Source organism: Nocardia vermiculata NBRC 100427 (assembly GCF_001613265.1).
Classification (GTDB): Bacteria; Actinomycetota; Actinomycetes; order Mycobacteriales; family Mycobacteriaceae; genus Nocardia; species Nocardia vermiculata.
On the sequence record NZ_BDCA01000008.1, the window covers coordinates 1 to 230,686 of the forward strand.

208 protein-coding genes and 1 pseudogene (1 of these 209 cut by a window edge) are annotated in these 230,686 nt (G+C 67.5%); 133 read left to right on the forward strand and 76 right to left on the reverse strand.

The annotated features are described in order from the left end of the window. The first annotated feature begins 342 nt into the window (after positions 1–342). The 3 genes from NV2_RS11895 to NV2_RS11905 all read left to right on the forward strand — a co-directional run bounded on the left by NV2_RS11895 (position 343) and on the right by NV2_RS11905 (position 4,896). Positions 343–1,521, forward strand: a complete 1,179-nt coding sequence (locus NV2_RS11895; RefSeq protein ID WP_084474423.1) for an AMP-binding protein — start codon at positions 343–345, stop codon at positions 1,519–1,521. A gap of 237 nt (positions 1,522–1,758) precedes the next feature. Further along, positions 1,759–3,867: an acyltransferase family protein gene (locus NV2_RS11900; protein ID WP_067872505.1), complete on the forward strand. Its 2,109-nt coding sequence runs from the start codon at positions 1,759–1,761 to the stop codon at positions 3,865–3,867. 90 nt (positions 3,868–3,957) lie between these two features. Further along, on the forward strand, positions 3,958–4,896 hold the full coding sequence (locus tag NV2_RS11905; protein ID WP_067872021.1) for an alpha/beta hydrolase family protein: 939 nt from the start codon (positions 3,958–3,960) through the stop codon (positions 4,894–4,896). Here the strand turns inward: NV2_RS11905 and NV2_RS11910 are convergent. Continuing rightward, complete coding sequence (locus tag NV2_RS11910; protein ID WP_157102869.1) at positions 4,883–5,566, reverse strand: hypothetical protein; 684 nt, start codon at positions 5,564–5,566, stop codon at positions 4,883–4,885. The two genes, NV2_RS11905 and NV2_RS11910, sit on opposite strands and share 14 nt — an antisense overlap. Before the next feature lie 100 nt (positions 5,567–5,666). Further along, positions 5,667–5,891, reverse strand: a complete 225-nt coding sequence (locus tag NV2_RS11915; protein WP_067872023.1) for a hypothetical protein — start codon at positions 5,889–5,891, stop codon at positions 5,667–5,669. Between the two features lie 194 nt (positions 5,892–6,085). Here NV2_RS11915 and NV2_RS11920 point away from each other — a divergent pair, with 194 nt between their 5' ends. From NV2_RS11920 to NV2_RS11970, 11 genes are all read left to right on the forward strand, one after another. Beyond that, positions 6,086–6,970, forward strand: a complete 885-nt coding sequence (locus NV2_RS11920; protein WP_067872509.1) for a universal stress protein — start codon at positions 6,086–6,088, stop codon at positions 6,968–6,970. A gap of 37 nt (positions 6,971–7,007) precedes the next feature. Next, the gene (locus NV2_RS31720; RefSeq protein ID WP_168436120.1) at positions 7,008–7,148 is read left to right on the forward strand and encodes a DUF8730 family Cys-rich protein; all 141 of its coding nucleotides are present in this window, start codon (positions 7,008–7,010) and stop codon (positions 7,146–7,148) included. 587 nt (positions 7,149–7,735) lie between these two features. Then, positions 7,736–9,940: a SulP family inorganic anion transporter gene (locus NV2_RS11925; protein ID WP_067872024.1), complete on the forward strand. Its 2,205-nt coding sequence runs from the start codon at positions 7,736–7,738 to the stop codon at positions 9,938–9,940. A gap of 249 nt (positions 9,941–10,189) precedes the next feature. Then, positions 10,190–12,448, forward strand: coding sequence for a SulP family inorganic anion transporter (locus tag NV2_RS11930; RefSeq protein WP_067872512.1), 2,259 nt, complete (start codon positions 10,190–10,192; stop codon positions 12,446–12,448). 275 nt (positions 12,449–12,723) lie between these two features. Continuing rightward, the gene (locus NV2_RS11940; RefSeq protein WP_245662561.1) at positions 12,724–13,407 is read left to right on the forward strand and encodes a (2Fe-2S)-binding protein; all 684 of its coding nucleotides are present in this window, start codon (positions 12,724–12,726) and stop codon (positions 13,405–13,407) included. 243 nt (positions 13,408–13,650) lie between these two features. Next, a complete protein-coding gene (gene thrS / locus NV2_RS11945) occupies positions 13,651–15,708 on the forward strand; it encodes a threonine--tRNA ligase (protein WP_067872029.1) in 2,058 nt (685 codons plus the stop codon). Continuing rightward, positions 15,705–16,337, forward strand: a complete 633-nt coding sequence (locus NV2_RS11950; RefSeq protein WP_084474426.1) for an ATP adenylyltransferase — start codon at positions 15,705–15,707, stop codon at positions 16,335–16,337. The genes thrS and NV2_RS11950 overlap by 4 nt, the downstream gene beginning before the upstream one ends. A gap of 1 nt (position 16,338) precedes the next feature. Continuing rightward, a complete protein-coding gene (pgsA, locus tag NV2_RS11955) occupies positions 16,339–17,010 on the forward strand; it encodes a phosphatidylinositol phosphate synthase (RefSeq protein WP_067872032.1) in 672 nt (223 codons plus the stop codon). Continuing rightward, positions 16,997–18,016, forward strand: coding sequence for a phosphatidylinositol mannoside acyltransferase (locus NV2_RS11960; RefSeq protein WP_067872035.1), 1,020 nt, complete (start codon positions 16,997–16,999; stop codon positions 18,014–18,016). The genes pgsA and NV2_RS11960 overlap by 14 nt, the downstream gene beginning before the upstream one ends. Beyond that, positions 18,013–19,137, forward strand: a complete 1,125-nt coding sequence (locus NV2_RS11965; protein ID WP_067872038.1) for a glycosyltransferase family 4 protein — start codon at positions 18,013–18,015, stop codon at positions 19,135–19,137. The genes NV2_RS11960 and NV2_RS11965 overlap by 4 nt, the downstream gene beginning before the upstream one ends. After that, positions 19,137–20,180, forward strand: coding sequence for an NUDIX hydrolase (locus NV2_RS11970; RefSeq protein ID WP_067872521.1), 1,044 nt, complete (start codon positions 19,137–19,139; stop codon positions 20,178–20,180). Before NV2_RS11965 ends, NV2_RS11970 begins: the two co-directional genes overlap by 1 nt. 12 nt (positions 20,181–20,192) lie before the next feature. Here NV2_RS11970 and NV2_RS11975 read toward each other — a convergent pair whose 3' ends face one another. From NV2_RS11975 to NV2_RS11985, 3 genes are read right to left on the reverse strand one after another with little or no spacing between them, the layout of a single operon-like run. Continuing rightward, entirely contained in the window at positions 20,193–20,375 is a 183-nt protein-coding gene (locus tag NV2_RS11975) for a rubredoxin (protein ID WP_067872041.1), read from the reverse strand. A 1-nt stretch (position 20,376) separates the two neighbouring features. Then, on the reverse strand, positions 20,377–20,550 hold the full coding sequence (locus tag NV2_RS11980; RefSeq protein ID WP_067872044.1) for a rubredoxin: 174 nt from the start codon (positions 20,548–20,550) through the stop codon (positions 20,377–20,379). Next, positions 20,550–21,767, reverse strand: coding sequence for an alkane 1-monooxygenase (locus NV2_RS11985; protein ID WP_067872047.1), 1,218 nt, complete (start codon positions 21,765–21,767; stop codon positions 20,550–20,552). Before NV2_RS11985 ends, NV2_RS11980 begins: the two co-directional genes overlap by 1 nt. 164 nt (positions 21,768–21,931) lie before the next feature. On the opposite strand from NV2_RS11985, the gene NV2_RS11990 reads away from it, so the two are divergent. Further along, complete coding sequence (locus NV2_RS11990; protein ID WP_245662563.1) at positions 21,932–22,546, forward strand: TetR family transcriptional regulator; 615 nt, start codon at positions 21,932–21,934, stop codon at positions 22,544–22,546. A 502-nt stretch (positions 22,547–23,048) separates the two neighbouring features. Continuing rightward, on the forward strand, positions 23,049–23,951 hold the full coding sequence (gene pdxS, locus NV2_RS11995; RefSeq protein ID WP_067872050.1) for a pyridoxal 5'-phosphate synthase lyase subunit PdxS: 903 nt from the start codon (positions 23,049–23,051) through the stop codon (positions 23,949–23,951). 100 nt (positions 23,952–24,051) lie between these two features. Here pdxS and NV2_RS12000 read toward each other — a convergent pair whose 3' ends face one another. Then, positions 24,052–24,474: a VOC family protein gene (locus NV2_RS12000; RefSeq protein WP_067872526.1), complete on the reverse strand. Its 423-nt coding sequence runs from the start codon at positions 24,472–24,474 to the stop codon at positions 24,052–24,054. 91 nt (positions 24,475–24,565) lie between these two features. Here NV2_RS12000 and NV2_RS12005 point away from each other — a divergent pair, with 91 nt between their 5' ends. Both NV2_RS12005 and NV2_RS12010 read left to right on the forward strand, forming a co-directional pair. Beyond that, the gene (locus tag NV2_RS12005; protein ID WP_067872053.1) at positions 24,566–25,567 is read left to right on the forward strand and encodes a helix-turn-helix transcriptional regulator; all 1,002 of its coding nucleotides are present in this window, start codon (positions 24,566–24,568) and stop codon (positions 25,565–25,567) included. A 239-nt stretch (positions 25,568–25,806) separates the two neighbouring features. Then, on the forward strand, positions 25,807–26,793 hold the full coding sequence (locus NV2_RS12010; protein WP_067872529.1) for a LysR family transcriptional regulator: 987 nt from the start codon (positions 25,807–25,809) through the stop codon (positions 26,791–26,793). 21 nt (positions 26,794–26,814) lie between these two features. On the opposite strand, the gene NV2_RS12015 is transcribed toward NV2_RS12010, so the two are convergent. Continuing rightward, positions 26,815–27,426, reverse strand: coding sequence for a nucleoside/nucleotide kinase family protein (locus NV2_RS12015; protein ID WP_067872056.1), 612 nt, complete (start codon positions 27,424–27,426; stop codon positions 26,815–26,817). 267 nt (positions 27,427–27,693) lie between these two features. On the opposite strand from NV2_RS12015, the gene NV2_RS12020 reads away from it, so the two are divergent. From NV2_RS12020 to NV2_RS12085, 14 genes are all read left to right on the forward strand, one after another. Next, complete coding sequence (locus NV2_RS12020) at positions 27,694–29,130, forward strand: MFS transporter (RefSeq protein WP_084474432.1); 1,437 nt, start codon at positions 27,694–27,696, stop codon at positions 29,128–29,130. 48 nt (positions 29,131–29,178) lie between these two features. Next, on the forward strand, positions 29,179–29,997 hold the full coding sequence (locus tag NV2_RS12025) for an acyl-CoA thioesterase (RefSeq protein WP_067872058.1): 819 nt from the start codon (positions 29,179–29,181) through the stop codon (positions 29,995–29,997). 79 nt (positions 29,998–30,076) lie between these two features. Beyond that, positions 30,077–30,739: a pyridoxal 5'-phosphate synthase glutaminase subunit PdxT gene (gene pdxT, locus NV2_RS12030; protein WP_084474497.1), complete on the forward strand. Its 663-nt coding sequence runs from the start codon at positions 30,077–30,079 to the stop codon at positions 30,737–30,739. 157 nt (positions 30,740–30,896) lie between these two features. Continuing rightward, the gene (locus NV2_RS12035; protein WP_067872064.1) at positions 30,897–31,649 is read left to right on the forward strand and encodes a YebC/PmpR family DNA-binding transcriptional regulator; all 753 of its coding nucleotides are present in this window, start codon (positions 30,897–30,899) and stop codon (positions 31,647–31,649) included. A gap of 101 nt (positions 31,650–31,750) precedes the next feature. Then, the gene (locus NV2_RS12040; protein WP_067872535.1) at positions 31,751–32,269 is read left to right on the forward strand and encodes an O-acetyl-ADP-ribose deacetylase; all 519 of its coding nucleotides are present in this window, start codon (positions 31,751–31,753) and stop codon (positions 32,267–32,269) included. Positions 32,270–32,364: 95 nt separating this feature from the next. Next, entirely contained in the window at positions 32,365–32,934 is a 570-nt protein-coding gene (ruvC, locus tag NV2_RS12045) for a crossover junction endodeoxyribonuclease RuvC (RefSeq protein ID WP_067872538.1), read from the forward strand. Continuing rightward, positions 32,931–33,536 (forward strand): Holliday junction branch migration protein RuvA, encoded by a 606-nt coding sequence (gene ruvA / locus NV2_RS12050; RefSeq protein ID WP_067872067.1) that lies wholly within the window; start codon positions 32,931–32,933, stop codon positions 33,534–33,536. The genes ruvC and ruvA overlap by 4 nt, the downstream gene beginning before the upstream one ends. A gap of 5 nt (positions 33,537–33,541) precedes the next feature. Next, positions 33,542–34,642, forward strand: coding sequence for a Holliday junction branch migration DNA helicase RuvB (gene ruvB, locus NV2_RS12055; protein WP_067872069.1), 1,101 nt, complete (start codon positions 33,542–33,544; stop codon positions 34,640–34,642). A 99-nt stretch (positions 34,643–34,741) separates the two neighbouring features. Beyond that, positions 34,742–36,235 (forward strand): flavin-containing monooxygenase, encoded by a 1,494-nt coding sequence (locus NV2_RS12060; RefSeq protein WP_067872072.1) that lies wholly within the window; start codon positions 34,742–34,744, stop codon positions 36,233–36,235. Between the two features lie 125 nt (positions 36,236–36,360). Next, positions 36,361–36,759, forward strand: a complete 399-nt coding sequence (yajC, locus tag NV2_RS12065) for a preprotein translocase subunit YajC (protein WP_067872075.1) — start codon at positions 36,361–36,363, stop codon at positions 36,757–36,759. 127 nt (positions 36,760–36,886) lie between these two features. Beyond that, positions 36,887–38,761, forward strand: coding sequence for a protein translocase subunit SecD (secD, locus tag NV2_RS12070; RefSeq protein WP_067872078.1), 1,875 nt, complete (start codon positions 36,887–36,889; stop codon positions 38,759–38,761). Further along, the gene (gene secF, locus NV2_RS12075; protein WP_067872081.1) at positions 38,758–39,981 is read left to right on the forward strand and encodes a protein translocase subunit SecF; all 1,224 of its coding nucleotides are present in this window, start codon (positions 38,758–38,760) and stop codon (positions 39,979–39,981) included. The genes secD and secF overlap by 4 nt, the downstream gene beginning before the upstream one ends. Beyond that, positions 39,981–41,717, forward strand: a complete 1,737-nt coding sequence (locus NV2_RS12080) for an ABC transporter substrate-binding protein (RefSeq protein WP_067872084.1) — start codon at positions 39,981–39,983, stop codon at positions 41,715–41,717. Before secF ends, NV2_RS12080 begins: the two co-directional genes overlap by 1 nt. A gap of 74 nt (positions 41,718–41,791) precedes the next feature. Then, entirely contained in the window at positions 41,792–42,349 is a 558-nt protein-coding gene (locus NV2_RS12085; protein WP_373863559.1) for an adenine phosphoribosyltransferase, read from the forward strand. Between the two features lie 6 nt (positions 42,350–42,355). Here the strand turns inward: NV2_RS12085 and NV2_RS12090 are convergent, their stop codons facing one another. Then, positions 42,356–42,661 (reverse strand): hypothetical protein, encoded by a 306-nt coding sequence (locus NV2_RS12090; protein ID WP_067872089.1) that lies wholly within the window; start codon positions 42,659–42,661, stop codon positions 42,356–42,358. A 148-nt stretch (positions 42,662–42,809) separates the two neighbouring features. Here NV2_RS12090 and NV2_RS12095 point away from each other — a divergent pair, with 148 nt between their 5' ends. From NV2_RS12095 to NV2_RS12105, 3 genes are all read left to right on the forward strand, one after another. Next, positions 42,810–43,256, forward strand: a complete 447-nt coding sequence (locus NV2_RS12095; RefSeq protein WP_067872541.1) for a nitroreductase/quinone reductase family protein — start codon at positions 42,810–42,812, stop codon at positions 43,254–43,256. A 196-nt stretch (positions 43,257–43,452) separates the two neighbouring features. Further along, positions 43,453–45,039 (forward strand): ATP-binding cassette domain-containing protein, encoded by a 1,587-nt coding sequence (locus NV2_RS12100; protein ID WP_067872092.1) that lies wholly within the window; start codon positions 43,453–43,455, stop codon positions 45,037–45,039. A 262-nt stretch (positions 45,040–45,301) separates the two neighbouring features. Then, positions 45,302–47,593, forward strand: a complete 2,292-nt coding sequence (locus NV2_RS12105) for a RelA/SpoT family protein (protein WP_245662574.1) — start codon at positions 45,302–45,304, stop codon at positions 47,591–47,593. Here the strand turns inward: NV2_RS12105 and NV2_RS12110 are convergent. Continuing rightward, complete coding sequence (locus tag NV2_RS12110; protein ID WP_067872098.1) at positions 47,569–48,453, reverse strand: DMT family transporter; 885 nt, start codon at positions 48,451–48,453, stop codon at positions 47,569–47,571. The genes NV2_RS12105 and NV2_RS12110 overlap by 25 nt on opposite strands. A gap of 825 nt (positions 48,454–49,278) precedes the next feature. On the opposite strand from NV2_RS12110, the gene NV2_RS12120 reads away from it, so the two are divergent. The 14 genes from NV2_RS12120 (at position 49,279) to NV2_RS12185 (ending at position 64,744) form a co-directional block, all read left to right on the forward strand. Continuing rightward, entirely contained in the window at positions 49,279–50,529 is a 1,251-nt protein-coding gene (locus NV2_RS12120) for a DUF8176 domain-containing protein (protein WP_067872105.1), read from the forward strand. A 16-nt stretch (positions 50,530–50,545) separates the two neighbouring features. After that, positions 50,546–51,418 (forward strand): hypothetical protein, encoded by an 873-nt coding sequence (locus tag NV2_RS12125; protein ID WP_067872108.1) that lies wholly within the window; start codon positions 50,546–50,548, stop codon positions 51,416–51,418. Then, positions 51,415–52,059 carry a hypothetical protein gene (locus NV2_RS12130; protein ID WP_067872110.1) on the forward strand — a complete coding sequence of 215 codons (645 nt, stop codon included), beginning with the start codon at positions 51,415–51,417 and terminating at the stop codon, positions 52,057–52,059. Before NV2_RS12125 ends, NV2_RS12130 begins: the two co-directional genes overlap by 4 nt. 115 nt (positions 52,060–52,174) lie before the next feature. Continuing rightward, positions 52,175–52,471 (forward strand): hypothetical protein, encoded by a 297-nt coding sequence (locus NV2_RS12135; protein ID WP_067872113.1) that lies wholly within the window; start codon positions 52,175–52,177, stop codon positions 52,469–52,471. Continuing rightward, positions 52,468–52,731, forward strand: a complete 264-nt coding sequence (locus NV2_RS12140; RefSeq protein ID WP_307613560.1) for a hypothetical protein — start codon at positions 52,468–52,470, stop codon at positions 52,729–52,731. The genes NV2_RS12135 and NV2_RS12140 overlap by 4 nt, the downstream gene beginning before the upstream one ends. 101 nt (positions 52,732–52,832) lie before the next feature. Further along, positions 52,833–53,684: a DUF8175 domain-containg protein gene (locus tag NV2_RS12145; RefSeq protein WP_067872119.1), complete on the forward strand. Its 852-nt coding sequence runs from the start codon at positions 52,833–52,835 to the stop codon at positions 53,682–53,684. An 80-nt stretch (positions 53,685–53,764) separates the two neighbouring features. Further along, positions 53,765–55,237, forward strand: a complete 1,473-nt coding sequence (locus NV2_RS12150) for a hypothetical protein (protein WP_067872544.1) — start codon at positions 53,765–53,767, stop codon at positions 55,235–55,237. After that, the gene (locus NV2_RS12155) at positions 55,234–56,721 is read left to right on the forward strand and encodes an SCO6880 family protein (protein WP_067872122.1); all 1,488 of its coding nucleotides are present in this window, start codon (positions 55,234–55,236) and stop codon (positions 56,719–56,721) included. The genes NV2_RS12150 and NV2_RS12155 overlap by 4 nt, the downstream gene beginning before the upstream one ends. 69 nt (positions 56,722–56,790) lie before the next feature. Continuing rightward, the gene (locus tag NV2_RS32215; RefSeq protein WP_245662564.1) at positions 56,791–59,799 is read left to right on the forward strand and encodes a hypothetical protein; all 3,009 of its coding nucleotides are present in this window, start codon (positions 56,791–56,793) and stop codon (positions 59,797–59,799) included. Further along, a complete protein-coding gene (locus tag NV2_RS12165; protein ID WP_210749243.1) occupies positions 59,799–60,104 on the forward strand; it encodes a transposase in 306 nt (101 codons plus the stop codon). Before NV2_RS32215 ends, NV2_RS12165 begins: the two co-directional genes overlap by 1 nt. A gap of 10 nt (positions 60,105–60,114) precedes the next feature. Further along, positions 60,115–61,812, forward strand: coding sequence for a peptidoglycan DD-metalloendopeptidase family protein (locus NV2_RS12170; RefSeq protein ID WP_067872126.1), 1,698 nt, complete (start codon positions 60,115–60,117; stop codon positions 61,810–61,812). A gap of 125 nt (positions 61,813–61,937) precedes the next feature. Next, on the forward strand, positions 61,938–62,474 hold the full coding sequence (locus NV2_RS12175) for a hypothetical protein (RefSeq protein ID WP_245662565.1): 537 nt from the start codon (positions 61,938–61,940) through the stop codon (positions 62,472–62,474). A 36-nt stretch (positions 62,475–62,510) separates the two neighbouring features. After that, the gene (locus tag NV2_RS12180) at positions 62,511–64,346 is read left to right on the forward strand and encodes a type IV secretory system conjugative DNA transfer family protein (protein ID WP_067872128.1); all 1,836 of its coding nucleotides are present in this window, start codon (positions 62,511–62,513) and stop codon (positions 64,344–64,346) included. Then, entirely contained in the window at positions 64,343–64,744 is a 402-nt protein-coding gene (locus NV2_RS12185; RefSeq protein ID WP_245662566.1) for a DUF4913 domain-containing protein, read from the forward strand. Before NV2_RS12180 ends, NV2_RS12185 begins: the two co-directional genes overlap by 4 nt. 63 nt (positions 64,745–64,807) lie before the next feature. Here NV2_RS12185 and NV2_RS12190 read toward each other — a convergent pair whose 3' ends face one another. Continuing rightward, entirely contained in the window at positions 64,808–65,383 is a 576-nt protein-coding gene (locus tag NV2_RS12190; protein ID WP_067872133.1) for a hypothetical protein, read from the reverse strand. Positions 65,384–65,565: 182 nt separating this feature from the next. Then, complete coding sequence (locus tag NV2_RS12195) at positions 65,566–66,423, reverse strand: peptidylprolyl isomerase (RefSeq protein WP_067872136.1); 858 nt, start codon at positions 66,421–66,423, stop codon at positions 65,566–65,568. A gap of 164 nt (positions 66,424–66,587) precedes the next feature. On the opposite strand from NV2_RS12195, the gene hisS reads away from it, so the two are divergent. The 4 genes from hisS to NV2_RS12215 all read left to right on the forward strand — a co-directional run bounded on the left by hisS (position 66,588) and on the right by NV2_RS12215 (position 70,144). Beyond that, positions 66,588–67,865 carry a histidine--tRNA ligase gene (gene hisS / locus NV2_RS12200; RefSeq protein WP_067872139.1) on the forward strand — a complete coding sequence of 426 codons (1,278 nt, stop codon included), beginning with the start codon at positions 66,588–66,590 and terminating at the stop codon, positions 67,863–67,865. Positions 67,866–67,879: 14 nt separating this feature from the next. After that, entirely contained in the window at positions 67,880–68,566 is a 687-nt protein-coding gene (locus NV2_RS12205) for a hypothetical protein (RefSeq protein ID WP_067872142.1), read from the forward strand. A gap of 184 nt (positions 68,567–68,750) precedes the next feature. Beyond that, complete coding sequence (locus NV2_RS12210) at positions 68,751–69,758, forward strand: malate dehydrogenase (protein ID WP_067872145.1); 1,008 nt, start codon at positions 68,751–68,753, stop codon at positions 69,756–69,758. A 206-nt stretch (positions 69,759–69,964) separates the two neighbouring features. Continuing rightward, positions 69,965–70,144, forward strand: a complete 180-nt coding sequence (locus NV2_RS12215; protein WP_067872148.1) for a hypothetical protein — start codon at positions 69,965–69,967, stop codon at positions 70,142–70,144. A gap of 113 nt (positions 70,145–70,257) precedes the next feature. On the opposite strand, the gene NV2_RS12220 is transcribed toward NV2_RS12215, so the two are convergent. From NV2_RS12220 to NV2_RS12230, 3 genes are all read right to left on the reverse strand, one after another. After that, positions 70,258–71,127, reverse strand: a complete 870-nt coding sequence (locus NV2_RS12220; RefSeq protein WP_067872151.1) for a TIGR03619 family F420-dependent LLM class oxidoreductase — start codon at positions 71,125–71,127, stop codon at positions 70,258–70,260. A 251-nt stretch (positions 71,128–71,378) separates the two neighbouring features. Continuing rightward, positions 71,379–73,064 carry a hypothetical protein gene (locus NV2_RS12225; RefSeq protein WP_067872154.1) on the reverse strand — a complete coding sequence of 562 codons (1,686 nt, stop codon included), beginning with the start codon at positions 73,062–73,064 and terminating at the stop codon, positions 71,379–71,381. 3 nt (positions 73,065–73,067) lie between these two features. Continuing rightward, positions 73,068–73,391, reverse strand: a complete 324-nt coding sequence (locus NV2_RS12230) for a type VII secretion target (RefSeq protein WP_067872157.1) — start codon at positions 73,389–73,391, stop codon at positions 73,068–73,070. A 164-nt stretch (positions 73,392–73,555) separates the two neighbouring features. On the opposite strand from NV2_RS12230, the gene NV2_RS12235 reads away from it, so the two are divergent. The 3 genes from NV2_RS12235 (at position 73,556) to NV2_RS12245 (ending at position 77,832) form a co-directional block, all read left to right on the forward strand. Beyond that, positions 73,556–74,548 carry an NAD-dependent epimerase/dehydratase family protein gene (locus tag NV2_RS12235; protein WP_067872160.1) on the forward strand — a complete coding sequence of 331 codons (993 nt, stop codon included), beginning with the start codon at positions 73,556–73,558 and terminating at the stop codon, positions 74,546–74,548. A gap of 255 nt (positions 74,549–74,803) precedes the next feature. Beyond that, positions 74,804–76,756, forward strand: coding sequence for a 2-oxoacid:acceptor oxidoreductase subunit alpha (locus NV2_RS12240; RefSeq protein WP_067872162.1), 1,953 nt, complete (start codon positions 74,804–74,806; stop codon positions 76,754–76,756). Continuing rightward, positions 76,753–77,832 (forward strand): 2-oxoacid:ferredoxin oxidoreductase subunit beta, encoded by a 1,080-nt coding sequence (locus NV2_RS12245; RefSeq protein ID WP_067872165.1) that lies wholly within the window; start codon positions 76,753–76,755, stop codon positions 77,830–77,832. The genes NV2_RS12240 and NV2_RS12245 overlap by 4 nt, the downstream gene beginning before the upstream one ends. 78 nt (positions 77,833–77,910) lie before the next feature. On the opposite strand, the gene NV2_RS12250 is transcribed toward NV2_RS12245, so the two are convergent. Next, the gene (locus NV2_RS12250; RefSeq protein WP_157102870.1) at positions 77,911–78,378 is read right to left on the reverse strand and encodes a hypothetical protein; all 468 of its coding nucleotides are present in this window, start codon (positions 78,376–78,378) and stop codon (positions 77,911–77,913) included. 162 nt (positions 78,379–78,540) lie between these two features. Then, positions 78,541–79,434, reverse strand: a complete 894-nt coding sequence (gene ypfJ / locus NV2_RS12255; protein WP_067872171.1) for a KPN_02809 family neutral zinc metallopeptidase — start codon at positions 79,432–79,434, stop codon at positions 78,541–78,543. Positions 79,435–79,659: 225 nt separating this feature from the next. Here ypfJ and aspS point away from each other — a divergent pair, with 225 nt between their 5' ends. Both aspS and NV2_RS12265 read left to right on the forward strand, forming a co-directional pair. Next, positions 79,660–81,450 carry an aspartate--tRNA ligase gene (aspS, locus tag NV2_RS12260; protein ID WP_067872174.1) on the forward strand — a complete coding sequence of 597 codons (1,791 nt, stop codon included), beginning with the start codon at positions 79,660–79,662 and terminating at the stop codon, positions 81,448–81,450. 127 nt (positions 81,451–81,577) lie between these two features. Continuing rightward, on the forward strand, positions 81,578–82,552 hold the full coding sequence (locus NV2_RS12265; protein WP_067872177.1) for a DUF389 domain-containing protein: 975 nt from the start codon (positions 81,578–81,580) through the stop codon (positions 82,550–82,552). A gap of 8 nt (positions 82,553–82,560) precedes the next feature. Here NV2_RS12265 and NV2_RS32220 read toward each other — a convergent pair whose 3' ends face one another. After that, positions 82,561–83,253 (reverse strand): DUF2189 domain-containing protein, encoded by a 693-nt coding sequence (locus tag NV2_RS32220; RefSeq protein WP_245662577.1) that lies wholly within the window; start codon positions 83,251–83,253, stop codon positions 82,561–82,563. Positions 83,254–83,960: 707 nt separating this feature from the next. Here NV2_RS32220 and NV2_RS12275 point away from each other — a divergent pair. The 7 genes from NV2_RS12275 (at position 83,961) to NV2_RS12305 (ending at position 93,003) form a co-directional block, all read left to right on the forward strand. Beyond that, on the forward strand, positions 83,961–85,130 hold the full coding sequence (locus NV2_RS12275; RefSeq protein WP_067872180.1) for a phosphotransferase family protein: 1,170 nt from the start codon (positions 83,961–83,963) through the stop codon (positions 85,128–85,130). A 49-nt stretch (positions 85,131–85,179) separates the two neighbouring features. Beyond that, positions 85,180–86,523 (forward strand): replication-associated recombination protein A, encoded by a 1,344-nt coding sequence (locus tag NV2_RS12280; RefSeq protein WP_067872183.1) that lies wholly within the window; start codon positions 85,180–85,182, stop codon positions 86,521–86,523. A 65-nt stretch (positions 86,524–86,588) separates the two neighbouring features. Then, on the forward strand, positions 86,589–89,255 hold the full coding sequence (alaS, locus tag NV2_RS12285) for an alanine--tRNA ligase (protein ID WP_067872186.1): 2,667 nt from the start codon (positions 86,589–86,591) through the stop codon (positions 89,253–89,255). Continuing rightward, positions 89,255–89,866, forward strand: coding sequence for a Holliday junction resolvase RuvX (gene ruvX, locus NV2_RS12290; RefSeq protein ID WP_084474438.1), 612 nt, complete (start codon positions 89,255–89,257; stop codon positions 89,864–89,866). Before alaS ends, ruvX begins: the two co-directional genes overlap by 1 nt. Continuing rightward, positions 89,859–91,658 carry an endolytic transglycosylase MltG gene (locus NV2_RS12295; RefSeq protein WP_067872189.1) on the forward strand — a complete coding sequence of 600 codons (1,800 nt, stop codon included), beginning with the start codon at positions 89,859–89,861 and terminating at the stop codon, positions 91,656–91,658. Before ruvX ends, NV2_RS12295 begins: the two co-directional genes overlap by 8 nt. Further along, complete coding sequence (locus tag NV2_RS12300; RefSeq protein ID WP_067872192.1) at positions 91,648–92,472, forward strand: shikimate dehydrogenase; 825 nt, start codon at positions 91,648–91,650, stop codon at positions 92,470–92,472. Before NV2_RS12295 ends, NV2_RS12300 begins: the two co-directional genes overlap by 11 nt. Positions 92,473–92,520: 48 nt before the next feature. After that, positions 92,521–93,003 (forward strand): B-4DMT family transporter, encoded by a 483-nt coding sequence (locus NV2_RS12305; RefSeq protein ID WP_168436121.1) that lies wholly within the window; start codon positions 92,521–92,523, stop codon positions 93,001–93,003. A 65-nt stretch (positions 93,004–93,068) separates the two neighbouring features. Here NV2_RS12305 and aroB read toward each other — a convergent pair whose 3' ends face one another. The 4 genes and pseudogenes from aroB to NV2_RS12325 all read right to left on the reverse strand — a co-directional run bounded on the left by aroB (position 93,069) and on the right by NV2_RS12325 (position 97,288). Next, positions 93,069–94,208, reverse strand: coding sequence for a 3-dehydroquinate synthase (gene aroB, locus NV2_RS12310; RefSeq protein WP_067872197.1), 1,140 nt, complete (start codon positions 94,206–94,208; stop codon positions 93,069–93,071). A gap of 707 nt (positions 94,209–94,915) precedes the next feature. Continuing rightward, positions 94,916–95,434: pseudogene (locus NV2_RS32225) on the reverse strand (shikimate kinase); the annotation flags it as partial. A 53-nt stretch (positions 95,435–95,487) separates the two neighbouring features. Further along, positions 95,488–96,708: a chorismate synthase gene (aroC, locus tag NV2_RS12320; protein ID WP_084474441.1), complete on the reverse strand. Its 1,221-nt coding sequence runs from the start codon at positions 96,706–96,708 to the stop codon at positions 95,488–95,490. Between the two features lie 67 nt (positions 96,709–96,775). Then, a complete protein-coding gene (locus NV2_RS12325; RefSeq protein ID WP_067872202.1) occupies positions 96,776–97,288 on the reverse strand; it encodes a prepilin peptidase in 513 nt (170 codons plus the stop codon). 123 nt (positions 97,289–97,411) lie between these two features. On the opposite strand from NV2_RS12325, the gene NV2_RS12330 reads away from it, so the two are divergent. The 4 genes from NV2_RS12330 to NV2_RS12345 all read left to right on the forward strand — a co-directional run bounded on the left by NV2_RS12330 (position 97,412) and on the right by NV2_RS12345 (position 100,071). After that, positions 97,412–98,629, forward strand: a complete 1,218-nt coding sequence (locus NV2_RS12330) for a M24 family metallopeptidase (protein ID WP_373863555.1) — start codon at positions 97,412–97,414, stop codon at positions 98,627–98,629. Positions 98,630–98,713: 84 nt separating this feature from the next. Continuing rightward, a complete protein-coding gene (gene efp / locus NV2_RS12335) occupies positions 98,714–99,277 on the forward strand; it encodes an elongation factor P (RefSeq protein WP_067872208.1) in 564 nt (187 codons plus the stop codon). Positions 99,278–99,313: 36 nt separating this feature from the next. Then, positions 99,314–99,814, forward strand: a complete 501-nt coding sequence (gene nusB / locus NV2_RS12340) for a transcription antitermination factor NusB (RefSeq protein ID WP_084474509.1) — start codon at positions 99,314–99,316, stop codon at positions 99,812–99,814. Continuing rightward, complete coding sequence (locus NV2_RS12345) at positions 99,811–100,071, forward strand: YciI family protein (protein ID WP_067872214.1); 261 nt, start codon at positions 99,811–99,813, stop codon at positions 100,069–100,071. The genes nusB and NV2_RS12345 overlap by 4 nt, the downstream gene beginning before the upstream one ends. Here NV2_RS12345 and NV2_RS12350 read toward each other — a convergent pair. After that, on the reverse strand, positions 100,061–101,038 hold the full coding sequence (locus tag NV2_RS12350) for a quinone oxidoreductase family protein (protein WP_245662567.1): 978 nt from the start codon (positions 101,036–101,038) through the stop codon (positions 100,061–100,063). The two genes, NV2_RS12345 and NV2_RS12350, sit on opposite strands and share 11 nt — an antisense overlap. 100 nt (positions 101,039–101,138) lie before the next feature. Between NV2_RS12350 and NV2_RS12355 the strand changes: the two genes are divergently transcribed. Then, the gene (locus NV2_RS12355) at positions 101,139–101,717 is read left to right on the forward strand and encodes a TetR/AcrR family transcriptional regulator (RefSeq protein ID WP_067872559.1); all 579 of its coding nucleotides are present in this window, start codon (positions 101,139–101,141) and stop codon (positions 101,715–101,717) included. A gap of 69 nt (positions 101,718–101,786) precedes the next feature. On the opposite strand, the gene NV2_RS12360 is transcribed toward NV2_RS12355, so the two are convergent. Further along, entirely contained in the window at positions 101,787–103,034 is a 1,248-nt protein-coding gene (locus tag NV2_RS12360) for an ArsB/NhaD family transporter (RefSeq protein WP_084474447.1), read from the reverse strand. Between the two features lie 54 nt (positions 103,035–103,088). After that, the gene (locus tag NV2_RS12365; RefSeq protein ID WP_067872220.1) at positions 103,089–104,234 is read right to left on the reverse strand and encodes a serpin family protein; all 1,146 of its coding nucleotides are present in this window, start codon (positions 104,232–104,234) and stop codon (positions 103,089–103,091) included. Between the two features lie 376 nt (positions 104,235–104,610). On the opposite strand from NV2_RS12365, the gene NV2_RS12370 reads away from it, so the two are divergent. Then, on the forward strand, positions 104,611–105,156 hold the full coding sequence (locus NV2_RS12370; protein ID WP_067872223.1) for a DUF4334 domain-containing protein: 546 nt from the start codon (positions 104,611–104,613) through the stop codon (positions 105,154–105,156). A gap of 1 nt (position 105,157) precedes the next feature. Here NV2_RS12370 and NV2_RS12375 read toward each other — a convergent pair whose 3' ends face one another. Together NV2_RS12375 and NV2_RS12380 are read right to left on the reverse strand one after the other, a co-directional pair. After that, positions 105,158–105,799: an alpha-ketoglutarate-dependent dioxygenase AlkB gene (locus NV2_RS12375; RefSeq protein WP_067872566.1), complete on the reverse strand. Its 642-nt coding sequence runs from the start codon at positions 105,797–105,799 to the stop codon at positions 105,158–105,160. Between the two features lie 56 nt (positions 105,800–105,855). Continuing rightward, a complete protein-coding gene (locus tag NV2_RS12380; RefSeq protein WP_067872225.1) occupies positions 105,856–106,734 on the reverse strand; it encodes an alpha/beta fold hydrolase in 879 nt (292 codons plus the stop codon). Between the two features lie 228 nt (positions 106,735–106,962). Here NV2_RS12380 and pyrR point away from each other — a divergent pair, with 228 nt between their 5' ends. The 15 genes from pyrR (at position 106,963) to NV2_RS12450 (ending at position 123,312) form a co-directional block, all read left to right on the forward strand. After that, positions 106,963–107,625 (forward strand): bifunctional pyr operon transcriptional regulator/uracil phosphoribosyltransferase PyrR, encoded by a 663-nt coding sequence (gene pyrR, locus NV2_RS12385; protein ID WP_174550584.1) that lies wholly within the window; start codon positions 106,963–106,965, stop codon positions 107,623–107,625. Then, entirely contained in the window at positions 107,622–108,587 is a 966-nt protein-coding gene (locus tag NV2_RS12390; protein WP_067872227.1) for an aspartate carbamoyltransferase catalytic subunit, read from the forward strand. Before pyrR ends, NV2_RS12390 begins: the two co-directional genes overlap by 4 nt. Before the next feature lie 34 nt (positions 108,588–108,621). Further along, a complete protein-coding gene (locus tag NV2_RS12395) occupies positions 108,622–109,965 on the forward strand; it encodes a dihydroorotase (RefSeq protein ID WP_067872230.1) in 1,344 nt (447 codons plus the stop codon). Next, complete coding sequence (locus NV2_RS12400; RefSeq protein WP_067872233.1) at positions 109,965–110,486, forward strand: PH-like domain-containing protein; 522 nt, start codon at positions 109,965–109,967, stop codon at positions 110,484–110,486. Before NV2_RS12395 ends, NV2_RS12400 begins: the two co-directional genes overlap by 1 nt. Next, on the forward strand, positions 110,483–110,620 hold the full coding sequence (locus NV2_RS31415) for a hypothetical protein (protein WP_157102871.1): 138 nt from the start codon (positions 110,483–110,485) through the stop codon (positions 110,618–110,620). Before NV2_RS12400 ends, NV2_RS31415 begins: the two co-directional genes overlap by 4 nt. Then, on the forward strand, positions 110,617–111,738 hold the full coding sequence (carA, locus tag NV2_RS12405) for a glutamine-hydrolyzing carbamoyl-phosphate synthase small subunit (RefSeq protein WP_067872236.1): 1,122 nt from the start codon (positions 110,617–110,619) through the stop codon (positions 111,736–111,738). Before NV2_RS31415 ends, carA begins: the two co-directional genes overlap by 4 nt. Next, positions 111,738–115,070: a carbamoyl-phosphate synthase large subunit gene (gene carB / locus NV2_RS12410; RefSeq protein WP_067872239.1), complete on the forward strand. Its 3,333-nt coding sequence runs from the start codon at positions 111,738–111,740 to the stop codon at positions 115,068–115,070. Before carA ends, carB begins: the two co-directional genes overlap by 1 nt. A gap of 100 nt (positions 115,071–115,170) precedes the next feature. After that, positions 115,171–115,497 (forward strand): hypothetical protein, encoded by a 327-nt coding sequence (locus tag NV2_RS12415; protein WP_067872242.1) that lies wholly within the window; start codon positions 115,171–115,173, stop codon positions 115,495–115,497. Then, on the forward strand, positions 115,494–116,318 hold the full coding sequence (pyrF, locus tag NV2_RS12420; protein WP_067872245.1) for an orotidine-5'-phosphate decarboxylase: 825 nt from the start codon (positions 115,494–115,496) through the stop codon (positions 116,316–116,318). Before NV2_RS12415 ends, pyrF begins: the two co-directional genes overlap by 4 nt. 519 nt (positions 116,319–116,837) lie before the next feature. Continuing rightward, positions 116,838–117,158 (forward strand): integration host factor, actinobacterial type, encoded by a 321-nt coding sequence (gene mihF / locus NV2_RS12425; protein ID WP_030513994.1) that lies wholly within the window; start codon positions 116,838–116,840, stop codon positions 117,156–117,158. Positions 117,159–117,165: 7 nt separating this feature from the next. Further along, positions 117,166–117,747, forward strand: coding sequence for a guanylate kinase (gene gmk, locus NV2_RS12430; protein ID WP_067872248.1), 582 nt, complete (start codon positions 117,166–117,168; stop codon positions 117,745–117,747). A gap of 64 nt (positions 117,748–117,811) precedes the next feature. Continuing rightward, positions 117,812–118,087, forward strand: a complete 276-nt coding sequence (gene rpoZ, locus NV2_RS12435) for a DNA-directed RNA polymerase subunit omega (RefSeq protein WP_025350704.1) — start codon at positions 117,812–117,814, stop codon at positions 118,085–118,087. 81 nt (positions 118,088–118,168) lie between these two features. Further along, entirely contained in the window at positions 118,169–119,386 is a 1,218-nt protein-coding gene (coaBC, locus tag NV2_RS12440; protein WP_067872251.1) for a bifunctional phosphopantothenoylcysteine decarboxylase/phosphopantothenate--cysteine ligase CoaBC, read from the forward strand. A 201-nt stretch (positions 119,387–119,587) separates the two neighbouring features. Beyond that, positions 119,588–120,802: a methionine adenosyltransferase gene (metK, locus tag NV2_RS12445; RefSeq protein ID WP_067872254.1), complete on the forward strand. Its 1,215-nt coding sequence runs from the start codon at positions 119,588–119,590 to the stop codon at positions 120,800–120,802. Positions 120,803–121,110: 308 nt separating this feature from the next. Further along, a complete protein-coding gene (locus NV2_RS12450; protein ID WP_373863560.1) occupies positions 121,111–123,312 on the forward strand; it encodes a primosomal protein N' in 2,202 nt (733 codons plus the stop codon). On the opposite strand, the gene NV2_RS12455 is transcribed toward NV2_RS12450, so the two are convergent. After that, positions 123,309–124,169 (reverse strand): SDR family oxidoreductase, encoded by an 861-nt coding sequence (locus NV2_RS12455; RefSeq protein ID WP_067872256.1) that lies wholly within the window; start codon positions 124,167–124,169, stop codon positions 123,309–123,311. The two genes, NV2_RS12450 and NV2_RS12455, sit on opposite strands and share 4 nt — an antisense overlap. Positions 124,170–124,244: 75 nt before the next feature. Between NV2_RS12455 and NV2_RS12460 the strand changes: the two genes are divergently transcribed. The 6 genes from NV2_RS12460 (at position 124,245) to NV2_RS12485 (ending at position 130,091) form a co-directional block, all read left to right on the forward strand. Then, on the forward strand, positions 124,245–124,823 hold the full coding sequence (locus NV2_RS12460; protein WP_245662568.1) for a TetR/AcrR family transcriptional regulator: 579 nt from the start codon (positions 124,245–124,247) through the stop codon (positions 124,821–124,823). Between the two features lie 144 nt (positions 124,824–124,967). After that, the gene (locus tag NV2_RS12465) at positions 124,968–125,618 is read left to right on the forward strand and encodes a PadR family transcriptional regulator (protein ID WP_373863561.1); all 651 of its coding nucleotides are present in this window, start codon (positions 124,968–124,970) and stop codon (positions 125,616–125,618) included. A gap of 56 nt (positions 125,619–125,674) precedes the next feature. Then, entirely contained in the window at positions 125,675–126,688 is a 1,014-nt protein-coding gene (locus NV2_RS12470) for an esterase/lipase family protein (protein ID WP_084474454.1), read from the forward strand. A gap of 68 nt (positions 126,689–126,756) precedes the next feature. Then, complete coding sequence (gene def / locus NV2_RS12475; protein ID WP_067872259.1) at positions 126,757–127,317, forward strand: peptide deformylase; 561 nt, start codon at positions 126,757–126,759, stop codon at positions 127,315–127,317. After that, entirely contained in the window at positions 127,318–128,241 is a 924-nt protein-coding gene (gene fmt, locus NV2_RS12480) for a methionyl-tRNA formyltransferase (RefSeq protein WP_067872262.1), read from the forward strand. A gap of 539 nt (positions 128,242–128,780) precedes the next feature. After that, positions 128,781–130,091, forward strand: a complete 1,311-nt coding sequence (locus NV2_RS12485; RefSeq protein ID WP_067872579.1) for an RsmB/NOP family class I SAM-dependent RNA methyltransferase — start codon at positions 128,781–128,783, stop codon at positions 130,089–130,091. A gap of 42 nt (positions 130,092–130,133) precedes the next feature. Here NV2_RS12485 and NV2_RS12490 read toward each other — a convergent pair whose 3' ends face one another. Further along, positions 130,134–131,138, reverse strand: a complete 1,005-nt coding sequence (locus NV2_RS12490; protein ID WP_067872580.1) for a YeiH family protein — start codon at positions 131,136–131,138, stop codon at positions 130,134–130,136. A 289-nt stretch (positions 131,139–131,427) separates the two neighbouring features. On the opposite strand from NV2_RS12490, the gene NV2_RS12495 reads away from it, so the two are divergent. Beyond that, on the forward strand, positions 131,428–132,345 hold the full coding sequence (locus tag NV2_RS12495) for a LysR family transcriptional regulator (RefSeq protein ID WP_067872266.1): 918 nt from the start codon (positions 131,428–131,430) through the stop codon (positions 132,343–132,345). Between the two features lie 32 nt (positions 132,346–132,377). Here the strand turns inward: NV2_RS12495 and NV2_RS12500 are convergent, their stop codons facing one another. After that, positions 132,378–133,358: an RNA polymerase sigma factor SigF gene (locus tag NV2_RS12500; protein WP_373863556.1), complete on the reverse strand. Its 981-nt coding sequence runs from the start codon at positions 133,356–133,358 to the stop codon at positions 132,378–132,380. Next, positions 133,358–133,771 carry an ATP-binding protein gene (locus NV2_RS12505; RefSeq protein ID WP_210749244.1) on the reverse strand — a complete coding sequence of 138 codons (414 nt, stop codon included), beginning with the start codon at positions 133,769–133,771 and terminating at the stop codon, positions 133,358–133,360. Before NV2_RS12505 ends, NV2_RS12500 begins: the two co-directional genes overlap by 1 nt. 132 nt (positions 133,772–133,903) lie before the next feature. Here NV2_RS12505 and rpe point away from each other — a divergent pair, with 132 nt between their 5' ends. After that, positions 133,904–134,569: a ribulose-phosphate 3-epimerase gene (gene rpe / locus NV2_RS12510; RefSeq protein WP_067872273.1), complete on the forward strand. Its 666-nt coding sequence runs from the start codon at positions 133,904–133,906 to the stop codon at positions 134,567–134,569. Here the strand turns inward: rpe and NV2_RS12515 are convergent. Continuing rightward, positions 134,538–135,011: a hypothetical protein gene (locus tag NV2_RS12515; protein WP_210749245.1), complete on the reverse strand. Its 474-nt coding sequence runs from the start codon at positions 135,009–135,011 to the stop codon at positions 134,538–134,540. The two genes, rpe and NV2_RS12515, sit on opposite strands and share 32 nt — an antisense overlap. A gap of 535 nt (positions 135,012–135,546) precedes the next feature. Between NV2_RS12515 and NV2_RS12520 the strand changes: the two genes are divergently transcribed. The 4 genes from NV2_RS12520 (at position 135,547) to NV2_RS12535 (ending at position 138,652) form a co-directional block, all read left to right on the forward strand. After that, positions 135,547–136,167 carry a riboflavin synthase gene (locus NV2_RS12520; RefSeq protein ID WP_067872279.1) on the forward strand — a complete coding sequence of 207 codons (621 nt, stop codon included), beginning with the start codon at positions 135,547–135,549 and terminating at the stop codon, positions 136,165–136,167. Positions 136,168–136,248: 81 nt separating this feature from the next. Next, positions 136,249–137,499 carry a bifunctional 3,4-dihydroxy-2-butanone-4-phosphate synthase/GTP cyclohydrolase II gene (locus tag NV2_RS12525; RefSeq protein ID WP_067872282.1) on the forward strand — a complete coding sequence of 417 codons (1,251 nt, stop codon included), beginning with the start codon at positions 136,249–136,251 and terminating at the stop codon, positions 137,497–137,499. A 65-nt stretch (positions 137,500–137,564) separates the two neighbouring features. Further along, entirely contained in the window at positions 137,565–138,044 is a 480-nt protein-coding gene (gene ribH, locus NV2_RS12530; protein WP_067872285.1) for a 6,7-dimethyl-8-ribityllumazine synthase, read from the forward strand. 5 nt (positions 138,045–138,049) lie between these two features. After that, positions 138,050–138,652, forward strand: coding sequence for a PH domain-containing protein (locus tag NV2_RS12535; RefSeq protein ID WP_084474460.1), 603 nt, complete (start codon positions 138,050–138,052; stop codon positions 138,650–138,652). Between the two features lie 34 nt (positions 138,653–138,686). Here NV2_RS12535 and ggt read toward each other — a convergent pair whose 3' ends face one another. After that, positions 138,687–140,627: a gamma-glutamyltransferase gene (gene ggt / locus NV2_RS12540; protein ID WP_157102873.1), complete on the reverse strand. Its 1,941-nt coding sequence runs from the start codon at positions 140,625–140,627 to the stop codon at positions 138,687–138,689. Positions 140,628–140,730: 103 nt separating this feature from the next. Here ggt and NV2_RS12545 point away from each other — a divergent pair, with 103 nt between their 5' ends. Continuing rightward, a complete protein-coding gene (locus NV2_RS12545; RefSeq protein WP_067872290.1) occupies positions 140,731–142,209 on the forward strand; it encodes an amino acid permease in 1,479 nt (492 codons plus the stop codon). Positions 142,210–142,276: 67 nt separating this feature from the next. Here the strand turns inward: NV2_RS12545 and NV2_RS12550 are convergent, their stop codons facing one another. Next, positions 142,277–142,693: a DUF3291 domain-containing protein gene (locus tag NV2_RS12550; RefSeq protein ID WP_067872294.1), complete on the reverse strand. Its 417-nt coding sequence runs from the start codon at positions 142,691–142,693 to the stop codon at positions 142,277–142,279. A gap of 132 nt (positions 142,694–142,825) precedes the next feature. Next, positions 142,826–143,629, reverse strand: coding sequence for an ABC transporter ATP-binding protein (locus NV2_RS12555; RefSeq protein ID WP_067872586.1), 804 nt, complete (start codon positions 143,627–143,629; stop codon positions 142,826–142,828). Between the two features lie 173 nt (positions 143,630–143,802). On the opposite strand from NV2_RS12555, the gene NV2_RS12560 reads away from it, so the two are divergent. Beyond that, positions 143,803–144,381 carry a hypothetical protein gene (locus tag NV2_RS12560; protein ID WP_067872297.1) on the forward strand — a complete coding sequence of 193 codons (579 nt, stop codon included), beginning with the start codon at positions 143,803–143,805 and terminating at the stop codon, positions 144,379–144,381. Between the two features lie 22 nt (positions 144,382–144,403). On the opposite strand, the gene NV2_RS12565 is transcribed toward NV2_RS12560, so the two are convergent. After that, entirely contained in the window at positions 144,404–146,122 is a 1,719-nt protein-coding gene (locus tag NV2_RS12565) for an FAD-binding dehydrogenase (protein WP_084474463.1), read from the reverse strand. Between the two features lie 90 nt (positions 146,123–146,212). Here NV2_RS12565 and NV2_RS12570 point away from each other — a divergent pair, with 90 nt between their 5' ends. Continuing rightward, entirely contained in the window at positions 146,213–147,499 is a 1,287-nt protein-coding gene (locus NV2_RS12570; protein WP_067872300.1) for a winged helix-turn-helix domain-containing protein, read from the forward strand. Here NV2_RS12570 and NV2_RS12575 read toward each other — a convergent pair. Next, entirely contained in the window at positions 147,474–148,517 is a 1,044-nt protein-coding gene (locus NV2_RS12575) for a bile acid:sodium symporter family protein (RefSeq protein WP_084474466.1), read from the reverse strand. The two genes, NV2_RS12570 and NV2_RS12575, sit on opposite strands and share 26 nt — an antisense overlap. 71 nt (positions 148,518–148,588) lie before the next feature. Between NV2_RS12575 and NV2_RS12580 the strand changes: the two genes are divergently transcribed. The 8 genes from NV2_RS12580 (at position 148,589) to tpiA (ending at position 157,906) form a co-directional block, all read left to right on the forward strand. Beyond that, on the forward strand, positions 148,589–149,443 hold the full coding sequence (locus NV2_RS12580; protein WP_067872304.1) for a LysR family transcriptional regulator: 855 nt from the start codon (positions 148,589–148,591) through the stop codon (positions 149,441–149,443). A 78-nt stretch (positions 149,444–149,521) separates the two neighbouring features. Beyond that, positions 149,522–151,654, forward strand: a complete 2,133-nt coding sequence (uvrC, locus tag NV2_RS12585; RefSeq protein ID WP_067872307.1) for an excinuclease ABC subunit UvrC — start codon at positions 149,522–149,524, stop codon at positions 151,652–151,654. A gap of 102 nt (positions 151,655–151,756) precedes the next feature. Next, a complete protein-coding gene (gene rapZ, locus NV2_RS12590; protein ID WP_067872310.1) occupies positions 151,757–152,692 on the forward strand; it encodes an RNase adapter RapZ in 936 nt (311 codons plus the stop codon). Then, entirely contained in the window at positions 152,689–153,744 is a 1,056-nt protein-coding gene (locus NV2_RS12595) for a gluconeogenesis factor YvcK family protein (RefSeq protein WP_067872313.1), read from the forward strand. Before rapZ ends, NV2_RS12595 begins: the two co-directional genes overlap by 4 nt. Further along, the gene (whiA, locus tag NV2_RS12600) at positions 153,735–154,718 is read left to right on the forward strand and encodes a DNA-binding protein WhiA (RefSeq protein WP_067872315.1); all 984 of its coding nucleotides are present in this window, start codon (positions 153,735–153,737) and stop codon (positions 154,716–154,718) included. Before NV2_RS12595 ends, whiA begins: the two co-directional genes overlap by 10 nt. A gap of 155 nt (positions 154,719–154,873) precedes the next feature. Then, positions 154,874–155,893, forward strand: a complete 1,020-nt coding sequence (gap, locus tag NV2_RS12605) for a type I glyceraldehyde-3-phosphate dehydrogenase (RefSeq protein ID WP_067872318.1) — start codon at positions 154,874–154,876, stop codon at positions 155,891–155,893. 5 nt (positions 155,894–155,898) lie between these two features. Continuing rightward, positions 155,899–157,119 carry a phosphoglycerate kinase gene (locus NV2_RS12610; RefSeq protein WP_067872321.1) on the forward strand — a complete coding sequence of 407 codons (1,221 nt, stop codon included), beginning with the start codon at positions 155,899–155,901 and terminating at the stop codon, positions 157,117–157,119. A 1-nt stretch (position 157,120) separates the two neighbouring features. After that, positions 157,121–157,906, forward strand: coding sequence for a triose-phosphate isomerase (gene tpiA / locus NV2_RS12615; RefSeq protein ID WP_067872324.1), 786 nt, complete (start codon positions 157,121–157,123; stop codon positions 157,904–157,906). Between the two features lie 98 nt (positions 157,907–158,004). Here tpiA and NV2_RS12620 read toward each other — a convergent pair whose 3' ends face one another. Continuing rightward, on the reverse strand, positions 158,005–158,847 hold the full coding sequence (locus NV2_RS12620; RefSeq protein ID WP_067872327.1) for an SAM-dependent methyltransferase: 843 nt from the start codon (positions 158,845–158,847) through the stop codon (positions 158,005–158,007). 110 nt (positions 158,848–158,957) lie between these two features. On the opposite strand from NV2_RS12620, the gene NV2_RS12625 reads away from it, so the two are divergent. Beyond that, a complete protein-coding gene (locus tag NV2_RS12625; protein WP_067872593.1) occupies positions 158,958–160,148 on the forward strand; it encodes a cytochrome P450 in 1,191 nt (396 codons plus the stop codon). 6 nt (positions 160,149–160,154) lie between these two features. On the opposite strand, the gene NV2_RS12630 is transcribed toward NV2_RS12625, so the two are convergent. The 13 genes from NV2_RS12630 to NV2_RS12690 all read right to left on the reverse strand — a co-directional run bounded on the left by NV2_RS12630 (position 160,155) and on the right by NV2_RS12690 (position 178,203). After that, positions 160,155–162,380 carry a thiamine pyrophosphate-dependent enzyme gene (locus NV2_RS12630; protein ID WP_373863558.1) on the reverse strand — a complete coding sequence of 742 codons (2,226 nt, stop codon included), beginning with the start codon at positions 162,378–162,380 and terminating at the stop codon, positions 160,155–160,157. A gap of 60 nt (positions 162,381–162,440) precedes the next feature. Next, on the reverse strand, positions 162,441–163,109 hold the full coding sequence (locus NV2_RS12635; protein ID WP_067872330.1) for a CE1759 family FMN reductase: 669 nt from the start codon (positions 163,107–163,109) through the stop codon (positions 162,441–162,443). A 34-nt stretch (positions 163,110–163,143) separates the two neighbouring features. After that, positions 163,144–164,283: an LLM class flavin-dependent oxidoreductase gene (locus NV2_RS12640; RefSeq protein WP_067872332.1), complete on the reverse strand. Its 1,140-nt coding sequence runs from the start codon at positions 164,281–164,283 to the stop codon at positions 163,144–163,146. A gap of 149 nt (positions 164,284–164,432) precedes the next feature. Further along, a complete protein-coding gene (gene atzF, locus NV2_RS12645; protein ID WP_067872597.1) occupies positions 164,433–166,136 on the reverse strand; it encodes an allophanate hydrolase in 1,704 nt (567 codons plus the stop codon). A gap of 146 nt (positions 166,137–166,282) precedes the next feature. Beyond that, complete coding sequence (uca, locus tag NV2_RS12650; RefSeq protein ID WP_245662570.1) at positions 166,283–169,942, reverse strand: urea carboxylase; 3,660 nt, start codon at positions 169,940–169,942, stop codon at positions 166,283–166,285. Positions 169,943–169,993: 51 nt separating this feature from the next. Beyond that, positions 169,994–170,695 carry a GntR family transcriptional regulator gene (locus NV2_RS12655; RefSeq protein WP_281198535.1) on the reverse strand — a complete coding sequence of 234 codons (702 nt, stop codon included), beginning with the start codon at positions 170,693–170,695 and terminating at the stop codon, positions 169,994–169,996. A gap of 10 nt (positions 170,696–170,705) precedes the next feature. Further along, positions 170,706–171,398, reverse strand: a complete 693-nt coding sequence (urtE, locus tag NV2_RS12660; RefSeq protein WP_067872609.1) for an urea ABC transporter ATP-binding subunit UrtE — start codon at positions 171,396–171,398, stop codon at positions 170,706–170,708. Between the two features lie 5 nt (positions 171,399–171,403). Continuing rightward, the gene (urtD, locus tag NV2_RS12665; protein ID WP_067872335.1) at positions 171,404–172,210 is read right to left on the reverse strand and encodes an urea ABC transporter ATP-binding protein UrtD; all 807 of its coding nucleotides are present in this window, start codon (positions 172,208–172,210) and stop codon (positions 171,404–171,406) included. Beyond that, on the reverse strand, positions 172,207–173,325 hold the full coding sequence (urtC, locus tag NV2_RS12670) for an urea ABC transporter permease subunit UrtC (RefSeq protein WP_067872337.1): 1,119 nt from the start codon (positions 173,323–173,325) through the stop codon (positions 172,207–172,209). The genes urtD and urtC overlap by 4 nt, the downstream gene beginning before the upstream one ends. After that, a complete protein-coding gene (gene urtB / locus NV2_RS12675; RefSeq protein ID WP_067872606.1) occupies positions 173,322–174,209 on the reverse strand; it encodes an urea ABC transporter permease subunit UrtB in 888 nt (295 codons plus the stop codon). Before urtB ends, urtC begins: the two co-directional genes overlap by 4 nt. 5 nt (positions 174,210–174,214) lie before the next feature. Next, the gene (gene urtA / locus NV2_RS12680) at positions 174,215–175,444 is read right to left on the reverse strand and encodes an urea ABC transporter substrate-binding protein (RefSeq protein WP_067872611.1); all 1,230 of its coding nucleotides are present in this window, start codon (positions 175,442–175,444) and stop codon (positions 174,215–174,217) included. A gap of 281 nt (positions 175,445–175,725) precedes the next feature. Next, positions 175,726–177,507, reverse strand: a complete 1,782-nt coding sequence (locus NV2_RS12685; protein ID WP_084474476.1) for a molybdopterin-dependent oxidoreductase — start codon at positions 177,505–177,507, stop codon at positions 175,726–175,728. A gap of 249 nt (positions 177,508–177,756) precedes the next feature. Next, entirely contained in the window at positions 177,757–178,203 is a 447-nt protein-coding gene (locus NV2_RS12690) for a Dabb family protein (RefSeq protein ID WP_067872340.1), read from the reverse strand. Between the two features lie 238 nt (positions 178,204–178,441). Here NV2_RS12690 and NV2_RS12695 point away from each other — a divergent pair, with 238 nt between their 5' ends. After that, positions 178,442–179,131: a DUF8020 domain-containing protein gene (locus NV2_RS12695; protein WP_067872342.1), complete on the forward strand. Its 690-nt coding sequence runs from the start codon at positions 178,442–178,444 to the stop codon at positions 179,129–179,131. A gap of 85 nt (positions 179,132–179,216) precedes the next feature. Beyond that, positions 179,217–180,008, forward strand: a complete 792-nt coding sequence (locus NV2_RS12700) for an SDR family oxidoreductase (protein ID WP_067872345.1) — start codon at positions 179,217–179,219, stop codon at positions 180,006–180,008. A 20-nt stretch (positions 180,009–180,028) separates the two neighbouring features. Here NV2_RS12700 and NV2_RS12705 read toward each other — a convergent pair whose 3' ends face one another. Genes NV2_RS12705 through NV2_RS12715 form a run of 3 tightly spaced genes read right to left on the reverse strand, consistent with a single transcriptional unit; the run spans position 180,029 to position 182,535 of the window. Continuing rightward, a complete protein-coding gene (locus tag NV2_RS12705) occupies positions 180,029–180,877 on the reverse strand; it encodes a mycofactocin-coupled SDR family oxidoreductase (protein ID WP_067872618.1) in 849 nt (282 codons plus the stop codon). Between the two features lie 24 nt (positions 180,878–180,901). Beyond that, entirely contained in the window at positions 180,902–181,735 is an 834-nt protein-coding gene (locus NV2_RS12710) for a mycofactocin-coupled SDR family oxidoreductase (RefSeq protein WP_067872348.1), read from the reverse strand. After that, the gene (locus NV2_RS12715) at positions 181,735–182,535 is read right to left on the reverse strand and encodes a mycofactocin-coupled SDR family oxidoreductase (protein ID WP_067872351.1); all 801 of its coding nucleotides are present in this window, start codon (positions 182,533–182,535) and stop codon (positions 181,735–181,737) included. Before NV2_RS12715 ends, NV2_RS12710 begins: the two co-directional genes overlap by 1 nt. A 152-nt stretch (positions 182,536–182,687) precedes the next feature. On the opposite strand from NV2_RS12715, the gene NV2_RS12720 reads away from it, so the two are divergent. After that, the gene (locus tag NV2_RS12720) at positions 182,688–183,500 is read left to right on the forward strand and encodes an SDR family NAD(P)-dependent oxidoreductase (protein ID WP_067872354.1); all 813 of its coding nucleotides are present in this window, start codon (positions 182,688–182,690) and stop codon (positions 183,498–183,500) included. Between the two features lie 28 nt (positions 183,501–183,528). Here NV2_RS12720 and NV2_RS12725 read toward each other — a convergent pair whose 3' ends face one another. The 10 genes from NV2_RS12725 to NV2_RS12770 all read right to left on the reverse strand — a co-directional run bounded on the left by NV2_RS12725 (position 183,529) and on the right by NV2_RS12770 (position 192,249). Then, positions 183,529–184,575, reverse strand: coding sequence for a phosphotransferase family protein (locus NV2_RS12725; RefSeq protein WP_067872357.1), 1,047 nt, complete (start codon positions 184,573–184,575; stop codon positions 183,529–183,531). Between the two features lie 31 nt (positions 184,576–184,606). Beyond that, positions 184,607–185,806, reverse strand: a complete 1,200-nt coding sequence (locus NV2_RS12730; RefSeq protein ID WP_067872360.1) for an acyl-CoA dehydrogenase family protein — start codon at positions 185,804–185,806, stop codon at positions 184,607–184,609. A 29-nt stretch (positions 185,807–185,835) separates the two neighbouring features. Continuing rightward, a complete protein-coding gene (locus NV2_RS12735) occupies positions 185,836–186,810 on the reverse strand; it encodes an NADPH:quinone oxidoreductase family protein (protein WP_067872362.1) in 975 nt (324 codons plus the stop codon). Further along, positions 186,807–187,244 (reverse strand): MaoC/PaaZ C-terminal domain-containing protein, encoded by a 438-nt coding sequence (locus NV2_RS12740; RefSeq protein WP_210749248.1) that lies wholly within the window; start codon positions 187,242–187,244, stop codon positions 186,807–186,809. Before NV2_RS12740 ends, NV2_RS12735 begins: the two co-directional genes overlap by 4 nt. Continuing rightward, on the reverse strand, positions 187,241–187,690 hold the full coding sequence (locus NV2_RS12745) for an FAS1-like dehydratase domain-containing protein (RefSeq protein ID WP_067872368.1): 450 nt from the start codon (positions 187,688–187,690) through the stop codon (positions 187,241–187,243). Before NV2_RS12745 ends, NV2_RS12740 begins: the two co-directional genes overlap by 4 nt. A gap of 45 nt (positions 187,691–187,735) precedes the next feature. Continuing rightward, a complete protein-coding gene (locus NV2_RS12750) occupies positions 187,736–188,611 on the reverse strand; it encodes an SDR family oxidoreductase (protein ID WP_067872372.1) in 876 nt (291 codons plus the stop codon). A 39-nt stretch (positions 188,612–188,650) separates the two neighbouring features. Continuing rightward, complete coding sequence (locus tag NV2_RS12755) at positions 188,651–189,730, reverse strand: NAD(P)H-dependent flavin oxidoreductase (RefSeq protein WP_067872376.1); 1,080 nt, start codon at positions 189,728–189,730, stop codon at positions 188,651–188,653. After that, entirely contained in the window at positions 189,727–190,485 is a 759-nt protein-coding gene (locus NV2_RS12760; protein WP_067872379.1) for a CoA-transferase subunit beta, read from the reverse strand. The genes NV2_RS12755 and NV2_RS12760 overlap by 4 nt, the downstream gene beginning before the upstream one ends. Then, complete coding sequence (locus NV2_RS12765) at positions 190,482–191,345, reverse strand: CoA transferase subunit A (protein ID WP_067872382.1); 864 nt, start codon at positions 191,343–191,345, stop codon at positions 190,482–190,484. Before NV2_RS12765 ends, NV2_RS12760 begins: the two co-directional genes overlap by 4 nt. A gap of 73 nt (positions 191,346–191,418) precedes the next feature. Beyond that, positions 191,419–192,249 (reverse strand): sugar phosphate isomerase/epimerase family protein, encoded by an 831-nt coding sequence (locus tag NV2_RS12770; RefSeq protein WP_245662571.1) that lies wholly within the window; start codon positions 192,247–192,249, stop codon positions 191,419–191,421. Between the two features lie 171 nt (positions 192,250–192,420). Here NV2_RS12770 and NV2_RS12775 point away from each other — a divergent pair, with 171 nt between their 5' ends. From NV2_RS12775 to NV2_RS12790, 4 genes are all read left to right on the forward strand, one after another. Further along, positions 192,421–193,005 carry a TetR/AcrR family transcriptional regulator gene (locus NV2_RS12775; RefSeq protein ID WP_067872384.1) on the forward strand — a complete coding sequence of 195 codons (585 nt, stop codon included), beginning with the start codon at positions 192,421–192,423 and terminating at the stop codon, positions 193,003–193,005. A gap of 3 nt (positions 193,006–193,008) precedes the next feature. Next, complete coding sequence (locus NV2_RS12780; protein ID WP_067872387.1) at positions 193,009–193,539, forward strand: VOC family protein; 531 nt, start codon at positions 193,009–193,011, stop codon at positions 193,537–193,539. 172 nt (positions 193,540–193,711) lie between these two features. After that, positions 193,712–194,506: an SDR family NAD(P)-dependent oxidoreductase gene (locus NV2_RS12785; protein WP_067872390.1), complete on the forward strand. Its 795-nt coding sequence runs from the start codon at positions 193,712–193,714 to the stop codon at positions 194,504–194,506. A gap of 161 nt (positions 194,507–194,667) precedes the next feature. Then, positions 194,668–196,191: an MFS transporter gene (locus NV2_RS12790; protein WP_067872394.1), complete on the forward strand. Its 1,524-nt coding sequence runs from the start codon at positions 194,668–194,670 to the stop codon at positions 196,189–196,191. Here NV2_RS12790 and NV2_RS12795 read toward each other — a convergent pair. After that, the gene (locus NV2_RS12795) at positions 196,124–197,059 is read right to left on the reverse strand and encodes a formylglycine-generating enzyme family protein (protein WP_067872397.1); all 936 of its coding nucleotides are present in this window, start codon (positions 197,057–197,059) and stop codon (positions 196,124–196,126) included. The genes NV2_RS12790 and NV2_RS12795 overlap by 68 nt on opposite strands. A 398-nt stretch (positions 197,060–197,457) precedes the next feature. On the opposite strand from NV2_RS12795, the gene NV2_RS12805 reads away from it, so the two are divergent. The 3 genes from NV2_RS12805 to NV2_RS12815 all read left to right on the forward strand — a co-directional run bounded on the left by NV2_RS12805 (position 197,458) and on the right by NV2_RS12815 (position 201,162). Further along, positions 197,458–198,627, forward strand: coding sequence for an acyl-CoA dehydrogenase family protein (locus NV2_RS12805; protein WP_067872403.1), 1,170 nt, complete (start codon positions 197,458–197,460; stop codon positions 198,625–198,627). An 80-nt stretch (positions 198,628–198,707) separates the two neighbouring features. After that, a complete protein-coding gene (locus NV2_RS12810) occupies positions 198,708–199,517 on the forward strand; it encodes an IclR family transcriptional regulator (RefSeq protein WP_067872406.1) in 810 nt (269 codons plus the stop codon). 184 nt (positions 199,518–199,701) lie between these two features. Then, positions 199,702–201,162, forward strand: coding sequence for an MFS transporter (locus NV2_RS12815; RefSeq protein ID WP_067872409.1), 1,461 nt, complete (start codon positions 199,702–199,704; stop codon positions 201,160–201,162). 43 nt (positions 201,163–201,205) lie between these two features. On the opposite strand, the gene NV2_RS12820 is transcribed toward NV2_RS12815, so the two are convergent. Next, on the reverse strand, positions 201,206–201,817 hold the full coding sequence (locus NV2_RS12820) for a TetR/AcrR family transcriptional regulator (RefSeq protein WP_168436122.1): 612 nt from the start codon (positions 201,815–201,817) through the stop codon (positions 201,206–201,208). Positions 201,818–201,927: 110 nt separating this feature from the next. Between NV2_RS12820 and NV2_RS12825 the strand changes: the two genes are divergently transcribed. After that, positions 201,928–202,743, forward strand: a complete 816-nt coding sequence (locus NV2_RS12825) for a TauD/TfdA dioxygenase family protein (RefSeq protein WP_067872413.1) — start codon at positions 201,928–201,930, stop codon at positions 202,741–202,743. Between the two features lie 11 nt (positions 202,744–202,754). Here NV2_RS12825 and NV2_RS12830 read toward each other — a convergent pair whose 3' ends face one another. Beyond that, positions 202,755–205,004 carry an arylsulfatase gene (locus tag NV2_RS12830; protein ID WP_157102876.1) on the reverse strand — a complete coding sequence of 750 codons (2,250 nt, stop codon included), beginning with the start codon at positions 205,002–205,004 and terminating at the stop codon, positions 202,755–202,757. A gap of 382 nt (positions 205,005–205,386) precedes the next feature. Between NV2_RS12830 and NV2_RS12835 the strand changes: the two genes are divergently transcribed. Continuing rightward, the gene (locus tag NV2_RS12835; protein WP_067872419.1) at positions 205,387–206,346 is read left to right on the forward strand and encodes an aldo/keto reductase; all 960 of its coding nucleotides are present in this window, start codon (positions 205,387–205,389) and stop codon (positions 206,344–206,346) included. Positions 206,347–206,533: 187 nt separating this feature from the next. After that, positions 206,534–208,123 carry an ABC transporter substrate-binding protein gene (locus tag NV2_RS12840; protein WP_067872423.1) on the forward strand — a complete coding sequence of 530 codons (1,590 nt, stop codon included), beginning with the start codon at positions 206,534–206,536 and terminating at the stop codon, positions 208,121–208,123. Between the two features lie 112 nt (positions 208,124–208,235). Here NV2_RS12840 and NV2_RS12845 read toward each other — a convergent pair whose 3' ends face one another. From NV2_RS12845 to NV2_RS12875, 7 genes are all read right to left on the reverse strand, one after another. After that, positions 208,236–209,315, reverse strand: a complete 1,080-nt coding sequence (locus NV2_RS12845; RefSeq protein WP_067872425.1) for a TauD/TfdA family dioxygenase — start codon at positions 209,313–209,315, stop codon at positions 208,236–208,238. Positions 209,316–209,386: 71 nt separating this feature from the next. Then, positions 209,387–211,126 (reverse strand): N-acyl-D-amino-acid deacylase family protein, encoded by a 1,740-nt coding sequence (locus NV2_RS12850; protein ID WP_067872427.1) that lies wholly within the window; start codon positions 211,124–211,126, stop codon positions 209,387–209,389. Between the two features lie 310 nt (positions 211,127–211,436). Beyond that, positions 211,437–212,012: a TetR/AcrR family transcriptional regulator gene (locus NV2_RS12855; RefSeq protein WP_067872429.1), complete on the reverse strand. Its 576-nt coding sequence runs from the start codon at positions 212,010–212,012 to the stop codon at positions 211,437–211,439. 98 nt (positions 212,013–212,110) lie between these two features. Next, positions 212,111–213,595, reverse strand: coding sequence for an FAD-dependent oxidoreductase (locus tag NV2_RS12860; protein WP_245662572.1), 1,485 nt, complete (start codon positions 213,593–213,595; stop codon positions 212,111–212,113). Next, entirely contained in the window at positions 213,592–213,942 is a 351-nt protein-coding gene (locus NV2_RS12865; protein ID WP_067872433.1) for an EthD domain-containing protein, read from the reverse strand. The genes NV2_RS12860 and NV2_RS12865 overlap by 4 nt, the downstream gene beginning before the upstream one ends. A 6-nt stretch (positions 213,943–213,948) precedes the next feature. Further along, entirely contained in the window at positions 213,949–215,250 is a 1,302-nt protein-coding gene (locus tag NV2_RS12870) for an alkyl sulfatase dimerization domain-containing protein (protein WP_157102877.1), read from the reverse strand. Positions 215,251–215,255: 5 nt separating this feature from the next. Continuing rightward, the gene (locus NV2_RS12875; RefSeq protein ID WP_067872439.1) at positions 215,256–215,987 is read right to left on the reverse strand and encodes an SDR family NAD(P)-dependent oxidoreductase; all 732 of its coding nucleotides are present in this window, start codon (positions 215,985–215,987) and stop codon (positions 215,256–215,258) included. Positions 215,988–216,093: 106 nt separating this feature from the next. Between NV2_RS12875 and NV2_RS12880 the strand changes: the two genes are divergently transcribed. From NV2_RS12880 to NV2_RS12890, 3 genes are read left to right on the forward strand one after another with little or no spacing between them, the layout of a single operon-like run. Next, positions 216,094–216,720, forward strand: a complete 627-nt coding sequence (locus NV2_RS12880) for a TetR/AcrR family transcriptional regulator (RefSeq protein ID WP_067872442.1) — start codon at positions 216,094–216,096, stop codon at positions 216,718–216,720. Beyond that, a complete protein-coding gene (locus tag NV2_RS12885; RefSeq protein WP_067872444.1) occupies positions 216,707–217,111 on the forward strand; it encodes an SgcJ/EcaC family oxidoreductase in 405 nt (134 codons plus the stop codon). The genes NV2_RS12880 and NV2_RS12885 overlap by 14 nt, the downstream gene beginning before the upstream one ends. After that, a complete protein-coding gene (locus NV2_RS12890) occupies positions 217,108–218,358 on the forward strand; it encodes a sulfotransferase family protein (protein WP_067872447.1) in 1,251 nt (416 codons plus the stop codon). The genes NV2_RS12885 and NV2_RS12890 overlap by 4 nt, the downstream gene beginning before the upstream one ends. 25 nt (positions 218,359–218,383) lie before the next feature. On the opposite strand, the gene NV2_RS12895 is transcribed toward NV2_RS12890, so the two are convergent. The 3 genes from NV2_RS12895 to NV2_RS12905 are packed head-to-tail and all read right to left on the reverse strand — an operon-like array spanning position 218,384 to position 221,044. Continuing rightward, positions 218,384–219,271, reverse strand: a complete 888-nt coding sequence (locus NV2_RS12895) for a sugar phosphate isomerase/epimerase family protein (protein ID WP_157102878.1) — start codon at positions 219,269–219,271, stop codon at positions 218,384–218,386. Between the two features lie 4 nt (positions 219,272–219,275). Next, positions 219,276–220,025, reverse strand: a complete 750-nt coding sequence (locus NV2_RS12900) for an SDR family NAD(P)-dependent oxidoreductase (protein ID WP_067872453.1) — start codon at positions 220,023–220,025, stop codon at positions 219,276–219,278. Further along, positions 220,022–221,044, reverse strand: coding sequence for an LLM class flavin-dependent oxidoreductase (locus NV2_RS12905; protein ID WP_067872456.1), 1,023 nt, complete (start codon positions 221,042–221,044; stop codon positions 220,022–220,024). Before NV2_RS12905 ends, NV2_RS12900 begins: the two co-directional genes overlap by 4 nt. Before the next feature lie 202 nt (positions 221,045–221,246). Between NV2_RS12905 and NV2_RS31725 the strand changes: the two genes are divergently transcribed. The 7 genes from NV2_RS31725 to NV2_RS12940 form a co-directional block, all read left to right on the forward strand. Then, the gene (locus NV2_RS31725; RefSeq protein ID WP_067872459.1) at positions 221,247–221,621 is read left to right on the forward strand and encodes a nuclear transport factor 2 family protein; all 375 of its coding nucleotides are present in this window, start codon (positions 221,247–221,249) and stop codon (positions 221,619–221,621) included. 73 nt (positions 221,622–221,694) lie between these two features. Beyond that, positions 221,695–224,058, forward strand: a complete 2,364-nt coding sequence (locus NV2_RS12915) for an arylsulfatase (protein ID WP_067872462.1) — start codon at positions 221,695–221,697, stop codon at positions 224,056–224,058. Between the two features lie 58 nt (positions 224,059–224,116). Beyond that, on the forward strand, positions 224,117–226,459 hold the full coding sequence (locus NV2_RS12920; protein WP_067872465.1) for an arylsulfatase: 2,343 nt from the start codon (positions 224,117–224,119) through the stop codon (positions 226,457–226,459). Between the two features lie 113 nt (positions 226,460–226,572). After that, positions 226,573–228,153 carry an ABC transporter substrate-binding protein gene (locus tag NV2_RS12925; RefSeq protein ID WP_084474488.1) on the forward strand — a complete coding sequence of 527 codons (1,581 nt, stop codon included), beginning with the start codon at positions 226,573–226,575 and terminating at the stop codon, positions 228,151–228,153. 19 nt (positions 228,154–228,172) lie between these two features. Further along, entirely contained in the window at positions 228,173–229,423 is a 1,251-nt protein-coding gene (locus NV2_RS12930; RefSeq protein WP_067872470.1) for a sulfotransferase family protein, read from the forward strand. Further along, on the forward strand, positions 229,420–230,220 hold the full coding sequence (locus NV2_RS12935; protein WP_067872473.1) for an SDR family oxidoreductase: 801 nt from the start codon (positions 229,420–229,422) through the stop codon (positions 230,218–230,220). Before NV2_RS12930 ends, NV2_RS12935 begins: the two co-directional genes overlap by 4 nt. A 38-nt stretch (positions 230,221–230,258) precedes the next feature. After that, positions 230,259–230,686, forward strand: partial view of a sulfotransferase family protein gene (locus NV2_RS12940; protein WP_067872478.1) — the start only. Its footprint extends 745 nt past the window's final position; only the first 428 of its 1,173 coding nucleotides appear in the window; it begins with the start codon at positions 230,259–230,261; the stop codon falls past the right edge of the window.

Below are 230,686 nucleotides of genomic sequence, written 5' to 3' on the forward strand. Positions count from 1 at the left end.
GCCGGCGGGGCGCCGGTGCCGAGGCCGCTGGGCGGGTGCTGGTCCGGCCGGGTTCCGCGCCGCGGTTACGTGTCCTGCGTCGATGCGGTGATGGCGGTCGCGTCGGCGGATCAGTGATACGGCGTACACGCAGAATCACGAACATTCATCCGTGCAAATGTACTTGCATTCGTAATTGTCGCCGTGAAACACACGTGCAATGCGCCGGTTGCACATTGTTGGGGATATGGCTAATGTGTCCGCATCCTGGTTACGTACATGTGATGTGGTCCGGGTGCGAGCGTGTACTGCGGGGAGGAATGCGGTAGATATCGGACAAGGGGGAACAAAGATTGGTATTCGATGACAACGAATTCTGCATCGGTGAATTTTCGAGGATTTCGGGGTAGGGATATCGCGACCGGTGCCGGTAGGCCCGCGCTGCTGTTCAGCGCGGTCACCACCGCAATGCGGATGCGGCCGTACACGACCGTGTCGACCGCGCACGACAGCCGGACCTTCGGCGATCTACTCTCCGACGTGACCGACAAGGCTGCCCGCCTGGATGCGGTGTTGCGCCGCCCTCGTTCGAGAGTGCTTGTGGCACTGGGGAATTACCCCGGATATGTATCGACGATGCTGGCGTTGCTGGCACGCGGTGATATCCCGGTGCTCGCCAACCCGGCGCTACCGCTGGCGGCGATGCGCGCTCTGATCGAGGAATGCGGTATCGACGCCGTCATCGCCTCCGGACAGGCCGGCGGCATCCGCCTGGACGAGCGGTCGTGGGCGCAGCGCACCGATTTCGACGGCGATCGCCCCGCACTGCACCGTGATACCGAGCTGTGCCGCGTGGCCTCCGCGCCCTCACGGCGTCTGGTCTGCCTCGAGTACTCCGCCACGGCGGTGCTCAATGCGGCTACGGCATGGGTCGGTGCCAGCAAACTCCGCGAAGGCGACCGGACCCTGTGCTTCTCGGGGCTGTTCGGGCGCTTCGGATTTCATGCGGCGACCATACCGACCCTGATTGCGGGCGCCGATCTGGTGCTGCCCGACGGGACGCATGCACCCGGGAACATCCACCGGCATCTGGTCGCGGAAACGCCGACCGTGCTGGTCGCCGAACCCGCGGTGTACCAAGCGATGGTGCAGGGGGTCCGTGAGGACCTGCCGCCCGATGTCGCCGCGGCGCTGCGCGGGCTGCGGTTGCGCTTGTCGCCGCACTCGGTCGCCACCACCGTGGCCCAGCGGGTCCGGGCCGTCTCCGGGCCGATCACCATCTGCTACGGCCTCGACGAGACCGGTCCGGTCGCCTACGGCTTCGACGCTGCCGACGGTGGTTCGGGGGTGCATCTGTTGTCCGGGGTGCGGATGTCGTCGCGCTCCACCGACGGTGAGCAGTTCGCCCAGGTGCACACCAAATCCCAGGCGACGACCTATCTCAACGAGCCCGGTGAATTCGACCGATCCATCAGCGGCGACGGCAGCTATCTGAGCCGTAGCCTGGCAGGGCTTCCCAGCTCTGTGGTCGCTGCTTGTTGAACAGAAAAGGTGCCTGTCCGCGCGAATCCTAGCTGATGGCACCGGCTTTGCCCAGCTGAGTGGCGCGAAACCTTTATGCCATGCTAAGAGTCTCGTCGTGTTCTGGTCTGTTCGTGCTCATCCGCGCTGTCCCGTGTCATCGTCGGCACCGTGTTGCCGGCTGCGGCATCCGGCGTGCTGACCGGAGAGCCGAAGATGGTCACCGCAGACGGTGTGCTGAGCGGAGAAGCTGCGGGCATGGCTGTGTCCGCCGCGGCCGGACCGGACTCCACGAAGACCCGCGCCGCGCCGACTTCGCAGACCCGACCGGGGTACCGCAACGATCTCGACGGGCTGCGGGGCATTGCCATCGCCCTGGTCGTCGTGTTTCACATCTGGTTCGGCCGGGTGTCCGGCGGCGTCGACGTCTTTCTGGTGCTGTCCGGATTCTTCTTCACCGGGCTGCTGGTGCGGCGTGGCGAAAAGGGTGCGGTCGGTATCGGATTCACCGTGCGCCGCACCCTGCGGCGGCTGCTCCCGGCCATGGTGGTGGTGCTGGCGGCCGTCGTCGGCGCGACCGCATACTTCCGTCCCTACACACAGTGGGACGATGTCGCCGCGCAGGCCATGGCCTCGCTGCTGTACTACCAGAATTGGCAACTGGCGACGAGCTGGTCGGACTATCTGGCCGCCGACCCCTCGGTGAGCCCACTACAGCATCTGTGGTCGATGGCGGTCCAAGGCCAGTACTACCTGCTGTCTCTGCTCGTCGTGGCGGCGGTCGCGGCGATCCTGCGGCGCACCGGCCACAGCGCGCGATTGCGCCCGGTGCTGGGTGCACTGGTCGTGCCGGCCGCGGTGGCTTCACTGCTGTACGCGACCCACGGGGCGGCGACCCAGCAGGGCTGGAACTATTACGACAGCGGTGCCCGCCTGTGGGAGCTGCTCGCCGGTGCCGCACTGGCGCTGGTCGGCCCCGCCCTGACGCTGCCCCGGTGGCTGCGTGGGGTGACCGCGCTACTCGGCGTGGCCGGCGTGGTGGCCTGTGGCTGGTTGATCGTCAACGGTGCGAACGTCTATCCGGGACCGGCGGCGCTGCTGCCGGTGCTCGCCGCCGTCGCGGTGATCATCTCCTGCAACAACGTCGCCGCCGACGAGATGCCCTGGCCCAACCGGCTGCTGGCCTCGCGGACCGCGCAGTGGCTGGGCAATGTCGCCTATCCGCTGTACCTGTGGCACTGGCCGCTGCTCATCTTCTACCTCGCCGAAACCGGACGGCCCCATGCGGGATTGCGGGCCGGCGTCGCCGTCGTGGGGGTCTCGCTCGCGCTCGCCTGGGCCACCCACCGCCTGGTGGAGCAGCCGCTGCGCCTGGGGGCACGTAGCGCGGCGGAATTCGGCTCGTCGGTGGCCTATCGGCGCACCGCCGGGGTGGCGGTCGTACTGGTCGCGGTCGCGCTGGTCGCGACCACGACGACATGGCAGTTCGGGGTGGCCGAACGGCAGCCCGCCCCCGCGGAACACGGACTCGACCCCGTGCTCTACCCGGGGGCGGAGGCGCTGGCCGCGGGCGCGGCGACGCCGGCAGCACCGATGCGGCCCACCGTATTACAGGCGCCGGGCGAGCTACCGCCCCCGACCCGGGACGGCTGTATCGCGGATTGGAACACTCGCGACGTGGTCACCTGCACCTACGGTGACGCCACGGCGACCCGGACCATCGCCGTGGTCGGCAGCTCACACGCCGAGCACTGGCTTCCGGCCTTCCAGGACCTCGCTGCGCAGCATTCGTTCCGGATCCAGGTATATCTGAAGATGGGGTGTCCGCTGACCCTGTCACTCGATGCCCCCTATATGGGGCAGAACAACCCGGACTGCCGCGACTGGTCACAGGCTGCCATCGATCGGGTCGCCGCCGACCGCCCCGATTGGGTGTTCACGACGGGGACGCGGCCCGCACCGGAGGGCGGCGGCGACGAAACACCGCCGCAGTATCTGGACGTGTGGTCGGCCCTGGCCGAGCGGGGCCTCAACGTGATCGCCGTCCGCGACACCCCCTGGTTGAGCCGGGCCGGTGTCGCCTATGATGCCGCCGACTGCCTTGCCGGTGGGGGCACCGCGGTCGGATGCGGGATGCTGCGAGCCGATGCGCTCGATCCGGTGAACCCCGCGCTCGAACCCGCCTCGCGCTATCCCAACATCTTCCCGATCGATCTCACCGACGCCTTCTGCGATGCGACGGTCTGTCCGGTCGTGGTCGGAAACATCCTCGTGTATCACGACTCCCATCACTTGACCTCCAGCTATTCACATTCGCTGGCGGGTGCTCTGGGACGAGCGCTGCAACCCGTGCTTCACTGGTGGTAGCGCCGCACCTCATGTAACGCAGCACCATCGCGGCTCGAATATCGGTACGTTTGTAACGAGTGGCTCGAGCTGGGGAGGTGCCCGCGCGTCATGGGGGTTGTACAGAGTTTCACGCGGCGTTGGGCGATGGCCATGGCTGTGGTCCTGGCCGTCGCCGCCGGACTGATCGGGTTCGGCGCGGTGGATCCGGCCACGCCTACCGGCACCGCCGTGCCGATGGCTCCGATTCCGGGAGTAATCGCCGCGGCGGGCACACCGCTCCGGATCGCCTACGGCAGCGAGCCCGACACCGTCGGCGACCTGTATCTGCCGTCGCCGGGCCTGGTCTCCGGGTCGTCGGAACGGTACCCGGTCGTGGTGCTGATCCACGGTGGCGGCTGGTCGCAATACCGAAATCTCGGCCAATTCGAGCCGCAGGCCCGGCAATTGGCCGCCGCCGGTGTGGCGGTCTGGAATATCGAGTACCGCCGGCTCGGCGGTGCCGGAGGTTGGCCGGTGACCTTGACCGATGTCGCCGATGCCGTCCGCGCGCTGCCGACGGTCGTGCAACAGCGTGCCGGGGGCAGGCTGGACCTCGGGCGGATCCACATCGCCGGCCACTCCGCGGGCGGGCAACTCGCGGCGTGGGTCGGAGGCCGGGCCGCCGCCGGTCACGGACTGCCGCATATTCGTGGGCTGGTTCTGATGTCGGCGGTGCTGGACCTGCGTTACGCGGTCAACCACGGGCAGGACGGTTTCGCGCGCAGGCTGCTCGGTGGCCGCCCGGACGAGGTTCCCGATCGATACCAGTTCGCCTCGCCGATCGCGAATCTGCCCGCCGGAACGCACATCACCGCACTGCACGGCGGAGCAGATCCGGTGGTACCGGTCGGTCAGAGCAGCGCCTATGTCGAGGCGGCACGCGCAGCGGGGAACGCAGCCGAATTGCACGTCCTGCCCGGTGTCGGGCACGCGGAATTCACCGATGCCGGTTCACCGGCGTGGGCGGCGGCGCTCGCGGCAATCCTCGCTCAGGTCACGCTGGGGTAGTGGGGTCCGCGGCAGCGGCGCCGGGGGAGCCGGCGGTGTGGCTGTCGCCGTCCGGGTGCTCGGTCGGCGCGTCGTCGCGCGGTTCGGTGGACAGGGTGCCGGTGCCCGCGTTGGCGAGGGAGTCGAGTTCGGCGCGCAACCCGGCGACCTCGCCGGCCAGTTCGTCGCGCAGTTGTTCGCGTTCGGCGAGGCTCTCGCGCAACGAGTCGATCGTCTCGTTCATGAACGCGAGGCGGCGGTCGGCGCCCTCGAGATGCCATTCCAGGACCGACCGGCGATCGACATCGGTGCTGGACCGGCGCACCCACTCCACCAGGTAGTCGAGCCACTTCGGCTGCTTCGGCATGGGGGTGTCGTCGTCCCAGCCGCGGCGCAGAGCCGGCTTGGTGGACAGGACGTGTTCGTGGTCGCGACCGTCGACCGGGGCGATCAGCTGCACCGAACTCAATTTGCCGGCACTGGTCACCACGGCCTTGACCCGATAGCGCCCGGCCAGATGCATTCTGAGCTCCGCGGTACCGCGGCCGTCGGCGTCCATGGCGCCCAGCCACGGCCCCTCCGCAGCGCTCAGGATTGCTTCGAGGATGCCGATCTGGCCGACGCCGCGACGCAACCGGGTCGCGTGCTTGCGCAGCTCATCGGGGGTGGCGGTCATCTGATCCCAGTGCATACCCACGAACATAGTGGGCCGGGCTCGCGGGGTTCCCCACCTCCGGGGAAGTGGGGAACCGTTCGAACCGCCGTGCGGATGTCCGGAAACTACTCCGAAACTACTCTGAGGGTGCGGTGGCCTGCGCGCTTCCGCTGACCAGCGACTGGATCAGATCGGTGAGGGCGGTCGTGGAGGAACCGGTGCCGGAGGGATCGGGCTCACCGGGGGCCACCACCGGGGTCGCGGAGGCGGATGTATCCGCTGCCGCGGCAACACCCGCACCACTGCACAGGACGGCCGCGGTAGCGGCACCGATCAGGGTGAGGGTTCCGATTTTGCTCATTCGGATATTTTCCTATCGCATGATGTGAAATGTGGATGCGGCTGCCGCATGGACCAATTCACTACACCCGTCCCGGGAGCGACAGCCCCGAGTATCCGGGGCACGGCCGCGCCGTCGCCGGCCACCGCCGCGTCGCGCCTCGCTGTGGGCGTCGAATCCGGGTGGATCGCTACGATCGGGCTACCATCGAACGCATGAGCAACGAGCCGGGTATCGCCGACGCGCCGATCGTCGTCGCCGCGGACGGATCGTCGTCATCGCTGGCAGCCGTCGCCTGGGCCGCGCGGGATGCGGCGCTGTTCGGATGCCCGCTGCAGATCGTCCATTCGATCGCGATCCCGGCCGGGTTCGGTCCCGGGCTGGCGGCCGGAACCGCACAGCCGGACTGGCTACGCACCGACGGCGAGGAAATCCTGACGCGAGCGAGTGCGGTGGCCCGCGACGCCGGCGGGCCGGACCTCGAGATAGACGCCGAGCTCGGCCTGGAATTGATCATCGGTGACCTGCTGGTGCGGTCGCGCAGCGCGCGGCGGCTGGTGGCGGGTAGTCGCGGGCGCGGTGCGGTGCAGCGCGGGCTGCTGGGCTCGGTGGCCTCGGCTCTGGTGCATCATGCGGAGTGCCCCGTGGTGATCGTCAAGGCGGACTCCGCGACCGATGCGGCTCGGGCGGATCGTCCGGTCCTGCTCGGTGCGGACCGTTCGGCGCACAGTGAACCCGCGGTCGAGGCCGCTTTCGCCGAGGCGAATCGGCGCCGGGTGGAACTGGTGGCTCTGCACTCGTGGAGCGACACGACCAGCCTGGACATCTCGATGTTCGGCTGGGACACCATCGTCAAGGCCGAACACGGCATGCTCGCCGAACAGCTGATGCCGTGGCGGCAACGCTACCCGGAGGTCACGGTCACGCTGCAGGTCGTGCGGGACAACCCGGCGAAATCGCTACTGGAACACTCCGATTCGGCGCAACTGGTGGTCGTCGGCCACCGGGGCCGCGGTGGTTTCGCCGGCATGCTGCTCGGTTCGACCAGTGGGTCGCTGCTGCATTCCGTCGAATGTCCGATCATGGTGGTGCGCCGCTGACCGGCGGACCACCACCCGTTACGAGGAGAAACAACTCATGTGTGTCCCGACCCCTTGCTCCACCTGCGGTAAGACCACCTGGTCGGGCTGCGGTGCCCATATCGACGAGGTCCGTGCCGCGGTTCCGGCCGACCAGTGGTGCGCGGGCCATCCGGAGGCCACACCGAGCGCGCACTGAACACATCGCGTGCTGTCCTGCGCCGAGATCAGGCCCGGCGCGCGCTGAGGGCTTGTCGAGGGCTACCGCACCCGGTTGACCGGGCGCACTCCTGCCGAGGGTTTCTCACCGGGTTGCCCCGGCATGTCGATGCCGCAAGGGGATTCGGGTGCTCTGGCAAACCGTCGGCGTGCGCCGGCGAGTGCAGTAGCTCGTGCCAAGGCAGTGATGCGGTCTGCCGGGCTGTCATAGCTGTCTCGTACAAGTGACCAGTACGGCCGAGGTGGGCCAGGTGTGTCGTGGAGCGTGCGAAACGCCTGGCGTACAAGTGGTTTCGGTGGGAGCACCGCCATTCGGGCGAGATGTTCGGCGTCGGCCGCCGCCACTCGATAAGTGATGTAGTTCACATTTTGGTCGAGATTCCGACTTTTCCGGTGAAAACGCTTTCCAACAGCTTTGCGTTGTCTTTACTATTGGTAGCGTTGTGCCGCCGCGCCTGGTGAGTCCGGTTTCAGCGTGGCCGCAACGGTTTCGCGCTCTCTGCTTTCGATGCCAGCACATGTTCCACCGATGAACCGACCTCCCTCCGGGGTCGGCGAAGGAGAAATATGTCCACCGACACCGACACGGCCCGCCGCATACCCTTCGGGCTCGCGACCGTGCTCCGGCACGATGTTCCCGCCTCCGTGGTGGTCTTCCTTGTTGCTTTACCCCTGTCCATCGGTGTGGCCGTGGCGACGGGCGCCCCCGTGGCCGCCGGGCTGATCGCGGCGGTAGTCGGCGGCTTGGTGGCCGGCCTGTGCGGTGGTTCGGTACTGCAGGTCAGTGGTCCGACCGCCAGTCTCACTGTTGTCGTCGCCGAATCGATCCATCAGTTCGGCTGGGCTACAACCTGTTTCATCACCGTGCTGGCGGGTGCACTGCAGGTGGCCTTCGGGTTGAGCCGGATCGCGCGGGCTGCCCTGGCCATCGCCCCAGTGGTGGTCCATGCCATGCTCGCCGGAATCGGCATCGTGATCGCGCTACAGCAGGTGCACGTGCTGCTCGGCGGTGAGGCGCTGAGTTCGTCGTGGGAGAGCATGACCGAGCTGCCGCATCAGCTGACCGTGCTGCACGGTGGTGACGCGCTGGTCGGCGCGGTGGTGATCGTGGTGATGCTGGGTTGGCGCTATCTGCCGGGACGGATCCGGGCGGTGCCTGCACCACTGGCGGCGGTCGTGGCGGCGACCGCGCTGGCGATGGTGGTACCCACCAGTGTCGAGCGCATCACGCTGGACGGGTCGCTGTTCGACGCGATGGCGTTACCCACACTGCCGCAAGGGAATTGGAGCGCGGTGGTGTTGACTGCCGTCACCATCGCGCTGATCGCGAGCGTGGAGACGCTGCTGTCGGCGGTGGCGGTGGACCGGCTGCGGCCCGAGTACCGCACCGATCTCGATCGCGAGCTCCTCGGTCAGGGGGTGGCGAATGTGACCTCCGGCCTGCTCGGGGGCCTGCCCGTGGCGGCGGTGATCGTCCGCAGTATCACCAACGCCAAGGCGGGAGCGCGCACCAAGGCGGCCACGATGCTGGCCGGCGTCTGGGTGCTGGTGTTCTCGGTAGCGCTGGTGGCCGTGGTGCGTCAGATCCCCAAGGCGGCGCTCGCCGGGCTGTTGATCGTGATCGGCATCGGACTGGTGAAATTGGCGCATATCCGGCTCGCCCGCCGCGCCGGCGACCTGATCGTCTACGCCACCACGGTGTCGGTGGTCATCTTCGGGAATCTACTGCTGGGGATGGCAATCGGACTGGTTCTGTCGGTGGGTCTGCTGATCTGGCGGGTGGTGCGCGTGGTGATCGTGGCGGCGCCGACCGGCAACGGTACGGGGTGGCTGGTCGTCGTGGACGGTTCGGCCACCTTCCTCGCGCTGCCGCTGCTGACGGCGCGGTTGGCGAGGATTCCCGCCGGGGTGCCGGTGACGGTGGAACTGACGGTCGACTATATCGATCATGCCGTGTCCGATGCGTTGCACGAATGGGCGGACCGTCACGAAAGTCTCGGCGGCACTGTGTTGTTCGTCGAGATGGGTGCGGTCCGGATTGCCGATCTGACCAGTGGGCCACCGGCGCGCGGTCAGGTGCGGCGCATGCTCGACGATATTCTCGGACCGTGGCGCCACACCGCCCGCACGGATCGGATTGCGGCCGGTATCGCCGCGTATCACGGTGGTCATGCCCACATGATGCGCCCGCATCTGGACGAGCTGCGCCATACTCAGGATCCGCACTCGTTGTTCGTCACCTGCGCGGATTCGCGGATCGTGCCGAATGTGATCACCGCCAGCGGTCCTGGCGATCTGTTCACGGTGCGCAATATCGGCAACCTGATTCCGGTCGACGGGCGCGACACCTCGGTCGAGGCGGCGCTGATCTACGCGCTGGACAAACTCGACGTGCGCTCGATCGTGGTGTGCGGGCACTCGGGCTGCGGCGCCATGGAGGCACTGTGTCACGACCTGCACACCGGTCCGGGACTCGACCACTGGCTCGCTCACGGCCGACCGGCGCTCGAACGGTTTCGGGCCGGTCATCCGGTGGCGACCGCGGCCGCGGCGGCGGGCTTCGGGGAGGTCGATCAACTGGCCATGGTGAACGTCGCCGTGCAACTCGAGATATTGGCGAATCACCCGCTGGTGCGGGCCGGTATCGATGAGCGTGGCGTGGTGCTGTCGGGGTTGTTCTTCGATATCGGCACCGCCCGGGTCCTCACGATCGGTGTGAACGGAATCACCGGTGGTGACGGGGTGCCGCTGCCCGCGGGCACCCTGGTCTGAACGAGTTCCCAGCGGAGGTGAATGCGGGTCGGGGTGGAGGGTCGAGAATAGGGGTGTGACTGCAGTCACCCGGGTGGCAAATAGTGTCCGAGGCTAAAGAACCTTTTCTAAGTCTTTGCTTAGTCTTTACTATTACGGTTGCCCTTGCTTCCGGCTTGCTGTTGGACAACGGAGTCACGCAGCTGAATTCGATGCCTGGAGAACATGTTCGACCGACCGGCCCGTCACCTGGCCGGTGAAGGAGCAACCATGTCCACCGACACCGTCATCACGCCCAGACCCTCGGCCCCACCAGGCAGCGGGTGGCAAGACCGGATGAGATCGGTGCTTCGGCACGATCTGTCCGCATCCGTCGTCGTATTTCTCGTCGCGTTACCACTGTCGCTGGGAATCGCGGTCGCCACCGGCGCACCCGTCGCAGCAGGACTCATCGCCGCCGCCGTGGGCGGCATCGTCGTGGGGACCCTGGGGGGTTCGATACTTCAGGTCAGCGGACCGGCTGCCGGGCTGACCGTGGTCATGGCCGAAATCATCACCCAGTACGGCTGGAAGACCACCTGTTTCATCACCGTCTGTGCGGGCGTGCTGCAGATCGTGTTCGGCCTGAGCCGGATCGCGCGCGCCGCGCTGGCCATCGCACCCGTCGTGGTGCACGCCATGCTTGCCGGCATCGGTATCACCATCGCGCTGCAGCAGGTTCATGTCCTGCTCGGTGGCGATTCGGAGAGCAGTGCCTGGGCCAATATCGCCGGCCTGCCCGATCAGCTCCTGAACCTCAGCGGCATCGATGTGATCATCGGTGGCCTGGTCATCGCCATCATGCTGGGCTGGCGCTACATGCCCGCCAAGATCCGGGTGGTACCGGGCCCGCTGGTCGCGATCCTGGTCGCGACCGCGCTGTCGCTGGTCGTCCCCGCCGATCCCGCACGCATCACCATGAGTGGTTCGCTGTTCGACGCGATCGGCCTGCCGTCCCTGCCGCAGGGCGACTGGGCCGGGGTGGCCATGGCCGTGCTCACCGTTGCCCTGATCGCGAGTGTGGAAAGCCTGCTGTCCGCGGTGGCCGTGGACAAGATGCACTCCGGTAAGCGCACCGATTTCGACCGGGAACTGATGGCCCAGGGCACCGCGAACGTGACCTCCGGCCTGATCGGCGGCCTACCGGTCACGGGTGTGATCGTGCGCAGTGCGACCAACGTCGCGGCCGGTGCGCGTAGTCGTGCCTCGGCTCAGCTGCACGGTGTGTGGATCCTGCTGTTCTCGGTGGCCCTGGTCGGAGTGGTCGAACAGATCCCGAAGTCGGCGCTGGCCGGACTGCTCATCGTGATCGGCATCCAGCTGGTGAAGCTGGCGCATATCCGGATCGCGCGGCGGACCGGCGAACTCGTCATCTACGTGCTGACCGCAGCGTCGGTCGTCTTCTTGAATCTGCTCGAAGGCGTGCTGATCGGGCTGGCCGTGGCCTTCGCGCTCCTGTTGTGGCGGGTGGTGCGGGTATCGGTGAGCGTCGGGCCGGTGTCCGGCACGGACCGCTGGCTGCTCGCCATCGACGGCAGCTGCACCTTCCTGGCGTTGCCGACGTTGTCGCGCCGACTGGCAGAGGTACCCGCGGGGGTCGACGTCACGGTGGAACTCACCGTCGACTTCCTCGACCACTCCGCCTACGAGACCATCCACTCGTGGGCCCAGCAGCACGAAACCACCGGCGGCAGTGTCGAATTCATCGAGATCGGTACCGCCAGGATGGAGCACGCCGAGGTGGCGCCACCGCGGCGTGGTCGGCCGCGGCGGCTGCTGGACGAGGCACTCGGCCCGTGGCGCTCCGGCAGCGCCGAGACCCCCGGAAACGCCAATGCGGTGACCGCGGGTGTGGCCGCATATCACCGCAGCCATGCCCATGTGGTGCGGCCGCATCTGGACGAACTGCGCACCGGGCAGGATCCGGATTCGTTCTTCCTGACCTGCGCCGACTCGCGGATCGTGCCGAACGTGATCACCAACAGCGGCCCGGGTGACATGTTCACCATCCGCAACATCGGCAACCTGGTCCCGGCGCGGGGCACCGACGTTTCGGTCGACGCCGCACTGAGCTTCGCCCTGGAACAGTTGTCGGTGCGCAATGTGGTGGTGTGCGGGCACTCGAGTTGTGGCGCGATGAATGCCCTGCTGGCCGACTGCTCCGCCGGTCCCGATATCGACGACTGGTTGGCCCACGCCGGTCCCGCGCTGCAGCGCTACCGCGGCGGACATCCGGTGGCCGCGGCCGCGGAAGCCGCCGGCTACGGTGCCGCCGACCAGTTGAGCATGGTCAACGTGGCGGTGCAGATCGAGACGTTGAGTAACCATCCAGTGGTGTCGCGGGCGGTCGCCGAGCGTGGCGTGGTGTTGTCGGGCCTGTTCTTCGACATCGCCACCGCACGGGTCCTCGAGGTCACCGCGACCGAGATCGTCGAGATCACCGGCGCCGAGCGGCCCGGAATATCGGTACCGGATCCGGCCCACGCCTGATTCGGTTTCCGGTGCGCGAGTTCGGCGGCCCGACAGCCGAACTCGCGCACACCCTGCGGGCATTCCGGCCACCCGAGGTGAACTCCGGCGCGCCTGACCGATACGACGGTCACCGCCGATACGCTGTTCGCCGCACCCACGCGGTCGTCGGCCCCCCGATTGCCCGAGCCGCCGCGGCGGATCCGATGTGATCCGCCGCGGCGGTCCCGTGTGAGCGGCGCTTGCGGTCGCACCGAGGCGACGGGCGCGGGTGGGTGCCATGGTGGAAGTGACGCATGCGGTGGATCGATGTGGATCGGAGTCGGATGAACATGGTCGCGCAACCGGTGCAGCCGGGCGTACAGCCCGAAACGGTGGCCGGGACCCAGCTTGTCGAGCCTGCCTGGCTCTCGGAGCGGATCGCCGATATGGGCATCTCCTGGGGCACCGGCAACTCCCGGATCTCGGGCACCCTGTGGTGGTGTATGACCGCCTCGGCATTGGTGGATCCGATCGTCGAGGCCTACGCCACCGGCGTCGCGCCGCTCGACCCCACCCTCGAGCGGCTCCGATGCGAGATGCGTCCCGACGGTGGCATCGAACGCATCGTGGGGGCTCCCGTGGCCGGGAACGATCACACGGCGGGTGCGATGCTGCGGGAGACGCTGGACCGGGTGGTGCCGGTGCTGGCGCAGGTGACCGGGGCGGGCGCCGCGGCGCTGTGGGCGATCGTGGCCGATGCGATCGGTAACCGGGCGATCGACGCCGGTGCCCCCGCGGTGGCCGGTGTGCTCGCCGGGCAGGTGGGACAGCGCCTGCCGCGTCCCCGCTTCGTGGATATCGCATCGCGCACCTTCGTGCGCCGGATCTCCTGCTGCGTGGTGTTCGAGGTGCCCGGTTGCTCGATGTGCACCAGCTGTCCCAAACGTCCGGCCGCCGAACGCGAGCACTTGCTTGCCGAAGCGGCACGGCGCCGGTGAACACGCACCGCATTCGCCGGCAGGGGAGGATCGGATGGAGCCCGGGCCGTCGCGGCCGGACCATCGGCACGCGGGCGGTACTGTCCCGATAGCATAGGTCGCACCGGTCCCGAATCGCCGACCGGCCTGGAACGCGTTTCCAGAATGCGGGCCCGGCCCGCACCTGCGGGCATCAGTCCGCAGACAACGCCGCGGGCGAGTGTCCGGGGCGAGCACACCGACAGTTCTAAGGAGAGCGCAGCCGTGACCACCTCAGCCCGCACCACCCCCGCCGCCCTCGTCCGGGTGCCGGCCGGGACGACGGCGGGCGCCGCGGTGCGCGAAGCGGGCCTGCCCACCAAGGGCCCCGGCACCATCGTCGTCGTGCGCGACGACGAGGGCAATCTCAAGGATTTGTCGTGGCAGCCGGAGACCGATGTCGAGGTCGAGGCCGTGACCGCCGACTCCGAGGACGGGCGCAGCGTCATTCGCCACTCCGCCGCCCACGTACTGGCTCAGGCGGTGCAGCAGGAGTTCCCGGAGGCGAAGCTGGGCATCGGCCCGCCGGTCAAGGACGGCTTCTACTACGACTTCCAGGTCGAACGGCCCTTCACCCCCGAGGATCTCGCCAAGCTCGAGTCCCGGATGAAGAAGATCGTCAAGGGCGCGCAGCGCTTCTCCCGCCGCGTCGTCGAGGTCGAGGACGCCCGGGTCGAGTTGGCGAAGGAACCGTTCAAACTGGAGCTGATCTCCGACAAGTCCGGTATCGACGATCCGGAGATCATGGAGGTGGGCGGTAAAGAACTCACCATCTACGACAATCTGGATCCCCGTTCCGGGGAAAAGGTCTGGGGCGACCTGTGCCGGGGCCCGCACATTCCGACCACCAAATTCATTCCGGCATTCAAACTGACCCGGTCGTCGGCGGCCTACTGGCGCGGCGATCAGAGTCGTGAGGATCTGCAGCGCATCTACGGCACCGCATGGGAATCGTCGGAAGCGCTCGACGAGTACCTGCGCATCCTGGAAGAAGCCGAGAAGCGCGATCACCGCAAACTCGGGTTGGAACTGGATCTGTTCTCCTTCCCGGACGAGCTCGGCTCCGGACTGCCGGTTTTCCATCCCAAGGGTGGAATCATCCGCAAGGAACTCGAGGATTATTCGCGGCGTCGCCATATTGCCGCCGGCTACGAGTTCGTCAACACCCCGCACATCACCAAGGGCCACTTGTTCGAGGTCTCGGGCCATCTCGACTGGTATCGCGAGGGCATGTTCCCGGCCATGCATCTGGACGCGGAATACAACGATGACGGCACCGTGCGCAAGCCCGGCCAGGACTACTACGTCAAGCCGATGAACTGCCCGATGCACAATCTGATTTTCCGCTCCCGGGGCCGGTCCTATCGGGAGTTGCCGTTGCGACTGTTCGAATTCGGTTCGGTGTACCGCTACGAGAAGTCCGGTGTCGTGCACGGGCTCACCCGCGTGCGCGGAATGACCCAGGACGATGCGCACATCTACTGCACCAAACAGCAGATGCATGCCGAGCTGACGACCACCCTGCAATTCGTGCTGAGCCTGCTGCGCGATTACGGTCTCGACGATTTCTATCTGGAGCTGTCGACCAAGGATCCGCAGAAATTCGTCGGCTCCGACGAACTGTGGGAGGAGGCTACCGACACCCTGCGGAAGGTGGCGACCGATTCGGGCCTGGATCTGGTACCCGATCCCGGCGGCGCCGCGTTCTACGGGCCGAAGATCTCCGTTCAGGCCAAGGATGCGCTGGGACGCACCTGGCAGATGTCGACCATCCAGCTCGACTTCAACCTGCCCGAGCGGTTCGGCCTGGAATACACCGCCTCGGACGGCACCAAGCAGCGTCCGGTGATGATTCACCGCGCACTGTTCGGCTCCATCGAGCGGTTCTTCGGTGTGCTGACCGAACACTATGCGGGTGCCTTCCCGGCCTGGTTGGCGCCCGTGCAGGTGGTCGGCATTCCGGTGGCCGACGCCTTCACCGGCCACCTGGACGCGGTGGTCGAGCAATTGCACGCGCACGGGGTGCGCGCCGAGGTCGACCGTGGCGACGACCGCATGCAGAAGAAGATCTTCAACCACACCGCGCAGAAGGTGCCGTTCATGCTGCTGGCCGGCGAACGCGATGTGAACGCGGGCGCGGTGAGTTTCCGGTTCCGGGACGGCACCCAGGTCAACGGCGTACCCGTGGCCGATGCCGTGGCGACCATCGCCGACTGGATTTCCCGGCGCGACAATACTTCGCCGAGTGCGGAAGGATTCGAGGTCCGGACGGGTGGAGCATGACTGAAGGTGTGGTGGAAGAGGCTGTGACACAACAGGACCCGGGGACACAGCAGGATCCTGGACACATCGTCGACACGGGTGCCGGTGATCCGGACCGGCTGCAGCGGCTGTGGACGCCGTATCGGATGTCCTACATCACCGGTGCGGTGTCCGATCGCGACAGTAGCGACGACGGAACCACCTCGGCGGGGAAGAAGCATCCCTTCACCGAGATCCCGAAGATGTCGGACGAGGACGGTCTCGTGATCGCCCGCGGTGAATGGGTTTTCGCGGTACTCAACCTGTATCCGTACAACCCCGGCCACATGATGGTGGTGCCGTATCGGCGGGTGGCCGACCTCGAGGATCTGACCATCGAGGAGAGCACCGAACTGATGGCTTTCACCCAACGCGCGATCCGGGTGATGAAGCGGGTATCGCGTCCGGAAGGGTTCAACGTCGGACTCAATCTCGGTGGCGTGGCCGGTGGCTCGCTGGCCGATCACCTGCATCAGCACATCGTTCCGCGGTGGAGCGGGGACGCCAATTTCATCACCGTCGTCGGCGGAGTGAAGGTGATGCCGCAGCTGCTCCGCGAGACACGAGCACTGCTGGCCGGGGCGTGGCACGAGTCGAAGGAAGTCGAGTAGCGTGCTGAGCATCTTCGGTCGGGCCACCTTCGCCAAGGCGACCGCACCGCTGGGGCGGGCGCTGGTGAGCACCGGACTCACCCCCGACGCGATGACGCTGATCGGCACCACCGCCTCCATCGTGGCCGCGGTGACGCTGTTCCCGACCGATCACCTGTTCTGGGGCACGATGGTGATCTGGCTGTTCGTCATGTTCGACATGCTCGACGGTGCGATGGCCCGCGCCCGCGGTGGTGGCACGAAGTACGGCGCCGTGCTCGACGCCACCTGCGATCGGGTCGCCGACGGTGCCATCTTCGGTGCGCTGGCCTGGTGGTCGGTGTACCACGAGCACAGCAAACACCTGTTCGTGGCGTCGCTGGTGGTGCTGGTGACCTCGCAGGTGATCTCCTATGCCAAGGCTCGGGCCGAGGCCAGCGGGTTGTCGGCCGACGGCGGCATCATCGAACGGCCGGATCGGCTGGTCATCGTGCTGGTCGGTGCCGGATTCACCGGTATCGGTGGCTATTTCGGGGTCGAGTGGCTCACCTACGCGGTGTACGTCTCGATGTACATCCTGGCCGTATTGAGTATCGTCACCGTCTTCCAGCGGGTGCTCGCGGTGCGGAATTCGGCCGGGGCGCGCGACGTGATCGCGCCGGCGCCCGCGACCGGCACCGATGCAGCGAAGTGAGGGTGGTACTGGCGTGACGCAGTGGAAGGCGGCGTTGACCGATGCCGCGTACGCGGCGGGCTGGCGGCTGGTACGCGCTCTACCCGAAGCGACCGCGCGTCGCTGGTTCGACGCCGGGGGCGGCTGGGCGGCGCGGCGTGCCAATCGTGCGGTGCGCAGCGGCGGTGAGCCGGATCAACTGCGCCGCAATCTGGCCCGGGTGCTCGCGGTGGATCCACACGAGGTTCCGGACGAGTTGATCGTGGCCTCGATGCGTTCCTATGCCCGTTATTGGCGTGAGGCGTTCCGGCTGCCGACCCTCGACCACACGGCGTTGGCGGATTCACCGCTGATGCCCCCACCCGCGGGCCTGGAACATTTGGACGCGGCACTGGCCCGGGGGCGAGGCGCGATCTTCGTGCTGCCACATTCGGGCAATTGGGATATGGCCGGAATGTGGCTGGTGCAGCATTACGGCAGCTTCGCCACGGTCGCCGAACGGCTGCAGCCGGAGTCGCTGTTCGAACGCTTCGTGGCCTACCGGGAGAGTCTGGGGTTCGAGGTGTTTCCGCTCAGCGGCGGCGAGCAGCCTCCGTTCGGGCAGTTGGCGCAGCGGTTGCGGGACAACAAGGTGGTGTGTCTGATGGGGGAGCGTGACCTGACCGGTAAGGGGGTGCCGGTCGACTTCTTCGGCGAGCGCACCTGGATGCCTGCCGGTGCCGCGAAGCTGGCCGTCGACACCGGCGCGGCACTGCTGCCCGTACATGCCTGGTTCACCGTCGACGAACGAGGCCGGGAGGGCTGGGGTCTGAAAACCGGTGCACCGCTGGATGTCTCGCGCGGCGTGGCCGATGCGACACAGCAGCTCGCCGACTGCTTCGCGCGCAATATCGCCGAACATCCCGCGGATTGGCATATGCTGCAGCCGCTGTGGGAGGGCGACCTGTCCTCCCCGCGGCTCGATCGGATCGCCGCTGCTCAGGCGGCGCTCGCCCGGAGTGAGTCGGCGCGGGACACGACGTCATGAGAATCGGCATGGTCTGCCCGTACTCGTTCGACGTACCGGGTGGCGTGCAGTCGCATGTCGTGGAGCTGGCCGAGGTGCTCATCGAGCGAGGGCACAAGGTCAGCGTGCTCGCGCCGGCCGGTGAGGACGTCGACCTACCGGATTTCGTCGTCTCGGCCGGTAAGGCGGTCGCGATTCCGTACAACGGGTCGGTGGCCCGGCTGTCGTTCGGGCCCACCGCCTATACCCGGTTGCGCCGCTGGATCGCCGACAACGACTTCGATGTGCTGCACGTCCACGAGCCCAACGCACCGAGTATCTCGATGCTCGCGCTGAAGGTGGCCGAGGGGCCGATCGTGGCGACTTTTCACACCTCCACCACGCGGTCGCTGGTCCTGGCGACGTTCCAGGGGGTGCTGCGGCCGTATCACGAGAAGATCAGTGGGCGGATCGCGGTGTCGGAGTTGGCGCGGCGCTGGCAGGTGGAGGCCTTGGGCAGCGATGCGGTGGAGATCCCCAACGGCGTCGACGTTCCCGCGTTCGCCCACGCGCCCACCCTGCCCGGTTATCCGCGTACCGGTGGGACGGTGTTGTTCCTCGGCCGCTACGACGAACCCCGGAAGGGGATGGCCGTGCTGCTGGGTGCACTGCCGCAGCTGGTGGCCCACCATCCCGAGGTGCAGATCCTGATCGTCGGCCGCGGCGACGAGGACCGGCTGCGCCGGGAGGCGGGCCGGCATGCGGACCGGCTGCATTTCCTCGGCCAGGTGTCGGACGAGGAGAAGGCCTCGGCCATGCGCAGCGCCGACGTGTACTGCGCACCGAACCTGGGTGGCGAGAGTTTCGGCATCGTGCTGGTGGAGGCGATGGCGGCCGGAACCGCCGTGGTGGCCAGTGAGTTGGATGCCTTCCGGCGGGTATTGCGCGACGGGACCGCGGGCGTGCTGGTGCCGATCGGCGATTCCGCGGCGCTGGCCGCCGCGGTCGACGAACTGCTCACCGACCGTGCCCGGCGCGAGGATCTGGTTCGCACGGCCAACCAGGTTGTGGGCGAATATGATTGGCCGGTCGTGGCCGAACAGATTTTGCGGGTGTACGAGACGGTGACCGTCGGCGACATCCGGGTGAGGACCGCCGGATGATCACTTTCTCCGCGACGACCATTCTGGTCCTCGCGCTGATCGCGGCCATCGTCATCGCCCTGGGTGTGTGGGCGTACTCCACCGCGAACCGGCTCGATCGCCTGCACGTGCGCAGCGATCAGGCCCGTGACGCGCTCGAGGCGGCGCTGTCGCGGCGGGCGGTGGTGGCTCGCACGGTCGCGATCTCACTGGCCGGGCCGATCTCCGATACTGCTGCCGTGGACCAGGCGGGCCGGTTGACGGCACTGGCCGATCGGGCCGAGCGAGCGGACTGGAGCGACCGCGAAACGGTCGAGAATCAGCTGGCCGCCGCGCTGTCGGCGATCGACATCACCGCACTGCGGCCCCAGCTGGTGGCCGAGCTCGCCGATGCGGAGGCGCGGGTACTGATCGCGCGCCGCTTCCACAACGATGCGGTACGCGACACCCTGGCGCTGCGCACCCGGCGACCGGTGCGCATGTTGCACCTGGGTGGTACCGCACCGCTGCCCGGCTACTTCGAGATCGCGGAACGGGTGACCGCGGCGGCGACGACCGGGCTCGAGGTCGATACCGTCCGCACTTCGGCCCGGGTGGTCCTGCTCGACGAACAGGACCGGATCCTGCTGATGCGTGGCCACGACCCCCAGACCCCCGGCGCACCGTTCTGGTTCACCGTCGGTGGCGGGGTCGAGACAGGGGAGACGTTGCGGACCGCGGCCGTGCGGGAAGTCTGGGAGGAAACCGGACTCGCGCTCGATTCGACACTGCTGCGCGGTCCGATCTGGCGGCGGGTGGCGGTGTTCCCGTTCAACGGCGAACTGATTCGTTCCGAGGAGCTGTTCTACGTCGCCCGGGTCCGAGCGTTCGACCCCGCGGCGGCCGATCCGACGGTCTGGGAACGCCGCTGCGTCACCGCCTACCGCTGGTGCCTCCCGCCGGATATCGCCGAACTCGATCGGATCGGCGAAACGGTGTACCCGTACCATCTCGACACCCTGCTGGCCGAGGCGGTCACCGCTGCCGGTGCCGATGTCGATCCCGAGGTGCGATCGATCCGTTGACCCGGATACGGCTCACGCCCGGTCGATCTCGACCATGTAGAAGTCGGCCTTGGCCGCGCCGCAGTCCGGGCAGGACCAGTCGTCGGGGATATCGTCCCACCGGGTGCCCGGGGCGATACCGTCCTCGGGCCAGCCCAGTGCCTCGTCGTATTCGAAACCGCACTGAATGCATTGGAACAGCTTGTAATCGCTCATGTCAGCGTCCTTCCGGGACGAGTTCGAAGTCGAGCTTCTCGCGCACACCGCAGTCGGGACAGCACCAGTCGTCGGGAACTTCCGCCCAGGCCGTGCCGGCCGGAAAGCCTTCGCGCGGTGCGCCCGTCGTTTCGTCGTAGACGAAATCGCAGACGGGACAGGTGTATCGAGACATCAGTGCGCTCCGTATCGGGCGAGAATCCGGCTGCGCCGGGCCGGCTGGATATTGACGCGGGTGATATCGCCGGCATAGTGCGCCAGCACCCGGTGATCCATCACCCGCCGCCACAGCGGCGGGCAGTAGGCCACGGTGATCATGCTGGCGTACCCGCTGGGCAGGTTCGGCGCGCCGTCCATGCTGCGCAGGATCTGGTAGCGCCGGGTGGGGTTGGCGTGATGGTCGCTGTGGCGCTGCAGGTGGTACAGGAAGATATTGGTGACGATGTGGTCGGAGTTCCAGCTGTGCTCCGGGGTGCAGCGTTCGTAGCGGCCGGATTCGGTGCGCCGCCGCAGCAGGCCGTAATGCTCGAGATAGTTCACCGTCTCGAGCAGGGAGAACCCGTAGACCGCCTGTAGCACCAGGAACGGCAGCACGACCGGTCCGAACACCGCCACCAGAACACCCCACAGCACCACCGACATCAGCCAGGCGTTGAGCACGTCGTTGTGAATCGACCACGGCCGCTTACCCATTCGTTGCAGCCGAGTCTTCTCCAGTGACCACGACGAACGCAGGCCGCCCCATACACTGCGGGGCAGGAAGGTCCAGAAGGATTCACCGAACCGGGCGCTGGCGGGGTCGGCGGGGGTGGCGACGCGGACGTGGTGGCCGCGATTGTGCTCGATGTAGAAATGGCCGTAGCAGGTTTGGGCGAGGGTGATCTTCGACAGCCACCGCTCCAGGTGCTGCTTCTTGTGACCGAGTTCGTGGGCGGTGTTGATGCCGACACCACCCATGACACCGATGCTGAGCGCCAGCCCGATCTTCGACGCCAGTCCGAGCCCGCCGTCCATGCCCAGCCACGACAGGTCCGAGGCGCTCCACAGGTAGCACGCGAAGACCAGGCTGATCAGCTGGAACGGGATGTAGGCGTAGACGCAGTAGCGGTAGTAGCGGTCGGCCTCCAGCTGCGCCATCACCTCCTCCGGTGGATTCTGGCCGTCCGGGCCGAAGAAGCGATCCATGATCGGTAGCAGGACGTAGACCAGCAGGGGACCGATCCACCACCAGACGGGGGCGACGGGGTCCCACCCGAGCTGATGGAACGCCCACACCGCGACCGCGGCGATCAGCACTGCAGTGGGCGCAACCAGGCCGAACAGCCAGAAATAGCGTTTGCGGTCGCGCCACTGCGGCGTCGCTGCCGGCTCGCCGATTCGAGACGTGGTCACGGAGTTCTCCTCACTTGCGGCGAGCGGGTGCCCTGCCCGGGAGTCGCTGGGCGGGCCCTCACCTGCGAGTATTTACAGTTTGTAGGAAAGTGTCTCAATTGAAGACAGATGTCAGCGGATTGTCAATACCCGAACACTCTCGGCGACGATGTAGCATCGGCGTCATGGCTTCCGCGCCGAACTTCCACTCCGATATGCGCCGTCTGCTGCGCGAGCGCATCATCGGCGCCGCGCGCGAACTGGTGTGCACCGAAGGCTGGGGCGCGGTGAACATGTCCCGGGTCGCCAAGATGGTTGGTGTCAGCCGGCCGGTGCTCTACAAGGAGGTCGGCACCAAATCGGACCTGGCCGATCTGGTGATCGCCCACGAGGTGGACCTCTTTCTCGCCGGTATTGCCGAACAATTGTCCGTCCATCCCGGGGATCTGCTCGCGGGCCTGGATGCCGCGGTGGACTTCACCCTGCGCGCCGCGGCGGACAATGTGCTGCTGAAGGCCGTGCTGTCCGGGCGTTCGGCGCCCGACACCGCGCTGCTGCCCGCGTTGACGACCGAACCGGAACCGGTGCTCGGACGAGCGATCGTGGCGGTGACGGCGGCCGTGCGGGCGAGTTACGGCCTCCCGGCGGTATCCGACGAGGAGTTGAAGGCGGCACTGGAATCCGTTGTGCGCCTTGCTCTGAGTCATCTTTTCCAGCCCACCGGACCCACCGAACGGGCGCGGGAGCAGATTCGTGTGGTCACCTCCGGGCTGTTCACATCGCTGCCGATACCCGGTTGATCCCGCAGTTCTCGGCACACGGCCGCCGGTACTGTGCTGCCCGGTGCACGACCGCGTGTCACCGGTTGCGGCACGGTCGCAACTGCGCCGTCCTCCTCGCGCTGTGCCGTAGCTCACGATCGGTTAGGGTCGGAAACGGTTTGCCGCCTTCCGAATCCGGCGAACCGGTGTGTGGAGGTGAGGTACCGAATGCATATGTCCTATCTGCTGTACGACTTCCTGCTGCCGTATATGGGTGAGCAGGCCGCGACGTACTGGGCGCAGCTGTTCGTCGTCGACCCGATCTGAGCGTCCGGGCCGGGGTGCCGGTCGGTTCGGACCGGTACCCCGTAACGGCGGTGTTGCGGCGCCACCTCCGGTGCGTGCAGGATCGTGTCGCCGCTCACCAGTCCAGTGGTCCCGGACTGGCTATCAAGTGCCCTGATCGGGGCGCCTAGAATCGAGGGTGTTCGCATCGCTGTGATGCTGCTCGTACCGATCCCCGATTATCAGGAGTTTGCCCGTGACAACGCCCGACACCACCTCGACGACCGGTACCGCACGTGTGAAGCGCGGGATGGCCGAGATGCTCAAGGGCGGGGTGATCATGGATGTCGTCACCGCCGATCAGGCCAAGATCGCCGAAGATGCGGGTGCGGTCGCGGTGATGGCTCTCGAGCGTGTCCCCGCCGATATCCGCGCCCAGGGCGGCGTGGCACGCATGAGCGATCCGGACCTGATCGACGGCATCGTGAACGCCGTCTCCATTCCGGTCATGGCCAAGGCGCGTATCGGTCACTTCGTGGAGGCGCAGATTCTGCAGAGCCTCGGCGTCGACTACATCGACGAGTCCGAGGTGCTGACCCCCGCCGACTACGCCAATCACATCGATAAATGGCAGTTCACCGTGCCGTTCGTCTGCGGCGCCACCAACCTGGGTGAGGCGCTGCGCCGCATCACCGAGGGTGCGGCCATGATCCGCTCCAAGGGTGAGGCAGGCACCGGTGACGTCTCCAACGCCACCACCCATATGCGCAAGATCCGCGGCGAGATCCGTGCCCTGCAGGCGCTGCCCGCCGATGAGCTGTTCGTCGCGGCCAAGGAGCTGCAGGCGCCCTACGAGCTGGTTCGCGAGATCGCCGAAACCGGCAAGCTGCCGGTGGTGCTTTTCACCGCCGGTGGTATCGCCACCCCCGCCGACGCCGCCATGATGATGCAGCTCGGTGCCGAGGGTGTCTTCGTCGGCTCCGGCATCTTCAAGTCCGGCAACCCGGCCGAGCGTGCCGCCGCGATCGTGAAGGCCACCACCTTCCACGACGACCCGGACGTGCTGGCGAAGGTGTCGCGTGGTCTCGGTGAGGCCATGGTCGGCATCAATGTCGAGGAACTGCCGGAGCCGCACCGCCTCGCCGAACGCGGCTGGTGATCTGCACGCGGCAATCGCGCACGAACTGAATACCTGTGGCCGGGCCGCCCGATCGTCGGGCGGCCCGGCCGTCGTATGCCACCGGTGAGGGGCCGGTGCGTCAGCTGTGCGCGGCCGGTGCCCCGCGCCGTGCGACCTTCTCGACGGCCGCCGCGGTAACCGGGGTGAAGAAATTGACGAGGTTGCCGTCCGGGTCGCGGACCAGCAGCGATCGGTTACCCCACGGCATCGTGGTCGGCGCGGCGACCACGTCGGTATCGGTACCCGAGACGTCGCGATACAGCCGGTCGACGTCCTCGACGAGGAATTCGATGATCACGCTGTGGTTGTCCGCCGGGCGGGCGGACCCGGGCGCGAACAGCGCAACCGTGTGCTCACTGCCGATGGCCAGTGTCGCGGTGGGGGTGTCGAGTTCGGCGAAATCGGGAGTCGCCCACTGTGCCGCAATGCCCGTCACCTGCTCGTAGAACGCGACCGAACGCGTGATGTCGCCGGTGATGATGCGGGTCGAGACGAAGTTCATCTGCTTCTCCTTGCTGGTAGGAACGCTGTCCTTCGCAGCGTAGGAAAAATACCGGACAGAATCGGCCCGGTATTCGCGATAATGTCGGACCATGTCGCGTCCCGCCGGTCGTGTCCTGGCCCTCCTGGAGTTGTTGCAGTCGGGCGGTCTCCGGACCGTGGCCGAACTCGCCGAACGGCTCGGCGTCGACGAGCGCACGGTGCGGCGCTACGTGGATCATCTGATCGATCTCGACATCCCCGTCGAATCGGTGCGCGGGCGGTACGGCGGATACCGGCTCGCCTCCGGCTATCGCCTGCCTCCGCTGATGTTCACCGACGACGAAGCGGTGGCCGTCGTACTAGGCCTGCTGGCAGGCTCCGGGCTGGGCCTGGCCCCGGCCGATGCGACGGCCGCCGAGACCGCTGCGGCGAAGATCCGCCGGGTACTGCCCGCACGGGTCGCCGACCGCCTCGACGCCCTGGTGCACACACTGGATTTTCCTACCGCCGCAGGCGATTCCACCACACCGGACGCCGGGATCCTGCTCACCCTCGCCGATGCCGTGCGCTACCGGCGGCCCGTGGTCCTGCGGTACACCGACCGGCACGGCCGGCACAGTGAGCGCACCGTGCATCCGGAGGGAATCGTCGCCCACGCGGGCCAGTGGTACGTCACCGGAAACGATCCCGGACGCGGCGAGGACCGGACCTTCCGGCTCGATCGCATCGCCGACGCCAGAACCGGGCCCGGCTCGTTCCCGGCCTCGACCACGCCGGTGTCGGCGGATCACATGGTCGCGAATTTCGCTGCCGCCGAGTACCGCTACCGGGTGACGGTGCGGGTATTCGCTACCGTCGCGCGGATCCGCTCCCGGCTGCCGGCCACCGTCGCGATACTCGATGCCCCCGATGCGGTGGCGGATCCCGGGGTCGAGTGCTGGCGGCGGGTCGAGATACGGGCGGAGCAGCTCGACTGGCTGCCGCCGGTCCTGGCCGCCCTCGACCGCCCGTTCGTGGTCGACGGGCCGGAGGAATTGCGCGAGCAGGTGCTCGCCTTCGCCGACCGGCTCACCGCCTCCGCGGTCCGCCGTACTGCAAGGGCCGCCGAGTAGGTACTGCCGCCGGTTCGAATTCACGAGCCCGGGCGCGCCGCTACCCGTTGTCGCTGCCTGCCCAGGTATCACCGATGGTTGTGCAGGAAGGGAGTAGCGGGCTCGGGTGTGTCCATCGAATGCGCGCCCCTGCCCGGGGTGATCCCTGGCTCGGTGCCGGAACAGCAGGGTAATACCCTGTTTCCGCAAGCCGTAGGGGAGTGAGGGCGGCGGAGTATGCATGGAAGGTGCAACACCTGATGGTTGTCGATCGACACGGTGGCGTGGACCTCGACCCGGCTGCCGTGCGGGCCTTCGTCGCCGCGGCCGACGAGGGCCAGTTCAGTCATGCCGCCGCCGTCCTGGGGATCAGCCAGCAGGCGGTGTCCAAGCGGATCGCGAAATTGGAAGCGCAACTGAGTGTTCGGCTGTTCGAGCGGGTCCCGACGGGAACCGTTGCGACCGCCGCGGGCGCGCGCTTCCTCCCGCATGCCCGGTCCTTGCTGGCAGCGGCCGAAGCGGCGGTCGAGGCAGTACGCAATCCGCCGCGTCCGCTGCGTGTGGCCCTGCTCGGGGAGCGCGACGGCGCGATGGAACGGATGCGGTTCTATCTCGACCGGCACCGATCCGATACCGAAATCGTCATCTCGAATGTCTTCGTGACCTCGCGGGACATGGTCGTGCACGGTCGGGCCGACGCAGCCTTCGCTCGCGCCCACGGTGGACCGCGTGCGTTGCCTGCCACCATCGCGGCCGTGCCGGCCTATCTGGACCCGGCGCATCTGCTCGTCGGACGCGACCATCCGCTGGCAGGCCGGTCCGCGGTGACGCTCGCCGAGGTCGGTGCGCTGCAAGTGTGGATCCCGGGTGCGGGGGTGCCGTCGGAATGGGCCGGTTTCTATCGCGAACTGAGTGAGTTCTGCGGGGTCACCATCGACACCACGCCGCGGTCGAAGCCACCCGGGGCCGGACCCGACGGGATCGTGGCGGTGCTCGACCGGATCGCCGGCTCACCGGGACTGGCCACCATCAGCAGCGACAACTTCCGCAATCCGTGGCACCCGCATATCCGGAGGTTGCCGATCGTCGACCCGACGCCGGCGTACCCGCACGCGCTGCTGTGGTCGAAGCAGAACCCCCATCCCGGATTACCTCATCTGGTGGACCACTTCCGTTCCGATTACGACCCCCGGATCGCGGCGAACTGCTGGCTCCCGACAGCGGACCGCACCTTGTTCCGGGTGTGAAAGGCGCGGGCCGTGGCACTCTCACGCTGCGGTGCGCACTGCCGGACGCTCGGGATGATCCCACCGGACCTCGAAGTCCGCCGGCTGCGGGTGGTCGCGCTCGTGGTCCAGCAGCGCCGGTACCGTCCACTGCTCCTCTGAGCCGGTGCGCCGGCGCAATGCGGCCTCCGACAGGTGCAGGCGGACAGTGACATCGAAGTCCAGGCCCCGCCCGAGCAGCATCGGCCCGGCGACCACGACGACGGTGCCCGGACGCGCGGTGATCATCGCGGCACGCGCGGATCTGTCGCCGGCCTCGTCCCACAGTGCAGGCAGCCACCGGCCGGGACCGCGCAATGCCTGCAGCACTTCGCGATCCAGCGCCGCATAGTCGAACCATCCGGCGCGGTAGGCCATCTCGTCCCGCCCGAACTCCAGTCGAACCGATGCGGGGCGGACGAAGTCGTGCAGCCACACCACGGCACCGGGCCGCCCGCGCAACCGAATCAGCTCGGCGAGGTGCTCGGCCGGCCGGAGGGGCTCGGCGGCGTCGGCGCCGTCGACGGCGACCACCACCGGCCCGGCGGACCGCAGCGCCGCGGCGGCGATCAGTTCGATCAGCCCGGCCACGGTGATCGGCATGAAAGCGGGCATCGGACCATCATGCCGGGCGGCGCGCCGGATCGTGGCGAGGGGCGACGGTAGGGATGCCGAGTACCCAACGACCTGTGTCGTGGGCCGGCTGCGGCCGGGTTCGGCAGCAGCGGCGGTGGGTAATCGCGGAGAGTCGTTGACCGGCCGGGAGCGCGATCGCCTAGCCTGAGCGGGGAAGCGGAAAATTTGCCGGTCGGACGCCCCGTCGTCCGGCAAGTGGGTTCGAAACCCACGATCGAGGTGAGTTGCGACTCGAGGAGGTTGTCCGTGGCGGTACTGATCCCGCGTGAGCGCCCCAGGCGGTGGAAGCTCGACGACATCGTCGTCACCGATCCACCGATCATCCGGCGGGCGATCGGCGCGGCGAGTATCGGCAACATCACCGAGTGGTACGACTTCGGTGTCTACGCCTACTTCGAGCCCACCATCAAGGACGTTTTCTTCTCCCACCTGGGAGATACCGCGGGAACCATCGCCACCTTCGGCCTGTTCGCGGTCGCTTTCCTGGTGCGGCCGTTCGGTGGGATGTTCTTCGGTCCGCTGGCCGACCGCATCGGCCGTAACAAGGTTCTGGCCACCACCATGATCCTGATGGCGGCCGGAACCTTTGCCATCGGATGTATTCCGGATCAGAACGCGATCGGCATCTGGGCGCCGATGTTGTTGCTGTGTGCGCGATTGCTGCAAGGTTTCTCGACCGGCGGCGAGTACGGCAACGCGATGACCTTCATCGCGGAGTACGCGCCGGACCGGCGCCGCGGATTCCTGGGCAGCTGGCTGGAATTCGGCACCTTCACCGGATATCTGCTCGGCGCGCTGGTCGTCACCCTGGCCGACGCCACCCTCACCAACGAGCAACTGCTGTCGTGGGGCTGGCGATTGCCGTTCTTCGTCGCGCTGCCGCTGGGTGCGGTCGGCGTCTACCTGCGGATGCGGCTGGCCGACACCCCGGCCTTCGCTGCTCTGGAAAAGGAGTCGGAGGACCGGGAGAAGGCGAACAAGACCGGCGACGAGGCCAAGATCCTGGCCAAACTGTGGCCTTACGTGCTGGTCTGCATGGGCCTGGTCGTGGTCTGGAACGTCACCAACTACATGCTCACCTCCTACATGCCGACCTACGTCACCGAAACGGTGCCCGACAGCACCGGCGGCGGGGTGTCGTCCTCGACCTCGCAGTGGTTGCAGATCGCGGTGATGGCGGTGGCCTTGTTGTGTATTCCGGCGATCGGCCTGATCTCGGACCGGGTCGGGCGAAAACCGATCATCTGGACGGGCATCGTCGCACTGGTGGCGCTGGCGTTCCCGATGGTGCTGCTGGTCCGCACCGACAATGCGTTCACCGTCTTCCTCGGCTTGCTGATCATGGGTTTGACCCTCATCTGCTTCAGCGCCACGATGCCGTCCACCCTGCCCTCGCTGTTCCCGACCAAGGTGCGCGGCGCCGGACTGTCGGTGGCGTTCAACGTCGCTATCTCGCTGTTCGCGGGCACCACGTCTGTGGTGGTCGGTGCGCTCGTCGGTGTCACCGGGGACCTGAACTGGCCGGCGTACTACCTGATCATCGCGGGTGTGGTCGGCGCGGTCGCGGTCTACTTCCTGGCCGAGCCCAACGGCCGCCACATGTGGGGGTCGGCGCCCGCGGTCCGTACCGAGGAAGAAGCCGAGAAGCTGGTCGGCTCGCAGGGGTCCGTCGGGACCGGGTGATCCTCGATCGCTTAGCCTGAGCTGGTCGGATTCCGGGAAGGACGGTACATGGCCACCATCGAGGAAGCGCTGGAGATCGAGCGGCTGGAGCGGGATATTTTCCGCGGTGCCATCACGAAGTCTCAGCTGCCGCGTACTTTCGGTGGGCAGGTCGCAGGGCAGGCGCTGGTCTCGGCGGTGCGCACGGTGGAACCTCGCTACGAGGTCCATTCGCTGCACGGCTACTTCCTCCGGCCCGGAAATCCGGCCGAGCGGACGGTCTACCTGGTCGAGCGCATCCGTGACGGCCGCTCGTTCTGCACCCGCCGGGTGACCGGTGTGCAGGACGGTGAGGCGATCTTCACCATGTCGGCCTCCTTCCACGTCGGCGACGAGGGGCCCGAACATCAGGACGTGATGCCCGATGTTCCGCTGCCGGAGGATATTCCGGACGAACTCAGCACGATGAGCTCGGAACAGATCTGGCTGATGCGGGAATGGGAACACTGGGACATCCGGCTCGTCCCACAGGATCAGGTGAGCCGGCGCGACGGGCTGGCGTCACAGCAACAGGTGTGGTTCCGCTACCGCAACCCGCTGCCCGACGATCCGCTGTTCCACGTCTGCACCCTCGCCTATATGAGCGATATGACGCTGCTCGGCTCGTCGAAGGTCACCCACCACGACGAACCCACCCAGGACGCGTCGCTCGACCACGCGATGTGGTTCCTGCGCCCGTTCCGCGCCGACGAATGGCTGCTCTACGACCAGAATTCGCCCTCGGCGAGCTTCGGGCGCGCGCTCACCAGCGGTCGCATCTTCAACCAGCGTGGTGAGTTCGTGGCGCAGGTCGTCCAGGAGGGGCTGATCCGGAAGCTGCGGGACTGACCCCGATCCGGGGTGAGCGGTGCCACAACCGCGGTGGCCGAACGGCGGCGTGGTGCCGCACGGCTCGTATGCTCATCGCGTGAGACCGACCATTGGCGTGCTGGCCCTGCAAGGTGACGTGCGTGAGCACTTCCACGCCCTGTCCGCGTGCGATGCCGAGCCGGTGAGTGTGCGGCGGGCGGCGGAGCTGGATTCCGTCGATGGCCTGGTGTTGCCCGGCGGGGAGTCGACCGCGATCAGCAAGCTGCTCGAGATCTTCGAACTGCTGGAACCGCTGCGGGCGCGACTGCGGGCGGGAATGCCCGCCTTCGGTTCCTGCGCTGGGATGATCCTGCTGGCCTCGGAGGTCCTCGACACCCGCCCCGACGCGCAGTCGTTGTCCGGCATCGATATGACGGTGCGGCGCAACGCGTTCGGTCGTCAGGTCCACTCCTTCGAGACCGATCTGGACTTCGCCGGGCTCGACGACCCGCTGCGGGCCGTGTTCATCCGGGCTCCGTGGGTCGAACGGGTGGGCCCGGACGTGGAGGTGCTGGCGCGGGTGCCGCATACACCGCGGCCCGGCACCGTGGTGGACGCCGATCCGTCCGCGGGAGATCCGCAGGAGGCCGCGGGCCGGGTGGTCGCGGTGCGTCAGGGGCGGGTGATCGCCACCTCGTTCCATCCGGAAGTGACCGGTGATCTGCGGGTCCACCGCATGTTCGTCGACTCGGTCCGCGAATCCGTCGCCGCGGGAGCATAAGGCCCGGCCGCAGGCATCGCGCCGTCCGGGCGAGGCCGGGGCGACCCGACCTTTCGATGTGGGGATCGAGCCGGGCAGTAGACTGCGGTGCGATCGCCGGAACGCAGATCTCGGATCTGGCCGGGCCTCGAGCACATCGACCTTAAGGAAGTAGGGAATGAGCGGCCACTCCAAATGGGCCACCACCAAGCACAAGAAGGCCGTGATCGATGCCAAGCGCGGCAAGATGTTCGCCAAACTGATCAAGAACATCGAAGTCGCGGCGCGCACCGGCGGTGGTGACCCTGGCGGAAACCCGACTCTCTACGACGCCATCCAGAAGGCGAAGAAGTCGTCGGTTCCCAATGACAACATCGAACGCGCCCGCAAGCGCGGTGGCGGCGAGGAAGCCGGCGGCGCCGACTGGCAGAACATCACCTATGAGGGATACGGCCCCAACGGTGTGGCGGTGCTGATCGAATGTCTCACCGACAATCGCAACCGTGCGGCCGGTGAGGTACGGGTCGCGATGACCCGTAACGGTGGCAATATGGCCGATCCCGGTTCGGTGGCCTACCTGTTCCATCGCAAGGGCATCGTCACCCTGGAGAAGAACGGGCTGAGCGAGGACGACGTGCTGATGGCGGTCCTCGATGCCGGCGCCGAGGAGGTCAGCGATCTCGGCGACGCATTCGAGGTGATCAGCGATCCCAGCGATCTGATCGCGGTGCGTACCGCCCTGCAGGACGCCGGAATCGACTACGACTCCGCCGAATCCGGCTTCCAGCCCTCGGTGTCGGTCGCCGTCGACGCCGAGGCCGCCCGGAAGGTGTTCAAACTGGTCGACGCGCTCGAAGACAGCGACGACGTGCAGAACGTGTACACCAACATCGACCTGTCGGACGAGGTCCTCGCCGAACTCGACGACTGATTCACGACATCGCGGGCCGCGACCGGGTGACCGGTGGCGGCCCGCGGTCGTGTCCGGACGATGCTCCGATCCCGGGGCCGCTGCGGTGCACAATGGCACTCATGGCCGATATCGTGCTGATCGGCGGTGACATCACCGAGCAGAACGTGGACGCCGTGGTGAATGCCGCCAATTCCCGGCTGCTCGGCGGTGGCGGTGTGGACGGCGCGATCCACCGACGCGGTGGCCCGGCCGTGCTCGCGGCGTGTCGGGAGTTGCGCTCGACCATCCTGCCCGACGGGCTACCTACCGGCCAGGCCGTCGCCACCACGGCCGGTGACCTGCCCGCCCGCTGGGTGATCCACACGGTCGGCCCGGTCTGGTCCGCGAGCGAGGACCGTTCCGCCTTGCTGAGGTCCTGTTACCGGCGATCCCTGCGTGTGGCAGACGAATTGGGTGTCGCGACGATCGCTTTTCCGGCGGTGTCGACCGGAATCTACGGCTGGCCGCTGGACGACGGCGCCCGCCTCGCGCTCGATTCGGCGCGCACGACGGACTCCGCGGTGCGCGAAATTCGCTTCGTCCTGTTCGACGAGACCGCGTATCGCGCGTTCGACTCGGCGCTGCGCTCGGACCGATAGCCGGCCCGGGTCGGCGGTCCGTGTCGGATGCCGTGGAGGCCGGATGGTTCGTCTAGACTTCGAACAATTGTTCGCGAGTCGGGAGGGTGCGTTTCGTGCGGGTGATGGGTGTCGACCCGGGGCTCACCCGGTGTGGTCTGAGCATGGTCGACGGCGGGTTGGGGCGCCAGGTCACCGCCCTGGACGTGGATGTGGTGCGCACCCCGGCCGATATGGATCTGGCGCGGCGGCTGATGGGGGTCGCCGACGCGGCCGAGCACTGGATGGACACCCATCGCCCCGAAGCGGTGGCGATCGAGCGGGTGTTCTCCCAGCACAATGTGCGCACCGCGATGGGTACCGCGCAGGCGGGCGGCGTGATCGCCCTGGCCGCGGCGCGCCGCGGGATTCCGGTGGCGTTCCACACCCCCAGTGAGGTCAAGGCTGCGGTCACCGGGAACGGTTCGGCCGGTAAGGCTCAGGTCACCGCGATGGTGACCCGCATTCTGGGGCTGCAGACGGCTCCGAAACCCGCCGATGCGGCCGATGCGCTGGCGCTGGCGATCTGTCACTGCTGGCGGGCGCCGATGCTGGAGCGGATGGCGCAGGCCCAGGCCCGGGCGGAGCAGGCGAAGCGGAAATATGCCGAAAGGCTTGCCCAGCAACGAAAGGCGGTGTCGCGGTGATCGCGTCGGTGCGCGGCGAGGTGCTCGAGATCGGCCTCGATCACGCGGTTTTGGAAGCGGCGGGTGTCGGTTACCGGCTCAATGCCACCCCGGCCACGCTCGCCGGGCTCACCCGGGGCGAGGAGTCCCGCCTCTACACGGCGATGATCGTGCGCGAGGACTCCATGACGCTGTACGGATTCGCCGACACCGAGGCGCGTGAACTGTTCGGACTGTTGCAGACCGTCTCCGGTGTCGGACCTCGCCTGGCGATGGCGGTGCTGGCGGTACTCGAGCCCGAGGCGTTGCGAAAAGCGCTGGCCGAGAGCAATGTTGCGGCGTTGACCCGGGTGCCGGGAATCGGTAAGCGTGGTGCCGAACGGATGGTGGTCGAACTGCGCGACAAGGTGGACCAGGTTCCGGTCCAGTCCGCCCCACCCGGGGCCGGTCCGGCGCCGGTGCTCACGCCGGTGCGCGACCAGGTCGTGGAAGCGCTGGTCGGACTAGGTTTCCCGGCTAAGCAGGCCGAACCGGCGGTCGACGGTGTGCTGGCCGAGCAGCCGGAGCTGGGAACCTCGCAGGCATTGCGGGCCGCGCTGTCGATTCTCGGACGGAACAAGTGATACCGATGTACGACGAGGATCCCGAACACGCGGCCTCCGAGGAGGACGACTCCGCGGTCACGGCGAACTACCTGAAATCCGACGGTGATATCGAAGCGGGCCTGCGCCCGACCTCGCTGGACGACTTCATCGGTCAGTCCCGGGTGCGCGAACAGCTGACGCTGGTGCTGCGCGGCGCCACGCAGCGCGGTGGCACCCCCGACCACGTGCTGCTGTCGGGACCGCCGGGGCTGGGCAAGACCAGCATGGCGATGATCATCGCCACCGAACTCGGCACCGCCCTGCGGATCACCTCCGGGCCCGCGCTCGAGCGCGCCGGTGATCTGGCCGCGATGCTGAGCAATCTGGTCGAGGGGGATGTGCTGTTCATCGACGAGATCCATCGGATGGCCCGGCCCGCCGAGGAGATGCTTTATCTGGCGATGGAGGACTTCCGGGTCGACGTGGTGGTCGGCAAGGGGCCCGGCGCGACCTCGATTCCCCTGGATATCGCCCCGTTCACGCTGGTGGGCGCGACCACTCGGTCGGGTGCGCTGACCGGTCCGCTGCGCGATCGGTTCGGGTTCACCGGACATATGGACTTCTACGAGCCGACGGAGTTGCAGGCCATCCTGGAGCGTTCGGCCGCGATCCTCGGTGTGCAGATCGACACCGACGCGGCCGGCGAGATCGCCGGTCGTTCCCGGGGAACGCCACGTATCGCCAACCGCCTGCTGCGCCGGGTGCGTGACTATGCGGAGGTGCGGGCCGACGGTGTCGTGACCCGGGACATCGCCCGGGCCGCGCTGGCTGTCTACGACGTCGACGCGCTCGGGCTGGATCGGCTCGACCGGGCCGTGCTCGGAGCGTTGGTGCGCAGCTTCGGCGGCGGCCCGGTGGGAGTGTCGACGCTGGCGGTCGCGGTAGGGGAGGAGTCCACCACCGTCGAGGAGGTGTGTGAGCCGTTCCTGGTGCGCGCCGGGCTGGTGGCGCGCACACCGCGTGGACGGGTCGCCACGGCAGCGGCATGGGAGCATCTGGGGCTGGTCCCACCACCGGATCTGGTCTTCGGCTCCATCGAGGTGCGTGGCCGGGAGTCCGAACCCTCACTCGATCTGTTCGACTGACCGCGGACCTGCGGCCCGGTTCGTGCCCCTTGCCGAACGACCCGTGAGCACACAGAATAAGGGCTGTATCTGTTACGGGTGGTTACAGGGAGGTTCGGCGTGGCACCTCGGTACGACGCGGTGGTGGTCGGTGCGGGATTCGGCGGTATGGGCGCCGCGATAGCGCTGGACCGGCTCGGCCTGAGTAATTTCGTCATCCTCGAACGTGAGGACGGGCTGGGCGGCACCTGGCATGTCAACCATTACCCCGGGCTCGCCGTCGATATCGCGTCGGTGACCTACTCGTACTCCTTCGCTCCGAATCCGCACTGGTCACGACTGTTCGCGCCCGGTGCCGAACTGAAGCAGTACGCCGAACACATCGCCGATACCTACGATCTGCGTCGCCGGATGCGGTTCGGGCAGGTGGTCGACGGTGCCCGGTGGGACCCCGATCGGCAGCACTGGGTCGTTTCGGTGGCAGGGGGTGACACCGTGACCGCCCGCTACCTGCTCACCGCGACCGGATTCCTCTCCCAGCCCTACACACCGCCGTTCCCCGGGATCGACACCTTCGCGGGCCGGATCATCCACACCACCGCGTGGGACGACGAGGTCGACTTGACCGGGCGACGCGCGGCCGTCATCGGCACCGGGGCGACCGCGGTGCAGTTGATCCCGGAGGTGGCGAAGCAGGTATCGGAACTGACGGTGTTCCAGCGCACCCCGATCTGGGTCGTACCCAAGGTCGACGTTCCCATCCCTGCGCCGGTGCGCAAACTGTTCGAGGCCGTGCCGCTGGCCCAGCGCGCCGCCCGGCTGGTGAACACCAGTGCGCTCGAATTGCTGATGGTCGCCGGGGTGCTGCACTACCGGCAGGCCGAACTCGGCAACAAGGGCGCCGCCCTGCTGGCCAAGGCCCATCTTCGTGCGCAGGTGCACGACAAGGACATGCGGGACGCGCTGACACCGCATTACGACTTCGGGTGCAAGCGGCCGACCTTCTCCAACACCTACTTCGCGACGTTCAATCAATCGCACGTGCACCTGCAGACCCGGTCCATCGACCATGTCGAACCCGACGGCATCGTTACCGAGGACGGCCACAAGACCGAGATCGATACGCTGATCCTGGCGACCGGATTCAACCTGTGGGACGCCAACTTCCCGGCCATCGAGATCATCGGCCGCGACGGGGTGAACCTCGGAAAGTTCTGGCGCGACAACCGGTTCCAGGCCTACGAAGGCATCACGGTGCCGAAGTTCCCGAACTTCCTCAGCCTGAACAGCCCGTACTCCTACAGTGGCCTGTCCTACTTCACCACCATCGAGGCGCAGATGAAACATATGCAGCGGCTGCTGGGCGAGGTGCGCCGACGCGGTGAGCAGGTCTTCGAAGTGCGGGAGGAGGCCAATGCGCGGTTCCTGGATCGGGTGACCGAGAAACTCGGCTCGTCGGTCTTCTATGCCGGAGACTGCTCGACCGCGCGCAGCTACTACTTCAACCAGCACGGTGAGGCGGCGCTGCTGCGGCCCAACAGCACGATCAGCACCCACCGTGAAGCAGTGAAGTTCCCGCTCGACGACTACATCTACGGCGCTGCGGCGGCCTGATCGGCACCCGCGCCGCGGGCGTGTCGATGTGGCACACCCCACCGCGGGTGTGGCGATATTCCAGGTTGCTGGCAGACTGTCTGGGTAGAGCCCATCCGACCCACTACCTAGGACCGACTACAACGATGGCCAACCTCCTGTTTCCGCTGCTACTGGTAGTTCTGCTCGTGCCGATGTTCCTCGGCGTCCGCCGCCAGAAGCGCGAAGCGGAGAAGGTCACCCGGATGCAGGAAGGCGTGAAGGCCGGTGACCGGGTGATCACCACCTCGGGTCTGTACGGCACGGTGGTGGACCTGGACGACGACACCGTCGACCTCGAGATCGCCGAGGACGTCGTGACCACCTGGTTGCGCGCCGCGATTCGTGAGGTCCGTCCCGCCGACGACGACGCCGCCGAGGAGACCACCGACAGCGCGCCGGCATCCGGCACGACCGACTCCGCCGCCGAACTCGCGCCGGCGGAGGCCACGGCCTCGGTGGAAGAGTCCACCGAGGACACCGCAGCCCGGCTGCACAAAGACTGAATCGTTCCGCCGTCGCCGCACCGTCTTTCGCGGGCGCCGCGACGGCGGTGCGGCGTGCCCGGGTCCGCGCACACGCGGGTACGCCGTCAATCCGGCCGCTACCCTCACCGCCTAGGAGATAAGTACTGTGCCACCTTCCAAGGGAACGGGGCATCCGCTGCGGCTGCTCGGCGTCTATGCCGTGTTGCTCGTGGTCATCTATGCGCTGATGTTCTTCGCCGGTGATAAATCGCCGGCGGCGAAGCTGGGCATCGACCTGAAGGGTGGCACCCAGGTCACGCTGACTCCGCGTACACCCGACGGCGGCAAGCCCAGCAAGGACAGCCTCGAACAGGCACAGCAGATCATCGAATCGCGCGTCAACGGCCTCGGTGTGGCCGGTTCCGAGGTCGTGATCGACGGCAGCAACCTGGTGATCACGGTGCCGGGGCAGAACGGTCAGCAGGCGAAATCGCTGGCCACCACCGCCAAGCTGTCGATCCGTCCGGTGATCGGCCAGCCGTTGCCGGTGGGACCCGACGGTAAGGTCCAGCTGCCCTCCGGTGGTGCCGAGCCGGGCACGGCGCCGGCTCCCGGTGACACTCCCGCCGCGCCGGCCCCCGGACCAGGGGATCAGGCCCCGGCGCCGGGCGCCGGTGACGGCACCCAGTCCGCGCCGCCGGCGGGAACCGAGCAGGCGCCGTCGAATGCCACCCCGGGCAGCGATACCAGTACCTCCGGTGACAGTGCGACCACCGACGGCGCCACCTCTTCCGAGGACACGACCTCGGGTGATACCGAGTCGGGCACCACTGCGCAGAACCGGGTGTTCCCGGCGCAGGCGCCCACACCCGAACCGTCGCCGGCGCCGGGTACCTCGGAGCCGTCCACACCGCAGCCGTCGCTGACGCCGGAAGAACAGACCAAACAGGACATCGAACAGGCCAGGCAGCTGCGCCAGAGCGATGATCCGCAGCTGCAGCAGGCGGCGGTGCTGTCGCTGGACTGCAGTAAGCCCGACCCGCTCGCCGGTAACGACCAGGCCGACAAGCCGCTGGTGACCTGCTCCACCGACGGAACCGAGATCTACATGCTCGGACCGGAGCGCATCGCCGGTGAGAACATCAAGGATGCGAGCGCGGCGCTCAATCAGCAGTCGCAGTGGGCGGTGAACCTCGAGTTCAAGAACGGTGATCCGTGGGCCAAGCTGACCGGGGAGTACCTGCAGAAGCAGGTCGCCTTCACTCTGGACACCCGGGTGCTGAGTGCCCCCGTGGTCAACGAGGGCCCGCAGCTCGGCGGTACTACTCAGATCACCGGCAACTTCAACGCATCCTCGGCCAAGGAGCTCGCCAACTCGTTGAAGTACGGCTCCCTGCCGTTGTCGTTCGAGGTATCCGACGCCAGCACCGTGTCGGCGACGCTGGGTATCGCCTCGTTGCAGGCCGGCCTGATCGCCGGCGCGATCGGCCTGATCGCGGTACTGCTGTACTGCCTGCTCTACTACCGCATGCTCGGGTTCCTGGCAGGTTTCTCGCTGGTGGCATCCGGCTTCGCGGTGTACGGCATCATCGTGCTGCTGGGCCGGTGGATCGACTTCACCCTCGACCTGGCCGGCATCGCCGGTCTGATCATCGGTATCGGTATGACGGCGGACTCGTTCGTGGTGTTCTTCGAACGCATCAAGGACGAGATGCGTGAGGGACGAAGTTTCCGTTCCGCCGTGCCACGTGGTTGGGCCCGCGCCCAGCGCACCAACCTCTCGGGTAAGACGGTCAGCTTGATCGCGTCGGTGGTGCTCTACATCCTGGCCGCCGGCCAGGTGAAGGGCTTCGCCTTCACACTCGGCCTGACCACGGTGCTCGACGTGATCGTGCTCTACCTGGTCACCTCGCCGCTGATGATGATGGCCTCGCGCTCCCGGTTCTGGGCCAAGCCCTCGGTCAACGGGCTCGGTGCGGTCCAGCAGGTCGCGCGCGAACGCAAGGAAGCGAGCACGCTGGCAGGGACGGGAACACGATGAGCGACAATCGCAGTCAGGTGTTGGAGGAACCGATCGTGGACGAGCCGGCCCCCACCGCGCAGGCGCCGCGGCACGGATTTTTCGAGCGTCTCTACACCGGTACCGGTGGCTTCCAGATCGTCGGCCGCCGCAAGATGTACTACGTCGCTGCCGCGGTGCTGATCGTGGTCGCGGTACTCAGTATCGCGCTGCGTGGATTCACGCTCGGGATCGAATTCGCCGGTGGCACCAAGTTCGAGCTGCCCGCCGCCGCGGATGTGAGCACCTCCCAGGTCGAGCAGGTCTACTCCGAGGCGGTCGGCCACAGTCCCGCCGCGGTGCAGAAGGTCGGGACCGGCTCGGGCGCCTCGTTCCAGATCCGTTCGGAGACCCTGGAGCCGGGGCAGCAGGGCACCGTGGTGGATGCGCTGTTCACCAACTTCCACCCGAAGAATTCGCAGGGCGAGGTCAATCGCAACGCCATCAGCGTCAGTCAGATCAGTGAGACCTGGGGTGGTCAGATCACCCGGAAGGCCGTGATCGCGCTGGTGGTCTTCATCCTGTTGACGATGGTGTACATCGCCATCCGCTTCGAACGTGACATGTCGATCGCGGCCATCGCCTCGCTGCTGTTCAACCTGGTCGTCACCGCCGGCATCTACTCCATCGTGGGCTTCGAGGTGACTCCGGCGGCGGTGATCGGCCTGCTCACCGTGCTCGGTTACGTGCTCTACGACAATGTCGTGGTGTTCGACAAGGTGGAGGAGAATACCCGCGGGGTCCTCCATCTGACCCGGCGCACCTACGGTGAACAAGCGAATCTCGCGGCGAATCAGACCCTGATGCGCTCGATCAACACCACTGTCATCGGCATTCTGCCGATCATCGCGCTGCTGGTCGTGGCGGTGTGGTTGCTCGGTGTGGGCATGCTGAAGGACTTGGCCCTGGTGCAGTTGGTCGGCATGGTCGTCGGTGCCTACTCCTCGATCTTCTTCGCGGTGCCGCTGCTGGTGTCGATCAAGGAACGCTTCGGCCCGGTCGCCGCCCACACCCGCAAGGTGCTCGCCAAGCGTGAATCCGGTGGTAGCGGACGGTCGGGTGATGCGCCGGCGCGGCGTAGCGCCGTGTCCGCCGGACGGAGCTCCGGGGAGACCTCGGGTGCCCGGAGCCGGGACGGCGGTTCGGGAACACCGAGACCCGGCACCAGGCCCACCGGGAAGCGGCACAAGAGAAGGCACTGATGAGGCGAAGGGGGTCGGACCGGGTGCGGCGGACACTACGGCGAACGTTCTGTGCGGTCGCGGCCGGCGCGCTGCTCACCGGCGTGGTCGCGGGCTGTTCGAGTAAGAATCAGGTGCCGTCCATCGGCTACGCCGTCGACGCGATGCCCGTCACGTACAACGGCGGTTCCTCGGCCGGGGTGGCGGGCGGTTCCTCGGCCCTGTTCGCACGGGTGCTGACCGGCTTCTTCTACACCGGTCCGAACGGTCAACCGGTCGCCGACACCGATTTCGGCACCGCCAACGAGGTGGCCGGTGAGGCGCAGACCGTCCGCTACCGGCTCAGCCGTGACGGCGTCTATTCCGACGGGGTGGCCACCTCGTGCGACGATATGGTGCTCGAATGGGCCGCGCGCAGTGGGCGATTCACCAAGCCGGGACCGAACGGACCGGTCCCGCTGTTCGATGCCGCGTCCACTACCGGCTACTCCGACATCGAACGGGTGGAGTGCCAGCCCGGCTCCAAGGATGCGACCGTGGTGTTCCGCCCCGATCATCGGTTTCTGGAGTGGAAGACGCTGTTCAACGCCGGTGACCTGATGCCGGCACATATCGCGGCGAAGGCGGCGGGAGTGCCGAATGTGGTGGCCGCGGTGCAATCGGGCGACCAGGCCGCCATGGAACGGCTGGCGAAATTCTGGAATACCGGCTGGAACCTGAAGTCCGGTGAGCTCGATACCGATCTGTTGCCGTCGTCGGGGCCCTACCGCATCGATTCCTACAGCGACGGCGACGGCCTGGTGCTGGTGAAGAACGACGAGTGGTGGGGTAACAAGCCCGCCACCCCGCGAATCGTGGTGTGGCCCAAGACCGCTGATCTGAAGCAGAAGGTGTCCGACAATTCCGTCGAAGTTGTCGATGTGGGCGCCGGCTCGGTGCCGGAACTGGGCTTGGACGGCTTCACGGTGAATCAGATTCCCGGTCGCGGGGCCGAGCAACTGACGCTGTCCACCACAGGTGTGTTCGCGTCCGCACAGGCGCGGCGCGGATTCGCGCTGTGTGTGCCGCGGCAGGCGCTGTTCGACGAACTGGGTCACCCGGGTTACGACAACGAATCCGGGCTCGGCTCCGGACCCTTGAATTCCCGGACGACCCAAGCCGATTCGTTGTTCTATTCGGCGACGACCGGACCTGCCGACAAGTATCGCAACGGTGACCCGGCCGGTGCCCGGCAGGCCCTGGAGGCGGCGGGTGTCGCCTCCCCGACGATCCGCATCGGCTACCGCACACCCGACGACCGCCGAGCCCGCACGGTGACGATGATCGCGGACGCGTGTAAGGCGGCGGGTGTGAACGTCGTCGATGCCGGTAAGACCGATTTCTCGCCGACCGAATTGGGTGCCGGAACCGTGGATGCGGTGCTCGGCGGCACAGCCGCGGCCGTGGGCCCGTCGGGGTCGCTTCCTGGCATCGAGGCCACGGCCGCGCTGCGCACCGGTGAGGGCGTGAATTTCGGGCATTTCGGTAATGGGCGTTACGATGCGATCTCGGATCAGTTGGCAGCCGACGACACGTCGGCGACGGTGTCGAGTCTCGACAGTGAGGCAGAGAATCTGCTCTGGGACGAGATGCCGTCGATCCCGTTGTTCAATACGCCGCGCACGATCGCCTTCGGCAAGGGTATGGAGAACGGGGTCGCAAGCCCCACCAAGGCCGGTGCGGGCTGGAATATGGACCGCTGGGTGTTGCGGCGGTAACGGTGGTGGCGCGCCGGATGCAGTGGTGTCGGTGGCGTGGGATGAGGGAGTAGGTGTCGATGAGTAAGCACACGATGCTGGAGACGACGGAGTCTGCGGAGGAGAAGCTCGCGCGGACCGCCGATGTGGTGCGCACATTGACCCGCTGGCACGACGATTTTCCCTCGCCCGGTGTGCGTTTCGCGGACCTGACCCCCGTGTTCGCCGACGCCGAGGGGTTCCATGCGGTGATCGAATTCCTGGCCGCGTGTGCACCGGAGGCCGATCTGGTGGCCGGCGTGGACGCGCGCGGGTTCCTGCTCGGTGCCGGTGTGGCCGCCGCCCTCGGCACCGGTGTGGTAGCGGTGCGCAAGGGCGGCAAACTGCCACCACCGGTGCTCTCGCGGGAGTACACCCTCGAATACGGTTCGGCGGCGTTGGAGATCCCCGCTGACGGCATCGACCTGTCCGGTCGTCACGTGCTGCTCCTCGATGATGTTCTCGCCACCGGTGGCACCCTCGCCGCGGCGGCCGAACTCTTCCGATCCGCCGGCGCGACGATCGCCGCAGCGGCGGTCGTGCTGGAAATCGATGCGCTGGGTGGGCGTTCCCGGCAGGGCGACTATTCGCTCACCTCCATCGTCCGGGTCTGAGCAGCCTCACACCCGGGCCAGCAGCCGGGCCACGATTCCGGTCACCATGAGCCAGAACAGGGCAGCCAGGCCGTAGTTCACGATCATGTCCCAATCCGGCGACCCGGTGGCGAACAGTCCGGGGAAGAACAGCGCCAGTGGCTCGGCCAGCGATTTGATGAAGGTGAAGAACTTGTTGGCCGGGTCGGCGTCGAAGACCACCATCACGATGTAGACGATCTCGATCAGTGCCAGCACACTACCCGCGGTGCTGACCAGGGACGATACGCCACCACCGCGCCGATATGTTCTATAGGTTCTATCTCTGTCCATGACGGACGAATACCCGCCGCGTAGTGGTCGAACGCGTGTGGATCTGTCCAGGGGACTGAATTGTGAGCACTGCTCTTGACGGGTGTGTCTCTGTGTCTTAGGCTCGTATCAACGGAGAGAGCAGTGCTCGCAACAGTGAGGAATGATCATGGAAGCCACCACTCGTTACATCGGCCCTACCGGCTTGGACCCGCTGCTGGGGCGCATCATGAACACGCTGTCCGCACTGGGGGTGAGTGTGCAGGGGTCGCGCCTGCTGGCGGTGCGCGGGCGCACCTCCGGGCAGTGGCGGACGACGATGGTGAATGTCATGCGGGAACCCGGCGGCGCGCGGTATCTGGTAGCTCCGCGCGGTCACACCCAGTGGGTGCGCAACCTCCGGGTCGCCGGCGGCGGTGAGTTGCGGCTCGGCCGCAAGGTGGAAACATTCACCGCGGTCGAGGTGGTCGATGCCGACAAGGTGCCACTGCTGCGCAGCTATCTGAAGAAGTGGGGCTGGGAGGTAGGCCGGTTCTTCGACGGGGTCACCGCCGACTCCACCGACGCCGAACTCGCTGCGGTCGCGCCCGGCTTCCCGGTGTTTCGGATCGGCTGAGCGGTCACGGTTTCGGGTAGTCCCGGCTCCGGAGCGAGAGCTGGGTAACTCGATGATCTATTGTTCGACGGCCCGCTACCGGCTAGAATTGTCGGGTCTTGTTTCCGTTGATCGGAGTAGTGCCGTTGCTCATCTGAGGTAGTCGCCGTGTGGCCCGCGTCCGCGTGCCATGTCTGTCGCCCTCAGGAGCACGCCTATGTCTATCTCTGTCGTTTCACTGTCCGATCTCACCTTCGCCTGGCCGGATGGCACCCCCGTTTTCGAGGGCCTGGATGCTGTGCTCGGGCCGGGCCACATCGGACTGGTGGGAAGTAACGGTGCGGGCAAGTCCACCCTGCTGCAGTTGATCAGTAGCCGGCTGCGACCCACGCGAGGCTCGGTCACGGTGTCCGGTCGAATCGGGTATTTGCGTCAGGACCTCGGTCTGGCGGAGGGGCAGCGGGTGGATGCCGTGCTCGGTATCGACGAGGTCCGCGCGGCGCTGCATCGCATCGAATCCGGCACCGCAACCGACGCCGATTTCGACCGTGTCGGAACGCGGTGGGACGTGGAGGAAGCGGCGATCGCACTGCTGGGCCGGCTGGGCCTGCGCTATCTGGCCGGTGATGTTTCCCAGCTCGATCGGCGGCTGGACACGTTGTCCGGCGGGGAGACGGTACTGCTGGGCCTGGTTGCCGAACTGTTGCGGGAGCCCGATGTGCTGCTGCTCGACGAGCCCACCAACAACCTCGATGCCGTCGCGCGCGGGCGCCTCTACGATGTGGTCGACAGTTACGGCGGGACGGTGCTGACCGTGAGTCACGACCGTGAGCTGCTGCGCCGGGTCGACACCGTCGCCGAGCTCAGGCGGGGTGAAATCCGTTTGTTCGGGGGTAATTTCGACTCCTACGAGCAGATCGTCGACGCCGAGCAAGCCGCCGCACGCGCCGCGATCCGTGACGCCCGTAGCGATGTGCGCAAACAGTCGCGCGAACTGGTGGAGGCCCGGATCAAACTGGATCGCCGCCGGCGATACGGGCAGAAGATGTGGGACACCAAACGGGAACCGAAGATCGTGATGGGGGAGCGCAAACGTCGGGCGCAGGTCTCGGCGGGCAAACTGCGCAACAATCACATCGCGAAGGTCGACGACGCGAAAACCACCCTGGACCAGGCGCAGGAGCTGCTGCGCGACGATCGTGAGATCCGGGTCGACCTACCCGGAACAACGCTGTACCCCGGTCAGGAAGTACTCGAGATGACCGAGATGCGGTTGGTCAACGGTCCGGTGGTGACACTGCGGGTGAACGGCCCCGAACGCATCGCTCTCACCGGCCGCAACGGAGTGGGCAAGACGACGCTGCTGCACGCGGTGACCCGGCAGCCGCCGAAGGTGCCCTGGCGGCTGCTTCCGCAGCGGCTCGATCTCTTCGACGAACGGAGATCGGTGTTCGAGAACGTGTCCGCCGCCGCCCCGCATGCCGGAGCCGAGCGCATCCGGTCCCAGCTGGCGCGATTCCTGTTCCGCGGTAGCGTGGCCGATGTCGCCGCGGGCGCGCTGTCGGGTGGTGAACGGTTGCGGGCGGCGCTGGCGATGTTGCTGCTCGCCGAACCGGCGCCCAAGCTGCTGCTGCTCGACGAGCCGACCAATAATCTGGATCTGCCGAGTCTGCGGCACCTGACCGAGGCGCTGACCGGATACGAGGGAGCATTGATCGTGGTCAGCCACGATCCGCGCTTTCTGGACGACATCGGTGTCACCCGGTACGTGGAGTTGACCGCCGCTGGATCGGCCGACGCATAACAGGCTGCCCCGAGTAGCCTTTACCCCATTACAGTGGATGTTCTGGGGTGCTGTATCGCCTCGGTTAGGGTGTTTCGATCGAGGCGCGAGAGGTGGTGGCATGACTCAGCATCTGGAGAAGGCGAATGCCGGGAAGCCGGCAGCGGACAAGGATACCGCGCCTGCTCCCGGAAAGTCCCGGTCCGACGCCGCTGCGGCGCCGCGGCCACCGGCGCCGAGCACGACGAACAACGCTCAGCCCGAAACGCCCTCACCGCGCAATATGCCGATGCGGCAGCCGGGGGCACCGGCTGCGGTGCCGAGTTCCGCGTCCCGGCGGGTGCGGGCGCGGCTGGCCCGCCGGATGACCGGCCAGCGGGGGATCGCGGCGGTGAAGCCAGTGCTGGAGCCGCTGGCGACGGTGCATCGGGAGTTGTATCCGAAAGCGAACCTGCAGCTGCTGCAGCGCGCCTTCGATGTAGCCGACGAGAAGCACGCTCATCAGTTCCGCAAGTCCGGTGATCCGTACATCACCCACCCGCTGGCGGTGGCCAACATCCTCGCCGAGCTGGGGATGGACACCACCACGCTGGTAGCGGCGCTGCTGCACGACACGGTGGAAGACACCGGCTACTCGCTGGACGAGCTGACCGCGGATTTCGGATCCGAGGTCGCGCATCTGGTGGACGGTGTCACCAAGCTGGACAAGGTGAACCTCGGCGCGGCCGCGGAGGCCGAGACGATTCGCAAGATGATCATCGCGATGGCGCGGGATCCGCGGGTGCTGGTGATCAAGGTGGCCGACCGGCTGCACAACATGCGCACCATGCGGTTCCTGCCGCCGGAGAAGCAGGCGAAGAAGGCACGCGAAACGCTGGAGGTCATCGCACCGCTGGCGCACCGGCTCGGTATGGCGACCGTCAAATGGGAGCTGGAGGATCTGGCGTTCGCGATCCTGCATCCCAAGAAGTACGACGAGATCGTGCGGCTGGTGGCCGATCGTGCGCCGTCCCGCGACACCTATCTGGCGCGGGTGCGGGCCGAGATCGTGAACACGCTGGCCGCGAGCCGGATCAACGCGATCGTCGAGGGGCGCCCGAAGCACTACTGGTCGATCTACCAGAAGATGATCGTCAAGGGTAAGGATTTCGACGACATCCACGACCTGGTCGGCATCCGGATCCTGTGCGAGGAGGTGCGGGACTGCTATGCCGCGGTCGGTGTGGTGCACTCACTGTGGCAGCCGATGGCTGGCCGGTTCAAGGATTACATCGCCCAGCCGCGCTACGGCGTCTACCAGTCACTGCACACCACGGTGGTGGGGCCGGACGGTAAGCCGCTGGAGGTGCAGATCCGCACCCACGACATGCACCGGACCGCGGAGTTCGGTATCGCCGCACACTGGCGCTACAAGGAGACCAAGGGCAAGCATTCAGGCGATGTCGCCGAGGTCGACGATATGGCCTGGATGCGCCAGCTGCTGGACTGGCAGCGTGAGGCCGCGGACCCGGCCGAATTCCTGGAGTCGCTGCGCTTCGATCTGAAGTCGCCCGAGATCTTCGTGTTCACCCCCAAAGGGGATGTGGTCACGCTGCCGCAGAAGTCGACGCCGGTCGACTTCGCCTACGCCGTGCACACGGAGGTAGGGCATCGGTGTATCGGCGCGCGCGTCAACGGACGGCTGGTGGCGCTGGAGCGGCAGCTGGAGAACGGTGAGGTCGTCGAGATCTTCACCTCCAAGGCGCAGAACGCCGGTCCCAGTCGCGACTGGCAGAATTTCGTCGTCTCACCGCGTGCCAAGGCCAAGATCCGGCAGTGGTTCGCCAAGGAGCGTCGTGAGGAGGCCTTGGAGACCGGTAAGGAGCAGATCTCCAAGGAGGTGCGGCGTTCCGGTCTGCCGCTGCAGCGGCTGATGAGCGTGGATGCGATGTCGGCGCTGGCGCACGAGCTGCACTACGCCGATATCTCGGCCCTGTACGCGGCGGTGGGCGAGAATCAGGTCTCGGCGCACCATGTCGTGCAGCGTCTGATGGCGCAGCTCGGTGGTGTCGGCGATGTGGAAAACGAACTGGCCGAGCGCAGTACGCCGTCGAATCTTCCGGCGCGGCCGCGGACCATCGGAGACGCCGGGGTCGAGATCCCGGGTGCGCCGGGGACTGTCGCCAAGCTGGCCAAATGTTGTACGCCGGTACCGGGGGACGAGATCCTGGGATTCGTCACGCGCGGCGGCGCGGTGAGCGTACATCGGACCGACTGCACCAACGTCGATTCGCTGCGCGCGCAACAGGAACGGATCATCGAGGTCACCTGGGCACCCTCGCCGTCCTCGATATTCCTGGTGGCCATCCAGATCGAGGCACTCGACCGGGCCCGACTGTTGTCGGATGTGACCAAGGTGCTGGCCGACGAGAAGGTCAACATTCTGTCCGCGTCGGTGATGACCTCGGGGGATCGGGTGGCGATCAGTAAGTTCACTTTCGAGATGGGCGATCCCAAACACATGGGTCATCTGTTGAACGTGGTGCGCAACGTGGAGGGTGTCTACGACGTCTACCGGGTGACGTCGGCGGCCTGATCGTCCGGCTCGGCGGGAAGTTCGGCCTGCGCCCGGGAGAGCCGGACCGCCGCCACACACATCACCAGGACCGAGGCGATCACGAGAACGGTGCCGGCGGTGCCGGTGCGCAGTCTCTCGTCGAGCACGGTGAGCCCCAGGAATGCTGCGCCCAGCGGCTCGGCGACGGTGAACGCCGGCAGTGACGCCGACAGTGCGCCGATGTGATAGCCGCGCTGTTGCAGGTACAGCCCGATCATGCCCGAGGCAACGAGGGTGTACGGCTGCCAGCTGGTGAGGACCGCAGCCGCACCGTCGCCGAACAGTTCGACCACATGCTGGGTCAGCGCGGAGGCGACACCGAACAGAAGTCCCGCGGCAGCACCCAGCAACAATGCCCGCAACCCGGTAGCACGCAGCACGGCACTGACCACGACCGCCGCGGCGACCGCCGCGAGCACGAGGGTCAGCGGCCACATCCACTGGTTCCACGGGGCGTTGGAGACTCCCGTGGTCGGGTCGCCCACGATCAGGAAACAAGCCAGTGCCACCGACAGTGCGACGGCGTGGGCCCACATCACCGCGGTCACCGGGCGGCGGCTGTAGTGCGCGGCCAGAGGGAGCGCGAATACCAGGGCGGTGACCAGGATCGGCTGCACGACCAGTACCGATCCCAGTGCCAACGCGATGACCTGGAAGACGAATCCGCCGGCGTCGCCGACGATCCCCGCCCACCACCGCGGGCTACGCACCAGTTGGGCGAGTAGGGCGTCGCCCGCGGGAACCTCGGCGGCGGCACGTTGCTGTGCTACGGCCGAGACGGCGAACAGCACCGCACCGACGAATGCGCACACGACCGCGGCGACGGGAAAATTGCTCACCGGACCAGTGTGCCGTTGGTGTCCGAGTGTCGCTGCACCGGGGGACCGGCGTGGCGGCGGCGATGCCAGGCGCTGGAGCTGTGTCACAGCTACTGTTCGGCAACATATTTCGGACGGCGCTCCGGCGCGGTCTCGAAACGTGTTGGGGTGGGGGTGAATGCGTGATCGCCCGCCGGTTGCCGGTGGTCGGGTCCGAGCGGATGTAGGTCCGGTGTGGTCGGCTACGTCAGATTCTTCGTGCTGGTAGGAAGGGTGGCGGCGGGGCGCATCACAGGTACCGCGCGGTCCTGGGGGGACTGCGCGCGGAGCCGGATTCTGTTACCGTTTATTGCGTTTCGGGGCGTGCGCGATGTCGGCGGCAACTCGATTCCACATGATGATCGCCGGAAGGGTCGCAGCGGCATTCGACCCTCTTAACTGTTGCAGGCAGCTGGGCAAGGGGGTCGGATCATGCCGATCGTGCCGAAGCGCGCGGCGGCGACCGTACTGGTCGAACCGTGCCTTCTTCGTGGATTTCGTGTCTCCGCGTCCGTCTGTGCGTTCCCTGTGGCCTCCGTCTCGCACCGTTTCATCCTTGGTGACCTGCATACACGCGATACCGCCGGAATCGGGGGACCTGCGTGCGGCGCGTCGAGTTCACCGAATTCGTCCGGTACGGGACAATTTCCGTTCGGGAAGGGCCTCGGTGACGCCGCACCCGGTGGTGTGCCGCTGGTGAAGTCCCGTAGCAGTACCGCTCACAACAACTACTCGTTCTCCACGAACTGATCGCCGAGAGGGTCCGACGATGCTGCACGACGTGCCCGGCTCCGCGGGAATGAGGGAATGTTGAAGCCGTACAAAGAAGTCCAACGGTGGTATCCGGCGCTCGAGCCCGACCACGGCGCGCCGGCGCAGGTCCCCGGCGAATCCGACGCCGTGGACGACGAAGCCGACCCTGGCGCGCCGCGCTACCCGCACTACATTCGCGACACCGAACCGGAACCGTTCGAGATTCCCTTCGCCGACGAACCGGCCACCCGACGCAGTGAGTTCATCGGTGGATGGGCCGACTGGGTCGGGACGCACGCACCGGGTCCCGACGACGACTACCCGGATTCGGAGGGGGCGGTGGTGCCGTTCTCCCGCGACGACGAACCCGGCGACGGTCGCACCCGTGGTCGCCGCCGTGCTCGCTCGTCGGCGAACCGGCCTTCCGACGACGATGCGGAGGAATCTCACGGCCCCGGTGAGCAACGAGGTCCGGCGCGGTTCGGGAGCACCGCGGAGATCGACCGGGACGAGGACGGTTTCGAGGCCTCGGGGCGGGCACGCGCTCGCCGCGGCGAGATCCGGACCGTGGACCGGGGCGGCCGGCGTGGCAGACCGGACTCGGGGCCGATCCCGGCAGCACGAGAATTCGATCTCGACGAGGAGGTCGAATGGCGGGCACACGGTCCCGCGTCGCCGCCGTTGCGGGCCTACACCAGACCCGGCCGCACGCGCGTGGCGGTGATCGCGACGATCGCTGTGTTGTTGCTGGGGGTGGCGGGAGCGTGCGCCCTGTACCTGTTGCAGGGCAAGGACGACCGCGCCGGCGCCGCGCCCGGGGACGCGGGCGGTGCCGCTGTGGCAGCGTCCACCACTGTCGGCGACGGCGAGTCGCCGATGATGCGGCTCACCGCCGCGGGTGGTGACAGTTCCCGCGAGCGGGTCGCCCCGGCCGGTGGTCACTGCCCGACCGAGCGATTCGACCATGTGCTGCGAGGCGCCGAGGTGGGTGGTACGGGCTCCGGTCCCGACGCCATCATGCGGTTCCAGCACGCCTACTACGTGGAGCGGTCCGCCGCCCGCGCGCTGGAAGTGGTCGCGCCCGGCGCCGCGGTATCGCCGGAATCGGTGATCGCCCGGGGGATCGCCTCCGTGCCGCAGGGCACCGAGTATTGCGTGCGGGTGGTCACGATGGCTCCGGACAGGTATTCGGTGGAGGTGACCGAACGGCGGCCGGGTGCCGGACCCGCCACCTACGGCAGGCAGTTGGTGACCACCGCGGTGGTCGGCGGCCGCACCCTGATCACGGGCATTACGGCCGGGTAAGAGGAGAGCTGAGACGATGGGACAGGACTGGAGCCGATGGCTCGACGAGGCGTCCGACGCGGACGCGGAGCCGAGCGTGCGACCGCGTGGACGGGCGCCGGTGGTCCGGTTGCGCAAGGGGCGCAAGGACGGTGGTGACGGCGGTGCCGCACCTCGCCCGGTATTGGTCGTGGGTGGCTGCGGGGGAGCCGGAACCACCACGACCGCCTTGGGACTCGCAGGCGAACTGGGCGCCGATACGTCCGCCGTCGCGGTGGATGCGACCTGCGCGGGCAGCGATCTCGCGCTACGCGGGGCGGATGAACATCTGAGCCCGATCAGCCTGCAGCAGTGGTTGTACGGTCGCGGTGACGACGAACCGGCGCCGCTGAAGGAATGCGTGTCCCGGGCGAGTTCCGGAATCGGATTGCTGTGGCGCGACGCCTCGCCGCTGCGCCGCCGCGCGACCTACCTGACCGTGGCCCGCGCGGTGGCCGAGGCAGGACATACCCCCGTCTACGACGGTGGCAGCCCGATCGCCGCGCGCCAGTTGCGGCCGCTGCTCGAGGATGCGGAGATCGCTGTGGTGCTGGCGATTCCGGCGCGTGCCGATGCCGCCAATCGTTTGCGGGTGACGCTGGAGTGGCTCGACGACGAGTTCGGCGGGCATGCCGAGGGGCAGGGCGGCGGAATCGTCGGCGACACCACCGTGGTCGTCTCACATCAACTGCCGGGCAACGACTCTCGAGTCGCCGACCACCTCCGTGAGCACCTGACGGGATGGGTCCGCGATATCTGTGAGATTCCCTACGACGCCCACCTTGCGCACGGAGAACTGGTGCGCCACAACGAACTCGACGCGGAAACGCGGAGGGCCTATCGGCGGCTGCTGGGCGGGATGGCATCATGACCGCGGCCATGAAGGAACCTCGCCCCACCGAAAACCCGCCCACGGCAGGCGTTGTCGCCCCCGCGGAGTCCCGGCGCGCCCCGATGTGGGACCGGCCGGTGCCGGGTGCGGGACGGGCGCCGCTGGTGTGGTTGCTGGGGGTGCACGGCGGCGCCGGAGCCAGTACTCTCGCGCATGTGCTTGCGCCTGCGGCGGATTCGCACCGGCGCTGGCCCGGTGCATACGAACGCGAATCTCCCTTCGTGGTGCTGGTCGCCCGCGAGACCATCGCGGGGCTGACCCGCGCCCACGATCTGCTGCGCCAGCACCACGCCGGACTGGCGGGCCCGAGCGAGGTGCTGGGCCTGATCACCGTGGCCGCGCGCCCGGGCCGGATTCCGGCCGAGATCCGGCGTTACCGCGACGTGGTCGGCGCGCTGGCCGGAAACGTGTGGCAGATGCCCTGGATCGAGGAGTGGACGCTGGTCGAGCCGGATCAGCTGCCGGTGTGGTCGCCGGGTGACCCACCCCCGCAGCAGCGAAAACGCAAACTCGATCCGCTGCAAGAGGTTCCGCACGAGGTGGACGCGCTGGGAATGAGCATCGTCGACCTGGTCCGGGAAACAGTCGGTACCGGTTCACAGTCGCGGGAAAGGGAGTGACGATGTCCGACAATGGCTCCGGATCGCGAGGTGCGATCCCACCGACAGTTGTGCTCGACGGTGTACCTCCGGTACCCGGCCATGTATTCCGATCACCTATTGAGAAGGACGCTCGATGAGTACCATCCTGGCCGCTGTACACGACACGTACGGCGTTGTTCTCGCTCAGGTCGGGAATCCGACACCCGAGACACCGCCGGCCGCTGACAAGCTGATGAAGCTGGTCCGCTACTTCACCTGGTTCGTCCTGCTGTCCGGCATTCTGGGCATCACCTACGCCGGTGGCCGCTTCGCCTGGGAGAAGTGGACCGGCGGCAGCATGGAGTCGCCGAAGATGGTGGCCGGAGCCATGATCGGTGGCATCGTCGCGACCAGTGCGGGGACGATCATGAACGCCGTCATCGGATCGTGAGGGGCGCCGCGATGGTGCTGGCCTACAAACAGATGCCCGCGGACGTGATCGAACCGATCATGCACTTGATCAACTGGTTGCTGTGGTGCGTGCTGTTGCTGTGCCTGGCCTGGATGATCGTGTCCGCGGGCAGGCTGTGGTCGGCGATGCGCGACGACATGGCCGTCAACGATGCCTCGCACGGCATCGTGATGAGTCTGGTCGGCGCGATCGTCGCCAGTTCGGCCAGCGCGATCGCTTTGACCTTCCTGCCCAACTGATCCGGTGGCGGTTCTGCGCGTGCGATCCGGCAACATAACGGCGACAACGACATTCGGACAACGACATTCGACGGTGGCTCTCAGCGAAGGGAGGTGACGGCATGAGCGAGAAGAACAGCGAGAAGTACTCCGACGGTGAACGCAGCATCTCGTTCGGCGTCATCGTCTCCGCAGCGGTGATCGCGCTGATCGTGATCGTCGGTGTGTTCGTCTACGTCGGCCGCGACACCTCCTCCTCGTCAGCGCCCGGCGACGGGAAGGCGGGTTCGGCGCCCTCGCCGGTCGCGGGCTCGGGTGCGACGGGGTTCGCCGCGCCGGATGTGGATCTGTTCGGCCGTCGTGTCGATGTCCCGAACAATCCGGCGGGACAGCCGCTGCCGCAGGATCCGTCGCAGCGGCACACCTCGTCCGACGACGACTGGCTGACCGCGGCGCCTGCCGGAACCACCGAGCAGCGGGGCTGGCAACGGGTCTTCGGTGCGTCGGTGCCGTTCTCCACCAGTGACGGGCCGACTCGGATCGACGACAACGGTCTGGCCGTCGGTTATTCGCATACGCCACAGGGGGCGGCCGTGGCGGCGGCGCAGATCACCTACCGGCTCAACGCCCGGCCCGGCGACCGTGAGCTGTACGTCCGTCAGGTACGGGTGTCGGCCCAGCAGATCGCCGCCTACGACAAGGCACGCAGTGACGGCAAGCTTCCTGAACAGCAACCGGAACAGATCACGCGATACCTGGTGGCGCCCGATGCGTTCCAGATCGAGAACTACGCCGACGATATGGCGATCGTCCGGCTCGCGGCACGTGGTCCGGTCAACGACGGCAAGCAGGTGTGGGCGGCGATCCGATTGGTGATGGTGTGGCAGAACGGTGACTGGCGCCTCAAACCCACCGAAAGCAGATCGGCGCAGAGCGAATACGTCGACACCCTGCAGGGGTGGACCCGATGGTGAGTATCGCGATGCCCGGAAAGGTACGACAGTCAGCCGATGGTCCGGATCGCTTCCCTGCGACGCATCGAGGAGTGAATCTCATGATGAGGCGCATCGTCACGATTCTCGCGGTCATGTTCACCGTGATGGTCGCAACACCGACCGTGGCCTACGGGCAGACCTACGGATTCGACCAGACCTGCAACGACATCCATCAGAATCTGGACGGCCTGGGCCTGCCGGGCGTATCGCTCGGCGACGCCGCCTCGGCAGCCTGTAAGGCGGGCAACGCCGCCACCCATCCGGGTGATGCCGCGACCGCGGTCAAGGACAAGGCCTGGGACTCCACCTTCGGCAAGGTGGTCGACTCGCTCATGAACGGCCTGGGCGAGGCGCTGATGCTGGCGCTCACCTTCTGGATGAAGGTGCCCAACGAGCGCATCAGTGACGGCGGGGCGCTGTTCGACAAGATCAACGACTACACCTATCAAGCGCAGATACTGCTGCTCATCGTGTCGGTGATCCTGTCCGGCGCGAGATTGGCCGAGGCCAGACGTGGTGCGGCACTGAGTGAAGCGGCCGAATCCTTCCGGATGTTCGCCAGAGTGGTGTTCAGCTCCTGGATGCTCGGCGCGGTGGTCGTCGCGGGAACACAGGCCTCGGACAAGTTCTCCGAATGGGTGATCCAGGACGCGACCAACGGCAATGCCCGCAGCCTGGCCGAGTTGATGGTCAAAACATCGAAACTGCAGGCCTTCTCACCGGGGCTGGTGCTGATCATCGCGATCGTCGGTCTGCTGGGCGCACTGGCGCAGATCGTGCTGGCCATCGTGCGTCAAGGGTTGCTGGTGGTCGCGGCCGGCGTCCTGCCGCTGGCAGCGGCAGCGTCGGGTACCAGTACCGGTAGACAGGCATATCCGAAACTCATCGGCTGGATCATCGCGTTCATGCTGTGGAAACCCGTGGCCGCGATCGTCTACATGATCGCGTTCGTCACCGCCGGTGAGACCAACACCGACACCCCCACCGCCGGTCTCCCGGATGCCGATCAGGCGCAACGCATGCTGGTCGCGATCGTGCTGCTGTGCAGTGTCGCCTTCGTCCTTCCGGCGCTGATGCGGCTGGTGACCCCCGCGGTCGCGATCGTCGGCAGCGGCGGTTCCGGTCTGGCCGCAACCGGCGGTGTGCTGCTGGGCGCGGCAGCGCTCGGAGCGGTCGGTACGAAGGCCGTCGGCGCCCGTGGTTCGCAGGCAGCGGCGGGAGCGCCCGGGTATGTGAACCGGGGCGGTCGCGGCCCACGTCCACCGGGCGGGGCCGGCCGGGGAGGCAGCCCCAGACCCGTTCCACCACGCGGGCCGCGCGGCGGGGGCGGACAACAACCCCCCGCGAGTCCCCGCGCACCCGCCGGCTCGGGGGCGGTACCATCCGGCGCGTCGCGAGCGATGAACAACGTCGCGACCGCGCGGGCAGCCGGCGCCAAACTCAACCGCGCCGACGACGCCATGGGTGATGTCGCCGGTGACCGCTGGGCCAACCGCGCACCCGACCTCGGCAGGAGCACGATCCCGCGATGACGACCGAATCCTACGAGCACCGCTCGTACGGGCTGTGGCAGAAGCCCCGCAGCGCAGGCCTTTTCGGACTGCGCTGGGGCGAGACCGTACTCGGCTTCGTGGTGGTCATCACCGCCCTGCTGACGGCTCTGGTCGCCGGGCCGAAACCGGCATTGTTCATCGCGATCATCGGCGTGGTCGTAATGGTTCCCCTGGTGTGGCGCACGGGCGGCCGCTCCGGCTACGAGACGGGATTGATGATGTTCCATTGGTTGCGCGGCCGCAGCAAGGGCGAGCACGTCTACCGCGGCGGCCGGTTCTCCCGGATTCCCGGTGGCGTCGCTCGCCTGCCCGGGTTGATGGCTCCCTCACGGCTGTACGAGGGGATCGACGCGGGTGGCTACAGCTTCGGCATGGTCCACCTTCCGCAATTCGCCCAGTACACAGTGGTGTTGCGGGCCTGGCCACAGGGGCACGAAGCGGTCGACCAGCCCGTGATCGACCGCTGGGTGTCGGCGTGGGGAACCTTCCTCGCCTCGCTCGGGCAGACCTCGGACATCATCGCGGTGGTTCCGGTGATCGATACGGTGCCCGAAACCGGAAACCGCTTGCTCACCGAGGTTTCCACCATCACCCGACCGGACGCACCGGATCTGGCGCAGCAGGTGATGTACGAACTGGCCACCGAATTGCCGCAGGAGCGGGTGCAACTGTTGCCGCGTGTGGCTATCACGTTCAAGGCCACCACCGCCGAGCGTCGCAAGAATCCGGCCGAGGAGGCAGTCGAGATCGGCCGCCGGTTGCCCGGCATCTGCGCGGCCATGGCCGAGGCGGGCGTGCGAGCACAGCCGATGTCGGCGGACGAGATGATCTCGTTCATTCGCCGTAGCTACGATCCGGCCTCGCAGGCAGATCTGGAAGTGGCGGCCGGTGAGGCGGGCGGACACGGGCTCGACTGGGCCGACGCGGGCCCGATCTCGCACGAGGAACGCTGGGACCAGTTCATCCACGACGGCGGCCGTTCGGTCACCTGGGAGATGGATGCGGCACCCGAAGGTGCCGTGGACGAACGCGTGCTGCAGCGGTTGCTGGCGCCGAACCCGGAGGTGCCGCGCAAGCGGATCGCCATCGTGTACCGCCCGCACTCGGCGGCCGATGCGGCCGAAATCGTCGACGACGATTACAAGAACGCGCTGGTCGCTCAGCAGAGCGAACGGGGTGTGGTCTCCGCGTCGGCGACGCTGCGGGTCGGCGCCACCCAGCAGGCTCGCGAGGAGCAGGCTCGCGGGCACGGCGTGACTCGGTTCGGTGCGCTGGTCACCATCACCGAACCACTTCGGGGCGATCTGCCCCGGATCGAAGCGATTACCCGCGACCTGTCCACACAGGCCCGGTTGAAGATCCGGCGCTGCTACCGCTACCAGGCGGCGGCCTTCGCGGCCTCACTCGGCTGCGGGGTGATCCTGCCGGAACACGCGAGTATTCCCAAGGCATTGGCGGGGTGAGCGACGATGGCAGGTGAGCACGAGCCGCCGGTTCGGTACCGAGGACAACCACCGCGTTACAGCGAGCGAGTGGTGGACACGGCGAACCCGGCGTCGACCCGGTCGCGTGGCCGGGTCACCGACGACGAGTGGGGTGCCGAGGCGTACGCGCCCGGCCTGCCCCGTGCGGAATACGGTGGTGCACCTGCCGATTGGGATGACGTACCGCTGCGGCCGGAACGCCGTCGCGGACGCCGGGACGAAGCAGCGCGCCCGCGCCGCGAGGCGGAGGGAGCCGAGCACGGCACACCGCGCCAATCGCGCTCCGACCACCGGGCCGACGGGGCCCGACGGGGCCGTCCGAGCGGCGCGTCCGGAGCCGGAACCGACGAGCGCTCCGCCGAGCGGCGGGGCGAGTCCGAGACGCCACGCGGCAACACCGAGGGCAGGCGCCGCGGTACCGCCGAGGCCCGGAGCGCCGCGCCGGGTGACTCCCGTCGACGGCGCGACGCTTCCGGCGAACGGGGGCGGACCTCGAGTGACCACGACACCGAACGGCACGAGGCAGCCGCGGCGCGAGCCCGGCAGCGGGCGGCGACGAACTCGCCGCGCTCCGCGGGAGCGACCCGTACTCGCCGCGACCAGGAGATAGCTGCGCGGCCGACCGGTGGTGCGGTGCCGGAGGCAGGCGGCAGCGCCGCCACCGGGTCCCGGTCACGGCCGGTCGAGAGCGAAAAGCCTTCCGCGGGCGCGCGGCCCGTGCGTGACGGAGCGGGCGGGCGCCCGGTGCGTGACGGATCGGCACGGCCTCCGATTCCCGCATTGGACCCCGACGCCGGCCCCGCCGCTGCCGACACCGGCGTCGATACCGATGCGGCGCGCACACCTGCGGAGTCGTCCGACGGCGCGGCAGCCGCGACGAGTTCACCGGCTCCGGGCGCCGGCTCCGAGACCGGGTACGCCGGCATCGACGGTGCCGAGCACGACGTCCGCAGCGCGGGATTCGAGTCCGCGGACGGGCAGGGCGTCCCGGGCGAGACCGATTCGGATGGTCGTCGCAGTCAGCGCGCGGCCGAGCCCGCCCAGCGAACGGATCACGACGATGAGCACGAAACGTCTGCGGGCGAGTTGCCGGCCGGATTCGATCGGGTCGACCTGCAGACCGACGCGGCCCGTTCCGTGATGGGCGACGAACGTCCCACGCGGCGTGGTACCGAGCGTGACGGTGGCTCGGACGCCGCCAGATCCGCAGAGGCGAGCACCCCGCGTCGGTCCGGACGGGGACAACGCACCCTGCGTGACCGCAACGGCCGGCGCATGTCGTCCTACGATCAGCTGGGACGCACACCACGCCGGGACGAGAACGACGAGCGGCGTACCCGCCGGTCCAAGCCCGCGAAGCAGCGGAATCAGGGGCCGGCGCTGCTCGACGATGCGTCGCGGGCGCGGCTGGAAGCCGCAGCACGGGAGGGCACCGGTCTGCGGGCCGCATGGGCTACCTTCCGCATCCATACCGATGATCTCCGGCGGGTCAATGCCGCTGCGCGTACCGATGCCGTGGTGGAGGACGGATTCGACCGCGGCACCGCCCAACTGACCGATCGTGGCTACGTCGGGGAGGGCGGCGGCCGGATGAACGTGATCGGCCGCCCGGTCGAGTATCGGGCCACCACAGCCCAGGTGGCCGGACTGTGGCCGTGGTCGGTCGGTGCCGGTGCCCCGCTGATCGGCACGCCGCTCGGTTCGCATCTGCACACCGGCGCGCCGGTGTGCTTCGACCCGATGAACTGGTTCATGCGCGGTAGTTTCATCACCGCGCCGAGCCTGTTCGTCCTGGGGCTCAACGGTTTCGGTAAATCGTCGCTGGTGCGCCGCATCGTGCTCGGTGGCGTCGCGCAGGGCATCACCCCGCTGATCCTGGCCGATGTGAAACCCGACTATCGGCGGATGGTCGAGGTGGTCGGCGGTCAGGTCATCGACCTCGGCTACGGCCACGGGAAACTGAACCCGCTCGCCGGTGGTGTGCTCGGCTCGATCGTCCCGTTGCTCGGTGACCTGCCGGATCTGCGGCTGCAGGTGACTCAGGAACTGCGTGCCCGCCAGGTGACGTTGATCGCCGGTCTGGTGGAACTGGTGCGCGGCGCGCGGGTCCGCGACTACGAGGAGACGCTGATCTCGACCGCGCTGCGCATCCTGTACCGGGAGGGCAGCGGTTTCGCCCCCGAGTCGCCGCCGATCATGGAGGACCTGCTCGAGGTGGTGATCGCCGGTGGACAGGAACTGATGCTCGACGCCGGCGCCGACAATGCCGAGGAGTACCACGAAGCCACGAAGGGGCTGCGCCGGTCGTTGCGCGCGCTGACTCAGGGCCCGTTCGGGGCGGTCTTCAACGGCCAGACCACCACTCCGATCGACACGTCCTCGGTGGCGGTGTGCATCGACGTCTCCCACATCCCCACCGGAGACAAGAAGCTCAAGGCCGCCGTGATGCTGGCCTGCTGGGCCGACGGCTTCGCCTCGGTGGAAGCGGCGCACGTGCTCGCCGACGGAAAGCTGGGACCGCAGCGGTACTTCCAGGTCGTGATGGACGAGCTGTGGCAGGTGCTGGGCCTCGGTGATTTCATGGTCGATCGCGTCGACGAGCTCACCCGCCTGCAGCGCGGTATGGCGACCTCCCTGATCATGATCAGCCACACCATCAAGGACCTCCAGTCGCTGGGTTCCGAGGCGGCGATCGCCAAGGCGCTGGGATTCCTGGAGCGCGCCCGCGCCAAGATCTTCGGCGCCCTGCCGCCCGAGGAGATCAGCCGGCTGGACTCGACGATCCCGTTCACCTCCGCGGAGGAGGAGATGGTGACCAGTTGGTCGGCGCCGCAGGCCTTGACGGGGGAAGCACTCAAACCCGGCCAGGCCCGCCCGCCGGCACCCGGTACCGGAAAGTTCCTGCTCAAGATCGGCGAGGATCGCCGGCCCGGTATCCCGTTCCACATGGAGTTCACCCCCTCGGAACGGGAGAGCGGGATCCACGAAACGAACCAGCGTTTCAGCGAATTCACCGAATCCACGGCCCGCCGGGGCGACGAGGGGAGTGCCGCGTGATGCCGCACAGGTCATACCGGAGAGTGTCGCCGCAGGTGCGGCAGGCGGCGGTCGAGCAGGTCGTCGCGCTGACCGACAAGCTGCGCAGTGAATCGGAGGCCTGCCGCGTCGTCGCCGAGCAGATCGGTGTGCACACCAATTCGGTGCGCAACTGGGTGCGTGCGGCGGAGGGGGCGAGCCTGGAACGGATGGACGCGGTGGCGCTGCGCCGCAAGGTCGCGGTGCTGCAGCAACAGCTGGCCGCTGCTGCCGAGATGAACCGCACCCTCGTGGAGACATTGAACGAAACGCGCCGCGCGACATGACGGCTGCGCGGTGAATGCGAAGACTCTCACCGCCCTCGTCCTCGGCGGTGTCGTATCCCTGATGACCCTGGTGGTGGTGATCGTGCTGCCGGCCTCGGAGGACCCGTGTGCCGACGAGCCGGTGTCGCCGGGCCTTCCGGCCACCTCGGATGCGCCGTGGGCCGCCGCCGCGGAATCGGGATTCGCCACTGCGTCCCCCACGGCACTGAATACCGGTGCGACGGTAACGGGGACGCCCGGACCGGCCGACCGGCCCGCAGCGGGCAGTGATCCAACGGCTACGGGGGAGCCCTCGCTGGTCGCAGGGGTGGCACCGGTCCACCGGACCTGGCCCCTGCCGGCCGGATCATTCACGGTTTCGGACTATTTCGGCGCTCGCGACGGCGACCACCTGGGTGTCGACCTGGCCGCGCCGGACGGCACCGCGCTGTATGCCGTCGCGGACGGCGTGGTCGTCGCGGCCGGTCCCGCCTCGGGATTCGGCAACTGGATCGTCATCGATTCCGTCGATGTGAACGGCCGGCCCTTCTCCGCGGTCTACGGCCACGAGTGGGCGAGCGGCGTGAAGGTGCGGGTCGGGCAGCAGGTCCGGGCCGGGCAGGAGATCGGCGCGGTCGGGTCGGCCGGGGAATCCAGCGGTCCGCATCTGCATTTCGAGATCGTGCCGGGTGGCCGGATGACCGGGGGACATCAGATCGACCCGCTGCCGTGGCTCGACGGTGCGCTCACCCCCAGCGGTGACGGCGCCCGCCCGCATTCGGCGAATCCGCTGTGCAGTCGTGGCTTCGGTACCGCCGGTGGTGCGCTCGCCGACGGGAAGGTGCCGCCGGAACTCGAACTCTGGTACCGCCGTGCCGGATCGCTGTGCCCGGAGATCACCGCATCGGTTCTGGCCGCGCAGGGGCGTCAGGAGTCCGGGTTCCAGCGTGGTCTCACCTCACCCGCCGGCGCACAGGGCCTGGCGCAGTTCCTGCCCACTACCGCGCACGCCAGCGACCCCGACGACGGGAGGCCGTATCTGCTCGATGCCGACGGCAACGGGCAGGCGAGTCTGTGGGACGACGGCGACGCGATCATCGCCCAGGGAAGGTACATGTGTTCGATCGCCCACCAGATCCAGCGCTGGATGGGCGAGGGCAAGGTGCACGGCGACCTGGTGCCGCTGTCGCTGGCCGCCTACAACGCGGGTGAGGGTGCGGTGCTGGCCTCGGGCGGTATGCCGAATCAAGTGGCCGCGCACTTCTCCGAAACCCGGCCGTATGTCACCAACATTCTCGCGATGGAGGCCCAGTACCGGGCCCCGGGGTCGATGGGCCGCTTCGACCCCGAAAGCCGTTCCGGCGGTGACGGTGTTCTCGCAGCCGCCCAGCAGTGGATGGGGACACCCTATGTCTGGGGTGGCGGCGGTCCGGGCGGGCCCACCGGCGGCGGTCTCGACGGGCCGGGGCTCACGGCGGCGGCGGTTTTCGCGGCCTCGTCGGGCAAGACCGTGCTGCCGCAGACCGCCGAACAGCAGTGGGAAGCAGGGACCGAGGTGGCGCCGCGTAATGCACGGCCCGGCGATCTGGTGTTCTCCCACTTCGGGATTCGTGGACCGGCCGAGGTGGGGATCTACGCCGGTGACGGGCGGATGATCCACTCCGACGACCCGTCCGGAGTGAGTACGGCGCCCGTGCCCGGTGACGCCCGGCTACGGAGGGTGCTGTGAGAGCGCGAGATCGGGGACACGCCGAGTTCGACGCGTTGCCGGGAGTCGCGGAGCCCGCGCCGCGACCGATATCCTGGAGACAGTGCTCGGAAGGCCGGGCACCGGGCCGCAGACGGACGGCACGGGTGGTCTACGCGAACCTGGTGGTGATGCTGGTGGTAGGCGTCGCACTGCTGGCCGGTGGGTGCGCGAGCATATCCGAGCGCACCGACCCGGCGCCCGCCACCTCCACCCCGCGGCAACTCGAGGCGGCCCCCGCACCCGACCCTGCCACGCCCGAAGGGGTGGCGGTTGCGGCGTTGCGGGAGATCTTCACCTGGTATCCGGCCACCGAGACCCAGGGTGCTTCCCTGTCGCGGGCACGGAAGTGGCTGGGTCCCAGTCTGCTTCGCACACTCGACGCACCGGCGGGTGCGCAGACTCCGAATCCGACGCTGCGGTGGGCGCAGTGGGGACGTACGGGGGTGCACGTGGAAGCGTTCACCTTCGCTTCGGGGGAGAAGGCTCCACATACCGGCGGCTCCGGTCCGCAGCAGTTCAAGATCGGCATCGAGCAGACGGCCGTCCATCCGGACGGTACCCGCGATGCACTGCCACCCACGACGGTGATCGCCACCGTCGTCAGCACCCCGGACGGCTGGCGGCTCGATGGATTTCGCTGAGCCGTATCCGCACGACCGGTCACCTCAGGAGGCGAGATGGCGAAAAAGGTGAAGGACCCGGCCGATCCGGGACCCGACCTCTCCACGTGGATGATCTTCATCGGTTTCGGCGTGGTCGGAACCCTGTGGATCGCATTGCATCTCGGCAACAAGTTGTCGACCGATCCACAGGACGTGCCGCTCAATCCGATCGCGTGTATCGCCAAGATCGCACGGGGGCAACTGGACTGGCCGCGCCCCTCGACGGTGATCGTGCTGCTGGTCGTGCTGGTGACCGTCGGCATCGTGCTCGTGCGCCGGGAGTTGAAGAAACGCAAGGGCCGCGGGGTACTGCCCATCGACGCCCGCGCCCAGCACATGGGGTCCGGCGGATCGATCGCGGCGCTGACCGAGGCCGGTGTGCGGAGCAAGGCAGAACAGTTGGGGGTGCGGCTCGGATACGAGGATTCTCCCGGAGTGCCGATCGGAGTCGGGGTGGTCGACGGCACCATGCTCTTCGGCTCCTACGAAGATCTGCACCTCGACATCTGGGGGCCGCGCCAGGGCAAGACGACCTCCCGGGTGATTCCGGCGATTTTGTCGGCGGTCGGGCCGGTTCTGGTCACTTCCAACAAGCGCGACGTCGTCGACGCAACGCGAGATGTGCGGGAGGGCAAGGGCTCGCGGGCGTACGTGTTCGACCCGCAGGGGGTGGCGGGAGAACAGCACGCCACCTGGTACTGGGACCCGCTCGGGTGGGTGGATGCCCGGCGCGAGGGATGCGAGATGCGTGCGGCCCGGCTGGCGGGACACTTCGCCGATGCCGACGACGGTGGTGAGGGTACCCCGGACAGCTACTTCGACCCGGAAGCCGAGGACCTGCTGGCGGCGCTGTTCCTCGCCGCCGCCGTGGCGGACCGTCCCATCACCCAGGTATGGGAGTGGGTCACCGATCCGAGTAACAACGAACCGGTGCAGATGCTGCGCGCGGTCGGTCATCACCTCGTGGCATCCGGTCTGGCCCAGCAGTACAACACCGCCGAACGCGTTCGTGACAGCATCTTCGGTACCGCCAAGAAGATGGTGCGGTGTCTGAAGCTGTCGAATGTGCACCAGTGGGTCACCCCGGGCGGTGACCGCCACCAGTTCGACGAATGGGATTTCCTGGACCGGAATTCGACCCTGTACTGCCTGTCGCTCGAGGGACGCGGCTCGGCCGGGCCACTGGTCAGCGCATTGACCGAGGCGGTCGTCGATGTGGCGATGCGCAAGGCCACCCATCAGTACCTGGGCCGGCTCGATATTCCGCTGCTGGCCGTGCTCGACGAGGCGGCCAACATCGTGCGCTGGAAGGATCTGCCCAAGCAGTACAGCCACTTCGGCTCGCGCGGCATCGTGGTGATGACGGTGCTGCAGTCGTGGGCGCAGGGCGTGCGCTGCTGGGGGTTGCCCGGTATGGAGGCGCTCTGGGCGGCGGCCAACATCAAGGTGCTGGGGCCCGGAATCGACGATATGGGCTTCCTCGCCGCCCGCTCCGAGGTCATCGGTGAATTCGATTCGGTGTCGTCCTCGGTATCGGAATCCAAGGGCGGTAAGAGTTATTCGCGGTCGCTGGGCTCCTCGCGCACACTCACCGCGAACGCCCTGGCGACCTTGCCCCGGGGACGCGCGGTGGTGTTCTCCTCCGGATCGCCGGCGGTGCTGGTGCGGACCGTTCCGTGGTGGGAGGGGGAGTACGCTGCCGAGGTGCGCAAGTCGATCGAGCGGCATGATCCGCAGCGCCGCACCACGATCGGTGATCTGGTGGGCGACCGCGGCGCGTTCGATCGTGACGAGACGCCCGGGCATCCGCCCACGACGTACGGACAGCCGGAGGAGGTTCGCCCGCTGTGAACGACCAGCCCCAGTCTCAGCAAGGCATGATCTATGCGAATGTGGCCGAGTTCGTGGAGAACTACCTGAGTTTGGTCTACCGGCGCCAGGTCAGCGATCTCACGGACACGGTGTGGTGTCCGGAGTGGTGGAAGCATGCCGAGGCAGCCATGCGGCTCGAGGCCCTGTGGCGTGCCTGGGAGTATCTGCGCCAGGATGCCGAGACAGGTATGAGTGTGTGGTTCCTGGACCACGCGGATCCGCATATGGCCCGGCTGTTCGACCCACGGGGACCGTTCAAATACTGCAGTGTTCGCAACGGCCACAAGGATATGCTCGCGCCGCTGCCGCTGACCCCGCCCGATCAGGGCCTGTTCGCCACCCCCGACCCGCGCCGGGCCGGGACCCGCAACGGGTGACTCCGAAACGATTGTGCCGCCGTCCCGGAAGGGACGGCGGCACAATCGTTTCGGAGTGCTTCTTCAGCGGCGGCCGCGCTCGCGCTCGCGCTCACGTTCGCGCTCACGCATCCGATCGTGATGCTCGCGGGCGCGAGTGACGTGCGGCGGCACCTCCGGACGGGTGCGGACCGCAGCCTGCGGTGGTTGTGCCTGGCTGACATCCATGAGCATGCGCACCGCCGCGACGTCCGGCGCCACACCGACGCGGGACAGATGTGCGGCCAGCGCCTGGCGCCGTTCGGGCGAGTCGTACCGGCTGGTTTCCCGCTCGCGGGTCTGCTGCCGCTCGACGGTGCGGGTGGTGCGGGTGCGCACGAGATTGTCCGAACGGTCGAGCGAGATACCCCGTTCCAGGGCGGGCCGGTCGATCATGCGGGTCAGTTCGAGATTGCGTGGATCCTTCGCCTTGGCCTCGCGAGCCTCCCGCAGCATCCGCTCGCGGGTGTCCTTGACGCGTTCCTGGGTGACTTTGACCCGCGCTTCGGCCTCGCGTTGGCCGCGTTCGCGAGTGCGCAGCGCGACCAGGGTCGCGAGTTGCAACATTTGTCTCATCAAAGCCGCTGTTTCGCGGCCGATGTCGTCGAGTTCCTCGGCCATTGCCTGCTCCCCGATGTTGCAGTAAAGAACTAGGGACGATGGTGGTACTGCCTATCGCACCGCGTGCGGTGAACCGACGTTCCACGCGGATCGCATTCCGAGATTACCAGTGCAACGCAGGGCATCCTAACGTCGACACCGACGATGACCCACGCCCGCCGGGACGACGGGCGTGGGGCCGGTCAGCTCAGTTGCATCGAGCGGACGGTGACGCCGTCCTTCGGTTTGCCGTCGCCGGTCGACGGATCGACGAGACCGTCCTCGGCTACGGCGTCCAGGGTCTTCAGACCAGGATCGTCGATGGTGCCGAAAATCGTGTACTGCGGCGGCAACTGGGAGTCGCCGTAGACCAGGAAGAACTGGCTGCCGTTGGTGCCGGGGCCGCCGTTGGCCATCGCCACGACGCCACGGTCGTACCGCACCGGGGCCTTCTGCGCGGCCGGGTCGCCGGGCGCGAATTGGTCGGTCGGATATTCGTTGTCGAAGATGTAGCCGGGTCCGCCGGTGCCCTCACCGGTCGGATCACCACACTGCAGCACCTTCAGAGTGTCGCCGGTGGTGAGGCGATGACACGGTGTGTCGTCGTAGAACTTCTGCTGCACCAGGCTGACGAAATTGTTGACCGTGCAGGGGGATTTGCCGGCCTCGAGGGTGATGCCGATCGGCCCCTTGCTGGTATCGAGCTGCACCTTCGGGGATTCTGTGGTCGAGACCTCGGTCTGCTCCGGCTTGTGCACCGGTTTGGCCGCCTGCGGTGGGGAATCGGTGTAGGAGCAGCTCACGGTCGCCGGCTTCGGCGTGGCCTGCGGGGGTGGCGCGGCCTGCGGGGTGGACGACAGTGAGGCATCCGGTGTGTTCCCGGTGTCCTCGCCGCGGGTCAGGTAGTAGATGCCGACGCCGGCGGCGACGACCACGACCACACCGAGCGCCGATCCGGCGATCGCCAGCTGCTTACGCTTGCGTGCGCGCTCCGCCTGTCGGGCCAGCCGGCGTTCCAGCTTGCGTTTGGCCGCCGCTCGTCGCTGTTCGTTGGTCGGCACTACCCGGTCCTCCCGTGTCGGTTGCGTATCGGCATAAGAGTGTGCCATCACTTCCTGAGACGACCCCTAACTTCCCCGGGGAATCGGTACAATCGCCCAGCTCGGCAGGGCGGAGTGCAAACCGGTTGGACTTGCCGCGGGCGGGTGGGGGAAACTGATTCATTGTGACCAAGACCAGCAGCTTCACTGCCCCGAAAGGGATTCCCGATTACGTGCCGCCGGGCTCGGCGGAGTTCGTCGCCGTTCGAGACGGCCTGGTGCGTGCCGCGCGCCTGGCGGGGTACGGGCATGTGGAGCTGCCGATCTTCGAGGACACCGGCTTGTTCGCACGGGGGGTGGGCGAATCCACCGATGTGGTCAGCAAGGAGATGTACAGCTTCGCCGACCGCGGGGATCGCAGCGTGACTCTGCGGCCCGAGGGCACTGCCGGTGTGATGCGCGCGGTCATCGAACACGGCCTCGATCGCGGCCAGTTGCCCGCCAAACTGGTCTATTCGGGCCCCTTCTTCCGGTACGAGCGTCCCCAGGCCGGTCGATACCGACAGTTGCAGCAGGTCGGAGTGGAGGCCATCGGAGTCGACGATCCCGCGCTGGACGCCGAGGTCATCGCGATCGCCGACGCCGGGTTCCGGTCCCTCGGACTGGACGGTTTCCGGCTCGAGATCACCTCGCTCGGAGATGACACCTGCCGCCCGCAGTACCGCGAGCTGCTGCAGGAATTCCTGTTCGCGTTGCCGCTGGACGAGGACACCCGCCGCCGTGCCGAGATCAATCCGCTGCGGGTACTCGACGACAAGCGCAAGGAGGTTCGGGCCCTGACCGCCGATGCGCCACTGATGCTCGATCACCTCTCGGATTCGGCGAAGACACACTTCGAGCAGGTGCTCGGTCACCTCGATGCACTCGGAGTGCCGTACGTCGTGAACCCGCGCATGGTGCGTGGCTTGGACTACTACACCAAGACCACCTTCGAATTCGTGCACGACGGCCTGGGTGCGCAGTCGGGTATCGGTGGTGGCGGCCGGTACGACGGGCTGATGGCTCAGCTGGGCGGGCAGGCGCTGTCCGGTATCGGCTTCGGACTCGGCGTGGACCGCACCATGCTCGCCCTGCAGGCGGAAGGAAAGACGGCCGGCGACCCGGCCCGGGTCGACGTCTTCGGGGTGCCGATGGGGGAGGCCGCCATGGCGAAGCTGGTAGTGGTGGCCGCGCAACTGCGTGCCTCGGGGGTGCGGGTCGACCTCGCCTACGGTGGCCGCGGCGTCAAGGGCGCGATGAAGGCCGCCGATCGCTCCGGTGCGGCCTTCGCGCTGGTGCTCGGTGACCGCGACCTGGCCGACGAGCAGATCGGCCTGAAGGAGCTCGGAAGCGGCGAGCAGCGGCAGATCGCACTCGCAGAGGTCGTGTCGGAGGTTTCGGCCGCACTCGCGGCGCGCCGGTAGACAGGGCGCCGGAGATGTCTGATTCGTCGGCGCCGCAGCCGATCGGGCTGGATCTGGTCGCCCCGGAGCTGTACGCGCCGATGCTGCGCCGTCTCGCCTGGGCCGCGATCGCTGCCGGTGTGCTCGTCGGAGTGGTGGTTGCCCTGGTGGTCGGTGTGCGCGTGGGCGTGGCGATCGGCTGCGTTCTCGGTGTGCCCACCGCCGCCTATGCGCTGCTGGCGCGCCGGCGGCGGTTGTGGCTGACCGGAACCGTGCTCGAGGCCCGCACCGCCGTGCGCACGCGCCGGCTCGATATCGCCGCGGCGACCGGGGTCGAAATTCTGGTATTTCCGGGGCGGCTGAGCCGGATCGCACTGCGTGTGACCGCCGGTGGACGCCGGCAGGTCGTACCCCTGGCCATGTACACCGACGCCGGTGGCGGCCGTGAGCTGCATATTCTCGGGTTGCGGCGGCTGGCCGACGCGCTGTCGGTGGTGGACTCGGCGGCGGCGCTGTCGGTGTCCGGTCTGCTGGTCGGGCAGTTGCGTGCGGAGGCGCGCGATGCGGGACTGACGGAGCGGCCGCTGTACCGTGCGGTGCGATTGATCCGGACTCGTGAAGGCATTCAACCGGTCCGGCTCACCGATGCCGATATCGCGGCGCTGGCTACCGCGGATCCCGGGGCCACGGATACGGCCGACGGATCCGAAGATCCGCAATGATCGCCGACAGATGTGCCCGAAACCGTTGTCGCGCAAGGTGATACGCCCGATATGCGGCTTTTCCGGCGCCCGTGCGGGCGTACTTCTGTCTCCTTGCTCACGGTCGTCGTTCCCCGGCGGTGCGGATCTATAGGGTTGGGGCACCGAAGCCGACCGCTCGGGTACTCGTGAGCAAGGAGTTGTCGTGAGCACTACCGCCACCGCGCCCGTCACTGTCACCGTCACCGGCGCCGCGGGTCAGATCGCCTACGGATTGCTGTTCCGGATCGCCTCGGGTGCCATGCTCGGTCCCCGGACGCCCGTGCGGCTGCGGTTGCTGGAAATTCCGGCGGCGGTAGGTGCGGTCGAGGGGGTGGCGATGGAACTCGACGACGGGGCGTTTCCGCTACTGGAATCGATCGACATCAGTGACGACCCGTGGATCGGATTCGACGGCACCTCGATCGCCGTACTCGTCGGTGCCCGTCCGCGCAGTGCCGGAATGGAACGATCGGATCTGCTGGCGGCCAACGGGCCGATCTTCACCGACCAGGGCAGTGCGATCAACGCCAATGCCGCCGACGACGTGAAGGTCCTGGTGGTGGGGAATCCGGCCAATACCAATGCCTTCATCGCGATGAGCAACGCCCCGGACGTGCCTGCCGCGCGGTTCACCGCACTGACCAGGCTCGATCACAACCGCGCGATCGCCCAGGTCGCCGCCCGCGCCGACGTTCCGGCGGCATCGATCAGCAGGATGACGGTCTGGGGCAATCATTCCGCCACCCAGTACCCCGATATCGGTCACGCGCTGATCGGTGAGCGGGCGGCCGCCGACGTGATCGCGGACCCGGAGTGGGTCCGCGAGAGCTTCATCCCGACCGTCCAGCAGCGTGGCAGCGCGATCATCGCCGCCCGCGGCGCATCCTCTGCGGCCAGTGCGGCGAGCGCGGCCATCGACCACATCCACGACTGGGTGCGCGGCACGCCGTCCGGAGACTGGGTATCGATGGCGGTCCCCTCCCGCGGCCACTACGGGGTCCCCGAGGGGCTGATCAGTTCGTTCCCGGTCACCTGTGCGGACGGCGAATACACGGTCGTCCCCGGACTCGACATCGATGAGTTCTCGCGCGCACGCATCGATCTCAGCGTCGCCGAGCTGGCGGCCGAGCGCGATGCGGTGATCGAACTCGGCTTCGCCAAGCGCGGCTGACGCGCCCTCGCATCGGTGGGCACCGTGGTCGCCCGGCAACTTCGTGGAACATGATTCGGGCGGTCGGCAGGCGATCCCGTGACCGAACCGGTATCCGAACGATCGTGGGTTTGACGCTTTCGTGTCTGGAAATACTGGTGGGCGCGGCGAACACTGAGGATCGCAAGTCTTCAAGGATCGGAGACGTTCGAACGAAGGATTCCGCCATGCACACCATGAAGTTCCGTAAAGCAGCAGCCGCCGGCGCCATCGCAGTGGCCCTCGGGGCTGTCATCGCCCCCGCAGCCTCCGCCGCGACCCCATCCGGCACCGCTCCGACCGCGAGCGACGTCACCGGTTCCGTCGCGATCTGCATCCCCTTGGGCAGTGTTGTGTTCTGCATTTGAGCCGGTGCTACCGCACGTAGGTTCGCCGCGGGGCGGCGAACCTACGTGGTTGTCGGCAGGGGTGTCTGCGGCGGATGATGCCCGCCATCGACCACATCCGCCGGCGTTGCCGCTCACACCTTGGAGATGACGTTCTCCGCGTACTTCTCCATATGCGCGATCTTGTCGGCGAGCGGTTCGGTGTCCTCGCCCGCGACGTACGGATAGCGGAATCCGACGATCACGTCGGTGATGCCCTTGTCTTCGAGGCGTTTGATGCCGTCGACGGTGTAGGCGTCCATGGAGGCGGCGTGAATCTCGAACGGTGTGGATGCGTCACGTTCGGAGCGCAGTTCGTCGAGCCGGGCCAGCATTCGATCGAGTTCCTCCGGGGGTCCACCGGCGTGCATCCAGCCGTCACACAGCCGGACCGCGCGACGCAGGGCCGGATCACTGTGACCGCCGACGAGGATCGGGAGCCGCTCGGTCGCACCGGGAGTGATCTTGATCTTCGGGATGTCGTAGAACTCGCCGTGGTACTCGAAGTATTCGCCCCGGGACAGCCCACGGACGATCTCGATGCATTCGTCCATCCGCTTACCGCGCCGCTCGAACGGCACGCCCAGGATCTCGAAATCCTCGGGCCACGGGCTGATTCCCACTCCGAGCGAGAAGCGGTTGCCGCTCAGATAGGCCAGCGACGCAGCCTGTTTGGCCACCAGAACCGGAGGACGGATAGGAAGCTTGACCACGAACGGGGTGAAGCGCAGGGTCGTGGTGGCCGCGGCGAGTGCGGCGGAGAGCACGAATGCCTCGATGAACGGTTTGCCGTCGAGGAACTCTCGATTGCCGTCCGGCGTGTAGGGGTAGGTCGAATCGGATTCCGCCGGGTAGGCGACGCTGTCGGCGATGGACATGCTGTGGAATCCGGCGGCCTCCGCGGCTTGCGCCAACGGAACGTAGTGCGCCGGATCGGTCATCGCCTCCGCGTAGGTGAAACGCATCGGTGGTCCTCTCGGGTGTGGCCGATATGTGACTAGAGCAGGTTCTGTGAAGTAGAACAGATTCTAGTGTGGCCGTGATACTAGCCCCATAAATGGTGCGCTGTCCCGGATTCGTTCACTGAATGGACGCAGGAACACGTTCTAGTATCTGCTGCGGTGTCTGGTCCGGACGCGGGCGCGGGGGCCCGGAATGCCGGAACGCCCGGCGGATGTTCCGCCGGGCGTTCGAGCGGCTCGGACGCACCGCGTGGTCAGAGCTGGTCGTTCTCGTAATCGTTGATGATCTCGTCGTTGTGGGTCTGGCCGATGACCTCGGGGGCCGACTCGCCCAGCGGGCCGGTGAGATCGTTGTTGCCGGTCAGTCCCTGGTAGTTCTCCACGGTGCGGCCGCGTTCCTCGTCGGCATTGCGCTGGCCGGCGGCGCCGGGGGCGTGTCCGCCCATGAACCCGGACCCGGGGGTCCCGGCTCCCGGAGTGCCGGGCATACCGGGGCCGAACGGCATCCCCGGGATCGCGCCGGGACGCACTCCCGGCAGCGAGGAACCGACACCGGGCTTGCCCGGGGTCGCGCCACCGGACGACGAGGCGCCCCCGCCGCTGAGCATGCCGCCGAGACCGCCGGCCGGGCCGCCTCCGCCGCCGGTCATGGAACCGGGCGCGCCACCCCCGAACGAGCTGGCGTGAGTGGATGTCGCACCACCGAGGCCGGTACCGGCGAGTCCGTCCAGGCCGGCGGCCTGGGTATCGGCGCCCGAGAGCAGCCCCTGGGCCTGCTGCATGATCGGCTGGCCGATGCTTTCGGCCACCTGCTGTGCGGTGTTCGCGGCCTGTGGACCGTTGGCTCCGACGAGCTGCTGCACGACATTGCTCAATTGCCCGGTATAGCCGCCCAATTCGCCACGCGTGGCGTTGACGATTGTGACTGCCTCGCCCAGATGCTCGGTCGCGGTGGCGATCAATGTGGCCTGCGCGGGCGGAGTCATGATGACCGGTGCCAGTGCGGACGCCTGGGTCGCGAACGACTGCGCGACCTGAGTGAGGAGCACATTGCCGCGCTGGACGACCGCCGCTGCCTCATCGGTGAGCTTCGAGATGTCGAACCCGCGTTGACTGGCGTCCTGTCCGTGTGCCTGATTCTGCTGCCCGGTCGCCTGCGCGGTGTCGGCGGCCTGGCCCTGCCAGCTCGTGCCGACCGACTGCATCGCGCCCATGGCGGTCTGCATGGCGGTCTGGATCAGCTGGGAGGACTGGCTGAGCAGGTCGGCCGGATTGAGCGCGCCCATCACTCCCGTCCCGAAGCTCGACAGGAGGTCGCGGAAGGGCTGGAACAAGGCGTCCAGGCCGGGGACGCCCGGGATCGCCGTCCCGTTCATCAGCGCGGCGACCGGGTCGGCGGGTAATTCCGGCAGGGTGGGCATATTCGCGGTCAGGGCGGAGGTGATCGGCGCCGCGGCCTGCTGTACCGCGCCGGCTGCACCGCCGAGCGCGGCCGGCGCCTGATTCAGCGCCGCGTGAGCATTGCCGATGGCGTCCTGGGCGCCGGGGATACCACCGAGAACCCCCGCTGCCTGGTCCAATGCACCGTGTCCGGCGTCCAGTGCCGGCTGCGCGGCGCCGCCCAGCAGTGCGCTGCTCGCATCGGCGTCGTCGGGCACGCCGTGGCCGCCGCCGGGGAGATGTGGTGCGCCGGGTGCGGGGTTGCCGTCGTCGTCGAATTCCCGGCGCGAGGTTGCGAACTCCGGCGCCTGCGCGGGAGGGGTGTCGGCGGGCAACTGTGGCAGCGCGAGATCGGTGAGTGGACCCTGCTGCGTCGCCGCATCCAGTGCCGGTTCCGCAGTGGTCGCCGGTGCGACCGGGGACACCGGAGAGGCGGAAGCGGGCGGGGCGGCGGGGGCGGCGATGACACCGTCGTCGGTTCCCGGGCCGATGGTGTGCACGGATCAGCCCCCGATTCCGTTGCCGATGGCCCCGAGTACACCCGAGGCCGCGCTGTCGGTGTCACCGAGCACCGCCACGGTCCCGAATGCCGACTGGCCCAGGTGGTTACATTTCGCCGACAGATCGTTCACGTCGCTGCAGTGCAATGCCTGCGCCGCGGCGAACATGGCGAGGTAGTCCGCGCCGATGAGCCCGAATACCGGAGTCATCGCGGCCACATGGGTTGCGCTGTCCATGTTCGCGGCCCCCGCGATTTCGGCGGCAACGCCCTGCTGTGCTGTTCCGAATGCGGTGAGTGCGCCGTTGTCGGCGGTCAGATCGGCCATCTGAATTCTTCCCCCCAATCTGCTGTGTTCCACGGTCGTGCACGCCTTGCGATCGGGTGACCGAAGGCCTGGCAGGCCTCAATATAGCGGACCGTCCCGGCGCAATTCGAGTCCGACAAACAAGAACGTGTTGCAAATTAGAACGTGTTCTATATGCTCGTCGCATGAAGGTGGCAGTCACCGGCGCAGCCGGTTTCCTCGGCACGAATCTGCTTCGTGAACTGGTAGAGCGCGGTCACGAGGTGACCGCTGTCGACAGGGTGCGCCCGTCGGCCGCTGCGGCACCGGGGGTGAACTGGGTCAGTGGTGATGTGCTCGATCCGGCCTCGATGCGTTCGGCATTGGAAGGAGCCGAGGTCGTTTATCACCTCGTCGCCGTGATCACCCTGGAGCAGCGCAACGACCTGGCCTGGCGGGTGAACACCGAGGGCGTACGGGTGGTCGCCGAGGCGGCGCTCGCGGTCGGCGCCCGGCGCATGGTGCACGCCAGCTCGGTGCATGCGTTCGACCAGTACTCCTGTGGTGGCCGGATCGACGAGAACACCTCGCGTTCCGTCGACCCCGATATACCGGTTTACGATCGCTCCAAATATCAGGGCGAACTGGAGTTGCGCTCGGTGATCGAGCGCGGCCTCGACGCCGTGATCTGCAACCCCACCGGTGTGTACGGTCCGGTCGACCACTCCGATTCGCGCATCAACACCACATTGCGCGATGCGGCGCGCGGCCGGGTGCCGGTGATGATCGGTGGCGGCTTCGACCTGGTGGACGTGCGTGACGTCGCGATCGGCCTGATCCTGGCCGGTGAACACGGGCGTACCGGTGAGAACTACCTGCTGTCCGGATCGATGATCACGATGCTCGAGGCCACCCGGCTGGCTGCGGAGGCCAACGGCAAACGTGGACCGCTGTTCGCGATTCCGGCGAAGGTGATCTCCGGCGCGATGCCGGTGCTGGAGCCGGTCGGGAAGATGCTGGGCAGCGACCGCGTATCGCGCGCTGCGATGGGAGCACTGCTGGCCGCCCCCGAAATCGACGGATCCAAGGCCCGCACCGAACTGGGGTACCAGCCGCGGCCGACCGCGGAGACGGTTCGCGATCTGGTGGCGTTCTACAACGGGGAGCCGCTGCGCAGCGCGACCGGTAGCACCGTCTGAGCTCGAATGCGGGTGCCGTAATGGGATCTGCATCACATCGGAGTACTGTGCGTCAGTAGGGGTGATCCACCGCACCGGCCGGCCGCCACCCGGCCGGCCGGTGCGGTGGATCCGCCCCCGGGGAGGCGGGCCGTCAGCGGCCGAATCTCGTTGTGCCGTATGCCTGCCGGGTTGTTCGTTATACCTGTTGTCCGGCGGGGCGCGGAGTAACTTGGCGTGTGGTACCTCATCCCTACGAGGAAGTGATGCAGGCGCATGGTGTCGAAGCAGGGCACGGCCGGGCACACCGGCAGTGAGAAACTGGAGAAGGTCGTCATCCGCTTCGCCGGGGATTCCGGTGACGGGATGCAGCTGACCGGGGATCGATTCACTCACGAGGCGGCCGCTTTCGGCAACGACCTCGCCACTCAACCGAACTTTCCGGCCGAGATCCGCGCCCCACAGGGCACCTTACCCGGGGTCTCGTCGTTTCAGATTCAGATCGCCGACTACGACATTCTGACCGCGGGCGATCAGCCCGACGTTCTGGTCGCGATGAATCCGGCCGCGCTCAAGGCGAATATCGATGATCTGGCTCGCGGCGCGACAGTGATCGTCAACACCGACGAATTCACCAAACGCACACTGGCGAAGGTCGGTTACGACCGCGACCCGCTCACCGACGACAGTCTGGGCGATTTCGTCGTGCACCGGGTGCCCATGACATCGCTGACGCTGGCCGCCACCGAACCCGCCGGAGTGGGCAAGAAGGACGGCCAGCGCGCGAAGAACATGTTCGCGCTGGGGCTGTTGTCGTGGATGTACGGGCGGCCCATCGGCGGTACCGAGGCCTTCATGCGGGAGAAGTTCGCCGCCACGCCGGAAATCGGTGAGGCGAACGTACTCGCCTTCCGCGCCGGGTGGAACTACGGCGAAACGACCGAAACATTCGCCGTCACATACGAAGTGGCGCCCGCGGCGTTGCCGCCGGGGACATATCGGCAGATCACCGGCAATACCGCCCTCGCCTACGGCGTGATCACGGCCGGGCAATTGTCGGGGCTGGAAGTCTTCCTCGGCACCTATCCGATCACGCCCGCCTCGGACATCCTGCACGAACTGAGTAAACACAAACGGTTCGGGATCACCACCTTCCAGGCCGAGGACGAGATCGCCGGAATCGGAGCGGCCCTGGGTGCCTCGATCGGCGGAGCGCTCGGGGTCACCAGTACTTCCGGCCCCGGCCTGGCACTCAAGAGTGAGACCATCGGGCTGGCCGTGATGACCGAGCTCCCGCTGCTGATCATCGATGTGCAGCGCGGCGGACCGTCGACCGGTCTGCCGACCAAAACCGAGCAGGCCGACCTGCTGCAGGCGCTCTACGGTCGCAACGGCGAATCGCCGGTAGCGGTGCTGGCGCCGCGGTCACCTGCCGATTGCTTCACGACCGCTGTCGAGGCGGCGCGAATCGCGCTCACGTACCGGACACCGGTACTGCTGTTGTCGGACGGGTCGATCGCCAACGGCTCCGAGCCCTGGTCGATTCCACGGGTCGGCGACCTCGAACCGATCGATCCGGGATTCGAGGCTCCCGTCGAACAGGCTGCGTCGGATGCGTCACCGTTTCTTCCCTACGCCCGCGATCCGGAGACTCTCGCACGGCCGCTGGCCCGGCCGGGGACCGCGGGTCTCGCGCATCGCATCGGCGGGCTGGAGAAGGCCGACGGTACCGGCAACATCTCCTACGATCCGGCCAATCACGAACTCATGGTCCGGCTGCGTCAGGCCAAGATCGACGGCATCACGGTGCCCGATCTCGAGGTGGACGATCCCGACGGCACCGCCGAACTGCTGCTCATCGGATGGGGAAGTTCCTACGGACCGATCGGCGAGGCGTGCCGGCGCGCGCGCCGCCGCGGTGTCGCGGTCGCCCAGGCACATCTGCGCCATCTCAGTCCGCTGCCCGCGAATACCGGTGCGGTGCTGGGCCGTTACCGGCGAGTGGTGGCACCGGAGATGAACGGCGGCCAGCTGGCGATGCTGCTGCGCGCGAAGTATCTGGTCGATGTACAACCGTGGACGAAGGTGGCCGGTACGGCGTTCTCCGCCCAGGAACTCGTCGGCGTGATCGACGCCGCATTGGACGGATCCGTCGGCGAGCTGGAGCAGCACAAGGCTTTCGACGCCCGTGCCCGGGCGACCTACCGCACGACAGGGGGACACCGATGACCATCATCGACACATCACTGGTCGGAGCCGACCTCGGGCTCACCGGCGTGTCCGGGGTGCCGGGCGCCGAGGGCCCCCAGAAGGCCAAGGACTTCACCTCCGATCAGGAGGTGCGCTGGTGCCCGGGATGTGGTGACTACGTCATCCTCGCCACGGTGCGCGGATTCCTCGCCGAGCTCGGACTGCGGCGGGAGAATCTGATGTTCGTCTCCGGAATCGGCTGCTCGAGCCGGTTCCCGTACTACCTCGACGCCTACGGCATCCATTCCATCCACGGCCGCGCGCCGGCCATCGCCACCGGTCTGGCGGTCACCCGGCCGGATCTGTCGGTGTGGGTGGTGACCGGTGACGGGGACGCGCTCTCGATCGGCGGCAATCACCTCGTGCACGCGTTGCGCCGTAACGTCAACATGACGATCCTGCTGTTCAACAACCGGATCTACGGGCTCACCAAGGGGCAGTACTCGCCGACGTCGGAGCTGGGCAAGGTCACCAAGTCCACTCCGGTCGGATCGGTCGATCACCCGTTCAACACGCTGTCGGTGGCCCTGGGTGCGGAGGCGAGTTTCGCTGCGCGCGCGCTGGATTCCGACCGCGCCGGGCTCACCGAGGTGCTGCGCGCGGCGGCCGAGCACCGCGGCACCTCGTTCGTGGAGATCCTGCAGGACTGCCCGATCTTCAACGACGGCTCGTTCGATGCACTGCGCCGCGACAATGCGGAGTCACACCTGATCCGGTTGCGCCACGGCGAGCCGATCAGATTCGGTGCCGACGGTGAATACGCGGTGGTACGAGACGGTTTCGGGCTTGCGGTGGCCGCCACCGACGCGGTGGCCGCCGACGACATCGTGGTGCACGATGCGCAGTGCGAGCGATCCGAATACGCCTACGCGCTGTCCCGGTTGACCTCACACGACCTGTCTCACGTTCCGATCGGCATCTTCCGCGACGTGACCCGTCCCACCTACGACGACGGTGTCCGGGCGCAAACCGAGGCCGCCGCGCGGAGCGCACCGGTGGGCCCGGATGCCTTGCAACACCTGCTCGACGGTAAGGACACCTGGACGGTCGGCTGATCGCACTCCGGCGCCGGCCGCACGGGCCGGCGCCGGGCTCGGTGCGATGATCGTCGTGCCGCTGGTCGCCGCGCGGAGTCAGCGGTCGGCGTCGAAGGCGTCCACCAGCTTCTTGCGCAGCGCGTCGAAGCGTTGACGACCGTCCTTCTGCGCGTCGTTCAGACCGTCGGTGCCGCCCGGGGAGTACACCACCAGGTGCACGTCCTGATCGGGCGATTCACCGAGCACGTCCAGCAGAGTGGAGCCGCCGTTGCCGTTGCCGGGCATACCCAGATCCACCTCGGCGAGATCCTTCGCCGCCGCCGTCGCCTTCCGCACCGTGTCGAGCGGGACGTGGCCCTTGCGCTGCTCGGGTTTCCGGTCGGCAGGCCGCTTCGGATCGGCGGCATCCGGACTGTGTACCGCATGTCCGTCGGAGTAGACCAGCAGTGTGGGCTCGGATCCGGCACCGGCTTGTTCCCCACCGCGAATCGTCGTCAGCGCCACCACCAGGGTCGGAACGGGCTCATCAGCGACGGAGGGTACCGCGGCGCCGAAGAGTGCCACCGCACAGGACAGTCCGGCCACGACACCGCGCGCGCCCCGCACCCGCCGTCGCGCGCCGCCGAATTGCCGTCTCGCACCGTGAGGTCCCCACATGCTGCCCACTCCCGTCCTCGTTCCCGTTCTCCGATACCGCATTACCGCCGACCATTGTGGACCGCGGTGTCAGCGCAGCGCCGCGGGACGGTCCAGATCGGTGGCGGAGAACGTGTCGCACGCTCGGACCTGCCCGGTCCGGTAACCGGTCAGGAACCACTGCGTGCGCTGGCTCGACGAGCCGTGAGTCCAGCCCTCCGGATTCACCCGGCCGGTGGATGCCTGCTGGATCCGGTCGTCGCCGACCGCCTCCGCCGCGGACAGGGCATCGCTGATGTCGGCGTCGCTCAGCGGCGCGAGCAGGGGCGCGCTTCCGCCGGGGGCGGGAGTCTTGTCCGCATAACTGGCCCACAGCCCGGCGTAGCAGTCGGCCTGCAGCTCGAGCCGCACCGAACCGGACTCCGGCCCCTTCGGGTCGCGCTGCGCCCGGCCGCTGTCACCGAGCAGGTTCTGGATGTGATGACCGAATTCGTGTGCCACGACATACTCTTCGGCGAGTGGTCCGCCCGACGCGCCGAACTTGTCCCGAAGTTCCTGGAAGAAGCCGGTGTCGAAGTACGCGGTCCGGTCGGCCGGGCAGTAGAAGGGGCCCACCGCGCTGGTCGCGCTGCCGCAGCCGGTGTTCACCGATCCGGTGAACAGCGTCACCGGCGGCTCGGTGTACCGGGTGCGGGTCTGGCGTTGGAGCACACTGCCCCATACCCCGTCCAGGCTCTGCGAGGTGAGCACGACCCGGCACTGCGGATACCGGTTGGCGTCGGTGTTGATCTTGCACATCGAGGTATCGACGGCGCCCTGGGTGCCCGAGGTCTCTCCGCCGAGCAGATTGCCGGGATTGACCCCGAACAGGAGTGCGAGTACCAGCACGATCAGGCCGCCCCCGCCGCCGAGGGCGAGTTTGGGGCCCATGCCGCCGCTCGACACGCGGCTCGGATCGATGTCCGTGCCTTCGTTGAAGGTCATCGTCGCTGCTCCTGTGAACTCGAGTGAAGCCGTTCCGGGCTCGCCGGCCGGAACAGCTTGTACAGCTTGACATGAGCCGCGGCCGGTCGAACCGCGGAAGTCGGTGCGGCGCGCTCGCATGCGGCCGGGACGGATATCGGTTTCCGTCCGGGCATCGCCTCTCATTACCATGGGAGCGCACCTGGTCGTCCCGGCCGGGAGCATCGTGTCGTCGAAAGGATTCCCGTGCTGCGCACCCACTTGGCTGGTTCGCTGCGAAGCGAGCACGCCGGCCTGACCGTCACCCTGACCGGCTGGGTGGCCCGGCGGCGAGACCACGGTGGGGTGATCTTCATCGATCTGCGCGATGCGTCGGGCGTCGCGCAGGTCGTCTTCCGCGAGGGCGAGCCGGCCGAGCAGGCGCACAAACTGCGTGCGGAATACTGCGTCCAGGTCACCGGCGTGGTCGAGGGGCGCCCGGAGGGCAGTGCGAACCCGAACCTGCCGACCGGAGCCGTCGAGGTGAACGTCTCCGAACTGGTCGTTCTCAACGAGGCCGCGCCGTTGCCGTTCCAGCTCGACGAGCAGCCCGGCGAAGAGGCCCGGCTCAAGTACCGGTATCTGGACCTGCGCCGCGAGGGTCCTGCGCACGCCCTGCGGCTGCGCTCGAAGGTGAACGCCGCGGCGCGCGAGGTGCTCGACCAGCATGCCTTCGTCGAGGTGGAGACGCCCACGATGACTCGGTCCACCCCCGAAGGCGCGCGCGACTTCCTGGTGCCGGCCCGGTTGCAGCCCGGAAACTTCTACGCCCTGCCGCAGAGCCCGCAGTTGTTCAAGCAGCTGCTCATGGTCTCCGGTGTGGAGCGCTACTACCAGATCGCACGGTGCTACCGCGACGAGGACTTCCGCGCCGACCGCCAGCCGGAGTTCACTCAGCTCGACCTCGAGATGAGCTTCGTGACGCAGGAGGATGTGATCCTGCTGGCCGAGGACATTCTGGCCGCACTTTGGAAGCTGGTCGGGTACCGGATCCCCACCCCGATTCCGCACCTCACCTACGCCGAGGCGATGCGCCGCTACGGCAGCGACAAACCCGACCTGCGGTTCGGTATCGAAATCACCGAGTGCGCCGAGTATTTCAAGGACACTCCGTTCCGGGTCTTCCAGGCACCGTATGTCGGTGCCGTCGTGATGCCAGGGGGCGCGAGCCAGCCGCGGCGCCAGCTCGACGCCTGGCAGGAGTGGGCCAAACAGCGCGGTGCCAAGGGGTTGGCCTACATCCTGATCAACGAGGACGGTACCCTCGGCGGCCCGGTCGCCAAGAATTTGTCCGATGCCGAACGCGAAGGCCTGGCCGCACATGTCGGCGCCGCGCCGGGGGACTGCGTGTTCTTCGGTGCCGGTGAGGTGAAATCGAGCCGTGCGCTGCTGGGCGCCGCGCGTGGCGAGATCGCGCGCAAGTGCGGCCTGATCGACGACGACGCCTGGGCGTTCGTCTGGATCGTCGACGCCCCGATGTTCGAACCGGCGGCCGACGCCACCGCCAGCGGGGATGTGGCGCTGGGGCATTCGGCCTGGACCGCGGTGCATCACGCGTTCACCTCGCCGAAGCCGGAATCGGAGGACACCTTCGACACCGATCCGGGCTCCGCGCTGGCCTACGCCTACGACATCGTGTGCAACGGCAACGAGATCGGTGGCGGCAGTATCCGTATCCATCGCCGCGATGTGCAGGAGCGGGTATTCAAGGTGATGGGCATCAGCCACGACGAGGCGCAGGAGAAGTTCGGCTTCCTGCTGGATGCCTTCGCCTACGGTGCCCCGCCGCACGGCGGTATCGCCTTCGGCTGGGACCGTATCACCGCGCTGCTGGCCGGTGTGGAGTCGATCCGCGAGGTCATCGCCTTCCCGAAGTCCGGTGGTGGGGTGGACCCGCTGACCGACGCGCCCGCGCCGATCACGCCGCAGCAGCGTAAGGAAGCCGGGCTGGACGTGAAGCTCGACGAGAACGGCAAGCCGATTTCGCAGCGCGCCTGAGACCGCACCGGCGGCGGACATCCGGCTCGTACGGGTGTGGTTGCCGCCGCCGGTGGCGGTGTCCGGCTAATCTGCAGAGCGCCGGACCCGGCCGGGCCGGACGCTTGCCGAGAAACAGGGGGCCGGATTGCTGCACCTTCGGGTGATCTGCCCACCGGAATCGACGGATGCCGCCGTGACGGCGCTGCGGTCCTATCCGGGGGCCACGCTCATCACCGTCGACAGCGGCGCCGCCGTCGAACCACCGGGTGACCTGGTCCAGGCCGATATCGCCCGGGAGTCGGCCAACGATGTGCTGGAGGGGTTGTCCGGTCTCGGCATCCGTGATTACGGCGGAATCATGCTGTCCCCGGTGGAAACGGTGCTGTCGACACCGGCCGATCGCGCGGTCGAGGCGGCCCCGGGGGATCCGCAGGACGCGATCGTCTGGGCGGAACTGCTGAGCCAGACTCATGAGGAGTCCACCCTCAATCCCACTTTCCTGGCGTTCATCACCATCGCGTGCCTGCTGGCGGTGGTGGGCGTGGTCACCGACTCTCCGGTGACCGTGGTCGGCGCGATGGTGGTCGGTCCGGAATTCGGTCCGCTGGCGGCGGTCGCGGTCGCGGCGGTGCGCGCGGATTTCGGGCTCGCTCGGCGCTCGGCGCTGGCGCTGCTGGCCGGTTTCCCGGTGGCCATGGGGATCGCGACGCTGGCCTGCCTCGTCTGGGAGCGGTTCGGCTGGATCACGCTCGACCGGTTCCAGTCGCTGCACAATGTGGATTTCATCTACCAGGTCGGACCGTTTTCCCTGGTGGTGGCACTACTGGCCGGCGCAGCGGGCATGTTGTCGCTGGTGACGGCGAAATCGGCAGCGCTGGTCGGGGTGTTCATCTCGGTGACCACGATCCCGGCGGCCGGTTTCGCGGTGGTGGCGGCAACCGTCGGCGAGTGGCACAAAGCGTTCATGTCCATCGGGCAGCTCGGGCTCAATATGGCCGGCATCGTGACCGCCGGGATCATCGTGCTCTGGTTGCGGCCCGAGCAGCGGCATGCGCTCGGGCCGCCCCGCAGATCGAATGCGCTGTCGCGCTGGTGGTTCGGAGTCGGGAGAGGGGAGTAGCCGGTGGGTCAGGCGACGAGCCGGCCGGTCAGCACCCGGTAGGAGTAGGTGACGGCCATCGCGGTGAGCGGGCCCACCGCCAACAGCCCGATCCCGCACAGTGCGGTGGCGACGAGCGTGGCGCCCGCGACGGTCAGCGCCAGCAGCAGGGTCGGGGCGAAATTCGAGACCACCAGCTGCACACTCGATTTGATGGCCGTGAACGGGTCCAGATCCTGGTCGATCACGAAGTGCAGCGAGAACATGCACAGGTAGCCGACGATCAGTGCCGGAAGCACGCACAGTGCGGTCCCGATGCATACCGCGACGAAGACCAGTAGCGCGGTGATCAACACGTTGCCGGCATTGACGAAACCGAAGAACGACCCGAAATCCGGTGGCGTACCGTCGGCTTCGTAGAGGGCACCGCGAATCATCGCGGCCTGCAGCAGCCACACGATCACCGCGGCGACGAGCGCGGTGAGCAACACCGGGCCCATCGAATTCATCCCGGTGACATTGACGACGACGGTCACCAGTAGATAGGCGACGAAGCCGACGAGGGTGATCGCGACCCACGGAACCCAGTTGGCGCGGAAGTGTTCCCAGCCGAAGCCGAGTGCGCGTCCGACCTCCAGCCCGGGCGGGAGTGGGGCGCCCGGCGCGGCGCCGTACCCGGGCGCGGCGCCGTATTCCGGTGGTGCGCCGTATTCCGGTGGCATCGGCTCCTGTGGCGGTCCTCCGGGATACGGTGTGCCCCAGTTCTGATCGGTCCCGGGCGGCGGATACGAGCCCGGTGGCCCGTAGGTCGGGCCGGTTGTGCCCTGCGGCCCGGGCTGAGCGTAGATCGGACCGGGCGGCGGCTGTGTGGCCGGCGGCCCGTAGCCCGGCCCCGGGCCGCCCGGCGGCGGAGTCGGGGGTACGCCTGTGGGCGGTGCGACCGGGGGGATCCCGGCGGCCGGTGCCCCGGCCGGGGCGGCACCCGGAGGTGCTGACACGCCCGGTACCTGCGAATACTCCGGTGGTCCGGCGGGAGCGGGTGGTGCGGGTGCGTAGTGTTCGCCGCGAGCGGTCCCGGGGGGTACGGGTCCGTCCGTAACGTGCCCGGATCGGCTCTCCGGTCGCCGTTCACCACCTTCGCCGGTGTCGCCGGGTGCGGACTGCGGGGAGTCGGTCATCGTCGGACCTTTCGAATCACCTGGGTTCTGGTGCGCCACACTGCAGTTGAGATCACGACACAACCCGACGGGGCCGGGCGTGTCAAGCGAGCGGCCGCGTTGCCCGACCGGACGCTGCGCTCCGGCCGCCGGTGAGCGTAGTGAGCATCTCGTTTCGGCAGTGCACACCCGGCCGGGACACGCCGGGCAACGCGCGAAAGGTTGCCGAACCGGTCGCTGAAAGTGACCTGAAGCGGGTAACTTGGGATGCGATGACCGCACTATTGGCCGAACGCGCCGCCGAAGTCGTGGCCGCGGCACAACACTTGCTGACCAAGCGAATGGGTGCTGCGGTGAAGCTGAGCGACCCGATCGAACTCAGCGGTAGTGGGAGAACGACGGTGCTGCGCGTCCGCGTGGCAGAGAACTCCTTCTCCCTTCCCCGCACCCTGATCGTCAAGCAGGTCCGCGGCGCGGCGGAGGACCGCCGTATCGGCGGTCTGGCGCCCGGTGTGGCGAGTATCGACTCGGCATTCCTGCGTGAGGCGGTGTCGTATCAGTTCACCACCGCGCTGAGCAGCGAGCACCGGCCCGGTGCCTACCTGCTCGCCCACAGCCTGCCGGACCGGTTGCTCATTCTCAGCGATCTGGGCGAGAACATGTCGCTCACATCGGTGCTGCAGACCGGTGTCGAACCGGCGACCCGGAATTCGCAGATGGCGTTCGCGCAGGCGCTGGGCCGGATGCATGGGGCGACCGTGGGCCGGGAAGCGGACTTCGTCGCGCTGCTGCGGCGGGTGGAGGTCGGGCATCGCGTCGACGGCATCGCACAGCAGGCCGAGGCGGCGATCGGTGAGGTACCGAGGATGCTGGCCCGCGAGCTCGCCATCGAGGTCCCGGGTGAGATCGCCGAGCGCATCGTGCGCGGGAACCGGCTGTTCTCCGGGGGCCGTTTCCGGGCGTTCAGTCCGTCGGACCTGTGCCCGGACAATGTGATCCTCAACGACGAAGGCGCCCGGTTCCTGGACTACGAGTGGGGCGGCTACCGCGACGCGACGCTGGACATCGCCTACGCACTGGTCTCGTTCCCCGGTTGCCTGTGTGATTTCGAGCTGTCCCGGGAGCGGGCACAGCAGATGGTCGAGGCGTGGCGTTCCGAGGTGGTGGGAGTGTGGCCCGCGCTGGCCGACGACGACCTGCTGGCCGAGCGCATCCTCGAGGCCCGGTTGATCTGGGTGTGGTTGTCCACCTACTGGTTCCTGCCCGCCGACCACACCCGGATCGCCGCCGCACGCGAACACGGTTTGTCGGTGCCACGCTCGGCTGCGCTGATCAATCGCTGGGCCGCGCTGGCGGAGGATGCGCGTTGTGCCGGCGACGACAATCTCGGCGACTTCGCCGAACATGTGTCGGCGACGCTCGAGGAGCTCTGGTCCGGCTAGCCCGGGTCCACCGCACCTCGGTGTCGGTGCGGATGGGTACCGTCGAAGCGTGAGTGAAGGCTTGTTCGAGGCACCGGAGGTGGACGAACCGTCCGGGGAATCGGCAGCGCTCCCGCAGGCGGGCAGCATGTCACCGCTGGCGGTTCGTATGCGTCCCGCGAGCCTGGACGAGGTCATGGGGCAGCAGCATCTGCTCGGTCCCGGGTCGCCGTTGCGCCGGTTGATCGAAGGGTCCGGCGCGGCCTCGGTACTGCTCTACGGCCCGCCGGGCACCGGGAAGACCACCCTCGCCGCGCTCATTTCGCAGGCCACCGGTCGCCGGTTCGAGGCGTTGTCGGCATTGTCGGCCGGTGTCAAGGAGGTGCGCGCGGTCATCGACCTGGCGCGGCGCCGCCTGCTGGTGGGGGAGCAGACCGTGCTGTTCATCGACGAGGTACACCGGTTTTCCAAGACCCAGCAGGACGCATTGCTGGCCGCGGTCGAGAACCGGGTGGTGCTGCTGGTCGGGGCGACGACGGAGAATCCGTCGTTCTCGGTGGTATCGCCGTTGCTGTCGCGGTCGCTGGTGCTGCAACTGAAGTCGCTGTCGGATACCGATGTTCGTGCGGTACTGCGCCGGGCGATCGACGACGAGCGCGGCCTGAACGGCCGGTACACGGTCACCGATGCGGCACTCGATCACATCGTGCGGATCGCAGGTGGGGATGCCCGCCGGTCACTGACGGCGCTGGAGGCGTCCGCGGAGTCGTCGCTGGACGGCACCGTCGATGTGGATCTGGTGGAGGCCAGCGTCGACAAGGCCGCGGTGCGCTACGACCGCGCCGGAGATCAGCACTACGACGTGATCAGTGCCTTCATCAAATCGCTGCGTGGTTCCGACGTCGACGCGGCACTGCACTACCTGGCGCGCATGATCAGCGCCGGTGAGGATCCACGCTTCATCGCGCGGCGGCTGATGATCCAGGCCTCCGAGGACGTCGGCATGGCCGACCCCACCGCACTGCAGACCGCCGTCGCCGCGGCCCAGGTGGTGCAGCTGGTCGGTATGCCGGAGGCACAACTGGCGCTCACCCACGCCACCATCCATATCGCCACCGCGCCGAAGTCCGGCGCGGTCCCCGCCGCCATCGGCGCCGCGCTGAGCGACATCTCCGCCGGCAAGGCCGGTGCCGTCCCGCCGCATCTGCGCGACGGGCACTATGCGGGCGCGGCCAAGCTCGGGAACGCGCAAGGCTACCGGTATCCGCACGACCATCCGGACGGGGTGCTGACACAGCAGTATCCGCCCGACGAATTGACCGGCACCGACTACTACACGCCCACCGACCACGGTTACGAACGCGAAGTGGGCCCGCGGGTGACCAAATTGCGTCGCATCGTCCGCGGACGCTGAATGCCGCGGAACACACGCCCGACCGCTGAAAACCGGGTGGACTGCGCCCGGTAGGCTGAATATCCGTGCAGACCCACGAGATCCGACGGCGTTTCCTGGACCATTTCGTCCGTGCCGGCCACAGCGAGGTACCCAGTGCCTCGCTGATCCTGCCGGACCCCAACCTGCTGTTCGTCAATGCGGGCATGGTCCAGTTCAAGCCGTATTTCCTGGGCCAGGAGGCGCCGCCGTTCTCGCGCGCGACCAGCGTGCAGAAGTGTGTGCGCACCGGCGATATCGAAGAGGTGGGTGTCACCACCCGGCACAACACCTTCTTCCAGATGGCGGGCAACTTCTCCTTCGGTGACTACTTCAAGGAAGGTGCGATCACCTTCGCCTGGGAGCTGATCAGCAGGTCCCAGGAGGACGGTGGATTCGGCTTCGACCCCGAGCGGATCTGGGTGACCGCCTACGAGAGTGACCCCGAGGCCGCCGAGATCTGGCATCGTGTCGCCGGGATACCGACAGAGCGCATCCAGTTCCGCGACGGCAAGGACAACTACTGGGACATGGGCGTGCCCGGTCCCGGCGGGCCCTGTTCCGAGATCTACTACGACCGTGGCCCCGAATACGGTGCCGAGGGCGGGCCGGTCGCCGACGAGGACCGCTATCTCGAGATCTGGAATCTCGTGTTCATGCAGGACATCCGCGGTGAGAAGAGTCCCAAACTGGGCTTCGAACCGGTAGGGACGCTGCCGAAGAAGAATATCGACACCGGGATGGGTGTCGAGCGGGTGGCGATGCTGCTGCAGGGTGTGGACAACGTCTACGAAACCGATCTGCTGCGCCCGATCATCGGCAAGGCCGAGGAGCTCACCGGGAAGAGCTACGGCGTCGAACATGCCGACGATGTGCGCTTCCGGGTGATCGCCGATCATGCCCGCACCTCCGCGATGTTGATCGCCGACGGGGTCAATCCCGGCAACGACGGTCGCGGCTATGTGCTGCGACGGCTGCTGCGCCGCATCGTGCGCTCGGCCCGGCTGCTCGGCGCCGACCGGCCGGTGATCGGGGAGTTCATGAAGGTCGTCAGCGATCTGATGGCCCCGTCGTATCCGGAGCTGGCCACCGATTTCACCCGTATCGAAACGGTCGCGGTCGGCGAGGAAACCGCCTTCCTCAAGACGCTGAGCACCGGCTCGAAGCTGTTCGATGATGCGGTCACCGAGGTGAAGGCGACCGGTGGACGCACCCTCGCCGGCAGCGAGGCCTTCACCCTGCACGACACCTACGGTTTCCCGATCGACCTCACCTTGGAGATGGCCGCCGAGGCCGGACTCGAGGTCGACGAGGCCGGATTCCGCTCCCTGATGGCCGAGCAACGTCAGCGTGCCAAGGACGATGCCCAGGCGCGCAAACATGCGCACGCCGATCTGTCGATCTACAAGGAACTGGTCGACCGCGGGGCTACCGAATTCACCGGCTTCGACGAACTGGCAACCGAGGCGACCGTGCTCGCACTGATCGTCGACGGTGTGCGGGTACCCGTGGCCACCGCCGGGCAGCAGGTCGAGGTCGTCCTGGACCGCAGCCCGCTCTATGCGGAATCCGGTGGCCAGATCGCCGACCGGGGCTCGCTCACTGCTTCGGGCACCGAACTGCGGGTCGACGACGTGCAGAAGATCGCCAAGAAGCTGTGGGTGCACAAGACCACCGTCGAGCGCGGGCAGATCACCGAGGGTGATGCGGTGCTGGCCCAGGTCGATTCGGCCTGGCGACGCGGTGCCACCCAGGGCCATTCCGGCACACATATGGTGCATGCCGCGTTGCGACAGGTACTCGGCCCCAACGCGGTGCAGGCCGGTTCGCTGAACAAGCCCGGTTACCTGCGGTTCGACTTCAATTGGCAGGGCCAGCTGTCGGAGGGGCAGCGCTCCGATATCGAGGCGGTGTCCAACGACGCGGTGGGCTCGGACTTCCCGGTGAACACCTTCGTCACCGATCTGCCCAAGGCCAAGTCGATGGGCGCGCTGGCGCTGTTCGGGGAGAACTACGGCTCCGAGGTACGCGTGGTGGAAATCGGCGGGCCGTTCTCGATGGAGCTGTGCGGCGGAACCCACGTGGAGCACTCCTCCCAGATCGGGCCGATCACGCTGCTCGGCGAGTCGTCGGTCGGTTCCGGAGTGCGCCGGGTGGAGGCCTTCGTCGGTCTGGACTCCTACAAGTACCTGGCCAAGGAACGGGCTCTGCTCGCCGGTGTCGCCTCCTCGCTGAAGGTGCCCTCCGACGAGGTACCCGGACGCGTGGAACAGTTGGTGGAACGCTTGAAGACCGCCGAGAAGGAACTCGAGCGCACCAAGGCCGCCGCGGTGCTGGCGGAGGCCGGCAGCTATGTCGAACAGGCGCAGCGGGTGGGCCGGGTGCTGCTCGTCGCCGCGGCCGCACCGAAGGGTGTCGGCGCGGGCGATCTACGCACGCTGGCCACCGATATCCGGGGCCGCTTCGGCAGTGAGCCCGCCGTGGTGGTGTTGCTCGGCAATGTCGACGGCAAGGTGCCGTTCGTGGTCGCGGTGAACAAACCCGCACAGGAACTCGGTGTGCGGGCGGGCGATCTGGTCGGTAGCTTCGGCCCGAGCATCGCCGGTCGCGGCGGTGGGAAGCCGGAGATGGCGCAGGGCGCCGGCACCGACCCCGCCGGGATCGAGGCCGGCCTGTCCGGCGTGCGCGCACGGGTGGCCGAGATCGCCGCCTGATGGACAATTCCGAGAACTCGGAGCTCTCGGAACCGGAGCCGCCCTTATCGGGCGGGGCTCCGGGATCCGGGCCGGCGTCTTCTCCGGAACAGCTGCCCGTCGAGCGCCCCCGGGCCGATACCGATCCGGGCCGGGGGCGGCGCATCGGCATCGATGTGGGAACAGTGCGCATCGGTATCGCCGCGAGCGATCCGGACGGGATCCTGGCAACGCCGGTGGAGACCGTAGCGACGGTGAAGGGGAGTAAACGGGGCCCCGCGACCGATCTGATGCGGGTAGCCGAGATTGTGCGGGAATATGAGGCGGTCGAGGTGATCATCGGCCTGCCGCGCACGCTCCGTGGTGGTGGCGGCTCTTCCGCGCGAATGGCCATGCGGTTCGCTGATCGTTTGCGAAACCTGATTCCCGGTGTGCCGATACGACTTTCCGACGAACGTTTGACTACGGTGTCAGCTGCACGTGCATTGCGGGACAGCGGAGTTCGCTCGCGTGGCCGGCGGCAGGTGATCGACCAGGCCGCCGCCGTGTCGATCCTGCAGGGTTGGTTGGACGAACGGAGTGTGGTGTTGAACTCGGCCGGGGCAGACGAGGCCAGGTGGTCGGATGAGTGACCGCTGGACCCGGGCCGGGGAGCGCTCTCGTCAGCGTGCCGACGACCTGCAGCGGCGCTATCGGCGTGGTGGTGCGCATCGCAGTGCCACCGAGGACTGGGAAGACGAGGACGACACCGCCGTCATCCCACGATATGTCGACGACCAGCCGGACCCGCGCTACGTCGGTGACGACTACGACCCGGACTACGGCGCGGCGGACTACGACCCCCGCTATCAGGATCCGCGTTATCAGGATCCCGGCTACCGCGACGGCTACGCCGAACCCGAGTACGCCGAACCCGAGTATGCCGAGGCCGAGTACGTCGAAGCCACGGCCGAATTCGCGGCGCCCCCCGCCCGGCCGTCCCGCCGCAGCGGGCACCGCTACCTCGAACCCGAGGACGACCTCGACGAGCTCGCCGACGAGCCGATCGAAGACGACGAGCCGATCGAAGACGACGAGCCGATGGCGCCGCCGCCGGCGCGTCGCGGCACGCGCCCGGCGAGCAGCCGCGCGGCGAGTGCCGATACGGTGCGGCGAGCGCAGCGGAGCACGTCGCGGAAAGCACCGCAGCGGTCGTCTCGGAACTCCGCCGAGAAACCCGCTCGGTCCGGTGGTGGCCGGAAGCGGAGCTCGCGCGCGGCGTCGCGCAAGGCAGCCGAACGCCGCAAGCGCCGCCGGAACATGGTGGTCCTCGGCTGTGTGTTCATCGTTCTGATCGTGGTCGCCGGCGGTTATGCCGGCTACAAGTTCATCGGCTCGCTGGGCGGGCCGGAGGAATTCGACGGTCCGGCCGGTCCGCTGGCCGTGGTTCAGGTGCATCCCGGCGATACCGCGGGCGAGATCGCGCAGTCGATGTTCGACAAGGGAGTCGTAGCCAGTACCGGTGCCTTCTTCCAGGCGGCGATGCGCAATTCGGGTATCACCTCGGTCCAGCCGGGGTACTACGCCGTGCCGTCGCACAGCAAGGGCGAGGACGCCGTCACCGCGTTGCTGGGCAAGGAATCCCGGGTGGGCGCGGTGGTCGTGTCCGGTGGCCGCAGGCTGCACGATTCGACCGACGTCCACACCGGCGCTCGCAACGAGGGGATCTACCGCAAGATCGCCGATGCCAGCTGTGTCGGTACCGGTACCGACAAGAAATGTGTCACCTACGAACAGCTCGACGCCGCGGGTTCCGCCGCGGATCCGGCGGTGCTCGGAGTACCGGCGTGGGCGCTGGACGCGGTGCGCAAGGTTCCCGACCGCACACGCCAGCTCGAGGGCCTGATCGGTGCGGGCAGCTGGAACTTCGATCCCTCGGGGACACCCGAGCAGATTCTCGCCCAGCTGGTCAGTGAGAGCGCGGCCAGCTACGAGACGACCGGTTTGCTGCAGTCCGGGGCCACGAACAAGCTCGATCCCTACCAGTCCCTGGTTGCGGCATCGCTGGTCGAACGGGAGGCGCTGCCGGAGGATATGCCGAAGGTCGCGCGGGTGGTGCTGAACCGGCTGGACGTGGGACAGCCGCTGCAGCTGGACTCCACGGTCAACTACACCCTCGACCGCACCGAGGTCGCGACCACCGACGACGATCGTGCTCGCGAAACCCCGTGGAACACCTATGCGATGTCGGGTCTGCCCGCGACCCCGATCTCCTCGCCGTCACTGAAGGCACTGCGAGCGGTGGAGGAGCCGGCCCCGGGGCCGTGGCTGTACTTCGTCACCGTCGACATGCAGGGAACGACGCTGTTCACCGAGAGTTACCAGGAACATCTGCGCAATATCGAACGCGCCCAGGAGAGCGGAATCCTCGACAGTGGCCGATAACAGGATTCGGAAGGCCGCTGTGCTCGGCAGTCCTATCGCCCATTCCCGCTCGCCGCAGCTGCATCTGGCGGCCTACCGGGCGCTGGGACTGCCGTGGACATACGAACGTATCGAATGTACGGACGAGCAGTTGCCCGCCCTGGTCGACGGGCTCGACTCGGCTTGGGTGGGACTGTCGGTGACGATGCCGGGGAAGGTCGCCGCACTGCGGTACGCGGATCGGCGGACCGAACGTGCCGTACTCGTCGGGTCCGCCAATACGCTGGTCCGCACCGACGACGGCTGGCGCGCCGATTGCACCGATGTGGACGGTGTGCGGGGCGCGCTGCAGACCGGCGGCGCCGAATCGGTGCGCCGGGCGGTCGTGCTCGGTGCGGGCGGAACGGCCCGCCCGGCACTGCTGGCGCTGTCGGAGCTGGGGGCCGAATCGATCACCGTCGTGGCGCGCGATTCCGGTCGGGCGGCCTCGACCCTGGCGCTGTCGCGGCAGCTCGGTATGACCACCGAATTCACCGATTTCGACGCTGTGCGGGTGCGCGCGGCCTGCCACGCTGCCGATGCCGTCGTCAGTACCGTGCCGGCGGCGGGTGCGGCCGTGGTGGCCGATGCGGTCGCAGCGGCGCCGGTGGTGCTCGACGCGATCTACGATCCGTGGCCGACTCCGCTGGCGGTAGCCGTGCAGCGGGCGGGAAATACGGTGGTCAGCGGGCTGCAGATGTTGCTGAATCAGGCATACGGCCAGGTCGAACAGTTCACCGGCCGGACCGCGCCCCGGGCGGCGATGGCCGCCGCACTGGATTCGTCGGACTTGTAGAACCGGTTCCAGTTCGATGACATCACAACACAGGCTAAGGTGATCGACATGAATTCGTGGTTGTTGCGCGCCATCGTTCTCGGTGCGCTGACCGTCGTACTGCGGGCGCTGCTCGGTTTCGGCATGATCTACTGGCCGACGAACGGTTCCTGGATGCGCATCCTGTGCCTGGTGATCCTCTTGGTCGCCGGCGTGGCGTGGGGTCTGCTCGACGGTCGCAAGAATCGGCGGGCCAATCCGGACCCGGAACAGGGCGGTGCGGACCTCACCATGCGCTGGCTGAAAGCCGGTGTGGCGGGCGGCCTGGGCAGCGGTCTGGTCTCGTGGCTGGTGGATTTCGCGCCGAAGTTCGATCTCGGTGACAACGGGCTGTTGTTCGAGTTGACCGCTGGTGCGGCCTTCATCGTTCTGATGATCTTCATCCCGGCGATGATCGGGGTGGCGGTCGGCGGGTTCCTGGCCGGTCGGGAACGGCGGAAGTCCGACTCGTCGGATGCGTCGCTGCCGCCGGCCGCGGCGTCACCGGCCTGAATTCGTCGAAGGGTTCCGGCGTTGTCCGGGCCGCAGGGTGATCCCGCGGCCCGGATTTCGCATTTCTAGAGCAGGATTCCGCCGCCGGCGGGGCTGTCCTCGCGGGCGATCGTCGCATAGGCCGCGGCGAGCAACGACGGATCCGGTCCTTCCAGGCGGCCCGGCTTTGCCAGACCATCGAGCACGACGAACCGGATGATGCCCGAGCGGGTCTTCTTGTCGGTCTGCATACTCTCCAGCAGTTGCGGGAGCGCGTCGGCGTCGTAGGTGGTCGGGAGACCGACACTGTCGAGGACCGCGCGGTGACGGTCCGCGGTGGCATCGTCCAACCGTCCGGCCAGCCGGCCCAGTTCGGCGGCGAAGACCAGACCGACCGAGACGGCCGCACCGTGGCGCCACCGGTAGCGTTCGCGACGCTCGATGGCATGGCCGAGAGTGTGCCCGTAGTTGAGGATCTCGCGCAGGCTCGCCTCCTTGAGATCGGCGGCCACGACATCGGCTTTCACCTGGATCGCCCGGCGGACCAGTTCCGGCAGCACCTCACCGGTGGGATCGAGTGCGGCGCGCGGGTCGCGCTCGACGAGGTCGAGAATCACCGGGTCGGCGATGAATCCGGCCTTGATGATCTCCGCCATTCCGGCGATGATCTCGTTGGGGGGAACAGTCTCGAGGGTGACCAGATCTACCAGTACGGCCGCGGGTTCGTGAAAGCTGCCGACCAGATTCTTTCCGGCCTCGGTATTGATGCCGGTCTTACCGCCGACCGCAGCGTCGACCATCGCGAGCAGTGTGGTCGGAACATGGATGACCTTCACACCGCGCATCCAGGTTGCGGCGACGAAGCCGGCGAGGTCGGTGGCCGCGCCGCCACCGAGGCTGATCACGACGTCCTGGCGGGTGAGGCCGATACGGCCCAGCACCTCCCAGCAGAAACCGGCGACCGGAAGATCCTTACCGTCCTCGGCGTCGGGGATCTCGATGCGATGGGCGTCGATGGTTTCGCCCTGGGCGCCGATTTCTCGTTCGGCGAGGGCCTGACGCACGACTTCGGCGGTTTCGGTGAGTGGTGGCTGATGGAAGATGGCCACCGACCGCACACCGGGCTGCCGAGCGACCTCGTCGACCAGGTCACCCAGCAGTCCGCGGCCGATGATCACCGGATACGGATCGGCGGTGCGGACCTCGATGCGGGTGGGCTCACTCATGTGTGCTGCTCCGATTCCTGTAGTGCTCGTCGTAGCCGGGCGCGCCGGGCTCGGGCGCGCCGGGACCGCCCCGCACCCGGGGCGGATTCGTGCTCGTCCCGCTCTCCGGACAGCACCGGGGGAGCAGGATCGTCCGCGCCGGATATGGGTTCGGCCGCGGAAACGGTCGCCGACGATACCGTTGCCGGCGGGTTCTCGGCGAGCCGGCGGGCAGGGGCGCGTGCCCCGGTCGCAGTACTGCTGTCCGCCGCGGCCGTGGTGTTCGGGGCGGGTGGGCCTGCCGCGCGCGTGGCGCTGCGCCGCCCCCGTGCCGGGCGGGTGTTCGGGTCGGACTCGGCGTGCTGCCGGCCGGTTGGGGTAGTGGTGGCGCCGGCCGCCGCAGCATCGGTGGCCGACTCCGCGCCGGAGGCCGGTCGAGTGCGGGAATGACGGCGCCCACCACGACGGGACCGGCGGGCTCTGCGGCGCGGCTGTCCGGTGTCCGAACTGTTCGCCTCGGGGCCGGCCGGATCCGGTCGGGCGGCGGTGTCGTCGGGACGGGATGTGGTCGCACCGGATGTTTCCCCGGTGCCGTCCGGCTGCTGCGGAGTTTCCGGTGCCGGTCGGGCACGGCGCCGTCGGCTGCGCGAGCGCGCGCGGCGCGACGTGGACTTACCGGACTGCTGCGGATTCGTTTGCGGTGCCGGCGGTTCGGTGGGTTCGATGCCGAGTTTGGTGAGGACGGCACGCACGACCCGGCCGGGGCTGCGCCCGTCGGTACGAATGCGAATCGAGGCCACCTCCCGATACAGGGGGCGGCGTATCCGCATGAGCTCGCGGTATTTCGCGCCGGGGTCGTCACCGTTGAGCAACGGGCGGTTGGTCGAGGCTCCGGTGCGCCGTAAGCCTTCGGCGACACTGATTTCCAGGTAGATCACCGTGCGTCCGCGAAGCAGTTCGCGGGTTGCCTCCGAGAGCACGGCACCGCCACCGAGTGAGACGACCCCGTGTTCGTCGAGGACGGCGCGCCGCACCACCCGCTCCTCGATGCGCCGGAATTCCGGTTCGCCGTCGGTGGCGAATATCTCCGGGATACTGCGCCCGGTGTCCTCTTCGATACCGGCATCGGTGTCGTAGAGCGAGACGCCGAGCTCACGAGCGAGTTTGCGGCCGATGGTGGACTTGCCGGCCCCGGGGGGGCCGACCAGTATCACGCTGCGGGCGGCGGGGTCGGTGTGAACGGTCACGACGGCTGTCCCGGGCGCCCGACCCGGGCGGCGCCGCGCACGGGATCAGCCATTCATGCCTCCGAGGCGACGGTGCCCGGGATATGTGGGCGGGTCTGGACCTGCTGCTGATAGCCGCGCAGGTTCGCCACGGTTTCCGGCAGCGAATCGCCGCCGAACTTGTCCAGCACCGCCTGCGCGACGACCAGCGCGACCATGGACTCGGCAACGACGCCGGCAGCGGGGACGGCGCAGACATCGGAGCGCTGGTGGATAGCCGAGGCCTGGTCGCCGCTGGCCATGTCCACGGTCGACAAGGCACGCGGGACCGTCGAAATCGGTTTCATCGCGGCGCGGACGCGCAGCGCCTCGCCGTTGGTCATACCACCCTCGAGGCCGCCGGCGCGGTTGGTCGAACGCAGCACTCCGTCGGGACCGGGGCGCATCTCGTCATGAGCGGCACTGCCGCGGCGGCGGGCGGTTTCGAAACCGTCGCCGACCTCGACCCCCTTGATGGCCTGGATCCCCATCAGGGCGGCGGCGAGCCGGGCGTCGAGGCGCTGTTCACCGCTGACGAACGATCCGAGACCCACCGGCAGACCCGTGACGACCACCTCGACGACGCCGCCGAGGGTGTCGCCGTCCTTCTTGGCGGCCTCGATCTCGGCGATCATCGCGGTTTCACCTTCGGGATCGAAGGCACGTACCGGGCTGGAATCGACGGCCTCGAGGTCTACGGCGGTGGGGACGAATCCCGCACGAGCGGTCGCGGTGCCGATCGAGACGACATGGGAGACCACCTCGACACCGAGCGCCTGCCGCAGGAAATGGCGCGCCACCGTACCGGCCGCCACGCGGGCGGCGGTTTCCCGGGCGCTGGCCCGCTCGAGGACGTTGCGGGCATCGTCGAAGCCGTATTTGAGCATGCCCGAGTAGTCGGCGTGGCCGGGACGGGGGCGGGTCAGCGGGGCGTTACGGGCCAGGTCCGCCAGCTCCGCCTCGTCGACCGGATCGGCGGACATGACCTCGGTCCACTTCGGCCATTCGGAATTGGCGATCTCGATCGCCACGGGGCCACCCATGGTGCGGCCGTGCCGGATCCCGCCGATGACGGTGACCTTGTCGGCCTCGAACTTCATCCGGGCGCCGCGTCCGTACCCCAGCCGGCGGCGCGCGAGTTGCGCGGCGATATCGGCCGAGGTCACCTCGACACCGGCCACCATCCCCTCGACGATGGCGACAAGGGCGGGACCATGGGACTCTCCGGCAGTAATCCAGCGCAACACGTCTCCCATCTTTCCACGTCACGACCTCTACTAGGACATCGGCATCCGGGTGGTTACCGGTGGGCCGCTCCCGCGGTCACACCGTGGGCCACAGTGCCGCAACGGTAGCCAGGCACATCGCAGGCCCGTGTGGCACCGTGACCGGAGGTCCTCCGGTCCGGCGGCCGATCACGAGACCGGGGATGACGTGCCGGGTGCGCTCCGTGGCGCCGTGCGGCAGCAGACCGGTGAGTCGTGGGCCGAGCAGGGCGCCGGTCCCGGCGGCAGCGGTCAGTACCGGAGCGGCCAGCGCCGCCCACACCCAGCTGTGCGCACCACCGCATGCGGCCGCGGCGCCGGTGCCGAGCGCCAGTTTCACGTCGCCACCACCGCAAGCCGGCGGGCTGATCAGATGAACGGCGAGATAGGGCCCGGCGAGCAGTAGTGCCCCGGCCGCGGCGACCAGCCCGTGCCCCTCGACCGCGGCGAGCACGACGACGACCAGAGCGCCGGGCAGGGTGAGCGCATCGGGGAGCCGCCGGGTCCGGATATCGATGATGCTCAGCACCGCGCTCCAGATGATCAGCGCGAACAGGCCGGGTGCGTTCATGGCATCGATCGTCGCCCGGTGCCGGTGCCGGGCGCCGCCTGCCGGCACGAAATGTGGACAACCGCAACGGTTGTGAACAGGCGGCAGTTGGCATTGCCGTGACCGGGGAGCAGCGCGGCCCGGGTGCCCGGTGACCTGACGACGGCGCGACACCGTAGCGGTAGCGTGGGGCACATGTCTGCTGTTGACGGTTCCGGTCGCCCCGACCACGCGGCGCGCCGGGCAGGGTTACGAGACCTGCTGGTGGAGAACGGGCTCGATGCCCTGCTGGTCACCGATCTGGTGAACATTCGCTACCTGACCGGGTTCACCGGGTCGAATGCCGCCCTGCTGGTGCACTCCTGGGACGGCAGCCAGGTCGACGAGGAGCGGGCCGGGCAGCCCGCGGCGGAGGATCCGCCGGAGCGCACGGTCATCTGCACCGACGGCCGGTACATCACGCAGGTCGGGGAGCAGGTGCCGGATCTACGCGCGGAGATTGCGCGGGCCAGTGCCCGGCGGCTGGTCGAACTCGCCGGGGAATGGCAACTCGGCCGGGTCGGTTTCGAGAGCCATATCGTCACGGTGGACCAGCAGCGCGGCTTCGTCGAACAGGGCAGCGGGCTCGAATTCGTTCCCACCCCGGGCCTGGTCGAACAGCTACGCACCGTCAAGGACGAATACGAGATCGGACGGCTACGTGCCGCCTGTGCCGCGGCCGACTCCGCGTTGGCGACGTTGCTCGACCGTGGCGGTCTGCGTCCGGGACGCACCGAGCGTCAGGTGGCGCGGGAGTTGGAATGGCTCATGTTCGAACACGGCGCCGACGCGATCTCCTTCGAGACGATCGTCGCCGCGGGCGCCAATTCGGCGGTGCCGCACCATCGTCCGACGGGGGCCGTGCTGGCGGCCGGCGATTTCGTGAAACTCGATTTCGGCGCGACGGTGGACGGCTACCACTCCGATATGACCCGTACGATGGTCCTCGGCGAACCGTCGGATTGGCAGCGCGAGATCTACCAGCTCGTCTACGAGGCGCAGCGTGCCGGTCGTGAGGCGTTGGCGCCGGGAGTGGCCTATGCGGCGGTCGATGCGGCGGCGCGGTCGGTCATCGAAGCCGCCGGGTACGGAGATCTGTTCGTGCACGGCCTCGGGCACGGCGTCGGGCTGCAGATCCATGAAGCGCCTCCGGTAGCCAAATCGGCGACCGGTACACTGCTCGATGGCGTGGCGGTGACCGTCGAGCCAGGTGTGTATTTCCCCGGCCGCGGTGGAGTTCGCATCGAGGACACGCTCGTGGTTCGCGCGGGGGAGCCGGAGCTGCTCACCCACACCAGCAAAGACCTCACCGTGGTCGACTGACCTCGGTTGCCGAATTCGGTGGGCCCCGCACGGGCGCCGACCTGTACAGACGTCGAACAGTACTAACAAGGAGATCCGAGGACAGTGGCGGACACCAGCGACTTCAAGAACGGCCTCGTGCTGAAGATCGACGGTCAGCTTCAGCAGATCGTCGAATTCCAGCACGTCAAGCCGGGCAAAGGCCCCGCATTCGTGCGGACCAAGCTGAAGAACGTGCTGTCCGGCAAGGTGGTCGACAAGACGTTCAACGCCGGTGTGAAGGTCGAGACCGCCACCGTCGACCGTCGCGATATGACCTACCTGTACCACGACGGCTCGGACTACATCTTCATGGACAGCCAGACCTTCGATCAGATCGGCATTCCCGAACAGACCGTCGGCAAAGGCGCCGGGTTCCTGCTGGAGAACATGACCGTGCAGGTCGCCACGCACGAGGATGCGCCGCTGTACGTGGAACTTCCGGTCACCGTCGAGCTCGAGGTCACCCACACCGAGCCGGGGCTGCAGGGAGACCGCTCCAGTGCCGGCACCAAGCCCGCGACGGTGGAGACCGGTGCCGAGGTACAGGTGCCGCTGTTCATCAACGTCGGGGACAAGCTGAAGATCGATTCGCGCGACGGCGGCTATCTGGGCCGGGTAAACAGCTGATTCGCCGCCGACACTCCGAACGGGATAATGGTGATCGTGGCTGATCAGCCCGTGGACAAGAAGTCCACCCACAAGAAACTCGGTGCCCGGCACAAGGCCCGCCGCCGGGCCGTGGACCTGCTGTTCGAGGCGGAGGCCCGCGATATCGATCCGGCGGATCTGATCTCGGAACGCCTGGATCTGGTCGGTCGCGACGATCAGGTTGCGCCGGTCAACCCGTACACCCGGGTCCTGGTCGAAGGGGTGGCCGACGACCTCGATCGGGTCGACGGCACCATCGCGTCCTATCTGCAGGATTGGACGCTCGACCGCCTGCCCGCGGTGGATCGTGCGATTCTCCGGGTGGCGGTATGGGAACTGTTCCACGCCAACGAGGTTCCGCCCGTGGTCGCGGTGGACGAAGCGGTGGAGCTGGCGAAGGAACTGTCGACCGACGATTCGCCCGGCTTCATCAACGGGGTGCTGGGCCGGATCGTCTCGCTCGCCGATCAGGTGCGCGCTGCCGCGGCGGCGACCCGGCACGACAGCGGCGAATGATGGTCAAGTACCTGGTGCTCGCGATGCGCACGCCGTCCTGGTCGGATGCGGTGATCGAACCGCACCGGGAATGGCTGGCCGACGTGCGATCGCGAGGGCAGCTCGACTGCACCGGGCGATTCCCGGACGGCAGCGGCGGCGCCTACGTGGTACTGGCGGAGAGTCTCGCGGCGGCAAGGGATCTGGTGTTCACCGATCCGATCCACACCGCGGGGGCCTCGGAGCTGACGGTGTACGAGTGGGAGATCACCGGCTGAAGCCGGCGCTGTCGGTGGCAGTAGGCCGCAGCACGATGGTGCCCAATGTCGCCCGCTGGTCGACGAGCCGGTGCGCCTCGGTGGCCCGGTCCAGCGGGAGCACCCGATCGATCAGCACTGTCACCGCCCCGGTCGCCGCCAGCTCGAGGGCCCGCGCTCGCCGCTCGGCGACCGCGGCCAGCCAATCGGGTCCGGGGCATCCGGTGAAACTCAGGCCGCGCATGATCAGATCCATCGTCGTCACCTGCGCGGGAGCCCCGGACAGCCACCCGTAGCCGAGCATCCGGCCGCGCAGTGGAGTCATCACGTCGAGGAGCGCTGCCGCGCTCGGACCGCCGACGGCGTCGAACACGAGGTCGACCGTGTCGGTGCCGAGGAGGTCCCGCAGCCGCTGCGGCCAGTCCGGATCGCGATGATCGATCACCTCGTCCGCGCCGAGTTCGCGCGCCCGCTCCGTTTTGTCCTGCCCGCCGGCCGTGGCGATGACGGTGCCGGCGCCGTGACGGCGGGCGAGCTGGGTCAGATATCCGCCGACGCCGGTCGCCGCGGCCTCGACCAGTACCGTTTCGGCGCTGGATGCGGCGGCCGCATCCAGCAGGGTCAGCGCGACCGAGCAGCTCATCGCCACGGCGGCAGCATTCTCGGGATCGAGCCCGTCCGGTACCGGGACTGCGGAATCCGCGGGTGCGCAGACCCATTCGGCCCAGGTGCCCGTTCCGGCTACCAGCACGCGCTGTCCGCGCAAACGGGGGTCGGCGCCTGCGCCGACTTCGGCGACCACTCCGACCGCTTGGATGCCGAAGATCTGTGGCGAGGTCGCCGGCGCGGGGTAGACACCCGCGCGAATCAAGGTTTCCGGATAGAGCACCGGTACGGCCTCCGTGCGAAGCAGTATTTCGCCACGTTGTGGGCGTGGACGGGCCACGTCGCGAACCTGGAGCACCTCGGGCCCACCAGTCCCGGACATTACGATTGCCTGCATAGTAACCCCATAAGTTGACTGTAGGTCCAGTTGTTTCGGAAGAATATGGACCAAGGGTCAACTTTGTCAACGGAAAGTGGCGGTGATGGTCGTCGAGCAGCGAAAAGTCAGAGCAGACGCGGCGCGCAACCAGCGCGCGATCCTCGACGCGACCCGCGCGCTGCTGGCCGAATACGGCGCCGAGGCGGTAACCATGGATCGAGTGGCCGCGGCGGCAGGTGTCGGCAAGGGGACGGTCTTTCACCGCTTCGGTAGCCGTGCCGGCCTGCTGCACGCCATGATCGCCGAACCGGCCGAGACGCTGCTGGTGGCCATCACCGACGGCCCACCGCCGCTGGGACCCGGGGCGCCCGCCCCGGACCGGCTGCTGGCCTTCTTCGATGCGATGGCGGCGATGATGGCCGACAATGTCGAACTGATGACCGCTGCCTATCGCACCGTCGCACCGCACCCGCGCACTGCCGAGTTCCACGAGGCCTGGTATGCCCATATCGCCGGATTACTGGGCGAGGTGCGACCGGATCTCGATGCTGTCGCCGTCGGTCGACTGCTGCTGGGTCTGACCGCGAGCGAGTACGGCCGTGATCTGGTGCGAGCCGGGGAGGCCGGCCGCCTGCGCGACGCGGTGCGCGATGTGGTGCAGTCCGTCGTGAGAACTTCGTGATGAGACGCGCCCCCGCGACCCGCTTCCCGGGGGTGCGTCGGATCGAAAGGCGTGGTCCGCGTCGACGATTCAGCTCGTGAGGAGTAGGCCGCAGACGGCTCCGGCGACAGCGACGACCGCCAGGACGAGCCCCGTCCCGACGAAACGCCCCGGCGGCACCCGCACCGAGTGCATCCGGCAGAATTCGAGACACAGCAGGGTCGCCAGGGATGCCCAGGGGGTAACGATCGCTCCCGCGTTCGTGCCGATCAGTAACGCGAGCAACTGGTCTCGATGGCCGTCCGGGATCACCGCCTCACCGGCGGTGTACGCGGGCAGGTTGTTCGCGATATTCGACAGGCCCAGCCCGGCGCTGGCGGCACGGAAGGCGCCCTCGGCGCCGGGGTCGGTACCGATCAGCGCGGTTATCAGGTCGGAGAGCCCGAATCTGCTCACTGTCGGAAGCACGAGAAACAACCCGACCACGAAGACGAGTAGCTGCCACGGGATCAATGACAGTCGCAGGGCGCCGCGGTCGAATATCGCGAAACTCGCCACCGCGAGGACGGCGGCCGCCGCGGCGGCGAACCCGATGCGGTCACCGGCGAACGGGATCGCCACGATGAACGCCGCGCACGCCCCGCCGGTGGTGTAGAACAACGTGCGCTCGCGCCGGCCGTGCAGTCGAATCGGGGCGGGGGGAAGGTAGTGATCGTGATCGCGGTGCCGACGCCGCCAGTACCACCACCACAGGCATGCCATCGTGGTGGCGAGCGAGATCAGTTGGGGTAGCCACATTCTGGCCGCGAAACCGGTTGCGTGCAGTCCGATCCGATCGGCGGCCAGCAGATTGGTCAGGTTGGAGACCGGTAGCAGCAGACTCGCGGTATTCGCCAGCCACAGGGTGGTCATCGCGAGGGGGAGCGCGGGGATGCGGGTGGGCCCGGCCAGAGCCAGCAGTACCGGTGTCAGCAGTACCGCGGTGGTGTCGAGGTTGAGCACCATCGTGGTCAGTGCCGCGAAGCCGACGCAGCAGACGAACAGCGCCGGGTAGTTGCCGCGTCCCGCGATCGCGATCCGGTGGGCCAGTACATCGAAAACCTGGGCGCGCCGGGCGAGGTGGGCCAGCACGATCACGCTGCCCAGAAACAACAGCAGGGGGCCGATACGTCGCATATTGGCCTCGGCATCGGCGCGAGGCAGCCACCCGGTGACAACACACAGCACACCGACCACCAGAACAGCCACTCGGACCACGTTCAGCAGTCGCGGCGCTTCGGCTTCCTCCGGGCCCGTCGGCGGCTGTGCGCGCTCGGCATCTGCCGGGGAATCGGGCATGCGCTCATCATCGCACCGTGACAGGCCGCGACGGCACGGAGATCCGCCGGCCGGTCAGGCGCCGGGGGTGGCGACCCAACCGGCGACGACCACCGCGCCGGTGTCCCGGTGCACGGCCAGGAATCCGAACGGCCGGTCGAAGTCGACAGCGATCTCGCGGGCGTCGTGAGGTCGCGGTATACCGGTCGGTGCCATGAGGACGGAGGTGACAGCGGCGGCATGAAAGCCTTCGGCGGTGAACCGGGCTCGCACACCCTGCGCGGCGGCGGTCACCGTCAGTGGTACGGACGAGAGGCCGGGGAACATGTTCTCGCTCCCGGCGGTGCCGGCCGCCGACCGCAGTCCGAACAGGTCCGCCCGGTCCAGCAGATCGTGGGCGGACCGGATGTCGAAAGGCGGCAGGTGGATACGCAGCGCGTCCGCGACCGCCGTAACCTCGCGGACGGACAATCCCGGACCACGGTCGCCGAGGACCGGCGTGCGGATCTCGACCGAGCCGTCGAGGGCGTCCATGCCGGTCGCCAGCACCGCGCCCGGGCGAGCATCCTCCGTGCCGAGCAGGAGATGGACATCCAGATCCGAGACCCCGCGCACCACCGCCCGGGTCACCGGAGTGTCGTGGCCGAGCAGCGCCGCGTCGCGCAGTTCTCGGCTGTACCGCGACAGCGCCGGCCCACGGTACCCCCGCCATGGACCTGCCACCGGTTCGAGAACTCCGTCCTGGAAGGCGTCACGCCAGGTGGTGCGCGCGATGACCGCGGTGGCCAGGACGAGTGCGGTGGACTCACCGATCTCGGCCGGGAACCGGTCGACCAGTCCGTCGGTGTGCTCGCGGACCCAGTCGTCGAGGCCGTCCCGATCGCCGAGGGCGGAGACCGTATTCGACGGTAAGGAGCGGACCCATTCCTCGCGGAGCGGGAAGTTCGCGCCGGTCCATATCCCGAGCGCCGCGCGCACCGCATCGCTGTTCTCCAGCCGGCCGAGCAGTGTGAGGGCCGCATCGTGCGCGGTGTCGGTGGACCAGCCCGTCGCGGTGCGGAGTTCGCTGTGTACCGGGCCGGTTGCTACCGCGGTGAGGAGGGTGAGCAGCGGCCATACTCCGTACCCCGACACAGCGAAGTCGTCGGAACCCATTGTGGTGCACCATTTTCTGGTGAGACCGTTCGCTGCGGCGACATCGGGGGCGAGACCGGGTTGCATAGTCGGAGTCTACGGGTGCGGACCCCGCAAGTGAGCCGACGACAGCGCACCGCTACCGGTCGCGGGTGAGGTCGCCCAGCGCATTCGGTGATCCGGACAGTGCGGCTCCGAGTCGTACCCGGGGCGGTGCGCCCCCGCCGGGGTGTACGTGGGCGGCGGGGGCGCGCCCGGGCCTGGGCGGCCCGGGGGATCGGTGAGGACCGATCCACCGCTGAGTCTGCTACCTCGAGTGGGCTCGAGATATAGGTGGTAATGATGTGGCGTGTACCACTATGGCCGGAACTGTGCCTGCGTGACCGGAGGTGTTGGGGTGGTCGATGCCGGAGTATGGCAATGTGCGGCGGCACTATGACCGTCGTCGAGGAGGTTGGTTGAGATGCCGGATGCCGGGACGGTGCGGTTGGCCGAATTGAGCGCCGGTCGCGTCACTGCCGAGCAGGCATGGCAGTTGTACGACGGCCTGCCGGAGGTCACGGTCGCGGAGATCACCAGCGGGCGATGGACGGGATCGGAACTCGACACCGGTCATCCGTGGGCCGGGGTGCTCGTCGAATCCGGTTGGTACGGCAAGCAGTTCGACTCCGCCGACGAGGTTCAGCCCCTGCTGTTCGCTGGTCCGGACGGCGTCGTCTTCGCGGTGGATCCGCGTCGAGTTCCGCTGGCGCTGGCCGGCAGGTTGCCCACCTGGGGATTCCGTGCCGCCCGCCGGATGCTGCCGGGATTGCGCCCGCTGCTGCGCACCCGGACCGCTCGTGCGCGGCTGCGCGCAGTCGAATTCCGTGGCAAGACCAGCGCCGCGATGATCTACGACCACTTGCCGATCGTCGACATCTTCCGGCGGGTGGATGCCGACACCCTGCTCGGTGTGATGGACATGCGCGGACTGCCGGAACCGTACTTCTTCGTGCTGCGCCGAGCCTGAGTCAATGCACGCCGCGCGGGCGGAACTGGATGCTGATGCGCGGCCCCACCGGCCGTCGGGTCTTCGGCACCGCATGCTGCCACGTGCGCTGGCAGGCGCCACCCATGACGAGTAGGTCGCCGTGCCCGAGCTGGTATCGCAGGCTCGCACCGCCGCCGCGCGGGCGAAGCAGTAGCGCGCGCGGTGCGCCGACGGAGACGATCGCCACCATCGTGTCGTGTGTCGCGCCGCGGCCGAGGGTGTCACCGTGCCACGCCACGCTGTCTGCGCCGTCGCGGTAGTAGCACAACCCGGCCGTCTGGAAGGGCTCCCCGAGTTCCGGGCCGTAGTGATCGCTCAATGCGGTACACGCCCGGCGCAGCACGGGGTGCGGCCAGGGCTCGTCCGCGGCGTAGGACCGCAGCAGGCGCGGCACCGTCACCACCCGGTCGTACATCGGCCGGCGATCCGTGCGCCAGGGCACCTCGACTGCCAGCCGCTCGAACAGTTCGTCGGCACCGTGCAGCCAGCCCGGCAGCAGATCCACCCAGGCGTGTGCGCTGAGCCCGGTCCGACGTGCCGCTGTGAGGGGGCCGATGGTGATTTCCCCGGGCTCGGCCGCGCCGACACCGTCGAACAACGATCTCTGCAGTGGTGCGGACATATGTTCGAATGTACGTTCTTTCGAACATATGTTCAACAGTGCCCGGGGCGGCATGCTCAGCTCAGGTGGGCTCGCACGAAATCGACCACGGCGTCGGAGAATTCGTCGTTGACGTCGCTGGCGGCGGTATGTGCGGCACCGGTGATCTCGACGTATTCCATATGCGGGACCAGGGCGCGGAAATCGGCGACACCCTGTTCGCTGACCACGTCCGAGAGGCGGCCGCGGACGAGTAGGACCGGCATCTCCAGGTGGCGTGCCGCGTCCTCCAGGTCGCTGGTCTGGAGTTCGATGTCCTCGGGCCGGGCCGACATCATCGCCGGATCCCAGTGCCAGTACCAGCGTCCGTCCTCGCGCAGTCGCAGATTGCGCCGTAGTCCCTCAGGATTTCGTGGCCGGCTGCGGTGCGGTAGGTATTCGGCGACCGCGTCGGCGGCCTCCTCGAGTGAGGCGAAGCCCTCCGGGTGCCCGCCGAGGAAATTCATCACGCGTTCGACGCCCCTGTGTTCCGGCCGGGGCACCACATCGACGAGGACGAGTCCCGCGATGCGCTCGCGCCCGGGACGGGTGGTCGCCAGCAATGCCGTGAGCCCGCCCATGCTCGCACCCACCACGATCGCGGTCCGGTCCAGTTCGGCGAGTATGCCCAGCAGGTCGTCGGTCATCGCCACCCGGGAGTAGTCGCCGTCCGGTGCCCAGTCGCTCTCGCCGTGGCCGCGCGCGTCGAGCAGGATCGCGTGCATTCCCACCTTGGCCAGCGCCGCGCCCGATTCCTTCCAGGAGTGCCGGGTCTGGCCGCCGCCGTGCAGAAATACGGCGAGGGGGCCGTCTGGTGGCCCCCAGCTCTCGCCGGTCAGGGTGATGCCGTCGTGGCCGCGGAAGGTGCGCCGCCGTGGTTCGGTGAAGTCGGCTTCATTACTCACACCCTCGAGCATCCCATATCCGATTTACGCTGTATGAAACAGTTCCGTCCGCGGTTACCACAGCCGGATCGTCCTGGTGATACCGGAGTCGGCGATACGACTATGCGTCGGCATCTGCGCTGGTGGCGGCGCTCACACGGGTTACCCCGCGATTTGTCGCCGGTCCCGCCACTGCTAGGCTCGGGGATCGAAAAGACATCCTTTAACGGACCGTCCGGTGAGGCGGGGAAGGAGGTCGGCATGGCCGTGCCCGAAGAGCGCGGCGGCCGAATCGTGCCCGAGGATCGGGTCGCCAGGTCGAGTGCCGCAGGCGAGTATTCGCAGCGGCACGATCCCGAGTGGGTCCAGGCCGGTCGTGAGCTGCTGTCGGTGTCCGACGTCGGTCGCACGGTGGCGCGAATGGCGCATCAGATCATCGAGAAGACCGCACTCGATTCCGCTGACGCGGCACCCCGGGTAGTTCTGATCGGCATCCCGACCCGCGGCACCACCCTCGCTACCCGGCTCGCCGACCGGATCGAGGAGTTCTCCGGGGTGCGGCCCGCCCTCGGATCGCTCGATATCACGTTGTATCGCGACGATCTGCGCAACCGGCCACACCGCCCGCTGGAGCGTACTTCGGTGCCGGAGGGCGGAATCGACGATGCGCTGGTCGTGCTGGTCGACGACGTGCTGTTCTCCGGCCGCAGCGTGCGTTCGGCTCTGGACGGGCTCCGGGACCTGGGGCGTCCCCGGGCGGTGCAACTGGCGGTACTGGTCGACCGCGGCCACCGCGAACTGCCCATCCGTGCCGACTACGTCGGGAAGAACGTGCCGACCTCACGTAGTGAGGACGTGTCGGTGCTGCTGAGCGAACACGACGGCCGCGACGGCGTCTATCTACATCAAGGAGGCGAGCAGTGAGGCATCTGCTCTCGGTCACCGATCTCGACCGCGGCACCGCCACCGAACTGCTCGACGACGCACAGCGCTTCGAACAGGCACTGCTCGGCCGCGAGGTGCGTAAGCTGCCCACCCTGCGCGGGCGCACCGTGATGACGGTCTTCTTCGAGAACTCCACCCGCACCCGGGTCTCGTTCGAGGTCGCCGGTAAGTGGATGAGTGCCGATGTGATCAATGTCAGCGCCTCGAGCTCCTCGGTGTCGAAGGGCGAGTCGTTGCGCGACACCGCGCTCACTCTGCACGCCGCCGGCGCCGACGCGCTGATCGTGCGGCACCCGGCCTCCGGTGCGGCACATCAGATCGCCCGCTGGTTCGACGAACTGGATACCGGTGCGGGCGGCTACTCGGGGCCCGGCCCGGCGATCGTGAACGCCGGGGACGGGATGCACGAACATCCCACCCAGGCGCTGCTGGACGCGCTGACGCTGCGTCAGCGGCTGGGAGATCTGGCCGGTCGGCGGATTGTGATCGTCGGCGACATCCTGCACAGCCGGGTCGCCAGGTCCAACGCTTTCCTGCTCGACCTGCTCGGCGCCGAAGTGGTGCTCGTCGCCCCCCGCACCCTGCTGCCGGTGGGAGTCGAACAGTGGCCGGTACAGGTCTCGCATTCGCTGGACGCGGCACTTCCCGGCGCGGATGCGGTGATGATGCTGCGGGTGCAGGCCGAACGCATGAACGGTGGATTCTTCCCCTCGGTCCGGGAGTACTCGATCGCCTACGGGCTCAACGAACGACGCATGGCACTGCTCGACGACGATGTGGTGGTGCTGCACCCGGGGCCGATGCTGCGCGGCATGGAAATCGCGCCGTCGGTCGCCGATTCGCCGAAAACCGCGGTGCTGCAACAGGTCACCAACGGCGTGCACATGCGTATGGCGGTGCTCTTCCGGCTGCTGGTCGGTGCGGGGGAGGCAGTGGCGTGAATATCGGGACAGGTTTCGAGGAAGGTGCAGCCGCGTGAGTGATCTGGTCATCCGGGGTGCCCGGCCCTACGGTGCGGGTGAACCCGTCGATGTGCTGGTCCGCGACGGTGTGATCGTTGCGCTGGGTGCCGCGGCACGCGGCGGCGACGAGGTCGACGGTGTCACGATCGCCGAGGACGTACAGGTGATCGAGGCCGCCGGCCGCATCCTGCTGCCCGGCTTCGTCGATCTGCACACGCATCTGCGCGAGCCGGGACGCGAAGACACGGAAACCATCGAAAGCGGCTCGGCCGCAGCAGCTCTGGGTGGATACACCGCGGTGTTCGCGATGGCCAATACCGATCCGGTCGCCGATACCGCGGTGGTCACCGACCATGTGTGGCGGCGCGGCCGGGAGGTCGGGCTCGTCGACGTGCATCCGGTGGGTGCGGTGACCGTGGGGCTGGCCGGTAAGCAGCTGGCCGAGATGGGCACGATGGCGGCCGGAGTGGGCCGGGTGCGGATGTTCTCCGACGACGGGCACTGCGTCGACGACCCGCTGATCATGCGTCGTGCGCTCGAGTACGCGAAGTCGCTGGACGTGCTGATCGCTCAGCATGCGGAGGAACCGCGGCTGACCCGGGGAGCGGTCGCCCATGAAGGGCCGACCGCCGCCCGGCTCGGACTGGCGGGCTGGCCGCGTGCCGCCGAGGAATCGATCGTGGCGCGTGACGCCCTGCTGGCCCGCGATGCCGGTGCCCGCGTGCACATCTGTCACGCGTCGACTTCCGGCACCGTCGAACTGGTGAAATGGGCCAAGGCGCAAGGTATTTCGATCACCGCCGAGGTGACGCCGCATCATCTGCTGCTGGACGACTCGCGGCTCGAGACCTACGACGCGGTCAACAAGGTGAATCCACCGCTGCGCGAGGCCTCCGATGCCGAAGCGCTGCGTCGTGCGGTGGCCGACGGCGTGATCGACTGTATCGCCACCGACCACGCCCCCCACGCCGAACAGGACAAATGCTGCGAGTTCGCCGCTGCCCGACCCGGCATGCTGGGACTGGAGACCGCACTGTCGATCATCGTCGAAACATTGGTGACGCCCGGTCTGCTGGATTGGCGCGGTGTAGCGCGGGTGATGAGCGAGAATCCGGCCCGGATCGCGGGTCTCGATGATCAGGGTCGCCCGATCGCGGTCGGTGAACCGGCCAACCTGACGCTGGTCGATCCGGACACCTCGTGGACGGTGCGGGCGCCCGAGCTGGCCAGCATTTCCGGCAACACCCCCTTCGATGCGATGACCTTGCCTGCCCGGGTCGTCGCGACCGTGCTGCGCGGACGCGTCACCGCCCACGACGGGGTGGCGGCCACAGTGACACAGAGAGTGAGACTCTGATGGAAAGAACCCTGTGGGTCATCGGGCTCGTGGCGGTGTTCGCGCTGTTCGTGTGGCTGATGTACCGATCCTGGCGCAAGCGCGCCCGGCAGCAGGCGGCCTCGGTCGGGGATCTGCCGACCGTGCCGGCGGAACTGGGTGCGCAACTGCTCGAACCGACCACCGGTCTGTATACCGGGACCACGCTGGCCCCGAGCTGGCAGAACCGGATCGTGGTGGGCGATCTGGGCTTCCGCGCCACCGCCGAATTGACGCGGTTCGAGCGCGGGATCCTGCTGGAACGCGATGGTGCGGAGGTGATCTGGATTCCGCAGGAGTCCATCACCGCGGTGCGCACCGAGCGTGGCCACGCGGGCAAGGTGATGACCGACAATGGTGTGCTGGTCATTCGCTGGAAGCTACCGACGGGAACCGAGGTCGACACCGGTTTCCGTGGGGACGACAAAACGGTGTATCCGGCGTGGACAGCCCCCTCCGCGCCGGGACAACCGGGTGTGGCGACAGGAGGCGACACGGCATGAGCGGATCAGGGCCGGAGGCGGCAGCCTGCGTAACCACGCAGGCCCCCGCTCATGGCATCGAAGGACACGGCATGAGCGGCGTAACCGAACAGAGTGTGAAGGCGGAAATTCTGGTGAACGAGGTGAGCGCATGAGCGACCGCGCTGCGGTGATGGTGCTCGAGGACGGCCGGACTTTCCGTGGCCGGCAATTCGGTGCCGCAGGACAGACTCTGGGTGAGGCGGTGTTCTGTACCGCCATGACCGGCTATCAGGAAACCCTGACCGACCCCAGCTACCACCGCCAGATCGTGGTGGCCACGGCGCCGCAGATCGGCAACACCGGGTGGAACGACGAGGACGACGAGTCGAACCGGATCTGGGTTGCCGGATACGCGGTGCGCGACCCGGCGAAACGGGCTTCGAACTGGCGCGCGACGACCACGTTGCAGGACGAGCTGGAACGCCAGAATATCGTCGGCATCGCGGGAGTCGACACGCGAGCGCTGGTCCGCCACCTGCGCACGCGTGGGTCGATGAAGGCCGGCATCTTCAGCGGTGATGCCGCGGATGCGTCGGCGGACGAATTGCTGAGCCGGGTCACCGGACAGCAGTCGATGCTCGGTGCGGATCTGGCCGGCGAGGTATCCACGGACGAGATGTACACGATCGAACCTGCCGGTGAGCACCGCTTCACCGTGGTGGCAGTCGATCTGGGCATCAAGACCAATACCCCGCGGATGTTCGCCGAGCGTGGCATCCGGGTGCATGTGGTGCCCTCCGGCGTCACCCTGGACCGGATCCGCGAACTGCGGCCCGACGGTGTGTTCCTGTCCAACGGGCCCGGCGACCCGGCCACCCAGGACGATGCGGTCGAGCTCACCAAGGGGGTGCTCGGTGCGGGAATTCCGTTGTTCGGCATCTGCTTCGGTAACCAGATCCTCGGTCGTGCGCTGGGGCTGAGCACCTACAAGATGAAGTTCGGCCATCGCGGTATCAACGTGCCGGTCGTCGATCACGCCACCGGCGCGGTCTCGATCACCGCGCAGAATCACGGATTCGCCCTCGAGGGCGAGGCGGGGCAGCGCTTCGATACGCCGTTCGGCACCGCCGAGGTCAGCCATACCTGCGCCAACGACGGCACGGTGGAGGGGGTGCGCCTGCTGAACGGCCGCGCGTTCTCCGTGCAGTACCACCCCGAGGCCGCCGCGGGCCCGCACGATGCTGCCTACCTGTTCGACCGCTTCGCAGATTCGATGGAGAAGGAAGCCTGATGCCACGTCGTAACGATCTGCGCCACATTCTGGTGATCGGCTCGGGTCCGATCGTCATCGGCCAGGCCTGCGAGTTCGACTATTCCGGCACCCAGGCGTGCCGGGTGCTGCGGTCCGAGGGACTGCGGGTCTCGCTGGTGAACTCGAATCCGGCCACGATCATGACGGACCCGGAATTCGCCGACGCCACCTATGTCGAGCCGATCACGGCCGAATTCGTCGAGAAGGTCATCGCGTCCGAGCAGGCCAAGGGCACCCCGATCGATGCGGTTCTCGCGACACTGGGCGGGCAGACCGCGCTGAACACCGCGGTCGCACTGCACGAGGGCGGCATCCTGGAGAAGTACGGTGTCGAGCTGATCGGCGCCGACTTCGAGGCCATTCAGCGTGGTGAGGACCGGCAGAAGTTCAAGGACATCGTCGCGAAGGTCGGCGGGGAGTCCGCACGCTCCAAGGTCTGCTACACCATGGACGAGGTGCGCGAGACCGTCGACGAACTCGGCTTCCCGGTGGTCGTGCGCCCGTCGTTCACCATGGGCGGCCTCGGCTCGGGCATGGCCTACAACGACGAGGATCTCGATCGCATCGCCGGCGGCGGCCTGGCTGCGTCGCCGACCGCGAACGTCCTGATCGAGGAATCGATCCTCGGCTGGAAGGAGTACGAGCTCGAGCTGATGCGCGACGGCCGCGACAACGTGGTCATCGTCTGCTCGATCGAGAACGTCGACCCGATGGGCGTGCACACCGGTGACTCGGTGACCGTGGCTCCCGCGATGACGCTCACCGACCGCGAGTACCAGAAGATGCGCGATCTGGGCATTGCGATCCTGCGTGAGGTCGGTGTCGACACCGGTGGCTGCAATATCCAGTTCGCGGTGGACCCACGCGACGGTCGCCTGATCGTCATCGAGATGAATCCGCGCGTCTCGCGCTCATCGGCGTTGGCATCCAAGGCCACCGGCTTCCCGATCGCCAAGATCGCCGCGAAGCTGGCCATCGGGTACACCCTCGACGAGATCGTCAACGACATCACCAAGGAGACGCCGGCCTCGTTCGAGCCGACACTCGACTATGTGGTCGTCAAGGCACCGCGCTTCGCATTCGAGAAGTTCCCGGGTGCCGATCCGACCCTGACCACCACCATGAAGTCGGTGGGTGAGGCGATGAGCCTGGGTCGTAACTTCTCCGAGGCGCTGGGCAAGGTGCTGCGCTCGCTCGAGACCAAGGCGACCGGATTCTGGACCCAGCCCGACGGGCGCTGGACCGAGGTCGCCGAGATCCTCGCCGACCTGCGGGTCCCCACCGAGGGCCGGCTGTATCAGGTGGAGCGGGCACTGCGCCTGGGGGCGAGCATCGAAGAGGTGGCCGAGGCGTCGGGGATCGACCCGTGGTTCGTCGCCGAGATCGCCGGGCTGGTGGAGTTGCGCTCCGATATCGCCCAGGCGCCGGTGCTGGACGAGTCGCTACTGCGGTTCGCCAAGTACAACGGCCTGTCCGATCGACAGATCTCGGTTCTCCGACCGGAGCTGGCGGGTGAGGACGGGGTGCGCGAGCTGCGCCATCGGCTGGGCATCCGGCCGGTGTACAAGACCGTCGACACCTGTGCCGCGGAATTCGAGGCCAAGACTCCGTACCACTACTCGAGCTACGAACTGGATCCCGCCGCGGAGTCCGAGGTGGCTCCGCAACCGGATCGGGAGAAGGTGCTCATCCTCGGTTCCGGGCCCAACCGGATCGGGCAGGGCATCGAATTCGACTACTCCTGCGTGCATGCCGCGCAGACTCTGTCGCAGGCCGGGTACGAGACCGTCATGGTCAACTGCAACCCGGAGACCGTGTCGACCGACTACGACACCGCCGACCGCCTCTACTTCGAACCGCTGACCTTCGAGGACGTGCTCGAGGTGTACCACTCCGAATCGGAGTCGGGCCGGGTCGCGGGTGTGATCGTGCAGCTGGGCGGGCAGACTCCGTTGGGGCTGGCGCAGCGGCTCACCGACGCCGGTGTGCCGGTGGTCGGCACCTCCGCGGCGGCCATCGACCTCGCCGAGGATCGCGGTGAATTCGGGCACGTGCTGGTCGAGGCCGGTCTGCCCGCACCGAAGTACGGCACCGCGACCACCTTCGAACAGGCCCGCGATATCGCCGCCGGTATCGGTTATCCGGTGCTGGTCCGCCCGTCGTACGTGCTGGGCGGGCGCGGTATGGAGATCGTCTACGACGAGGCGTCGCTGGAGGGCTACATCTCCCGGGCCACCGAACTGAGCCCCGCGCATCCGGTGCTGGTGGACCGTTTCCTCGAAGATGCGATCGAGATCGACGTCGACGCGCTGTGTGACGGCGACGAGGTGTACCTCGGCGGGGTGATGGAACATATCGAGGAGGCCGGTATCCACTCCGGCGACTCGGCATGCGCTCTGCCCCCGATCACCTTGGGCCGCAGCGATATCGAGCAAGTGCGCCGCTCCACGGCGGCACTGGCCCGGGGGATCGGCGTGCGAGGCCTGCTCAATGTGCAGTACGCGCTGAAGGACGATGTGCTCTACGTCCTCGAAGCCAATCCGCGGGCGAGTCGCACGGTTCCGTTCGTCTCCAAGGCGACCGGTGTGCAGCTGGCGAAGGCCGCCGCGCGGGTCATGCTCGGTGCCACGATCGCCGAGCTGCGCAAGGAGGGCATGTTGCCCGCCGAGGGCGACGGCGGCCATGCGCCGATCGACGCCCCCGTCGCGGTGAAGGAAGCGGTGCTGCCGTTCTTCCGGTTCCGCCGCCCGGACGGCTCGGGCATCGACTCGCTGCTGTCGCCGGAGATGAAGTCCACCGGCGAGGTGATGGGCATCGACGCCGACTTCGGCACTGCCTTCGCCAAGAGTCAGTCCGCGGCCTACGGCTCCCTGCCGACCGAGGGCACGGTGTTCGTTTCGATCGCAAATCGTGACAAGCGGGCAATGGTGTTCCCGGTCAAGCGTCTGCACGATCTGGGCTTCCGGATCTTGGCCACCGAGGGGACGGCGGAGATGCTGCGGCGCAACGGTATTCCCTGCGAGCGGGTCCGCAAGCATTCCGACGTGGACCCTGCCAACACCAATCCGGGGCCCTCGATCGTCGACCAGATCAAGGACGGCGAGATCGACATCGTGTTCAACACGCCTTACGGTAATTCCGGGCCCCGCGTGGACGGATACGAGATTCGCACCGCCGCGGTGGGCGCCAATATTCCGTGCATCACGACGGTTCAGGGTGCGGCCGCGGCCGTACAGGGCATCGAAGCAACCATCAACGGCGGTATCGGGGTGCGGTCCCTGCAAGAGCTGCACGCCGTATTGCGCGGCTGACAAGGAGAGGGAGACGGTGGGAGCCATCGGTTTCGGCGCGGGAGTGCGGCCCCCTGGGGCCGGACGTGCGGGTGGTCGGCGGGGTCGCGGTTATGGAGCCGTGGCGTCCGCACCGCCCGGCGGCGGGGACATCCGCCGGATGCGCAATGTCGGCGGGTACTCCACCGTCGGCTTCCGGGCGCTTCCCCCGATCGGCCGGGAGCCGGTCGAGCAGGAGAAGTCCGAGGCGGACGTGTTGACGGACGCGATCCTGGCACGTGCCGACGAGGTGCTGGCCCAGGCCGACGAGATGCTGGCGGCCGCGGACGAGGAGGCGGGTGCGGCAACCACCGACGCCTACGCCGAGGCCGCCACTGCCGGGCCCGCCCCACAGGCCGGCGATGAGCCGGCCGGCGACGAACTGGCCGGGGCCGGGGCGAGCCGGTGACTCCCTTCGGGGTCGGCCTGGCCGCGGCGATGGCCGGGCTGGGGCCGTTGTGCGCGGGGATCGACCCGCATCCCCAGCTGTTGCGCGAGTGGGGCTTCAGCGAAGACGTCGAAGGACTGAAACGGTTCGCCGACATCTGTGTCGAGGTGTTCGCGGGCCGGGTCGCACTGGTGAAGCCGCAGGTGGCCTTCTTCGAGGAATACGGTTCCGGCGGAATCGTGGTCCTCGAGGACACCATCGCGGCACTCCGGTCGGCGGGCACCCTGGTATTGGCCGACGCCAAACGCGGCGATATCGGCTCGACGATGGCCGCCTACGCCCGTGCCTGGCTCGGTGACGGTCCGCTCGCCAGCGACGCGGTCACGGTGTCGCCGTATCTCGGTTTCGGATCGCTGACTCCTGCGCTGGACGCCGCGAGTGCGGCCGGCCGGGGTGTTTTCGTGCTGGCGGCCACCTCGAATCCGGAGGCCGCGGAACTGCAGCGGATCACCGCGGGTGACGGCCGTAGCGTGGCACAGCTGATGATCGACGCGGCGGCCGAGCGTAATGCGGGCCCGGAACCGGGATCGGTCGGTGTGGTGGTCGGCGCGACACTCACCGAACCGGTGGATCTGCGCAAGCTCAACGGTCCGGTGCTGATGCCGGGCGTCGGTGCGCAGGGCGGGGGGCCGGATTCGATCCGCGCCCTGGTCCCGCCCGAACAGTTCGCGGCCGTGGTACCCAATGTTTCGCGGGAGCTGTTGGGTGCCGGTCCCTCGGTCGCCGCGATGCGCACCAAGCTGCACAAGCTCGCCGACGAGTTCGCGTTTCTGCAAGCCTGAGGGCGTTGCCCGTCCGGCCACGACAACCCCCTGACGCCGTCGTACGGCGTCAGGGGGTTGTGCTCCTTGCGTGCCCGGGCATTTCCGGCTCAACGCGCCTTCCGGGGGGTGCTACGACCCTTTTGCGCACGTGTGCCCGCGGCTGGTGGTGCGGGAAGCGTTGGGCCGCACCGCGACACGCTGGGGCAAAAATGAGCGACACGCGGATAATTTTCAGAAAGTTCCAGGTCGCACGATTACAGGTCGGTTACGGCCGCATCGGGCCCGGCTGGTCTGTGCCGACCGAACCGGCGAAAACGGGAAAACCGCAGGCCACGGCCGTGCGCAGGATTTCGTCCGCGGCCTCGCGGTGGCAGACCGAATTCCGCGCACCGACCGGCCCGAGACCGGGCCCCGATGCCCGAATCGGGCGCTGACCTGGGGGGTGGGTTCGCAATCGACGGGCCGCGTGGGTACGGTCGCTGAGACCGTCGGGTTACCGGCGGGAGATTTAGCAATGAACGATGAGACGGAGGAACCGTGGCCCTTCCCCAGCTGACTGACGAGCAGCGCGCCGCTGCTTTGGAGAAGGCGGCTGCCGCTCGCCGCGCTCGGGCAGAGCTCAAGGAGCGCTTGAAGCGTGGCGGCACTGACCTGAAGACGGTCCTGAAGGATGCCGAGACCGATGAGGTGCTCGGCAAGATGAAGGTGTCGGCTCTGCTGGAAGCCCTGCCCAAGGTTGGCAAGGTCAAGGCGGCCGAGATCATGAGCGAGCTGGAGATCGCGCCGACCCGCCGCCTGCGGGGCCTGGGCGACCGGCAGCGCAAGGCGCTGCTGGCGAAGTTCGACTTCGAAGCCTGATCCGAGGGTGGTCGAACACACACAGAAGGGTCGGCTGGTAGTACTGGTCGGCCCCTCGGCCGTCGGCAAGTCCACAGTGGTCCGTTGCCTTCGGGAACGGCTGCCGGACCTGGTGTTCAGTGTGTCGGCCACCACCCGGGCCCCCCGGCCCGGGGAGGTCGACGGCCGGGACTACCGGTTCGTGACCCGCGCCGACTTCGACACCATGATCGAAGAAGGTGAACTGCTCGAATGGGCCGACATTCACGGCGGCCTGCAACGGTCGGGTACGCCGGCCGCACCGGTGAAGGCGGCACTGGCTGCCGGTAAGCCGGTTCTGGTGGAGGTGGACCTCGTCGGGGCACGCTCGGTCCGTGCGGCGATGCCCGAGGCCGTGCTGGTCTTTCTGGCCCCGCCCAGCTGGGAGGAACTGGTTGCCCGGCTGACCGGTCGTGGCACCGAATCTCCCGAGGTCATCGAGCGTCGGCTCGCCACCGCACGCGTCGAACTCGCCGCGTGTGACGAGTTCGACACAGTGATCGTGAACGACGATGTGACCACTGCCTGTGAGCAGTTGGTATCGTTGTTCGTTAGCACAAATTCGAGGTGAGTGCGGGCGATCCCGCGAACTCGGCTCGTCCCAGCACACCCATCGACCCGCAGGAGCCTCCTCAGTGAGCGACACCAAGACCGTGCCCGCCTACGACACCCCGGTCGGCCTCACCAACCCGCCGATCGACGAGCTGCTCGAGCGCACGTCGTCCAAGTACGCACTGGTCATCTACGCGGCCAAGCGCGCACGTCAGATCAACGACTACTACAACCAGCTCGGTGACGGCATCCTCGAGTACGTGGGCCCGCTGGTCGAGCCGGGTCTGCAGGAGAAGCCCCTGTCGGTGGCCATGCGTGAGATCCATTCCGATCTGCTCGAACATACCGAGGGCGAGTAACACCTCGGTCGTGGTATCAGCGACAGCGCCCGGGTGCCTGGTCGCCGCCCACCTCCACCGGATCGAAGAGGCTTGATTCAGATGCGAATCGTTGTCGGCGTGGGCGGCGGTATCGCCGCCTACAAGGCGTGCTCGTTGGTGCGCAAGTTCACCGAGTCCGGGCACACTGTCCGGGTCGTCCCCACCGAGGCTGCGCTGCAGTTCGTCGGCCGGGCCACCTTCGAGGCGCTGTCGGGCAATCCGGTGCACACCGGTGTTTTCGACGATGTGCCCGAGGTGCCCCACGTACGGATCGGCCAGGAAGCCGACCTGGTGGTCATCGCACCGGCGACTGCGGACCTGATGGCCCGCGCGGCGTCGGGCCGCGCCGACGATCTGCTGACTGCCACTCTGCTGACCGCACGATGTCCCGTACTCTTCGTCCCCGCCATGCACACCGAGATGTGGGAGCATCCGGCCACGATCGCGAATGTGGCCACTCTGCGTGCGCACGGGTCGACCGTGATGGATCCCGCATCGGGGCGGCTGACCGGCGCCGATACGGGTGCGGGACGGCTGCCCGAGCCCGAGGAGATCTTCGCGCTGGCCTCGCTGCTGGTCGAACGACCCGATGCGCTGCCCCGCGATCTGGAGAACCGTCGCGTCGTGGTGTCGGCGGGTGGCACGCGTGAACCGCTGGACCCGGTCCGCTTCCTCGGCAATCGCAGTTCCGGCAAACAGGGCTATGCGATGGCGCGGGTGGCCGCCCAGCGCGGTGCGCAGGTGACATTGATCGCCGGCAACACCATCGGTCTGGAACCGCCGGCCGGTGTCGAGGTCGTACATGTGACCACGGCCGAGCAGATGGGCACCGCGGTGGACAAACATTCCGCGGGCGCCGATGCGGTCGTGATGGCCGCCGCCGTCGCCGATTTCCGGCCGTCCAACGTCGCTGCCGCGAAAATCAAAAAGGGTGCGCACGAACCCAATTCGATCGAACTGACCAAGAATCGCGATATTCTCGCCGGCCTGGTGCAGGCGCGTCGTGACGGGCAGTTGAGCGGTCTCGCCATCGTCGGTTTCGCCGCCGAGACCGGGGACGAGCACGGCGACGTGCTGACTCATGCGCGTGCCAAGCTCGCCCGTAAGGGATGCGATCTGCTGGTGGTCAACGCGGTCGGCGAGGGTAAGGCCTTCGAGGTCGACAACAACGACGGCTGGCTGCTCGGTGCCGACGGTGCCGAGCAGGCGCTGGATCACGGTTCCAAGGCCTTGCTGGCGAGCCGGGTCCTCGATGCGCTGAGCCCGCTATTGCGTTGAACCGCAATCGTTTCAGCCCCGGCAGGCGGCGTAGTATCGCCGCCGTGACCGGTTCGTCACGCGGTAGCGGACAGGTTCCGGGGTGCTGTGCCCCACACGCGGAGACATTTGCAATAGTCTGAGGCAAGGGTTGTGCGGTGACGCGATGCCGTTACTGTCGCATCCCGACATGAGAAACCCGTTGAGGGAGAGGGAACAACTGTGCGCACGTCCGGTAGCCGGCTATTCACGAGTGAGTCCGTCACAGAGGGTCACCCGGACAAGATTTGTGATGCCATCAGCGACTCCGTCCTCGATGCGCTGCTGGCCCAGGATCCGCACAGCCGTGTAGCGGTGGAGACCCTGGTGACCACCGGCCAGGTGCATGTAGCCGGTGAGGTCACCACCGAGGCCTATGCCGATATCCCGACCATCGTGCGCGAAAAGGTGCTCGATATCGGGTACGACTCCTCGGCCAAGGGTTTCGACGGCTCCTCCTGCGGGGTGAACGTCGCCATCGGCGCGCAGTCGCCGGATATCGCGCAGGGTGTCGACCATTCGCACGAGGCCCGCGTCGGCGGCTCCGACGACGAGATCGAGCGTCAGGGTGCCGGTGACCAGGGCCTGATGTTCGGATACGCCACCAAGGAGACTCCGGAGCTGATGCCGCTGCCGATCGCGCTGGCGCACCGGCTCTCGCGGCGGTTGACCGAGGTCCGCAAGTCCGGCGTGCTGCCGTATCTGCGTCCCGACGGCAAGACCCAGGTCACCATCGAATACGAGGGCGACCGGCCGGTCCGGCTGGATACCGTGGTGCTCTCGACCCAGCATGCGGCCGATATCGATCTGGACAATCTGCTGGCTCCGGATATCCGCGAGAAGGTCGTCGATGCCGTGCTGGCGGATCTGGAGCTGCCCAATCCGCTCGATACCTCCGATATCCGGCTGCTGGTCAACCCGACCGGCAAGTTCGTGCTGGGCGGACCGATGGGCGACGCCGGCCTGACCGGTCGCAAGATCATCGTCGACACCTACGGCGGGATGGCCCGCCACGGCGGCGGCGCCTTCTCCGGTAAGGACCCGTCGAAGGTGGACCGCTCGGCTGCGTACGCCATGCGTTGGGTGGCCAAGAACGTCGTCGCCGCCGACCTCGCCGACCGGGTCGAGGTTCAGGTGGCCTACGCGATCGGCAAGGCCGCACCGGTGGGTCTGTTCGTCGAGACCTTCGGCACCGAGCGGGTCGATCCGGCGCAGATCTCGAAGGCGATCAGCGAGATCTTCGATCTGCGCCCCGGTGCCATCATTCGCGATCTGGACCTGCTGCGCCCGATCTACGCACCGACCGCCGCGTACGGCCACTTCGGCCGCACCGACGTCGACCTTCCGTGGGAGCGCACCGACCGCGCCGACAAGCTGCGCGCGGCCGGGGGCCTCTGAGCCGCGCCACGCCGGCCTTGGCGAAAGCGATCGAACCGACGGCGTCCTCCGTGCACACGGGGGGCGCCGTTCGCGTGCCCGGACCTCCGGATACCGGACCGCATCCGCACCTCGACGGGGCATCCGGTCGAGACAGCGCGCCGGCGGCGGTGGAGTCGAGCTCCTCGGCCGATCGGGATGCGCCCGACCTCGGGGTCGAGGCAGGCGCTGTGCCGGACTCGCGGGACGCGGTTGTCGACGGTGTTCGGCAGTCCCGGGGGAGTGAACGCGGCGTCGTTCCCGCAGCAGTAGCCGAGCACGCGGCTGCGGTGGCGGGCAGCGACGAGGCCGCACCGATCCGGCTCGAGAAGCCGATCGCGCGCGTGCTGCCGCTACTCGAACCCGCGCACCTCGATCGTGATTTCGACTATTCGGTGCCGCCGGAGATGGACGACCTCGCGGCGCCCGGTGTGCGGGTGCGGGTGCGGTTCTCCGGTCGCCTGGTCGACGGTTTCATTCTCGAACGACTCACGCGCAGTGAGCATTCCGGAAAAATTCAGCCTCTGCAGCGGGTGGTGTCGGGCGAACGGGTCCTGACTCCGGAGATCGTTCGCCTGGTGTCCGCGGTCGCGGCGCGGTATGCCGGAACTCGCGCCGATGTGCTGCGGCTGGCGATTCCGCCCCGGCATGCGCGCACCGAAGCGGCCGAGCCGAAACCTGTGCAGCTGCCCGAGATTCCGGCGGATTTTCCGGAATGGTCGAGGTACGTCCATGCGGGTTCGTTCCTGTCGGCGTTGCGGCGCGGGAGCGGACCTCGCGCGGCCTGGCAGGCGATGCCGGGAGAGGAGTGGCCGCGCCGGCTCGCGGAGTTGGCGGCCACCGCCGTTGCGGGTGGACGCAGCGTGATCGTCATGGTCCCGGATCAACGCGACCTGGATCGGGTCGTGGCGGAATGTGCTGTGCTGGTGGGCGATGCGGTGGTCGGGCTGTCGGCGGGGCTGGGGCCCGCCGCTCGATACCGGCGGTGGCTCGCCGTGCTGCGGGGGACGGCGCGTGTCGTGGTCGGAACGCGGAGCGCGGTCTTCGCGCCCGCTCGTGAGCTGGGTCTGCTCATCGTGTGGGACGACGGCGACGACACCTATGCCGAACCGCGCGCGCCCTACCCGCATGCGCGCGAGGTGGCGATGCTGCGCGCACACGAGACCGGCGCAGCCTTCGTGGTGGGCGGATTCGCGCGCACCGCCGAAGCGCAAGCGATGGTCGCCACCGGATGGGCCCACGACCTGCTGGCCGATCGAAACACCTTGCGCGCCACCGTGCCTCGAATTCACGCACCGGGGGACAGTGATATCGCCCTGGAACGCGATCCGATGGCCCGCGCGATCCGGATCCCGGGTACCGCCTTCGTCGCCGCCCGGCGTGCCCTGGCCGCCGGGGACCCGGTACTGGTGCAGGTTCCGCGCCGCGGCTATGTCCCGGCCCTGGCCTGTGCGAAATGCCGCACCCCGGCCCGCTGCAGGCATTGCAACGGCCCGCTGTCGTTACCCGAGCAGGATCGACCGGAGAGCCGGAATGCCCGGCGGGGGAACGGTGCTCCGGGCGAGGCGGCAGCTGCCGGGCGAGCCCGTGCCGCCGTCGGTGGAGACCACGAGGCAGGTGCCGCGCATTCCCGCCGTACCGGTTCTGCCGGTGCACGCGGCGCCGGGCGGTCGGTGGCGTCGTCCGCAGTCCCGTTGGGCAGCAAAGCGTCCGAGGACAGTGCGCACAGTCCGAGCTGTCGTTGGTGCGGGAAGATGGAGCCGAGCTTCCGCTGCGGTAACTGTGGTTCGCGCGTGCTGCGCGCGGTGGTGATCGGTGCGCAGCGCACCGCCGAGGAATTGGGCCGAGCGTTCCCCGGGGTCCCGATTCGTGGTTCGGGCGGCGCCTCGGTCCTGGACTCCGTGCCGGAAGGACCTCAGGTGGTGGTGTCGACCATCGGCGCCGAGCCCGCGGTACCCGGTGGGTACGCGGTGGCGCTGCTACTCGACGGCTGGGCGCTGCTGGGCCGCGCCGATCTGCGCGCCGCCGAGGATGCGCTGCGGCGCTGGATGTCGGCGGCGACGCTCGTCCGCGCGGACGGCGAAGTGTTGGTGATGGCCGAGCCGTCACTGCCGACCGTGCAGGCGCTGGTGCGCTGGGACCCGGTCGGTCACGCCCGCCACGAACTCGACGCGCGCGTCGAGGTCCGCTTCCCGCCCGCCGTGCGGCTCGCCGCGGTCGACGGCACCACCGCGACCGTCGGCGAATTACTCGGCGAGACAGTGCTTCCCGAGGGTGTCGAGGTGCTTGGCCCGGTGCCACTACCGCCCGGCGCCCGCACCCCCTTCTCCGGCGATACCGCCCCTACCGAGGTCGAGCGCATGATCCTGCGGGTGGACCGTGGCGCGGGCAGCGCACTGTCACGGGCCCTGGCCGATGCCTTGGCGGTGCGCAGCAGTCACCGCTCCACCGGCCCGCTGCGAGTGCAGATCGACCCGGTCGACATCGGCTAGGCGCCGACCGGCGCCGAGGTGGCAGCGAAGGCGGCCCGATTGCGGGCAGCCCAGTCGGTGTATCCGGTGGCCGGGCGGCCGAGAACGTCCGGGACTCCCGAACCGGTGGCCTGTTCCCCGGGCAGGGGCGTGCCGAGCACATCCAGCGTGCCGTCGGCGACCGCCGGTGGCACGAAACGCAGGAGGTTCGCCCGCGCTTGTTCCCGATCCAACTCCACCAGCCGCACCGGCCGGTCCAGTGCACGAGTGAGGATCTGCACCTGTTCTCGGGGAGTGATGGGGGCCGGGCCCGTGATCTCGTAGGTGCGCCCGGCGTGGCCGCCACGCAGTGCGGCGGCCGCGACCGCCGCGATGTCGGCGGGGTCGACCATCGGCAACGCGATATCGGGGAACGGGGTGTACACGGTGTTCTCCGTGATGATGCTGTCGCGCCAGGCGATGGTGTTGGAGAAGAATCCGCTCGGCCGCAGCACCGTCCACTCCGGCTCCGCATCTCGTACTGCCTGTTCGAATGCGGCGCTGCGCGCATGGGATTCGAGATGCGGGCGGGTCCCGGCCACCTGTGAGGACAACAGAACCACCCGGTCCACTTCGGCGGCGCGCAGCGCCTCGAGATACTCGGCCGGGCGTGGTCCCGTGACCAGCTGCGGGCCTGTGAAGAGCAGGAACACTGCCTCCGCTCCGGCGACGGCGGCGCCGAGCCCGTGTGGGTCGCCGAGGTCTGCGCGCCGGTGCGCTACACCGTCGGGTAGTGGCGCGGTGCCCCGCGAAATCGCGGTCACCTCCTCGCCGCCGTCGAGGAGAGTGCGGACCAGCACTCGTCCGATGGTGCCGGTCGCTCCCGTGATCGCGATCATGATTCACTCCTGAGTTAGTTGACTGACTCAGTTCAACGTTATCGACTGATGCGGCGCTTGTCTATAGTTAGTTGGGTGACCAACTCAGAATCGGTGACTCGGCCGGGGAAGCGGGAACGGCTGGCCTCCGCCGCCGCGGAGGTCTTTCATCGGCAGGGCGTGGAGAAGACGACGATTGCCGATATCGCGCAGGCCGCGGATGTGCCCGTAGGTAACGTCTACTACTACTTCAAAACCAAGGATCAGCTGATCGGGGCGGCGATCGGGGCGCATGCGCGGGCTCTCGACGGCTTCCTGGCCGAGCTCGACCGTGAGTCGCGGCCGGCGGCGCGGTTGAAGACTCTGATCCGGTCGTGGGTCGGTCAGCGGGAGGTGGCTGCGCGATTCGGGTGTCCCACCGGCACCCTCGCGGTCGAGCTGGACAAGCGTTCCGACGGTCTCGAGCGTGATCTGGCCGCGTCGATGCAGGTGTTGCTGGAGTGGGTGCAGCGGCAGTTCGAGGAACTGGGCCGGGTGGACGCTGGAGAGCTGGCTGTCGCGCTGATCGCCTCGTATCAGGGGATTTCTTTGCTCACCAATACTTTTCGTAATCCCGAGTTGATGCGTGTCGAGGGTGATCGGTTGGAACGCTGGATCGATTCCCTCGCCGAGTGAGTCGTGGCCGAGTGGTAACCCGGTCCGGGCCGGCTGTGGGTGCGGGCGTTCGGTGAGGCACGTCATGGTTGTCAAAGATGCATTGCCGATATATCGTTGACTAGGTCAACGTAAGACAAGCCTCAGGAGGCAATCATGGAACGCATGGAGAATATGGACCGGTTCGGTCCCGGTCGGCGACGCGGCCCCTGGCCCGATCCGCGCGAACACGGCGGACGCGAACAGTTCCGCCGCCACCCGCGCGGCCCGCACGGTTTCGGTCCCTTCGGACCGGAATTCGGACCCGGATTCGGTCCGGGCGGTCACGTGGGACGCGGCCGTGGACGTGGCGGTCGCGGCCGGCGCGGTGATGTGCGGGCGGCGATCCTGCTGCTCGTGCAGGAACGGCCGATGCACGGCTACGAGCTGATTCAGCAGATCCGCGACCGCAGTGACGACATCTGGCGGCCCAGCCCCGGATCGATCTACCCGGCGCTGTCCCAGCTCGAGGACGAAGGGCTGGTCATCATCGAGAAGGTCGCCGGCCGCAAGACCGCGAAACTCACCGAAGCCGGCACCGAGTACGTTCGCGAGCATCGCGACGAGCTCGGCGACCCGTGGCAGGATGTGCGCGAAAACGTCGGCGATCAGGCGCTCGACCTGCGGGAGTTGGTCGGTCAGCTGATGGGTGCGGTCGGCCAGGTAGCGCGCGCCGGCACGCCCGAGCAGGCCGCGAAGGCGGCCGAGGTCCTCACCGAGGCCCGTCGCTCGGTCTACCGGATCCTCGCCGACGACGACGCCGGCACAGCCGAGTGAGGCTGTGACACCGTGTCTCGCCCCCGTTTCGCCCCGGCGCGGCGGACAATCGGGGCATGGGACGACGACCGAGATGCCGCGGATGGCGCGGCGGGCTCACCGCGGCGGTGACAGTGTGCGGGCTGGCACTGGGGACCGGGGTGCCCGCGTGGGCGGACCCGCCCGCCGCGCCGCCGCCGGACACCCGCCCGGTGGTCGTTCCGACCGAATGGGGTCCGCCGCAGCCGGATCATCTCGCGGCTTCGCGCTACCTGAAGGACCATCCCGACGCCACCCCATGGGGGACCAACGATTTCGGCTGCCGGCCGTCGGCGCGCCATCCGCGCCCGATCATTCTCGCGCACGGTACCGACGCGACCGCCTACACCGACTGGTCGGGGATCGGCCCGCAACTGGTCGCCGCGGGATTCTGCGTCTTCGCCCCCGAATACGGCGGTAAGCCCGGGGCGACCAGCTTCGGTACCGAGGATCTGTGGGCTTCCAGCCGGCAATTCGCAGCGTTCGTCGACCGGGTTCTCGACGTGACCGGTGCGAAACAGGTCGACCTGGTGGGTTTCTCCCAGGGGGCGACCGTCACCCGCTACTACATCAACAAGCTCGGTGGTGCGCCCAAGGTGGGGCAGTGGATCGGTCTGGCCTCGCCGAGCTACGGCGGTGTCATGTACGGGCTGGTGCCACTCGCCGACGCGGTCCCCGGAGTGTGGGACGCATTCGAGGAGGTGACCTCGCTCGCGACGGTTCAGCAGGCGCAGGGCTCACCGTTCATGCGTGACCTGAACGCCGGCGGGGACACCGTGCCCGGCGTGCGCTACACCACCGTCGGCAGCCGGGTCGACGAGATGATCCAGCCCTATACCAATATCGCGCTGACCGGCCCGGGAGCGCACAACATCGTGCTGCAGGACCTGTGCCCGATCGACCTGACCGGGCACTTCCACCTGGTGTACGACCGGTTCGCGCAGCAGCTGCTGCTCACCCTTCTGGATCCCGAGACCGCACCGCTGCCACAGTGTTCCTATGTGCCGCTGGGCACCGGAATCGGTGAGGTCGTGCTCGGCGCGCATTCCTGACGAATCGGATTTCGCGGCGCCCGTAAACTGAGGCGACCGCAAATCGTCTCGCCCGGGAGTGTGTGCCTGTGACAATCCAGCCCGTTCGCCTGTTCGGCGATCCCGTCCTGCGCGCTCGCGCCGACGAGGTCGAATCCTTCGACGGTGAACTCGCGCAACTGGTCACCGATCTCACCGACACCATGCATGCCAGCAACGGCGTGGGGATGGCCGCACCGCAGATCGGTGTCGGCCTGCGGGTCTTCGTCTACGACACCGGTGACGCTGCCGGGCATGTGGTGAACCCGGTCTTCGAGGTCATCGGCGCGGACGAGCAGACCGGCCCGGAGGGATGCCTGTCGATCCCGGGTCTGCGCTACGACGTGACCCGTGCGCAGCGGGTGGTCGCCCGGGGCTCGGACAGCAACGGTGAACCGGTGACATTCGAGGCGGCGGATCTGCTGGCCCGGTGCATCCAGCACGAAACCGATCATCTCGACGGTGTGCTGTATCTGCAACGGCTGGAACCCGCTGCGCGCAAGCAGGCTATGCGCGCAGTGCGTGAATCGGAATGGTTCGCCGCGGGTAAGACGGTGATGTCCGCGGCCGAGGTGGCGGGCAGCCGCGGCGAGTCCGGGCGGAGCGAGTAGATGCGGCTGGTCTTCGCGGGAACTCCCGACCCGGCAGTGCCGTCGCTGCGTCGGCTGATCGAATCGCAGCGCCACGAGGTCGTTGCGGTGGTGACTCGTCCGGACGCGGTGGCAGGACGGGGACGCAAGGTGGTCCGGTCGCCGATCGGCAGGCTGGCCGACGAGTACGAGATCCCGGTGTTCACACCGCACAAGCCCGGGGAGCCGGAATTCGTCGCGGCACTGACCGAGCTGGCCCCCGATTGCTGTCCGGTCGTCGCCTACGGCGCGCTGCTTCCGTCCGCGGTGCTCGACATTCCGGTGCACGGCTGGGTCAATCTGCACTTCTCGCTGCTGCCCGCGTGGCGTGGCGCGGCGCCGGTCCAGGCCGCGGTACTCGCCGGCGACGAGATCACCGGTGCATCGACCTTCCGCATCGAGGCCGGCCTCGACACCGGCCCGGTGTACGGCGTCGTCACCGAACGTATCGGTACGACCGACACCGCGGGCGCGCTGCTGGCGCGGTTGTCGGAATCGGGGGCGGCGTTGCTGGAATCGACCCTGGACGGGATCGAGGACGGCACCATCCAGGCGGTACCGCAGTCGAGCGAGGGGGTTTCCTATGCCCCGAAGATCGAATCCGACGAGGGGCACATCCGCTGGGATCAACCGGCTCTGGCGATCAACCGCCGGATCCGCGCGGTCACCCCGGTGCCCGGTGCCTGGACCGAGGTTGCCGGAAAGCGACTCAAGGTCGGTCCGGTGGAACTGGTGGAGGAGCAATTGCCGGTGCGTACGATCGAGGTCCGCAAATCCGGTGTCTACGTCGGCACCACGACCACCGCGGTGCGGCTCGACCAGGTGCAGCCACAGGGTAAGCGCATGATGGCGGCGCTGGACTGGGCGCGCGGCGCACGCCTGGAACCCGGGACGGTGGTCGAATGAGCGGCCCGGGAGTACCGAGCGGTAATCGGCGAGCGGAGTCCGGGCGGCGGACGGACGCACCGAGCGGTGAGCGCCGTGCGGGCGCCGGCGACAAGAGCTCCCGCGGCAACCGCGCGGACAAGTCCCCCCCCGGTGACGGGCGCGCGGGCCGGGGCACGGGTCGCGGCGGTGCCGAGCGCGAATCGGGTCGGCGCGCGGCGTCCCCACCGGGTAGCGGTGGGCCCTCGCGCCGCCGTCCAGGCGCGGAAGGCGACGGACAGGATCGGCGGCGGGCGCCGGACCAACGGGAAACCGGCCGTCGTGGGGCCTCCGGCGGTAGCTCCGGACGCGGAGACAGCACCGCTGAGAACGCGAACCGCCGGCGTGGGGGTGGAAAGGTTCGGGGCGATCGCGACGGCGGCGGCCGCGGTAACGATTCTCGCCGGGAGCAGTCGCCGCGTCGTGGCGCGGACACCGGGCGCGGACCGGCGCGTGGTGGTTCCCGGCCGGCGCGACCGGGCACCGCGCGCCGCGATGCCGTGGTCGATACCCCGCGGCTGGTGGCCAGGGACCTGCTCCGTGCGGTCCGCGAACGTGACGCGTACGCGAATCTGGTGCTTCCGGCTCTGCTGCGGGAGCACCGCTTGTCCGGTCGCGACGCGGCATTCGCGACCGAACTCGCCTACGGTGCCTGTCGGGCGCTCGGGATTCTCGACGCGGTGATCGCCGACTGTGCGGGCCGCACGGTCGACGAGATCGACGGTCCGCTCCTGGATGTGCTGCGGCTGGGGGTCTATCAACTGCTGCGCACCCGCGTGGGCGCGCATGCTGCCGTGGATACTTCGGTGGATCTGGTACGCAGCGAATACGGCAGCGGCAGAGCCGGATTCGTGAACGCGGTACTGCGTCGTGCGGCCGCCCGGTCGCCGCAGCAATGGATCGAGCGCCTGGCACCGCCGGATCCGGTGGGCCGGTCGGCGTTCGAATACGGACATCCGGTCTGGATCGCCCAGGCCTTCGCGGATGCCCTGGGTTCGCGGGCCGGTGAGCTTCGGGAGCTGCTCGCCGCCGACGACCAGCGGCCGATCGTCCATCTGGTGGCCCGGCCCGGTGACATCACCGCCGAGGAGCTGGCCCTGATCAGCGGCGGCGAGGAAGGGCGATGGTCGCCGTACGCGGTGTATCTCGACAGTGGCGATCCGGCACAACTGGAGCCGGTCCGCGAGCGGATGGCCGGGGTGCAGGACGAGGGCAGTCAGCTGGTGGCACTGTCGCTGACCGGTGCTCCGTTGCTGGGCGAGGATCGCGGCCGCTGGCTGGATCTGTGCGCGGGGCCCGGCGGGAAGGCTGCACTACTCGGCGCCCTGGCCGGGATCGACGGCTTCGAAGTGGACGCCGTCGAACCGGCGGAACACCGAGCAGAGCTGGTGCGCAAGGCCACTCGTGACCTGCCGGTGACGGTGCATGTGGCCGACGGCCGCGATTCGGGTCTGACTCCCGGCTACGACCGCATCCTGGTGGATGCCCCGTGCACCGGCCTGGGCGCGTTGCGGCGTCGTCCGGAAGCGCGCTGGCGGCGTACCCCTGCCGATGTGCCGGACCTGACCGGGTTACAGCGAGAACTGCTCGACGCGGCCTGGGAACTGCTGCGCCCGGGGGGCGTGGTCGTGTACTCGACCTGCTCTCCGCACCTGGCCGAAACCGTGGCCGTGGTCGCCGATGTCGTCCGGCGGACCGGTGCCGAGCAGCTCGAGACCCGCGAACTGCTGCCCGGGGTGACCGATACCGGTGACGGCCCGGCAGCACAGTTGTGGCCGCATCGGCACGGCACCGACGCCATGTTCGCGGCCGCGCTGCGCAAGCCGCTCTGAGCCGAGCGTCCCGCTCGGCTCGGACTCGACGACCACACCGGCTCACCCGGCCAGAACGGCGCCGGCCAGGGCCACACCCGCGACCCAGATCGTCGACAGCAGAGCCAGCAGCAGCGGCCGGTAACCCACCCGGCGCAACGCCGCCACCTGCACGCCCGCGCCGAGTGCGAACATCGCGGCGGTTAGCAGGGCGGTCTGCAGGAGTTTCGCCCCGTCGAGGACGGGCGCGGGAATCACGCCGGTGGTGCGCAGCGCGGCGCAGGCCAGGAAGGCGAGCACGAACAGCGGGAGCAGCGGTGTCCGGCCGGTACCTGCTCCGGAACCTGCCCGCCGGCGCTGCTGCCGGCCGATCACTGCCAGCACGGGGGCCAGGAGTACCACCCGGGCCAGCTTGACGATCACCGCCACGGCGAGGGCGCCGCCGCCGAGAGCACTGCCCGCGGCGACCACCTGTGCCACCTCGTGCACCGCGCCACCGGCCCACATCCCGGCGGTGCGGTCGTCGAGGCCGAAGGCACCCGACAGCAGCGGGATCACCGCGATCATGGCCGTGCCGAACACGACGACCAGCGCGACCGTGGTGAGCAGTTCCTCCTCCTCGGAGTCGACGACCCCGTCCACGGCCGCGGCCGCCGCCGCGCCGCAGATCGAGAATCCGCAGGCGATCAGCACTCGCTGTGTCCAGCTCAGGCCGAGTAACCGGCCCATCCACATGGTGACGGCGATCCCCAGTACCACCACCGCCACCACCATCGCGATTGCCGCAGGACCGAGGCCGAGAAGGTCGGAGAAGGTCAGCTGCAGTCCGAGCAGTGCGACGCCGAGGCGGAGCAGCTTCTTCGACGAGAACGCCAGGCCAGGTCGCACTCGCTCGGGCAGGGTGACGCAGTTGGCCAGCAGTGCGCCGACCACGATCGCGATCAACAGGGGACTGACCACCGGGACCAGCCGCCCGAACAGCATGACCACGGCCGTGACGAGGGTGGTCAGTGCCAGACCGGGAACGACGTCCGGCATGCGCCGGGGCAGCCGGACGTGTTCTCCCATGCCGAAGCGGCGCGGACGCCGAGTGGTGCTCCCATCGCCGGAGCGCCGCGCCGGTGCTGCAGCAGCTGCGGTGGCCCGAGCCTCGGTATCCGGCGACGGGCGATGTGGTGGCGCGCTCGAATCGGGGGCGCCGGTGTCGGCCGCCGATCCGGATGCGGTGATGTGCCGAGAGGTCTGGCTCGTCATACCCGTTACCGTGCCGCGAAACCGGGGGTGCCGGTAGCCGCGAAAACCGCATGACAGCCATATCGACCAGATATGGCTCTGCTGTCAGGCATATGATCCGGGTATGAGTGAGATGCGTCCCGACCTCGGATTTCTCGAGTTGCTCGTCGCTGTCGACGACCATGGAAGTCTCGGGGCGGCGGCGCGTGCGCTCGGGATTGCGCAACCGAACGCCAGTCGCGCGGTACGGCAGTGGGAACATCGCCTGGGGCTGGTCCTGCTGCGCCGCACACCACGCGGATCGACTCTCACCCCTGAGGGAACGGTCGTGGTCCACTGGGCCCGGGAGGTGCTCGACGACCTGGACCGGCTCGTCGATGCCGCGGCCGCACTGCGCACCGATCGGGAGGCCGAACTCACCGTCGCCGCCAGTATGACGGTGGCCGAATGTCTGCTGCCCGGCTGGCTCGGGCAGTTTCGGCGTGCCCATCAGGATGTGAAAGTTCATCTGCAGGTGCACAATTCGCGCCAAGTCTGTGAGCGGCTGACGGCGGGGGAGTGCGATCTCGGCTTCATCGAATCGCCCTCGGTACCCGACGGCCTGCCGCACGTGACGGTCGCACACGACAGTCTGATCGTGGTGGTGCATCCCGGCCACGCCTGGGCACGGCGCCGAACACCCCTGACGGTCGAAGAGCTGGCGGCGACCGCCCTGGTGGTGCGCGAGCCGGGCTCGGGAACCCGCAGCACCCTGGACGCCGCACTGACCGAGTATGCCCGCGCCGAACCGCTCCTCGAGCTGGGCAGCGCGGCCGCCATCCGAACCAGCGTCCTGGGTGGGGTCGGGCCGGCGGTGCTCAGCTCGCTCGCTGTCGACGAACAGTTGGAGCGCGGCGAGCTGCGTGCGGTCGACGTGGCGGGACTCGATCTGCGCCGAACCCTGCGGGCAGTGTGGCGTCCGCCGCGCACGCTGGCCGGGCCGGCCGGGCAACTGCTGTCGAGTGTCGTCCGGAACGGCCGCGGCGGCGCGGCCGCACGCTGATCGCCGCCACCGCATCCCGCGGTGGCGGCGCGTTATTCGCGGGCGCTCTGCTCTCGCAGGCGGGCGAGGGTCTTCGCGAGGATGCGGGACACGTGCATCTGCGAGATACCCATGCGCTGGGCGATCTGTGTTTGCGTCATCGACTCGAAGAACCGCATGGTCAGGATGCGGCGTTCGCGTTCGGGCAACCCCGCCAGCAACGGGCGGATGGCCACGTATTCCTCGACCCGGTCGAACTGCGACTCTTCCTCGCCGAGGGTGTCCAACAGCGACGCCTCGGTGTCACGGCCCACCGACACCGCGTCGATGGAGCTGGGCTGATAGGCGTTGCCCGCGATAACAGCCTGAGTCACCTCGTCGGGATGGATCTCGAGCAGCGCCGCGATCTCCTTCGCGGTGGGCGAGCGGCCCAGTGACTGGGACAGTGAATCGATCGCGGCGCCGATGCGTAGGTGAGTTTCCTTGACCCGCCGCGGAACTCGCATCGCCCACGTGTTGTCACGAAAGTAGCGCCGGACCTCGCCCATGATGGTGGGTACCGCGAAGGACAGGAAGTTCGAGCCGCGCGAGACGTCGAATCGGTCGACCGCGTGGACCAAGCCGACCCGGGCGACCTGGGTCAGATCGTCGAACGGTTCGCCGCGACCGCTGAACTTGCGGGCGATGTGGTCGGCCAACGGGATGCACCGATTGATCAGCTCCTCGCGCAGCTCGCCCTGGCGATGCTCCGGGGCCTGCTCGAGCGCCTGGAACAGCGCGTTCACATCGTCGTAGCCGCCGGTGACGGATTTGCCGACTTCTTCGGCCGCTTCGGCATCGTCACCGGAGTCGGCCTGCTCACCGTCGGTCTGCCCCGCATTTCCTTCGGTCCGGTCGGCGCTGCCCTCGGTCTGCCCCGCCGCGGCTTTGTCGTCGCCGTTGGCGTGAGCCGCGTCGGTGTCGGGTCTGCTCACGGCCGTATCCGCGGTGTCCGCGGCCTTGTCGGCCTCGAACCCGTTGTGTTCGTCGGCCACTACGCTTTCCCCCGGACCCGGCGAAATTCCACGACCGTCGGGTAACCGGACAGCGTCGAATCGTAGGGTTCCTGGCCGACGTCGATGTCGTCGGTCAGGGTGCGCAGCACGTGCCAGCCGAAGCTGCGCTGATCGGGCAGTTCGGAGGTGGCGGCAATGCCCGCCACCCGCACGACCAGATCGTTGTCACCGACGGTGAACCGGCATTGCAGAGCGCTGCCGGGGGTGGCGAGTGCGATGAGCGTGGAGCAGGTCTCGTCCACAGCGAGCCGGATGTCGGCCACCTCGTCCAGCGTGAAATCGCTGAGCAGGACCAGCGTTTCGGCCAATCCGCGCACGATCGCCAGTTGCGACACCGTCGCCGCTACTCCGATTTCGACAGGTGTGCTGCGCAGTCCCTCTTCAGCCGACATGTTGATCACCCTACGGAGGCTACCCAACTTCGCGGCGGGCAATCGTCGACAGTGTCGGATTCGGCGGTATCGCACCCAGTACACTCTCGCGCTGTGTCCACCTCGAACCCTCACTTCCACCGGCCGTCGCCGATGATCGCGCCGTCCATACTGTCCGCAGATTTCGCTCGTCTCGCCGAGGAGATGCAGGCTGTCGAGGGCGCGGACTGGCTGCACGTCGATGTGATGGACAACCACTTCGTGCCCAATCTGACCCTCGGCCTGCCGGTGGTGCAGAGTCTGCTGAAGACCACCGACATTCCGCTGGACTGTCATCTGATGATCGAGGATCCGGGCCGCTGGGCACCCCCCTACGCCGAGGCCGGCGCCTACAACGTGACCTTCCACGCGGAAGCGACCGAGGACCCGGTCGCGGTAGCGCGCGATATTCATGCCGCGGGCGGCAAGGCCGGCCTCTCGGTGAAGCCGAACACTCCGATCGAGCCGTACCTGGAAATTCTGCGCAATTTCGACACGCTCCTGGTGATGAGCGTCGAGCCGGGGTTCGGCGGGCAATCGTTCATTCCGCAGGTGCTGGACAAGGCACGCGCGGTGCGACGGCTGGTCGACAGCGGGGAATTGCGACTGGTCGTCGAAATCGACGGCGGCATCAACATGAACACGATCGAGGCTGCCGCCGAGGCGGGCGTCGACTGTTTCGTCGCAGGCTCCGCGGTCTACGGCACCCCGGATCCGGCCGCGACCGTGGAAGCCTTGCGCGAGAAGGTTATCGAGACGGAGCGGGCGGTGCGGAGCTGAGCCGCACGGCCTCCACGACGGCGGCCATCGGTACGACCGCGTCGACATGGTCCGGAGCCTGCACCCAGATGCGATAGCCGGTCCGCTCGTCCTCGGCGGACGGGAGGACGATGTGGCTGCCGGTGCAGGCGACGGTGGTGTAGAGCCGAAACAGTTCGGCGGCAACGGATGTGGTGATCTCCGCGGAATGTGAGGGTCCGGTGACGAAGGTCCAGCGCCGGGCGCGCGGATGATGGACGACCGGAGTCACCAATCCGGACTGGGTGAGTTGGCGCAGGACCCGCTCGCCGATGTCGGCCGGCATGGTGACCGCGCCGAAGCGGCTTCCGATGTCGAGCACGATGTGCTGGGACGCGTCGTCGACCGCCGCCGGGAGATGAAAAATACGCCGGTAGCGCTCGCATCGATCCGTGAGAGCTGTATCGATCACTGTCGTGGTCACGCCGTACCCCCAAAAGTGTTGTTGTCCAACGTGGATCCGGCCCGGTCGGGCCTAACTTTCCGGATGTCGTGTGAAATACGCGTGCTCGTGAACTGTTGGAGTCAACTGCATAACAATCTTGCTACCGGATTCGGTGTGACGCAAGTTCTGGGATTGACCCTTTCGGCAGGTGGGTAAGAAACGGGGTTCGGCCGCCCAATAATGTCGGATTTTCCCGATATGCGGTATGTGAGCGATGAGTTCCATTCGGCCGTATTCACGATCGATCGCGATTTCCTCGTCGACATTCGATGCGAGCCCCTATTGGCGAGCTGTCGAATTCTCTGCCCGGCGTGCCGCTGCGCCGCGCCCGGTTCGATGCGTCTTTTCCGGCCCACAGTCGCGTATCCGGACCGGTAGTCGGCCGAATGCCTCCTGCTACCGCACGTCGTTACGCTGAGGACACTTCGGCTCGCCCGGGAATACCCCGGGCGGCCGGCATCGTTCGGGCTATGGACGTCCCCATCGGGCGGGCGTCTGGTGACAGGAGAATGGGATGTTCACAGGCATCGTCGAGGAACTGGGCGAGATCGTCGCCGTGGATCGATCCGCGGATGCGGCGCGGCTCACCATCCGCGGCGCTCTGGTGACCTCCGATGCCGGGCACGGCGACTCGATCGCGGTGAACGGTGTCTGCCTCACGGTGGTCGACGTCGTCGACGGCGACAGCTTCACCACCGATGTGATGGGCGAGACATTGAGCCGTTCCGGTATCGGCACGCTGGATGTGGGGTCGAGGGTGAATCTGGAGCGTGCCGCCGCGGTGAACAGCAGGCTCGGCGGCCATATCGTGCAGGGCCACGTCGACGGCACCGGTACCGTCGTTTCGCGCACCCCGTCCGACAACTGGGAGGTGGTGCGGATCTCGTTGCCCGACAGTGTCGCCCGGTACGTGGTGGAAAAGGGTTCGATCACCGTCGACGGCATCTCGCTGACCGTCTCCGGCGTGGGCCTCGACGACGACGGTGACTCCGGCCACCGCGACTGGCTGGAGGTTTCCCTGATCCCCACCACCCGCGAGCTCACCACATTGGGCAGCGCCCCCACCGGCACCACGGTGAATCTGGAAGCAGACATCATCGCCAAGTACGTGGAGCGCCTCACCCAGCGCGGATGACCCACCCCCGCCGCAGCGAAGCGGAGGCCATAGACACAGTAGGGTTGACTCGCACCTATTCCGAGATGGAGCACAGCAGACGTGACCAGGTTCGACACCATCGAGCGCGCAGTCGCCGATATCGCCGCGGGTAAGGCCGTCGTCGTCGTCGACGACGAGGGCCGGGAGAACGAAGGCGATCTCATCTTCGCCGCGGAGAAGGCGACGCCCGAGCTGGTGGCCTTCATGATTCGTTACACCTCCGGCTACATCTGTGTGCCGTTGACGGGGGCGGATTGTGATCGGCTGGGTCTGCCGCCGATGTATTCGGTGAATCAGGACAAGCACGGTACGGCGTACACGGTGTCGGTCGACGCGCGTGAGGGTGTGACGACCGGTATTTCGGGTGCGGATCGGGCGACGACGATGCGGCTGCTGGCCGATCCGGCGTCACGGGCCGACGAGTTCACCCGGCCCGGCCATGTGGTGCCGCTGCGTGCCAAGGAGGGCGGTGTGCTGCGGCGCCCGGGGCATACCGAGGCGGCGGTGGATCTGGCTCGGATGGCGGGTTTGAGCCCGTCCGGCGTGATCTGTGAGATCGTCAGCCAGAAGAACGAGGGCGACATGGCCCGCACCGAGGAGCTGCGGATCTTCGCCGACGAGCACGAGCTGGCGCTGATCTCGATCGCCGATATGATCGCGTGGCGACGTCGGAACGAGAAGCAGGTGGAGCGGATCGCGGAGGCGCGGATCCCCACCAAGTACGGCGAGTTCAAGGCCGTGGGATACAAGAGCATTTACGACGATGTCGAGCATGTGGCGCTGGTGCGCGGTGATCTGAGTGCCGATTCGGGTGACGATGTGCTGGTGCGGGTGCATTCGGAATGCCTGACCGGCGATGTGTTCGGTTCGCTGCGCTGTGATTGCGGTCCGCAGTTGGATGCGGCGATGGAGATGGTGGCGGCCGAGGGGCGCGGCGTGGTGCTGTATATGCGCGGCCACGAGGGCCGCGGTATCGGCTTGATGCACAAGCTGCAGGCCTACCAGTTGCAGGATTCGGGCCACGACACCGTCGATGCGAATATCGAGCTGGGTTTGCCGGCGGATGCGCGTGACTACGGGACGGGTGCGCAGATCCTGGTCGATCTGGGGATCAAGTCGATGCGGTTGCTGACCAACAATCCGGCGAAACGGGTCGGTCTCGACGGATACGGGCTCAGTATCACCGAGCGGGTGCCGATGCCGGTGCGGGCGAATGCCGAGAATCTGCGGTATCTGCGGACCAAGCGCGATCGGATGGGGCACGACCTGGTGGGCTTGGATGATCTGGATCTGGGGGAGACGGCGCACTGATCGCGGATCGTGTGCCCGCGGGGAGCCGGTAAGCAATGGAATTCGGTGAGAAGAGGTAGCGGTCGATGAGCGGTGCGGGTGTACCGGAGTTCTCGCTGGCGGATGCGAAGGAGCTGACGCTGGGCATCGTGGCGTCGCGCTGGCATACGACCATCTGCGACACGTTGCTGGCCAACGCCGAGCGGGTGGCCCGGGAGGCGGGCGTCGAACAGATCACGGTGGTGCGGTGCGCGGGCGCGATGGAGCTGCCGGTGGTGGCTCAGGAGTTGGCTCGCACCCATGATGCGGTGGTCGCCTTGGGCGTGGTGATTCGTGGGGGTACCCCGCATTTCGAGTATGTGTGTGACGCGGTGACCGCGGGTTTGACCCGGGTGTCGCTGGATGCGGGTACGCCGGTGACGAACGGTGTGCTGACGGTGAACTCCGAGGAGCAGGCGCTCGATCGCGCGGGTCTTCCTGATTCGGCGGAGAACAAGGGGGAGCAGGCGAGTGCGGCGGCCCTGGATGCGGCGTTGACTCTGCGTGCGCTGCGCGGCGAAGCCTGATTCCGATGGCGTCGGTCGGTCACTTGTTCAAGCGTGGGTCGGATTCCCCGGCCGACGGTGACCCGCGATGGGATCTGGAGGTGCGTCCGCGCCGTGCGGTGCGGTTCACTCGGATCGTGGCGGCGGTGATCGCGGTGTTGTTCATCGTCGCGGGGGTGTTGTCGAGCCATTCGACGACAGGGGTGAATTTCCGCGGTTCGGATCAAATCGCGATCATCTGTTTCGGTTTGTTGCTGGCGGGCGCGGTGTTGCTGCTGACTCGTCCCCGGGTGCGGGTGGGCCCGCACGGGGTTGTGGTGCGCAATATTCTGGGCGACAACGAGTACCGGTGGCCCGATATCCGCGGTATCTCGATGCCGGACAAGAAGGCGTGGGCGCGCCTCGAGCTGGCGGGCGACGAATATGTGCCGCTACTGGCCATCCGGGTCAACGACCGTGAGCATGCGGCGCATGCGATGGACCGGTTTCGAGAGTTGGGGGCGAAGTACACGGCGGCGCTCGGCGAAGATCGGACTGCGCAGGGTGACGGGACCACGCAGGGCGGTGCTGGAGAGGCTACGCAGGGCGGCGCCGGCGCGGCCCGGGGCGATGAGCAGCAGGGCAGCTGACCTGCGGGATGCGCGCCGGCGGCATCGGCCGGTATCAGCGAGCGTCGCCGAGGACGGTGCCCTCACGGCGTGGGTCGGCTCCGCCGATCCAGCCGTCGCTGGTTCGTTGTAGGGCGCTGAGCCCGCTGGATTGCTGGTCCACCGATACCTGATGTCCCATGGCGCGTAGGGCACGAACCAGGGGGTCGTGATCGCCGCCGGAGGTGGCGTCGATGGCCGGATGCTCGCCGCCGACCCCGGTGACCGGCGTGTTGGCGGCACCGAAAGCTACCTGGGACACCGCCTGCTGCGGATCGAGGTGCCAGTCCAGCAGGCCGACGAGCGCTTTCACCACGAACTGGATGATCACCGACCCGCCGGGGGAGCCGGTGACGCCGACCAGGTCGCCGCGGGTACCACCGGCTGTGCGATCGAAGATCAGGGTGGGGCTCATCGAGCTGCGTGGCCGCTTGCCCGGGGAGACACGGTTGGCCAGCGGTAGACCGTCGGTACCGGTGGGTTCGGCGCTGAAGTCGGTGAGCTGGTTGTTGAGGACGAAGCCGTCGGTCATGTGGTACGACCCGAAGGCCGACTCGACCGTGGTGGTCATCGCGGCCGCGTTGCCGTGGCGGTCGACGACGGAGATGTGGCTGGTGCCGTGTTCGGGTTGCTGCGGTGCGGTGCCGAGTGGAACGGGCCCGAAGTCTCCGGCGCGGGCGGTGCCCATCGCGTGTGCGGGGCCGATCGTCGCGGCCCGGTCCTTCAGGTACTGCTTGTCCAGCAGTGCGTCGGGGGAGCCGCCGGGCAGCGGCACGAAGTCGGAGTCGGCGACGTATTTGTCCCGGTCGGCGTATGCGAGTCGTTCGGCCTCCGAGATCAGGTGGACGGCCTCGGCGGCCGGCTCACCGCCGTCGCGATCGAGGTCGTGCGGGCCCAGCGCGCCGAGGTCGAAGTTCTCCAGAATGCCGAGGGTGGCGGCGACGGTGATGCCTCCGGACGACGGGGTGGGCATTCCGCAGATGTGGTGTGTCCGGTAGTCGGTGCACAGCGGGGTGCGCTTTTTCGCCTGGTAGCCGGCCAGATCGTCGAGGGAGAGCCGGCCCGCGGTGCGGCCTGCAGCGGTATCGGCGGCGGTATCGACGATGTCGCGGGCGATCGCGCCGGTGTAGAAAGCATCGGCGCCGTCGGTGGCGATCGCGCCCAGAGTTTTCGCCATGGCCGGATTGCTCAGGTGGTGGCCCTGTGGTTTCGCGGTGCCGTCGGGCTGCAGGAAATACGCCCGGGCGCCGGGGTCGCGTGCCAGCGCCGGTGCGGATTCCTCGATCTGGCTCGCCAGACGCGCGCTGATGTCGAATCCGTTGTCGGCCAGGTCGATTGCGGGCGTGAACAGATCGTGCCACGGCTGTTCGCCGTGATCGCGGTGCGCCGCTTCGAGCAGACGGAGGGCACCGGGTACTCCGATGGAGCGCCCACTGGCGCGGGGGTTCGGTTGCGGCGCAGTGTGGTCGGTCTCGCTGATCCAGCGCAGGTAGTTCTCCGTGGCGGCGGCCGGTGCCGTCTCGCGGCCGTCGTAGGCCTCGATGGATTTGCCGGCCGCGTCGTAGTAGAGCAGGAAGGCGCCGCCACCGATGCCGGAGGCCTGCGGTTCCACGAGTCCGAGGACGGTCTGGGCCACCACGAGGGCATCGGCGGCGGTGCCGCCTGCGGCGAGTATCCGGCAGGCGGCCGCGGTGGCCACGGGATTGGCGGTGGAGACGGCGTAACTGTGGGTGCGCACCGGCGTCATGCCGGTGCGGTATCCGGTCGCGATCTCCGGGTTGGTGGCCAGGTCGGTGGCGGTTGCGGTGGGCCCGGCGGCGGCGATCGGGGTGCCGTTGGGTGCATCGGCGCAGGAGTCGGCGGCCTCTGTGGTTTCGGCCGAGCAGCCGGTGAGCAGGCCGGCTACCAGCAGCAGGGCGGCCCCCACCCCGGCCGGGATCGCTCGCATACGCCTCATGCTGGGACTTTAGCCCGCACCGGTACCGCCGCGTCGGGGATCGTTCCCAGGGCGAGTAACGTCGAGCCGCCCCCACCGCCGACCAAGGAAAATCACCTCCTCGATGAGCGAAACGAGCGATCTACCGGCACAGTCCCACCTGAGTGCCGAGGACAGTGGGTATCACAAGAGCCTGAAACCTCGTCAGCTGCAGATGATTGCGATCGGTGGCGCCATCGGCACCGGGTTGTTCCTCGGAGCGGGCGGACGGCTGGCGGATGCGGGACCGGGATTATTCCTGGTGTACGCGATCTGTGGGGTGTTCGTGTTCTTCATTCTGCGGGCGCTGGGGGAGTTGGTGCTGCACCGCCCGACCTCGGGATCGTTCGTGTCCTACGCGCGTGAGTTCTTCGGGGAGAAGGCGGCATTCGTCGCCGGCTGGACCTATTTCCTGAACTGGTCGATGACGGGCATCGTCGACACCACCGCCATCGCGACCTATATGCATTACTGGAGCAGCTTCGGAGCCATTCCGCAGTGGGTGCTGGCGCTGATCGCGCTGTGCCTGGTGCTGGGCGTGAATCTGATCTCGGTGAAGTGGTTCGGCGAGTTCGAGTTCTGGGCGGCATTGATCAAGGTCGCAGCGCTGGTGGGTTTCCTGATCATCGGTGTCGTATTCCTCGGCGGCCGGTTCCGGATCGATGGCGCCGAAACGGGTTTCGGTCTCGTCTCGGCATCGGGCGGATGGTTCCCGACGGGTGTGCTGCCACTGGTGACCGTGGCCTCGGGTGTGGTATTCGCCTACGCGGCAGTGGAAATGGTGGGCGTCGCCGCAGGCGAGACGGCGAATCCGGAGAAGATCATGCCGCGGGCGATCAACTCGGTGATTCTGCGTATCGCGGTGTTCTACGTCGGCGCGCTGGTGTTGCTGGCGTTGCTGCTGCCCTACACCGCCTATCACGCGGACGAGAGCCCCTTCGTCACGTTCTTTGCGGCACTCGGGGTGCCGCATGCCGGTTCGGTGATGAACCTGGTCGTGCTGACGGCCGCATTCTCCAGTCTCAACGCGGGGCTGTATTCCACCGGCCGCGTGCTGCGGTCGATGGCCGTCAACGGCAGTGCGCCGAAGTTCACCGCCCGCATGAACAGTCGCGGGGTGCCCTACGGCGGCATCCTGCTGACCAGTCTCATCGCGCTGGTGGGGATCTGGCTCAACTACATCGTGCCGAAGCGGGCGTTCGAGATCGTGCTCAATGTCGCGTCGCTGGGCATTCTGTCGTCGTGGGCGACGATCGTGCTCTGCCAGCTGGCACTGTGGCGGCGCTGGCGGCGCGGTGAGATGGAGCGGCCGGGCTTCCGTATGTTCGGCGCCCCGTACACAGGTATCGCGACGCTGGTGTTCCTGGCCGTGATGCTGGTGCTGATGGCGTTCGACCGCCCGGTGGGCACCTGGACGGTCGCGAGCCTGGTCGTGCTGATTCCGGCCCTGATCATCGGCTGGTTCGCCGCGCGGTCGCGGGTCATGGCCGTGGCGCGGCTGCGTGAACCACCGGAGGACGGGGAACCGGCACGCATCCGGGAGCAGGTTCCCGTCGACGACTGATCGGCAGTGCCGGGTGCTGCGTGGTCACCGGCCGCCGGGAGGGTCCGCTGGTGTCGGCAGTGCGGCATCAGTGCGGTGACGGTGTGGCCGGGCGGTGTTCGCGTTCGGCAGTGATGCGGCGGTGGGCTTCAACCCAGTCGATCGGCAGCTCGGTCGCCGGTACCTGCCAGAACACGAAGGTCGATTCGCGCATCACGGTGCGGGTCCGCGTGGTGGCCGAGGCATGTGGTTCGGCCCGTGCGTAGGCGGCGATCGCTTCGTGGTCCGTCCAGGCCGACAGGGTCCAGAAGGTGCGGCGGGTGAGGTCGGCCTTCAGGGTGACGCCGAGCGCACCGGGTGACCGGCGTGCCTGTTTCCACAGGGCTATCGAGGTCGCGAAGAAGTGGGGAACGTGGCGCAGGGAGCGGACCTCGAGGCGTGAGGCCATGACCTGGACGGTGTCTGTGGCGGGCTGATCGATGGTGATCCAGGGCAGGGTGGGCATGGAATCCTCCGGCGGAGCGGCAGTGTGCTGAGGGCGGCTTCCACAGTCGCACGTCACCTCAATCTTGTCAATGGCAAGATTGAGGTGACCGGGACCGGTGTGCCGCGAGGCCTCCGTGTCGGACGTGTTGCTTCAGGCGGGTGTCACCCGTTCGGTGCGGACGTGCCAGCGACCGTCGTCGGTGCGGTCGAGGCGGATCGGGTGATCGAAGCATGTGCTGATGGTCGCGCTGGTCAGCACCTGGTCGACGGGGCCGCTGGTCACGATGCGGCCGTCCCGGAGCAGCAGCACGTGGGTGGTGGCCGGCGGTAGTTCCTCCAGGTGGTGGGTCACCAGGATCGATGCCAGACCGGGATGGGTGGTCTGTAGCAGATCGATGCGTTCGATGAGCTGTTCGCGCCCCCCGACGTCGAGGCCGGTGGCGGGTTCGTCGAGCAGCAGCAGCTGGGGTTCCGCGATCAGGGCACGGGCGATGAGTGCCCGGCCGCGCTCCCCCTGCGACAGCGTCGGCCACCGTGCCGCGCGCCGATGGGTGAGGCCCATCAGCTCGATCAGCCGATCGGCCTCGCTCTCCTGCTCGGGGGTGGGTGACCAGCGTCCTTTGAGGTCCGCGGTGTTGGTGAGTCCGGTCAGGACGACCTCGTGGGCGGTGAGGGGGTAGGGCGGATTGTGCCGGGGGTCGACATGGCCGATGGCGGCGCGGAGTTCGCGCATGTCGACGCGGCCGAGGCGATGGCCGAGGACGTGCACGCTGCCGCGGGTGGGGTGCTCCTGTGCGCCCAGCATCTTCAACAGTGTCGTCTTGCCGGCACCGTTGGGTCCCAGTAGCGCCCAGTGCTCGCCGGGGCGCACCGTCAAGGAGATCTCGGAGAGGATCGGGTTGTGGTTGCGCACGAAATCCACGGCGTCCACCTGCAGGATGGGGGAATCGACCATGATCGTCACGGTAACAAACTCCTCAGACAAGCTGATAGGTAGCACCGGCCCGTGAGTGGGGTACTCCCCGGGGAGGTGCCCGCGGTGGTCGCGGCGCGCGTGTCGTTCGACCGCCCGGCGCCCGGGTGCCGCCCTAGACTCGGCACACCCACTCTCGACGGAGGTGAACGGCGGTGCATCCACAGGATCCGCGCGACCCGCGTACGGCGCGGTACGAAAGCGGTTATCAGCCGGGGAATTATCCGGACCCCGGCTATCGGAATTCCGGCTACCAGGATCCCGGATATCAGAGCTACCAGCAACCGGCCCGGCAGCCCGCGCAGCGGCGCGAGCCGGAGGTGAACCTGGGCATGTTCGCCGGTGGGGTGCTCGCCACAGCGGTCGTGACCGCCCTCGCTGCCTGGCTGTGTGCGTGGATCATCGACGTGATCGCGACCCGCGCCACCGAAAGCGGCAAGTTCGGCGTGTGGAATCCGATGGCGGACCAGGGGTACTGGTTCGCGGTGGTGGCGTTCCTGTGCGCGCTGCTGGCGGGCGTGCTGTGGTACTTGCTGCATCTGGGGACACCGTCGGCGGATATGTTCTTCGGCTGGATCGTCGGCATTCTCATCGCCGCGTCGGTGATCATTCCGCTGACGCTGTCCAGCGACCTCTGGGTGGGTGCCTCCACCGCGATCGAACACCTGGTCATCGGGCTGCCCATCTTCAGTCTGACCCGGGCGGTGGGCGCCAAGAGCATCGCGCCGCACTGAACGGGGTGATGCCCGGCGAGGCTCAGTGCGGCGGCTGGGCCATCGCGCGGCCTGCGGCGCGGCCGGAGAAGATGCACCCTCCCAGAAAGGTGCCCTCCAGCGCGTTGTAACCGTGGACCCCGCCCCCACCGAACCCGGCCACCTCGCCCGCGGCGTACAGGCCGGGCACCGGGGTGCCGGCGTTGCTGATCACCCGGGAGTCGAGGTCGGTCTGCAGCCCGCCCAGCGTCTTGCGGGTGAGGATGTTGAGCCGGACCGCGATGAGCGGGCCGTGTGCGGGGTCGAGGATGCGGTGCGGTGTTGCCACCCGGCCCAGTTTGTCGCCCAGTGAGCGCCGCGCATTGGCGACAGCCATCAATTGGGCATCCTTGCTGTATTTGTTGTCCAGCTCCCGATCCCGGGCGACGATCTGGCGTTCCAGGTCGCCGAGGTCGAGGTCCGGGCCGCGTGCGATCTCGTTCATTCCCCGCACCAGCTCCGGCAGGGTATCGGCGACGACGAAGTCCACACCGTGCCGCTTGAACGCCTCGACCGGGCCCGGAGCGCCCTTGGCGAGACGGCTCTTGAGGGTGAGTGCGTAGTCCTTACCGGTGATGTCCGGATTCTGTTCCGAACCCGACAGTGCGAATTCCTTCTCGATGATCGACTGGGTCAGCACGAACCACGAGTAGTCGTAGCCGGTGGACAGAATCGCCTGCAGCGTGGCATTCGTGTCGTAGCCGGGGAAACACGGTGCGGGCAAACGCTTTCCGGTAGCGTCGAACCACAGCGACGACGGCCCGGGAATGATACGGATGGCGTGATCGGGCCAGACCGGGTTCCAGTCGTTGATGCCCTCGGTGTAGTGCCACATCCGGTCGCGGTTCACGATCCGCCCGCCCGCCGATTCGGTGATCGCCAGCATCCGGCCGTCGACGTGGGCGGGTACCCCGGAAATCATGGTCTGCGGGCACGGGCCGAGACGTTCGGAGGGCCAGTTCGCGCGGATCAGATCGTGGTTGTGGCCGATGCCACCGGAGGACACCAGCACCGCCGGGGCTTGGAATTCGAACTCGCCCACGGTGGTTCGCGACGAGGCCACACCGCGGTCCAGCTCGCTCGGCTCGAGCACGCAGCCCCGGATCCCCGTCACCGCGCCGTCGGTGACGACGAGATCGTCGACCCGGTGCCGGAAGGCGAATTCGACCAGTCCTCGCTGCTCGGCGGCCAGCACCGGTTCCAGGAAGACCCGCAGGACTTCGGGGCCGGTGCCCCAGGTCAGATGGAAGCGTGGCACCGAGTTCCCGTGCCCGTCGGCGGTGGCGCCACCGCGCTCGGCCCAGCCGACCAGCGGGGTGATCCGTAGCCCGAGGTCGTGCAGGTACCGGCGCTTCTCCCCGGCGGCGAACTCCACGTACGCGCGCGCCCATTGCCGCGCCCAGTGGTCCTCGTCCTCGCGGTCGAATCCGGCCGAACCCTGCCAGTCCTGCCAGGCCAGTGCGAAGGAGTCCTTGATCCCGAGGCGCCGCTGTTCGGGCGTATCGACCAGAAACAGTCCGCCCAGCGACCAGAACGCCTGGCCGCCGAGGTTGCGGCGGTTCTCCTGATCCACGACGAGCACCCGCTTCCCGGCGCGGGTCAGCTCATAGGTCGCGACCAGGCCGGCCAGGCCTGCCCCGACGACGATGACATCCGGCTGCTGTGACGGTGTCACGGGCACTCCTTGCGCATTCGAGGCATTCGTCGACGCCGTTCGATACATTCGTGTATCGAACGGCTTCAACCTAGCAGATTTCGCCGGTCCGGCCGTAGGTCCGCGCGAGGTGTCGGTGGGGCATGGCAGATTCGGTGTGTGCGCACAATTACCGCCGACGCGGCTCGCCGCGCCGCACTCGCAGCCCAGGGATTCGCCGGCCCACCCCGTGTTGATGCCGGAGCAGCACCGGCTCGTCGTGCGGTGCTCGGTGTGCTGCGCAATACCAAACTGCTGCAACTGGATTCGGTAGCCGCCGTGGTTCGCGCCCACTACGCTCCGGTGTTCAGCCGGATCGGCGCCTATGATCGTGACCTGCTGGACGAGGCCGCCTGGGGGCACAGCACGCGCCGGCCACGCCGGTTGGTGGAGTACTGGGCGCACGAGGCGGCGCTGATTCCGGTGCAGGATTGGCCGCTGATGCGGTGGCGGATGGCCGGATTCGGCAGCGGCCGGTGGGGCGGCGCGCGTCGGGTGCTGGAGGCGAATCCCGCGCTGCCCGAACAGGTGCTGGAGACGATCGCGGTCTCCGGTCCGAGCACTGCCGCCGAGGTGGAGCGCCGGCTCGAACTGAATCGGCCGCGCCGCAAGGACCACTGGGGTTGGAACCACAGCGACACCAAGATCGTGTGCGAAATGCTGTTCGCCACCGGAGAGTTGTCGGTCGACAAGAGGGTCGGATTCCAGCGGCACTACGACCTCACCGACCGGGTGCTGCCACGCGAGGTCGTCGGGCGCCGCGTCGAGGAGTCCGACGCGGTCCGGGAACTGGTGCTGCGCGCCGCGGACGCACTGGGGGTGGCCACCGAGGCCGATCTGCGTGACTATTACCGCCTGCGCCGGCAGCAGTGCGAGCCGGCGCTGGCGGATCTGGTCGACGCGGGCGCGGTCGAACCGGTCCGGGTCCAGGGGTGGGACCGGCCGGCCTACCTGCGGGCCGGGACACGGATCCCACGCCGGATCGAGGGCGCCGCGCTGCTGTGCCCGTTCGATCCGCTGATCTTCTTCCGGGCCCGCACCGAGCGAATGTTCGATTTCCACTACCGCATCGAGATCTACACTCCCGCCCACAAGCGGGTGCACGGCTACTACGTGTTCCCGTTCCTGCTCGACGGTGAACTGGTCGCCCGGGTGGACCTGCGGGCCGACCGGGTGAACGGACGGCTGTACGTGCCGGGCGCCTTCGCCGAGCCGGGTCGGCCCGCCGCCCGGATCGCCGGTGCCCTGGCGCAGCACCTGTGGGAGATGGCGCAGTGGCTCGGGCTCGAGACGGTCGAAGTCGGCGAGCGCGGAGATCTGGCCTTGGCCCTCGCTGCCGCCGGAGTACGGCAGCGAGCCGTCGATCGGCTACCCGTCGAGCTCACTGCCGCGGAGTGCGGCCACTGATCTCGGCGACGGTCGCTCCGGCGACCGGGGTGTTCGTGGCCCGGGCCTCCGCTTCGTCGGCCGCCCGGCCCCACCGTCCGGCCAGGGCCGCGCAGGTGATCAGTTGGATTTGATGGAAGATCATCAGCGGCAGCACGATCAGGCCCACCGGTTGTCCGGCGAACAGCACGGTGGCCATCGGCAGTCCGGTGGCGAGGCTCTTCTTCGAACCGCAGAAGATCACCACGATCCGATCGGCGCGGTCGAACCCGGACACCCGCGCCACGCCTGCCGTGATGCCCAGCACCACCGCGAGCAGGACGACCGAGATGCCGACCACCGCGAGCATGCGGCCGATCGCCAGTCCCTGCCAGACGTGCTCGACCATGCCCGCGCTGAACGCGGCGTACACCACCAGATAGACCGATCCCCGGTCCACGACCTTGGTCAGTGTGGTGTGCGCGAGCAGCCGGTGCAGTTTCGGTCGTAACAGCTGGCCGGCCACGAACGGCACCAGGAGCTGGAGCACGATCTCGAGAATCGAGGTCAGCGAGACGGTGGCGGTGCCGGTGGTCTGCATCAGCAGCATCACCAGCAACGGGGTGACGAACACACCCAGCAGATTCGAGACCGACGCGCTGACCACCGCGGCCGCCACGTTTCCGCGCGCGATCGAGGTGAAGGCGATCGAGGACTGCACCGTCGAGGGCAGCAGGCACAGATACAAGAGCCCGGTGTAAAGGTCGTCGGTGATGACCGAGGGCACCAGCAGCCGCATCGCGAGGCCCAGCAGCGGGAAGAGCAGGTACGTGGTGGCGAGCACCGTGGTGTGCAGCCGCCAGTGTCGCAGTCCCGCCAGTGCCTCGCGGGGTTCGAGCCGGGTGCCGTAGAGCAGGAACAGCACTGCGATCGCGATCTTGGTGGCCCAGTCCAGCACATCGGCCGCGCCCCCGCGGGCAGGCAGCAGCAGGCCGATGCCCATGGCCACGAACAGGCCCAGCAGGAAACCGTCGATGCGAAGTTTTGCCAGCACTCTCACCCGGCTACGGTACGACCCGGCCAACTGATCACGAAAGTCGATGTAAGCGATATTTCGGAACGCGTATCGTGATGAATATGTTCGATCCCGAACTCCTGCGTACCTTCCTGGCGGTCGACCGGGCGGGCGGCTTCACGGCCGCGGCCCGCATCCTGGGCCTGCGGCAGTCCACGGTCAGTGGACACATCGCCAGGCTCGAGCAGGCTGCGGGCCGTGAGCTGATCCGACGCGACACCCGTAACCTGTCGCTCACCGCGGACGGTGCGGCGATGATCGGTTTCGCCCGCGCCATCCTGGACGCGCAGGCACGCGCCGACCGCTACTTCTCCGACTCGACACTGACCGGACTGATCCGGCTCGGCGCCTCCGACGATGTGGTGGCGCGCGAACTGCCCGACGTGCTCCTGGAATTCCAGCGGTCGCATCCCGGTGTGGACCTGGAACTGATCGTCGGGCTCAGCGAGAACCTCAAGACCAGGATGGCTGCGGGGGAACTCGATCTGATGGTGGCCAAACGGCTGCCGGGAGAACGGCACGGACAGCTGCTGTGGCGCGACCGGTTGGTGTGGGCGGGGCGATCCGGGACCGGTGCTGTCGACGACCCTGTTCCGGTGGTCACCTACCCGCCACCGAGCCTGACTCGTCACGTCGCGCTGCGGGCACTGGAACGAGAGGACCGCAGCTGGCGCATCGCCTGTGTCAGCGACAGCCAGCTCGGGTTGCGTGCCGCGGTGCTGGCCGGGCTCGGCGTCGTGGTGCATGCCGAAACCCTGTTGCCACCAGGGCTGTTCGCGGTGGACGACGAGACCTTGCCGGAGCTGGGGGAGCTGGAGTTCGTGCTGCTGCGCCGGCACAGCACCCTGTCGGAACCGGAACAGGCACTGTGTGACGCCATCGTCGCCGGCGCCGACCGGATGCATCGATAGCGGTGCCGCCGCAGCGCGACACCGCTGGTCCGGCAGCGGTCGCCTCCGCTGTCGGTGCCGGTCGTTAACCTGGTTCTCGTGGCAGATCCCGCGACCTACCGCCCGGCACCGGGCACCATTCCCGTCGAACCCGGCGTCTACAAATTCCGGGATTCCTACCGACGGGTGATCTACGTCGGCAAGGCCAAGAGTCTGCGCAGTCGCCTGAATTCCTACTTCGCCGATGTGTCGTCGCTGCATCCACGGACCCGGCAGATGGTGACGACCGCCGCCAGTGTCGAGTGGACGGTGGTGTCGACGGAGGTCGAAGCGCTCCAGCTGGAGTACAACTGGATCAAGGAATTCGATCCGCGCTTCAATGTGCGCTACCGCGACGACAAGAGCTATCCGATGCTCGCGGTCAGTATGAACGAGGAATACCCGCGGGTGTTCGTCTACCGGGGTGCCCGCAAGAAGGGGGTGCGCTACTTCGGCCCCTACGCTCATGCCTGGGCCATCCGCGAAACGGTGGACCTGTTGTTGCGGGTGTTCCCGGTGCGTACCTGCTCGGCCGGAGTGTTCAAGCGGCACAGTCAGATCGGGCGTCCGTGCCTGCTCGGCTACATCGACAAGTGTTCGGCACCGTGCGTCGGCCGGGTCGACGCTGCCGAGCACCGGCGGATCGTGACGGACTTCTGTGACTTCCTGGCCGGGCGCACCGACCGTATGGTGCGGGAGCTGGAACGACGGATGCAGGTCGCGGCGGCGGATCTGGATTTCGAGACCGCGGCCCGCCTGCGCGACGACGTCGCGGCACTCAAACGGGCGCTGGAGAAACAAGCCGTGGTTCTCGGCACCGGCACCGACGCCGATGTGGTCGCCTTCGCCGCCGACGAACTCGAGGTCGCGGTGCAGATCTTCCATGTGCGAGACGGGCGAGTGCGCGGCCAGCGAGGGTGGGTCGTCGACAAGTCCGGTGATGCGGTCGACCTGAACTGGTCCGGTGGTGCCGGCGAACCGGCCCGGTCCGGCGCCGAGAGCGGGGAGTCCGCAGAGTTGGCGGCACTGGTCGAGCAGTTCGTCACCCAGTTCTACGGTGAGCAGGCCGCCTTCGCCGCGGACACCGATACCGAAACCCCGGCCACCGCGGTGCCGCGCGAGGTTCTGGTGCCCGCACTTCCCGGCGATCCCGATCAGGTGCAGGGCTGGCTGTCGTCGCTGCGCGGGTCGTCGGTGGCGCTGCGGGTGCCCCAGCGCGGGGACAAGAAGGCGCTGATGGAAACGGTGCAGCGCAACGCCCAGGAAGCGCTGGCCCAGCACAAGCTCAAGCGGGCCGGTGATCTGACCGCGAGATCGGCAGCGCTGCAAGGTATTCAGGACGCGCTCGACCTCGACAGTGCGCCGCTGCGGATCGAGTGCGTGGACATCAGTCACGTCCAGGGCACCGATGTGGTCGCCTCGCTGGTGGTGTTCGAAGACGGTCTGCCCCGTAAGTCCGAGTACCGCCACTATGCGATCAAGGAGGCGGCCGGGGAGGGGCGGTCCGACGACGTCGCCAGCATCGCCGAGGTCACTCGCCGGCGTTTTTACCGGTTGCGCCGCGATCTGGACGAGATGGGTGTTCCCCCGGCGGGCGCGGGCGGTGCCGATTCGACCGCGCCGGCGTGTGCGGGCGACGGTACCGCGGAGCGCTCACCCGTTCACGCCGGCGCCGAAGAGATCGCCGAGGCCGAGGCCGAACCGGCGGAGCTGCCTCCCGGTATCGATCCGCGCACCGGACGTCCACGCAAGTTCTCCTACCCGCCGAATCTGTACGTCGTCGACGGCGGCGCCCCGCAGGTCGCCGCGGCGGCCGAGGTGCTCGACGAGCTGGGCATCACCGATGTCGCGGTGATCGGGCTGGCCAAGCGTCTGGAGGAGGTGTGGGTGCCGGGGGAGCCGGATCCGGTGATCATGCCGCGCACCAGCGAATCGCTGTTCCTGTTGCAGCGGGTCCGCGACGAGGCGCATCGGTTCGCCATCACCTTCCACCGCAGCAAACGCTCACGGCGGATGACGGCGTCGGCGCTGGATTCCGTGCGCGGTCTGGGGGAAGCGCGCCGCACCGCCCTGGTCGGTCATTTCGGGTCGGTGGCGAAACTGAAGCAGGCTACGGTGGAGGAAATCACCGCGGTCCCGGGAATCGGGGTGGCGACGGCCGAGGCGGTACTCGCGGCTCTCAACACCGAATGACGGCTCGATTACGTCTCGGTGTCGTGGGCGGTGCGCGCTTCACCGGGCCGGTGCGGACGGGCAGGATGATCGAATGGCAGCCATGGACGGATCCGATAGGACATGACGAGCGTCGAATCGAACCCCGGTGCGAGCGCCGAACCAGCCCCCGGCACCCATCCCGTCGAGGTGGTCGTCGTCACCGGTCTCTCCGGTGCCGGACGCGGCACCGCCGCCCGGGTACTCGAGGATCTGGGCTGGTATGTCGCGGACAATCTCCCGCCGGAACTGATCGGCCGGTTGATCGAACTGGGGGCGGCGGCCGATCCACCGATCACCAAACTGGCCCTGGTCATGGATGTGCGCAGCCGGTTCTTCACCGGAGATCTTTCCGGGGTGACCGAGCAGCTGCGTGGCCGCGGCGTCGAGACCCGGGTGTTGTTCCTGGAGGCGTCCGACGATGTGCTGATCCGGCGGTTCGGGTTCGCGCGGCGGCGCCACCCGCTGCAGAGTGAGAGTGCCGACGGCACCTTGTCCGCGGGGATCGCCGCCGAACGACGCGCGCTGTCCAAGGTCAAAACCGCGGCGGATCTGGTGATCGACACGACCGCGCTGTCGGTCCATCAGCTGCATCGCAAACTCGAGGAGGCCTACGGGGGCGGTGTTCCGGCGGCCCTGCAGGTGACGATTCAATCCTTCGGATTCAAATACGGTGTTCCCCTGGACGCGGATATGGTGCTGGACGTGCGGTTTCTCCCGAACCCGCACTGGATTCCGGGGTTGCGCGAGCAGACCGGGCAGGACAACGCGGTACGTGAGTACGTATTGTCACGGCCCGGTGCCGACGACTATGTGAGTACCTGCAGGCATCTGGTCGACCTGACCACCAGCGGCTACCGCCAGGAGGGCAAGCGATATATGACCGTGGCAGTGGGATGTACCGGCGGTAAGCACCGCAGCGTGGCGATCGCCGAGCAGCTGGGTGAGTTACTGGGACGTCCCGACAGCGCCGCGACCGACGTCGTGCGAGTGGTACACCGGGACCTGGGGCGCGAGTGAGCGGCGCCGCGACCGGGGACGACGACCCTGCGGTGGTGGCTCTGGGCGGTGGACACGGGTTGTACGCCACTCTGAGTGCCGTCCGCCGGTTCACCCACGACATCACCGCCGTGGTGACTGTTGCCGACGACGGTGGGTCCTCCGGCCGGTTGCGTGCCGAACTGGGCATGCTTCCGCCCGGCGATCTGCGGATGGCATTGGCGGCGCTCGCCGAGGATCCGGAAGGGGTGTGGGCCCGTACCGTGCAGCACCGCTTCGGTGGCACCGGCGCGCTGGCCGGTCATTCGGTGGGCAATCTGGTGCTGGCCGGCCTGGCCGAGGTGCTGGGGGATCCGGTGGCCGCGCTGGGTGCGGCGGCGACGATCCTGCGCTGCACCGGCCGGGTGGTGCCGATGTCGCCGACCGCACTGACCATCGAAGCCGACGTGTCCGGACTGGAGGCCGATCCGCGGGTGAGCCGGTGCATTCGCGGGCAGGTTGCCGTCGCCACCACGCCCGGCAAGGTCCGCCGGGTACGGCTCATCCCGTCCGATCCGCCGACCGTTCCGGAAGCGCTCGCTGCGATCGAGCACGCCGATGCGGTGATATTGGGTCCTGGATCGTGGTTCACCAGCGTGATTCCGCATATGCTCGTGCCCGATTTGCGGGCCGCGCTGATGCACTCCGACGCGGTGAAAGTGCTGGTCCTGAACCTGGCTGCGGAGCCGGGTGAGACCGCGGGATTCTCCGCGGAACGACATTTACATGTATTGTCCCAGCACGCACCGGATTTCGCTGTCGACCACGTTCTCGTGGATTCGGGCTCCGTACCGGAAGGTAGGGAACGCGAACATGTGGCAAGAGCTGCCGAACAGCTGCGCGCACGAGTAACCTTCGCTGATGTCGCCGAGGCGGGGACGGACCGGCACCACCCCGGGAAGCTGGCCGCCGCACTGGATCAGCTGGTCCGCCAACCTCGGCCGGAATTGGCAGGGCTTCGAGTCGAAGGACGGCATCCGGTCCAGCAGGTGCGGTCCGTATCGGGTGGAAAGGAGCGGGTCTCGTGGCGATGACAGCCGAGGTGAAGGACGAGTTGAGCCGTCTGTCCGTCTCGCAGGTGAGTGCACGCAAGGCGGAACTATCGGCGCTACTCCGGTTCGCCGGCGGTCTGCATATCGTCGGCGGTCGGGTGATCGTCGAGGCCGAGGTCGATATGGGTTCGATCGCACGCCGGCTACGGCGTGAGATCTTCGAGCTCTACGGCTACGGGTCGGATGTGCACGTGCTGGGTGCGGGTGGTTTACGTAAAACCTCCCGCTATGTCGTGCGGGTGTCCAAGGAGGGGGAGGCGCTGGCTCGGCAGACCGGGTTGCTCGATGTGCGCGGTCGTCCGGTGCGGGGCCTACCCGCGCAGGTCGTCGGCGGCAGCATCAACGACTCCGAGGCCGCATGGCGCGGCGCCTTCCTGGCACACGGATCGCTGACCGAACCAGGACGGTCCTCGGCGCTGGAGGTGAGCTGTCCCGGTCCCGAGGCCGCATTGGCCCTGGTCGGCGCCGCCCGCCGCATGGGGATCTCGGCAAAGGCCCGCGAGGTCCGCGGCACCGACCGTGTGGTCGTGCGCGACGGCGAGGCGATCGGCGCGCTGCTGACCCGGATGGGCGCCCAGGATACCCGCCTGACCTGGGAGGAGCGCCGCATGCGGCGCGAAGTGCGGGCCACGGCCAACCGCCTGGCCAACTTCGACGACGCCAATCTGCGTCGGTCGGCACGGGCTGCGGTTGCCGCGGCGGCGCGGGTGGAGCGGGCGCTGGAAATCCTCGCCGAGGACGTTCCCGATCATCTGGCCGCGGCCGGGCGGTTGCGGGTGCAGCACCGCCAGGCCTCCCTGGAGGAACTGGGACAGCTGGCCGATCCGCCCATGACCAAGGACGCCGTCGCCGGCCGCATTCGCCGATTGCTGTCCATGGCGGATCGCCGGGCGAAGGAACTCGGTATTCCCGACACCGAGTCGGCCGTGACCGCGGAGTTGCTCGAAGACGCGTGAGCGTTTTGAACGCGTTCGGCCGCGGCCGATTTGGCCTCACCGCCGCCGTAGTGCGGCGGTGATGTCGCGGCAGGGGCGTGTCCGGCGTCTCACAGCCGGGCATTAGGGTGGTCTTACATCGGAATGAATCCGCTTGAAAGCTGAGGAGCGATAACGTGACAGTCCGGGTAGGGATCAACGGCTTCGGTCGTATCGGGCGCAACTTCTTCCGGGCGGTAGAGGCGCAGAAGGCGCTGGGTACCACCGATATCGAGATCGTCGCGGTCAACGACCTCACCGACAACGCGACCCTCGCCACGCTGCTGAAGTACGACTCGATCCTCGGCCGTCTGCCGAAGGACGTGTCGCTCGACGGTGAGGACACCATCGTGGTGGGCGACCAGCGGATCAAGGCGCTGGCCATCAAGGAAGGCCCGGCGGCGTTGCCCTGGGGCGACCTGGGAGTCGACGTGGTGGTCGAGTCGACCGGTATTTTCACCGACGCGACCAAGGCCAAGGGACACCTGGCCGCCGGCGCCAAGAAGGTGATCATCTCCGCGCCCGCCAAGGGTGAGGACATCACCATCGTGATGGGCGTCAACGACGACAAGTACGACGGTAGCCAGAACATCATCTCCAACGCGTCCTGCACGACGAACTGCCTCGGCCCGCTGGCCAAGGTGCTGCACGACGAGTTCGGCATCGTCAAGGGCCTGATGACCACCATTCACGCCTACACGCAGGACCAGAACCTGCAGGACGGCCCGCACAGCGATCTGCGCCGTGCCCGCGCCGCCGCCCTGAACATCGTGCCCACCGGCACCGGCGCCGCCAAGGCGATCGGTCTGGTACTGCCCGAGCTGCAGGGCAAGCTGGACGGTTACGCGCTGCGCGTTCCGGTGCCGACGGGCTCGGTCACCGATCTGACCGCCAACCTGGCCAAGTCGGCGAGCCTGGACGACGTCAACGCCGCGATGAAGGCCGCTGCCGAGGGGCCGCTGCGGGGCATCCTGAAGTACAACACCGACCCGATCGTCTCGAGTGACATCGTCACCGACCCGCACTCCTCGATCTACGATGCGCCGCTGACCAAGGTCATCGACGATCAGGTCAAGGTCGTGTCGTGGTACGACAACGAGTGGGGCTACTCGAACCGTCTCGCCGACCTCATCGGCCTGGTCGGGAAGTCGCTGTAATCGAGATGACGGTCAAGACTCTTCAGGATCTCCTCGCCGAGGGCGTCGAGGGCCGGGGCGTACTCGTACGCTCCGACCTGAACGTTCCCCTCGACAACGGGCAGATCACGGACCCGGGCCGGATCATCGCCTCGGTTCCCACCATCAAGACGCTCGCCGAGGCGGGCGCCAAGGTTGTCGTCACCGCACATCTGGGCCGCCCGAAGGGTGAGCCGGATCCGGCGCTGTCGCTGGCGCCGGTGGCCGCGAAACTCGGCGAGGAGCTGGGCCGCAACGTGCAACTGGCCGGCGATGTGGTCGGTCAGGACGCGCTCGCGCGGTCGGAGGGCCTCACCGACGGCGACGTCCTGCTGCTGGAGAACATCCGCTTCGATCCGCGGGAGACCAGCAAGGACGACGCACAGCGGCAGAAGCTGGCTCGTGCGCTGGTCGAACTGGTCGGCGACGACGGTGCGTTCGTCTCCGACGGATTCGGTGTCGTGCACCGCAAGCAGGCCTCGGTCTACGACGTGGCAGAACTGCTGCCGCACTACGCCGGCACCCTGGTGGCCGCGGAAGTGGATGTGCTGCGCAAGCTCACGACCGATACCGAGCGGCCCTACGCGGTGGTGCTCGGTGGCTCCAAGGTGTCGGACAAGCTCGCGGTGATCGAGGCGCTGGCCCCCAAGGTGGACACCCTCGTCATCGGCGGCGGCATGTGTTTCACATTCCTTGCTGCGCAGGGCATCTCGGTCGGCTCCTCGCTGTTGCAGGAGGAGATGATCGACACCTGCAAGGATCTGCTCGAGCGCTTCGCCGATGTGATCCACCTGCCGGTCGATATCGTGGCGGCAGCGAAATTCGCCGCCGACGCCGAGACGAAGACGGTGGCGGCCGACGAGATTCCCGACGGCTGGATGGGTCTGGACATCGGACCGGAGTCGGCGAAGCGGTTCGCCGCCTTGCTGACCGAGGCCCGCACGGTGTTCTGGAACGGTCCGATGGGCGTGTTCGAGTTCGAGGCCTTCGCCGCGGGTACCCGCGCCGTAGCCGAGGCCCTGGTCACTGCCACCGGGAAGGGTGCGTTCACCGTCGTCGGTGGCGGCGATTCCGCCGCGGCCGTGCGCACTCTGGGTTTGCCGGAGGACGGGTTCTCCCACATCTCCACCGGCGGTGGCGCCTCGCTGGAATATCTGGAGGGCAAACAACTTCCGGGAATCAGCGTATTGGAAGACGGGGAGGCCTGAGATGGCACGCAAACCGCTCATCGCCGGCAACTGGAAGATGAACCTCAACCACCTCGAGGCCATCGCTCTGGTGCAGAAGATCGCCTTCGCGCTGCCGGACAAGTACTTCGACAAGGTCGATGTCACGGTCATTCCGCCGTTCACCGACATTCGTAGTGTCCAGACCCTCATCGAGGGTGACCGGCTGCGGATCACCTTCGGCGCGCAGGACGTGTCGGTGCACGAATCCGGTGCCTACACCGGTGAGATCAGCGCGGCCATGCTGGCGAAGCTGTCCTGCAGCTACGTCGTGGTCGGGCATTCGGAACGCCGGCAGTACCACACCGAGGACGATGCCACGGTGCTGGAGAAGGCCAAGAAGGTGCTGCAGTACGAGATGACCCCCATCGTGTGCATCGGTGAGGGACTCGGCGTGCGTGAGGCGCAAACCCATGTGGAATACAACCTCGAGCAGCTTCGGGGTTCGCTGAAGGGACTGTCCGCCGAGCAGATCGCGAAGGTGGTCATCGCCTACGAGCCGGTCTGGGCGATCGGCACCGGCCGCGTCGCCACTCCGGCCGACGCCCAGGAAGTGTGCGGTGCGCTGCGTACCGAACTGGTGCAGCTCGCCGGCGAGGAGGTTGCCGCGAGTGTGCGCATCCTCTACGGGGGCTCGGTCAATGCCAAGAATGTCGGCGAGTTGATCGCATCTCCCGATATCGACGGTGCGCTCGTCGGTGGCGCGTCGCTCAAGGGTGACGAGTTCGCCACGCTGTCGGCGATTGCCGCGGGTGGCCCGCTGCCCTGATCGCGGCGGCAGCGCTCGCCTGGAAACACGTTCTCGGCCCCGGATCCGTCGCCGACGGAACCGGGGCCGAGGTCGTATTCGGGCCGGACGGGTACGGGTCAGACCTTGCGGGCCACTGCTCCCAGCATGGAGACCGCTTGCGGTCGTGGGTGGGCACGACGAGACTCGGTGGGCCAGTTGATGATCGAACCGATGCCGGGTTCGATCAGTTCGAGCCCGTCGAAGAATCGGCCGAACTCCTCGGTCGAGCGCAACCGGAACGGAATACCGCTGCGTTCGTTGGCCTCCGCGCTCTGTGCGAGATCTTCTTCGGACAGATAGTCGCTGGTGGCCTGCGACATGACCAGATAGCTGCCCGGTGCCAGTGCCTCGAGCAATTGCCGCACCACGTCGTAGGGTCTGTCGTCGTCGGTGAAGAAGTGCACCACCGCCAGCATGATCAGCGCGACCGGGCGGGACAGATCCAGGGTGGCGAGCAGATCCGGGTGGGTGAGGATACTGTGCGGGTCGCGGGCGTCGGCCTCCAGATACGCCGTGGCACCCTCGGGGGATCCGGCGAGCAGGCTGCGCGCGTGCAGTGCGACGATCGGATCGTTGTCGACGTAGACGACGTGGGCATCGGGGGCGATCTCGCGGACGATCTCGTGCACGTTGCCGGCGGTGGGTAAACCCGCGCCCAGATCGAGGAACTGCCGAATGCCCGCCTCGGCCGCGAGATATTCGACGGCGCGCCGCAGGAATGCTCGGTTCTCCAACGCCGCGATCTGAACACTGGGGAAGCCCTCGGCCACCATTTCGGCTGAGGCACGATCGGCCTCGAAATTGTCCTTGCCGCCCAGCCAGTAGTCGTACCGCCGGGCCGGGTGCGGGGTCGTGATATCGATTCCGGGTGGTGCCACCGGGTCCTTGCGGGGGTCGGGTGATCCGGCGACCGGCTCCATGAGTTTTTCCTCTCGTCGACGGCAACGGGCGAAGATCGACTACTGTCATCCTGTCAGCTCGGATGGCCAACCGGCGCGGCCACCCGCCGCGCGGCTGCGGAGGATGGGAAATGTCGGCGACCACGTCACTGCAATTCAGCCCGTACGATCTCGGAGTTCACGAAGATCCGTATCCGATCTACGAGCGACTGCGCGGCGAGGCCCCGGTGTTCCACAACGCCGACGACGATTTCTGGGCACTCTCGCGCTACTCGGATGTGATTGCCGCACTGCGTGATTCGGACCGGTTCTCCAGTGTCAACGGGATGCGGATGGAACCGGGGTTCTGGGGGCCGCAGGCCGAACAGTTCTTCTCCTTCGTGGCCATGGACCCGCCGAAGCACACCCGGATGCGCGGCCTGGTCGCGCGCGCCTTCACCGTCCGGCGCGTCCAGGCGCTGGCCCCCCGGGTGCGTGAGATCGCCACCAGCCTGCTGACGCCGCTGCTGGAGCGCGGCAGCTTCGACCTGATGGCCGAATTCGCCGGGCCGTATCCGACCGAAGTCATCTCCGAACTGGTCGGCGTGCCCAGTGCGGATCGTGACCTGGTACGCAACCTCGGCATGCAGGTGATGTACACCCCCGAAGGGGCGACCGAGCCGGGACCCGAAGCGATGCAGGCCATCGGCGCACTGGTGGGTTACTACACCGAACTGACCATCGAGCGAGCGAAGAATCCGGCCGACGACCTGCTCTCGGGGCTCATTGCCGCCGCGGACGGGGAGGACAAGCTCACACCCGAGGAGATCGTCGGGGTCCTCATCCTGCTGATCGGCGCGGGTATCGAAACGACCATGCTGACGCTGGGCAACCTGTGGCACGCGGCGTGGGCGCATCCGGGTCAGCGTGCCGCCGCCCTGGGCGGGCGGGTGGACGACTGGATCGCCGAGGGCATGCGCTACGACCCCGCGACCCAGTCGCATCTGCGCAGCACGACCGAGCCGATCGACTTGCACGGCGTGACGATCCCGTCGGGCGCACGGATGTTGCTGCTGACCGGTTCCGCCAATCGGGACCCTGAGGTCTTCGACCGGCCCGGCGTCTTCGATCTCGATCGTGACACCGGAAAGTCACTCGTCTTCGGCAGCGGCCGCCACCACTGTCTCGGCTCCAACCTGGGCTTGCTGGAACTGCGGACGGTGCTCGGCGAGATCAGCGCCCGGGTCGCCGACTACGAGATCGACCCCGCTGGGCTGCGGCGCATCCATTCGTCCAACAACCGTGGCTTCGAGGCGCTGCCGACGACGGTGACGCTGCGCTGATTCCGCTCACCCTCGGGCCGGCGGTGTCGATTCGAGCAGGTGGTGCGCCGCCGCGACGATGGTCGCTTCGCTCAGGAGCACCAGATTCGCCGCCGGGCCCAGCGGGACGAAGCAGTCGTCGCTGGTGACCCGGGCGATCCGGCCACCGAATCGGTGATCGACCAGTGCGGTGCACACCGACTCGGATACTCCACCACTCCTGCGTGTCTCGTCGGCGATCAGCACGGCACCGGTGGCGTCGGCATGGTGTAGTAGGTCGTCGACGGGAAGCGGTGCGAGCCACCGCAGATCGAGCACGCGGGCGTGAATACCACTGTCCGCCAGGCGTTGTGCTGCGCGCAGGCTCATCGGCACGCCGTTGGCGAAGGTGACGATGGTGAGATCGGCTCCGTCGCCGTGGATTCGAGCCCGCCACGGTGTCGTCGGCTCCGCTTCGGGAGTGGCGAGCCAGCCATCGTCGCCGGTGCGGTACAGATCGCGGGTGTGGTAGAGCGCGATCGGCTCCAGGTAGAGGCACACTCTCGAGTCCGTGCGTGCGAGTTGCACACAACTGCGGAGCAGGGCCGCGGCATCATCGGCGCGGGCAGGTGCGGCGACGATCAGGCCGGGGATATCACGGAGTGCGGCAATGGAATTGTCGTTGTGGAAGTGCCCGCCGAAGCCACGCTGGTAGGCGAAGGAGGCGATCCGTACCACCATCGGATTCTGGTATCGGCCCGCCGAGAAGTAGCGCAAGGTCGCGGCTTCGCCGCGAATCTGGTCGAGGGCATTGTGCACATAGGCCAGGTACTGGATCTCGGGAATCGGCAGGAAACCGGCCGAACCGGTGCCGAGCGCGGTGCCGAGCACGCTCTGCTCGTCCAGCAGGGTGTCGAAGACCCGGCGCGCACCGAATGTGCGCTGCAGTCCCTTGGTGACGCCGTAGACACCGCCTTTGCGGCCGACATCCTCCCCGAACACCAGGACGTCGGGGTCCTCACGCAGCAGTTCGGAGAGGGTGTGGTTGATCGACTGCGCCACTGTCGTCGGCGCCGGACGATCGGTGCCACCCGTGCATGATGCGGGCGAATCCTGCTCGCCCCGAACCGGTTCCGGTGTGTGATCCGGAACCCTGGTATCGCCGAATGCCAGCGGGGCGCGTACCGCGCGCGCCGAGTTCAGCCGTGGTTCCCGGGCCGCTCGGGTCTCTTCCTCGGCAACCCGCGCGCCGATCGCATCGTAGCGGTCGAGGATCTCCTCGGGGCTGGTCGCGCCCGCCGCGACCAGGAGCCGGGCGGTCGCGGCTACCGGGTCACGACGGAGGTCCGTGTCGATCTCGGCCCGCGTACGGTACGCCGATTCCACATCCGAGCCCGCGTGGCCGAGTAGGCGGACGGTGCGCAGGCGCAGCAGCGCCGGGCGGCGCGACGAACGGACCCATGCCACCGCCTCGCCGGCCACGGTCAGCGCCTGCGGCAGATCCGATCCGTCGGCATCGAAGTAGCGCAGTTCCGGCCGCGAGCCGAAGGCCGACTCGATCCAGTCCGGGGGAGTGGGCACACTGATGCCGAGGCCGTTGTCCTCACAGACGAACAGCACGGGCATGGCGATGCCCTGATGGGCGGTGTGTATCGCGGTATTGATCGCGCCGGCGGCCGTCGAATGGTTGGCGGAGGCGTCGCCGAATGTGCACAGCACCACGGCGTCGTGCGGCCACGGAGTGGTCCGGCCGAGTCGGCGGGCGCGGTCGATCGCGAAGGCCAGACCGACCGCTCTCGGTAGATGGGAGGCGATGGTGGAGGTTTGCGGGAGCACCGCCGCCGGTGCGCTGCCGAAGACCTTGTGCCGCCCGCCCGATATCGGATCCGCGGCGGCGGCCACCACTCCCAGCAGCACATCGCGGATCGGGTCCGTGCCGCCGAGCCGGGTGCAGCGCCGCACGAAGAATGCGCCGGAGCGGTAGTGCAGCAGGGCGGGATCGGTGGTGCGCAGGGCCTGCGCGAGGACTGCGTTGCCTTCGTGGCCGCTGGAACCGATGCTGTAGTAGCCGGATCCCGCCGCGCCCAGGCGCCGGGCCGCCAGATCCAGATGCCGGCTGCTCGCCTGCGCATCGAACAGTTCCAGACAGGTGCCGATGGTGAGGGGGCCGTCCGCGGTGAGTGGTTCGCCGTGGCCACGCGCCGGTCCGGGTGGTGTCGCCCGTACTCCGGCGCGCAGCAGCTCGTCCAGCAGTTTCTCCGGTTCGGCGGGCACCCCTCCATCATGTTGCCGGTGGGTGCGCCGGCGCGGGATTTCCGCGCCCGCCGCCGTGTACTAGTGCCCGGCGCCGGACTCTGCGGTGCCGGTATGCCCGGCCAGTAGCGCGCTGAACGGCGTCACCGCGCCGACATGGTTGCCGGAGTGACGCGCGCGGGTGGGTTCGGGCAGGAATCCCGCGACTCCGGTCGGCACCGCGACCACCAGGGCGGCGAATTCTCCCGCCGCTCGGTGGATGCGTTCACCGAGCCCGGTCGAGCCGAAATCCTCGGTGGCCGCGAAGACGCCGGTCGGCACGACGACGGCGCGCAGGTAGGTGAACAGCGGCCGCATCGCGTGCTCGAGCACGAGGGCGTGCCGGGCCGTCCCGGCGGTGGCCGCGATCAGTACGGGCATGCCGTTGAGTGATTCGGTGTCGAGGATGTCGACGAACATCTTGAACAACCCGGAATAGCTCGCGGCGAAGACCGGGGTGACCGCGATGACGCCGTCGGCCGCTGTCACCTTCTCGCGTGCGGCCGCCACCGCGGGGGTTGGGACACCGCCCGATGCCATCGTGGCGGCGAGATCGGCGGCCAGTTCCCGCAATTCGATGAATTCGAATTCGACGGCCTCGCCGCGGGCCGCGACGGCCGAGGACGCCGCGTCGGCGAGCTGATCGGCCAGCAGCCGGGTGCTGGACGGTTGTGACAATCCGGCGGTGAGTACCACAACGGTGTGCGACATGGGTGACATCCTCTTTCGATACCGAGTTCGTGGATCAGGCCTGTTCGGCGGCGGCGAGCAGTCGCTCCCGGGCCGGCTCGACCAGATGGTGCGGCGAATCCGCTCCGGCGGCCACGAGCGACGCGTGGGTCGGGGGATCGCTGGGGACGTGCGCGGGGCGGCGCGTCTCGAACTCCTTGCGCAGCACCGGAACGACCTCGCGACCCAGGATTTCGACCTGTTCGAGCACCACGTCCAGGGGCAGGCCCGCATGGTCGATGAGGAACATCTGCCGCTGGTAGTCGCCCACGTAATCGGCGAACCCCAGGGTCCGTTCGATGACCTGCTCCGGAGTGCCGACGGTCAGTGGCGTCATCTCGGTGAAATCCTCGAGCGACGGGCCGTGCCCGTAGACCGGTGCGTTGTCGAAGTAGGGCCGGAAGAACTTCTTGGCCGCAGCCTCGGTGTCGGCCATGAACACCTGGCCGCCCAAGCCGACGATCGCCTGCTCGGCCGCGCCGTGCCCGTAGTGTTCGAACCGCTGCCGGTACAACCGCACCATCTCCTGGGTGTGTTCCTTGTTCCAGAAGATGTGGTTGTGGAAGAAGCCGTCGCCGTAGTAGGCGGCTTGTTCGGCGATTTCCGGGGAGCGGATCGAGCCGTGCCAGACGAACGGTGGGGTGCCGTCCAGTGGTGCCGGGGTGGAGGTGAAGCCTTGCAGTGGGGTGCGGAACTGGCCCTGCCAGTTGACGACGGGTTCGCGCCACAGCCGGCGTAGCAGGTGGTAGTTCTCGACGGCGAGGTCGATGCCCTTGCGGATGTCCTTGCCGAACCAGGGGTAGACCGGTCCGGTGTTGCCGCGGCCCATCATCAGGTCGACGCGGCCGCGGGAGAGGTGCTGCAGCATGGCGTAGTCCTCGGCGATCTTCACCGGGTCGTTGGTGGTGATCAGCGTGGTCGAGGTGGACAGCTGCAGTTTCTCGGTGCGGGCGGCGACCCAGCCGAGCATGGTGGTGGGCGAGGACGGGACGAACGGTGGGTTGTGGTGCTCGCCGGTGGCGAACACGTCCAGGCCGACCTCTTCGGCCTTCAGTGCCAGTTGCATCATGGAGTCGATGCGTTCGCCTTCGGTGGGTGTGGTGCCGGTGGTGGGGTCGGCGGTGACGTCACCGACGGTGAAGATGCCGAACTGCATGGCCGCCTCCTCGCGGGTAGTGATTCAAAGTTCAATCACCTGAACGAGGTGGGCGGCCGGAGTATTCCTTGACATATCCGGGACATATCCGGTCAGGCGGGATCGGGCTCATCGGATGGTGATGCCGACGAGCGCTCGGGAGGCATGTCTCACCGCTCGGAGGCGGCGGACAGGTAGTTCTTCCATCCTCCGTACTCGGAGATATCGGGTGCATCCCGGACGGATTCGAAGTCGCAGGCGAAGCCTGTCACCCATTCGCCGTCGTCCAGTTCGATCTTGCCCAGCGCCATGGGGGACGGAAGTCCGCTCAGGAACCTGCCGAGGGCGGCATGGGAGAGGCGATACAGTTCGCCGGGAAGACAACGGCCGCCGGAACCGACGCGCAGCAGCCCGGGCTTCGGCGGGGTGGCGGGCAGTGCGACCATCCGGTACGCGGCCGACGTCGCCACTTCTGCGACGAAGCGGGCGCGGGCCTGTTCCAGTTGGTGGTGCAGCGGGAGACCGCGCAGGTGGGCGCCGACAACGAGCAGGTCGGCGCCGGTGTCGGTGAGCAGGGGAGCGGGTGTGCCGAGCAGCCGGGCGGCGAGGTCGATACCGATCTGATCGGCGAAGGCGGGCGTGACGAACATGACCCCGAACGGGTCGCCCTCGGTGGTGTTCGTACCCGGCACCGCCACTGCGGCCAGGTCGAGCAGGTTGCAGAAATTGGTGAAGGTGCCCATCCGGCTGTTGATGGTGATGGGTTCGGCCGCCACCGCGTCGAGGGTCGGATGCTCGGTGGTGGTGGGCAGCAGTAGGGCGGGGTATTCGGCGAACAGGCTGCGAGCAGTGGCCGCGGCGCGAGTGAGACGGTCGAGATCGGTGACGTAGGAGTGCGCGGTGGGGCGGGCACCGCCCGTGATGATGGCGGAGACGACCGGATCGGCGCCTTCGGGTGTGCCGCTGAGGAATTCGCCGACAGCGGCGTAACGCTGGGCGACGATCGCACCGTCGTAGAGGAGTCTCGCGGCGTCCAGCAGTTCGGCGATATCGACCGCGGCGACAGTGCCACCGTGTGCTCGCCAGCGCTCGACAGTAGCGTCGAAGGCGGCGCGGTAGCCGGGGGTCAGGGATGTCAGGTTGTCGTCGGTGGGGACGGCAAGCGTCGGCCGTGATGGCGCGCCGAGGGGCGTATCGGAAGGCCAGGGCCGGGAACGGGGATCGGCCGGGTCCGGACCGATCATGGTGTTCGCGACCTTCGTGGCAAGGGGCAGATCGCGGGCGAAGACCGTGATGGCGTCGTAGTCGGGGCAGGCGGGGACCAAGCCGGTGGTGGGGATCAGTCCGAGGGTCGGTTTGATACCGACGATACCGTTCAGCGCGGCCGGGACCCGGCCGGATCCGGCGGTATCGGTGCCCAGGGCGGCGTCGACGATATCGAGGGCGACCGCGACTGCCGAACCGGAACTGCTGCCGCCGGAGATCCGGTCGGGGAAACGACTGTTGCGGACCGCGCCGTAGGGGCTGCGGGTACCGACCAGACCGGTGGCGAACTGGTCGAGATTGGTTTTACCCAGGACGAGTGCACCCTGCTCGATCAACCGCACCACGGCAGGGGCCGTGTGGTCCGGAATGTGGGCGAAACCGGGGCACGCACAGGTCGTGGGGATACCGGCAATATCGATATTGTCTTTGACCGCTATGAGAACTCCGGCCAGGGGCAGCTCGTCACCCTGTTCGACCCGGGCGTCGAGCGCCGTGGCCTCGGACAACACCTCGGCTTCGGCGCGCAGCGAGATCCAGATCTCGGGCCGGTCCTGCTCCGCGATGACCCGATAGGCGGTGGCGACTCGCTCGGCTGCCGTCACAGTCACAGCGTGATCCGTTGTGCGGGGTCCACGGGCGAAGTCAGCGGTGCCACCGGCGTCCGGGGTGGCGGGGGCCGTGCCGGACGCGCCGCCCGGGCCGGTGCCGGCTCCGTCGGACGACTCGAGGGAGGCCAGAGGTAGCTTCTCCATTGTTATGCCGCTCCTTGGGGGTCTACGGCGACCAGAGGTGCGCCGGTCGTCACTTGGTCGCCTGCGGTGGCGGTGATCGCGCGGACAGTTCCGGAGACTTCCGCCACCACAGGCAGCTCCATCTTCATGGCCTCGAGCACGAGCAGGGTCGTACCGGCCTCGACGCGATCTCCCTCGGCTACTTCCACCCGCCACACATTCGCCATCATGGGCGCGCTGACGATTTCGCAGCCTTCGGGGAGGGGGAGGGTATCGGCGGTATCAGGGACCGGATCCGGTTCGGCGTGGGAGTTGAGTTCACCGCCGGCCTCCCAGCGCTGTCGCTCGGCGGTGAACGCGGCCTGCCGGGTTTCCGCGGTGGCGGCGATATCGACGGCGTGCTCCGCCAGGAATTCTAGATGCTCGGCCATCGCGAATTCGCCGACGCTCGTGCGCATCTCGAAACGCCCCGCTGACATATCGGCGCGCAGATCGAGCAGCTCTTCGGCCGAGACCGGATACCAGCTGATGCGGTCGAAGAATCGGAACAGCCACGGTTTACCGGTTTCGAACGGAGCGCGCTGCCGATAACCGGACCAGATAGGGACAGTGCGGCCGATGAGCTGGTAGCCGCCGGGGGATTCCATACCGTAGACGCACAGGTAATTGCCGCCGATACCGACGGCGTCGGAGGGGGTCCAGGTGCGGGCGGGATTGTATTTGGTGGTCACCAGGCGGTGGCGCGGGTCCAGCGGGACGGCCAGCGGTGCGCCGAGGTAGACATCGCCGAGGCCGAGCACCATGTACTGGGCGTCGAAAACGAGACCGCGGACCTCGTCGATACTGTCGAGACCGTTGACGCGGCGGATGAACTCGATATTCGACGGCAGCCAGGGGGCGTCGGGCCGGACGCCGTGACCGTATCGTTCGATGGCCTGCACGATGCTCGGATCGTCGAAGGACAGCGGTAGCTCGACATGGCGGCTGGGGACGCGGAGATCGGCGGTATCGGGAATATCGTCCTCGAGTTCGCCGAGCAGCCGGACCACGGAGCGTTGATCGATGACATCGGCGTCGAAATGCACATGCAGGGTACGCACACCGGGGGTGATATCGATCAGGCCGGGGAGGGCGGCCTGTCCGAGGCGTTCGCTCAGGGCGTGCACGCGCATACGCAGGCCGAGGTCGAGTTCCATCGGGCCGTATTCGACCAGGACATTGTCGTCTCCGCCGCGCAGGTACTTGACCTCCGGGGTGCCGGCACCGGCGTCGCGGCGGCCGAGCACACCGCTGTCCGCCTCGCGGGCGCCGAGGAATTCGGGGGTGGACACATTACGGCCACGCAGTGCCGGTGACGAGCGGAAACCGGCGGTGTGGTCATCGGCGACCGGGACGAAACGTACCTGGTCGCCGGGGCACATCTGGCCCAGTTTCCAGCGGTGCGCGGAAACCACCGTGAGTGGGCAGGCGAAACCGCCCAGGCTGGGGCCGTCGGGACCGAGCAGGATCGGGGTGTCGCCGGAGAGGTTGAGCGCGCCGACGCTGTAAGGGCAGTCGTGCAGATTCGAGGGATGCAGTCCGGCGTCGCCGCCGTCGGTGCGTGACCAGGTCGGTTTCGGGCCGGCCAGGCGCAGACCGGTGCGGTTGGCGTGGGCTTGCACCTGCCAGGTGGCGTCGTAGAACTGGGCGATATCGGCCGGGGTGAAGTAGTCGGGTGCGGGCTGGGGACCCTCGCCTACCCCGACGTACCAGGTGTGCCCGAATTCGGGGCGGTCCTCGGCGGGGATGGGCGCGGGGTTCAGTAGACCGCCGGCGTCGGGTTTGATGCCGAGGATATCGCCTTTCGCGACGGCGCGGCCGGTGATACCGCCGAATCCGCCGAGGGTGAAAGTCGCTGCGCTGCCGTGATAGTCGGGAGCGAGGATACCGCCGCGGACCGCGAGGTAGGTGCGCAGACCGGTGTCGTGGGGGGCGCCGATATCGAGAACCGAACCGGCGGGCACGATGATCGGCTCCCACATGGGCACGGGTTCGCCGTCCACGGTGATCGGGGCTTCGGCGCCGGTGACGCAGACGATCGTGGTGTCGGTACAGCGTAGGCGCGGACCGAGCAGCGTCGCCTCGAGGCCGTTCTCGCCGAGCGAATTGCCGACGGCGTGGTTGGCGAGCTGGAAGGACAGATCGTCGAAGGCGCCCGAGGGTGGGATGCCGACGTTCCAGAGCCCGAGGCGGCCGGGATAGTCCTGGATGGTGGTGGAGACGCCGGCACGCAGGATCTCCAGGCGGGGCCGAATCGTGGCCAGACTACCGAGGGTCGCGGTGGTGTGCCGGGCGTCGAGCATGGGGGAGCTGGTGGCGGCGGCGCGTAACTGGGGCAGGTTGGTGGTGATACCGAACATACGGGTTTCGTCGAGCGCCGCGCGGAGCCGGTGCAGGGCCTCGGTGCGGCTCTCACCTGCCGTGATGATCTTGGCGATCAGTGGGTCGTAGTAGGGGCTGATCTCGGTACCGGTTTCGACCCAGGTCTCCACTCGCGTATCCGCGCCGGGGATCTCGACGCCGGTGAGGGTACCGGCGCCGGGGCGGTAGTCGTTACCGGGATCCTCCGCGTAGACGCGGGCCTCCACGGCGAAACCGGCGAGGGGTGGGCCGGCGTCGGGAACCTCGTCGAGGAACGCGGAATCCCCGCCCGCCAGCCGCAACATCCACTCGACCAGATCCACACCCGTCACGGCCTCGGTGACCGGATGTTCCACCTGCAGCCGGGTATTCACCTCCAGGAACGATGCCTCTCCACGATCCACGTCGTAGATGAATTCGACGGTTCCGGCGGACCGGTAGCCGAACTCGCCGAGCAGCTTCCGGCTCGATTCGAGCAGCCGTTCGCTGACGGTATAGGAGAGCCCGGGGGCGGGCGCCTCCTCGATGACCTTCTGATTTCGCCGCTGCAGACTGCAATCGCGAGTACCCAGGGATACCGCGCGACCCCGTCCGTCCCCGAAGATCTGCACCTCTACGTGCCGGGCGCGGGCAACGAATCGTTCCAGATACACCGCCGAGGAGCCGAAGTTGTGCTGCGCCAACCGGATCACGCGCTGGAAGGTCTCGGTGAGTTCCGCGGGGTCGGCGCAGGCCGCCATCCCGATACCGCCGCCGCCCCCGGCCGTCTTGAGCATCACCGGGTAGCCGATCCGATCGGCCTCCGCCAGTGCCTCGTCGAGCCCCGCGAGCAACCCGCTCCCGGCGACCAGCGGCACACCCGCCGCCGCGGCGGCCTGGCGGGCGCTGTGCTTATCGCCGAAGAGTCGCAGATGTTCGGCGGCCGGCCCGACGAAAGCGATACCCGCCGCTTCCACTTCCGCCGCGAAATCGGCGTTCTCGGAAAGGAACCCGTAACCGGGGTGGATCGCCGTCGCCCCACTGGACAACGCCGCTTCGATCACGGCCTCGGCGCGCAGATAGGACTCCGCCGCCGGTGCGGGGCCCAGCCGGACCGCGCGATCGGCCATCCGCACATGCCGGGAATCCTCGTCGGCATCGGAGAACACCGCGACCGTATCGATCCCCAGCCGCCGCGCGGTGCGCAGGATACGGCAGGCGATCTCACCGCGATTGGCGATCAGCAGACATTCGGGCAGCGGCGTATGCAGTGGGGTATACAACTGCGGGGCGGTCTCGGTCACGGTCGATCCTCTCGGCGTGGACAGTGCCGGCTACCGGGGTAGCCGGGAAAATCAGGTTGTGGTCGCGCGGGCCAGGCGGGTCAGCTGGAGTACCTGACCGGCCCGGTCGGCCACCACGCGGCGGGATTGGTCGATATGGGCGAGGAGCTGCTCGCGGGCGTTGGTGAAGTCGCGCTGCAGGACGGCCTCGCCGATGGCGATGTGCTCGTCGATGGTGGCGAGCATGCGGTCGGGGGTCAGGTAGTCGAACATCCGGACCGGGCGGATCCGGGCGTTCACCGTGCGCAGGGCCTCGGTGAGGGCGTGGTTACCCGAAGATGCCAGCAGGACGGTGTGGAACTGTTCGTCGGCGTCGACGAAACCGGCATCCGGTTCCGGGGGCGCGGTCCGGAAGGCGCGCCACCGGTCGAGCTCCGGACCGAGCACGGCCCGGTCGTGGCCCAGATCAGGATCGTCGAGTACGCGGGCGATGCCCTGGACTTCCAGGGTGATCCGCAACTCGTAGTAGTCACCCAGGGTGTCCAGGCGGGGCCGATACGGGAACAAACCGGCGTCACGGCGTTCGACGAGACCGTCGGCCTGCAACCGGGCCAGCGCCTCCCGCACCGGAGTCCGGGAGACGCCGTAGCGTTCGCCCAGCCGTTCCTCGCCGAGCCGCTCGTCCGGTGCCAGCGCGCCGCCCATCAGTTCGTCGCGCAACGCCTTGTACACAGTGTCGCTACGGGATTCGCGTTTGCTTCGTGGTTCGGTCACGACGCGCAGCCTAAAGAGTCATGGCGGCGCGAACGGTGTCGACGGCACCGGCACCACCCTCCCCGGTCGAGGTGACCCGGCCGCTCTCCAGTACGTAATACCGGCTGGCCGCGCGCAGTGCGAAGCCGATGTGCTGCTCCACCAGCAGCACCCCGAGCCCACCGCGCCCCACCAGTTCGGTGATGGTGTTCTCGATCTCGGCGACCACCGACGGCTGGATGCCCTCGGTGGGTTCGTCGAGGATGAGCATGCGTGGTTCGGTGATGAGTGCGCGGGCGATGGCCAGCTGCTGGCGCTGCCCGCCGGACAACAGCCCGGCGCGACGGTTGCGCAGATCCTTCAGCGCCGGAAACAGATCCAGTTGCTCGTCGATCAACGCCGCGCCCCGTTGACGGCCGTCGGCCACCACGCGCAGATTCTCGGCGGTGGTGAGATGACCGAAGCACTGCTGACCTTGGGGAACATAGGCAATCCCGCGTTTGACCCGCGCACTGGGGCGCAGCGAGGTGATATCGGTGCCGTCGAACCGGATCCGGCCGCGACCGGTTTTCACCAGTCCGACCGCGGCACGCAGCAGGGTGGTCTTCCCGGCCCCGTTGTGTCCCATGATCGCGGCGACCCCGTCGGCCGGGACCTCTACCCCGACCCCGTGCACCACCTCGGTGCGTCCGTATCCGGCGTGGACGTCGATGAGTTCGAGCATCGCGGTCACCCTTCCTGTTCTTCCGCGACGGCGGCCGTACCCAGGTACGCCTCCTGCACGGCGGGATCGGCCTGCACCTCGGCCACCGACCCCTCGGCGAGGATCGCGCCGCGGGCCAGCACCGTCACCGAGGTGGCGAAGTTGCGCATGAAATCCATATCGTGTTCGACCACGACGACCGTGCGTTCACCGCCGATACGGCGCAGCAGGTTGCCGGTTTCCTCCCGCTCCTGCTGGCTCATCCCGGCGACGGGTTCGTCCAGCAGCAGCACCGAGGCGTCCTGGACCAGCAGCATGCCGATTTCGAGCCACTGTTTCTGGCCGTGGGCCAGCGTTCCGGCGGGTTTGTTCCGCAGCGTGGTCAGCCCGATCGTTTCCAGCGCCCGCTCGACCGATTCCGAAACCTCGGCCGGGCGGCGGCGCAGCATGGTCCACACCGACCGGCCTGCCCCCGCGGCGATATCGAGGTTTTGCAGGACCGACAGTTCCTCGAACACGCTCGCGGTCTGGAAGGTGCGGCCCACCCCCAGCCGGGCGATCCGGTGCACCTTCTTGCCCAGTAGTTCGACTCCGGATTTCTGCACCGACCCGGTGGCCGACACCAAACCGGTGATCGCGTCGATGATGGTGGTCTTGCCGGCGCCATTGGGTCCGATGAGGAACCGCAGATCCCCTTGGAAGAGGGTCAGGTCGACATTCGATACGGCTTTGAATCCGTCGAATTCGACACTCAGGCCCCGGACTTCCAGATAATCGCTGTGCATACCGGCGTTGCCACCCGCGACCGGTGCGGTGGTTGTTTCCTGGGTCATGACGGCACTCCCACCGGGGTAGCGGCTGCTGGTTGCGGCGCCGGCCCAGGGGGTGCCGGATCCTCGTCCGCACGGCGTTTCCGCCGTCGCAGCAGAGTGACCAGGCCCGCCAGGCCCGCCGGGAAGAACCCGACCACGACGATGAAGAGGATGCCCTGCGCATACACCCAGCCCGAGGGGAAGCTCTCCGACAAGCTGGTCTGCGCCCAGGCCACCGCGATCGCACCCAGTACCGGGCCGAGCAGAGTCGTGCGGCCACCGATCGCAACCCCGGTGAGGAACGCGATGGACGGCACGATCCCGATATCGGCGGGAGAGATGATCCCCACGATCGGTACGAACAACGCCCCGGCGATACCGGCGAACAGCGCGGCCACCGCATACGCGACCACCTTGACGTTGGCCGGGTCGTAGCCGAGGAAACGCACCCGTTCCTCCTGATCGCGCACCGCGACCAGCAGTTCGCCGTACCGGCTGTACATCAGCTGCCGGGTCAGCGCCACGATCACCAGCAGGGTGCCGGCAGCGATGAAGAACAGCAGCCGCCGGTTGATCGGATCGTTGAGCGCCAGCCCGAAGAAGCTGCGGAACCGGTTGAGCCCGTTACTGCCGCCGGTGGACTGCTGGCCGACCAGCAGGATCGCGAAGGCCGCCGCCAGCGCCTGCGACAGGATCGCGAAATAGGCGCCCTTGACCTTGCGTTTGAACACGCCCAGTCCCAGCAGGACCGCTACCAGTGGTGGAACGATCAAGATCCCCAGGATCGTCACCACCGGCGACGAGAACGGAACCCAATATGCCGGCAGCTCACCGATTCCCGCGATCTGCATGAAATCGGGTACATCGTCGCCGCGCAGCTGGGCGTCGGAGATCTTCAGATGCATCGCCATGATGTACGCGCCGAGCCCGAAGAACACGCCCTGACCGAGGGTGAGCATTCCGCCCCGCCCCCAGGCCACACCGATCCCGACCGCGACGATGCCGAAGCACAGGAACTTACCGAGCAGATTGAGCCGGAAATCGGAGAGCACCACGGGCGCCACCGCGAACAACAGCACGGCGGCCAGCGCGAACCCCGAACAGACCTTCCAGCGGGTGGTCAGGAATTCCCTCATACCAGACTCCTCGACCGGATCATGAACAGTCCCTGCGGGCGGACCTGCAGGAAGATCACGATGACGACGAATACGATCACCTTTGCCACCGAGGCGGTGGTGCTGTATTCGATGAACGAATTCAGCAGTCCCAGCGCCACCGCGGCCAGTACCGCACCCCGGATCTGCCCGAGGCCGCCGATCACCACCACCAGGAAGGCGTCGACCAGATAGTTGGCGCCGGTATTGGAACTGGTGGAACCGATCAACGTCAGCGCCACACCTGCCACACCGGCGAGACCGGAACCGATGAAGAACGTCGTGATATCGGTGCTGCGGCTGGAGATTCCGCTCGTTTCGGCAAGATCACGATGCTGTACGACGGCGCGGATACGCCGGCCCGTTGCGGTGTACTTCATGGTCACCGCGATGGCCGTCACGCACAGCACCGCGAGCAGCATGATGAAGATCCGGGTCTTGGGGACCACGGCCCCCAGGATCTCCACCCCGCCACCGAGCCATTCCGGGGAGACCACGCGGACCGCGGGCGCACCGAAGATATCCCGGGCCGCCTGCTGCAGGATCAGGCCCACCCCGAAGGTCACCAGCAAGGTATCCAGCGGCCGGTCGTACATTCGTTTGATCAGTGTTACCTCGAGGACGGCACCCATGAGACCGCCGACCAGGAACCCGACCAGCAGCGACACGATCAACGATATATCGGTGTTCGACACCAGATACGTCTGCACCGTGTAGGCCGTATACGACCCCGACATGATGAACGCGCCGTGGGCCATGTTGATCACGCCCATCTGCCCGAAGGTCAGCGACAACCCGAGGGCCGCCAGCAGCAGAACGGATCCCAAGCTCAGACCGGTGAAAAGCTGCCCGACAAGTGCTTCCATCCGGATCAGCCCCCGAGTCCCTCGGCCCACGAGTAGCCGGCCAGGTACGGGTCGGGTTCGATGGCCTCGCCGGAATCCCAGATGCTGTAGATCAGTCCGTCGGGCCGGATCTCACCGATCCGGGCGGTTTTGGTGATGTGGTTGTTCTCGCCGTCGATCGTGACCGTGCCCTCGGGCGCCTCGAAGCTCACTCCGCCGGCCGCCTTCTGCACATCCTCGACAGCGAAGGACTGTGCCTTCTCCACCGTGTTCTTCCACAAGTGGACCGAGGTGTAGGCGGCCTCCATCGGATCCGAAGTAGGTTTGGTGGCACCGTATTTCGCCTTGTAGTCCTCGACGAAGGAGTGGTTCACCGGGTTGGCGACGGTCTGGTAGTAGTTCCAGGCGGTCAGCTGGCCGGCGATGTTCCCGACGCCGATACCACCGATCTCCTCCTCGGCGATCGATACCGAGACCACCGGCATATCCCGCGCCGTCAGGCCGACGTTCTTGTACTCGCGGAAGAACGCGACATTGGAGTCGCCGTTGAGGGTGTTGAACACCGCGTCCGCGTCGGCGGCCCGGACCTTGTTGACGATGGTCGAGAAATCGGTGGACCCGAGCGGGGTGTAATCCTCACCCTTGATCTCGATCCCGTTGGCCTTCGCATACGCCTTGATGATGCGGTTTGCGGTCTGCGGGAACACATAGTCGCTGCCCACCAGGTACAGCGATTTCACGCCGCGGCCCTTCAGGTAGTCCAGCGCCGGCACGATCTGCTGGTTGGTGGTCGCGCCGGTGTAGAAGATGTTCTCCGACGATTCCAGGCCCTCGTATTGCACCGGGTAGTACAGCAGCGCGTTGCGGTCCTCGAAAACCGGCAGCATCGCCTTACGGCTCGACGAGGTCCAGCCACCGAAAACCGCAGCGACACAATCATTGCTGATCAGCTTCTCGGCTTTCTCCGCGAACACCGTCGGTTCCGACGCGCCGTCTTCACCCACCAACTCGATCTGCTTGCCCAGCACCCCACCGGCGGCATTGATCTGATCGACCGCAAGCCGGGTCGAATCGCGGACGGTGACCTCCGAGATGGCCATCGTGCCCGACAGCGAATTCAGCGAACCCACCTTGATCGTGGGACCTGTTGTGTCGACACAGGATCGGGCGTGCGATCCGGCCTGCTCGGAAGCGGAGCTGCCGCAGGCGGTAACGGCCAGCGCGGTAACACAGAGGGCCGCCGGAAGCGCGAACAGTCTGTGCCTTCGGCGGCCTCCCCCCGGGCGGATCGTTACAGCGCTCGTGCGTTGTTCGGTTCTGGCTGCACTCATGACCGTTCGGCCTCCACTCCGGAAAAGGTCAGGCCCGCTGACTCGTTATCGGCTCGCTGTATACAGCGGCGTATACGAGCAATCACGTTAAGAACGTTCTGTTTCCATGGCGTATCTCAGCGTGAAGCTCCGGTATCCGTTTCCTCTCCGGACAATCGGCGGGTGTGACTACCGGATGGGGGCGTGCCGCCCCGGTGAGCAGGGATTCAGATCGGTTGTCGGTAGCCGAAGAACTCGTGGTCTTCGTTGTAACCGCCGTAGCCGCCGCCGATATCGTCGAAGTCGGCGACGAACTCGATCCCCTGGATCCACTTGACCTGTTTGAAGCCGAGTTGCGTTTCATTCCGCAATCGCAAGGGTGCGCCGTGGCCGTAACTCAACGGCTCCCCGTTCATGTCGAAGGCCAGCATGGTGAGCCGGTAGCTCATCTGCTCGATCGCGTGTGCGTCGTAGTACCGGCCTTGTTCGGGGCCGTCACCGAGGGAGTAGAACACCGCCCATCGGGCCTCGGGGCGGGGACGAACCAACTCCATGATCGTCGCCATCGACACCCCACCCCATGCGGCGACTCCGGACCAGCCCTGAATGCAGAAATGCTGGGTGATCTGTTCGTGGCGTGGCATGGCACGCAGTTGTTCCAGGCTCAATTCGGTGGGCCGTTCGACCAGGCCGTGTATGCGAAGGCGGTAGTCGGCGAAACCACTGTCGAACAATGCGCGGTACTCGGGCGAATCGGGGTACTGGCCGTTGTGCCAGAAGTAGGGAGATATGTCGCGTTCGCTGTATTCGCCCGGGGCGGAGTCGAGATGCTCGAACAATCGCTGGGCCGGTCCGATCAACGCGTATCCCACGCGTTGGATGAGGCGGGGGTGACGCAGGGTCAGCGGAGTCGCCGCCACCCACCCCACTGCGGCGACGATCATCGACACCGCGAAGAGGATGAACCCCAGCCAGCTGTTGTCGTCGCGTCCGGCGTAGATGTGGTTGAGATTGCGCAGCGCGCCGGTGGTGAACACCAGTGTCACGTGGACGACGATGAACAGCAGGAACCACACCAGCACCAGAAAGTGCAGCGAACGTGCGAGCTGAATGCTGAACGGGCGGCTGATCCAGCGGAATCGCGTGGACAGGGCCGGGGACATGCCGAGTCCGGTGATGAGCGCAGCCGGGGCTGCGGCGAAAATCGTCAGAAAATACGCCAGTTGCTGCAGGCTGTTGTAGGCGACCCAGCCCGATTCCGTCGGCCAATTCAACGACAGATACTGGATCAGCACCGACAGCGCATTGGGAAATACATCCCAGCTGGTGGGCACGACTTTTCGCCATTGGCCGGTGCTGAACAGGAAAATATAGAAGACGATGCCGTTGAGCAGCCACAGCGTATCGATACCGAAGTGCCACCAGCGTGCCAGCCCGATCGAGTGCCGCAGTCCCGGCAGCCCGACCTGCTGCGGCAGGCTGACCGAGTCCTGTTTCGCGGTCCACAGGGGATCCGCCGGTACCGGTTTCTGGATCCGGAACCAGTCCTTGCCCGGTGTGCAGTGCCGGGTCCAGTACAGGCGTGGATGGTCGGTCAGGATCTGAATCCCCGAACGGATGATGAAGATCATCAGGAACAGATTGAAGAAATGCTGCCATCGCAACCAGGCCGGCATACCGATGGTTTGCTCGGGGTGGTCGACGGGCGTGCCGGGATTGCGCGCAATGAACTCCTGCACCGAGGTGAGATCGCGTAACCCTTGGCTGACCGCCACCGCCGCGACCAAGAGGACGAAACCGATCGGCAGCAGCCACAGCAGATTGAACCAGCGCTCGCGACCGACTCGCACTCGCGGTGCGACTCCCCGTGTCTGCGGGATCGTGCCGGCGAACGTGTGCGGATCTATGACGTCCTCGCCGCTGGTGAGGTGCGGTCGCGAGGTAGTCGCGGGCCGCGTGCCCGTCGGCGCAGGGACAGATTCCGGCGTCGAATCTTCGGTAGTTCCCATCCGGTCCACCTCTGGTCAGCCGTGCTCATGGAAACGCCTGATGATCACCTATGACGGTAGGACACTCCCGCCGCTGCGGCGGGCAGGTCGGGAAGAGAAGTAGGCATTCCGATACCAACGACCGCCGTCGCAACCGTGCAGACCCGGATGTGCTGACCGGGCCGACCCGGGCTCCGGAGTGCCGAGATCCGCGACCGTGCCGGCCCACACATGGGTGGACCCGGACAGGGGCGCTGTGAGCTGTTCGGGTCAGGTCGTTTCCGGCGGGGAGGCATGCCCCGGCCGGCCGTGTGTGCCGGGTGCGGCGCTGCCGCTGTACTCGCCGAGGTCGGCGACCAGTTCGGCGATGTCGGGAATGTTCTCGAAGCGGCGCCGGTGGATCTCGGCGATCGTGTTTTCCACCTCCGGGTCCGGATCGTCGACGATGTCGTAGGACACGAACTTGTCGACCAGCGGTAACCCGACTCGGTCCATGGCCAGGTGGGCCGGGTGGTTCATGTACTGCTCGTAACTCTCGAGGTCGGCGAGGACGGACACCGCACCGTAGTCGAACTCTCCGCCGAAGTCGGGCCCGACGATGCGCGCCTGGATGGCAGGTATGGCGTTGATGTGCTCGCGCATCTGCGCGAGTGCGGCGTGTTTGTCCTCCTCCGCGATGTCGGGCTTTACCGTGAACCGAATGCAGTGGTAGATCATCGATTCTTCCTCTCGTCGGGGCGTACGCAGCGAACGCGGTGGGGTAGCTGTGGGCGAGTTCCAGGATCTTGTACGCACGCCCTTCTTCGCGTCGGTGGAAATCACCTACACACCGATACGGGTGGCTCGGGCGCGGGCCCGAAAGCGTTCTTATCGGTCCCATTAAGCGGGAGTGAGGTAGCGCACCGATCCGCTACCGCGTGTGATGTGCGCTACACCGCGAGCTGAAAGGCCTCTCATGAACATCAAGAAACTCGGCGCGACATCTGCGTTGGTCATTGCTGCGATGACCGTCACAGCCGGAGGCGCATACGCTGCCCCCACCGATACTGCCGCACCGTCGTCGAACTCCGCGGAATCCGCTCAGCGGGTAATCAATTACGAGGTCAGCCGTTCGGGTGACGATGTGCTCATCACCACTGACGCGGGCACCCTGACCACCTCGGACACCCAGCTCGAGGTCCGCGACGGCAGCGGCGCGGTCGTCGCGGGCGTGCCGTTGACCTACGTCATGAACGACAAGGCCTTCCCGATCGCCGCATCGGTCGACGGAAACACGGCGCGGCTGACCCCGAGTAGAACGCCGGTCGCTCGCCCGGATCTCCCGCTGCGTGACGTCGATCTGTCCACTGCGGTGACGACAGCGATGCCGGAACTCGCACTCGCTGCATCGGCGGGCGCGATCCTCGGCGCCGTCGTGGGCGGCGGGGGTGGCTGCATCGCCGGCGCGGTCGTCGGCCTGGCTGCCACTGCCCCTATGGCAGCTCTGCTGGGAGCCGGCCCGTTGGCGGGCTGCGCCATGGGCGCGGTCACCATGGCGCCGCTCGGTGCGATCGGTGGCTCGATCCTGGTCGGCGGCCCGGCTCTGCTTGCTGTCGCCATCCAATTCGTGCAACTGCTGGGCCAGCCCCCCGCCCCGAAGAAGTAGCTCGGCGACCACGAATTCCCGGGGTGGATTCCGGTATCCACCCCGGGGCTGCCACAGTCCCGACACACACGACTCGGAGGACACGATGAGCACGGCTCCGCTCGACATCACGACCGCGCTGGACCTGTCGGGGCGCGTCGCGCTGGTCACCGGTGGCACCAGAGGAATCGGGTTCTCGATCGCGGAGCAGCTGCTCGCAGCCGGTGCGTGCGTCGTCGTGTGCGGGCGGACCCGTCCCGATGTGCTCCCCGTCGTCGCCGGCCGCTCGGCGCAGTTCCTGGCCGCCGATGTTCGTGCGGCCGATGCGGCGGCGGCGCTGGTGGAACGGACGGCGGCGCTGCACGGCCGCCTCGACGCGGTGGTGAACAATGCGGGCGGTTCACCCGACGCCGACGCCGCCACCGTCTCGACCGGTTTCGTCGACAAGGTCGTCGCGCTGAATATGCTCGCCCCGTTCTATGTTGCGCAGGCCGCGAACCGCGTGATGCAGACGCAGGCGGGCGGCGGCACCATCGTGAACATCGGCAGCCTGTCGGCGCACGATCCGCAGCCGGGGACCGCAGCGTATTCGGCGGCGAAAGCGGGGCTGCTGATGTTCACCAAGGCCCTCGCACTGGAATGGGCTCCACTGGTGCGGGTCAACCACATTACCGCCGGGCTCGTACACACGGAGACGGCGGCCGCCGGCTACAGCGGGAACGACGGTACCGCGGTCGCGAGCATCATTCCGATGCGGCGCATGGCAGATCCGGCCGACATCGCACGCACGTGCCTGTTCCTGTGCAGCGACCTGTCCGCGTACCTCAACGGCGCGGACATAGCGGTCCACGGTGGTGGCGAAATACCCGGCCGCTATGTGATCACCCGAGGTACGTAGTCCTGCCGAACGGCCGCAACCTACGCGGAGGTTCGTGATGCGGCGCCCGCGTCGACCGGCACCACGATGCCGGTGATGTGGGCGCTCGCCTTGTCCGCGAGGAACAGCACTGCCCGCGTCACGTCGAACGGGTCGAGCACCGCGATCGGCACCGCATGATTCTGCTGGAGTACGGGCGCCACGTCGTCCCAGGTGGGGTCGTTCAGGTCCGGGCGCACCACCCGGTAGAGGTTGTCGTTTCGCACCATGGGGGTGTCGATGTTTCCGGGAGCCACCACGTTCACCGTCACACCCTGCGGCGCGAGCTCGCTCGCAGCGGACTTCGACATACCGATGACGCCCCACTTGGAGGCGCAGTACGCCGCCTGACCCGGTACGGCGGTGCGACCCAGCATCGAAGAGATGGTGACGATGCGCCCGTACCCACGCCGGGTCATACCGGGTGCGACCGCCGCAATGGTGTTGAACACGCCCACCAGGTTGGCGCCGATGACGCTGTCCCACACCTGCTGGTCGTGGTCGGTGATCGGCGCAACGGCGGACACCCCGGCATTCGCTACGGCGATGTCGATGTGGCCGAACTCGTTGTCGGCGTGCGTGACAAGTGCCTCGAGAGCCGATCGGTCCGCGGTGTTCACCTGCCGCGAGATGACCCTGCGGCCCAGGGCCTCGATCCGGCGTGCCGTCTCGGCCAGCTCCTGTTCGGTACCCAGCGGGTAGCCGATGCCCGGCGCATCCGAACAGCTGTCACAGATCACCAGGTCTGCACCGCGTTCGGCGAAAGCTATGGCGTGTGAACGGCCCTGCCCGCGTGCGGCACCCGTCACCAGGGCCACGGTGCCGGCGAAGTTCGTATTTTCGGTAGTCATCGACATTCCTTCGGTTGCAGGCGCCTATTTGACGCAGTGTCCGGCATCCACCGGGAGGGTGACGCCCGTGATGTAGCGGGCTTCGTCGGAGGCGAGGAACAGGCACGCGTTGGCGATGTCCACCGGCTCCAGCATCGGCACGGGCAGCAGGTGCATGGATGCCGTGCCGGCCTCGAACTGCTCCTGGGTGGGATGCTCGGTCCCGGGGCAGAACGTACGCATCGTGCCCTCGTTCTGGATCATCGTGGTGCGGGTGTTCGCCGGATGCACGGTATTCACCCGGATGCCGGATTCCGCCAGCTCCTGGGCGAGCGCACGCATGAGACCCACTACGCCGGTTTTGGCCGCCACGTAGTGGCCCACGCTCATCAGTCCCCGCAACCCCGCGATCGAGCTGATGAGGACGATCGACCCACCGCGCCCCGTCTCCAGTACATGCGGGATCGCCGCCTTGCAGGTCTTCCAGACACCGGTGAGGTTGACATCCAGCATCGTCTGCCAGGCGTCTTCGGACAGCTCGACGGCGGGGCCAGCGGAGCTGATACCCGCTGTGGCACAAACGATGTCGAGGTGCTCGAACTCGGCAACCCCCTCCGCCACCGCCGAGTCCAGTGCGTCCTGATCGCGCACATCCGCTTCGAACGCTGTGATCCGCCGGCCGAGGGCCTCGACCTGTCGCACCGTCTCGGCAAGATCGGCCGGCGACGATCCCGGGGTGGTGGAGTGCTCGACCGGTGCGCAGCGGTCCACCACGATCACGTCCGCACCTTCCTCGGCGAAGCGCACCGCCTGTGCGCGCCCGATTCCCCGCGCGCCGCCCGTGATCAGGGCGGTCTTTCCCGTCAATCGCGTACCCATCACGCCACCTTCTGGGTCTGGCCGGCGTCCACGACCAGCTGCTGGCCGGTGATGCACCGGGATTCGTCGGAGGCCAGGAACAGCACAGCGTTCGCCACGTCCTCGGGTTCCGCCCACGGCAGCGGTAGCAGGTTCCGCCGAGTGAGAATCGGCGTCACATCGTCCTCGGTGGGGTTGTCCAGATCCGGCCGCAGTCGCGCGAATGTCGTGGGGTTGTTGGTCATTTCGGTGTTCACGGCGCCGGGTACGACCGTGTTCACCCGAATCGACTGCGGTCCGAGCTCGTTCGCCAGCGTTCGGGCCAGCCCCACGATGCCGTGTTTGGCCGCACTGTACTGTGACGCACCCGCGACCGACTTGATGCCGGCCGTCGAGCTGACCAGGATGACCGAGCCGCCGCCACGCTGACGCAGGGCCGCCGCGGAGGCCTTCACCGTATGCCATGCCCCGGTGAGATTGACGCCGATCGATCGGTCCCATACCTGTTCGTCGATCGTCCACGAGTCGCCGGGGTGCTCGCACACCCCCGCGTTGGCCACCACGATATCGAGGCCACCGAGCCGGTCGACGCCCGCAGCGACGGCGTCGGCCAACGCCGCGTGATCCTGCACGTCCGCGCATGCGGTCACGATGCTTCGCTGATGTGCGTGGACGCGGTCCGCCGCTGCTGTCAGCCGGTTCGCGTCGATGTCGACGGCGATGATGTCCGCGCCCTCGGCGGCGAGCCGAGCGACGAAGCTCGAGCCCATGCCCGCTCCTGCGCCGGTCACCAGCGCTACCTTTCCTGCCAGACGTGTCACAGTCACTCCCTTGGTCGTGTCGCCACGGTAGGCAGATCCCGGGCTTCCGCACTCGGCCGTCTCATCTGCTGGGAGGATGAGTTTCGCTTTCTCCGTTCGGCTCTAACGTCCGCTGTGACAACGACAGGCGATGTGATGAAGAAGGCGAATCGATGAGCATTGTCCAGGGATCCGGTGGGGTCGCGGTGGTCACGGGTGCGGGTAGCGGGATCGGTGCGGCGATCGCCCGCCGCGCCGCGGCCCGCGGGATGCAGGTCGTGCTCGCGGACATCTCCGCCGGGCGCATCGACGCGATCGCCCGGGAACTCGCACATTCCGGGCACGAGGCGGTAGCGGTCCCGACCGATGTGACCGACCCCGAATCGGTGGATGCCCTGGCCGACGCCGCCTACGAGCGCTTCGGCCACGTGACCCTGCTGGCCAACAACGCGGGTCTCGAATCGCTCGGCAACCTGTGGGAGATCCCGCCGGGGGAGTGGCGCCGGCTCGTCTCGGTCAACGTGGACGGGATATTTCACGGCATCCGTTCGTTCGTTCCACGGATGGGTGCGGATCCGCGCCCGTCGTCTGTGGTCAACACGACGTCGGTAGGCGGCATCGGCACGACACCTGGGATGGGAGCGTATACCGTCTCCAAGCATGCAGCGCAGCAGATGACGGAGTGCCTCTATCTCGAATGCGCCGAGGCATTTCCACAGATCAGGATTTCCGCTTTCGTGCCGGCGCACGTGTCCACCCGCATCTTCGAAGTTGTGCGGCCGGTGGAGAAGACCGCGGACGCGGTCGAATACTGGCGTGGTCAACTCCGGGACAAGGGCATGACGCCCGAGGGTGCGGCCCGAATCTTCTTCGACGGGGTCGACCGTGAAGATTTCTGGATCCTCACCCATCCGGAGGCGTTCGACAGGATCGCCGGGCGGCGCTCCCGCCTCCTCGCCGAAGCCCTTCGTCCCGACGCGCCGTGATACCGGGGCTGTGTCGGTCCACCTCTCGTCAGGACAATTGTTGCGCACGCGCCGAGGCCTGGGCTGCGAGCCGCTCCGCCTGTGCGGCAAACGATTCGGGACTGCGATCGGTACGCCCCATCGATCCCCGCGACATTCGCGCGTAGACGTTCTCGACGATGCAGGCCGTCTTCCACCAGCTGAATGCGATATAGAAATCGACGTCGCGATCGGCCACGTCCAGCGTCGGCCGCATCGCGTCGCGGTACGCGCGCACCAGCTCCGCGCGGGAGGGCAGCCCGGTCGTGAGTGTCGGCGGGTTCTCCAGAGCTGTCACCTCGTCGCCGGGTTGCGCCCAATACACGAGGAAATGCCCGAGGTCGGCCAGTGGGTCGCCGACCGTCGTCAACTCCCAGTCCAGTACCCCGACGACCGTGCATTCCGGGCCGATGAGGCAGTTGTCCAGCCGAAAGTCTCCATGGACGATCGAGGCCCGGCGCTGCACCGGAACCTGCTGCGCGAGGAGATCTCGGGCGTGCTCGATGTCCCCGAGTACCCGCACCCGATCGCTTTCCCAGTTGTGTGACCAGCGTGCCAGCTGGCGTTCGATGAAGCCGCGTTGTTCGGCGCGCCGGCCCCATCCGACCGTGGCAAGGTCGACCTGGTGCAGTGCCGCCATCGCCTCGATCAGCGAGTGTGCGATGCGCGACCGTTGGGCGGGATCCGCGAAGCGCTCGAAATCCGCCGGCCCGCGAACGATCGCACCGTCGAGGTGCTCCATCACGAAAAATGGTGCGCCGTTGACTCGTTCGTCCTCGCATGTCCCCAGCACGGCCGGCGTCGGGACACCGGTGCCCGTGACCTTCCGTAGCACGCCCGCCTCACGCACGACGTCGTGGGCGTTGCCCGTAGGCACCCCGAGCGGTGGCCTGCGTAGTACCCAACGACCCGAGGCCGAGTCCGTGACCGCGTAGGTCAGGTTGGATCGCCCGCCCGCGATCTGCGTGAAATGCAAGGGGGGCACCACTTCTGGAATATTCGCGAGAAACCACTTCGTCACCGCATCGTGCGAGATGCCCACCGTCTCAGCATCCATGACCACTCCTCCACAAGTTTCGGCAAGCCGTCTACCGGTATTTGCGTAGCTCGTGCCGAGCCACGCTGCGGATGTGGACCTCGTCCGGCCCGTCGGCTATTCCCAGGATCCGGGCACTTGCCCACATCCGTGCGATGGGGAAGTCGTCGGTGACACCGCCCCCGCCATGGCTCTGGATCGCCCGGTTCAGCACCGATCGGGCAACACGCGGACCGATCACCTTCACCGCGGCGATCTCGATCTGGGCGCCCTTGGCGCCTACCTGATCGATCATCCACGCGGTCTTGAGGACCAGCAGTCGAGCTTGTTCGATCTCCAGGCGAGACTCGGCGATCCAGGTGCGAATCACACCCTGGTCGGAGAGTGGACCGCCGAAGGCGTTGCGCGACATCGCCCGTCGTGCCATCAACTCCAGCCCCCGCTCGGCCATGCCGATGCAGCGCATCGCGTGATGGATGCGGCCCGGGCCGAGGCGGGCCTGTGCGATCGCGAATCCCTCACCTGCACCGGACAGCATGTTCGCGACCGGCACGCGGACGTCGGAGAACGTGATCTCGCAGTGCCCCTGTTGGTCGTAATAGCCGAAAATCGGTAGCGAGCGGACGATCTCGACGCCAGGGGTCGCGACCGGGACGAGGATCATCGACTGCTGCCGGTGCACCGGCGCGTCCGGATCCGTCTTGCCCATCACCACGAGGATCTCGCAGCGTGGATCACCGGCGCCCGAGGTCCACCACTTGCGGCCGTTGATCACGTACTCGTCCCCGTCCCGGACGATCGAGGTGGAGATGTTGCGCGCATCCGAGGACGCCACGTCCGGTTCGGTCATCGAAAAGCCCGACCGGATCCGGCCGTCGAGCAGGGGTTCGAGCCACCGCTGCTGTTGTTCGGGCGTGCCGAACATGTGCAGGATCTCCATGTTGCCGGTGGACGGCGCGGAACAGTTCAGTGCTTCCGGCGCGATGTAGGGCGAGCGGCCCGTCACCTCGGCGATGTGTGCGTAGTCGAGGTGGGTCAGGCCCGAGAGCGCGGGCAGGAACAGGTTCCACAGGCCCTGCCGGCGGGCCTCGGCCTTGAGTTGTTCCACCACCGGCGGTAGCTCGTGGCTGCGCGGGCCGGCGGTCTCGCGCTGCTCGGCGTACACCGCCTCGGCGGGGTAGACGTGGGAGTCCATGAAGGTGTGCAGACGCCCGATGATGTTGCGGGCTTCCGGACTCGGTGAAAGATCCATGTACAGCTCCTCGGGGAGTGGGCGGGGCGTTACCGGCTGGTCAGGACGACCTTGCCGCGGGCACGTCGGCCCATCACGACCTCCAGCGCCGCGGACGCGTCGGCCAGCGGATAGGTCGCGCTGACGTGCGGGCGCAGCCGGCCCCGGTCGTACCAGTCGAACAGCCGACCCATGTTCTCCGCGTTGCGATCCGGGTTGCGCTTCGCCCATGCGCCCCACAGCACGCCGTGCAGTGCACCACTACTCACCAGCAGTCGGTTCATTCCCACCTTCGGGATGTCGCCCGAGGCGTATCCGACGGTGAGATAGCGTCCGCCCCAAGCCAATGCACGGACGGCGGTCAACGCATGGTCACCGCCGACCGGGTCGTACACGACGTCGACACCCCCCGGAGCCGACTCCGTGATCCGCTTCTTCAGATCATCGGCGGTGTAGTCGATCAGTTCGTCGGCACCGTGATCGCGGCACACCTCGAGCTTGTCCGGACTCGACGCGGCCGCGATCACTGTCGCGCCGAGCGCCTTTCCTATCTCGACGGCGGTGAGTCCGACCCCGCCGGATGCGCCGAGTACGAGCAGGGTTTCCCCCGGGGCGAGATCCGCCTTGTCGACCAGGCCGTGGTAAGACGTCGCGTAGGTGACCACGAAGCCGGCCGCGTCGACGTAGGACATGGAGTCCGGAATGGGAAACACCATCGTCGCGGGCACCGCCACTTGTTCCGCGTAGCCGCCCATACTGCAGAACACGAGTACCCGCGACCCGATCTCGAACCCGGTGACGTTGGCGCCGACCGACCTGACCACTCCGGCCGCCTCCGACCCCGGAACGAACGGCAGCGCGGGCTTGGTCTGGTAGTTGCCGGACACGACGAGGCCGTCGGGAAAGTTGACGCCCGCGGCGTGGACTTCGACGAGAACATCGTCGGGTCCGGGCGCCGGCTCGTCGACGTCGGTATAGCGCAGGACGTCCGGAGCACCGAGGACCTCACACAGTTGGGCCTTCACGTCGCTGTCCCGTCGGTGGTCGGGGTCGCTGCGTCGGTGCCGTTCCGGACGAACGTGGCCCATGCCTTGACGGCCAGGCCGCCGGTCTGCCGGGCACAGTCGAGTTCGAGGTCGACCTTGGCGACACCGTCGTATTCGTATTCCTTCAGGATGTGCGCGGTGCAGGTGAGCACGTCGCCGGGCCACACCTGCTCGAGGAACCGCACTCGAAACGAGCGCACGTTCTCCGCGCCCAGCCAGTCGGTGGCGTAGGTGGCGAGCAGTCCGGCCTGGAACATCCCCACCGAGAACGGTGCCGGATAGCCGGCGGCCTCCGCGAACGTCTGATCGTGGTGGATGGGGTTCATATCCCCCGAGGCGCCCTGGTACCGAACGAAATCCGTCCGGGTCACCGGACCGACCGTCCAGGGAGCGGGGGCTGTCAACGCGGTCATGATGCCTCCGTAGCGGGGCGTGCGGTTTCGACCCCGGTCAACGTGGCACGGGCTACCAGGGCACCCGTCTCGTCGACGAAGTCGGTGACCATGACCGCGAAGGTCATTTCGCCGCCGCGGCGGCCCTGCTTGGTGTAGATATCGGAAATCCGAGACGTGCAGCGCAGTCGCGTCCCGGCCTTCGGTGGGGGACCGAAGAACTCGTACTGTTGCTCGGCGTGTAGACCGCGCTTGCCGTCCAATTCCACAGCCGTCCAGGGATTTCCGTCTTCGGGCTGCCAGAACAGTGTCGTGGTCAGAAACGTCGGTGGGGACACCGGGTTCTCACCCTCGAGATAGTCGGGATTACTCGAGCGGGTAGCTACCGCGAACTCGCGGACCTTGCCCCGCTCCACGTCGAGGTCGAAGGGCACACCCTCGACGCCGACAGCATCTGCGTTGGCCATATCGTCTCTGTTCTTTCAGACTTGGGCTGGGGGAGTAGGTGCGGCTCAGACGAGGCTGCTCATACCCTCCACCAGCTCGTCGACGGTCCAGCGGGCCCCCTTGTCGATGGTCTTCCCGTATTGCCAGCCCAGGAATTGGCGGATCTCGCCACCCTTGGCGTAGAAGACGGAACCGTTGGCGGGGCACTGCTCGGTGAGCAGGTAGGCGACCACGGGGGAGACGTTGCCGGGGTGGTAGACGTCGAATGCGTTCGGGTCGGCGGGTTTTGCGACCATATCCTTGATGCCCGGCACGTTCTCGGTCATGCGGGTGCGGGCGACGGGGGTGATCGCATTGGCGCGAATGCCGTAGCGCTCGAGCTCCTGCGCCAGGATCAACGTCAACGACGCAATGCCGGCCTTGGCGGCACCGTAATTGCTCTGGCCCACCGCGCCGAGCAGTCCCGAGGTGCTGGAGACGTTGACGATCGACGCCTTGACCTCGTCACCGGCCTTGGAGCGGTCGCGCCAGTGCGCGCCGAACACGCGGCACGGAGCGAATGTTGCCCGGAGCTGGCCGTTGATGACGTCGTCCCATTCGTCCTCGCTCATGTTGACGAACATGCGGTCCCGAAGGATTCCGGCGTTGTTCACCAATCCGTGCACGGCGCCGAATTCCGCGACCGCCGTATCGAGCAGCTCCTGCGCACCCGCGATGGTGGTCACGTCAGCGCTGCGGGCAATGGCGGTTCCGCCCGCGGCCGTGATCTCCTCGGCCACCTCGGCTGCCCGCGTCGGGTCCGATCCCTTGCCGTCGGGGCCGGCGCCGGAGTCGTTGACGACGACCTTGGCGCCCTCCGCGGCGGCGAGCAGTGCGTGCTCACGGCCGATGCCGCGACCCGAGCCGGTCACCACGATAACGCGATCGGTCAGCTGATTCATGAGCTATCTCCTCGTGACGAGTGGGAAATACGTTGTGATCTAGGCATGTTCGGCGGCGCCGAGCCGTTCGAGCACCTTCTGTGCATCACTCATGATGCGGTCGATCAGCTCCGCGCAGCTGGGAACGTCGTCGATCAGCCCCACCACCTGCCCGGTAGCCATGACGCCGATATCGGCGTTGCCGTCGACGAGGGCCGAGCGATACAGCATGGGCGCGTTCGCGGCCATCACGACTTGACGCCAGCCGAGCTCGTGACTCTTTTTCATCTCCAGGCCCTCACGGAGCATGTCCTTCCACGGAGTGCCCGAGAGACGCTGGAACGCCACGGCATTACGTACCGCGCGCAGCATCCGCTGCGGGCCGCGGGTGGATTCGAGCTGGTCGATCGTGCCTGCGCGGAGCACGCGTTGCGGCACACCGTCGATCTCGAGGGTGACGACGGTGTCGTTGACCGACTTCGACAAGTACACGTCCTTGACCGCCTGGGCAACGGGTGAATCACTGGTCAGCATGAACCGCGTGCCCATCGCGATACCATCGGCACCGTAGGCGAGCGCCGAGACCAGACCGCGGCCGTCGAAGTAGCCGCCGGCGGCGATGACCGGGATATCGACGGCGTCGACGACCTGTGGCAGCAACAGACTGGTGGGGACGGCGCCGGTGTGACCACCACCCTCGCCACCCTGCACAACGACCGCATCGACGCCCCACTCGGCGACCTTCTCCGCATGCCGGCGCGCACCGATCGAGGGGACGACGACCAGTCCCGCGTCCTTCAGTCTGGCGATCAGGTCCCGTTTGGGCGCCAGCGCGAACGAGGCCACCTTGACCCCGGAGCGGATCAGCAGGTCGAGGCGTTTGCCGATGTCCTCCTGATTGGCCCGCAGATTCACACCGAACGGCGCGTCCGTCCGATCCTTGACGTAGTTGATCGCCTGCTCGAGCTCGTCGTAGCCGAGCATGCCGCCCGCGATGATGCCCAGGCCGCCGGCCTCGGCGGTGGCCGCGGTGAGTTTCGCGTCGGAAACGTAGCCCATGCCGGTCTGCACGATCGGATACCGGACCCCGAAAAGCTCGCAGAGCCGGGTATTCAGTGCGGGGTGCGGTGCCGGAGTCATCCCTGAACCTCCTTGTCCCGCAGAGTGCGCGGATCGATGACGGTGCGGATGAGCTCGAGCTCCGCCGCGGTCGGCATGCGCGTGTGCGGGACGTCGGACCCGATCACCAGTTCGAAACCGGTGGCCGCGACGACGTCGTCGACGGTGACGCCGGGATGGACCGACACCAGTCGCAGCCGACCGGTGTCCGGGGTGAAGTCGAGCACCGCGAGATCCGTGACGACCGTGCGTAATTCGTGGTATCGAGTCGCTGCCGGGCCGGCCTTGCGGGCATTGTCGGTGCCGACGCCGGAGACCATGTCGACCTTCGGGACGAACACCCGCGTGCTGTGCTTGGGCACCCAGTAACTTGTCGGGTGATACACCGTGTTGCCCGGTGCACCACGAACGCCCAGCAGCTGCACCTTCGGACGGGCGTGGTCGCCGATGGCCGAGATATTGCAGTTGCCGTAGATGTCGAGCTGGGTGGGGATCATCATGATGTGGCGCTTGCCGTTCCATACCAGATTGAAGATCTGGTTGAACGGCAGCCAGGCCTCGGCGTCTCCGTCGGCGGGACCGCCGACCGCCCACGTGCCACGGACGGCGGTGGCCTCGCCGTCGGAGATCATCAGGTCCGGCGAGAAGGTGTGCCGGGCCAGTCGCACGCCGATCGCGGGGATCGTGCCGAATGCGCTGGCGATGACTTCTCCGTTGTCGCGGTACGCCTCCGCGCATGCGACGGCGCACACCTCTGCCCTGGATGCGGTACTCATGCGGACACTCCCTCGCCTGCGGTCTGTACTGCGCGCTGATAATCGGCTTCGGAGCCGGACAGGTAGCGGTCGAGGAATTGTTGCCACCGTTGCGGATCCTTCGCTGCCGCAACGTATTCGCGCTGGAAGGCTTCGTCCCTGTCGTAGTCGGGCACGCAGGAGGTGAAGTGTGCCCCGTGCGGCGCCGCGACCACACCGCTGACGAGCAGGCGCGGGATACGCACCGTGGACACGGGCGCCCGAGCCGTCAGTTCCGCCGCGGGCACTATCTGTTCACACGAGACGAACGCCTGGTCGGCTGCCATGCAGAAGAGGTCGTCGAAATAGAGGTCGGGCCCGAGGTACTGGGCATTGCCTTGCGCATCCGCACGATTCATGTGCACCAGCGCGGCATCGAGGTGGATGGCCGGCATCGCGACCAGGGTCTGTCCGCCGTACGGATCGGTGACGGTGCGCAGCCCGGGATTGACTGTCATGACATCCGAACCGAGTCCGGCTCGGGTCGGCAGATACGGCAGGCGGATGCCGGCCGCGTACAGACCCCATTGGAGCATGCCCTCGTCGTATTCCTCGACCTCGATACTTCCGGACTGGCGTGCGGCCCGGAAATGCGGATCGAGCGGGATCGAGTCGAGCGAGACGAACCCGAAGATCACCTTCGCGACTTTGCCCGCCGAGCACAGCAAACCCACGTCCGGCCCGCCGTAGGACACGATGGTCAGGTCTTTCAGGTCCGAGCGCAGGATCTCGCGAATCAGCGACATCGGCTTGCGTCGCGAGCCCCACCCGCCGATACCGATCGTCATCCCGGATCTGAGCCGGCCGATCACGTCCGATCCCGACATGGTCTTGTCCGACATGTCGTTTCACTCCTTTCCTGGCACTGAGCCGCAGTGCCGTGGAACCGCGAACCGCGGCCGTATCAAATATTTGCTACGTGGCACACGGCACGTGTGTACGCATCCATTCCCAGCCCCGTCCGAGTGCCCGCTCCGGACCCTCGTCGTCGATCGCGGGACCGAGTAGTTCCAGGTCGATCAGTCCGCGGTATCCGAGCTCACGTACTTCACGGACCATCCGTTCCAGTGGCATCTCACCGTCGCCGGGCACCCAGCGGTTGGGCACCGACGTCGCCGAGGTGCGATGGTCGCCGATCTGGACGATTCGGATGGTGTCGAGATTGTCGGTGACGGTCTGCATGAGACCGCGTTCCTGCCATGCCGAGTAGAGGTCGACCATCAGTCCGACGTCGAGCCGTCGGGCGAGTTCCGCTGTGTCGGCGACACTGTGGGTGAAGCTGATCCCGGAACGGATGGACATCGTGTTCTCCAGCGCGAGGGCGACACCCCGGTTTCGGGCGTGCTCCACCAGCGGCCCGAAACGGTCGACCGCTCGGTGTGCCGAATCCTCCCAGGCCAGCGTGCCCGAACCTCCGGAGGTGAAAGATACTGTGGTGGCGCCGATCTCGACAGCGCCATCGATGGCGCGGGTCAGCGTCGCGAGCGCGGCGTCCCAGCCGGTCTCGTCGTCCTGCCTGGCCCGGACGCCGCCGGCGATGAATTCGGCGGACAATCCGCTCGCGACGATCGTGGCGAGCGGGGTGTCCCAGCCCTGGGTCTCGAGCGTGTTGGCCATTACCCCGAACCGGTGCGCCCCGATTCGGCGCAGCATGGCCAGGGACTGGGCAACCGGCCATCCGGCGGTAGGGGCGAGGCACACGCTCAGTGCACGGCCGTCGGAACGCTCGAGATCTCGCTGCTGCACGAATCCTCCTGGCGTAGTGGGGCGCCGGGATCGACACGGCGTCTACACGCAGACCGTAGCAAACGTTTGATTGGCCCGCCAGGAAGTAGCAAACGTTTGATTCGCCAGGTAGAGTTCCGCGTGTCCGCCCGGTCGCGGACGCCGTCACGCAGTTCGTTCCAGGAGGGATGCATGGAGTGGTCCGACCGCCACACCCTGATCGTCGAGCAGGCAGCAGAACTGTTCGCCACCAAAGGCATCGCGGGCACCAAGGTTCGTGATATCGCCGATGCCGTCGGGGTGTTGTCGGGGAGCTTGTACCACTACTTCCCGTCCAAGGATGCTATCGCCGAGGTGATCGTCGTCCGCTATCTCGAGGACCTGACCAGCGAGTACGAGTCACTGCTGGGCACCCCGACCGAGCCGCGCAAGCAATTGACCGGACTCGTGGAGGCGTCGTTCCGGGTCAGCCGAGCGCATCCGCACGCGTCCGAGATCTACCAGAACAACACCACGTACCTGCGCAAGCTCTCGGCGTACCGAAAGATCCGGGCGGCCGCCCGCACCACCAAGGACGCGTGGCTCGCTGTGATCGAGGGTGGAATCGCGGCAGGCGACTTCCGATCGGACCTGCCACCAGTGGTGCTCTACGGCTTGATCCGCGATGCGGTATGGCTGTCACTGCGTTGGTTCAGCCCGACACCGGAATTCGGCATCGACCAGCTCGCTGCCGCTGTCGTCTCGGTTTTCCTCGAAGGTATCGAAGAGAGGAGCTGACCGATGCGTGGAATCAACCATATCGTTCTGTACGTTTCGGATCTCGCCCGTAGTGTCGCCTTCTACGAGCAGGTGCTCGGATTTCAGCGACTGCCCGGTGGTTTCCCCGGTGGCGCCTTCCTGCGGCACGCGAATTCGGCCAATGACCACGATCTGGGGTTGTTCGAATCTCCCGGTGCGGCCGTCCCGGCTGCCGGTGCGATCGGTCTCTACCACGTGGCCTGGGAGGTCGACACCTTGGCCGAGCTCGCGGCGGCCCGGCGGAGTCTGTCCGACGCGGGGGCGCTGACCGGGGCGGGCGATCACGGATCGACCAAGGCGCTCTACGGTCGTGACCCCGACGGTATCGAGTTCGAGGTGTGCTGGCTCGTGCCCGACGAGCACATCGAGGAAGCGCTTCGCGGCGCCTCGATGACGGCGCCGCTGGACCTCGCGGCCGAGATCGAGCGCTACGGCGCGAACACCCCGGGCGGGCCGCGCACCGATCCGGCGGTGTGGGCCAGGGTTGCCGCCATGCGGTCGCCTCGGGACTGAGCCGGGCGGGCGCCTCCCTCGGGCAACCGGCAGCTACGGCGGCGGATCCATTCAGTGGGAGAGGGCGGCGCGAGCTCGGCCGTCCACTCTAGCCTCGAAAACGGTTCTGCCGGAATATCCCTCGTCCGGATCGGCGAGATGTCCGGCATCGGCTCACAGCGAGGAGAAACATATGGATGTGCAGAAATACGGGCCGTGGGCCGTTATCGCGGGTGGCTCGGAGGGCGTCGGGGCCGAATTCGCGGTCCAGCTCGCCGAGCAGGGCATGCACCTGGTCCTGCTGGCACGCAAGCCGGAACCGCTCGAGGCGACCGCGGACGCCTGCCGCGCGCACGGCGTCGAGGTGCGTACGTTGTCGGTCGATCTGCTCGCCGCCGACGCCTTCGACCGTATCCGGGAGGCCACCGATGACCTGGTCGTCGGCTTGTTCATCTACAACGCCGGCGCCAATACCTACGGTCACGAATTCGTGACCGGCGACCTGGACCGCTTCCAGGCCGTCATCGATCTGAACGTCACCGCCCAGCTGAAACTGGTGCAGCACTTCGGTGCGCCGATGCGAGAGCGGCGCCGTGGCGGACTCCTGCTGGTCGGGTCGCTCAGCGGCTACCTGGGAGCAGCGCAGATCAGCGTCTATGCCGCGGTCAAGTCGTTCTGCCGCACCTTCGCCGAAGGGTTGTGGCTCGAGATGAAGGATCACGACGTCGATGTGCTGGAGCTGGTGCTGGGACTCACCCGCACCCCCGCGATGGACCGGGCGGGCCTGAAGATGGACCGGCCCGGACAGCTGGTGTCCGAACCACGCGACGTCGCGGCACAGGGCCTGGCGAATCTGGCCAACGGCCCGGTCGTGGTGGTCGAGCAGTTCGAGGCGGTCGCCGAGCGCAACAGTGGACACAACCGAGCAGAGCTGTTGCAGCAGGCGCGGGCCTCGGCGAAGAAGCTGCTGCCGCCGCCGACCGAATGATCGCGCTCGGTATCTGCGCGCATCGTCTCGCTGGCCGGAAGGGGAGGTGGTCGCAACCACCGGGCCGACGGATAGTAAGGACAGCACGGTTCGGGTGGTGAGGGCAGGGTGATCGATGTGGGTGCGGCGCGTGGCAATCGGATGGTCGCCGGGATCCCCACGTGACCGAGCCGCAGAGCGCGCAGGCACCCGCCACCAGGAGAGCCGGCCGGACCGGGCCGATCATCGCCGTCCTGTGCCTGACCGGTACCGCGGTGTCGTTGTTGCAGACCATGGTGGTTCCGCTGCTGCCCGAATTCCCCGCGATCTTCGGCGTCAGTGGCGACGACGGCTCGTTCCTGATCACCGCCACGCTGCTCACGGCAGCGGTGGGTACCCCGATCATTTCGCGGCTGGCGGATATGTTCGGGAAACGCCGGATGATGCTGGTCTCGTTGTGCGCGATGATCGTGGGTTCGCTCACCGCGGCATGCGGCGGCGACTTCGTCTCTGCCGTGCTCGGCCGCGGTCTGCAAGGGTTCTCCATTGCACTGGTGCCGGTCGGCATCTCCGTCCTGCGTGACGAACTCCCGAAGACCCGAGTGGCGGGAGCGACCTCGCTGATGAGCGCCACCCTCGGCATCGGCGGCGCCCTGGGCCTGCCGCTGTCCGGGTTTCTGAACGCTCACTTCGGTTGGCAGGGCACCTTCTGGGCACCGGCGGCCGCGGGTGCCGTCATGTTCGTCGCGGTACTCGCGATCGTTCCCGAATCACGGATTCGGACCCCGGCGCGCTTCGATTACCTGGGCGCGGTGCTGCTGTCCGGCGGGTTGAGCGCTGTGCTGATCGTCGTGACCAAGGGCGGAGACTGGGGCTGGACCAGTAAGTCGACAGTGACGATGCTCCTGGCGGGAGCCGTGTTCTTCGCGCTGTGGTTTCCGCACGAACTGCGCGTGCCTCACCCCCTGGTGGATCTGCGGACGTCGGCTCGCCGGCCGGTGCTGTTGACCAATATCGCGTCGGTGTTCGTCGGTTTCGCAATGTACGCCAACATGCTGCTGACCACTCAGCAATTGCAGTTGCCGGTGAGCTCCGGCCACGGCTTCGGCATGACGGTGTTCGCGGCGGGCATCGTGATGATCCCCGCCGGTATGGCGATGGTGATCTTCTCCCCGGTTTCGGCAGCCGTCACCAATCGGTTCGGACCACGGACCACGCTGATCACCGGTGCCCTCGTGATGTGCGGCGCCTATGTGTCCCGGGTCTTCCTCACCAATTCCGTCCTGGTGATCATCGTCGGTGCGACGCTGGTGAGCATCGGCACCGCGATCACGTATGCGGCGATGCCCATGCTCATCATGCGTTCGGTACCGATCACCGAAACAGCCTCTGCCAACGGCCTCAACTCACTGTTGCGGTCGATCGGCACGTCCACCTCCAGCGCGTTCGTCGCCGCGATCCTGACCGCAATGGTGGTGCGGCACGGGGCGTCGCCCGGACTGCCGAGCCTCACGGCATTTCAGACCGTGTACTGGACGGCTGCCCTGTTCAGCCTGATCGCGACCGGGGTGGCGCTGTGCATCCCGCGGGGGTCGGAGGGGACGACCACCGGGTTGCCCGGTGCACCGGACGGGCTGGTTACCCGGGAGGCCGAGATGATGCTGGGTCGGGCCGGATCACACAGCGAAAACCGATGTGACAGGTAGAGGTTTCTTCCGACTCTCCCTGCCGTGCGGCGGGGCGGTAGCGCAGGCAATAGTTCGGTGCACACAGATGTGAGCCGCCCTTGATCACCCGTCGAGGATACGGTTCGGTCTCCGATACGGCTCGCGGTGTCGTGACGCGCGGGTTGCTCGGTACACAGCACGACGGCTTCGAATACGCGTCGGTCGCACCACGATCGGCCGCGTAGTAGTCCGTGGTCCATTCCCACACGTTGCCGGCCATATCCGACAGGCCGTAGCCGTTGGGTCGGAAGCTGCTGACCGGGGAGGTGCCTGCGTAGCCGTCCTCGAGCAGATTCTCCCACGGGAAACGTCCCTGCCAGACGTTGGCGAGCGGTTTGTGTCCCGGTGAATGCTCGTCGCCCCACACGTAGGCCTTGCCCTCGAGCCCGCCGCGGGCGGCGAACTCCCATTCGGCCTCGGTCGCCAATTCCTTACCGGCCCACTGCGCATAGGCGAGCGCGTCGAAGTAGGACACGTGGGTTACCGGATGCAGGCGTCGGTCGCCGACGTTGCTGCCGGGTCCTTCGGGGTGCCGCCAGGTCGCGCCGGGAACGAAGGACCACCAGCGCAGGTAGTCGTCGAGTGGGACGGGGTGGTCCGGCGGTGTGAACACCAGTGATCCGGGCACCAGCAATTCCGGGTCCGCGTCGGGGTAGTCCTGGGCCGTGGGCGCGGTCTCCGCAGTGGTCACGTGGCCGGTGGCCTGCACGAATCTGCGGAACTCGGCGACGGTCACCTGGTGGCTGTCCATCCAGAAGCCGTCCACCGACACCTGGCGCACCGGACGCTCTTCGGGGTAGAAGTCGTGCGAGCCCATGGCGAATGTCCCGCCGGGAATCCAGACCATGTTCTTGCCGGGAGGGACTTCGCTGCCAACCGAAGCCTTGGCCGATGATGTCATGACCTACCTCTGTGCTGTTCGGGCCCGCCGTCGCGGGCGAGCGCGAGTACGGCAGCGGTCCGTGCCTGCTGTGCCTCGATCATCGCCCAGTGCTCGCGGTTCGGGAAGACGGACAACTCGTGCCGGAGTGTCGCGCATCGGCGGCCTCGCCGTATCCGGCGGGCTCACCAGGAATTATGCGGCTACCTCGGTTCCACTCGTCGGTCGGCACGGGGCCGAAGGTAGTCGGCTGCGGCGCTTGCCTGCAGGCCATCCCGATCAGCGAGACGCGGGCCGTGGATGGTGTGAACTGGACCACGTAATGTGCTGATGTGGCGATCAGTCGCAGAGGAGGGCGTACACCCGTGGCCACGGATGTTCTGGACAATGTTCGGGCGTTGCTGCCCGAGCTCGCGGCAGCGGCCGCGGAGACCGAAAACAGTCGCCGCATCGGTGCTGCGGGCATGGACTCGCTGGTGCGTTCCGGGCTCTTCCGGATGATGCTTCCGGCTCGTTTCGGCGGTCTGGAATCGCCCCCGCTGGAGCTGTTCACCGCGATTCGGGCAGTCTCGTCCGCATGTGCCTCCACCGGGTGGGTTGCTTCGACGCTCGGGGTGAGTACCTGGCAGGTGGGATTGTTCGACGAGCAGGCGCAGGAAGATGTCTGGGCGAACGATTCCGGCGCGCTGGTCGCGTCCGCGTACCAGCCGGTGGGGCAGCTGCGACCGGACGGGGACCACTATCGCCTGACGGGAGTGTGGCGATACGTGTCGGGGAGTGAGCACTGCTCCTGGCTGTTCATGGGGGCGCTGGTCCTGGACTCGGAAGGCAATCCGGTCGAGCATGCGCTGGCGCTGGTGCCCAGCTCGGATGTGTCGATGAGCTTCGGCCCGGACTGCGTCGGCCTTCGCGCTGCCGCCAACACCGATGTGACGGTCGCGGACGTGGTCGTGCCGGCGCACCGCGTGTACGGGGCGAAGCAGCGTGCACGGCGCGAGAACCGAAAGCATCAGCGTGCGCTCGGCCCGCTCTATCGATACCCGGTCACCGTCCTGTACACCACGTCGCTGACCGTCCCGCTGATCGGCGCAGCCGAAGGCGCCTACGCCTGTGCGGTCGACCTGCTGGCCGGTGTCCCGGCGAAGCGACAGGGCAGAGCACGGGCACTGGACAACGAGTCGGTGCAGTGCGCCGTCGCCCGCGCCGCCGCGGAGATCGACAGTGCCGTGCTGCAGCTCGAGCGGGACTTCGACGAGATGCACGCCTTCGCCGCCGCCGCAAAGGATTTCCCGGAAACACTTCGGGCGCGGGCGCGGCGCGATCAGGTGCTCGGGACTCGGACGGCGGTCGAGGCTGCCGACCGATTGCTGCGGGCGGGTGGACGCACGAGCCTCTTACTCGACAACCCCATTCAGCGCTTCTGGCGCGATATCCATATGGGTGCCTCGCACCGGGTGAACGACGTCGAGGCAACGCTGTCCATGGTCGGGCGCGCAACCCTCGGCCTCAGCTCGCACGAGATGATGTTCATCTGACGATGCCGGATACGACCACTGGGGATACAGCCGGAGAACCCGCAGGGGCCGGCGACCACCGGGCCTCGATGCTCCGGCGGATGACCGACATCATCGAGCTCTTCGACGGTCCGCACACCCGGATGCACAGCGGAGCGATCGCGGCGTCCGCCGGCCTGCCCAGGTCGACCACCCACCGCATTCTCGATGAGCTGATCCAGCTCGGCTGGTTGGTGCGCACCGGCCACGGCTACGGTCTCGGTCCCAGAATTCTCGGCATTCCCGGACCGAGCGATCAGCTCACCCTCCGAGCTGCGGCAGCCCCGCTGTTACAGGTACTGCACGAAGAAACCGGGATCGTCGCGCACCTCGCGGTCCCGGACGAGGCGGACATCATCGTCGTCGACAAGGTCGGGGGCCGCGTCGTGCACTCGATCCCCACTCGGGTGGGTGACCGGATTCCGATCCATACGACCGGCATGGGCAAGGCGATCCTCGCCCGATATCCCGCCGAAGCAGTGGACCAGCTGTTGCCCGCAACCCTGGACAAACGTACTGCCGGCACCATCTCCACCCGGTTGGGACTGCACCACGAATTGCACCGGATCCGCCGGCGCGAGGGACTCGCATTCGGGAACGAGGAGTCCAGTGCCGGTGTCTGCTGTGCAGCAGCATCGTTTCCCTGCCCGGACGGCACCAGCGCGGCGATAGCCGTGTCGGGCCGCGCGGCACTGCATCACCTCGAGCGTGTCGGCCCGCTCGTGCACGAGGCGGCACGACGCATCAGCGCCCGGCTGTCCGCCGAGGAAACCCCGGAATCGGGGGCGGTGACCGAAGGTTTCCCGCCTGCTGCCGCCGACAGCATGATGATCAAGTTGCTGAGCACCATCAACGGCGACGACTGGATCTGATGCCCGGCCGGGGCCGGTGCCGCTTTTCGCACGATCTCGATGAACGAGACATCGGCAGATACCTCGCGCCCCCCGGTGGGACAGTGACCCGCACCACATCGAGGAGTGGCCTGCCGGTCGCCTCAGCATCCAGAGAACGGAACCATTCGACATGGCTGACACGCGTCCTCCGGGGCACAGTTCCATGAATTCCGAATCGAGGTCGGCGCGACACTCGGTACTCATCGTCGCGCTGCTGGCGTTGATGACCGAGATCGTCGCCTTCGAATTCACGCTCGTTGCACCCGGTCTGCCCGAGATGGCGGCGGCGTTCGAGACTCGGCACATCGCGCTGGTGATGACCACTCCGCTACTGGTGGCCGGATGCTTCGTTCCGATCGTCGGCAAGTTGGCAGATGTCTACGGCAAGAAAAAGGTGTTGCTCGGCACCAGTGCCGCGTTCCTGGTCGGTACTGTGCTGTGCGCCCTCGCGCCGGTCTTCCCGCTGTTCTTGCTCGGTCGAGGGCTCCAGGGGTTCGGGCTCGTCGCTCCGGTCGTCTGCTATGGGCTCGTGCGCGACCTGATTCCTGCGAAGTGGGTGCCGCTCGGGATCGGTGGTATCGGCGTGGGCATCGGCGCTTCGTCCCTCATCGGCCCCCTGCTCGGTGGCTGGCTCATCGACCACCACGGGTTCCGGAGCAACTTCTGGCTGCTGTTCGTCTACTCGGCGGTCGTCGTCGCCGGCGTCGCGATCTGTGTTCCGGAGACGACGGTGCGTATCGCGCACCGGATCGACTATGCCGGTGCCGCACTGCTCGGTATCGGTTCCGCGTCGCTGATCGCTGGTGCGGTCCGTCCGGATCTGCGCATCTTCGGGTTCACCCTCGGGGTCCTCTTGCTGATCGCGTTCGTCCTCGTGGAACGACGCATCGCGCAGCCGCTGATCTCGATGGAACTGCTCGCCCGTCCCGGTGTGTGGATGACCCTGATCGCTGCGGCTTCCTACGGCGTCCTCAACGGCGCGGCCGCGGCCCTGGCACCTCAGTTGCTCCGGCTTCCGGCGATACCCGGCAACGACGAATCCGGACTGGGGATGACCGCAACACAGTATTCGCTGTACTACGGTCTGCCCGCCGGCCTGGTGGCCGCCGGCTGCGGAATCTTCGGCGGCTGGGCCGCCCGCAGGTTCGCGCCACGCAGCGTCGGCCTGGTCGGTATGGCGGCGGCCGTACTCGCCAGCCTGCTGGTCGGCCTTGGCTTCGTCGGGTCGTTCGGCATGGTCATCGTCTTCGGCGTGATCTTCGGCGTCGCCAACGGCTTCTACTACGTGAGTTCGACCAACCTGCTGATCGAGGCGGTTCCGGCCGATACTCAGGCCGTCAGCAGTTCGATGAAGTTCACCTCCGAACAGGTGGTCAGCGCGCTCGCCAGTGCCTACCTCGGCGTGCTGGTCGGCAATTACGTCCTGATGGTCGCCCCGAAGACCCAGCAGCCGATCCTGTCGGTGCAAGGTTTCGAATACGCCTATCTGATCTGCGGAGGCTTCGCCGCGATCGCGTTCGTGGTCATGCTGATGATGCGCCACGGACGTTCCCCGGCCAGCGGCGGTGTCGACTCCGGTCAGGGGGAGCAGACGCCGAGCGGCTCGGTGGTGGTGAGGCACTGACGGTGCCGGTGACCGCGCCGCATCGCAGGGCGAGTGGTCGCGGTCAGAGTGTCACGGTGGTCGGCGTGCGCACCAGCATGCCGACCACCTCGATCAGGGTGGCGATCGTCAGATCACAGCTGTGGGGGTCTACGCGACCGGTTTCCAACCGGTACTCGAGATCGGCCAGTGTTCGGATCGTCACGACCTGGATCATCCGTAAGCGCTCTTCCTGCACTTCGGGATTCAGCTCGCTCATCAGTTCCGACATCTGGCGGACAACCTCGCGCGAACCGCTTCCGTGCTGGTCGTCGAACGGTTCGAAGTCGCGGCCGCGGCCCAGATATCGATCGATGAAACGGGCGTAGCACGACGATCCGCCCGCAGCCACAACCGCTGTCGCGAGCGGAAGTACGTACGCCGCCGCAAGGCCGTCGGCATCCGGCCGGTCCAGCGCCGCGAGCATCCGGTGTCGTTCGGCGTTGAGCGGGACGAGGCGGAGGTCGTAGAGCGCCTGGATCAGCGTGCTCTTGTCGCCGAAGTGATACTGCACGGCCGAGTTGTTCTTCTGCTCGGCGCGCTCACCGATCTGACGCAGCGAAACATGCTCGACCCCGTGCTCGGCGAACAGGCGTTCGGCGGCGAGCAGGATCTTTCGGCGGGCATCGTCACTCACCCGAGCAATTGTGCCCGACGAGGTGGCGACCGGATCCGGGACAGGCATTGACGATTCGGCGAGCGCCTCATAACGTAATTAAGACAAGTTGTCTTAGCAAGGAGATCGTCATGGCAGCAACGACTTCGACGGTGACGCGCCTGACCCATGCGCTCGGCGCGGAAGTGAGCGGGATCGATCTGTCCCGTCCGCTGACCCGGGCACAGGTGCAGGAAGTGCAGGAGCTGTTCCACGAGCATCAGGTGCTCTTCTTCCGGAATCAGCACATCGACGACGTGGCCCAACGGGATTTCGCCGCACACTTCGGGCCGTTGCAGCACTTCGCCTTCCTGCCACCGATTTCCGAGGATCTGCCCGAGGTGCACGCGATCGACATCGACTTGTCGAAACCCAAGACGGCCAACGCCGACATCTGGCATTCGGACGCCACGTTTCTGAACCGGCCACCGCTCGGCTCGCTGCTGCGCGCCGTGCTGCTCCCCGAGGTGGGAGGTGACACGCTGTGGGCATCGATGTACGCCGCATACGAGGCGCTCTCGTCCCGGATGCAGCGACTGATCGACACGATGACCGCTGTCCACGATTCGTCGAACTCGGTCTCACATGCGAGAAAGGCTGCCAATGCCGACCATCAGCCGGTCACCCACCCCGTGGTGCGGACGCACCCGGTGACCGGCCGCAAGGCGCTGTTCGTCAACAAGACCTTCACCACGCGTCTGGAAGGACTCACCGAACGCGAGAACGACACGCTGCTACCTATGCTGACCGACCATGTGCGCTCGCCGGACTTCCAGGTGCGTTTCCACTGGCAGCCGGGGTCGATCGCCTTGTGGGACAACAGGTGTACCCAGCACTACGCCGTGGCCGACTACTCGGGGCGGCGCCGGATGCACCGCGTGGTCATCGATGGCGGCGCGCCGGAGTGAGCGGGCCGAGTTCAGTCGAATGTCAGCGTCAGCTCGTTCAATGTCTCGTCGAAATCGAACGGAACCCGATAGTCCTCGGAAACCGGTGAGCCGGTGTCGCGCCCGACGTTCAGGCCTTCGATGTAATTGACGCGCCACGGAGCCGTGTGGTCGACGCGACCGCTGCCCGTGGGGACGCCGTCGCACAGCAGGGTCACCGTCGCGCCGCTGCCGCGGGCGGTGTCGTCGAGTTGGAATCTGGCCGAGACGAGGTGTGTGCCCGCAGTGACGGCCGATTCCGAGACGACCCAGTAGCGTTCCCGGCCCAGCAGGTTGTAGTGATAGACGACCCGGCCGTCGAGGAAGTAGAGGGCGTGTCCGCCGAACCGGCCGCCCTGGGACAGCAGCACGCCGTTCGGCCGGTCGGAGCCGACCACAACAGCTGCGGTGAGAGTGAACGACCTGTTGGTGATATCGGGTGCGGCACCGGGCGGCACCCTGGTGGTTCCCGAATAGTAGGTGAACCGTGCCCGTCCCTCGGTGGGATTGGGCTTGGGCGGCCCCGGTCGGGACGCCTTGCCGGCAATGATCGGAAGGACCTGGTTGTCCTCGGCCTCGGCCCAGAACAGATCGACCAGCGAACGCAGCCGGTCCGGATGAATTGCTGCCAGATCGCGGGCTTGGCTGTAGTCCTCGGCGACGTGGTACAGCTCCCACTGCCGGTTGTCCAGGGCGGGTATGTCGGCCGCATACTCCCAGGGCATCTCGGTCGGGGTAGTGGCGGCAACCCATCCGTCGTGGTAGATCGCGAGATTGCCCATGAGTTCGAAGTATTGGGTGGTTCGGGTGGACGGTCGCTCGGGACCGTCGAACGTGTACGTCATGGGCACACCACTCATCGGCAACTGGGGTACGCCACGCACAACGGCGGGCGCATCGATGCCGACGATGTCGAGAATGGTCGGGACGATGTCGACCACATGATGGAACTGGGTTCGCACGCCGCCGACGTCGGCGATCCGGGCAGGCAGCGACAGCACCATTCCGTTGCGGGTGCCGCCGAAATGCGACGCCATCATCTTGAACCACTGGAACGGCGAATCGGTGGCGTGCGCCCATCCCGCCGGAAAGTGGTTGTAGTGCAACGGACCACCGAGCTCATCGAGATGTTCGAGCAGGGTCTCGATATCGTCTTCCATCCGGTTGACGTAGGTCATCTCGTTGAGCAGGCCGTTGGCCCCGCCCTCCGGACTTGCCCCGTTGTCTCCCTGAATGTAGATGACGAGCGTGTTGTCCAGTTCGCCGATCCGCTCCAGCTCGTCGAGCAGCCGTCCGATCTGAGCGTCGGCGTAGGCGAGCGAGGCCGCATACACTTCCATCATGCGCGCCGCCACGGTCTTGTGGTCGGCGGACAAGGAGTCCCAGCACGGGATCTGCGGGGGCCGCGCCGTCAGTTCGGTATTCGCGGGCACCACGCCGAGTTCTTTCTGGCGTGCCAGGGTCTCCTCTCGTAGCGCGTCCCAGCCCCGGTCGAACCGGCCGGAGAACCGTGAAATCCACTCCGGCGGGGCATGATGCGGTGCATGGCAGGCGGCGGTGGCGTACTGAATGAAGAACGGTTTGGCGGGCGCTACCGACTGCAGCCGACGGACCCAATCGATTGCCTTGTCCGCGAGGTCGGATTCGATGTGAAAGGACGGGTCGTCGGCCGGCGGTTCGACAGCGGCGGTGTTCAGGTACAGCGCGGGCGCCCAATTATTGGTGCTACCCCCTAGGAAGCCGTAGAAGTGCTCGAATCCCATGTGCGTGGGCCAATGATCGAACGGCCCTGCCGGTCCCGTCTCGTAGACCGGAACATTGTGGTATTTGCCGAAATGAGCGGTGCCGTAGCCGTTCGAGCGGAGGATCTCGGCGATCGTGGCGGCGCTGTCCGGAATCACACTGGTGTATCCGTCGTAGGCGACCGCCATCTCGGTGACCCGTCCGGCGCCGACGAGGTGGTGATTGCGACCGGTCATCAGCGCGGCACGGGTCGGCGAGCACATCGCCGTGGTGTGGAACCGGGTGTAGCGCAGCCCACGGTCGGCAAGGGCATCAAGGGTGGGAGTGGGTATCGGGCCGCCGAAGGTGCTGCTGGCTCCGTAGCCCACGTCGTCGGTCATGACGACCACGACGTTGGGCGCGCCTGCGGGTGCGGTCGGTATCGCCGGCCAGTGCGGGGTATCACCGGCGGTGGGTTCGCGGTGGACCGTCCCGGTTCGTTGCGATGATGACGTGTTCACGGCGTTGCCTCCTGGAGCCGGGGCAGGCCGACACTGCGAGTCCGATCGTCTGCCTCGGAGCGTGATCGGGCCCCGAAGCAGCCGACACCGCCGGGGTTGTTCGGACAATCAACCAGGCCGTGGGGCGAGTGGGATGTCGCGACTCACTCAGTGAGAACGGCCGAGGCCGGTCCTTCGCAGTCGGCGGGTGGGGAGCAACGCACACTGCGGGTGGCGCGAACCGATCCCGGTGGCTGGTTGCCACGATTGACGCGGTGACACGGCACCGACCACGGTGACCGCGCGGGCATACCGCCGGGGCCGGCGCGGCGACCACGAGAAGCCGTGGTGTGACCGGGTATCGGCCTCGAACACTCGAATCGTCGAATAGGAGACATCGATCGTGGAATATCGCCAACTGGGCCGCAGCGGCCTGACCGTGTCGGCACTCGGCCTCGGCTGCAACAACTTCGGCATGCGCATCGATCAGGAACAGTCCGCCGCGGTGGTGCACCGGGCGCTGGATTCGGGAATTACCTTTTTCGACACGGCACAGATGTACGGCCAGGGCACCTCCGAGCGGTTCCTCGGTGCCGCCTTGGGCGCGCGACGATCCGATGTGGTCGTCGCGACCAAGTTCGGTGCCCGCCGGCCGGACGGACCGGACCAGGCTCCGGGCTCGCGCCGCAATATCGTGCGTGAGTGCGAGCAGAGTCTGCGGCGACTCGGCACCGACTACATCGACCTCTACTACCAGCACTTCCATGATCCCCGGACACCGATCGAGGAAACCCTCGGAGCCCTCGACGACTTGGTGCGCCAGGGCAAGGTGCGATACATCGCCTCGTCGAATCTCGCCGGTTGGCAGCTCGCGGATGCCGATCATGTCGCGGCGAACCTCGGTAGTGCCCGTTTCATCGGAAGCCAGGTGGAATGGAGTCTGCTGAAACGAGCGGCGGAAGCAGAGATAGTGCCGGCGTGCCGTCGATTCGACGTGGGGATCGTTCCGTACTTCCCGCTCGCTTCCGGGCTGCTCACAGGCAAATACACTGCGGGCCGGGCCTTTCCGGCCGGATCGCGGATGGCTGAGGTGCCCCGCCTGGCGGGCGATGCGACCGAGGAGAACTTCGCCTTGATCGACCGGCTGAGCGCGGTGGCTCGCAGCCTGGACCACACCATCCTGGAACTCGCCATTTGCTGGTTGCTCTCCCGATCCGTCGTCTCGTCCGTGATCACCGGCGCCACCACGCCGGAGCAGCTCTCGGCCAACGTCGACGCCTCCGGCTGGCGTCTCGGCCCGGAGGAGTTCGCGGCGGTCGAGGAAGCTTTCGCGTCGCAGCCGCGATCGGATGACGACGCATGAGTCGGACAACGACGCCATCGCTGCAGTCATCGGGATCGAGTGGGCGTGACCCAGCGCGCAGGTGTACTGGCGGTCTGCGTGCTCCTGCTCAGCGAGATCGTGCCGGTAGCCGTCGGGAGCTTCGCTAGTTTCCGCACGATGGTGGTCCGCGCGAGCCGGACAGAATTCCGTACGAAGGAGCAGCCACATGCGACATCAACTCGGCCGGCGACAGGGGACAGGCCGGCGCACCGCTCTCGGTGCGGTCCTTGCTGTCGGTGCTCTCGTACTCAGCGCCTGCGGATCGGGCGGGTATTCCGACGGCAACGGTGAGGCAGACCCGAATGCCACGTTGCGGCTCACTTATGCCGGCGTCGCTACGCTCGACCCGGCGCAGACGCCGGGGTCGACCGCGGTGCTGTCCAACACCTGGCCGGTCTACGACCGGCTGCTCCAGGTCTCCGAAGACGGCCGGTACCAGCCCATGCTGGCTACGAAGTGGACCTTCTCCGAAGATGGCAGGTCGCTGCGGCTGGACCTGCGCCACGACGTCACCTTCTCGGACGGGACCCCCTTGACGGCCTCGACCGTCGAGGCCAATATCGAGCGCTACCGGAAGGCGCCGGTGAGCAGAGAATTGTCCGCGACGATCGAGGGCGTCACCGTCGTCGACGAGCACACCGTCGACCTGCACCTGGCCGCGGCCAGTCGTGCGGTCCTGGGTGCTCTGTCCGCTTCGGCTCCCGGCAGCATGATCAGCGAGAAGGCGCTCGACAATCCCGACCTGGCAACTCACCCGGTCGGGAGCGGGGCCTGGGTGGTCGACAGTTTCCGCCCCAACGAGCGCGTGACCTACAAGCTGCGGCCCGATACGCAGAACATCTGGGACCCGGCTACCGGCAAGGTCGCCGGTGTCGATATCGCGGTGCGGGAGACCGATGCCGCCTATGCCGCGGTCCGCAGCGGCCAAGCCGATGTGGTGCTGTCCAACGGCGACATCAGCGCACTGCAGACCGGTATCGATCAAGGCACTCTGACGGTGCGACCGTTGAAGAACGCGACGACGACCGCCGCCGTCCACCTGAACCACACGGTCGAGCCGTTCGACGACGTGCGGGTACGTCAGGCGGTCAACTACGCGATCGACCGGAAATCATTGGTCGAGGCGCTGGTGCCCACCACCACGGCCCGGGTGCAGCCGTTCGCGTCGGTGGTCAACGGTTTCGACGAGTCCCTCGAGGCGAGGTATCCCTATGATCCGGCGAAGGCCGAGCAGCTACTCGCCGAGGCGGGCCATCCGAACGGGGTGGACGCGGGCACCTTCTACGTCGCCAACTGGGAGCCGTTCCCGCAGGCTGCCCAGATCATCCAAGCCGACCTGGCGAAGGCGGGAATCCGGATCGAGCTCGAGCTGATGGACATCCGGCAACTCTCGTCCGGTGGGTACTCCAACAGCAACCGGCCCGGTGCGCTGATGTGGATGTCGTACCCGGGGCTCGAGCCGGGTGTGGACCTGCACTGGTTCCTGGAGAGCCCGACGACGATGCCCAGTGGGGTCCCGGCCGAGATCGCCGCCCGGATCGCCACGGTCGACGATTCGACGGCGACGGACCAGCAACGAGCGTCCCGCGCCCGGGAAGTCGTCGAGTGGGCTACCGACAACGCGATGTACGCACCGATCTGGCAGGGCGTCCCCGGCTGGGTGATGACCAACAAGGTGCACGGAGTCGAAGCCGGCAAGGCCTTCCTCGCACCATTGGGCGGGCAGGACTTCCGCTACGCCTGGAAGAGCAAGTAACCGTGGTCTCGGTCGATGCAGGAGAATACCTGTGCAACACCGACGGTTCCGACGCTCCAGGTGACTGGGATGCGATCGTCGCGGCCTGCGGTGTCGATGGTCGACGCGGCGGTCAGCTGTGTCGGGTAGCAGTGACTTCTGCCGTGTAGCGTCCGGGCATTTCCGCGAACGGTGTGCGGAACCGGGCCCACAGCGGCAGGTCTTCCATCGAATAGATGTCTCGCTGATTGTGCGGGCGTCGCGGCCACGACGGGATGTTGAGCCAGAGCCGCATCAGGTGGCGGCGGCGGTCGAGGCTCTCGTGGTCCTCGTAGGTTGTGCGGCCGTGGACGATCAGCCGGTTGTTGAGGAACTGGATGTCGCCGGGTGCGATATTCATGTCGAGGTAGAACTCGGGGGAGGCGGACAGCTCGCAGCACAGCTCCAGTGCTGCTTCCTGCTCCGGGGTGATGTCGAAGTAGCCGGCGCGCGCGGCGTCGCGGATCTGAGCGACGTGGATGCATGAGCTGAAGACACCGTCGGTCTTCGCGAAGAGTGCGACGTTACCCGGCGTCACGATGTTGCCGTCCCCGCGTTCGGCGTCCATCCGGCCGCGCATCACCGGCATCCCCGTGTAGAGCACGCGGGCAAGTTCGGGGTTCGTCTCGATCATTCGGTCGTGAACGGCTGCGGCACTGGCGATTCGGCTGGCACCGCCGGCCTTGGCTTCGCGCAGGCACAGCAGCGAGACGACGTCGTGGCCGTCGCTGTGCATGTTCATCGACTGTGCCGACCGGTAACCGCGGACCTGTTCGTCGACCAGGTCGGCCACGTTGAGTACGTGGCCCAGGATTTCGCCGTTGCCTGATTGCGGGATGATCTCGCCCAGATGCGATCCCAAGCCGCAGTAGATCCGGGCCAGGTCGTCGTCGCTGTACTGTTCGCGTGCGAGTCCACGGATGAGCACGAACCCGCGACCCGCCCACAGTTCGCTGCGTAGCCGGGACAAGAACGTGCCGACGCTGTACAGCGGGAAGTTGTCCGGTGTGATCTCCGACAGGTCGAGGTCACCATGCCTTTTCAGGGTGGTCAGTGCCGCGTCGATCTCGCCGAGTTCAGCCTCGGACAACTGCCACAGGCCGTCCTGACGGTAGTCCAGCGTGCTGCCCAGCCATGCGGAGCGTCCGCCGACGGGTGTGAGAGTGCCGTTCATTGTTCCTCCGAGAGGGGAGCGGGTCGCGTCGTGGAGCCCAGAGTTGTTCGTGCGCTGTCGTGTTCGAGATGTCAGGTGCGGCACGGTGAGGGCGCCGGTTGTGCGCCTCGGACCAGTTGTCCTGGCAGTGCGCCGGTGTGCTGCCCGTCGCGGGTGACGACAACTCCGTTGACGATGGTGGCGGTGTAGCCGCGGGCATCCTGCATGAGGCGGCGGCCGCCGGCGGGGAGATCGCGGACCACGCGTGGCAATTCCAGTGTGAGGCCGGCCAGATCGATCACGTTCAGATCCGCACGGTAGCCCGGTGCGATCACGCCACGGTCGTGCAGGCCCACCATCTCCGCGCACCGCCGGGTCATCCGGTGGATCAGGTGCGGCAGGGGGATGCGCTCACCCCGCGTGCGGTCGCGGCCCCAGTGGGTGAGCAGATGGGTGTAGATGCTGCCGTCGCAGATGACGCCGAGATGCGCCCCGCCGTCGCCCAGTCCCGGCACGGCGTGCTCGTTGAGCAGCATGTCGCGGCAGGGCTCCAGGGAGAAGTCGGCGTAGTTCGAGAAGGCCAGATAGAGGATGTTGCGGCCGTCGTTGTCGAGAAGTTTGTCGTAGGCGAGGCTTTCGGGCGTAACGCCCAGGCGCGCGGCCTGAGCACCGATGCTGCTCTCGGCGGCAGGCTCGTAATCGAACCCTTCGGCCATTTCGTAGAGCTGGTCGAAGTCGCGCACCCGCATCCCGATCTGGATGCTGGGATCGGGATCGTTCGCCTCGGACAGGATGCGCTGCTCGACCTCCGGGCGGCGCAGTTCACGGACCCGGTCTGCCAGTGGGATATCGGCCATCGCCCGATAGGTGGGCGTCGAATAGAACGGGTTGAGGGTCAGCTCGAGACCCAGCAGGACCCCCAGCGGCCGCGGCAGGATCTGCAGGGTGGCCTTGCCGCCGTCGGCATTGAACGCGTCGAACTTGTCCAGGACGGAGCGCCAGACGTCCGGTCGGCCGTGACTCTGTACCAGCGACATGCTGAACGGCCGTCGAAATGCCTTCGCCTGGCGCAGGCCCATGTCCAAGACCTGTTCCCAGTCGTCGTTGTATTCGATGACGAACTGCACCAGGCCCGCACCGGCTCGGTCCAAGGCAGCGGCAAGGCCCGCGTACTCGTCCTCGGTCGCGGCCAGGGTGGGGGTGAGCCGACCGTCGCTGGAACGGTGGAACATCGTCTGCGAGGTGCCGAAACCGAAGGCACCGGCCCGGATCGACTCCTCCAGGACTTCGGCCATCTGCCGGATCTCGTCCGCCGTGGCCGGTTCGCGATGGAAGGCACGCTCGCCCATGACGAAAGTACGCAGGGCGGCATGGGGGACATAGCTACAGATATCGGCGTCGAACTGTCGCCGGCCCAGATAGTCGAGATACTCGGGATAGCTGGTCCATTGCCAGTCCACGCCCTCGCTCAGTACCACATTGGGGATGTCCTCGACACCCTCCATGAGTTCGATCAACATGTCGCGATGCTCGGGCTTGCACGGCGCAAAACCCACACCGCAATTGCCCATCACCACGGTCGTCACCCCGTGGTTGGTCGAGGGAACCAGCCGGTTCTCCCAGGTGGCCTGACCGTCGTAGTGGGTGTGGACATCGACGAACCCCGGCGTCACCAGCTGTCCGCCGGCATCGATCTCCTCGTGGCCGGAGCCGCGAACGTTTCCGACCGCGACGATCACGCCGTCGCGCACCGCGACATCCGCCTGCCGTGCCGGTGCACCGGAACCGTCGACAACGGTGCCGTTGCGGATCACCAGATCGAACTCGGTCATGTGCCACCTCTCCAAGGTTGTGATCCGAACGGCCTCGTTGGGGGTTGAACGCAAGGGGCGCAACAGAACCGGATCCTCGGAACGGGCCGATGCGAACCAGTTTAGCCGCGTGGCTAAACGCGGGCAAGGGGTGCGGCGCGGAATGCTCATCCGACTGCGGCAGGCAATGGGAGCGCATCATGCTGGAGGAGATGCCATGTGACGCTGAAGAATCGCCCGCGAACCGCCGCAACTGCCGGATGTGAAAGCGGCGGTCCGCGGCTGGGGGAGCAGCAGGCCCTCACGGTCGCATGGCGACGGGGACGGCTTCCTACCGCTGGTCGACTGCTCGGCGCACCAGCGCGTAGACCGCCTCGGTGACCTCGTCTTCGGGCTGATCACCGAGGCCGGCGATTTCCTGCACGTATTGCCCGAATATGCCCCAGCCGAGCCCCATCGCCGTGATCGCCGCGACAGCGATTCGAGCGTCGTGGTCCGGGGCGGAAGGGGTATCGATGTCGCCTGCGATGCGTTGGCTCAGCGCCGCCAGCGCCGGAGATCGGCCGAGGAGCGCCTCGGGCTTGTCGCCCGCGAGGATCGACCGCGCCACGATGCGAGCGTATTCGGCGGACTTCGGTCTCATGATGTGAGTGACAGCATCATCGACCGTCGGTGCCTCGACGAAGTAGTCGGTCCATTCCATCGATGCTCGTTCCAGGACGAGTTTGAGGAGGTCGTCCTTCGTGCCGATGTAGTGGTGAATCAGTCCGTAGTTGACGCCGGCGGCCGCTGCTACTTCTCGGAGCGAAACGCCACCGGCACCTTTCTCCGCGAAGAGAGGGCGGGCGGCCGTAACGAGGCGGGCGACTGCTCGCTCGCGAGCCGCCGAGGTCGTCGCGTCTGTCACAGTGCCCCGTATCGATCGTCGCTTCGGTCGGTGTGGTGATCCCCACCTTAACGCTCGGTGGGACGAACCTCGTAGACGTCGATCGGTGGACCGGAAGCTCAGGTATTCGACGCGGTTGCTGCGTTCCTCCCGGCGATGCGTCCGAAGGCGAGTGCATCGGCGATGTGCATGCCACCGTCCTTACACCAGCTGTAGGTCGAGCTGACGCTGCCGGCGGCGTACACACCGTCGATGGTTGCGCCGAACGGATCGAGGACTCGGCAGCGCTCGTCGCGCCGTGGCCCACCGTTGCTCCAGGCGACCATCGGCGCCGAGGTGAAGGCGTAGTACGGACCGTCCCCGATGGCGTCCAGCGTGTCCGCGCGCCGCCCGAACTGCTCGTCCTCACCTGCCGCGCATGCCGCGTTGTAGCGCGCGACGCTGCGCGTCAGATTCGCCGGGTCGACGTCGAGTTCGGCGGCGAGGTCGACGAGAGTGTCGGCCTTGTGGAGCCAGCCCTTCTCGACCTCGGCGCTGTTGTCGGGACTCCACTGGTAGCCCTCGACCAGCACGTTCCAGCCGACGGCGAGCATATCGCCGTTGGGTGAGATCGGGCCGGCCAGCCGGGTCGCCTCGTCGAACACGGCATGCAGGCGCCGCACCGGCACGTGCTCGTAGCTGCCGTGGATCAGGGCGTTGCCGTGCCCGGTTCGCGGCAGCTCGTCGACGCATCGTCTACCGTCGGAGTCGACATAGATGAAGCCCTTGCGGTAGGAGAACCGGGCGTAGAAGCCACTCGTGTAGCCGGGCACCGCGAATCCCTCGATGCTCGTCATGTTGTCCATATGCCACAGGTCGGCGCCGGCCTTCTGTGCCATCCGATGCCCGTCACCGGTGTTGTACGGCGAACCCCAGGTCAAGGTCTGTGGGAAGCGTAGATAGTCGCGCACCATCTCGGCGTTCGCCTCGAAACCGCCGGTGGCCAGGACGACGCCGCGGCGGGCGCGCGCATGGAGGCTCGTGCCGTCGCCGGCGTCGGCCTGCACTCCGAGCACGGTGCCGGAGGAATCCTGGACCAGCGAACGAGCCGGAGTGGAGTACCGGACCTCGATGCGTCGAGACTCGAGTGTGGAGTGCAGGGCTTCGAGCAACCGGGAGCTTCCGAGCTTCCCGTCGACGGCGATCTGGCCACCGTAGACATCGCTGCCGTCGAGTTCGGGGAATTCGGCCGGCATCCCGGGGCCGGTGCCGCCGATCGCGCCGCCGACCGGAGCAGTGGTGGCTCCGAGCGTGTGCTCCACCCATTCGGTGTTGCGTGCGGTTTCCTGTGCCCAGGCCCGCACCACCGGTTGCGGGAGCGGGAATCCGCCCGCGAGGCTGTTCAGGTAGACCGCGGCACGCTCGGGGTCGAGGTTGTCGAACCATGCCCCGCCGGACACGCGGGTGTTACCTCCCGCGAACTCCGGCGGAAGCTTCTCGAGGACGAGGACCTGCGCTCCGGCGTCGTGCGCTTCGATCGCCGCCGCGCACCCCGCGGCCCCCATACCGAGGACTACGACGTCGGCCGTGATGTCCCAATCGGCCGGCATATTCGATCCGCTCATGACGATCCGCTTCCTCGCGACACCCGTACGCCCGCGTCACCGACCAGCAGGATCTGGGTGGCGTCGCGATCCATGAAGGCTGCTTCGTCGGTGGCGATGGCCTCGCCGAGCGCAGGATCTCGTTCGGCCATCGCGAACATCTCCCGCATCGCGGTGTCGTCCGGGAAGACGATCTCGGTGACCACAGCGATGCCGGTGTCCGCGTCGATGTAATTGCGGGTGTAGCTCGCGAACAGGTGACCGAAGCGTGCGGAGGCGAAGGGTGCGTGGTGATTCTCGTAGTATTCGCGGAACTCGGTGGCGGACAGTCCGTGCTTGCGGTGGAACAGTCCGATCAGCTTGGCCATCGCAGGTCAGCCTTCCTGTGTCGCAACGGTTTCGGTGAGGTGGGCGAGTCGATGCTCGAGCCAGCCGGAGAGCCAGAAGTTCGCCTCGGTAGCGGGGTCTTCGAGCAGCCTGCGGTGCGATTCGAGTAGTTGGCGCGTCGCCTGCGGATGATCGGGGGTGTGGGCGAGTACGGCTTCGGCCAATGCGGTCGCCTCGGCATGCCGGCCCTCGTCGGTGCGCGTACCGGCAAGGGCAAGAACATTTTCCGCACCGCCGGCCTCGACGAGATCGGCGAGCACCTGGTTCGGTCCGATCGCGAGGAGCTCGGAGGTGCGCTCGTGACGGAACCAGCCCAGGTAGGTCTCCCAGATCGTTCGCACGCCCCATGCGACTCGGCCGTATCCCTGGCCGACGCGCAAGTGCGGCGGGAGCGTGATCTCGCGAACCAGGGTGTCCAGGTCGGCGCCGGAGTTGATCCCCTGCAAGGTCTGATCACGGACGTAGGTGACCGCGTCGTACATCCTTTGCAGACAGGCGTCGATCAGCTCCGAACCGACGATCGGGTCGCCTCGCCCGGTGACGAGCATGTCGGGTTGCAGCTCGCGCAGGCGGCGGATCGTGGCGAGGTATGGCTCGACCTGGCGGTACTCGTGGCCGCGGATCGTGTTCAGATTGGGGAAATGGCAGAACAGCGGACCGAGCAGGTTACTGATCAATGCGATCCGGTGCCGGGGGAGCCAGACCATCGCACCGTCGGTGGTCTCGCCGGTGCCGTGCCACAGCTCGACATCCAGACCGCCCAGGGTGAATGCCATCCGGTCGTCGAAGGTCAGATCGGGCACCGGAATGTCCTGCCGGATGGTCAGATCCGGCCGCTCGGCGGCGAACCGTTCGATCCGATCCGTCGCGGTCAGATCGAACCAGGCCGCGCTCCATCGGCGCATCCTGTCCCCGATCCGGGAGTCCTGGCCCTGGGTGAACTGATTGCGCTCCTGGGCGAGGTAGATGGTCTCGGCATCACGGAAGGTGGCCACCCCGCCGACATGGTCGGTGTGTCCCTGGGTGGTGATGATGTATCGCGTCGGGCCCGGACAGACCTTGTCGAAGAGGTAGCGGTGGTGCACCGACTCGTAGCCGAGGCCGGTATTGACGATGATCCGCCCGGCGTCGGTGACCAGCATGTAGGCGTAGGACGAGCCGCTGGACCGGTACAGGAAGTCGGTCAGCGCTACGGCTTCGTCGTCGTAGACGAAGTCCAGCAGCGCTTTTCCCGGACGCTCGTCGATCAGCTCGTCGACCCGAGCGGCCATCTCGGTGTAACTGGTCATCGTCGTCACCCCTGGATCAGGTAGCCGCCGTCGACGGCGATGGTCTGTCCGGTCAGAAAGCCGGCCGCGTCACTGGCGAGGAACATCACCACGGGTGCGATGTCGTCGGGCGTGCCGATCCGGCCCATCGGCGTACGGGCGATGGTGGGACCGACGGTTGCCTCGTCGGCGACCATGCCCGCCGTCATATTCGTCTCGGTCAGGCCGGGTGCCACCGCGTTGACCCGGATCGAGTCGCGCGCCCAGGTGAGGGCGAGAGACATGGTGAGCTGGACGACGCCGGCCTTGGCGGCCCCGTAGGCGGGAACCACTTCCACCGCTTGATAACTGGTCATCGAGGCCATGTTGACGACCGATCCGCCGCCGTCGGCGAGCAGCTTGTGGCACGCCTTCGAGAGCCGGAACGTCGAGGACAGGTTGATTCGCAGGGTCTCCTCGAAGACCTCGGGGGTCCACTCGTTCCTGCGGGCCAGGTTCTGCCCGGCATTGTTGACCAGCACGTCGAGGCGGTCCAAGCCGTCGGCCAGCGCCTCGATCTGTTCGGGGTCGGTCATCTCGCACGGCACGTAACGCAAGTCGCTCAGGTCGGTGTCGTAATCCTGCGCCCTGGCGCGTCTTCCGGTGACGGTGACCTCGGCGCCGGCTGCGCGAAAGCTACTTGCCGTGGCCAGGCCGATCCCGCTGGAACCACCGGTCACCAGTACGTGCCGGCCGTTGAAGTCGAAGGAGAAGTCCATGTCGCATCTCGTTCTCTGCTCGGGTTCGATGAACGTAACACGGCGATTTGAACATTGTTCAAAGATTTCTGAACATTGTTCAAAGATTGTGGTTACCCTGTTCTCTGTGACCAGGCAGCTGACCGCAGCGGGCGGCGAATACCGGTTCCGGCTCATCCTCGACGCCGCTACCGAGCTGCTCGCCGAGGGCGGCTATTCGGCGCTCTCGATCCGCGCGCTCGCGGCCCGGGCGGGGATCAGCCAGGGATTGCTCTACTACTACTTCACGGACAAGCACGCGGTGTTCGCCGCGCTCATGCGGGACCACCAGGCAGCGCTGGTCGACATCCTCGACAACCTGCCGCGGACCGAAGGAGTGCGCGCGCTGCTGCATGCGATCGTGCCGCCGACCCGGCTGCAGTGGTTGCGGGTAGGGCGCATCGTCGGAGTCTGGCGCGCCGAGCGCCCCGGTATCTCGGCCGACGCCCAGGAGCAGCAGATCGCCGCGGCGCGCAAGCAGTTCGAGGCGCTCGAGCGGGCACTGCGGGAATGCGCCGAGGCGGAGGGGCGCAGACTGCGCCCGGAGCCGGAGATCGTGCCGTTCGTGTGGTCGGCATTGATGGGCATTGCCGATCTGCATGCGCAGGGATGGGTCACGACTATCGACGACGACCGCCTCACCGACATCACGATTACGGCGGTCGTGGACCACATTCTCGAACCGGAGCAAGGAGTAATCGATGCCGACTCGTGAACAGATCTGCCGGCTCTGCGATGACTACATCGCCGCTCTCAACACCGGCGACCCCGATGCGGTGATCACCCATTTCGCGCCGGACGCCGTCCAGCAGGAACCCGTCGGTACCTCGCCCAACGTCGGCCGGGAGGCGATCCGCGCCTTCTTCGACGGCCATCGTGACGCTCCGATCACCGTGACCCGCTTCGGCCCGGTCAACGTGGTCGGCAACCGTGCCGCCTTCCAGGCCCATGTTGCGATGGACACCCCGGGCGGGCCCTTCGCGATGACGACCACCGACGTACTCACCGTCGATGACGACTGCTTGATCAGTGAGATTCTCGCCTTCCCGGACCGTCTTGCCGACCCACAGGACGCGCCCGGCGCACGGTTGGTGCGGGACCGGTGAAGCTGCGCATCGAGGACCTGCGGGAGCCGGTGCTCACCGACGTGCAACGGAAAGCCCTGGCCTACGCAGAGCGGCATCCGGTCGACCTCACCGATGAGGCGGTGCTGGCACGTGCCCGGCAGATCACCGGGCTCGACGAGTTCGGCGCCGCCGGTTTTCGCGAGCGGATGCGGGTGTGGCTGAACGAGATCCGGACCGACCGGAATCGAACTGCGCTGGCCGCCACGGTGATGTTCGATCTGTGCGTCAAGCACGCCGCTAATCGGCTACGGATCGAGGCGTTGCTGGCCCGCCATCCGGAAATTCACGATCAAGAGGTCGTCGAGCCGGTGTTCGTCACCGGGCTACCGCGTAGCGGCACCACGCATCTGGTCAATCTACTCGCCGCCGACTCGCGGTTCAGATCCCTGCCGTTGTGGGAGGCCGATCAGCCTGTCCCGGACAAGGGTGAGGCGCCGGGCCGTGACGGAGTGGATCCACGGTTCGTTCGCTGTGACCGCGCCTGGGACCGGATGCGTGCGAGCAACCCCTACCTCGCGGCCTGGCACACCATGGCTCCCGATTCGATCCACGAGGATATCGAGCTGTGGGCCAACGATTTTGCCGGCTACAACCCCGAGTGGATCTTCCAGATGATGCCTGCCTGGCAGGCGCACTACCTGGCCCACGACCAGACCTCGCACTACGAATATCTCCGGACGGTGCTGAAGATCCTGCAGTGGTACCGCCCCGGCGAGCGGTGGCTGCTCAAGTGTCCGCAGCACCTGGAGAACCTGAGACCTCTGACGACCGTGTTCCCGGATGCGACGGTGGTGACGACCCAGCGCGATCCCGTCGGGGTGGTGCAGTCGGCAGCGACCCTGCGTGCCTACGGTGCCCGGACGATGTATCACCGCTTCGATGTCGAGGAAATCCTCGACTACTGGGCTGCTCTGGTCGAACGGTTGCTGCGCGCGGCGCAGCGGGACCGCCACCTGGTGCCCGAGGGGCGGATGCTCGACGTGCCGTTCCACGAATACATGGCCGACACGATGGGCACCGTCGAGCAGGTCTACCAGCACGCCGGAATGGAGCTGACGGAGTCGGCACGCGCACGGATCGCGGCATATGTCGACGCGCACCCGCGCGATGAGCACGGGTCGATGAGTTATGACCTGCGTACCGACTTCGGGATCAGCCCCGAGGCGCTGCGTCGGCGCTACGCCTTCCACCTCGACCGCCACCCGGTTCCGGTCGAGGTGCGCTGAGGTGCTGCGGCCGGCCTGCGCTACCTCAGCACGAGGGCGTAGCCGCCTCGGCCAGCACCGTGCGTGTCGCGGCCGCTGCCCGGGCGGCCGCCACCGCCGGCGGCAGTGTTGCCAGCTCGTCCGACATCACCTCGACACCGACGGGTGCGTCGACCCCGGCCTGCCGGAGCCGGCGCAGGACTGCGGCCACCCGGGCGGCTCCCTGTCCGGGAAGTAGCCGTCGGTGCTGGGTCTCATGGAGCAGGTCGTCGCCGGCGGTGGCCGATGCGTCGTTCACCTGGATACCTACCACCAGATCGGTCAGGTCGGGAACCAGATTCTCGGGACCCTGTCCCGAGCGCAGCAGGTGCCAGGTGTCCAGGCACAGGCCGCCGTTGGCGCGTCCGGCGAGTCGAACGATCGCCGCCGCGGCACTCGGGTCGGGAATGCCGGACCAGGGCAGGAACTCCAACTGAACCAGCATGCCCAGCGGCTCGGCCCGATCACACAGGGCCGCGAAACCCGCCGCCATCATCTCGATCGGCCCCGATTCGTAGTCCATCTCCATGACGTTGAGGGTTCGGGCGCCGAGCTCCTCGGCAACCCACCAGAGGGCCTCGTGCGCCTCGCGCGGATCCCGCAATCCCGGTCGGCCGCCGGCCGGATAACCGGGGGCGAAATGTCTTGTGGCCCAGTGGGTGAGCCCGTCCAGCTCGCCGATTTCCAGATCGTGGTCGGCGAGTAGTGTGCGCAGCTCGACGACCGACGAGTCGCCGCCCCGGATACGCAGACACTCGCCGGATCGCAGGCCGATTCCGCGGTACCCGGCCGCTGCGGCGGCCTCGACGCGTGCGCGAATATCGGTCCCCGGGACGGTGCCGGCGCACAGCACGAGGTCCTCGGGACCGAGGTGGGATCGGCCGACGAAACTCATCTGTTCACATCGCGCTTCGTGCCCCGCCGTCGACACGCATCTCGGCGCCGTTGAGGTACGCGCCGTCGGCCGATGCAGCGAAGGCGATCGTGGCGGCGAGGTCTTCCGGCGCCCCCGGCTGGTGCCAGAGTGTGGCCAGTCGCGAGTACCAGGTCGGGTCCAGGGTGCCGATCGTGCCGTCCATCATCGGTGTCCGGACACCTCCCGGCGAGATCGCGACCACCCGGATCCGGCGGGTGCCCAGCTCGGCGGCCAGGCTGAGGGAGTAGGACAGCAGCGCGGCTTTGGAGCCCGCGTAACCGGACATCCCCGGATGGGCCTGCGTGGCCGCGGTGGAGCAGACGTTGACGATCACGCCCGAGCCATCGGGAAGGTGTGGGAGCACTTCGCGGCACAGCAGCATCGGGCCGATGGTGTTGACCATGAAGACGCTGGTGAGCTGCTCGACGGTGACCGCATCGGCCGCCGTCCGATCGGTTGTGCCCGCGATGTTCGCGAGCACATCGATCGATCCCATCGTGGTGCGGGCTGCCTCGACAGCGGCGATGAGTGAGCTTTCGCTGGTGAGGTCCGCGGTGCACGATGTGAAGCGGTCCGGGTCGGCGATGAGCCGCGCGGTCTCCGCGAGGCCGGCGGCGTCCCGGCCGAGGCCGAATACCCGGGCACCTTCCGCGGTCAGACGCACGGCCGTCGCGCGACCGATTCCGGATGCGGCCCCCGTTATCAGGACGTTCGTGTTCTCGAAGCGGTTCACTGCGGGCTCCTCGCGGCGGTCGATCTCATGGTGCTCAGCGCGGGAATCACCACATCGGTGAGCAGGTGCACGCTCTTCCACGCCTCGTCGATCGGCATACCGCCGACGAGCGGGTGCAGGGTGACCGAGGCGTCGTCCCCCTGCGTGGTGAGTTCGTCGATCAGCTGATCGGGGGTGAGCACCCGGTAGCGTCCCGACGCTCTGACCTCGTCGATATCGGCCACGCCGGGCACATGCATGACCGACTTCATATCGCCGGCAGCCCAGGCGCCGTACTCGACCGCCTCCCACATCAAGTGCGTGCCTAGCTCCGCCCAGGCGCGGTCCGGATCTTCGTGCAGGACCACCATGCCGGGGCGGTGCTCGGCGACCATGTGCACCCGGGGCTCGATGCCCTCGTCGCGACAAAGGTTCTCGTAGAAGGCCTTCAGCTCCGGCAGATAATCCGGGATCTGCAGCGGCAGCCGGGTGCGGACGGCTCGTCGCGCGGTCGCCTTCGCCGAGCCACCGATCATGAGGGACGGATGGGGCCGGGTCAGTGGTCGCGGCGTGATCGCCACTGTCGCACCGTGGTATTCGAACGGTTCCCCGGTCCACGCTTTCAACAAGGTGTCCAGCAGTTGGTCCATCAGTTCGCCGCGCCGGTGGTAATCCTTGCCCATCGCCGCATATTCGATCGGGCGGTATCCCAGACCGAGGGTGACGGTCATCCGCCCGCCACCGACCTGGTCGACGACCGCGAGATCCTCGGCCAGCCGGATGGGGTCCCACAGCGGCCCCAGCGCTGCCGAAACCCCGACGCGGATGTGCTCGGTGGCGGCCAGAATCATGCCACCGGTGAGGATCGGGTTGCTGCTCCATCCGTATCCGCTCGCGTGGTGCTCGTCCAGGCTGATCAGATCGACGCCTTTGGTGTCGGCGAAGCGAGCCATCTCGATGGCGGTGCGGAATACCTGTGACTGCTGCACGGGATCGGGATCGGGGAGGGCAAAGGTGAAGCGCAGGCCGGTGCGGGGCATGGAACCTCCAGGCTCGGGTGCGCCCATGGTGGTCCGGGCCGAGTCCGGGCACGGTGGTAATCCCGATGGATGGGACGTGGAGGCACACAGGTGGTCGCGATCCCTAGGTTCGAGGCGACCGGACAAGGCAGCCTCGACCGGAACGGCGCACCGCCGGCCTCCTGTGCGCGCCTCCGTTCCCGGCACCACGGAGAGGGAAGTCATGAGCATCAACCGAGAGACCGTCGTTTCGGTCTGTGACGCCTACATTGCCGCGATGTCGGTGGGGGATCCCCGGCAGACCATCAAGCTGTTCGCGCCGGACGCCTCGCACGAAGAGCCGATTGGTACTCCGGCGCGCCACGGCCACGACGAGATCTTCGGCTTCCTGGACCAATACAAGGACATGGGGTTCACCCTGACCCGGCTCGGGCCGGTCACCGTGGTCGGCAATCGTGGCGCGTTCCAGGCCCGCGTCGACATCCCCACCCCCGAGGGCACACACTCGATGACCGCCACCGACCTGGTCACCATCGACGACGACGGGCTGATCTCCGGCATCGTCGTCCTCCCCGACGCCGCCGCCGACCCGAACTGAAAACATCTGTCCGAGATCCTGATCAGTGGGATCGCGGGCGGCCACCGCCCCGTCGGTCGCAAGCATTGGGCCCATGACACCGGACTCTCGCGGAATTCCCGCCGACCTGCCGGAAGGCTCCCGCGCCTACCTGGGGTTCGAGGGGCGTGTCGGGCGCACGATCGCCGGTTCCGAACCGTGGTGGCCGCCGCGGCCCCGGGCAGCTTCGAAGGCCCCGAACGTGGTGGTCGTCTTGGTCGACGATATGGGCTATTCCGATATCGGCTGCTTCGGGTCGGAGATCGCGACGCCGAACCTGGACCTCCTTGCGGCGGAAGGGGTTCGGTACACCAACTTTCATGTCAACTCGATGTGTTCGCCGACCCGTGCCGCGCTGCTGACGGGACGGAACTCGCACGCGGCCGGCGTCAGCTATGTGGCCCACGCCGATCCCGGATTCCCGGGCCAGGCAATGGAACTCGCGGACGACGTCAGTACGGTCGCCGAGGAGCTCCGGGACAACGGCTATTCGACGCTGATGGTCGGCAAATGGCACCTGTGCAAGGACAGTGACGTCACGGATACGGGATCGCGAAAGTCGTGGCCGCTGCAGCGCGGCTTCGACAGGTTCTACGGGATCATGGACGGGATGACGGACATGTTCCACCCGCATGCCCTCTACCGTGACAACAGCCGGATCACCCCGCAGGATCACCCCGAGAACTACTACTTCACCGACGACCTGACCGACGAGGCGATCGCGATGATCCGATCGGTCAAGGCTTCCGATCCGGTGAAGCCCTTCTTCCTCTACTTCGCCCACGGTGCGGTCCACGCGCCGCTCAACGCTCGGGCAGCGGACATCGAAGGGCACCGCGGGGCCTACGAATCGGGCTGGGATCGTATCCGGGAGCAGCGATTCGCGCGCCAGCGGAAGCTCGGCATCGTAGCCCCCGACACGAGGCTCCCGCCCCGCAACAGCGAGGACGGTGACGACGTCCCCGCGTGGGACGACCTGCCGGTCGAGCGCAAGGAGGTGTTCGCCCGCTACATGGAGGTGTACGCCGCGATGGTGCAGTCGGTGGACGACTCACTCGGCCGGCTGCGGGCTGCCCTGACGCAGATCGACGAGTGGGACAACACCTTCCTGCTCTTCACCTCGGACAACGGCGCTTCGCGGGACGGTGAAACCCAAGGCAGCAGTCAATATTTCGATGTTCTGCGGCACTACCACGGCGGCGGCGCGGGTCTGGACGAGGAGTTCGACCGCGACCGCGCGCGCATCGACGAGATCGGCGGGCCGCGCACACTGCCGCATTACCCCCGCGGATGGGCGATGGCCTCGAATACGCCGTTCCGCCTGTACAAGACCAACACTCACGCAGGCGGTCACTCGGTACCGGCGATTGTGAGCTGGCCGCGAACGGTGGCGGGTACCGGCAGCGGCGGAGAGCTGCGCCGCCAATACGTGCACGTCACCGACTTCCTTCCGACGATCCTCGAGGTCACCGGTGCCGTCGCGGCCGAGCACCGCCACGGCGTGCCGTTGAAACCCTTGGCGGGCAGCAGCTTTCTGAGTTCACTCACCGACCCTGCCGCTCGGGAGACACATCGGGAGCAGTACTACGAGATGCAGGGCCACCGCGGCTACTACCGCGACGGCTGGGAGATCGTCACCCGGCACCGCCCCCTGACACCGTTCGGCGACCACGAGTGGCAGCTGTACGACCTGCGTAGCGACCCGACCGAAACCCGTGACCTGGCTGTCGAATACCCAGAACTCGTCGCCGAACTCGCCGCCCGCTGGGAACGGGCCGCGTGGGAGAACCAGGTCTTCCCGCTCAACGAAGGCTCCGGTCTACTGCGCACCCAGCGGCCCGAACGCGAGGACGCCTTCGCCCGGCCCGTTCGGCTGGTGCCGGGGACACCGACATTGGAGCGCTACCGCTCGCTGATGCTGGTCTACCGCCGATCGTTCGTCGTCACCGTCGATGTCGACTTCCGGCCCGGCGACCGTGGTGTGCTCTTCGCGCACGGCTGTCAAAGCGGTGGCTATTCGCTGTCGGTCGACCGGGATCGGCTGCGCTACTTCCACAATCACTCGGGGCAGATGGATGTGCTCGACCTGGGGCCGTTGCTCGCCGGGCGCCGGCAGATCGCACTCGACGTCCACGCCCTGCAGGGCGGACTGCATGTCGATGTGCGGGCGACGGTCGACGGCGAGGAGCGCGGGCTTGCCTGCGGATTGGTGATGCCCATGGGGCAGGCCATGTTCCAGGGGATCGATATCGGCATCGACCGGGGGTCGCCGGTGTCGTGGGAGCGCTACGACGCCGAGGGGACTTTCGCCTGGACCGGAACCCTGCACTCGGTGACCTGGGCCCCCGGCGAGCACGCACCGGGCACCGGCCCGGAAACACTGGCGAGACAACGAGAGATCGGGATGGCCTTCGAATGACGACAGCGCGAGCAGAATCCGGATACGACGACGAGTGCGAGGCCTCAGGAGAACATCGATGAATCGTCGAATCCTTCCCGTTCCCGAACCCGCCGCGACGATTTCCCCCTCGGTCGACCGTGCTCATCAGAATCCGGGTTACCCAGTGCGGCAGCGGGTGTCGCCTCCGGAGGGGGCGCCGAACGTCCTGGTGATGCTGGTCGACGATATGGGCTTCGGTGCCTCCTCCGCATATGGCGGTCCGTGCCGGATGCCGACCGCCGAACGGCTGGCAGCCGGCGGACTGAGCTACAGCCGGTTCCACACGACATCGATCTGCGCGCCGACCCGGGTGTCGATGCTGAGCGGGCGAAACCACCACAGTGCCGGTATGGGCACCGTCCCGGAAATGGCTACCTCCGCGCCCGGTTACGACTGCATCCGGCCCGACACGATGGCCACGCTGCCGCGAATCCTGTCCGGTAACGGGTATCTGACCGGCGCGTTCGGCAAGATGCACCAGACACCGATGTGGGAGGTCGGTGAGACCGGCCCGTTCGACCGATGGCCACTCAACGAGGGCTTCGACCGGTTCTACGGTTTTCTCGGAGCCGAGACCAATCAGTTCACACCTGCTCTGGTCGACGGGTTCACACCGATCGAGCCGCCCCGCACTCCGGAGCAGGGTTATCACCTGTCCGAGGATCTAGTCGACCAGGCGGCCGGGTGGATCGAGAACGTCAGCTCGCTCGAGCCGGACCGACCCTGGTTCACCTACCTGAGCTTCGGTGCCTGCCACGATCCGCTGCACGTACCGGAGTCGTGGCGGGGATGTTACCGCGGCGAGTTCGCGCACGGCTGGAACGCTCAGCGCGAACGCACTCTTGCCCGGCAAAAGGAACTCGGCCTGGTACCCCAGGACGCCACCCTGCCCGACTTCGATCCGGATGTGCCGGACTGGGACAGCCTCGGCGCTGACGAGCGCACCGTCTGCGAGCGGTTGATGGAGCTCTACGCGGAGTTCGCCGAGCATATGGATGCTCAGATCGGCCGCCTGATCGACACGATCGACCGGCTCGGCCGGCTCGAGAACACGGTGGTTTTCTACATCCTCGGCGACAACGGCGCGGCCGCCGAGGGCGGTCTGTACGGGTCGGCCAATCTGGTGCGCCCGCTCAACCGCCTCCCGGCCCCGGTCGCCGACGTGCTGGGACAACTCGACGAGCTCGGGGGTCCGATGACCTACCCGCACTATCCGGTGGGTTGGGCGCTGGCGATGAATACGCCGTACCAGCAGTCGAAGAAGTACGCCTCGCATTACGGCGGCACCCGCAACGGGATGATCGTGCACTGGCCCGAGCGCATCAGCGGTGGCGAAATCCGGCACCAATGGCACCACTGTGTGGACTTGGCGCCCACGGTGCTCGAAGCCGCCGGGATCCCGGTCCCCGACGTGGTGGACGGAGTACCGCAGGCGCCGATGGAGGGTACGTCGTTCGGCTACACCTTCGCCGATGCCGAAGCGGGCGAGCGGCATACGACGCAGTACTTCGAGGTGCACGGGAGTCGCGGTATCTACGACCACGGCTGGGTCGCCTCGGCGCGGCACAATCAGATGCCCTGGTCGACGCCGCGCACGCCTCCGATTCCGTTCGCCGAGGACGTGTGGGAGCTGTACGACACCAGGGCCGACTGGACCCAAGCACGCGACGTTGCCGAGCAGCATCCGGACAAGCTCGCCGAGCTGCAGGCGAAGTTCCTGGTGGAGGCCGCTCGTTACCAGGTGCTTCCGCTCGATGATCGGATGCAGGAACGGTTCGACCCGGCCGCCGCGCCGCACCCCGACGTGATGGGCAGCCGTCGTTCGATCACGCTGCGGCCGTCGATGCACGGACTGCGAGAGGGGGTGGCACCCGATATGAAGAACACCTCCTACGCACTCGCCGCCAGGGTGAGCGTCCCCGAAGACGGTGCCGACGGCGTCCTGATCGCTCAGGGCGGGCGTTTCGGCGGCTGGTCGTTCTATATCAGCGGTGGCCGGCCGGTCTACTGCCACAATCTCGGTGGCACGCGAACGTGGGTGCGCGGTGAGCGTGCGGTGCCCGCGGGTGACCATGTGGTCGGTCTGTCGCTGACCTATGACGGTGGGGGCGTCGGCAAGGGCGCCGACATACGAATCACGATCGACGGTGAACTCTGCGGATCGGGCCGGTTGGACGCCACGATCGGTTTCATGTTCTCCATGGACGAAACCATGGATATCGGCTGCGACCGAGGCACTCCGGTGACCGAGGAGTACGCCGCCCTGTCGGCTGCCAACGCCTACCGAGGCGTGCTCGACACGATTCGCATCGACCTCGCCGAGCGCACCGACGGGCCCAGTGCCGAAGAACAGCGTCGCGTCGTGATGGCCACGCACTGAGACGACCACCCGGTCTCAGTGGCCGGGATCACACCGCAGCCGGTGTGATCGGGCTTCTAGCTTCGATCCATGTTGTCGGTCGTCCGAGCCGGCTCGTGGTGGAAAGGGCAGCAATGAACAGGATCAGAAGCAGGGGAGGCAAGTGGCCGGCTCTCGTGGCCGGTGCCGTCCTCATTGCGGCCCTCCTCACCGGGTGTGGCAGCGCCGCGGTCGGTCCCGGTGGCTCCAACGAGGTGGACAGAAGCGCGAGCCTGCGCATCGCCTACCCGGTCACCCAGTCGCTCGATCCCGCCCAGGCCGCGGAGCCCGCGCAGCTACTGATCGCGACGTGGCCGGTATACGACCGGCTCATCCAGATCACGAACAAGGCGACGTACGCGCCGATGCTGGCGACCGGGTGGGAGTTCTCCCCGGACGGTAAGGCGCTCACGCTGACTCTGCGTCACGGCGTGACATTCAGCGACGGCGTTCCTTTCGACGCCGCTGCGGTGAAGGCCAATATCGAATACTCGAAGGCGGCGTCGGGCAGTGCGCTGCAGGCGAACGTCGCCGGCATCACGGCGGTCGAAGTGGTTTCGCCGGATACGGTGCGACTCGACCTCGAGGAGCCGAGCACGACGGTGCTGTCCACTCTCAGCAGCACACTCGGTGGGCTGATGATTTCTCCGAAGGCACTCGCCGGCAACGATCTGGCCGGCCATCCCGTCGGCACCGGTGCGTATGTGGTCGACTCGTTCCAGCCGGGCCAGCGGGTCACCTACAAGCGGCGCACGGACAACGGCGGCATCTGGGACGACGCGACCGGCAAACCGGCCACCGTCTCGATCGATACCTTCGGCAATGCCGATGCGATGAGCAATGCACTCACAGCCGGCCAGGCCGACCTGATCGTGTGGAGCAGCACCACCGAACGCTTCCAGACGCAGATCGACACCGGAAGGTTGCAGCACACGGTGATGGGTGGCGTGCTGAACATGACCGGCATCAACTTCAACCGGACCCGCAAGCCGTTCAACGACCCGAAGGTTCGTGCAGCGGTGAACTACGCCATCGACCGCAAGTCGCTGGTCGACGCGTTCATGCCGGACACCGCCACACGAGTGCAGCCCTGGCCGGACGGGCTCCCCGGTTTCGACCAAGCCCGCGAGGACAGCTACCGGTTCGACCCGGCCAAGGCCGAGCAACTCCTCGCGGAGGCCGGCTACGCCGACGGCATCGACGGCGGTGAGATCGCGGTCGCCAATGTCGGCAGTCTCCGCGATGTGGCGCAGGCAGTTCAGGCGAATCTGGCAGCCGTCGGCATCAAGGTGGAGTTGCGCAACGTGGACGTCTACACGCTGGTCACTCAGTGGAGCCAGGGCCAGTCGGACGCTGAACTCATGTACATGTCCATGCCGTCGATCGACCCCTATTCGTGGCTGCAGCGGTTGTTCGTCAACCCGGCCTGGACCCCGGGCGGCAATGCGGAGATCGCCGAGATGGCGACCGGTCTGGACAACTCGACGATGAGCGAGCAGGACCGGGCCGCGGCAATCGGCAAGATCATCGACCATGCCACCACGAATGCGCTGTACGCGCCGCTGTGGCAGGGCGTGGGTGGCTTCATGTCGAGCCCGAAGGTCAAGGGCCTCGACGATCTGGCGTCGGTCAACGGCGGGGTCGCCGACCTCCGCGGCGTTTATCTGACCAAGTGATCGAAGAGGAGGAAACAGCATGGTGGAGTTGCGATTCGACGACCTGCTGGCTCCGAAGCTGACCCCCGCACAGCGACAGCTGGTGGAGTTCGCCGAAGCCGATCCCGCGGACTACAGCGTGGACGCGGTTCTGGCCGGAGCCCGGGCCCGGACCGGCCTGACCGACCCCGGCCCCGACAACGGCTGGGCCGAACGTCTGCAGGTCTGGATCGATGTGGCACACGAGCCGAATCGGACCGAACTGGCGCGAGTTTCGATGCTGGCACTATCGATCAAATTCTTGGCGAACCGGATGCGGGTCCACGACTTCGCCGCCCGGCATCCCGAAGTCCGGGAGATAGCGATCGATGCGCCGGTGATGGTGATCGGCCTGCCGCGCAGTGGGACGTCACACCTGGTCAACTTGCTGGCGGCGGACTCGCGTTTCCGCGCTGCGCCGCTGTGGGAGCTGAATCAGATGGTGCCCCACCGCGGGGACGGCGCGGGACCTGACGGCATCGATCCGCGATATCGGGCCACGGCCGCTGCCTTCGCGGCCGCACAGACCGCCAACCCGTACATCAAGTCGTGGCATCCGATGGACCCGTGGCGGATCGAGGAGGACATCGAGATTCACGCCGCGGACTTCTCCGGCTACTACCCCGAGCACCTCATGCAGCATGCGGCATCGTGGCGTGACTACTACCTGCAACACGATCAGGTGCAGCACTACGAGTTCCAGAAGTTGTGCATGCAGGTGATGACCTGGTTCCGGCCGGGCGAGCGCTGGCTCACCAAGTATCCGGCCCACATCGAGAACATCCCGGCGTTGCTGCAGGTGTTCCCCGACGCCGTACTCGTCGAGACGCACCGCGACCCGGTCGGGTCGGTCGTCTCGCAGGCCACCATGCACTCGTATATGGCCAGGTGCTGGCAGCACGAGATCGATTACGGCGGGCACCTCGACTACTGGCGGGACCTGAGTCACCGGCTTCTCGCGGCCGGGTTGCGTGATCGGCACCTGGTCGAGAACCAGGTCGTCGACGTGCGCTACCACGATATGGTCGACGACAACTGGAGTGCCGTGCGAGCGGTGTACGACTCGGCGGGGATCGAGCTCACCGACCGGGCCCGCGACGAGATCCAGTCCTTCATCGACAACAACGCTCAGGGCAGGGACGGCCGCATCGTCTACGACCTGCGCGGCCACTTCGGTGCCGAGCCCGAGCAGGTACGAAAACCGTTCGAGGACTATATGTCCCGTCACAACGTTGAAATCGAGGTCCGATGAGTATCCGTCCGGAAGTGCCCCGTCTGCTCGAGGGCAAAGTGGTCATGGTGTGTGGTGTCGGCCCCGACCTGGGTCGATCGATGGCAGTGCGATGCGCACAGGCGGGCGCCGATGTCGTCCTCGCGGCGCGCACCGAGTCACGCCTCGAAGGTGTCGCCACCGAGGTGGAGGCGCTCGGGCGCACGGCGTTGTCGGTTCCGGCCGACCTGGCCGACGCGGCGTCGCGATCGGAGTTGGTGCGGCGCAGCCTGGCTCGTTTCGGCAAGGTGGACGGGCTGATCAACAGCGCGTTCGTGCAGCCTCCGCAGGAGCGGCTGCTGGATACCGACCTCGACGCGATCCGCGGGTGGACCGACGTCAACGTGCTCGCCTCGGTCGGGCTGGTGCAATTGCTCGCCGAGACATTGTCGGAGAACAACGGATCCGTCGTCCTGGTCAACTCGATGGTGCTGCGTAACCAGCTGCCGGGGTTCGGTGCCTACCGGATGGACAAGGCGGCCTTGCTCGCCGCGGCCCGTAGCCTGTCGGTGGAACTCGGGCCGAGCGGCGTCCGGGTGAACTCCGTTGCGCCGGGATATATCTGGGGCCACAAAGTCCGCCGCGCCTTCGAGCGTCAGGCCGCCGCCCACGGCACTGCGCCCGAGTCGGTCTACGAGGAGGTGGCTGCCGGAACGGATCTGCGACGGCTGCCGACCACCGATGAGATCGCGGATGCCGCGGTCTTCCTCACCTCGGATATGGCGAGCGGGATCTCCGGGCAGTGCCTCGATGTGAACTGCGGGCACACCCACCACTGACATCGCCGCGAGAGCGCTCGCCGGAAAGGACCACTGCGATGACGACCCTCGGGACTGTCGACGACCTTCATGAAACAGCATCTGCCAGAACGGGTCTCGACGACTTCGGTGACCCCGCCTACCGCGAGGCGATGCAGGTGCTGATGGACAGCTACGTCCACGACGCCGGTCTCACCGAGGCCGGCACAGTGCGCACCCGCGCCATGCTGGAGACCGTGCTGGAGACCAGGCTTCGTCTCCGGCAGGCCTACACTCGCCGGCCGAAGGCTGCCGACCTCGCGATCAGGCGGCCCATCTTCGTCACCGGCCTCCCGCGTACCGGGACCACGGCGCTGCATCGGCTGCTGTGTCTCGACCCCGCCCACCAGGGGTTGGAGCATTGGTTGACCGAGGCGCCGCAACCTCGCCCGCCGAAATCGGCCTGGGCCGGCCACCCGGACCATCGGCGCATGCAGGAGGCGCTCGA

Bases quoted from the DNA above. Each gene is read 5' to 3' on its own strand.
- NV2_RS11895 (WP_084474423.1), top strand. From the start codon at position 343: ATGACAACGAATTCTGCATCGGTGAATTTTCGAGGATTTCGGGGTAGG.
- NV2_RS11900 (WP_067872505.1), top strand. From the start codon at position 1,759: ATGGCTGTGTCCGCCGCGGCCGGACCGGACTCCACGAAGACCCGCGCC.
- NV2_RS11905 (WP_067872021.1), top strand. From the start codon at position 3,958: ATGGGGGTTGTACAGAGTTTCACGCGGCGTTGGGCGATGGCCATGGCT.
- NV2_RS11910 (WP_157102869.1), bottom strand. From the start codon at position 5,566: ATGCACTGGGATCAGATGACCGCCACCCCCGATGAGCTGCGCAAGCAC.
- NV2_RS11915 (WP_067872023.1), bottom strand. From the start codon at position 5,891: ATGAGCAAAATCGGAACCCTCACCCTGATCGGTGCCGCTACCGCGGCC.
- NV2_RS11920 (WP_067872509.1), top strand. From the start codon at position 6,086: ATGAGCAACGAGCCGGGTATCGCCGACGCGCCGATCGTCGTCGCCGCG.
- NV2_RS31720 (WP_168436120.1), top strand. From the start codon at position 7,008: ATGTGTGTCCCGACCCCTTGCTCCACCTGCGGTAAGACCACCTGGTCG.
- NV2_RS11925 (WP_067872024.1), top strand. From the start codon at position 7,736: ATGTCCACCGACACCGACACGGCCCGCCGCATACCCTTCGGGCTCGCG.
- NV2_RS11930 (WP_067872512.1), top strand. From the start codon at position 10,190: ATGTCCACCGACACCGTCATCACGCCCAGACCCTCGGCCCCACCAGGC.
- NV2_RS11940 (WP_245662561.1), top strand. From the start codon at position 12,724: ATGCGGTGGATCGATGTGGATCGGAGTCGGATGAACATGGTCGCGCAA.
- NV2_RS11950 (WP_084474426.1), top strand. From the start codon at position 15,705: ATGACTGAAGGTGTGGTGGAAGAGGCTGTGACACAACAGGACCCGGGG.
- NV2_RS11960 (WP_067872035.1), top strand. From the start codon at position 16,997: ATGCAGCGAAGTGAGGGTGGTACTGGCGTGACGCAGTGGAAGGCGGCG.
- NV2_RS11965 (WP_067872038.1), top strand. From the start codon at position 18,013: ATGAGAATCGGCATGGTCTGCCCGTACTCGTTCGACGTACCGGGTGGC.
- NV2_RS11975 (WP_067872041.1), bottom strand. From the start codon at position 20,375: ATGAGCGATTACAAGCTGTTCCAATGCATTCAGTGCGGTTTCGAATAC.
- NV2_RS11980 (WP_067872044.1), bottom strand. From the start codon at position 20,550: ATGTCTCGATACACCTGTCCCGTCTGCGATTTCGTCTACGACGAAACG.
- NV2_RS11990 (WP_245662563.1), top strand. From the start codon at position 21,932: ATGGCTTCCGCGCCGAACTTCCACTCCGATATGCGCCGTCTGCTGCGC.
- NV2_RS12000 (WP_067872526.1), bottom strand. From the start codon at position 24,474: ATGAACTTCGTCTCGACCCGCATCATCACCGGCGACATCACGCGTTCG.
- NV2_RS12005 (WP_067872053.1), top strand. From the start codon at position 24,566: ATGTCGCGTCCCGCCGGTCGTGTCCTGGCCCTCCTGGAGTTGTTGCAG.
- NV2_RS12010 (WP_067872529.1), top strand. From the start codon at position 25,807: ATGGTTGTCGATCGACACGGTGGCGTGGACCTCGACCCGGCTGCCGTG.
- NV2_RS12015 (WP_067872056.1), bottom strand. From the start codon at position 27,426: ATGCCCGCTTTCATGCCGATCACCGTGGCCGGGCTGATCGAACTGATC.
- NV2_RS12025 (WP_067872058.1), top strand. From the start codon at position 29,179: ATGGCCACCATCGAGGAAGCGCTGGAGATCGAGCGGCTGGAGCGGGAT.
- NV2_RS12035 (WP_067872064.1), top strand. From the start codon at position 30,897: ATGAGCGGCCACTCCAAATGGGCCACCACCAAGCACAAGAAGGCCGTG.
- NV2_RS12040 (WP_067872535.1), top strand. From the start codon at position 31,751: ATGGCCGATATCGTGCTGATCGGCGGTGACATCACCGAGCAGAACGTG.
- ruvB (WP_067872069.1), top strand. From the start codon at position 33,542: ATGTACGACGAGGATCCCGAACACGCGGCCTCCGAGGAGGACGACTCC.
- yajC (WP_067872075.1), top strand. From the start codon at position 36,361: ATGGCCAACCTCCTGTTTCCGCTGCTACTGGTAGTTCTGCTCGTGCCG.
- secF (WP_067872081.1), top strand. From the start codon at position 38,758: ATGAGCGACAATCGCAGTCAGGTGTTGGAGGAACCGATCGTGGACGAG.
- NV2_RS12080 (WP_067872084.1), top strand. From the start codon at position 39,981: ATGAGGCGAAGGGGGTCGGACCGGGTGCGGCGGACACTACGGCGAACG.
- NV2_RS12085 (WP_373863559.1), top strand. From the start codon at position 41,792: ATGCTGGAGACGACGGAGTCTGCGGAGGAGAAGCTCGCGCGGACCGCC.
- NV2_RS12090 (WP_067872089.1), bottom strand. From the start codon at position 42,661: ATGGACAGAGATAGAACCTATAGAACATATCGGCGCGGTGGTGGCGTA.
- NV2_RS12095 (WP_067872541.1), top strand. From the start codon at position 42,810: ATGGAAGCCACCACTCGTTACATCGGCCCTACCGGCTTGGACCCGCTG.
- NV2_RS12100 (WP_067872092.1), top strand. From the start codon at position 43,453: ATGTCTATCTCTGTCGTTTCACTGTCCGATCTCACCTTCGCCTGGCCG.
- NV2_RS12105 (WP_245662574.1), top strand. From the start codon at position 45,302: ATGCCGATGCGGCAGCCGGGGGCACCGGCTGCGGTGCCGAGTTCCGCG.
- NV2_RS12120 (WP_067872105.1), top strand. From the start codon at position 49,279: ATGTTGAAGCCGTACAAAGAAGTCCAACGGTGGTATCCGGCGCTCGAG.
- NV2_RS12125 (WP_067872108.1), top strand. From the start codon at position 50,546: ATGGGACAGGACTGGAGCCGATGGCTCGACGAGGCGTCCGACGCGGAC.
- NV2_RS12130 (WP_067872110.1), top strand. From the start codon at position 51,415: ATGACCGCGGCCATGAAGGAACCTCGCCCCACCGAAAACCCGCCCACG.
- NV2_RS12135 (WP_067872113.1), top strand. From the start codon at position 52,175: ATGAGTACCATCCTGGCCGCTGTACACGACACGTACGGCGTTGTTCTC.
- NV2_RS12145 (WP_067872119.1), top strand. From the start codon at position 52,833: ATGAGCGAGAAGAACAGCGAGAAGTACTCCGACGGTGAACGCAGCATC.
- NV2_RS12150 (WP_067872544.1), top strand. From the start codon at position 53,765: ATGATGAGGCGCATCGTCACGATTCTCGCGGTCATGTTCACCGTGATG.
- NV2_RS12155 (WP_067872122.1), top strand. From the start codon at position 55,234: ATGACGACCGAATCCTACGAGCACCGCTCGTACGGGCTGTGGCAGAAG.
- NV2_RS12165 (WP_210749243.1), top strand. From the start codon at position 59,799: ATGCCGCACAGGTCATACCGGAGAGTGTCGCCGCAGGTGCGGCAGGCG.
- NV2_RS12180 (WP_067872128.1), top strand. From the start codon at position 62,511: ATGGCGAAAAAGGTGAAGGACCCGGCCGATCCGGGACCCGACCTCTCC.
- NV2_RS12190 (WP_067872133.1), bottom strand. From the start codon at position 65,383: ATGGCCGAGGAACTCGACGACATCGGCCGCGAAACAGCGGCTTTGATG.
- NV2_RS12205 (WP_067872142.1), top strand. From the start codon at position 67,880: ATGTCTGATTCGTCGGCGCCGCAGCCGATCGGGCTGGATCTGGTCGCC.
- NV2_RS12215 (WP_067872148.1), top strand. From the start codon at position 69,965: ATGCACACCATGAAGTTCCGTAAAGCAGCAGCCGCCGGCGCCATCGCA.
- NV2_RS12220 (WP_067872151.1), bottom strand. From the start codon at position 71,127: ATGCGTTTCACCTACGCGGAGGCGATGACCGATCCGGCGCACTACGTT.
- NV2_RS12230 (WP_067872157.1), bottom strand. From the start codon at position 73,391: ATGGCCGATCTGACCGCCGACAACGGCGCACTCACCGCATTCGGAACA.
- NV2_RS12235 (WP_067872160.1), top strand. From the start codon at position 73,556: ATGAAGGTGGCAGTCACCGGCGCAGCCGGTTTCCTCGGCACGAATCTG.
- NV2_RS12240 (WP_067872162.1), top strand. From the start codon at position 74,804: ATGGTGTCGAAGCAGGGCACGGCCGGGCACACCGGCAGTGAGAAACTG.
- NV2_RS12245 (WP_067872165.1), top strand. From the start codon at position 76,753: ATGACCATCATCGACACATCACTGGTCGGAGCCGACCTCGGGCTCACC.
- ypfJ (WP_067872171.1), bottom strand. From the start codon at position 79,434: ATGACCTTCAACGAAGGCACGGACATCGATCCGAGCCGCGTGTCGAGC.
- NV2_RS32220 (WP_245662577.1), bottom strand. From the start codon at position 83,253: ATGCCACCGGAATACGGCGCACCACCGGAATACGGCGCCGCGCCCGGG.
- NV2_RS12275 (WP_067872180.1), top strand. From the start codon at position 83,961: ATGACCGCACTATTGGCCGAACGCGCCGCCGAAGTCGTGGCCGCGGCA.
- ruvX (WP_084474438.1), top strand. From the start codon at position 89,255: ATGGACAATTCCGAGAACTCGGAGCTCTCGGAACCGGAGCCGCCCTTA.
- NV2_RS12295 (WP_067872189.1), top strand. From the start codon at position 89,859: ATGAGTGACCGCTGGACCCGGGCCGGGGAGCGCTCTCGTCAGCGTGCC.
- NV2_RS12305 (WP_168436121.1), top strand. From the start codon at position 92,521: ATGAATTCGTGGTTGTTGCGCGCCATCGTTCTCGGTGCGCTGACCGTC.
- aroB (WP_067872197.1), bottom strand. From the start codon at position 94,208: ATGAGTGAGCCCACCCGCATCGAGGTCCGCACCGCCGATCCGTATCCG.
- aroC (WP_084474441.1), bottom strand. From the start codon at position 96,708: ATGGGAGACGTGTTGCGCTGGATTACTGCCGGAGAGTCCCATGGTCCC.
- NV2_RS12325 (WP_067872202.1), bottom strand. From the start codon at position 97,288: ATGAACGCACCCGGCCTGTTCGCGCTGATCATCTGGAGCGCGGTGCTG.
- NV2_RS12345 (WP_067872214.1), top strand. From the start codon at position 99,811: ATGATGGTCAAGTACCTGGTGCTCGCGATGCGCACGCCGTCCTGGTCG.
- NV2_RS12350 (WP_245662567.1), bottom strand. From the start codon at position 101,038: ATGTCCGGGACTGGTGGGCCCGAGGTGCTCCAGGTTCGCGACGTGGCC.
- NV2_RS12355 (WP_067872559.1), top strand. From the start codon at position 101,139: ATGGTCGTCGAGCAGCGAAAAGTCAGAGCAGACGCGGCGCGCAACCAG.
- NV2_RS12360 (WP_084474447.1), bottom strand. From the start codon at position 103,034: ATGCCCGATTCCCCGGCAGATGCCGAGCGCGCACAGCCGCCGACGGGC.
- NV2_RS12365 (WP_067872220.1), bottom strand. From the start codon at position 104,234: ATGCAACCCGGTCTCGCCCCCGATGTCGCCGCAGCGAACGGTCTCACC.
- NV2_RS12370 (WP_067872223.1), top strand. From the start codon at position 104,611: ATGCCGGATGCCGGGACGGTGCGGTTGGCCGAATTGAGCGCCGGTCGC.
- NV2_RS12375 (WP_067872566.1), bottom strand. From the start codon at position 105,799: ATGTCCGCACCACTGCAGAGATCGTTGTTCGACGGTGTCGGCGCGGCC.
- NV2_RS12380 (WP_067872225.1), bottom strand. From the start codon at position 106,734: ATGCTCGAGGGTGTGAGTAATGAAGCCGACTTCACCGAACCACGGCGG.
- pyrR (WP_174550584.1), top strand. From the start codon at position 106,963: ATGGCCGTGCCCGAAGAGCGCGGCGGCCGAATCGTGCCCGAGGATCGG.
- NV2_RS12400 (WP_067872233.1), top strand. From the start codon at position 109,965: ATGGAAAGAACCCTGTGGGTCATCGGGCTCGTGGCGGTGTTCGCGCTG.
- NV2_RS31415 (WP_157102871.1), top strand. From the start codon at position 110,483: ATGAGCGGATCAGGGCCGGAGGCGGCAGCCTGCGTAACCACGCAGGCC.
- carA (WP_067872236.1), top strand. From the start codon at position 110,617: ATGAGCGACCGCGCTGCGGTGATGGTGCTCGAGGACGGCCGGACTTTC.
- carB (WP_067872239.1), top strand. From the start codon at position 111,738: ATGCCACGTCGTAACGATCTGCGCCACATTCTGGTGATCGGCTCGGGT.
- coaBC (WP_067872251.1), top strand. From the start codon at position 118,169: ATGCGAATCGTTGTCGGCGTGGGCGGCGGTATCGCCGCCTACAAGGCG.
- NV2_RS12455 (WP_067872256.1), bottom strand. From the start codon at position 124,169: ATGATCGCGATCACGGGAGCGACCGGCACCATCGGACGAGTGCTGGTC.
- NV2_RS12465 (WP_373863561.1), top strand. From the start codon at position 124,968: ATGGAGAATATGGACCGGTTCGGTCCCGGTCGGCGACGCGGCCCCTGG.
- NV2_RS12470 (WP_084474454.1), top strand. From the start codon at position 125,675: ATGGGACGACGACCGAGATGCCGCGGATGGCGCGGCGGGCTCACCGCG.
- fmt (WP_067872262.1), top strand. From the start codon at position 127,318: ATGCGGCTGGTCTTCGCGGGAACTCCCGACCCGGCAGTGCCGTCGCTG.
- NV2_RS12490 (WP_067872580.1), bottom strand. From the start codon at position 131,138: ATGGGAGAACACGTCCGGCTGCCCCGGCGCATGCCGGACGTCGTTCCC.
- NV2_RS12495 (WP_067872266.1), top strand. From the start codon at position 131,428: ATGAGTGAGATGCGTCCCGACCTCGGATTTCTCGAGTTGCTCGTCGCT.
- NV2_RS12505 (WP_210749244.1), bottom strand. From the start codon at position 133,771: ATGTCGGCTGAAGAGGGACTGCGCAGCACACCTGTCGAAATCGGAGTA.
- rpe (WP_067872273.1), top strand. From the start codon at position 133,904: ATGATCGCGCCGTCCATACTGTCCGCAGATTTCGCTCGTCTCGCCGAG.
- NV2_RS12520 (WP_067872279.1), top strand. From the start codon at position 135,547: ATGTTCACAGGCATCGTCGAGGAACTGGGCGAGATCGTCGCCGTGGAT.
- ribH (WP_067872285.1), top strand. From the start codon at position 137,565: ATGAGCGGTGCGGGTGTACCGGAGTTCTCGCTGGCGGATGCGAAGGAG.
- NV2_RS12535 (WP_084474460.1), top strand. From the start codon at position 138,050: ATGGCGTCGGTCGGTCACTTGTTCAAGCGTGGGTCGGATTCCCCGGCC.
- ggt (WP_157102873.1), bottom strand. From the start codon at position 140,627: ATGAGGCGTATGCGAGCGATCCCGGCCGGGGTGGGGGCCGCCCTGCTG.
- NV2_RS12545 (WP_067872290.1), top strand. From the start codon at position 140,731: ATGAGCGAAACGAGCGATCTACCGGCACAGTCCCACCTGAGTGCCGAG.
- NV2_RS12550 (WP_067872294.1), bottom strand. From the start codon at position 142,693: ATGCCCACCCTGCCCTGGATCACCATCGATCAGCCCGCCACAGACACC.
- NV2_RS12555 (WP_067872586.1), bottom strand. From the start codon at position 143,629: ATGGTCGATTCCCCCATCCTGCAGGTGGACGCCGTGGATTTCGTGCGC.
- NV2_RS12565 (WP_084474463.1), bottom strand. From the start codon at position 146,122: ATGTATCGAACGGCGTCGACGAATGCCTCGAATGCGCAAGGAGTGCCC.
- NV2_RS12580 (WP_067872304.1), top strand. From the start codon at position 148,589: ATGAATATGTTCGATCCCGAACTCCTGCGTACCTTCCTGGCGGTCGAC.
- rapZ (WP_067872310.1), top strand. From the start codon at position 151,757: ATGACGAGCGTCGAATCGAACCCCGGTGCGAGCGCCGAACCAGCCCCC.
- NV2_RS12610 (WP_067872321.1), top strand. From the start codon at position 155,899: ATGACGGTCAAGACTCTTCAGGATCTCCTCGCCGAGGGCGTCGAGGGC.
- tpiA (WP_067872324.1), top strand. From the start codon at position 157,121: ATGGCACGCAAACCGCTCATCGCCGGCAACTGGAAGATGAACCTCAAC.
- NV2_RS12620 (WP_067872327.1), bottom strand. From the start codon at position 158,847: ATGGAGCCGGTCGCCGGATCACCCGACCCCCGCAAGGACCCGGTGGCA.
- NV2_RS12625 (WP_067872593.1), top strand. From the start codon at position 158,958: ATGTCGGCGACCACGTCACTGCAATTCAGCCCGTACGATCTCGGAGTT.
- NV2_RS12635 (WP_067872330.1), bottom strand. From the start codon at position 163,109: ATGTCGCACACCGTTGTGGTACTCACCGCCGGATTGTCACAACCGTCC.
- NV2_RS12640 (WP_067872332.1), bottom strand. From the start codon at position 164,283: ATGCAGTTCGGCATCTTCACCGTCGGTGACGTCACCGCCGACCCCACC.
- urtE (WP_067872609.1), bottom strand. From the start codon at position 171,398: ATGCTCGAACTCATCGACGTCCACGCCGGATACGGACGCACCGAGGTG.
- urtD (WP_067872335.1), bottom strand. From the start codon at position 172,210: ATGACCCAGGAAACAACCACCGCACCGGTCGCGGGTGGCAACGCCGGT.
- urtC (WP_067872337.1), bottom strand. From the start codon at position 173,325: ATGAGGGAATTCCTGACCACCCGCTGGAAGGTCTGTTCGGGGTTCGCG.
- urtB (WP_067872606.1), bottom strand. From the start codon at position 174,209: ATGGAAGCACTTGTCGGGCAGCTTTTCACCGGTCTGAGCTTGGGATCC.
- NV2_RS12685 (WP_084474476.1), bottom strand. From the start codon at position 177,507: ATGGGAACTACCGAAGATTCGACGCCGGAATCTGTCCCTGCGCCGACG.
- NV2_RS12690 (WP_067872340.1), bottom strand. From the start codon at position 178,203: ATGATCTACCACTGCATTCGGTTCACGGTAAAGCCCGACATCGCGGAG.
- NV2_RS12695 (WP_067872342.1), top strand. From the start codon at position 178,442: ATGAACATCAAGAAACTCGGCGCGACATCTGCGTTGGTCATTGCTGCG.
- NV2_RS12700 (WP_067872345.1), top strand. From the start codon at position 179,217: ATGAGCACGGCTCCGCTCGACATCACGACCGCGCTGGACCTGTCGGGG.
- NV2_RS12705 (WP_067872618.1), bottom strand. From the start codon at position 180,877: ATGACTACCGAAAATACGAACTTCGCCGGCACCGTGGCCCTGGTGACG.
- NV2_RS12710 (WP_067872348.1), bottom strand. From the start codon at position 181,735: ATGGGTACGCGATTGACGGGAAAGACCGCCCTGATCACGGGCGGCGCG.
- NV2_RS12720 (WP_067872354.1), top strand. From the start codon at position 182,688: ATGAGCATTGTCCAGGGATCCGGTGGGGTCGCGGTGGTCACGGGTGCG.
- NV2_RS12725 (WP_067872357.1), bottom strand. From the start codon at position 184,575: ATGGATGCTGAGACGGTGGGCATCTCGCACGATGCGGTGACGAAGTGG.
- NV2_RS12730 (WP_067872360.1), bottom strand. From the start codon at position 185,806: ATGGATCTTTCACCGAGTCCGGAAGCCCGCAACATCATCGGGCGTCTG.
- NV2_RS12740 (WP_210749248.1), bottom strand. From the start codon at position 187,244: ATGACCGCGTTGACAGCCCCCGCTCCCTGGACGGTCGGTCCGGTGACC.
- NV2_RS12745 (WP_067872368.1), bottom strand. From the start codon at position 187,690: ATGGCCAACGCAGATGCTGTCGGCGTCGAGGGTGTGCCCTTCGACCTC.
- NV2_RS12750 (WP_067872372.1), bottom strand. From the start codon at position 188,611: ATGAATCAGCTGACCGATCGCGTTATCGTGGTGACCGGCTCGGGTCGC.
- NV2_RS12755 (WP_067872376.1), bottom strand. From the start codon at position 189,730: ATGACTCCGGCACCGCACCCCGCACTGAATACCCGGCTCTGCGAGCTT.
- NV2_RS12760 (WP_067872379.1), bottom strand. From the start codon at position 190,485: ATGAGTACCGCATCCAGGGCAGAGGTGTGCGCCGTCGCATGCGCGGAG.
- NV2_RS12765 (WP_067872382.1), bottom strand. From the start codon at position 191,345: ATGTCGGACAAGACCATGTCGGGATCGGACGTGATCGGCCGGCTCAGA.
- NV2_RS12775 (WP_067872384.1), top strand. From the start codon at position 192,421: ATGGAGTGGTCCGACCGCCACACCCTGATCGTCGAGCAGGCAGCAGAA.
- NV2_RS12780 (WP_067872387.1), top strand. From the start codon at position 193,009: ATGCGTGGAATCAACCATATCGTTCTGTACGTTTCGGATCTCGCCCGT.
- NV2_RS12785 (WP_067872390.1), top strand. From the start codon at position 193,712: ATGGATGTGCAGAAATACGGGCCGTGGGCCGTTATCGCGGGTGGCTCG.
- NV2_RS12795 (WP_067872397.1), bottom strand. From the start codon at position 197,059: ATGGTCTGGATTCCCGGCGGGACATTCGCCATGGGCTCGCACGACTTC.
- NV2_RS12810 (WP_067872406.1), top strand. From the start codon at position 198,708: ATGACCGACATCATCGAGCTCTTCGACGGTCCGCACACCCGGATGCAC.
- NV2_RS12815 (WP_067872409.1), top strand. From the start codon at position 199,702: ATGAATTCCGAATCGAGGTCGGCGCGACACTCGGTACTCATCGTCGCG.
- NV2_RS12825 (WP_067872413.1), top strand. From the start codon at position 201,928: ATGGCAGCAACGACTTCGACGGTGACGCGCCTGACCCATGCGCTCGGC.
- NV2_RS12840 (WP_067872423.1), top strand. From the start codon at position 206,534: ATGCGACATCAACTCGGCCGGCGACAGGGGACAGGCCGGCGCACCGCT.
- NV2_RS12845 (WP_067872425.1), bottom strand. From the start codon at position 209,315: ATGAACGGCACTCTCACACCCGTCGGCGGACGCTCCGCATGGCTGGGC.
- NV2_RS12850 (WP_067872427.1), bottom strand. From the start codon at position 211,126: ATGACCGAGTTCGATCTGGTGATCCGCAACGGCACCGTTGTCGACGGT.
- NV2_RS12860 (WP_245662572.1), bottom strand. From the start codon at position 213,595: ATGAGCGGATCGAATATGCCGGCCGATTGGGACATCACGGCCGACGTC.
- NV2_RS12865 (WP_067872433.1), bottom strand. From the start codon at position 213,942: ATGGCCAAGCTGATCGGACTGTTCCACCGCAAGCACGGACTGTCCGCC.
- NV2_RS12870 (WP_157102877.1), bottom strand. From the start codon at position 215,250: ATGACCAGTTACACCGAGATGGCCGCTCGGGTCGACGAGCTGATCGAC.
- NV2_RS12875 (WP_067872439.1), bottom strand. From the start codon at position 215,987: ATGGACTTCTCCTTCGACTTCAACGGCCGGCACGTACTGGTGACCGGT.
- NV2_RS12885 (WP_067872444.1), top strand. From the start codon at position 216,707: ATGCCGACTCGTGAACAGATCTGCCGGCTCTGCGATGACTACATCGCC.
- NV2_RS12895 (WP_157102878.1), bottom strand. From the start codon at position 219,271: ATGAGTTTCGTCGGCCGATCCCACCTCGGTCCCGAGGACCTCGTGCTG.
- NV2_RS12905 (WP_067872456.1), bottom strand. From the start codon at position 221,044: ATGCCCCGCACCGGCCTGCGCTTCACCTTTGCCCTCCCCGATCCCGAT.
- NV2_RS31725 (WP_067872459.1), top strand. From the start codon at position 221,247: ATGAGCATCAACCGAGAGACCGTCGTTTCGGTCTGTGACGCCTACATT.
- NV2_RS12915 (WP_067872462.1), top strand. From the start codon at position 221,695: ATGACACCGGACTCTCGCGGAATTCCCGCCGACCTGCCGGAAGGCTCC.
- NV2_RS12920 (WP_067872465.1), top strand. From the start codon at position 224,117: ATGAATCGTCGAATCCTTCCCGTTCCCGAACCCGCCGCGACGATTTCC.
- NV2_RS12925 (WP_084474488.1), top strand. From the start codon at position 226,573: ATGAACAGGATCAGAAGCAGGGGAGGCAAGTGGCCGGCTCTCGTGGCC.
- NV2_RS12930 (WP_067872470.1), top strand. From the start codon at position 228,173: ATGGTGGAGTTGCGATTCGACGACCTGCTGGCTCCGAAGCTGACCCCC.
- NV2_RS12935 (WP_067872473.1), top strand. From the start codon at position 229,420: ATGAGTATCCGTCCGGAAGTGCCCCGTCTGCTCGAGGGCAAAGTGGTC.